General features: G+C 58.5%; 171 protein-coding genes, 6 tRNA genes, 7 pseudogenes and 1 riboswitch (2 of these 185 running past the window's edge). Of the genes and pseudogenes, 82 read left to right on the top strand and 102 right to left on the bottom strand.

What is annotated here, in order from left to right:
• The 25 genes from ACR2TX_RS22210 to ACR2TX_RS22090 all read right to left on the bottom strand — a co-directional run.
• A protein-coding gene (locus tag ACR2TX_RS22210) for an ABC transporter ATP-binding protein (RefSeq protein ID WP_086133513.1) crosses the window boundary here: on the bottom strand, positions 1-612 show its 5' portion. It extends 105 nt beyond the left edge of the window; the window shows 612 of its 717 coding nt (coding positions 1-612); its start codon is at positions 610-612; the stop codon falls past the left edge of the window.
• Positions 613-671: 59 nt separating this feature from the next.
• Positions 672-1,343: an SDR family NAD(P)-dependent oxidoreductase gene (locus ACR2TX_RS22205; protein WP_086133514.1), complete on the bottom strand. Its 672-nt coding sequence runs from the start codon at positions 1,341-1,343 to the stop codon at positions 672-674.
• Entirely contained in the window at positions 1,337-2,146 is an 810-nt protein-coding gene (locus ACR2TX_RS22200) for an SDR family NAD(P)-dependent oxidoreductase (protein ID WP_077730645.1), read from the bottom strand. The genes ACR2TX_RS22205 and ACR2TX_RS22200 overlap by 7 nt, the downstream gene beginning before the upstream one ends.
• A gap of 31 nt (positions 2,147-2,177) precedes the next feature.
• Positions 2,178-2,777 (bottom strand): tetratricopeptide repeat protein, encoded by a 600-nt coding sequence (locus ACR2TX_RS22195; RefSeq protein ID WP_143735174.1) that lies wholly within the window; start codon positions 2,775-2,777, stop codon positions 2,178-2,180.
• Positions 2,778-2,826: 49 nt separating this feature from the next.
• Positions 2,827-4,359 (bottom strand): FAD-dependent oxidoreductase, encoded by a 1,533-nt coding sequence (locus ACR2TX_RS22190; protein ID WP_434113381.1) that lies wholly within the window; start codon positions 4,357-4,359, stop codon positions 2,827-2,829.
• Positions 4,356-4,673: a hypothetical protein gene (locus ACR2TX_RS22185; RefSeq protein ID WP_434113379.1), complete on the bottom strand. Its 318-nt coding sequence runs from the start codon at positions 4,671-4,673 to the stop codon at positions 4,356-4,358. Before ACR2TX_RS22185 ends, ACR2TX_RS22190 begins: the two co-directional genes overlap by 4 nt.
• Before the next feature lie 3 nt (positions 4,674-4,676).
• Positions 4,677-5,108, bottom strand: a complete 432-nt coding sequence (locus ACR2TX_RS22180; protein ID WP_434113377.1) for a hypothetical protein — start codon at positions 5,106-5,108, stop codon at positions 4,677-4,679.
• A gap of 11 nt (positions 5,109-5,119) precedes the next feature.
• Positions 5,120-6,307 carry a beta-ketoacyl-[acyl-carrier-protein] synthase family protein gene (locus ACR2TX_RS22175; protein ID WP_168183756.1) on the bottom strand — a complete coding sequence of 396 codons (1,188 nt, stop codon included), beginning with the start codon at positions 6,305-6,307 and terminating at the stop codon, positions 5,120-5,122.
• A gap of 14 nt (positions 6,308-6,321) precedes the next feature.
• Complete coding sequence (locus ACR2TX_RS22170; protein WP_434113374.1) at positions 6,322-7,059, bottom strand: MBL fold metallo-hydrolase; 738 nt, start codon at positions 7,057-7,059, stop codon at positions 6,322-6,324.
• On the bottom strand, positions 7,052-7,795 hold the full coding sequence (gene fabG / locus ACR2TX_RS22165; RefSeq protein WP_077730716.1) for a 3-oxoacyl-[acyl-carrier-protein] reductase: 744 nt from the start codon (positions 7,793-7,795) through the stop codon (positions 7,052-7,054). Before fabG ends, ACR2TX_RS22170 begins: the two co-directional genes overlap by 8 nt.
• 4 nt (positions 7,796-7,799) lie before the next feature.
• Positions 7,800-9,008: a beta-ketoacyl-[acyl-carrier-protein] synthase family protein gene (locus ACR2TX_RS22160; RefSeq protein ID WP_086133521.1), complete on the bottom strand. Its 1,209-nt coding sequence runs from the start codon at positions 9,006-9,008 to the stop codon at positions 7,800-7,802.
• Positions 9,009-9,049: 41 nt separating this feature from the next.
• A complete protein-coding gene (locus ACR2TX_RS22155; protein WP_077730637.1) occupies positions 9,050-9,319 on the bottom strand; it encodes an acyl carrier protein in 270 nt (89 codons plus the stop codon).
• Positions 9,320-9,360: 41 nt separating this feature from the next.
• The gene (locus ACR2TX_RS22150) at positions 9,361-11,301 is read right to left on the bottom strand and encodes a thiamine pyrophosphate-dependent enzyme (RefSeq protein ID WP_166642544.1); all 1,941 of its coding nucleotides are present in this window, start codon (positions 11,299-11,301) and stop codon (positions 9,361-9,363) included.
• 2 nt (positions 11,302-11,303) lie between these two features.
• Positions 11,304-12,167 carry an ACP S-malonyltransferase gene (locus tag ACR2TX_RS22145; protein ID WP_434130729.1) on the bottom strand — a complete coding sequence of 288 codons (864 nt, stop codon included), beginning with the start codon at positions 12,165-12,167 and terminating at the stop codon, positions 11,304-11,306.
• 68 nt (positions 12,168-12,235) lie between these two features.
• Positions 12,236-13,057 carry a 2-oxoacid:acceptor oxidoreductase family protein gene (locus tag ACR2TX_RS22140; RefSeq protein WP_077730634.1) on the bottom strand — a complete coding sequence of 274 codons (822 nt, stop codon included), beginning with the start codon at positions 13,055-13,057 and terminating at the stop codon, positions 12,236-12,238.
• A gap of 353 nt (positions 13,058-13,410) precedes the next feature.
• Positions 13,411-13,596: a hypothetical protein gene (locus ACR2TX_RS22135; RefSeq protein WP_434130728.1), complete on the bottom strand. Its 186-nt coding sequence runs from the start codon at positions 13,594-13,596 to the stop codon at positions 13,411-13,413.
• 418 nt (positions 13,597-14,014) lie between these two features.
• The gene (locus tag ACR2TX_RS22130; protein ID WP_077730633.1) at positions 14,015-14,410 is read right to left on the bottom strand and encodes a hypothetical protein; all 396 of its coding nucleotides are present in this window, start codon (positions 14,408-14,410) and stop codon (positions 14,015-14,017) included.
• Positions 14,411-14,698: 288 nt separating this feature from the next.
• Positions 14,699-16,072 (bottom strand): McrC family protein, encoded by a 1,374-nt coding sequence (locus ACR2TX_RS22125; protein WP_434130727.1) that lies wholly within the window; start codon positions 16,070-16,072, stop codon positions 14,699-14,701.
• Positions 16,069-18,453, bottom strand: coding sequence for an McrB family protein (locus ACR2TX_RS22120; protein ID WP_434130726.1), 2,385 nt, complete (start codon positions 18,451-18,453; stop codon positions 16,069-16,071). The genes ACR2TX_RS22125 and ACR2TX_RS22120 overlap by 4 nt, the downstream gene beginning before the upstream one ends.
• A 6-nt stretch (positions 18,454-18,459) precedes the next feature.
• On the bottom strand, positions 18,460-19,173 hold the full coding sequence (locus ACR2TX_RS22115; protein ID WP_434130725.1) for a M48 family metallopeptidase: 714 nt from the start codon (positions 19,171-19,173) through the stop codon (positions 18,460-18,462).
• A gap of 86 nt (positions 19,174-19,259) precedes the next feature.
• Positions 19,260-22,610 (bottom strand): type I restriction endonuclease subunit R, encoded by a 3,351-nt coding sequence (locus tag ACR2TX_RS22110; protein ID WP_434130724.1) that lies wholly within the window; start codon positions 22,608-22,610, stop codon positions 19,260-19,262.
• Positions 22,610-23,644 (bottom strand): Fic family protein, encoded by a 1,035-nt coding sequence (locus ACR2TX_RS22105; RefSeq protein ID WP_434130723.1) that lies wholly within the window; start codon positions 23,642-23,644, stop codon positions 22,610-22,612. Before ACR2TX_RS22105 ends, ACR2TX_RS22110 begins: the two co-directional genes overlap by 1 nt.
• Positions 23,641-24,912, bottom strand: coding sequence for a restriction endonuclease subunit S (locus ACR2TX_RS22100; RefSeq protein WP_434130722.1), 1,272 nt, complete (start codon positions 24,910-24,912; stop codon positions 23,641-23,643). Before ACR2TX_RS22100 ends, ACR2TX_RS22105 begins: the two co-directional genes overlap by 4 nt.
• Positions 24,905-27,409, bottom strand: a complete 2,505-nt coding sequence (locus ACR2TX_RS22095; protein WP_434130721.1) for an N-6 DNA methylase — start codon at positions 27,407-27,409, stop codon at positions 24,905-24,907. Before ACR2TX_RS22095 ends, ACR2TX_RS22100 begins: the two co-directional genes overlap by 8 nt.
• Positions 27,410-27,428: 19 nt before the next feature.
• A complete protein-coding gene (locus ACR2TX_RS22090) occupies positions 27,429-28,589 on the bottom strand; it encodes a Fic family protein (protein WP_077730626.1) in 1,161 nt (386 codons plus the stop codon).
• Positions 28,590-29,390: 801 nt separating this feature from the next.
• Between ACR2TX_RS22090 and ACR2TX_RS22085 the strand changes: the two genes are divergently transcribed.
• Positions 29,391-29,528, top strand: coding sequence for a hypothetical protein (locus ACR2TX_RS22085; RefSeq protein ID WP_168175430.1), 138 nt, complete (start codon positions 29,391-29,393; stop codon positions 29,526-29,528).
• A 250-nt stretch (positions 29,529-29,778) separates the two neighbouring features.
• Here the strand turns inward: ACR2TX_RS22085 and ACR2TX_RS22080 are convergent.
• The 4 genes from ACR2TX_RS22080 to ACR2TX_RS22065 form a co-directional block, all read right to left on the bottom strand.
• A tRNA-Ala gene (locus tag ACR2TX_RS22080) sits at positions 29,779-29,854 on the bottom strand.
• Between the two features lie 744 nt (positions 29,855-30,598).
• On the bottom strand, positions 30,599-31,198 hold the full coding sequence (locus tag ACR2TX_RS22075) for an HD domain-containing protein (RefSeq protein WP_077730624.1): 600 nt from the start codon (positions 31,196-31,198) through the stop codon (positions 30,599-30,601).
• Entirely contained in the window at positions 31,186-32,160 is a 975-nt protein-coding gene (locus ACR2TX_RS22070; protein WP_434130720.1) for a threonine ammonia-lyase, read from the bottom strand. The genes ACR2TX_RS22075 and ACR2TX_RS22070 overlap by 13 nt, the downstream gene beginning before the upstream one ends.
• A 198-nt stretch (positions 32,161-32,358) precedes the next feature.
• A complete protein-coding gene (locus ACR2TX_RS22065) occupies positions 32,359-32,922 on the bottom strand; it encodes a hypothetical protein (RefSeq protein ID WP_077730622.1) in 564 nt (187 codons plus the stop codon).
• A gap of 258 nt (positions 32,923-33,180) precedes the next feature.
• Between ACR2TX_RS22065 and ACR2TX_RS22060 the strand changes: the two genes are divergently transcribed.
• The 3 genes from ACR2TX_RS22060 (at position 33,181) to ACR2TX_RS22050 (ending at position 38,799) form a co-directional block, all read left to right on the top strand.
• Entirely contained in the window at positions 33,181-34,191 is a 1,011-nt protein-coding gene (locus ACR2TX_RS22060) for a PQQ-dependent catabolism-associated beta-propeller protein (RefSeq protein ID WP_086133535.1), read from the top strand.
• A gap of 1,232 nt (positions 34,192-35,423) precedes the next feature.
• Positions 35,424-38,306: a leucine-rich repeat domain-containing protein gene (locus ACR2TX_RS22055; protein WP_434130719.1), complete on the top strand. Its 2,883-nt coding sequence runs from the start codon at positions 35,424-35,426 to the stop codon at positions 38,304-38,306.
• Positions 38,307-38,523: 217 nt separating this feature from the next.
• Positions 38,524-38,799, top strand: coding sequence for a hypothetical protein (locus ACR2TX_RS22050; RefSeq protein ID WP_086133537.1), 276 nt, complete (start codon positions 38,524-38,526; stop codon positions 38,797-38,799).
• 348 nt (positions 38,800-39,147) lie between these two features.
• Here ACR2TX_RS22050 and ACR2TX_RS22045 read toward each other — a convergent pair.
• The 4 genes from ACR2TX_RS22045 to uvrC all read right to left on the bottom strand — a co-directional run bounded on the left by ACR2TX_RS22045 (position 39,148) and on the right by uvrC (position 41,806).
• Positions 39,148-39,221: transfer RNA gene (locus tag ACR2TX_RS22045), tRNA-Cys, on the bottom strand.
• 54 nt (positions 39,222-39,275) lie between these two features.
• A tRNA-Gly gene (locus tag ACR2TX_RS22040) sits at positions 39,276-39,351 on the bottom strand.
• Positions 39,342-39,965, bottom strand: coding sequence for a CDP-diacylglycerol--glycerol-3-phosphate 3-phosphatidyltransferase (gene pgsA, locus ACR2TX_RS22035; protein ID WP_077732488.1), 624 nt, complete (start codon positions 39,963-39,965; stop codon positions 39,342-39,344). The genes ACR2TX_RS22040 and pgsA overlap by 10 nt, the downstream gene beginning before the upstream one ends.
• Before the next feature lie 2 nt (positions 39,966-39,967).
• Positions 39,968-41,806, bottom strand: coding sequence for an excinuclease ABC subunit UvrC (gene uvrC / locus ACR2TX_RS22030; protein ID WP_086133538.1), 1,839 nt, complete (start codon positions 41,804-41,806; stop codon positions 39,968-39,970).
• Positions 41,807-42,253: 447 nt separating this feature from the next.
• Between uvrC and ACR2TX_RS22025 the strand changes: the two genes are divergently transcribed.
• Positions 42,254-43,534, top strand: coding sequence for an MFS transporter (locus ACR2TX_RS22025; RefSeq protein WP_434130718.1), 1,281 nt, complete (start codon positions 42,254-42,256; stop codon positions 43,532-43,534).
• Between the two features lie 9 nt (positions 43,535-43,543).
• On the opposite strand, the gene lplT is transcribed toward ACR2TX_RS22025, so the two are convergent.
• Together lplT and ACR2TX_RS22015 are read right to left on the bottom strand one after the other, a co-directional pair.
• Positions 43,544-44,704, bottom strand: a complete 1,161-nt coding sequence (gene lplT, locus ACR2TX_RS22020; RefSeq protein WP_077732485.1) for a lysophospholipid transporter LplT — start codon at positions 44,702-44,704, stop codon at positions 43,544-43,546.
• Positions 44,701-46,851, bottom strand: a complete 2,151-nt coding sequence (locus tag ACR2TX_RS22015; protein ID WP_434130717.1) for an AMP-binding protein — start codon at positions 46,849-46,851, stop codon at positions 44,701-44,703. Before ACR2TX_RS22015 ends, lplT begins: the two co-directional genes overlap by 4 nt.
• A gap of 145 nt (positions 46,852-46,996) precedes the next feature.
• Here ACR2TX_RS22015 and ACR2TX_RS22010 point away from each other — a divergent pair, with 145 nt between their 5' ends.
• Positions 46,997-47,995, top strand: coding sequence for a lysophospholipase (locus ACR2TX_RS22010; RefSeq protein WP_434130716.1), 999 nt, complete (start codon positions 46,997-46,999; stop codon positions 47,993-47,995).
• A 271-nt stretch (positions 47,996-48,266) separates the two neighbouring features.
• Here ACR2TX_RS22010 and ACR2TX_RS22005 read toward each other — a convergent pair whose 3' ends face one another.
• The 6 genes from ACR2TX_RS22005 to surE form a co-directional block, all read right to left on the bottom strand.
• Complete coding sequence (locus ACR2TX_RS22005; protein ID WP_434130715.1) at positions 48,267-50,573, bottom strand: Tex family protein; 2,307 nt, start codon at positions 50,571-50,573, stop codon at positions 48,267-48,269.
• A gap of 72 nt (positions 50,574-50,645) precedes the next feature.
• Positions 50,646-53,324, bottom strand: a complete 2,679-nt coding sequence (locus ACR2TX_RS22000; RefSeq protein WP_434130714.1) for a GNAT family N-acetyltransferase — start codon at positions 53,322-53,324, stop codon at positions 50,646-50,648.
• A 7-nt stretch (positions 53,325-53,331) separates the two neighbouring features.
• On the bottom strand, positions 53,332-54,528 hold the full coding sequence (locus ACR2TX_RS21995; protein ID WP_077732480.1) for an iron-containing alcohol dehydrogenase: 1,197 nt from the start codon (positions 54,526-54,528) through the stop codon (positions 53,332-53,334).
• Positions 54,525-55,139, bottom strand: coding sequence for a DedA family protein (locus ACR2TX_RS21990; protein ID WP_077732479.1), 615 nt, complete (start codon positions 55,137-55,139; stop codon positions 54,525-54,527). The genes ACR2TX_RS21995 and ACR2TX_RS21990 overlap by 4 nt, the downstream gene beginning before the upstream one ends.
• Positions 55,140-55,175: 36 nt before the next feature.
• On the bottom strand, positions 55,176-55,835 hold the full coding sequence (locus ACR2TX_RS21985; protein WP_077732478.1) for a protein-L-isoaspartate(D-aspartate) O-methyltransferase: 660 nt from the start codon (positions 55,833-55,835) through the stop codon (positions 55,176-55,178).
• Positions 55,832-56,587 (bottom strand): 5'/3'-nucleotidase SurE, encoded by a 756-nt coding sequence (gene surE, locus ACR2TX_RS21980; protein WP_077732477.1) that lies wholly within the window; start codon positions 56,585-56,587, stop codon positions 55,832-55,834. The genes ACR2TX_RS21985 and surE overlap by 4 nt, the downstream gene beginning before the upstream one ends.
• A 643-nt stretch (positions 56,588-57,230) precedes the next feature.
• Here surE and ACR2TX_RS21975 point away from each other — a divergent pair.
• Positions 57,231-58,157, top strand: coding sequence for a ZIP family metal transporter (locus ACR2TX_RS21975; RefSeq protein ID WP_133717229.1), 927 nt, complete (start codon positions 57,231-57,233; stop codon positions 58,155-58,157).
• A 42-nt stretch (positions 58,158-58,199) separates the two neighbouring features.
• Positions 58,200-58,877, top strand: coding sequence for a TMEM165/GDT1 family protein (locus tag ACR2TX_RS21970; protein WP_434130713.1), 678 nt, complete (start codon positions 58,200-58,202; stop codon positions 58,875-58,877).
• Between the two features lie 223 nt (positions 58,878-59,100).
• Here the strand turns inward: ACR2TX_RS21970 and ACR2TX_RS21965 are convergent, their stop codons facing one another.
• Entirely contained in the window at positions 59,101-59,304 is a 204-nt protein-coding gene (locus ACR2TX_RS21965) for a type II toxin-antitoxin system VapB family antitoxin (RefSeq protein WP_077732474.1), read from the bottom strand.
• Positions 59,305-59,512: 208 nt separating this feature from the next.
• Here ACR2TX_RS21965 and ACR2TX_RS21960 point away from each other — a divergent pair, with 208 nt between their 5' ends.
• The 5 genes from ACR2TX_RS21960 to ACR2TX_RS21940 all read left to right on the top strand — a co-directional run bounded on the left by ACR2TX_RS21960 (position 59,513) and on the right by ACR2TX_RS21940 (position 64,495).
• Positions 59,513-61,021, top strand: a complete 1,509-nt coding sequence (locus ACR2TX_RS21960) for a flagellin (RefSeq protein ID WP_077732473.1) — start codon at positions 59,513-59,515, stop codon at positions 61,019-61,021.
• A gap of 76 nt (positions 61,022-61,097) precedes the next feature.
• Positions 61,098-61,535 carry a flagellar protein FlaG gene (locus ACR2TX_RS21955; RefSeq protein ID WP_347258513.1) on the top strand — a complete coding sequence of 146 codons (438 nt, stop codon included), beginning with the start codon at positions 61,098-61,100 and terminating at the stop codon, positions 61,533-61,535.
• 115 nt (positions 61,536-61,650) lie between these two features.
• The gene (gene fliD, locus ACR2TX_RS21950) at positions 61,651-63,702 is read left to right on the top strand and encodes a flagellar filament capping protein FliD (RefSeq protein WP_434130712.1); all 2,052 of its coding nucleotides are present in this window, start codon (positions 61,651-61,653) and stop codon (positions 63,700-63,702) included.
• A 16-nt stretch (positions 63,703-63,718) separates the two neighbouring features.
• On the top strand, positions 63,719-64,150 hold the full coding sequence (gene fliS / locus ACR2TX_RS21945; RefSeq protein WP_077732470.1) for a flagellar export chaperone FliS: 432 nt from the start codon (positions 63,719-63,721) through the stop codon (positions 64,148-64,150).
• A gap of 24 nt (positions 64,151-64,174) precedes the next feature.
• Entirely contained in the window at positions 64,175-64,495 is a 321-nt protein-coding gene (locus ACR2TX_RS21940; protein ID WP_156879850.1) for a flagellar protein FliT, read from the top strand.
• A gap of 57 nt (positions 64,496-64,552) precedes the next feature.
• Here ACR2TX_RS21940 and ACR2TX_RS21935 read toward each other — a convergent pair whose 3' ends face one another.
• Entirely contained in the window at positions 64,553-65,377 is an 825-nt protein-coding gene (locus ACR2TX_RS21935) for a cytochrome C assembly family protein (protein ID WP_434130711.1), read from the bottom strand.
• 94 nt (positions 65,378-65,471) lie between these two features.
• Here ACR2TX_RS21935 and ffh point away from each other — a divergent pair, with 94 nt between their 5' ends.
• Entirely contained in the window at positions 65,472-66,830 is a 1,359-nt protein-coding gene (gene ffh / locus ACR2TX_RS21930; RefSeq protein WP_077732467.1) for a signal recognition particle protein, read from the top strand.
• 64 nt (positions 66,831-66,894) lie between these two features.
• Here the strand turns inward: ffh and ACR2TX_RS21925 are convergent, their stop codons facing one another.
• From ACR2TX_RS21925 to ACR2TX_RS21865, 13 genes are all read right to left on the bottom strand, one after another.
• A complete protein-coding gene (locus ACR2TX_RS21925; RefSeq protein ID WP_434130710.1) occupies positions 66,895-67,818 on the bottom strand; it encodes a ketopantoate reductase family protein in 924 nt (307 codons plus the stop codon).
• Complete coding sequence (hda, locus tag ACR2TX_RS21920; RefSeq protein WP_434130709.1) at positions 67,815-68,513, bottom strand: DnaA regulatory inactivator Hda; 699 nt, start codon at positions 68,511-68,513, stop codon at positions 67,815-67,817. Before hda ends, ACR2TX_RS21925 begins: the two co-directional genes overlap by 4 nt.
• Before the next feature lie 85 nt (positions 68,514-68,598).
• On the bottom strand, positions 68,599-69,198 hold the full coding sequence (gene wrbA / locus ACR2TX_RS21915) for an NAD(P)H:quinone oxidoreductase (RefSeq protein WP_077732494.1): 600 nt from the start codon (positions 69,196-69,198) through the stop codon (positions 68,599-68,601).
• Between the two features lie 74 nt (positions 69,199-69,272).
• Positions 69,273-69,620 (bottom strand): arsenate reductase (glutaredoxin), encoded by a 348-nt coding sequence (gene arsC / locus ACR2TX_RS21910; RefSeq protein WP_077732464.1) that lies wholly within the window; start codon positions 69,618-69,620, stop codon positions 69,273-69,275.
• 111 nt (positions 69,621-69,731) lie between these two features.
• The gene (locus ACR2TX_RS21905) at positions 69,732-70,190 is read right to left on the bottom strand and encodes a CBS domain-containing protein (RefSeq protein ID WP_133717238.1); all 459 of its coding nucleotides are present in this window, start codon (positions 70,188-70,190) and stop codon (positions 69,732-69,734) included.
• Positions 70,191-70,274: 84 nt separating this feature from the next.
• Positions 70,275-71,078 carry an undecaprenyl-diphosphate phosphatase gene (locus ACR2TX_RS21900; RefSeq protein WP_133717239.1) on the bottom strand — a complete coding sequence of 268 codons (804 nt, stop codon included), beginning with the start codon at positions 71,076-71,078 and terminating at the stop codon, positions 70,275-70,277.
• Positions 71,079-71,087: 9 nt separating this feature from the next.
• Entirely contained in the window at positions 71,088-72,128 is a 1,041-nt protein-coding gene (gene truD, locus ACR2TX_RS21895; RefSeq protein ID WP_156879854.1) for a tRNA pseudouridine(13) synthase TruD, read from the bottom strand.
• Between the two features lie 3 nt (positions 72,129-72,131).
• Positions 72,132-72,608, bottom strand: a complete 477-nt coding sequence (gene ispF, locus ACR2TX_RS21890) for a 2-C-methyl-D-erythritol 2,4-cyclodiphosphate synthase (RefSeq protein WP_077732460.1) — start codon at positions 72,606-72,608, stop codon at positions 72,132-72,134.
• The gene (gene ispD, locus ACR2TX_RS21885; RefSeq protein ID WP_156879855.1) at positions 72,596-73,309 is read right to left on the bottom strand and encodes a 2-C-methyl-D-erythritol 4-phosphate cytidylyltransferase; all 714 of its coding nucleotides are present in this window, start codon (positions 73,307-73,309) and stop codon (positions 72,596-72,598) included. Before ispD ends, ispF begins: the two co-directional genes overlap by 13 nt.
• Positions 73,310-73,321: 12 nt before the next feature.
• A complete protein-coding gene (gene ftsB / locus ACR2TX_RS21880; protein ID WP_077732458.1) occupies positions 73,322-73,678 on the bottom strand; it encodes a cell division protein FtsB in 357 nt (118 codons plus the stop codon).
• Positions 73,679-73,704: 26 nt separating this feature from the next.
• Entirely contained in the window at positions 73,705-74,988 is a 1,284-nt protein-coding gene (gene eno / locus ACR2TX_RS21875) for a phosphopyruvate hydratase (protein WP_077732457.1), read from the bottom strand.
• Between the two features lie 45 nt (positions 74,989-75,033).
• Positions 75,034-75,855, bottom strand: coding sequence for a 3-deoxy-8-phosphooctulonate synthase (gene kdsA / locus ACR2TX_RS21870; RefSeq protein WP_086133553.1), 822 nt, complete (start codon positions 75,853-75,855; stop codon positions 75,034-75,036).
• Positions 75,855-77,492, bottom strand: coding sequence for a CTP synthase (locus ACR2TX_RS21865; protein WP_133717243.1), 1,638 nt, complete (start codon positions 77,490-77,492; stop codon positions 75,855-75,857). Before ACR2TX_RS21865 ends, kdsA begins: the two co-directional genes overlap by 1 nt.
• A gap of 235 nt (positions 77,493-77,727) precedes the next feature.
• Between ACR2TX_RS21865 and ACR2TX_RS21860 the strand changes: the two genes are divergently transcribed.
• Positions 77,728-78,015 (top strand): DUF4156 domain-containing protein, encoded by a 288-nt coding sequence (locus ACR2TX_RS21860; RefSeq protein ID WP_168183759.1) that lies wholly within the window; start codon positions 77,728-77,730, stop codon positions 78,013-78,015.
• On the opposite strand, the gene tilS is transcribed toward ACR2TX_RS21860, so the two are convergent.
• The 4 genes from tilS to zwf (ACR2TX_RS21840) are packed head-to-tail and all read right to left on the bottom strand — an operon-like array spanning position 78,012 to position 82,692.
• On the bottom strand, positions 78,012-79,376 hold the full coding sequence (gene tilS, locus ACR2TX_RS21855) for a tRNA lysidine(34) synthetase TilS (protein WP_086133555.1): 1,365 nt from the start codon (positions 79,374-79,376) through the stop codon (positions 78,012-78,014). The two genes, ACR2TX_RS21860 and tilS, sit on opposite strands and share 4 nt — an antisense overlap.
• 49 nt (positions 79,377-79,425) lie before the next feature.
• A complete protein-coding gene (gene accA / locus ACR2TX_RS21850) occupies positions 79,426-80,391 on the bottom strand; it encodes an acetyl-CoA carboxylase carboxyl transferase subunit alpha (protein ID WP_086133556.1) in 966 nt (321 codons plus the stop codon).
• 31 nt (positions 80,392-80,422) lie between these two features.
• Positions 80,423-81,142, bottom strand: coding sequence for a dienelactone hydrolase family protein (locus tag ACR2TX_RS21845; RefSeq protein WP_086133557.1), 720 nt, complete (start codon positions 81,140-81,142; stop codon positions 80,423-80,425).
• A 59-nt stretch (positions 81,143-81,201) separates the two neighbouring features.
• On the bottom strand, positions 81,202-82,692 hold the full coding sequence (gene zwf / locus ACR2TX_RS21840) for a glucose-6-phosphate dehydrogenase (RefSeq protein WP_434130708.1): 1,491 nt from the start codon (positions 82,690-82,692) through the stop codon (positions 81,202-81,204).
• A gap of 158 nt (positions 82,693-82,850) precedes the next feature.
• Between zwf (ACR2TX_RS21840) and ACR2TX_RS21835 the strand changes: the two genes are divergently transcribed.
• The gene (locus tag ACR2TX_RS21835) at positions 82,851-83,441 is read left to right on the top strand and encodes a DUF4202 domain-containing protein (protein ID WP_434130707.1); all 591 of its coding nucleotides are present in this window, start codon (positions 82,851-82,853) and stop codon (positions 83,439-83,441) included.
• A gap of 24 nt (positions 83,442-83,465) precedes the next feature.
• Here the strand turns inward: ACR2TX_RS21835 and ACR2TX_RS21830 are convergent, their stop codons facing one another.
• Both ACR2TX_RS21830 and ACR2TX_RS21825 read right to left on the bottom strand, forming a co-directional pair.
• Positions 83,466-84,749, bottom strand: a complete 1,284-nt coding sequence (locus tag ACR2TX_RS21830) for an NAD(P)/FAD-dependent oxidoreductase (protein WP_077732448.1) — start codon at positions 84,747-84,749, stop codon at positions 83,466-83,468.
• An 8-nt stretch (positions 84,750-84,757) separates the two neighbouring features.
• Complete coding sequence (locus tag ACR2TX_RS21825) at positions 84,758-85,078, bottom strand: c-type cytochrome (RefSeq protein WP_077732447.1); 321 nt, start codon at positions 85,076-85,078, stop codon at positions 84,758-84,760.
• Positions 85,079-85,565: 487 nt separating this feature from the next.
• Between ACR2TX_RS21825 and amoC the strand changes: the two genes are divergently transcribed.
• The 4 genes from amoC to ACR2TX_RS21805 all read left to right on the top strand — a co-directional run bounded on the left by amoC (position 85,566) and on the right by ACR2TX_RS21805 (position 89,576).
• Positions 85,566-86,351, top strand: coding sequence for a bacterial ammonia monooxygenase, subunit AmoC (gene amoC / locus ACR2TX_RS21820; RefSeq protein ID WP_077732835.1), 786 nt, complete (start codon positions 85,566-85,568; stop codon positions 86,349-86,351).
• 136 nt (positions 86,352-86,487) lie between these two features.
• Complete coding sequence (gene amoA, locus ACR2TX_RS21815; RefSeq protein ID WP_086132856.1) at positions 86,488-87,231, top strand: bacterial ammonia monooxygenase, subunit AmoA; 744 nt, start codon at positions 86,488-86,490, stop codon at positions 87,229-87,231.
• 110 nt (positions 87,232-87,341) lie between these two features.
• Positions 87,342-88,586 (top strand): bacterial ammonia monooxygenase, subunit AmoB, encoded by a 1,245-nt coding sequence (gene amoB, locus ACR2TX_RS21810; RefSeq protein WP_086132855.1) that lies wholly within the window; start codon positions 87,342-87,344, stop codon positions 88,584-88,586.
• Between the two features lie 210 nt (positions 88,587-88,796).
• Complete coding sequence (locus tag ACR2TX_RS21805; protein WP_347258160.1) at positions 88,797-89,576, top strand: TatD family hydrolase; 780 nt, start codon at positions 88,797-88,799, stop codon at positions 89,574-89,576.
• Here the strand turns inward: ACR2TX_RS21805 and ACR2TX_RS21800 are convergent.
• The 3 genes from ACR2TX_RS21800 to ACR2TX_RS21790 are packed head-to-tail and all read right to left on the bottom strand — an operon-like array spanning position 89,573 to position 93,468.
• Positions 89,573-90,691 carry an aminotransferase class V-fold PLP-dependent enzyme gene (locus ACR2TX_RS21800; RefSeq protein WP_434132535.1) on the bottom strand — a complete coding sequence of 373 codons (1,119 nt, stop codon included), beginning with the start codon at positions 90,689-90,691 and terminating at the stop codon, positions 89,573-89,575. The genes ACR2TX_RS21805 and ACR2TX_RS21800 overlap by 4 nt on opposite strands.
• 32 nt (positions 90,692-90,723) lie before the next feature.
• Complete coding sequence (locus ACR2TX_RS21795) at positions 90,724-91,548, bottom strand: undecaprenyl-diphosphate phosphatase (RefSeq protein WP_077732201.1); 825 nt, start codon at positions 91,546-91,548, stop codon at positions 90,724-90,726.
• Positions 91,549-91,581: 33 nt separating this feature from the next.
• On the bottom strand, positions 91,582-93,468 hold the full coding sequence (locus ACR2TX_RS21790; RefSeq protein ID WP_077732202.1) for a potassium transporter Kup: 1,887 nt from the start codon (positions 93,466-93,468) through the stop codon (positions 91,582-91,584).
• A 785-nt stretch (positions 93,469-94,253) separates the two neighbouring features.
• Here ACR2TX_RS21790 and tpiA point away from each other — a divergent pair.
• The 9 genes from tpiA to ACR2TX_RS21745 all read left to right on the top strand — a co-directional run bounded on the left by tpiA (position 94,254) and on the right by ACR2TX_RS21745 (position 101,818).
• Positions 94,254-95,006, top strand: a complete 753-nt coding sequence (tpiA, locus tag ACR2TX_RS21785; RefSeq protein WP_077732203.1) for a triose-phosphate isomerase — start codon at positions 94,254-94,256, stop codon at positions 95,004-95,006.
• A gap of 11 nt (positions 95,007-95,017) precedes the next feature.
• Positions 95,018-95,398 carry a preprotein translocase subunit SecG gene (gene secG / locus ACR2TX_RS21780; RefSeq protein WP_077732246.1) on the top strand — a complete coding sequence of 127 codons (381 nt, stop codon included), beginning with the start codon at positions 95,018-95,020 and terminating at the stop codon, positions 95,396-95,398.
• Positions 95,399-95,421: 23 nt separating this feature from the next.
• Positions 95,422-95,506 (top strand) — tRNA-Leu (locus ACR2TX_RS21775).
• Positions 95,507-95,580: 74 nt separating this feature from the next.
• The gene (tgt, locus tag ACR2TX_RS21770; RefSeq protein ID WP_133719027.1) at positions 95,581-96,708 is read left to right on the top strand and encodes a tRNA guanosine(34) transglycosylase Tgt; all 1,128 of its coding nucleotides are present in this window, start codon (positions 95,581-95,583) and stop codon (positions 96,706-96,708) included.
• Positions 96,709-96,732: 24 nt separating this feature from the next.
• The gene (gene yajC / locus ACR2TX_RS21765; protein WP_077732205.1) at positions 96,733-97,077 is read left to right on the top strand and encodes a preprotein translocase subunit YajC; all 345 of its coding nucleotides are present in this window, start codon (positions 96,733-96,735) and stop codon (positions 97,075-97,077) included.
• 68 nt (positions 97,078-97,145) lie between these two features.
• On the top strand, positions 97,146-98,990 hold the full coding sequence (gene secD, locus ACR2TX_RS21760) for a protein translocase subunit SecD (protein WP_086132783.1): 1,845 nt from the start codon (positions 97,146-97,148) through the stop codon (positions 98,988-98,990).
• Between the two features lie 32 nt (positions 98,991-99,022).
• Positions 99,023-99,961 (top strand): protein translocase subunit SecF, encoded by a 939-nt coding sequence (gene secF / locus ACR2TX_RS21755; protein WP_347258161.1) that lies wholly within the window; start codon positions 99,023-99,025, stop codon positions 99,959-99,961.
• A 244-nt stretch (positions 99,962-100,205) separates the two neighbouring features.
• The gene (locus ACR2TX_RS21750; RefSeq protein ID WP_240502637.1) at positions 100,206-101,096 is read left to right on the top strand and encodes a M28 family peptidase; all 891 of its coding nucleotides are present in this window, start codon (positions 100,206-100,208) and stop codon (positions 101,094-101,096) included.
• A gap of 11 nt (positions 101,097-101,107) precedes the next feature.
• Positions 101,108-101,818 (top strand): hypothetical protein, encoded by a 711-nt coding sequence (locus ACR2TX_RS21745; protein WP_434130706.1) that lies wholly within the window; start codon positions 101,108-101,110, stop codon positions 101,816-101,818.
• 101 nt (positions 101,819-101,919) lie between these two features.
• Here ACR2TX_RS21745 and mmoC read toward each other — a convergent pair whose 3' ends face one another.
• Both mmoC and hcp read right to left on the bottom strand, forming a co-directional pair.
• Entirely contained in the window at positions 101,920-102,957 is a 1,038-nt protein-coding gene (mmoC, locus tag ACR2TX_RS21740; protein WP_077732208.1) for an aromatic/alkene monooxygenase hydroxylase FAD-binding subunit MmoC, read from the bottom strand.
• A 224-nt stretch (positions 102,958-103,181) separates the two neighbouring features.
• Positions 103,182-104,846, bottom strand: coding sequence for a hydroxylamine reductase (gene hcp, locus ACR2TX_RS21735; RefSeq protein ID WP_434130705.1), 1,665 nt, complete (start codon positions 104,844-104,846; stop codon positions 103,182-103,184).
• A gap of 112 nt (positions 104,847-104,958) precedes the next feature.
• On the opposite strand from hcp, the gene ACR2TX_RS21730 reads away from it, so the two are divergent.
• Positions 104,959-105,648 carry a Crp/Fnr family transcriptional regulator gene (locus ACR2TX_RS21730; RefSeq protein ID WP_156881610.1) on the top strand — a complete coding sequence of 230 codons (690 nt, stop codon included), beginning with the start codon at positions 104,959-104,961 and terminating at the stop codon, positions 105,646-105,648.
• A gap of 498 nt (positions 105,649-106,146) precedes the next feature.
• Positions 106,147-107,040 carry an NAD(P)/FAD-dependent oxidoreductase gene (locus ACR2TX_RS21725; RefSeq protein WP_434130704.1) on the top strand — a complete coding sequence of 298 codons (894 nt, stop codon included), beginning with the start codon at positions 106,147-106,149 and terminating at the stop codon, positions 107,038-107,040.
• 49 nt (positions 107,041-107,089) lie between these two features.
• Here ACR2TX_RS21725 and ACR2TX_RS21720 read toward each other — a convergent pair whose 3' ends face one another.
• The 5 genes from ACR2TX_RS21720 to ACR2TX_RS21700 form a co-directional block, all read right to left on the bottom strand.
• Positions 107,090-110,527 carry a DUF748 domain-containing protein gene (locus ACR2TX_RS21720; protein ID WP_434130703.1) on the bottom strand — a complete coding sequence of 1,146 codons (3,438 nt, stop codon included), beginning with the start codon at positions 110,525-110,527 and terminating at the stop codon, positions 107,090-107,092.
• 888 nt (positions 110,528-111,415) lie between these two features.
• Positions 111,416-112,204, bottom strand: a complete 789-nt coding sequence (locus ACR2TX_RS21715) for a CpsD/CapB family tyrosine-protein kinase (protein ID WP_077732214.1) — start codon at positions 112,202-112,204, stop codon at positions 111,416-111,418.
• A gap of 109 nt (positions 112,205-112,313) precedes the next feature.
• Positions 112,314-114,065, bottom strand: coding sequence for a GNVR domain-containing protein (locus ACR2TX_RS21710; RefSeq protein ID WP_156881608.1), 1,752 nt, complete (start codon positions 114,063-114,065; stop codon positions 112,314-112,316).
• Positions 114,066-114,082: 17 nt separating this feature from the next.
• Entirely contained in the window at positions 114,083-115,402 is a 1,320-nt protein-coding gene (locus ACR2TX_RS21705) for a hypothetical protein (RefSeq protein ID WP_434130702.1), read from the bottom strand.
• Between the two features lie 75 nt (positions 115,403-115,477).
• On the bottom strand, positions 115,478-116,065 hold the full coding sequence (locus ACR2TX_RS21700) for a polysaccharide biosynthesis/export family protein (protein ID WP_434130701.1): 588 nt from the start codon (positions 116,063-116,065) through the stop codon (positions 115,478-115,480).
• A 331-nt stretch (positions 116,066-116,396) separates the two neighbouring features.
• Here ACR2TX_RS21700 and ACR2TX_RS21695 point away from each other — a divergent pair, with 331 nt between their 5' ends.
• Positions 116,397-118,793, top strand: coding sequence for a tetratricopeptide repeat protein (locus ACR2TX_RS21695; protein WP_434130700.1), 2,397 nt, complete (start codon positions 116,397-116,399; stop codon positions 118,791-118,793).
• Positions 118,794-118,881: 88 nt separating this feature from the next.
• Here the strand turns inward: ACR2TX_RS21695 and ACR2TX_RS21690 are convergent, their stop codons facing one another.
• Positions 118,882-119,703: a hypothetical protein gene (locus tag ACR2TX_RS21690; RefSeq protein WP_077732219.1), complete on the bottom strand. Its 822-nt coding sequence runs from the start codon at positions 119,701-119,703 to the stop codon at positions 118,882-118,884.
• 214 nt (positions 119,704-119,917) lie between these two features.
• Here ACR2TX_RS21690 and mscL point away from each other — a divergent pair, with 214 nt between their 5' ends.
• The 3 genes from mscL to ACR2TX_RS21675 all read left to right on the top strand — a co-directional run bounded on the left by mscL (position 119,918) and on the right by ACR2TX_RS21675 (position 121,515).
• Positions 119,918-120,364: a large-conductance mechanosensitive channel protein MscL gene (gene mscL / locus ACR2TX_RS21685; RefSeq protein ID WP_434130699.1), complete on the top strand. Its 447-nt coding sequence runs from the start codon at positions 119,918-119,920 to the stop codon at positions 120,362-120,364.
• A gap of 8 nt (positions 120,365-120,372) precedes the next feature.
• Positions 120,373-121,335, top strand: a complete 963-nt coding sequence (locus tag ACR2TX_RS21680) for a cation diffusion facilitator family transporter (protein WP_347257865.1) — start codon at positions 120,373-120,375, stop codon at positions 121,333-121,335.
• Between the two features lie 103 nt (positions 121,336-121,438).
• Positions 121,439-121,515, top strand: a tRNA-Pro gene (locus ACR2TX_RS21675).
• 860 nt (positions 121,516-122,375) lie between these two features.
• Here ACR2TX_RS21675 and ACR2TX_RS21670 read toward each other — a convergent pair.
• The 3 genes and pseudogenes from ACR2TX_RS21670 to ACR2TX_RS21660 form a co-directional block, all read right to left on the bottom strand.
• A complete protein-coding gene (locus tag ACR2TX_RS21670) occupies positions 122,376-122,963 on the bottom strand; it encodes a terminase small subunit (protein WP_434130698.1) in 588 nt (195 codons plus the stop codon).
• A gap of 84 nt (positions 122,964-123,047) precedes the next feature.
• Positions 123,048-123,132, bottom strand: a pseudogene (locus tag ACR2TX_RS21665) (KilA-N domain-containing protein); the annotation flags it as partial.
• Between the two features lie 156 nt (positions 123,133-123,288).
• Positions 123,289-123,513 (bottom strand): tyrosine-type recombinase/integrase, encoded by a 225-nt coding sequence (locus tag ACR2TX_RS21660; RefSeq protein ID WP_434130697.1) that lies wholly within the window; start codon positions 123,511-123,513, stop codon positions 123,289-123,291.
• Between the two features lie 209 nt (positions 123,514-123,722).
• Between ACR2TX_RS21660 and ACR2TX_RS21655 the strand changes: the two are divergent.
• Positions 123,723-123,923, top strand: a pseudogene (locus ACR2TX_RS21655) (IS3 family transposase); the annotation flags it as partial.
• Positions 123,924-124,008: 85 nt separating this feature from the next.
• On the opposite strand, the gene ACR2TX_RS21650 reads toward ACR2TX_RS21655, so the two are convergent.
• Positions 124,009-125,658, bottom strand: a complete 1,650-nt coding sequence (locus ACR2TX_RS21650; RefSeq protein WP_434130696.1) for a DUF11 domain-containing protein — start codon at positions 125,656-125,658, stop codon at positions 124,009-124,011.
• Between ACR2TX_RS21650 and ACR2TX_RS21645 the strand changes: the two genes are divergently transcribed.
• From ACR2TX_RS21645 to ACR2TX_RS21605, 9 genes are all read left to right on the top strand, one after another.
• The gene (locus ACR2TX_RS21645) at positions 125,639-126,892 is read left to right on the top strand and encodes an IS256 family transposase (RefSeq protein WP_086135655.1); all 1,254 of its coding nucleotides are present in this window, start codon (positions 125,639-125,641) and stop codon (positions 126,890-126,892) included. The two genes, ACR2TX_RS21650 and ACR2TX_RS21645, sit on opposite strands and share 20 nt — an antisense overlap.
• A 21-nt stretch (positions 126,893-126,913) precedes the next feature.
• Positions 126,914-129,886, top strand: coding sequence for a DISARM system SNF2-like helicase DrmD (gene drmD, locus ACR2TX_RS21640; protein ID WP_434130695.1), 2,973 nt, complete (start codon positions 126,914-126,916; stop codon positions 129,884-129,886).
• Entirely contained in the window at positions 129,883-133,926 is a 4,044-nt protein-coding gene (locus ACR2TX_RS21635; RefSeq protein ID WP_434130694.1) for an Eco57I restriction-modification methylase domain-containing protein, read from the top strand. Before drmD ends, ACR2TX_RS21635 begins: the two co-directional genes overlap by 4 nt.
• A 16-nt stretch (positions 133,927-133,942) precedes the next feature.
• The gene (locus ACR2TX_RS21630; protein WP_434130693.1) at positions 133,943-136,078 is read left to right on the top strand and encodes a KAP family P-loop NTPase fold protein; all 2,136 of its coding nucleotides are present in this window, start codon (positions 133,943-133,945) and stop codon (positions 136,076-136,078) included.
• A gap of 32 nt (positions 136,079-136,110) precedes the next feature.
• Positions 136,111-137,190, top strand: coding sequence for a Fic family protein (locus tag ACR2TX_RS21625; RefSeq protein ID WP_434130692.1), 1,080 nt, complete (start codon positions 136,111-136,113; stop codon positions 137,188-137,190).
• A gap of 104 nt (positions 137,191-137,294) precedes the next feature.
• A complete protein-coding gene (gene drmA / locus ACR2TX_RS21620; protein WP_434130691.1) occupies positions 137,295-140,774 on the top strand; it encodes a DISARM system helicase DrmA in 3,480 nt (1,159 codons plus the stop codon).
• A gap of 10 nt (positions 140,775-140,784) precedes the next feature.
• Positions 140,785-142,626 carry a DrmB family protein gene (gene drmB, locus ACR2TX_RS21615; RefSeq protein ID WP_434130690.1) on the top strand — a complete coding sequence of 614 codons (1,842 nt, stop codon included), beginning with the start codon at positions 140,785-140,787 and terminating at the stop codon, positions 142,624-142,626.
• 5 nt (positions 142,627-142,631) lie between these two features.
• Entirely contained in the window at positions 142,632-143,423 is a 792-nt protein-coding gene (gene drmC, locus ACR2TX_RS21610) for a DISARM system phospholipase D-like protein DrmC (RefSeq protein WP_434130689.1), read from the top strand.
• 141 nt (positions 143,424-143,564) lie between these two features.
• Positions 143,565-146,597, top strand: a complete 3,033-nt coding sequence (locus ACR2TX_RS21605; protein WP_434130688.1) for an RNA-directed DNA polymerase — start codon at positions 143,565-143,567, stop codon at positions 146,595-146,597.
• Between the two features lie 158 nt (positions 146,598-146,755).
• Here ACR2TX_RS21605 and ACR2TX_RS21600 read toward each other — a convergent pair whose 3' ends face one another.
• Positions 146,756-148,090 (bottom strand): tyrosine-type recombinase/integrase, encoded by a 1,335-nt coding sequence (locus ACR2TX_RS21600; protein ID WP_434130687.1) that lies wholly within the window; start codon positions 148,088-148,090, stop codon positions 146,756-146,758.
• A gap of 427 nt (positions 148,091-148,517) precedes the next feature.
• On the opposite strand from ACR2TX_RS21600, the pseudogene ACR2TX_RS21595 reads away from it, so the two are divergent.
• Positions 148,518-149,419 (top strand): annotated as a pseudogene (locus ACR2TX_RS21595) (IS1595 family transposase); the annotation flags it as partial.
• 24 nt (positions 149,420-149,443) lie between these two features.
• Positions 149,444-150,351 (top strand): annotated as a pseudogene (locus ACR2TX_RS21590) (IS3 family transposase).
• Between the two features lie 728 nt (positions 150,352-151,079).
• Here the strand turns inward: ACR2TX_RS21590 and ACR2TX_RS21585 are convergent.
• The 4 genes from ACR2TX_RS21585 to ACR2TX_RS21570 form a co-directional block, all read right to left on the bottom strand.
• Entirely contained in the window at positions 151,080-152,345 is a 1,266-nt protein-coding gene (locus tag ACR2TX_RS21585; protein WP_086133747.1) for a hypothetical protein, read from the bottom strand.
• Positions 152,346-152,450: 105 nt separating this feature from the next.
• The gene (locus tag ACR2TX_RS21580) at positions 152,451-154,013 is read right to left on the bottom strand and encodes an MBOAT family O-acyltransferase (RefSeq protein ID WP_434130686.1); all 1,563 of its coding nucleotides are present in this window, start codon (positions 154,011-154,013) and stop codon (positions 152,451-152,453) included.
• A gap of 510 nt (positions 154,014-154,523) precedes the next feature.
• A complete protein-coding gene (locus tag ACR2TX_RS21575; RefSeq protein WP_434113284.1) occupies positions 154,524-154,856 on the bottom strand; it encodes an EthD family reductase in 333 nt (110 codons plus the stop codon).
• Between the two features lie 115 nt (positions 154,857-154,971).
• On the bottom strand, positions 154,972-155,553 hold the full coding sequence (locus ACR2TX_RS21570) for a TetR/AcrR family transcriptional regulator (RefSeq protein ID WP_077732236.1): 582 nt from the start codon (positions 155,551-155,553) through the stop codon (positions 154,972-154,974).
• A 330-nt stretch (positions 155,554-155,883) separates the two neighbouring features.
• On the opposite strand from ACR2TX_RS21570, the gene ACR2TX_RS21565 reads away from it, so the two are divergent.
• Together ACR2TX_RS21565 and ACR2TX_RS21560 are read left to right on the top strand one after the other, a co-directional pair.
• Positions 155,884-156,300 (top strand): hypothetical protein, encoded by a 417-nt coding sequence (locus tag ACR2TX_RS21565; protein ID WP_139841039.1) that lies wholly within the window; start codon positions 155,884-155,886, stop codon positions 156,298-156,300.
• 206 nt (positions 156,301-156,506) lie between these two features.
• Positions 156,507-157,301: a hypothetical protein gene (locus ACR2TX_RS21560; protein WP_077732249.1), complete on the top strand. Its 795-nt coding sequence runs from the start codon at positions 156,507-156,509 to the stop codon at positions 157,299-157,301.
• Between the two features lie 284 nt (positions 157,302-157,585).
• Here ACR2TX_RS21560 and zwf (ACR2TX_RS21555) read toward each other — a convergent pair whose 3' ends face one another.
• The 3 genes from zwf (ACR2TX_RS21555) to ACR2TX_RS21545 all read right to left on the bottom strand — a co-directional run bounded on the left by zwf (ACR2TX_RS21555) (position 157,586) and on the right by ACR2TX_RS21545 (position 161,496).
• Entirely contained in the window at positions 157,586-159,061 is a 1,476-nt protein-coding gene (gene zwf, locus ACR2TX_RS21555; protein ID WP_434113280.1) for a glucose-6-phosphate dehydrogenase, read from the bottom strand.
• A 785-nt stretch (positions 159,062-159,846) separates the two neighbouring features.
• The gene (locus ACR2TX_RS21550) at positions 159,847-160,560 is read right to left on the bottom strand and encodes a methyltransferase family protein (RefSeq protein ID WP_434113278.1); all 714 of its coding nucleotides are present in this window, start codon (positions 160,558-160,560) and stop codon (positions 159,847-159,849) included.
• Positions 160,561-160,587: 27 nt separating this feature from the next.
• Entirely contained in the window at positions 160,588-161,496 is a 909-nt protein-coding gene (locus ACR2TX_RS21545; protein WP_434113276.1) for an alpha/beta fold hydrolase, read from the bottom strand.
• 490 nt (positions 161,497-161,986) lie between these two features.
• Here ACR2TX_RS21545 and ACR2TX_RS21540 point away from each other — a divergent pair, with 490 nt between their 5' ends.
• The 3 genes from ACR2TX_RS21540 (at position 161,987) to ACR2TX_RS21530 (ending at position 165,044) form a co-directional block, all read left to right on the top strand.
• Positions 161,987-162,415 carry a PRC-barrel domain-containing protein gene (locus tag ACR2TX_RS21540; protein WP_434113274.1) on the top strand — a complete coding sequence of 143 codons (429 nt, stop codon included), beginning with the start codon at positions 161,987-161,989 and terminating at the stop codon, positions 162,413-162,415.
• A 110-nt stretch (positions 162,416-162,525) separates the two neighbouring features.
• Positions 162,526-163,083 carry an HdeD family acid-resistance protein gene (locus ACR2TX_RS21535; RefSeq protein WP_347258027.1) on the top strand — a complete coding sequence of 186 codons (558 nt, stop codon included), beginning with the start codon at positions 162,526-162,528 and terminating at the stop codon, positions 163,081-163,083.
• A 323-nt stretch (positions 163,084-163,406) separates the two neighbouring features.
• The gene (locus ACR2TX_RS21530; protein ID WP_434113272.1) at positions 163,407-165,044 is read left to right on the top strand and encodes a reprolysin-like metallopeptidase; all 1,638 of its coding nucleotides are present in this window, start codon (positions 163,407-163,409) and stop codon (positions 165,042-165,044) included.
• 138 nt (positions 165,045-165,182) lie between these two features.
• Here the strand turns inward: ACR2TX_RS21530 and ACR2TX_RS21525 are convergent, their stop codons facing one another.
• Positions 165,183-165,575: a diacylglycerol kinase gene (locus ACR2TX_RS21525; protein ID WP_077732250.1), complete on the bottom strand. Its 393-nt coding sequence runs from the start codon at positions 165,573-165,575 to the stop codon at positions 165,183-165,185.
• Positions 165,576-165,975: 400 nt separating this feature from the next.
• Here ACR2TX_RS21525 and ACR2TX_RS21520 point away from each other — a divergent pair, with 400 nt between their 5' ends.
• From ACR2TX_RS21520 to ACR2TX_RS21500, 5 genes are all read left to right on the top strand, one after another.
• Entirely contained in the window at positions 165,976-167,559 is a 1,584-nt protein-coding gene (locus ACR2TX_RS21520) for a SulP family inorganic anion transporter (protein ID WP_434113270.1), read from the top strand.
• Entirely contained in the window at positions 167,556-168,428 is an 873-nt protein-coding gene (locus ACR2TX_RS21515) for a hypothetical protein (RefSeq protein ID WP_434113268.1), read from the top strand. The genes ACR2TX_RS21520 and ACR2TX_RS21515 overlap by 4 nt, the downstream gene beginning before the upstream one ends.
• Positions 168,429-168,788: 360 nt before the next feature.
• Positions 168,789-169,142, top strand: a complete 354-nt coding sequence (locus tag ACR2TX_RS21510; RefSeq protein ID WP_077732393.1) for a BON domain-containing protein — start codon at positions 168,789-168,791, stop codon at positions 169,140-169,142.
• A 253-nt stretch (positions 169,143-169,395) separates the two neighbouring features.
• Positions 169,396-171,786, top strand: a complete 2,391-nt coding sequence (locus ACR2TX_RS21505; RefSeq protein WP_434113266.1) for a glycoside hydrolase family 65 protein — start codon at positions 169,396-169,398, stop codon at positions 171,784-171,786.
• Positions 171,783-172,679 (top strand): universal stress protein, encoded by an 897-nt coding sequence (locus tag ACR2TX_RS21500; RefSeq protein ID WP_077732388.1) that lies wholly within the window; start codon positions 171,783-171,785, stop codon positions 172,677-172,679. The genes ACR2TX_RS21505 and ACR2TX_RS21500 overlap by 4 nt, the downstream gene beginning before the upstream one ends.
• On the opposite strand, the gene ACR2TX_RS21495 is transcribed toward ACR2TX_RS21500, so the two are convergent.
• Positions 172,676-173,437: a beta-phosphoglucomutase family hydrolase gene (locus tag ACR2TX_RS21495; RefSeq protein WP_133716539.1), complete on the bottom strand. Its 762-nt coding sequence runs from the start codon at positions 173,435-173,437 to the stop codon at positions 172,676-172,678. The two genes, ACR2TX_RS21500 and ACR2TX_RS21495, sit on opposite strands and share 4 nt — an antisense overlap.
• A 453-nt stretch (positions 173,438-173,890) precedes the next feature.
• Here ACR2TX_RS21495 and ACR2TX_RS21490 point away from each other — a divergent pair, with 453 nt between their 5' ends.
• Positions 173,891-177,067, top strand: a complete 3,177-nt coding sequence (locus ACR2TX_RS21490; protein WP_434130685.1) for a cation-transporting P-type ATPase — start codon at positions 173,891-173,893, stop codon at positions 177,065-177,067.
• A 351-nt stretch (positions 177,068-177,418) separates the two neighbouring features.
• On the opposite strand, the gene ACR2TX_RS21485 is transcribed toward ACR2TX_RS21490, so the two are convergent.
• The gene (locus ACR2TX_RS21485) at positions 177,419-178,132 is read right to left on the bottom strand and encodes a class I SAM-dependent methyltransferase (protein ID WP_077732385.1); all 714 of its coding nucleotides are present in this window, start codon (positions 178,130-178,132) and stop codon (positions 177,419-177,421) included.
• Between the two features lie 89 nt (positions 178,133-178,221).
• Positions 178,222-178,635 (bottom strand): nucleoside diphosphate kinase regulator, encoded by a 414-nt coding sequence (gene rnk / locus ACR2TX_RS21480; protein ID WP_077732384.1) that lies wholly within the window; start codon positions 178,633-178,635, stop codon positions 178,222-178,224.
• Between the two features lie 365 nt (positions 178,636-179,000).
• Here rnk and smbP point away from each other — a divergent pair, with 365 nt between their 5' ends.
• From smbP to ACR2TX_RS21465, 3 genes are all read left to right on the top strand, one after another.
• Positions 179,001-179,360, top strand: coding sequence for a small metal-binding protein SmbP (gene smbP, locus ACR2TX_RS21475; protein ID WP_077732383.1), 360 nt, complete (start codon positions 179,001-179,003; stop codon positions 179,358-179,360).
• 707 nt (positions 179,361-180,067) lie between these two features.
• Positions 180,068-181,204: a Fic family protein gene (locus tag ACR2TX_RS21470; protein ID WP_077732392.1), complete on the top strand. Its 1,137-nt coding sequence runs from the start codon at positions 180,068-180,070 to the stop codon at positions 181,202-181,204.
• Complete coding sequence (locus tag ACR2TX_RS21465) at positions 181,129-181,365, top strand: type II toxin-antitoxin system PrlF family antitoxin (protein ID WP_240502647.1); 237 nt, start codon at positions 181,129-181,131, stop codon at positions 181,363-181,365. Before ACR2TX_RS21470 ends, ACR2TX_RS21465 begins: the two co-directional genes overlap by 76 nt.
• Before the next feature lie 29 nt (positions 181,366-181,394).
• Here ACR2TX_RS21465 and ACR2TX_RS21460 read toward each other — a convergent pair.
• Positions 181,395-181,856 (bottom strand): annotated as a pseudogene (locus tag ACR2TX_RS21460) (IS5 family transposase); the annotation flags it as partial.
• A gap of 807 nt (positions 181,857-182,663) precedes the next feature.
• Between ACR2TX_RS21460 and ACR2TX_RS21455 the strand changes: the two are divergent.
• From ACR2TX_RS21455 to ACR2TX_RS21410, 10 genes are all read left to right on the top strand, one after another.
• On the top strand, positions 182,664-183,296 hold the full coding sequence (locus tag ACR2TX_RS21455; protein ID WP_168175531.1) for an outer membrane lipoprotein-sorting protein: 633 nt from the start codon (positions 182,664-182,666) through the stop codon (positions 183,294-183,296).
• Positions 183,297-184,130: 834 nt separating this feature from the next.
• Positions 184,131-185,249 (top strand): DUF1302 family protein, encoded by a 1,119-nt coding sequence (locus ACR2TX_RS21450; protein ID WP_434130684.1) that lies wholly within the window; start codon positions 184,131-184,133, stop codon positions 185,247-185,249.
• A gap of 21 nt (positions 185,250-185,270) precedes the next feature.
• On the top strand, positions 185,271-187,961 hold the full coding sequence (locus ACR2TX_RS21445) for an efflux RND transporter permease subunit (protein WP_434130683.1): 2,691 nt from the start codon (positions 185,271-185,273) through the stop codon (positions 187,959-187,961).
• Positions 187,962-187,979: 18 nt separating this feature from the next.
• Entirely contained in the window at positions 187,980-197,174 is a 9,195-nt protein-coding gene (locus ACR2TX_RS21440; RefSeq protein WP_434130681.1) for an SDR family NAD(P)-dependent oxidoreductase, read from the top strand.
• 181 nt (positions 197,175-197,355) lie between these two features.
• A complete protein-coding gene (locus ACR2TX_RS21435) occupies positions 197,356-203,589 on the top strand; it encodes an amino acid adenylation domain-containing protein (RefSeq protein ID WP_434130680.1) in 6,234 nt (2,077 codons plus the stop codon).
• A gap of 458 nt (positions 203,590-204,047) precedes the next feature.
• On the top strand, positions 204,048-205,310 hold the full coding sequence (locus tag ACR2TX_RS21430; RefSeq protein WP_434130679.1) for an MFS transporter: 1,263 nt from the start codon (positions 204,048-204,050) through the stop codon (positions 205,308-205,310).
• Positions 205,291-205,983, top strand: a complete 693-nt coding sequence (locus tag ACR2TX_RS21425; protein WP_434130678.1) for a 4'-phosphopantetheinyl transferase family protein — start codon at positions 205,291-205,293, stop codon at positions 205,981-205,983. Before ACR2TX_RS21430 ends, ACR2TX_RS21425 begins: the two co-directional genes overlap by 20 nt.
• A 40-nt stretch (positions 205,984-206,023) precedes the next feature.
• Positions 206,024-207,181, top strand: a complete 1,158-nt coding sequence (locus ACR2TX_RS21420) for an Acg family FMN-binding oxidoreductase (RefSeq protein ID WP_434130677.1) — start codon at positions 206,024-206,026, stop codon at positions 207,179-207,181.
• Between the two features lie 27 nt (positions 207,182-207,208).
• Positions 207,209-207,811, top strand: coding sequence for a 3-hydroxyacyl-ACP dehydratase FabZ family protein (locus ACR2TX_RS21415; RefSeq protein WP_168175529.1), 603 nt, complete (start codon positions 207,209-207,211; stop codon positions 207,809-207,811).
• A gap of 367 nt (positions 207,812-208,178) precedes the next feature.
• Positions 208,179-209,426 (top strand): glycerophosphodiester phosphodiesterase family protein, encoded by a 1,248-nt coding sequence (locus tag ACR2TX_RS21410; RefSeq protein WP_077732373.1) that lies wholly within the window; start codon positions 208,179-208,181, stop codon positions 209,424-209,426.
• A gap of 711 nt (positions 209,427-210,137) precedes the next feature.
• Here ACR2TX_RS21410 and pepA read toward each other — a convergent pair.
• The 7 genes from pepA to ACR2TX_RS21375 all read right to left on the bottom strand — a co-directional run bounded on the left by pepA (position 210,138) and on the right by ACR2TX_RS21375 (position 220,792).
• The gene (gene pepA, locus ACR2TX_RS21405) at positions 210,138-211,004 is read right to left on the bottom strand and encodes a flocculation-associated PEP-CTERM protein PepA (RefSeq protein WP_434130676.1); all 867 of its coding nucleotides are present in this window, start codon (positions 211,002-211,004) and stop codon (positions 210,138-210,140) included.
• Between the two features lie 98 nt (positions 211,005-211,102).
• Positions 211,103-211,183: riboswitch (cyclic di-GMP riboswitch) on the bottom strand.
• Between the two features lie 812 nt (positions 211,184-211,995).
• A complete protein-coding gene (locus ACR2TX_RS21400; RefSeq protein ID WP_434130675.1) occupies positions 211,996-212,604 on the bottom strand; it encodes a hypothetical protein in 609 nt (202 codons plus the stop codon).
• Positions 212,605-212,663: 59 nt separating this feature from the next.
• Entirely contained in the window at positions 212,664-215,159 is a 2,496-nt protein-coding gene (locus ACR2TX_RS21395; RefSeq protein ID WP_434132532.1) for an ExeM/NucH family extracellular endonuclease, read from the bottom strand.
• 201 nt (positions 215,160-215,360) lie between these two features.
• Positions 215,361-217,967: a S8 family serine peptidase gene (locus ACR2TX_RS21390; protein WP_434130674.1), complete on the bottom strand. Its 2,607-nt coding sequence runs from the start codon at positions 217,965-217,967 to the stop codon at positions 215,361-215,363.
• A gap of 46 nt (positions 217,968-218,013) precedes the next feature.
• Positions 218,014-218,634: a hypothetical protein gene (locus ACR2TX_RS21385; RefSeq protein ID WP_434130673.1), complete on the bottom strand. Its 621-nt coding sequence runs from the start codon at positions 218,632-218,634 to the stop codon at positions 218,014-218,016.
• Positions 218,627-219,142 carry a hypothetical protein gene (locus ACR2TX_RS21380; protein ID WP_434130672.1) on the bottom strand — a complete coding sequence of 172 codons (516 nt, stop codon included), beginning with the start codon at positions 219,140-219,142 and terminating at the stop codon, positions 218,627-218,629. The genes ACR2TX_RS21385 and ACR2TX_RS21380 overlap by 8 nt, the downstream gene beginning before the upstream one ends.
• 366 nt (positions 219,143-219,508) lie before the next feature.
• Positions 219,509-220,792 carry an esterase-like activity of phytase family protein gene (locus ACR2TX_RS21375; RefSeq protein WP_434130671.1) on the bottom strand — a complete coding sequence of 428 codons (1,284 nt, stop codon included), beginning with the start codon at positions 220,790-220,792 and terminating at the stop codon, positions 219,509-219,511.
• Between the two features lie 660 nt (positions 220,793-221,452).
• Between ACR2TX_RS21375 and ACR2TX_RS21370 the strand changes: the two genes are divergently transcribed.
• Positions 221,453-221,968, top strand: a complete 516-nt coding sequence (locus ACR2TX_RS21370) for a tyrosine-type recombinase/integrase (RefSeq protein WP_434130670.1) — start codon at positions 221,453-221,455, stop codon at positions 221,966-221,968.
• A gap of 281 nt (positions 221,969-222,249) precedes the next feature.
• Here ACR2TX_RS21370 and ACR2TX_RS21365 read toward each other — a convergent pair whose 3' ends face one another.
• From ACR2TX_RS21365 to ACR2TX_RS21355, 3 genes are all read right to left on the bottom strand, one after another.
• Positions 222,250-222,657: a type II toxin-antitoxin system VapC family toxin gene (locus ACR2TX_RS21365; RefSeq protein ID WP_156881620.1), complete on the bottom strand. Its 408-nt coding sequence runs from the start codon at positions 222,655-222,657 to the stop codon at positions 222,250-222,252.
• Positions 222,648-222,908, bottom strand: a complete 261-nt coding sequence (locus ACR2TX_RS21360) for a ribbon-helix-helix protein, CopG family (protein ID WP_077732364.1) — start codon at positions 222,906-222,908, stop codon at positions 222,648-222,650. The genes ACR2TX_RS21365 and ACR2TX_RS21360 overlap by 10 nt, the downstream gene beginning before the upstream one ends.
• Positions 222,909-223,092: 184 nt before the next feature.
• On the bottom strand, positions 223,093-223,332 hold the full coding sequence (locus tag ACR2TX_RS21355; RefSeq protein ID WP_133716519.1) for a hypothetical protein: 240 nt from the start codon (positions 223,330-223,332) through the stop codon (positions 223,093-223,095).
• A gap of 436 nt (positions 223,333-223,768) precedes the next feature.
• Between ACR2TX_RS21355 and ACR2TX_RS21350 the strand changes: the two genes are divergently transcribed.
• The 9 genes and pseudogenes from ACR2TX_RS21350 to ACR2TX_RS21310 form a co-directional block, all read left to right on the top strand.
• Positions 223,769-224,227, top strand: coding sequence for a helix-turn-helix domain-containing protein (locus ACR2TX_RS21350; protein WP_434130669.1), 459 nt, complete (start codon positions 223,769-223,771; stop codon positions 224,225-224,227).
• Between the two features lie 3 nt (positions 224,228-224,230).
• On the top strand, positions 224,231-224,800 hold the full coding sequence (locus ACR2TX_RS21345; RefSeq protein WP_434130668.1) for a PIN domain-containing protein: 570 nt from the start codon (positions 224,231-224,233) through the stop codon (positions 224,798-224,800).
• Between the two features lie 226 nt (positions 224,801-225,026).
• On the top strand, positions 225,027-225,983 hold the full coding sequence (locus ACR2TX_RS21340) for a helix-turn-helix domain-containing protein (protein ID WP_434130667.1): 957 nt from the start codon (positions 225,027-225,029) through the stop codon (positions 225,981-225,983).
• 226 nt (positions 225,984-226,209) lie between these two features.
• On the top strand, positions 226,210-226,476 hold the full coding sequence (locus ACR2TX_RS21335) for a CopG family ribbon-helix-helix protein (RefSeq protein ID WP_077732361.1): 267 nt from the start codon (positions 226,210-226,212) through the stop codon (positions 226,474-226,476).
• A complete protein-coding gene (locus ACR2TX_RS21330) occupies positions 226,473-226,763 on the top strand; it encodes a type II toxin-antitoxin system RelE/ParE family toxin (RefSeq protein WP_434130666.1) in 291 nt (96 codons plus the stop codon). The genes ACR2TX_RS21335 and ACR2TX_RS21330 overlap by 4 nt, the downstream gene beginning before the upstream one ends.
• A 171-nt stretch (positions 226,764-226,934) precedes the next feature.
• Positions 226,935-227,416, top strand: a pseudogene (locus ACR2TX_RS21325) (hypothetical protein); the annotation flags it as partial.
• A gap of 607 nt (positions 227,417-228,023) precedes the next feature.
• On the top strand, positions 228,024-228,974 hold the full coding sequence (locus ACR2TX_RS21320) for an IS1595 family transposase (RefSeq protein WP_434130665.1): 951 nt from the start codon (positions 228,024-228,026) through the stop codon (positions 228,972-228,974).
• 335 nt (positions 228,975-229,309) lie between these two features.
• The gene (locus ACR2TX_RS21315) at positions 229,310-229,474 is read left to right on the top strand and encodes a hypothetical protein (RefSeq protein ID WP_168175412.1); all 165 of its coding nucleotides are present in this window, start codon (positions 229,310-229,312) and stop codon (positions 229,472-229,474) included.
• Positions 229,475-229,672: 198 nt separating this feature from the next.
• A pseudogene (locus tag ACR2TX_RS21310) lies at positions 229,673-229,925 on the top strand (tyrosine-type recombinase/integrase); the annotation flags it as partial.
• Positions 229,926-229,940: 15 nt separating this feature from the next.
• Here the strand turns inward: ACR2TX_RS21310 and ACR2TX_RS21305 are convergent.
• Positions 229,941-230,017, bottom strand: a tRNA-Met gene (locus ACR2TX_RS21305).
• An 83-nt stretch (positions 230,018-230,100) separates the two neighbouring features.
• On the opposite strand from ACR2TX_RS21305, the gene ACR2TX_RS21300 reads away from it, so the two are divergent.
• On the top strand, positions 230,101-230,589 hold the full coding sequence (locus ACR2TX_RS21300) for a YqaA family protein (RefSeq protein ID WP_346425845.1): 489 nt from the start codon (positions 230,101-230,103) through the stop codon (positions 230,587-230,589).
• 1 nt (position 230,590) lies between these two features.
• Here ACR2TX_RS21300 and ACR2TX_RS21295 read toward each other — a convergent pair whose 3' ends face one another.
• Positions 230,591-230,686, bottom strand: the end of a protein-coding gene (locus tag ACR2TX_RS21295) for a cytochrome c peroxidase (RefSeq protein ID WP_434130664.1). 1,809 nt of this gene lie beyond the right edge of the window; 96 of the gene's 1,905 nt are visible here — the last part of the coding sequence; the start codon falls outside the window, past its right edge; it ends in the stop codon at positions 230,591-230,593.

Below are 230,686 nucleotides of genomic sequence, written 5' to 3'. Positions count from 1 at the left end.
GTTATGGGTGCAGATGATCACCGTCGAGCCCTGCTCGCGAGAGAGGTCCAGCATGAGCTGTATGATCGCTTCGCCGGTAGTGGAATCCAGATTGGCCGTCGGCTCGTCCGCGATGAGAAGGCGCGGATGATGGACCAGCGCGCGGGCGATGGCGACCCGCTGTCGCTGCCCGCCGGAAAGCTCGTTCGGATAGTGTTTGGCGTGTCCGAGCAGCCCCACGGCCTCGAGCATGCCTTCGACCCGGCTGCGGCGTTTCTTGGCGCTTTTCTCGCCGTTCAGGAGCAAGGGATATTCCACGTTCTCGAATACCGTCAGCACCGGCAGCAGATTGAAATTCTGAAAAACGAAGCCGATGTAGCGCGCGCGGAAGTCGGCTAGCGCCCGATCGTCGGCGGAGGCGACATCGCGTCCCGCGACGACGATACGTCCCTGATCGAAGCGGTCGAGACAGCCGATGATGTGGAGCAGCGTCGATTTTCCGCTGCCCGAGGGGCCGCCCAGGAACAAGCGCTCGCCTTCGTTCACGGCGAGGGAAACGCCGCGGAGCGCATGCACCTGGCTCTCGCCGAGCCAGTAGGTCTTGTGCAATTCGCTTATTTGAATGAAGCCCATAGGTTTTTCGTTCTCGTGTGATTCGCTCGTGGTCTTTGAAACTCGCGGCATTCCCGTGTCTAGATGATCAAACCGTCATCCACCCGCAGCACTTGCCCGGTCATCCAATGGCCGCCGCGAGCGAGATGCAGGATATTGGCGGCGAGATGACCCGGACTGCCCTGTCTGGCAAGCCCCATGACCTTGAACAACATTTGTTCGTGGGCCGTGAGCCGGGCGCCGGTGTCGATGCCCTCGATGAAGCCATGGCAAATGACGTTGACGGCGATCCGGTAGCGGCCGAGTTCCTTGGCCAGGCATTTGCTCATGCCGATCAGCGCGCCGCCCGCGGCGGACCCGGCCAGGAAGCCTTCGCGCCCGCTGCTGGCGGCGTCGTCGCAGATCACGATCACGTTGCCTTCGACGCCGTCTTTGGCCATTCTCGGCGCGAGCGCGCGTACCGCGAGGAACAGCCGCTGGCTCGCAGTTATCGCTTCCGTCAACACGCGATCGGGATCGGGCTCGGCCGAGGCTTGGCGCATGCGGTCGAGAAAGACCAGCGCATCGATTCCGCCGAGCGCCGCGTGAGCCGCTTCGGCCGATCGTTCCAGACGTTCCGTAGCCGATTCGGCATTCGTCGCGTCCGATTCCTCGGAGTGGTGGACCGTGGCGCCTTGCGCGGCCAGCATGTCCGCGAGTGCGCCGGCGTAGGTTTCGCGCCCCAGGAGCCAGATACGGGGATGGCTTACCATGTGACCAGCCCCCCCGTGACGTTCAAGACCGTTCCGGTGATGAAGCCGGCTTCGGCCGAGGCAAGGAACAGGGCGGCACCGACCAGATCATTAGGGGTGCAGCTGCGCTTGATCGGCGTGCTGCCCATGATCGCGGCGCGCACCTGGGGTTTCATGACATCGGCGATGCCGCCGTCGAGGACCTGCGGCGCGATGCAGTTGGCGGTCCAGCCGCGGCCGGCGATTTCCCGCGCCAGTCCCTTGGTGTAGGCGATGACCGCGCCTTTCGCCGCCCCGTACAGCGAACGCATGGGTTGTCCCACCAGGCCGGTGATCGAGGTGATGTTGATGATGCGGCCGTAATCTCCGGCGGCGCATCTGCGCCGCATTGCCTCGCACAGGTAGACGACCGGCGCCAGGTTGCCCCGCAGCATGAGGTCCGCATCGCGTTCGGTCAGCATCATGATCGAATCGTCGCGCGCCGTGCCGATGCAATTGATCAGGACGTCCACGCCGCCCAGCCGATCGAACGCGCGATCGAACAGGTTTTCCGCCGCTTCGCGGTCGGTCAGGTCGGCCTGCGCCGGAAAGGCGCGGGACTGTCCCCGCTCCGCGTTGATACGCTCGGCCAAGCGCTCGGCGGGGCCGCTGCTCCGATGGTAATGCAGGCAGACCCGCGCGCCCGCGTCGGCGACGGCTGCGGCGATCGCGGCACCGATGGCGCCGCTGGCGCCGGCGATCAGCACGCGGCGCCCGGCGAGCGATGCCGGGCCCGATGCGGTGACGGAGCCGCCCGTCGCTCGATTGGTGTCTGTATTCGGCATGATGAGTCGATGTCCTTCCGATGCGTAAGCTTTAGCGGTTTTCGGCGAGGATTTTCTCCGCCTCGGCGAGCTTGCCGCGGGCGTCCGCCAGGTGCTCCGCCGGGCACTCACGGGATTCGCACAGCGCGAGATAATGTTTGAAGTCGACCACGGCGAACGAGGTCCGCTTCAGGAAGACCGGCAGCTCCATGCTGTTGTAGGCGCGGGTCAGGCGCACGACCAGATTGTCGGGATCCTTCTGCACGGCCTTGTCGAGCAGGCGCGTACCGGATTTGACGAAAAAGGTCTGCTTGCCCGGATCGGTTTCGAACAGGGCTTTCATGGTGATCACGCTGCCCAGCCAGCCGGCCACCTCCTGATCCTCCGGGTGCAGCTTCTGAGCCTTCTTCAGATACTGCTCCGCAGTCTCGACCCGCTGCTTGTCGGGTGCGGTGCGGCTGATCTGATGCAGGATGATGCCCGCGGATTTCAATGCCTCGAAATCGTCCGGGTTTTGGCGCAGGGCGGTTTCATATTTCGCCAGCGCGTCTTTGGCCTCGGCGCCCTTGAGGTAGATTACGTCGGCCGCGAAGCCGTGGGCGCTGATGGATGCGAGCACAAGTACGGAAAGCAGTCGTTTCATTGACATCATGGTTCACTCTCTTCTGGATGGTTGAACGGGATACGGCGATAGAAACCGGCTAGATTTCTTCCAAGACGATTCGGGCATCGCTGCTGGCCTCCATGCCCGTCCATACGGCGGAATAAAGTCCCGCGATGCCGAACGAGTCGCTGTGCGCGAAGACGACGTTGCCGAACGGCTGCTTGGCGGCATTCAGGACTTCGTCCATGCCGGGCGTACACCCGACCATCGGGTGTCCCCAGCGGTGGAGCCGAACCGTCTCGATGGCGCCGCGGCTTCGGGGCAGGATGGCATTGAGATCGCCGACGATGCGCGCCGCGAGCTGCTTGGCCGAGCCGCCGAACAGTTCGATGCGGCCCGCGCTGCCGGGATACGGGACGTACACGGTCAAATGGCTCGATCCTTTCGGATCGCGATTGCTGCGAAGCCAGTCGGCGGCGACGATGAAACGGCTGAACCTCGAGGCGCTCGCGGTCTCGAAGGCGGGGGCGACCCGTCTCGACAGTTCCACCTGGGCGACCAGGTAGGCGTTGTAGCGAAACCGGTCGTAAACGTCCGGCCGCTCCTCGCGCAAACCCACCACGGCGTGCTTTGCGAACACCTTGGGGACGGCCATCACGGCGCAACGGGCCTCGATGGTTTGCAGCGAACCGTCGTCCGTGCATCCCGTCACCCAAACCTTGCCGTCCCGACGGTTCTCGACCCTGATCGCGGTGAATCCGGTCATCAAGGCGTTCGGACGGATCGCTTCGCAGCGCTCGCGCAGGATATCGGAGATGGCTCCATGTCCGCCGGGCAGGGTATAGGCGGGCGCCGGGAGATTCGAAAGCAGGTAGAGGGCGATCCAGGCGGAGACGTCCTCGCCGGTTTCGCCGAGACGGGAGCTCAGCATCAGTTTCAGGAAATGGTTCACGGCCTCCGGGTAGTCTTTGTCCGCGAGATACCGGCTCAGCGTGACGCGGTCGAGCTGGCGGATGTCCGCCCGATTGTCGGCGCGCGGAAAGAATATCCCGTCAATGGGGTGACGTAGCGCCGCCAGATCGTCGCGCACGCGGCGGAACCCCTCGCGCTCCCGCTTCGAGAAGGGCAGGTGGCGCCAGCCTTCTTCCGCCAAGGGGTCTTCGACCAGGCGGCCGCGGACATGGTAGGCCAGTCTGGGACCCAGAACGGGCTCGAACGGCACGTCCAGTTCCCGGAAGAAATCAATGAAGGGGGCCACCGGGCCCTGGCTGACCAGCGCTCCCAAGGGGTAATGAATGCCGCCGCTTTGCCGGCGCCGCGAGTTGCCGCCGAGAGCGTCCTCCTTTTCGACCAGCAGGCAATCATACTCGCCGAGCCGATACAGTGCGGTCAGCCCCGAAATGCCGCCGCCCACGATGACGATATCCTTGCGCAGAGAAGGCTCGGGGACCTTGAAGGAAACGCCGTCCCGAACCTGATGCGTGACCCCGAAGTGGTCGACTTCGTCGAAGGCGTTCGGAAGCCTGACGAGGTTCGGCCGGCCTTTGGCGTCGACGCGGAAGGTCGCCCCGGCACCCAATCCGAGTCCCCCGAGGACGGCCAGTGCTTTCAATGCGGAACGACGGTTCATGACGAAAACTCGACCACAAGGTCCGCTTTGGCGACCAGGACGCCGTCCTGATTGACGAAGCGGCAGGCGACTTCAGTCGGCAGGCGATCGCTTCCGGTAGGCACGCATTCCACCTGAACGGTCTGGGACGGCAGCACCGGTGCGGGAAACTTTTGCCGCACGATGCGGCGTATGCGGCAAGGACGGCCGTAGGTCTCGGTCAGAGCCTTGCGGGCGAAGGCGAGCAGCAACACGCCCGGCAGTATGGGATTGCCGGGAAAGTGGCCCGTGAATACCGGTTGTTCGCCGGAGACGACATAGGATTTCGTAGTCATGGCTCAAGCTCCCGTGACCGTGAGCCTGCCGGCGGCGACGACGGCGTCGCCCTGAAGTGCCCGGAAGCCGCCCCGGCACAGCCCGCCGAAGCGGGCTTCGATGCGGACTTCGATACGGATGTCCCGTTCCGGATCGGCGGGTGCATTGAACTCCACTTGCTCGAATCCGAGGAGCAAATGGCGGGCGTCCTCGCGCGATTCAGGGCGATCCGCGCCGGTGGCGAGCACCACGCCCATGATCTGCGCGGCGCTTTCCAGCACCAGTTCGTCGGCGAGATCGCGCCCGGTCCAGTCGTTCCATAGGATCCGGTCCTCGGCCAAGGTGACGTGACCGGTCCCGGCCGCGCCCGGTGTCTCGATGTCGATGTAGTTCGGCATCAGGATGGGGTGACGGTGAGGCAGGAGGGATTCGATGTCGGAACGTTCGAGTCGCATGGCTCTGGGTCCTATGCCGCGCAGTCGCAGCCGACGACCACGGAGACGTGGCTGCCGCCGACGCCCGATCCGTGGTGCAGGAAGCGGGATACCCGCTCCCGTGCCGTGCTGTAATTGAGAAGGGAGGCAATGCCTTCGTCGTAGTCCACGCCCTCGTTCATCGCCGGGACGACTCCGCGCTGGGCGCAAGCGATGCCCAAAGCCAGGCGCAGGACGCCGGAGGCGGCGAATTCGCCGGTATAAGCCTTGATCGCCGAAACTCTCGCCGAGGAGTCGCCGAGCGCCTGCCGCCAGACCTCCGCGTCCGAGCGATCCAGGTTTTTGCCGCCGTTGGCGGGGCTGGATACCCAGTCCATATCGGCGAGTTCGCACCCGGCTCGAGTCAGCGCCTGATCGATCGCCGCGACGGCCCCATCGGAATCGTGGCGGAACGCGTCCTTGGCCGACGATCGCAGGCCGATGCCTTCGATGGTTCCGAGAATCTTCGCCCCGCGCTCCAGCGCGGCTCGTTCGGTCTCCAACAGCAGGGCTGCCGCGCCCTCGCCCAGGGCGAAGCCGGAACGGCGGCGGGCGAACGGGTAGGAATCCTTGTCGCCGGCCAGGCCCAAATCGTGGAAGGCTTCCACCAGCGCCGGGCTGAGCTCGTCGGCGCCCACCACCAGGATGCGTTCGGCGAGTCCCTGGCGGAGCATCATGGACGCGTACAGGAGCGCGTATTCGCCGCTGACGTCGACGCCGGTGACGGTGGAGTTGGGACCGGCCACGCCGAGCTCGATCGCGGCGAGGCCGGCGCTGGCGTTGTACACCGTGGTCGGGAAATGGGCGGGGCTCAGGGTCTTGATGCCGTCGCGCAGGAACTTCTTCTGATGCTCCACGACGCTGTTGAGGCCGGAAAAACCGGTTCCCACCAGGAGGCCGCAGTCCCGGCGCAGGTCCGACGGCAGCTCCGCGTTAGCCAGTGCCTGGCTGCCGGCCGCGATGGTGTAGCAATTGATCGGGTCCATCCGCCGCGCCTTCTTCGGGTTCAGGTAATCGGCGACATCGAATCCCTGAACGGCGCCGAGGCGGCGTTCGGGCCCGAAGCGGTCGGTCTCCGCGAGTCCGGTCTTCCGCTCGGCCGTAGCCCGGACGGCTGTATCGACGTCGGAGCCCAAGGGACTCACGATACCGATGCCGGTAATGACGATCTGATCAGTCATGACGAATAACTCCGTTAAAAAGGTGTTAGGTTGCCGCGCCGGGGATCGAACCATTCGCCGTGGCCGGGCACGACGAAGTCGGCCTCGGCGACACGGCGGCGGGAGGCCAGGAGCCGTTCCCGATCGTGGACGATCAGATGATGGTCGATGCCCGTGGCGAGAAAGTCGTCCAAGGACAGCACCGCATCGCCGGCGATCATGCAGGCGCCCTGTTCGGTGTCCACCCAGAGGCCCATCTGGCCGGGGCAATGACCGGCCAGGTCCACCGTGGCGACGTGCGGCGAGAGCTGCTCGCCGGGGTCGCAGAGATGGAATTCGCATGCACGGTCGGACGATTCGAAGTCGTAGCGCGAATCCGTGGCGAGACGCAGGAATTCGCGCAGAAACACCGGCGCGATGAGCTCATGGCTCTCCTTGAGGAAGGCCTTGTAAGCTGCGCGGTCTTCCCGGTAGCGCATCAATTCGCACACGAATCGATATTCCTGTCGGGGGACATGAATCCGCCATCTCCGGCACTCGGGGGCCGACGCTTTGTAATGGTCGAAATGCAGGTGCGTGAAATAGGCGTCGGTGATGCCGTCCAGACCGAAGCCGACCACGCCGCGCAAGACCGCGTCGAGTTCCGCCGCCGTGGCGAAGTCGCCGTCGTCCACCAGGAAGCGCCGCGGCCCGTCGACGACCAGGGTCGCACTGGCGCGAAGCGTCAACCGGGTGGGGCGGTTCAAGCGGTAGACCCGCGCGTTCTCAGACACTGAGACCTCCGTCCACGACGATCACCTGGCCGGTCATGTAGCTGTTTTCGGGCGACGCCAGAAAGCAAGCGACACGGGCGACTTCCTCCGGGGTTCCGGCGCGGCCCATGGGAACCGACTTGATCAGCGGCTCAAGCTGTTTCGGATTCATGCCGGCCAGCATGTCGGTGTCCACGAATCCGGGCGCCAGCGCATTGACGCTGATGCCGTAGCGGGCCAGTTCCTTGGAGAGCGAGCGGGTCATGGCGATGACGCCACCCTTGGAGGCGGCATAGTTGGCCTGCGCCGGCGTTCCGATCAGGCCGCTGATCGACACCACGTTGACGATACGCCCGAAGCGCCGCCGCATCATGTCCTTGACGACGGCGCGGGACACCAGAAAGGTGCCTTTCAGATTGGTGTCGACCACGTCGTCGAAAGCCGCCTCCGACATCATGGCGAGAAAACTGTCGCGCAGTATGCCGGCATTGTTGACCAGGACCTCGATCGGTCCGAGATCGCCGGTCACCGCCTCGACCATGGACTCCACCTCGGCGGCCGTCGCCACGTTCGCCGGATAGGCGCGGGCGGTTCCGCCGGCCTCGTGGATTTCCCGACAGAGTTCTTCCGCCTTGTCGCGGTTGCTGGCGTAATTCACGGCCACTTTGCAGCCCGCCTCCGCGAGCGCTTTGGCGATGGCGCGGCCGATGCCGCGCGAGGCGCCGGTAACCAGCGCGACCTTGTCTTCGAATCCCATGATTTCACCCTTCATAGCGTCTGAAAATCAAAGAGGTGTTATTGCCGCCGAAGGCCAGGGAATTCGACATGGCGTATTCCATCGCGTGATTGCGGGCCCGATTCGGCACGTAGTCGAGATCGCATTCGGGGTCCGGCGTCTGGTAGTTGAGCGTCGGCGGGGCGAACTGGCCTTGCAGGCTCAGCACCGTCGCGGCGGCTTCGATGGCGCCGGCCGCCGACAGCGTGTGGCCGATCATCGGCTTGATCGTACTCATGCAAAGCCCGTCGGGTTTTTCGCCGAAGACGCGCTTGACCGCGGCGGTTTCCGACTTGTCGTTGAGCTGCGTGCCGGTGCCGTGGGCATTGATGTAGCGTATCTGTTCCGGCTGTATGCCCCCTTTCCGGAGCGCCATGTCCATGGCGCGGGCCATGCCGTCCCCTTCGGGATGGGGGGCGGTGATGTGGTTGGCGTCCGAGGTCAGGCCGTAGGAAACGAACTCGGCAAGGATCGGCGCCTTGCGCCGCAGGGCGTAATCCATGTCCTCCAATACCAGTACCGCCGCCGCCTCGCCGAGGACGATACCGTCCCGGTTCAGATCGAACGGCCGACTCAGCGTCGGACTCAAGGCGCCGAGCGCGTTGAAACCGGACAGGGTCACGTAGGAGGCCGCCTCGACTCCGCCGGCGAGCATCACGTCGGCATAGCCCTCGCGGATGAAATCGGCGGCGTAGCCCAAGGCGGTGGCGCCGGACGAGCAGGCCGTCATGATGCTGCTGCGCGGCCCCTGGAAACCGAAATAGGCGGCCACCACATTGCCGGCGTTGTCCGGATTGGTGGTGAGCAACCGGGACGGGCGCCTCGGTTCATGCCGAATGGCGCGGCTCACGTAGGCTTCCGTATCGGCGACCGCGCCGCCGCTCCCGAGAACCACGCCCGTTCCGGCGCGAACTACCGAATTGGCCGGGAGGCGCGCCGAATCCACGGCTTCCTGGGCGGCGGCCAGGGCATACAGATCGACCGACGAATAGTGCTTTCTCGCGCGGCTTCCGATACCCGCCGGGACCTCGAATCCCTCGATCTTGCCGAGCTGATTCGAGGCGAAGCCCTCGGTGTCGTGCCAGCGGTTCTCCTTCACCCCCGAGCGGCCGAGCCGGAGCGAGGCTTCGAACTGGCTGGCGTTATTGCCGATCGGGCTGACTATCCCTATGCCCGTGATAGCGATGCGTTTCATGGATACTCCCCTGCGGACTTAACCGGTAGCTTGTGGCGAGCTCAGGCTTTTGCCGCGATCAGCTGACCGATGTGGTCGGCCAGAGTGTTGAGGGTACGGAAGTGGGCTTGCACCTCCTCGTCCTGTTTCAGCTTCACGCCGAAGGTCTGTTCCACGCCGAGCACGATGTCGATCACGTCGATGGAGTCGATGTTCCATCCTTCCGGATCGAACAATCCGTCATCGTCGCCCGCATTGATCGCGGCGATATCCATGTTCAGGCGGTCAGCGAAGATGTTTTTCAGTTCGGTCTTGATTTGCTCGTTTTGCATGGCTTTTTTCCTCGTTTGGGGTTAAGAGTGTTAGAAGACAGTCAATGGGTCTCTTTTTCGAACGCGTTCAACAGCTTTCGAATCGGCGGAATCGCGCGGAGCCTTCTGATCACCCGATGCCACGGCACCGGCGCGATCATCCGCGTCAGAACGGAAGACTTGAAGGACAGGGTTCTCGGGATGATGGCGTGCTCGGGACACGACTGCGAACACAATCCGCAGCCGATGCATTCGGTCGAAATGGCCACTGAGTCCAGCCGAGCGGTTTGTCGGTCCCAGGACGGCACGATGGCCGGGCAATCGACCTTCAGACATTCCCCGCACTGGGTGCAAAGATCGGTTTTGATCGTGTACCGGTAATTGGTCGGCCCTTTCCGCGGCAATCCCTGCACGCAGTCGCCTTTGACCACCATGACGGACAGGCGGTCGGACGCCAGGAAGGCATCCAGGGTGGATTCCAGCTGATCCACGTCCAAGGCATCGACGACGGCGAATTCGGGCACGCCCAGTGCGTGTAACAGGCGCTCCCAATCGTCACGCTTGAGCGGCCGATTGGTGAGCTGGAAGCCGGTCATGGCCGTTCCGGCATTGTCCAGGATCAGGATGGTTCCCGGTATCTTCGCCGTCACGGCGGTCAGTAGCGACGGGATGCCGGAATGAAAGAAGGTCGAATCCCCGATCACGGCGATGCAGGAGCGCGCCGCCTCCGGACCCATGGCGGCAAGGTAGCCCTGCAGGATGCCGAGGCTTGCCCCCATGCACAGATTCGCATGCAGCGCTCCATGGGGTTCCAGCGCACCCAAGGTGTAGCAGCCGATGTCGCCGACCACATAAAGATCGCGCTTGCCCAGCGTATAAAAGATCCCGCGATGAGAGCAGCCGGCGCAAAAACCGGGGGGGCGGGGCGGCAGCGGAAGTCCGGAGTGGCTTTCCGGCGTCGTAACCTGGTGCCGGATCGGGATGACTTTTCGCTTGTGGCCGATCCGTTCCTGCAGACGTTCCGCGATCTCCGGGATGTCCGGACTCTCGAGATGTTTAAGGGAAAATTCGCCGACCCCGTCGAAATGGGGACGCGCGGCGACGTTGACGCCCAGGGCGCGGATGCGCTGTTCCAGGAAGCGGCTCGATTCCTCGACCACCAGAATGCGGTCGCAGCGGGCGGCGAACTCCAGGATCGCTTCTTCATTCAAGGGGTAGCTCATGCCGGCCTTCAAAATCGGCGCCCGTCCCTCGAACAGTTCGCGGACGGCATGATAGGGAAAGCCCGTCACCACGATGCCGTAGGGATATTTTTCCAGGCGTTCGGCCGGCATCAGGGTTTGCATGAACCACCGGCTCCAGTGTCCGTTGGCCAAGCGGTCGATTCTCCGCACCAGATCCTTGTGCCGGGCCGGGACGAATGCCGGCAGCAACAGGTACTTCTCTATCGGGGCGGCGAAGCCCAGATTCGGGAGAACTTGGCGTCTCGCTCCCATCACCGTTCTGGATGTGCCGTAGCAGATCGGGGTCGTAACCCTCACCACGACGGGGACGTCGAACTGCTCGCTGATTTCGAAAGCGAGTCGCGGAAAGATCAGCGCCTCGTCGATATCGGAAGGTTCGAGCACGGGGACGTGCGCCGCCTGGGCAAGCTGCCTGGTGTCCTGCTCGTTCTGCGAGGCCTTGGCGCCCGGATCGTCGCCGACGACGATGACCAGTCCGCCGCGGGTGCCGGTGTAGGCGACGTTGAAGAACGGATCCGCCGCCACGTTCAAGCCCACGTGCTTCATCACCGCCAAGGCGCGCTGCCCGGCATGGGCGGCGCCGATGGCCGCCTCCAGGGCGACCTTCTCGTTGGCCATCCATTGGGTCTTGATTTCGGGAAAGCGCAGGAGACCTTCCACGACCCCGGTGACCGGCGAGCCGGGATACGAACCCACGAACGCGGCACCCGCTTCCCATGCGCCGCGCGCAACCGCCTCGCAACCGTTGAGAAATGCCATGTTCAAGCCCTCGCTTCGGATCGCTTCGTCTTGCGCAGATGGTCGACGTACCGCACCGGGGTATCCGGGGCGTTCCATCGGGCTATCTGGCTCAATACCCGGCTGGGACCGACTTCCACAAATTCGCGGTAGTGCTCCGAACGGAGATTTCGAACCAGTTGTTGCCACAACACGGTTTGGCATGGCTGGCGCGTAAGCGTGGCGAAAACTTGATCGGCGGACAGCAGCCGCTCGCCGGTGATATGCGACCACAAGGCATGTACCGGCGCAGCCACGGTCAAGCCCAGTTCGGCAGCCCGCGCGGCGACTATTTCGGCGACGCGCCACATGCGGATCGAGTGGAAGGGGATACGGGCATCGATGTCGTCCCGGCGAATCAATGTCCCCTCAAGAGTGCGGCACAGCTGCTCGATGTCTTGTTCGCTCCCGTACACCACGATTTGGTAAGCGCTGTTGATCGCGAGCACTTCCACGGAGAAACGGTGAGCGAGACTATGGGCCCCGATGGGGGTGTTGGTGGTGATGACCGAGATTTTTCCGGTGTTCTCCGCGAATTCGTCCCAAGCGACGCTGAACATCGCCTGAAGCCAACGGAACGACATTTCCTCGGTCAATGAACAGGCAGCCACGGCTGCGGCGTAAAAACCCAGGCTATGGCCGCAACAGCCGTAGTTCGCGTCGGGGCTGGATTGCCGTACGACGCGCCACCACAGGAGGTTGAGAGCGTGTATCCGCAGCTGGTGCAGGTTTTCGCGCTCCCGATCGCTAGCTCCGTGCTCGGTACCGAGATCGCAGCCGACCAGCTCGCTCCAAGCGGCCAGGAGCTCTTCCGACCACGGATGGTGAATCCGGAATTTCTCGATCATGCCGGGGTAATCCGCCCCCAAACCTGGAAACATGTAACAACAAGGCATCGGTCGATTCTCGGTTCTGATTAAACGTTGGCTTCGGCGAGTTCCGCTTCGCCATATTCGGGGTGGACGCAGTCGGATGATTTTTGAGGATTGGAGAGAGGCTTATTGGATGCTTCGCTGTAGAACCGCAGGAAACCCCATTCCATCGCCCGGATGTTCTTGTGCGCGGTACGTGGCGCCAAAGCGCCGAAGGCGAGCGTCTTGGCGCGTTGGATGTCGAGGTCGAAGGCGGCGCAGAAGAATCCGAGCATGGCGCTGGATGCATAAACCGCTTCCATGCGCTCGGATAGATGCCATTGCGCCAGGGGAATCAGCACGCAGTGAGCGCCTCGCCCTTCCAGTTCGCGCAGGATTTCCTGCGTGTCGGCGTAGGCGTACTGCTGGAGCCCGCCACAGATGGTTTCGATGCGTACATCGGAAAGAAGGCACCAGGAGCCGGGCCGCAGCCGGTCGCGATACCGAAGCGCCTCAAGGGGTTCCAGGCCGATCAGGATGTCTACGTCCGATACGGCCAGGGACGGCGCGCACACCGAACGACCAGCGATCAGCGTGGCGGCGGTGCTTGCGCGGCGTTGCGCCACACCGCGCTGCTCCGCCGTACACACATGGCAGTACCGGTCGGCGATCAGGTCGCGCAGTCGCCGGGTCAGGTTGGCCACACCTTGTCCGCCGATCCCTACCATGAGGATGCGAAGATCCTCTGGCAGTTCGCCGGGATGGAAGCGGTACGCTTCTGCCGTGTTCTCGGGGTCCGATGCCGACTGGCCACGGTCTTCCCACTGGATGAACTTATTCCAGTCATTCCGAAGGCGCACGGCGGATGGACGTCTCGCTATGCTCATTTCGCATGCTCCTCTTCATATTGAAGTTCGTTTTCGTTCCTCACAATTTCACATCGGGTAAACGCTCCAAGGAGCGGCTGGAGAGTTGTCTCTCCGTCCGTGTGTTCTTGTTGAGGAGTTCTTAGGCGCAAGAGTCTATAGGGTGGGATGTTAATTAAATGTGACATATTCACGCGATAGCACGCGTTGTTGCGCCACGGCCGCCTGTAGGGCTTTTCCAAAGGCAATGCCGATGAGCCTACGCAGGTTGATCAGGACCGGTCGGCGAACGGCGTTGAGGACCGATATGTACAGACAGACACCGTTGGACGTTTTGCCGGTTCCAGGCGAGTGCCTCGTGCGCTAGAGCGTTTTCATCGCGCTCGTATGGCAAAACCGGCTTGGCGGAAGTCGTTGGCGCCTTCGGCTCGGGTGAATGAATTCAAGCATTCGTAGGTCGGCAATCCTTTGCCGACGAAGACGTTCGGCCAGGACGTGGCGTCGGGAAGGGCGGCTTCGGCGCTCCAATCGCAAACGGCCTGGCCGGGAGCGCCGGCCACGCCCTTCCCGAAGACGCCGTTTGCGATTGGAAGGGGCCGATTAAAGGCCCGTTTGCGATTGGGAAGGGATTCCCGACCTACGCGCGAATGCCGGTACAGTCGGTATGAAAATGCTCTAAAAAAACAAAAAAGAGCTTCTGAGGTGCCCGGACTCTCTTGCTGAATCCGACATGGCGAAACGAAGTGCGGCAGAGGCGCGGAATCGCTTCATGAAAATACGATAGCGCCACGAAAAACGAGCAATACAGAAGGGAAGGCAAGCGATCGCGGCGTATCGAGTCGCCGCGCCATGGCGGCTTGATACGGCTGTGCGAGTCAAAACGCGGCGAACAGGTAGTCCAGTGCCGGACGGAAACAAGAATGGGTTGACACCGCAATTTGTCAGCAGACTTTCCGCCGGCACTGCGTCTTCGACAGCTTACTTCTGTATGGGAACAGCATTCAAAACGGAAAAGTCCGAGGCTTGAATCTCGGCGACGCCGCTGAGCCTGGTATCGGTCCCTGTGGCAGTGAGCCAGCAGGAATAGGCCAGGTTGCCCTGGATCGGCGCGACAAAAGCGCAATACGTGGCAGGTTGAAGTTCGGCGTCACAAGTGTCGCTAGAGGGAGCGACGGTCTCGTTAGTGTTCGTGAATATCTGGCGTTGCGTGATTGTCACCGGGGACAAGCCGTAATTGAAGATTCGGCAACTGATATTCCCGCCTACAGAGCCGGGACCGCCATAGGCCGGACCCCCGGCGAAGATTTCTGCCTGTGCGGTTCCAAAGAAGCCGATCAGACTAGCAAGCGCAGCAAATGTAAGACGAGCGTTCATGGCAATCTCCTTTGCTCACTAACGATGGATCCTATAAAGGGTTGCTTTGGTTAAACTCGGGTGAATTCAATTAGCCAAACGCGGCAACCCTTAGCAAAGTTATCTAAATAACATCGTTGAGCCGGTCCGTATATCGGTAAGATTACAGCGAAGTTAATTTAATGAATCAGGGACAAAAGCATCTGGCCGGCACCCTGCAAGATTCGCAGAGCCTCAAGTTCTATGCCCTACGAGTCGACCTTTGCAAACTCATGCGAACCGGCTGGAGGCTTACGCGTGAGGCAGTTGTCAACCAAGATTTGACAACTCCAAGTCGGCGCCGGCTGCATCACTGATGTCTCTGAACGCATCGGCAAACGGAGCGCAATCCGGAACTGAAAGCTGGCGTGACTTCAGACAGAACGGCAGTACCCACAGCCGCAGCCTTTCCACTTTGGGGAACTCGAACACCGGGAGCGGCCGGTCGAACGTGGCCGTCTTGGGGTAGATGAGGACGACATCGCCCCGACCGTCCAGGTAGCTCTGGCCGTAGGCCTGCAACTGGTAGAAGTCACTTTGCGAGAGGCCGTACTTGTCCGTGCCATTCGCCTTTAGGCCGTCCAGCAGCTTCCACTTGGAATCTAGCACCAGCGTGTCCCGGTCGGCATCCCGAATCAGAAGATCGGGCTTCAATCGGAACCAGTTCTGTTCACAATGGCGAACCAGGTGATGACTACGGGCCTGGGTTTTCAGGATCATGGGCCGCGCCAGTTGTTTCGCCAGATGCTTGGCGACGAATGCCTCGAACACCGCCTCCATCGGAAACAGCAGTGACGGCGCACGGTGCCCGCCGGTGCCGGTCAAGGGCGATTCCTCGTCGAGGATGAGCCGCGCCCAGGCTAGCGCATCAGCGTAGTAACCCATGCCACGGTCCAGCCTCGCTCGCTGAAAGTCGATCCGAGGCTGTGCAGAAACCGGGACGTCCGCGAACACGAACGCCAGCTCGCGGGCCAGTTGCTGGTTGAGCCGCGAAGCAGACAGCATCAACACACGCCGCAATGCGGCATGCAGTAAACGGTTCTCCGGCCGGTCGATCGAGAACTTGTCGTGCTCGGTGAAGAAGCGGTCTGCCCGATACAGGTTCTGCCGCACATGCGGCGCCATCAGCAGCTTACCCCTTAGGGTGAAGAGATTGTCTTGCCTGCTTGAATAGTCGCTGCGCAGCCCACGCTTGACGATGTGGTCGACCGTGCGCAGGAACTCGGCAATGAAGACCTCCAGCAATGGCATCCGCGCTGCCGAAATCCTGGCGCCGTCGATTTGAACGTGGCGGAAACCTTGGAGGCAGCAGAGCATTTCGATCAGCAGCTGACGCGCCTCAGCGACACCGCCGCCGATCGCCTTGCCGACCTTGGGCAGCACCTCGATCTGGAAACCGTCCGGGGCGCGGATCACACCGACGAAACTGGTGACCTGCACGACGCGACGCCCGCGTCGCTGGGCCAGGCGCAGCCACGACGCCTCTCCTTGCTCGGCGACCCGCAAGCACTGATCCTCAAGCCACCTGTAAACGTTGTCTGGGATGGGATGCAAGCCCTCGGCGCCCGCGAAGTCCGACCTCGCTGCCATCAGTGCGTCGAATTCGTAGATCGTGATGCCGCTTACCCGCGCCCCGGCATTCATGTCGACAAGGTCTGGTAGATGCCAATGTAGGCATCCGGATTGGAGAATGCGGCCTCCTGCACCGCGTAGCGGCGCTTGGTGGCGTAGCTGTCCAGTCCGTGGTCGCCACCGAACAGGCGAGCCAGATCATCCTCGTGATCCTGGCTTTCCAGCACGAACTGCGCGGCTGATGGCTTCTGGTTGTCGGCCAGAACAAGACGAATCTTCTGCCAGTCCTCGAAGAAGTACTCTTCGAGCAAAGGCAGGATGCGCGTGCTGAACACCTGCTGCAGCGCCACCAGTCGTTCGTCTCCGTCAGGCACTTTGGCCAACGGTGTGAAGTACGCGTGGCCGATGCAATGGTCCCGGTCGTACAGTGCCTCGACGCGCTGGTTGATCGCGTCGAGCATGCGAGGTACGTCGATCACTTGCTCGCCCAGACTGACGCGCAGACCTGCGAGAGGCGCGCCCGGTTCATCGCGAGCATCCGGCATCACCGGCACGAACTCGAACCGGCGGCGTAGCGCGGTATCCAGCAGCGCAAGGGAGCGGTCTGCCGTGTTCATCGTGCCGATGATGTCGACATTGGCCGGCACCGAAAAGCTATCGCCGGAATAAGGCAAGGTCACCGAGACCGCGTTCTCGGCGCCTTCGCGCTTGTCGGGTTCGATCAAGGTGATCAGTTCGCCGAAGATCTTGCTGATGTTGCCCCGGTTGATCTCGTCGATCACCATCGCGAAACGCTGATCCGGTGCGAGCCGCGCCCTGCGACACAAACCCTTGAAGACGCCCGAACGGATTTCGTATTGGATTTCGCCAGCCTCCGTGTCGCCGTCGAGGACCGGCCGAAGCCCCTCGACGAATTCCTCGTAACCGTAGGATTGGTGGAAGGTGACGAAGCTGTAGCGCTGGACCGCTCCGGTGTCGCGGTGGCCGGCTTTCAGTTCATCGACCACGCGAACCAGATCCTCGCAGGTGTCCCGCCAGTCGCCAGCCAAATGCCAGACCGAATCTGCCGACTTGTCAAAAACGCCAGGTGCGAGGCGCTTTTTCAGCTTCACCGTTGCGGAGTCCTCGACCGCGTGGGAATTCAGCGTCTGCCAGAGGGTTTGCCGGATGTTCCGGTTCGGCCCGTTGGCGGCGATCACCGCCTTGATGAAGGGGTGCTCCGTAAGATCGCTGACCTTCCCTTTGCCACCCAGGTCGTACAACGCTGCGGCTGCGGCCTCCCACCACTTCAGGATCGCAATCTTCTCGGCGATGAACTGGCTGCGCCATTCCTCGTTGGACACCGAGGTCATGGCCTGCTCATATTCGCGCTTGAGCAGCTTCGAGAGCTCGTAGGTCTTTCCCGTGCCCGGCGGACCGTAATAAATGCGGTTGATGGGCTGGCTCACCGCATCGGTATCGGCCGCTTCCTCCTCATTGGAGTCTTCACCCGGCTCCGCCGGGTCGTCGCGCAGTTCATCGGGCCACAGACCCGGCCGCTCCGTGTCGAGCACCAGCCAGTCGTCGAGCGAGTCACGCTCGGCCGACAGGGTTGCCTCGATCCTCGCGACCAGATCCTCCGTCAACGGTTCGCGGTGGAGCTTGGGTACCGTGCCGACCTCCCGCGTCCACGAGATCTTCCGTGTCCGGGTGCCTCGAATCACGCCGAGCACACCGACGGCGCGCTCGCTGCCAGGATTCTTGCGTCCGAAGCGCACCTGGACGCCCTTGCCCATATGCCACCAGTCCAGGCCGGCAGCGTGAACGGCTCGCGCCAACCGGCAGAACAGCGCCTTGTCCTGGGAAGGCCAGGACGCCCGGAAGGTCCTGAAGACCGGCTTGCCGTCGAAGTGTTTGAGCAGGTCCTCGTCGCTCAGGGTCTTGCCCAGGTTCAGCTTGGCGACTACCTCGTCGTAGCGCAGTTTGAAGTTGCGGATAGCCTCCACGGTCCACGCCACCAACTCGTCAAACGACTTGGTCAGTCCGTCGGTCGCAGGCAATACGGCCACGATGGGCGATGCCGTGACAGGCCCGCGGATAGCCTCGTACTTAGGGCGCAGTGTGAAGTCATCTGTTTGAGTGTCGACCAGATCGATCTTGACGACGAAACCGTGAACTGCATCGATCCCGACGGTGTAGGCCAACTCTTTCGGTGACTCGGAAGACGGGTAGATTCGTCCCCAGTTGTATGAAATGAACTTTTTTTGCCACTGGTCGGTCGGCTTTCGGACTGTCTTGGTCCAGCCCATAGGAAAAAAACTCTGTTGAACAGCCTCAGCCCAGCGCTTCGTAACATCGAATGCTTGGCTCAATTCCTCATAAACCTTTTGCTGCTCCGGGTTGGTCTTGTCGTAGACCGTCCCCTTCCACTTATTCAGCAGCTTGAAGTAGTCACTGGTGAAATAGTCCGCCATCGTTCTTCAAATTCCTTCGACATCGATTCCGTGCTCGGCCAGCCAGGCCTTGCGCTGCGCGTAGTCAGGCATGGCGCGCTCCACGCGCAGCCAGAATGCGGGGGTGTGGTGCGGCTCGTGCAGGTGGGCGATTTCGTGCACCACCACGTATTCCGCGATGCGCGCGGGCAGCAAGACCGCCTTCCAGTGGAAGTACAGCCAGTCCCCCTTGCCGCACGAGCCCCAGCGGTAGCCCAGGTCCTGCACCTTCACGCCGGCAGGCGCCACCTCCATCCGTGACTGGTGCTCGGCCACGCGGCCGGACAGCCAGGCCTTGGCGCGCTCGCTGTACCAGCGGATGAAGTGCTCGCGCGCAGCAGGCAAGGCGTCGCGGCGCAAGCAGAATCGGCCACCGGACAGCTTCAGCGGAGCGTCCTGTTCATCGACCACCTTCAGCCGATGGCTGCGCCCCAGGTAGAGGAAACCCTCGCCGCCGACATACTCCTTGCGGGGAATCGGGCGCTGTAGGCGATCTTTCTCGGCCAGCTTGGTGTAGATCCAGAAACGTTTCTCCAAGACGAATGCGCGCAGCGCGGCTTCGTCCACTTCCGACGGCGCGCAGAGCACCAAGTCGCCGCTGCGCTCCACGGTGATCTGCATCGTTCTGCGGCGCGCGCTCCGCTGGACCGTGAACCGGAGGTCATCGATCTGAAGGATTGGCGTTTCTGCCTTCGCGAGCATCGCTGGATGGTTTGATCCCTCCGTCGCTACGCGACAGCCCATTGTGGGGGCGGGCAACGGTTTTGTGGCGGCCCGGCGACCGTTGCTCATACCTGCACCAGCTTGTCGTGGTTGGCGCGGGCCTGCTCCATCAGCTTGTCGGCCAGCACGCCCGCCTCGTCCGCATCCACCAGCGGCGGACGCAGGCGCATCAGATAATCGAACAATTGGCCGTTCAAATCATCCTGTGCGGCCCGCTTGTGTGGGCTCCAGATGTTTCGGTTGCCCTGAAGTTCCTGGACCAGCAGTTCCACCAGCTCGACCGTCACATCCTTTAGGCGCAGCAGCTCGGAAGGCTGGGGCGTTTGCCCGGCACAGACCACGTCCAGCACGGTGCGAAGGAAGGGCGCGCAATGCTCGGGCAAGTCGCCCGGGGTATCGGCGGTGCTTGCCTTGCCCGTGCGCAGCTCATCGATGATCTTCTGCAGTTGGGCGATAACCTCGTTCCACTGCTCGCCGAGCGTCTTCAGGATCTCGTTCAGCCGCTCGGAGAGCTTGCGATACAGTACCGGGTCTTCGTCCACATGCTTGCGGATGTGCGAGCGAATCGCATGCTCCATCTCCGAGGCCTTGGCGCGGTCGCTGGCTGCGCGGGCGACGTGTGTGTCGAAATCGGCATCGGTGAGCTGGATCGGCGGGATCTTGGGATCGATGCCCAGCGAGATCACGTGGTCGTCGATCAGCTTGCGCACCTTGGCGCCGACGTCCTTGCCGAGGACCGGCGTGTCCTTGTAGCGGTTGCGAGCCCGGGCGTAGATGTAAGCCATCCGCTTCGCGTCGCCGGAGTATGGCAGCCCCTCGGGGCGCGGCAGCACCGTGTCCAGGGACGCCAGGAAAGCCTTGAGCTTGACCGCGAACTCGGCCCGCAACCTCTCGCTGCCCAGCGCCTCGACGCACGCCTCCGTGTCGTCCAGCGACTCGATGCCCCGCTGGCGGAACAGGTCCACCACGCGCAGATGCCGGTCGCGCAGCACCGGCACCTCGTCCTTCAGGCTGGCCAGCGCGCCTTCCACGTCCTCGTCGGCGTAAGCGGCCAGCGCTTCCTTCAGGTGCTGCGCCACGCCGTAGTAGTCCACCACGATGCCGCAACGCTTGCCGAAGCCGGTGCGGTTCACGCGGGCGATGGCCTGCAGCAGTTCCGCCTCTCGGATGGGCCGGTCGAGGTACATCACGCCCTCGATGGGCGCGTCGAAGCCGGTGAGCAGCATCGACTTCACCACCAGAAAGGCCAGCGGATCGGTCTTCTCCGGCTGGGCGTGGAACAACGGCTTCTTGAAGCGCTTTATCAGTTGCTCGTGTGCCGCGCCATCCGTCCAGTCCTTCCACGCCGGATCGTCGTTGTTGCTGCCGGAGATGACGGGCGCGAACTCGATGCGGGCCAGCGTGTCGCGGTAGCGCCAGGCCTGGACGAGCGCCTGAACCTTGGGCGGGCGCTGGTACAGGGCCTCGTCGTCCAGGGCCTTGTCCTGCGGGCTTAGCGCCTCGGCCTCCGCCAGCAGTTCGTCTCGGGCTTTCTTCAAGGCCTCGAAGTAGCGAATGGCCGCCAGCCGGCTGTACGCCACCACCTGCGCCTTGTAGCCGTTGGGCAGGATGTTGGTGACGTAATGGCGGAGGATGTCGCGGGCCTTGTCGGCGATCAGCGCCGGGGCGTCGAAGATGTGCCCCTTGGTCGCGTACTTCTGTTTGATGGCCTCCAGTTCCTCGGGGCTATGCTGGCGGAACAGATCCTCGAACAGCTCGTCCAGGCTGGCGCCGTCCTTGATCGCGCCGGTGGCGGTACGCCCCTCGTAGAGCACAGGCACGGTGGCGCCGTCGGCCTCGGCTTCCTTGATGGTGTAGCGGTCGATGAACTCGCCGAAGACCTCGTGGGTGCGCTTCCTCTCGCCCATGATGATAGGCGTGCCGGTAAAGCCGATGCGCGCGCAGTTGGGCAGCCCGGCCAGCAGATTGGCGTGCAGGTCGCCGGCTTGGGTGCGGTGGGCCTCGTCCACCAGCACGAGGATGCTGTCGTCCTCGTTCAGTACCTCGAAAGCGTTTGCCTTGGCAAACGCGCCATTGGAAGTAGCCTCGCCGGCCTTGTAACCACCTTTCGATTCTTTGATTTTCGGCAGGTCGTCCGCCGTCAGCGGCGCATCGCCAGCCGTGTCCGTGTCGCGGTACTTCTGGATGGTGGCAAAGATCAGCCCCGGCCCCTTGCGGCGCGCGAGAGCCTTCACGCCCGCCGTGCTGTCCGCCACGTCGACCGCCTCGCCGGTGAGCGTGGCGGTCACGGACAGCTGGCTCTGCAGGTCCTTGCGGTCGGTAACCACGATGACCTTGAAGCGCCGGAGCTGAACGTCGGCGCGCATCTTGCGCACGAGAAACACCATCGTGAGCGATTTGCCCGAGCCCTGGGTGTGCCAGATGATGCCGCCGCGCCGGTCGTGCTCGCCATGCTCGCGGCGGGTCTTGCCCGTTTTGAGCTTGGCAATGGCGCGGTTCACCGCCCGGTACTGCTGGTAGCGGCAGACGGACTTGATGGTCTGGCCGCCCACCTGCATGAAGAGCAGGAAGTTCTTGACCACGTCCAGCAGATGCGCCGGGCTCAAGAGCCCGGCAATCAGCCGCTCCTGTTCCGACAGGCCCGACTTGCCCAGCTTCTCGGCCGCCTCGATCTCGCTGCCGGTGCCGTCCGGGCCGACCACGGTCTTCCACTGCGCGAAGTGCTCTAGGCCTGAGCCGACGCAGCCCACCCGCGCCTCGTCGAAGCTGGTGGCCACCAGCAGCTGGTTGGTGGCGAACAGCGCCTCGTTGCCCTCGTTGTCGTCCACCTCGAAAGCCGCCTTGCGCTGGTTGCCGTAGCGGCGCAACTGGTCCACCGCCTCGGCCAGCGGCTCGGGAATGGAGGGGCTCTTGCACTCCACCACCACCAGCGGGATGCCGTTCACCAGCAGAACCAGGTCGGGCACGATGAAGGCCTTGGCCGCGTTGAAGCCGGGCGGGCAATCCACTCGGTATTGATTGATTACCGTGAAGCGGTTGTTGGCCGGCGTGTCCCAGTCGATGTAGCGGAGGGTCTGGCCGCGCCCGCCGTTCCAGCCGGGCAGTCCCTCGACGGTCAGGCCCTTGATCAGCAATTCGGTGGCTTTTTGGTTGGCCTCCATCAGCTTGTGCGTGCCCAGTCGGGTGATGGCCGCCACGGCCTCGGACAGGCGTGCCTCGTCCAGCCACGGCCGGCCATCCGGGCCGGGATTCAAGGCGTGTAGTTGCTGGCGCAACGTCTCTTCCTGGATCACCTCGGCGAAGCTGCTGCGGCCGGTGACGGCCGGGTCATCCAGGCTGCCTTCGATGTGCGCCCAGCCCAGCGCCTGCAACTGGGCGACGAAGGGCTCTTCGACGTCTTCGAGTTCCCAGCCCATTAACGTTTTCCTTCGGTTTTGTCACTGTCCCGCAGAGCAGCCAGCACCATGCCCCCCTGCTCGGACAAGCGATATTTCTGTAAACGGCTTTGCGGTTTGCCCGGTAGGGTCCTTTCAATCCAGCCGGCTTGGAGCGCGGGAATCAGGTACCTTTGGCGGAAGGATTTCCGGTCTGCCAAACCCAAGGCCGCTTGCAGGTGTTCGCGGGACATTTCTCCGTGGAGAGCGCGGAGCAATGCCTCGACTTGGGGGGTGACATGAGGGCCGACTTGGGGGGCGAGGTTTTCCCGCAGTGCATCGCGGATCATGGTGAGCATGAAGCCGATGAAGGGGGCGCTGTCGGTTTGCTCGGTACTGAGTTGAATCGCCCGGTAATAGGCCGCCTGATGCCGATGGATCAGGCTTTCGACCGGCAAATTAGCGAACAGGGGCTGCCAGCGAGAAAGCAGCAGGGTCTGCCACAGGCGCCCGATGCGGCCGTTGCCGTCGGCGAACGGGTGAATGAATTCGAATTCGTAGTGAAATACCGAGCTGGCGATCAGCGGGTGATCCTCGGTCGCGGCGAGCCAAGCGAGCAAATCGGCCATCAGACGCGGCACCTGGTTGGCGGGCGGGGCCATGTGCAAGACCTGTTCGCCGGCCATCACGCCGACGCCGCCCGGACGGTAGCTTCCAGCGCTGTCCAGCAGGCCCAGCATCAACAGCCGGTGCGCGTCCAGCAAATCGGATTCCCGCAGCGGGTCCCAGGCCGGCATGCGTTCGTAGGCCGCCAGCGCGTTGCGGGCTTCCTGAATTTCTCGCGGCGGCGCGATGACCCGTTTGCCGTCGAGGATGGCGGTTATCTGCGCTTCGCTGAGTGTGTTGCCTTCAATGGCCAGCGAGCCGGTCACGGTGCGGATACGGTTGATGCGGCGCAGGCGCAGCGGGTCTTCCCGCTCCAGCCGCAGCTCGAACCGTCCCAGCATTTCGCCGATTTCGGCCACCCGCGTGACGATTTCGCCGGTCAGGGAAAACGGCGGGCGATAGTCGCTCATGGCGCGCCGCCCTCCAGCAGCGGCGTGACGCGGACGCGACCGGTGAGGAGGTCGTCCATGAGGCCGGACTTTTGGAGCTGAAGTTTCTCCAAACAGCGCTGCTCCGACGTCAGCTTTTCTTGCACCGCGCGCACTCGACCGACGATCTCCACTTGCTCAGTCTTCTTCGGGCAAACGAACGGATATCGAGAGAGCTCACCGAGCGTGACCGTCTTCTGGGCATTGCCAAGTGCAACCCTATCTGCGTATCGCTGCATTGGTTCCCAATTGAGAACAAACGGCATGAAGCCGGCTATCACCTGTGTCGCGTCTGGGTATATGCAAGCAATGTGGCGTTGGAACGCGAACTCGCGCTTGTCGCCAACCTCTGCCGCATGCCCGTACGATCCGACAGCGGTGTACAAAACCATTCCAGGCTCTGGTTCGCGCCCTTTCGAGATTCGGACGTAGTCCCGCCTCGTAATGGACGCCGCCTTATCCCATGCAACCTCGCCATCCCGAACGCAAGACACAAACAGGAAAGGCACCTCACCCCCGCCGTCTGCGACCGTCGTCACCGCTTCATGGGTTCCATCGGTAATTCGATTCGAAACATCAAGCAGTCGCGGTGCGTTCCACTCCTTCGGAATCCACCCCAGCGGCGACTGCTTGTAGAGATGCGGCGCCTCGGCCTGGGGCGGGCGCAGTTCGCCGTTGGCGTCGATGCCGCGCGTCAGCAGGTCGTGCAACAGGCCCTGCTTGACGGCCTTGAGCTTGGCGATGATCGCCTCGGTTTCGTGGATGGCGGTGTCGAGGGTGTCGAGCACTGAGGCGAGTCTTCGTTGCTCATCCACAGCGACTGGGATCGACACGAAGAACTCACGCAGTTCTCCGCGCTTGATGTGCTTCATCGTGCTGCCGTGCGTCCGTTTGTTCATCTCGGCAACTGATGCCTGCAGCACATGGAACAAGAGAGACCTGTCAATGCCCGGAGCTGGGACGACCTTGAAAAGGTGTTGATTCAGCCAGGCGGGGCCACCAGCCCACCGGACAACGGCCAGGGTCCCGCTCCAAGAAAAAATCAGATCGCCGCTATCGATGCGGAACGTATCCGGTAGCCGACCAGGGTATCGATCAACAATTCCCTGAGTTCCCGTGATCTGCGCGATGCGTACGATCGGCAGTCCATGCTCTGACCAGTGCAGCTCGTTAAAGGCAAAGCCGTTCTCGTATTCGCCGAGAGAGCTCAGACTGCGACGCTGCCAGCCAACGGGGATTGCCTCAGACATACCGCAACCCTTTCAAGAATCCCTGCAGCGCCTTCGCTGCTGCATCCCGCTTGCCCTCGATCTCGGTCAGCGTTACGCGGTACTTATCCCACCAGTTTTCGAACGTGGCGACGATGGCCTTGCGCTGCGCTGCGATGTAGCGCTCGACGATGGCGCGCATGTCGTTGTGCAGGATGGTCAGCAGCAGCTCGGCGGCCTGCTCGGCCGACAGGCCATCGACGGCGGCATTGATGTGCGCCGCAAAGCTCTCCTTCTTGGCCTTGAGCTGCTTCTTGACGGCGGTGAGCTCCTTTTTCCACGCCTTGAGCTGCGCTTCGTCGACCGCGTTCTCGTCATCGGCGTCCTCGTCCGCGGCCTCCGCGGTTTCGCGATCCTCGGCCTCGGCATCCTTGGGGCTGGCTGCCTTGATCAGGCTGTCCAGCTCGGCCTTCTTCGCCTCCAGCTCGTTGATGGCCTCGACGAAGTCGCTCATCAGGAACTTGACGAGCTTGTGCTCCAGCGGGCTTTCCTTGCTGGCCTTGTCTTCCAGCGCGGTGACGATGCTGGTGCGCCAGGCGTCGGCCACGCCCTTGGCGCCGCGCGCCATCAGGGTAAGGAAGTCGTACTTGGTCTGGTACCAGAAGCCGGCGATGATGCCCCGCACCTGGAAGGGATCGAGCATGCCGATGACTTCCAGGCTTTCACTGAAGCTGGCCAGCAGGTCGTTGCGCAGGGCGACGAGGATGGCCGCGTTGTCGATTTGCCCGGCCAGCGCGGTGATGCGGGCGCTGTGCTGTTGCCACCACTGCTCGAAGGCCTCGCGGATGTCGGCTTCCTTGGCGACGAGGCCCGCGTTGTTCTCGATGGCGGGCTTGAGGTCCTGACGCTTTGCCAGCTCGGGTTTGAAGTCGACGTACCTCTCGTCACGCTCGACGAACAGGTCCATCGGGTCGAGGCCGTGCGCCTTGAACAGGCGGGCCATCGCTTCGGCATGCACCTCGGCCTTGGGCACGCCGCCGACCAGATGCGCGCGCACGTCGTGGGGCTCGGGCGGCGGGGCGTTGTCGGCGTAGCGGCGGATGTTGAGGTTGTAGTCGTTCTTTTTCAGCGTGGCGTTGTCGACGATGGCCGAAAAGCCGTCTACCTGCTTGAACTCGTCGAAGGTGGTGACGATCTTCTCGATGTGCTCGGGCAGCAGATAGTTCTGCGCCCGGCCTTCGAAGAACTCGCGGTCGGCGTTGATGAACAGCACCTTGCCCTGGCGCTCGGGAGGTTTGCCGCTGACGCGATTCGCACCGTTCTGCACGCTCTGGCGCAGCACCAGGATGCAGGCAGGGATGCCGGTGCCGTAGAACAGATTGGGCGCGACACCGATCACGGCCTCGAGCAGGTCGTCGTCGATTAGCCGTGCGCGGATGGTCTTCTCTTCGCCGCCGCGGAACAGCACGCCGTGGGGCATGACGGTGGCGACCATGCCGCCGTCGCGGGTGACGGCCAGCATGTGCTGCAGGAACATCAGGTCGGCCTTTTTCGCGCCCAGCGGCACCTGGCCGTAACGGAAGCGCTCGGGGAACTTGGGCGACCAGGCGGGCGTGCCGTCGGCGGTCTTCTCCGTATTGCCCCAGTTGATGGAAAACGGCGGGTTGGTGAGCACCCGGTCGAAACGCATCAGCTCGCCGCCTTCGACATGCTGCGGCTCGGCCAGGATGTCGTCGTTCTGCAGATTGGCGGTGCTGATGCCGTGCAGCAGCATGTTCATCTTGGCGATGGACCACACCGTGCCGTTGAACTCCTGGCCGAAGAGATTGGCCTTGCGGCCGTCCTCTCCGTGTTCGTCGATGTACTCCTTGGCCGCGATCAGCATGCCGCCGGAGCCGCAGCAGGGGTCGTAGATGTCGTGGGCCAGGGTCGGCTTGACGAGGCGCACCATCATCCGGACCACCGAGCGCGGCGTGTAGAACTCACCGCCCTTCTTGCCGGCCGAGTCGGCGAATTCGCCGATCAGGTACTCGTAGGCCGCGCCCAGCAGGTCGGGGAACTCGAAGTCCTCGTTGCGCAGGCGGTGGATCCCGAAGTGCGAGATCAGCTGGCGCAGCTTGATGTCCGGGATCTTGCTCTGGCCCACCTTGCGGGTGAAGTCGATATGCTCCAGCACGTCGTACAGGCTGGTGTTGGCCGTCTCGATGCCGGTGAGCGCCTTGTTCAGGTAATCGCCGACGTTCTGGTGGGCGTCGTTCAGCAGGTATTCGTAGCGCGACTGCGGCGGCACCCAGAAGGAGCCTTCCTTCTTGTACCAGCGCGGGTTCTCCGCGGCGGCTTCTGCTTCGGCTTGGCTCTTGCCGGCGTCCATTTCGAGGCGGATCACTTCCTCGCGTCGCTGGTCGAACACGTCGGAGCAGCGCTTGAGGAACAGCATGCCGAAGATGTATTCCTTGAACTCGGAGGCGTCCATCTTGCCGCGCAGGATGTCGGCGGCCTTGAACAGGTGGCGCTCCAGTTGGGGCAGGGTCAGGGGCATCGGTGGTCTTCCGGATTCGTCATTGCTCGCCTTCCCGGTTCAGCAGTTCCAGGTAGGCGGTGTATTCATAGATGCGGTTGCGTTTCAGGCCGGTCAACTCGCGCACCAGGCCCAGCTCGATCATCGCGTCGAGCATCTTGCCTACCGTGTGCGGGCTCTGGCCGGTGACGGCGCCGATGGCGGGAATAGTGGTCACCGGGCGGGCGAACAGGGCCTGGTGGACCTGGAGCGCCGAGGGGGCGACGCGGCCTAGGCTGCGGATGCGTTCGCGGTCGGCTTCGCCTAGGGCATTGAGCGCCTTGGCGGTGTCCACGGCCTGCGTGGCGGTGTAGCGCACGGCAGTGGCGAAGAACCACAGCCACTCCTCCCAGTCGCCGTGCTCGCGTACCCGCTGCAGCATCTCGTAGTAGTTGCTGCGGTAGGTCTTGAAGTACAGCGACAGGTACAGCAGCGGCTCGCGCAATACGCCCTCGTGCACCAGGATCAGCGGGATCAGCAGCCGGCCCAGGCGCCCGTTGCCGTCCAGGTAGGGGTGGATGGTCTCGAACTGAACGTGCGACAGCGCGGCCTTGATCAGCGCCGAGTGGCGGACCGGCTGGTCGTTGAGGAATTTCTCCAGGTCGGACAGACAATCCCCCACCCGCTGGGGCGGCGGCGGTACGAACGATGCGCGCGCCGGGGATGCGCCGCCGATCCAGTTTTGCGTGCGGCGCACTTCGCCCGGGGCCTTGCCGGCACCACGCGCGTGGGTCATCAGCTTGGTGTGAATCTCGTTCATCAGGCGGGTGCACAGCGGCAGGCCGCCCTTGAGTAAGCCAAGGCCGTGCTCCAGCGCGGCGACGTAACAGGACACTTCGCGCACATCGTCCAGCGGCACGCCGGGTGCACCCTCGGCCTCGTAGAGCATCAGGTCCGACAGGGACGACTGTGTGCCCTCGATCTGCGAGGACATCACCGCCTCCTTGCGGACGTAGCTGTAGAGGAACACCGAGGTTTCCGGCAGCAACACCGTGATGCTGTCTAGCCGGCCCAAGGCCAGATGGGCGTCGTCCAGCCGCTCCTGCAGGCTGGCGTCCACGGTTAGCGGCGGTTCAGGCGGCAGGGGCGCGGGCACGAACGCGCGGCAGGTTTCGCCCGCCGCGACCGAGGTTTCGTAGTTGCCGGTGGCGCCGCGTTCCATAAATGACTCTTTGCACTAAGAAGTCGGCTTTATTGCACAAAAAGCTGAATTTAGCAATAAGCAGGGGGTGGAAATGCACTCCGTGCTTTGGCTGCGCGACCCAGAAGCGCCTGAATGGGCTCCGTTCAATACTGAGGAGCCGCCATGAAGCACAAGCCAATCCGACCCCACTCGACGCTTACGTGCGCCGCTACGGCTTTGTCCGGGAAAAGATCGAACGGTTGCAACGCCTGGCCGACAACCGCTTCGGCCACGATCTCGAGGCCATCTACCGGGCCACGTCGGCGACCTCGGGCAGGTGGAGACGGTGTTAGAGCGTTTTCCATCCCGGTGTACGGATTCGTGCCAGGAGGGGAGAACGTAGGTCGGCAATCCCTTGCCGACAACGCCCTTCGCCGAGCCGATACGTCGGCAAGGGATTGCCGACCTACATATCCGAATCCCTTACACCGATTCGGAAAACGCTCTAAGTACATTCAGGGAAGTCTTGCGGCATAGACAACCTGCAGGACAACCCCGCCAATCAAGCCAATCAGTCGAGATTCCGCAAATATTTGCGGAATGTACTTAGACAACCTGCTCGCCATCTTCGATGGCCAGTGATCCCGGTGCGCATCAAGCGAAGCGGCGGGCTCAAATGGGTGCTGCCGGCTTCGGGCTGCCCCGAGACGCCCATCCTCACTGCCTTGTCGCACGCCTTCCACTGGCAGCGCCTGCTCGACGAGGGGCAGGGGGCCAGCGGCAGGGAGACGGCGCGATGGCCTGCACCCGACCACGGTCAACGAGCTGCTGCGCCTGATTTTGTTGGCCCCGGCCGTGGTGCGGGCGCTGCTCGCCGGCAAGCAACCCCGCACGCTGAGCCTGATCCGGCTGAAGAACAACGAGGTGCCCTGGTCCTGGGACGATCAGGCCCGGTTGTTCGGGCGCCTGGACGGCTGAATCGGGCTCGACTCCGGCCTGGTCACCTGGATTGACCGCGAACCGCCGCGTGCAAGTCGTTGATTTGGCCAGGCCTGTGCATCGGCCAGCCACAGGTTGAATGGAGAAAAGAGAGGCCGAGCGGGGCAAAAGGGTGGGGAAAAGCGCCCGCCGCCGCGCGGCCAGACACCGCGCCGCTCCGGGAAGGCGCGCCAGCGCTGGCGCTTCGGGCAAGAAAAAAGCCGGGCGAGAGGCCTGGCTTCTGAATCGGTGGTGGACCGGAGGAGGATCGAACTCCCGACCTCTGCATTGCGAACGCAGCGCTCTCCCAGCTGAGCTACCGGCCCAAGTGCAAAAAAGACAAGGCTAATCGTTATTAACCCGGCCTATAAATATAGGCCGGGTTAATCCGGGGCAGGGATGCCCCGGCGCGGCGACAAGCCGCGTGAGCCCAGGCCGGGCATGTACCGGCCTGGGCGGCGGCCCGAAATACCAGGAGGGTATTTACGGGCCTGATTAATAAATACAATACTCCTTCGACATCCTTCTTTTCAACCTTGCTAAAAGCTTGCTGCACGACTCCGGCTCACCGGTTGCTCTCGGCCGGAGACGAACGTGCTGATCGTGGGCATTGGTCAAACAAGAAAAGCATGTCTTTTGCCCATTGATCAATAGCCAGAGCATTTTCATACCTAGTGTACGGGCACTCGCGCGTAGGTCGGGAATCCCTTCCAATCGCAAACGGTCATCCGGGGAGCACCCGAATGACCCTTCCAATCGCAAACGGTCGCTTTAGTCGCGACCCTTCCAATCGCAAACGGTCGGCCTGGGAGCGCCGAAGCCGCCGTTCCCGACGGTGCCGTTGGGCCAACGGGTTCGTCGGCAAAGGATTGCCGACCTACGAAAGCTTGAGTCGATCTACCCTGGCCGAAGGTACCAACGACTCCTGCCAGGCCTGTTTTGCCGTACGAGCGCGATGAAAACGCTCTAAGAGCCTATCTCAGTAGGCCGTTCGCCCTGAGCCCTTCGACTCCGCTCACGACAGGCCGGTCGAAGGGTTTCGGGGACCTACTGGGATAGGCTCAAAATCGCTATTCTTTGCCCGGAAGCAGATAATCCCGCTCCACCGCCTCGTCGATTAGTCCTCGGGCATAGTCCCATAGCGCGGTGGAACCGGCGGCGATGCGGGCATTGGCCGCCAACACCTGGTCGGCGGTGACGCCATGGTGCCGCCAGGCGCGGCCTTCGGTCAGGAAGTTGTGCAACAAAGGCATGAGTCGATCTAGAGACGCCGCAAAGCGGGCTTCGGTCGTCTCGCCCATTTCAAACTCTTCCCACAGCGCCCGCAGTTCCGCCGCCTGATCGTCCGGCAACATCCCATAAATCCGTTCGGCCGCCTGCCGTTCCCGTTCGGGCTTGCTGACGTTTCCCGCGACATCGTAGATCAGAACGTCGCCGGCATCGATTTCGACCACGTCATGGAGCAGCAGCAGCTTGACGACCCGCGCGAGGTCGAGGTCCATGTCGGCGTTGGCGTGCTCGGCGAGCACCAAGGCCATCAGCGCGACATGCCAGCTGTGCTCCGCCGAATTCTCCCGGCGCGAGCCGTCCGCCAGCCAGGACTGGCGAACGATGGTCTTGAGTTTGTCCAACTCGACGATGAAGCCGATTTGCCGTTTCAGTCTGTCCATGGGGAATCTCTACAAGGGGATTGATGGAGGATCGTAGGATGGGTAGACCGGAGCAACGTCCGATAAAGCTCCCCATCCACATTCCCGCCGCTGATCACACAACAGACCGACTGTCCGCGGAAGCGTTCCGGTTCGGTCAGCAGAGCGGCCACGGCGAGGGCGCCGGTAGGTTCGGCCTTGAGATTGGCGAGTTCGAACAACAGCTTGACGCCCTGGGCAATCGAGGCTTCCGGTACCTCGACGATGCCGGCAAGTCCCGTATGCAAAATTTCCCAGTTGCGCCGGCCCAGGCTCAGGGTGCGCGCGCCGTCGGCGAGGGTTTGCGGTTCGGATTCGTTAACCACGATGCTCCCGGCTCTCAGAGAGCGTGCGGCATCGTTGCCCAGCAGCGGTTCCGCGCCGATCACGGGCGTCGATCGGCCGGCGCGATGCAGTCCCGTGATCAGACCGGCAGCGAGGCCGCCACCGCCCACGGGCGCGATGACCGCGTCGAATAGGTCGCCCAGAGCGGCAATTTCCTCTCCCAGGCTGGCATTGCCTTCGATTACCAACGGATCATCGTAGGCGCTGGCAACATAGGCATCGGGGCAGTCTGCGGCGAGTTCCGCCAGCCGTTCGGCCCGGCTTTTCACGCTTGTGTCCACTTCGTCTATCGTACCCCCGTATTCCCGCACCGCGTCCATTTTGACCCTGGCCGAAGTCGCCGGCATGACCACCCGGCAGGACTTGCCCAGCAGCCCGCAGGCATAGGCCAGCGCCTGTCCGAAGTTGCCGGACGACGCGGCGATGATCTGCCGTTGAGGGACTTTCGAAGCCAGATGGTAGGCGGCGCGGAACTTGAAACTGCCGGTGTGCTGGAAGGTTTCGCTGACCAGGGTAAGGTTCGCACCGACTCTTCGGGAGAGACGCGGCGCTGCGATTACGGACGCGGGATGCAGGACTGCGTTGAGGGATTGCGGCATCGTGGATACGTATTTGATTCAGGGCTTGGAATGATCTGCGGACCGGTCTGTTTGCCTTCGGTTCGTAACGCGTCGCCCCATCGCGCTGTGTCGCGATGGAAACGTTTCGACGGCACCCTAGACCTATCGCAGTAGACCGTTCGCCCTGAGCCTGTCTAAGGGCCTATCGTGAACCTGTCGAACTGTCTCTGATCGGTTCTAAGGCGACCGCTTCAAACTCGTCATCTGCTGCAGTGCTTCCCGGTGACCGAGCCGGCTTTGGCGCAAATTGACATACCATTGGCAATAGGCGCCGTAATTGCCGACCACACTGGCCTTGGCCACATCGGTCATGCCATCCAGCAGGGTCAGGAGAGATTCGCGGATATTCTGCTCTGCCAGCAGGTCCCGTGTTTGTACGGTTCGGTTGGCGACCATCCGTCGGTCTTCCTGCGTGAGCTTGGCGAGGAGTTTGATGCGTTGCTCGTATGCCGCCACGTCGCCGGGCGTCGGCCGATAGGAAGAGTCGTCGCGGTGTTCCTGAAGTGCCAGCCATTCGGCTGCGACGTCCTTCTCCGCCAGGTTCAGGAATTTTGCTTTGCGCAACTCTGCCAGTCGGTCGGAGCGCGTCAATGGCGATTCGACAGCGGCGGGGATGTTCTGGCTAGAGGAAGAATCCGGACTGTCGCATCCGGCTGCGACGATGACAAGGCCCATGGCGATCACCGGGTTGCTGAGCTCCCGGAGCGGCTTCGTACCGCGAAAGGGTTTTGATTGAGTCACCGGCTACTCCGAAAAGTTGGCGTCAGATCAGAGCGAAAAGGTTACCACGGCGAGCGCGAAATCCTGGTGCGGAAGGCATCGGGAATGTCCTTGCTTCGAAAATAAAGGATATTTTCCTTGCATCTTCGGGAGAGTTACCCGACATCCCTCGTGGGTCGCGACCGTATCGACGGGTATCCTACCCGGATGCCTGCAGCTTACCGCCATCGCTCATGCGGTGGTAACCACCCTTTTCCTTTTGTTTCGAATACGTCCGACATGTTCCATAAAAATTGCCCATATCTGTTGCGCCTGCCGCAAGCTTTCCGCCTACAAAGACTCGTTCCCTGCATACTCGCCTCGGCCGTGATATTGCCCGCCCATGCAGACTCCGTTTTTGTAACCCTGGAGAAGGACAATGCCGTAGTCGAAGTGGATGGGGCCACCGGCGAAGTCCGGCGCACGGTTCCGGTAGGCAAGCGGCCCCGAGGTATCCTGGCCGGACGCGATGGCCTGAAGATTTTCGTGGCAACCAGCGAGGGCAATGCGATCGCTGTCCTGGATACCCGCACTCTGGAACCCGTCGGCCGATGGCCGGTCGACAAGGACCCGAAAACCTTCACGCTGAACCCCCTCGAAACCCGCTTGTTCGCATCCAACGACGACGACAACCAGCTGACCGTGGTCGATGTCGAATCGCGCCAAGTGTTGAAGCGCATTCCCATAGGCAAGGAACCGGAGGGTGTTTCGATCAGCCCCGATGGGCGTTGGGTCGTCAGCACCAGCGAAGCCGACAATACCGCCACGTGGATCGACACCACCAGCCTGGAGCCGATGGAGCGAACGCCGGTCGACCCGCGACCTCGCTACTCGCGCTTTACCGATGACGGTGAACAGCTCTGGGTCAGTTCGCATGACGGCCAGTCTCTGACGATTATCGAAACGGCAACGAAGCGTCCGATCAAGACAATTACCTTCAAGATTCCCGATGTCGCGGACCGTGATATCGGAGCCGTGGGTATCCGAATCGACCGGGATCGCCGCTACGGTTATGTTGCTTTGGGCCGGGCCAGCCGGGTCGCCGTCATCGACGCCCGTACGCTCGAAGTGGTTCGGTACATTCCGGTGGGACAAAGGGTCTGGAATCTCGAATTCTCGCCGGACCAAAAGCGGCTTTATACCGCGAACGGACTCAGCAACGACCTCTCCATCATCGACCTCTCGACCTTCGTCGTAACGAAGACGGTTCCGGTCGGAAACGGTCCCTGGGCGATTGCCGTGCTTCCGTAACTCGTTCGGAGCTTTTCCCACAGTTCATTCGTGACAGCGCCGTGCGTTGCCCGGTTCCGTCACGATTGGGAACCTTCTTCCGTTCAGGCGTCTTTTCCCCGTTTATCGCACAGATTCCGCATTCGTCGGGCGTCTGGGGGAAGCCGAGGACCGTCTTTTTTCGGCGGATCGTAGACTTACAGTGAACGGCGCCCCGCTAACTCAAGCATGGTCGGAAACTAACGCTCTAAGCCATCGAACGTTAGTCAAACAATGAAAGCGTGACTCCTATTAACCCGGCCTATAAATATAGGCCGGGTTAATCCGGGGCAGGGATGCCCCGGCGCGGCGACAAGCCGCGTGAGCCCAGGCCGGGCGTGTACCGGGCCTGGGCGGCGGCCCGAAATACCAGGAGGGTATTTACGGGCCTGATTAATAATTAATCTCCGCAACTGCAACCGCTATCGCTGCCTGAGCCGTTATCCCCTGAACTGCAATCGACGCTTGAGGAAACTGAATCACTGGGTTGTGACCAAGAGTTAGAGCTCGAATCATAACTACCGCTGTTCCAGTGCGATCGGCGCTTTCTACCCGTCCTGATCGCAAACCAAAGCAGCGAGAGCAAAAACGTAATAAGCAGCCCCGTTCCGACACCCATTGATACCCCCTAGCGATTGATTATCTGATTCTGTATCTCACAGAATTTAAAGGATAGTCGCTGGCGAATTGGAAAAAGTACCCGGCCGACACCCCCAAAGATCCGCTGATTATCACGCTCCATGCCCTACGGGCGGGCCTCTGCAAAATGGTCAACGAAGGCAAAATCGAACTCGAAGAAGCGATCCGGATTTGGGACATCGAGCACGCGCGAAGCGCCAATGAGCGGCTGGTGGATGATATGAAGCGCGGCCGGAAACGTACGCTTTGAACCATCGGGCATTAGCCAAATAACTAAAGCCTGCCCCCCCTCTCAAGCTCTGGCTTGGGAACTCATACCTCGGAAGCTCTAACTTCACGACCATACGGTCGGCATCGATCATCCTTTCTTCCCGGAGTTTCGTAGTTGGGTTGACGCTTCGTGGAAGTCCAGCCTGTCCGCTACGTATCTTTATCTATACTTCTTCGTGCCTAGCCTCATTGTGAGGCGCTACTAATTTTTTGCGCTCATGCGTAGCGTCCATGCTGCAGGACTGGGGGATTGCCGCATTTAGCGGCTTTTTTCATGGCAAAGGCGCCATTCAGGAGAGTTGCACATGCGCTGTTCAAGATTTTTCTTTGGTATTCAGAGTGCCTCTATAGCTACCATAACTATTTTTAGTTGCTTTGCCTCTTTTGCGGCGCAGGCGGCAACTCCTTTGCCATCCATGGCAGACCCAAATCTACAAAACTGCCTAACAGAACAGGCCAATCGTAACGGTTGGCAGTACGTTGAGCAGGTAGTCCAGTTGGAGTGTCCCGGTCGGAATATCATTAGATTGGAAGGATTGGAGGGGCTTTTCAGTCTTACTGAGCTCGACTTGAGCAAGAATAATATTCAGGACGTCTGGCCACTCGCTTCACTGCAAACCTTAACCAAGCTTAATCTCTCCGGTAATTCGACTCTGGCCATTTGGCAGGTGCGCCCGGTGATCGACATGAACCGGGGACTAAGCAGCTTGGGACTCAACGGCATCGAGATCGGCTCGTTTGTCAACCTCGGGCCGCTGATCAATTGGGAGACGGGCGAGCCTTACGCCTTGACGGAGCTGGATCTGGGCAACACTCACCTGACCGATCCCAACGGCGGCAAGAGCCTCGACTTCCTGATGCCGTTTGGCAGCACGCTGACCCGCCTCAATGTCGCCGGCAACGGCATTAACAATATCCAGGTCTTGGGAAGCTGGAACTGGAACCTGAATAGCCCGAATTTCAGCCAACTCCGAGAGCTGGATCTATCGAACAATGCTCTTATCGAGGTAGTCCCCCTCACGTCGCTACACAATCTGACTAAGCTCAATCTTTCCGGCAACCGTCGCGTGGCGCTCATGCAAGTGCGCCCGGTGATCGACATGAGTTGGGAACTAACTAGTCTAGGGCTCAACGGCATCGAGATCGGCTCGTTCGACAACCTGGGACCGCTGACCAACCCGCATACCGGTCAGCCCTACGCGCTGGCGGAATTGGATCTAGGCAATACCCACCTGACCGATCTCAACGGCGGCCATAGCCTCGACTTTCTCATGCCGTTTGCCGGCACGCTGACCCGGCTCAACGTCGCGGGCAATGGCATCGATAACATTCAGGTCTTCGCGAGTTGGGGATCGAACGGTCCAAACTTCAACCAACTCAAAGAGCTGGATCTGTCGAACAATGCTCTAGTGGACGTCTGGCCGCTTAGTCCGCTGCACAATCTGACCAAGCTCAATCTCTCCGGTAATCAGAACCTTGCCATCTGGCAGGTGCGTCCCGTGATCGACATGAACCAGGGATTGACCAGTCTGGGGCTCAACGGTATCGAGATCGGCTCGTTCGACAACCTCGGGCCGCTGACCAACTGGGAGACTGGACAGCCTTATGCTTTACAGGAACTGGACTTGGGCAACACTCACCTGACCGATCTCAATGGCGGCAAGAGCCTCGACTTTCTCATGCCGTTTGGCAGCACGCTGACCCGGCTCAACGTCGCCGGCAACGGCATTGACAGCATCCACGTCTTGGGAAGCTGGGGTTCTTCGTACAACCCGAACTTCATGCAACTTAGGGAGCTGGACCTGTCGAATAACGCCGTGATTGATGTAGCCCCTCTCAGCGCGCTGCATCAGCTGACCAAGCTCAACCTCTCGGGCAACCAGAGCCTGGCTATCTGGCAGGTGCGTCCCGTGATCGACATGAACCGGGGACTGACCAGTCTGGGGCTCAATGGTATCGAGATCGGCTCATTTGATAACCTCGGACCGCTGACCAATTGGGAGACCGGTAAGCCTTACGCTTTGACGGAGCTGGATCTGGGCAACACTCACCTGACCGACCTCAATGGCGGCAAGAGCCTAGACTTTCTCATGCCGTTTGGCAGCACGCTGACCCGGCTCAACGTCGCCGGCAATGGCATTAACAATATCCAGGTCTTTGCCAACTGGGGACCGAACGGCCCGAGCTTTGTCCAGCTGAGCGAATTGGATTTGTCGAACAATGCTCTGGTGGACGTCTGGCCCCTCGGCCCGCTGCACAATCTGACCAAGCTCAACCTCTCGGGCAATCCGAACCTCGCCATTTGGCAAGTACGCCCGGTGATCGACATGAACCGGGGGTTGACCAGTCTGGGGCTCAACGGTATCGAGATTGGCTCATTCGATAACCTCGGACCGCTGACCAATTGGGAGACGGGCAAGCCTTACGCTTTGACGGAACTGGACTTGGGCAACACTCACCTGACTGATCCCAACGGCGGCAAGAGTCTCGACTTCCTGATGCCGTTTGGTGGCACGCTGACTCGGCTTAACGTCGCGGGCAACGACATCGATAACATTCAGGTTTTTGCGAGTTGGGGATCGAACGGTCCAAACTTCAGCCAACTCAAAGAGCTGGATCTGTCGAACAACGCCCTGATTGACGTCTGGCCGCTTAGTCCGCTGCATCAGCTGACCAGGCTCAATCTCTCCGGCAACCAAAGCCTTGCCATCTGGCAAGTACGTCCCGTGATCGACATGAACCGGGGGCTGACCAGCCTGGGGCTTAACGGTATCGAGATCGGCTCGTTCAGCAACCTCGGGCCGCTAACGAATTGGGAGACCGGTAAGCCTTACCCTCTGGTGGAATTGGATCTGGGCAATACCCATCTCACCGATTCCAACGGCGGCAAGAGCCTCGACTTCCTCATGCCGTTTGGCAGCACGCTGACCCGGCTCAACGTCGCGGGCAACGGCATCGACAATATTCAGGTCTTCGCGAGCCCAGGCCCGAATGGCCCAAACTTCAGCCAACTCAAAGAACTGGATCTGTCGAGCAATGCTCTAGTGGACGTCTGGCCACTCACTCAACTGCACGCTTTGGGGTACTTAAATCTCGTCAGCAACGACCAGATCGGATGCAATGATCTGGATATGCTGGTGGCGGCTCTTCCCTCCACCCTTATTCAGCGTCCGACAATATGCCAATAATCTGGATACGTTGATGATAGAGCTCTCTGCCACTCTGATTCAGCCATGGATATATCTTGAGAGCCATCATGTAAGCACCAGTGCGGTGAGGCAGAAAGCGATGCAATAGCGAGCGAGTCTTGTAGTTCGCAGCATGCTAGATACCCGGCTGGCACCCCGCGGCCGGGTTTCTTATTGAAGCTGGGCTAAAAGCGGGAGCTGATTTGGCGATCGACGAATGAAAGCGCTTTTGATTTTGATGCTGGCCGTATCCTTCGGCCTCCGGGCCGAAGAAGGCTGGGTCAACTACTACAAAGATCCGCAAAAGGCGGCGGAATGGGAAAAGCACTTGGCCGACACCCCCGAAGATCCGCTCATCATCAAGCGCCATGCCCTACGAGCCGGCCTTTGCAAAATGGTCAACGAAGGCAAGGTCGAACTCGAGGAAGCGATCCGGATCTGGGACATCGAACACGCGCGAAGCGTCAATGAGCGGCTGCTGGCTGCTGGATGAAATGAAGCGCGGCCGGAAACGAATGCTCTAACCATCGAGCCTAAGGCAAATAACCAAAGCCTGACTCCTTTACAAGCATTCGTAGGTCGGCAATCCTTTGCCGACGAAGACGCTCGGCCTGACGTGTCGTCGGGAAAGGATTCCCGACCTACTCGCTGACGGATCGTAGCCACGGTACCCCCCTTGAACTGGCGTCGACGGACTTTTTGTCCGCTTCCGTGTGGTTTCTGCCACACCTGAAGCGATTTTTGTCCGATTTTTACCTGTTTTTGGTGGGTATTGGCAATAAAAAATATCGGCGGTATCGCGCCGATATCTTGATATCTATATGATTTTGGTGGGATTTTATGGAGGCTGAGGTCGGAATCGAACCGGCGTCCACGGCTTTGCAGGCCGCTGCATGACCACTCTGCCACTCAGCCTAAGTGGGCTTGCCAAAGTAAAAAGCCGCGTCTCTTATCGCGGCTTTCTGAATTTGGAGCGGGAAACGAGACTCGAACTCGCGACCCCAACCTTGGCAAGGTTGTGCTCTACCAACTGAGCTATTCCCGCGTCGTGCTGTTGAGAGTTGGAATTTTAGGTATCACTGGAGGCTTTGTCAACTCTTCGTTATCGCCTTTGAGCACTGGCAGTGCGGCCTTCAGATAATTGACCATCGACCAGAGCGTCAGTATGGCGGATATCAGCAGAAACAACTGCCCGAGGTTTTTTAGAAAACCTAGCCAGACATCCATGCTCAGCAGGAGCGTGACTATCGCGAGCATCTGGGCGGTCGTTTTCCATTTGCCCAGCCAAGATACTTCCACGCGCTTGCGCTGTCCGACTTCCGCCATCCATTCGCGCAGAGAGGCGATCGTGATTTCGCGTCCGATGATGACCGCGGCAGCGATGGCTACGTAAGGACTGGGGTCGGCCTGGACGATCAAGACCAGCGTGACGGCCACCATCAGCTTGTCGGCGACGGGATCGAGAAATGCCCCGAAGCGGGTGGTTTGGCTCATTTTGCGGGCCAGATAACCATCCAACCAGTCGGTTACGGCGGCGACTGCAAAAATCAACGCGCAGGCGATGTGGGCGCCACTCCACGGTAGATAGAAAAAGACGACCAGGACCGGAATCAACACGATCCGAAGTAACGTCAAGTTGGTGGGGAGATTCAACTCCATGTTCAGCTTTCTCTCTCGTGGAACGTTTCATAAATGCGCTTTGCCAATTGAGCGCTGATGCCTTCGACGCTGCTCAGGGCGTCCACGCCGGCACGGCTGATTTCCCTGAGGCCGCCGAACTGTCGCAACAGTTGCTGGCGCCGCTTCGGACCCAGTCCCGCGATATCGTCGAGAGTGGACTGTTTTCGGGCTTTGGCGCGTCGTTGACGATGCCCTGTGATGGCGAAACGGTGGGCTTCGTCGCGAATCTGCTGAATCAGTAGCAGGGCGGGCGAGTGGCTGGGCAGAATGATGGCATCGGACGAGCCCGCCGGGAAGAGGGTTTCCATTCCCGGTTTACGATCGGGACCCTTGGCCACTCCGACAGTGCGAATGCTATTCATTCCGAGTTCGCGCAAAACCTCGCGCACGGCATTGACCTGGCCTTTTCCGCCGTCGATGAACAGGATGTCCGGCGCTTCGATCTCGCCTTGCTTGATTCGCTGATAACGCCGCGAAACCGCTTGCGCCAGGGCGCCGTAGTCGTCACCGGGCGTAACGCCCTCGATGTTGAAGCGGCGGTAAGCGGATTTGACCGCACCTTGCCGGTCGAACACCACGCAGGATGCGACGGTTTGGTCGCCCTGGGTATGGCTGATGTCGAAGCATTCCAGGCGTTTCGGCGGTTCCGGGCAATGTAGGGCCTCGCCCAGACTGAGAAAGCGCGCATACAGGTCCTGCCGATTCGCCAATTTCGCATTCAAGGCGTTCTCGGCATTGATGAGCGCCAGCTGCAGGCGTTTCTGACGTTCGCCGCGGAGCCGCGCCGCGATCTGCACGGCATGGCCGGATTGGCTGGCGAGCACTTCTGCGACTAGCTCGGCATCCTCGATCGGATGGCTGATGAGGATTTCTCGGGGAACCTGTTTCCCAAGGTAAAACTGAGGGATGAACGCCGCCAGGATGCTGCCCGGATCGTGCTCCTCCAGCATGCTGGGGAAGTAGGCGCGGTCGCCGATTTGCTGTCCGCCGCGAATGAACAACATCTGTACGCAGGCGACGTTGCCCTTGATTGCGCAGGCGATGATGTCGATATCGCCGTGTTCGCCGTGTACCGCCTGTTTTGCCAAGACCGTTCTCAGACTCGCGATCTGGTCGCGATAGCGCGCCGCTCGCTCGAAATGGAGATCGGCCGCGGCTTTTTCCATGCGTCCCGCCAAATCGTCGATCAGCCGCTTGCCGTTTCCCTCCAGGAACATGACGGTATCCTGCACGTCCTGGGCGTATGTTTCACGATCGATCAGATCCACGCAGGGCGCGGTACAGCGTTCGATTTGGTATTGCAGGCAGGGGCGAGAGCGGTTTTGGAAGTAAGAATCCTGGCACTGACGCACGGGAAAGATCTTCTGCAGCAACTTTAAGCTTTCCCGCACCGCGCTGGCGCTCGGATAAGGCCCGAAGTAGCGGCCGAGCTTGCTCTTGGCGCCACGATGGAAGGTAATGCGAGGAAAAGGCTGATGGGTCGAAACATAAATATAAGGATAGCTCTTGTCGTCGCGCAGATTGATGTTGTAGCGCGGCTTGTGGCGCTTGATGAGCTGGCTTTCCAGAAGGAGCGCCTCGCCTTCGGTGTGCGTCACCCTCACGTCGATCGAGCATATCCGTGCCACCATGGCTTGCTGCTTGGGCGAACAGTCTTTGCCCGAAAAATAGCTGGATACCCGCTTTTTCAGGTTTTTCGCCTTGCCGACGTAAATCACTTCACCCTTGTCATCCAGCATCCTGTAAACACCAGGTAGCTGGGTCAGAGTTTCGAGGAAAGCTTTGATGTCGAAGGACGGGGCGTCTTCGCGCAAATTCATGACAGATAGGCCGATTCGTCAAGAAGAGAACATTATAATCCCGAACGGGCAAGGGCACGCAGTTCGACAGTCTGTCGCCTTACCTCAAGAACAATGGACGTACAGGCCGAGCGCTGCAGAATCAAGCAAAGGAAACCGCAAGACGGCGCGACAATAAAAACGCCGGATCTTCCATCTTTCAAGCCGTGACAGCGATAATGGTCAATCAGCTTCATCGGCGTGATTCTGCTGTTTTGCATGGGATTGCCTTGGGCCAGAGCGGCGCAATCGGAACGTGTTTTAATAAAGACCACCGTTCATTCTGATCGTGCCCGTTGCCGGGCGGAAAAAGCATTTGTCGATACAGGTGATATTCCGCCGGGTTCATCCGTTTTTCCGTGAAAAAATGACGGCGGAATTCTAAGAAAGAAGTGATCGTCGCTTTTGTTTACTCACTCTAATACCAATATGGATATTTCCGACTCGACTTCGCTTCGCTCCCGCGAACGGGCGTGGGCTCTCTACGACGTGGCGACCTCGTCGTTCGCCACGACGGTGATGGCGGCTTTTTTTCCGGTCTTTTTCAAGCAGTTTTGGGCGAGCGGGCTGCCGGTGACGGAAAGCACCTTTTGGCTGGGGGCGGTAAGTTCTGTAGGCGCTTTGGTCGCGCTGGTTCTGGCGCCGGTGCTCGGATCGCTGTCGGACGCCGGGGGGTGGAAGAAGCCTTTGCTCGCGCTTTGCGCGTTCATCGGCATTACCATGACCGCAGGACTCTTCTGGATCGAGCAGGGAGCCTGGGAATTGGCGCTTACCCTATTCGGCCTCGGGCTCGTGGGGTTTTCCACCGGAATGGTTTTTTACGACGCGCTGTTGCCTTCGGTGACGATTCCCGCCCGCTTCGAGCATGTATCCGCCTTCGGGGTGGGGATGGGCTATCTCGGCGGTGGCGCGCTCTTCGCCGTCAACATTCTGATGACGCAAAAGCCGGAGTGGTTCGGTCTTGCAGATTCGTCCGCCGCAGTCCGAATGTCGTTCCTGTCCGTGGCCGTGTGGTGGTTCGTGTTCACCCTTCCTTTGCTGTTCGTCGTTCGGGAGCCGCCTCCCCGGTGTGCCAGCGGTGCCAACGCCGTCAAGTATGGGTTGATACAGCTTCGGGAAACCTTCCGGCATGTCCGGCGGTTGAAGATCGTCATGCTGTTCCTGGGCGCTTACTGGCTTTACATCGATGGCGTGGACACCATCGTCCACATGGCGGTGGACTACGCGCTGGCGATCGGCTTCGATGCCGGCGGGTTGATGTTGGCCTTGCTCATCACGCAAGCCGTCGGCGTTCCGGCAACGCTCGCTTACGGCTGGCTCGGTCAGCGCTTCGGCGCCAAATCCGGCATTCTCGCGGGACTCGCGACGTATGCGTTGCTGGTGGTTTGGGGTTCCGTCATGAGCCGGCAGTGGGAGTTTTACGGGATCGCCGTGGGCATAGGCTTGGTCCAGGGCGGGGTTCAGGCTCTCAGCCGAGCGCTTTACGCGCGCCTCATTCCGAAAGAAAAGTCCGGCGAATTCTTCGGTTTTTTCAACCTGCTCAGCAAGTTCGCGGCGGTTCTGGGTCCCGTGCTGGTGGGGATCGTCAGCCATGCCACCGGCGAACCGAGACTTTCGATACTCTCCTTGCTGGTGCTCTTTACCCTGGGCGGCGCGCTGCTCTGGAATGTCGATGTGGCCGAAGGCGAACGGCGCGCCGCGGAGTTGTAGGTAGGCCTGCTACACCGCCGGTTGCCGCGGCAGGCACCAGGAAACTAGCACCGTCATGGCCAGGACAACCACGCCCAGGGCGAGAATCGCAGCCACCGGGCCGATGCCCTGAGTCGACGCGAAGGTATAAATCCCCATGCTCACCAGCATCGCGGCGTTCTGAAAGAAATTCTGGACCGCCACGGCACCGCCGCTGCCGACGGTATGATGACCGATCTGCTGGATCGCCGCGTTAAGCGGCACGACGAACAGGCCACCGGCGATGCCGATGGCCAGCAGCGTCGCTCTGGCCGGCCACAGGCTATCGACACCGGCCAGGAGCAGAAAAAATAGGCTCAGCGCATACGCGGCAAGCCGTGCACGCCGGATGTGCTCCAGGGGAATTAGGCGCGGGACTATACCTGAGCCAATGACGATGCCGACGGCGAGAAACAGGGTCAGCTGCGCGATTTCCCCCGCGGTTTGCGTATCGAGCACTTGCGGCGCCCAGGTTACGAGAATAATTCTCAGAGTGGCGGCAGAGGCCCAGAACAAGCTCAGGGCGATTAGAACTAACCGGGCACGTTCTGATTTCAATAGCTCTTTGATTACGTGCACCAGTTTGGTCAAGGACGAACCGGGGCGCGCGCCGCGTGCCGGCAGCTTGGGCAAGAGGAGCGTAACCCCGGCGGAAATAACATAAAACGCGATGATCGAGCTCAGCGCCAGATCGATCGAGGCATCGGCGAGCTTTGCTCCGATCACGGTGCCCAGCAGGATCGCGGCGATGGTCGCGCCTTCGATCCAACTGTTGATCCTGACCAACCGCGTGTGATCGGCCAATTCTGGCAAGATCCCGTATTTGGCGGGGCTGTAGGTTGCCGCACCCACGCCGACGACGGCATAGCCGATCAGAGGCTCGACGCCGAGCAGTATCAGAAGTCCGCCGAGTGCCTTGACGACATTCGCCAAAATAAGAACCTTCGGCTTCGAATGCCGGTCGGCGAACGCTCCGACCCAGGGCGTCAGCATCACGAACGCCACCAGGAAAACGCTTTGCAGGGCCGGGACATACCAGGGGCCGCGATCACCGCTTTGCAGCACGATGGCGATGACCGTGAAGAGCATGGCGTTGTCCGAGAACGCGGAGAGAAACTGCGCAGCGATCAGCGAACGAAGTCCCCGGTTCATGATTCGCTCCCTTCCCGGACGAACCCGGTAAGCGCCGGATAATCCACCTTGCCGGTGGCAAGCAGGGGCAGTTCCTTGAGCACCCGGATATCCTTGGGCAGACAGAGTTCGCCGACACCTTCCTGCTGTGCTCGGGCTGTTAGTTCGGCGCGATCGGCGTTCCGGTACTCGGTGGCGAGTACGATCTTTTCGCCTTTCTTGGGGTCGGACAGCGCAACCGCCGCGTGCCGCTGTCCCGGCCAAATCCGCGCGGCCAGCTCTTCGACCGCGTTAAGCGACACCATTTCCCCGCCGATCTTGGCGAACCGTTTGACGCGGCCGAGAATGCTGACGAAACCTTCCTCGTCGATGCGGACGATATCGCCGGTGTCGTACCAGCCGAGTCCATATTGCGAGGCGGGCGGCTCGAGTTCGCCCGAATGCCCGGGGCGGAGGTAGCCCAGCATGACGTTGGGGCCGGTCACGTGGAGGCGCCCTCCCTCGGTTACGCCGGGAACCTCTTCCAGCCGCCATTGGATGCCGGGGAAAAAGCGCCCCACCGTGCCTTCCCGGTAGTACATGGGCGTATTGGCGGATAATACCGGCGAAGTTTCCGTGGCCCCGTAGCCTTCCAGTACGCGGAGTCCGAATTTCTCGGCCCAAAGCTTGCGGGTATCGGCTTGCAGTTTTTCCGCGCCGGCGAAGACATAGCGCACGCTATAAAAATCGTAGGGATGGGCATGCTTTGCATAACCGTGGAGAAAGGTATTGGTGCCGAACAGGATCGTGGCGTTGATGTCGTAGGCCACTTCGGGAATGATTCGGTAATGCAAAGGCGAGGGATACAGGAACAGGCGCATGCCGGACAGCAAGGGCAGCAGCGTGCCGGCGGTCAAACCGAAGGCGTGAAAGACGGGCAGAACATTGAGGATGACGTCCTGGGCATTGAAATCGAAGCGTGCGGCGAGCTGTTCGCGGTTGGAGAGGAGGTTAGCGTGGGAAAGCACGACCCCTTTCGGTTCGCCCTCCGAACCCGAGGTGAACAGGATTACCGCCGGATCATCCGGGTTGCGCCGGCCGCGGTACCAGTAATCGGCGGTGAGCGCGGCGAGGAAAGCCCTGAGCTTGTCCCGGGCGCCCAGCTCCCGGCCCAGGTCTTCGAGATAGATCACCCTCGCTTTTTCCGACAAAGCCTCTACGGATTCCTCCAATTTCGCCGTGGCGACGAAACGACGGGCCGTGACCACGGTCTTGATTTTCGCCGTGGCGCAGCTCGACAGGAGATTGCGGGTGCCGGCGCTGAAATTCAGCATGGCGGGGAGGCGCCCGTGAACTTGAAGCCCAAGGAATGCGGCTACCGTACCGCTCAGGTTGGGCAGCAAGAGACCTACCGTCTCGCCGTCTTCCGTCTTTTCCGCCAGTTTGCGGCCCAGGGCGAGGACTTGTGCGATCAGCCGATCATAGCTGAGGGGTTTTCGCTGTACGTCCTCGAGCACGCGATGTCCGCCGCCGTGAGTCCTCCGTGCGTCGAGCAAGGCCGAGAACACCGTCCGCCGGTAATTGCTGGTCTCGAACATCATCTCGCTCATCAAATCGGACAACATGAGCCCGACCTGATGCCGCCGCTCGGGACCAGTGATCTCCGACGGCGGACTGACTTCGCGGGGCGGCAGAATGTTCAGCGTGATAGGCGGAAACCAGCGCAGCCGCACCACCCCGTGCAGACGGGAAAATATGGTGTATTGAGTGCCGTCGATTCGGATCGGCAGAACCGTTGCGCCGGATTTTTCGGCGATCAGCCCGGCGCCGTCGTAAATCTTCATCAAGGCTCCGGTCACCGTAATGCGTCCTTCCGGAAAAATCACCGCTTTGCGGTCCTCTTTCAGATAATGGGTCAGGGCCTTGACCGACAGCGGCTGGGTGGGGTCCATCGGAAACACCTTGGCGAACCTGAGAGCCGGCCGTACCCACCAGTGCTGGGCGATGTAGGTATTAATCGCGAATGTGACCTCGTCCGGCAGAAAGACCCACAAGAGTATCGGGTCGAGGTAGGACGAGTGATTGGCGGCGATCAGGACTCGAGCCCCCGCCTTTTGGTAGTTTTCGAGACCGACGACTTTGACGCGGAACAGCCGGGCGAGAATCCAGCGAAGCATTATTTTTATCATGGTGTTCACCTCCGAGGAGAAAGTCTAGGTCAAAAATAAACAGTGTTCAATATATTCCAGTGCGGTGAACAGATTGATGCGCAACCTCGGCAAACCGTCGCAATCAAAGGTAATATAGGACCCGTCCGCAACTCTGATGCCCGTCATGACTCTGAAAACTCTTCGCTTGTCTTGCTTCGTGCTTTTTCCATGTCTGCTGCTCGGTGGCTGTACGCCGCTCATCCATCCCCCAGGACTCGAACATGTTGAACCGCAGCTCCGTAAAGCCCATTTCGTCGCTACGGATGGCGCCGTTTTGCCGGTGCGATCCTGGCTTCCTCACGATGGCAAAGCCAAGGCGGTGGTCGTGGCGCTCCACGGTTTCAACGATTACAGCAATGCTTTCACCATGCCCGGCCGCTATCTGCGCGAGCACGGAATTGCCTTGTACGCCTACGATCAGAGAGGCTTCGGGAATGCGCCGGGACGGGGCCTCTGGGCCGGAATGGATGCCTATGTCGACGATTTGAGACAATTCACGCGACTCGTCGGCAAGAACCATCCGGGCAAACCGGTTTATATCCTCGGCGAGAGTATGGGCGGAGCCTTGGCGATTGTTGCGACGGCATCGGAACGGCCTCCGCTGGCCGATGGGATCATTCTCTCGGCACCGGCCGTATGGGGCAGGAGCACCATGCCCTGGTATCAACGGGCCTTGCTTTCGATTTCGGTAAGTACCGTGCCCTGGCTTCAGTTGACCGGGGAAAGCCTCGGGATTCTCCCTTCCGACAATATCGAGATGTTGCGCGGTCTCGGTCGCGATCCCCTGGTCATAAAGGAGACGCGAGTCGATGCGATTTACGGGCTGGTCAATCTCATGGACGAGGCGCTTTCGCGAGTGGAGCAGCTGAATAAAGAGGTTTTAGTCCTCTATGGCGAGCACGACCAAGTGATCCCCAAAGAGCCCGTTTCCCTAATGCTGAAGAAGCTGTCGAAAACCGGGACCGCCCGTGTCGCGCTTTACGAGCAGGGTTACCATTTGCTGCTGCGCGATCTGAGCGCCGCCAAGCCTTGGGCCGATATCGCGGCGTGGGTTGCGGATAGGTCCAAACCCTTGCCGTCGGGAGCCGACAGGCGGAACATGCTGGCTTTCCTCAATCCTTGAGGCACTAGAGCATTTTCCGGTTTGACGTAGCGCCCGAAGTAGGTCGGCAATCCTTTGCCGACACCTTCGTCGGCAAAGGATTGCCGACCTACCACATGCGGGGCGGTTTTCCCAGTCTACGCCGGTCACTGTGGCGAAAAACGCTTAGGGCGCGAGTAAAACCGCGTCCGGTGGGGCTGTTACCGGCCGCGTATAAGAAGCGGCTTATAGCGCCGGGAGGTGGGGGATTCCGTTGGAACCCGTCGCGCCGCCGTAACCGGCGTAATGACTATCAGCCTTTCCGGAGTGCTTTGGCCAACGCCTCCGCCATGGCGCCTTGCGGTTTGGAGGAGGGTTCCTGCCGTGGCTTTTTGGCTCTGGGTTCGGCTGTCCTACCCGAGGTGCGCGACGAATCCCGCTCCGAACCGGGAGTGGGGGCCGCATCCTTTTTCATCGACAGACCGATGCGGCGTCTCGGTACGTCCACTTCCAGCACTTTCACTTTCACCACGTCTCCCGCCTTGACCACCTCGCGCGGGTCTTTGACGAACTTGTCGGACAAGTGCGAGATGTGCACCAGGCCGTCCTGGTGCACGCCGATGTCGACGAAAGCGCCGAAATTGGTGACATTGGTGACGACGCCTTCGAGCATCATGCCGGGTTTGAGGTCCTCGATCTTGTCCACGCCTTCCTTGAACTGTGCGGTCTTGAATTCCGGACGCGGATCGCGGCCGGGCTTTTCCAGCTCGCGCAGAATGTCGGTGACGGTCGGAAGGCCGAAGCGTTCGTCGGTGTAATTCTCGGCGTTGACGCCGCGTAGGAAGGCCGCGTTGCCGATCAATTCGCGGATATCCTTGCCGGTGGTGCCGATGATGCGTTCCACCACCGGATAAGCCTCGGGGTGCACGGCCGAGGTGTCGAGCGGATTGTTCCCGTTCATGATGCGGAGAAATCCGGCCGCCTGCTCGAAGGTTTTTTCTCCGAGTCGCGGGACTTTTTTGAGATCTTCGCGGCTGTTGAAAGCGCCGTTCTGGTTTCGGTATTCGACGATGTTCTGGCTGATGGTCTGGGACAGTCCGGAAACGTAACGGAGCAGCGAAGCCGAAGCCGTGTTCACGTCGACGCCCACGGCATTCACGCAGTCCTCGACCACCGCGTCGAGGCTTTTAGAGAGCTGCGACTGGTTAACATCGTGCTGGTATTGGCCGACGCCTATGGCCTTGGGTTCGATTTTTACCAGTTCGGCCAAGGGGTCCTGCAAGCGGCGGGCGATCGAAACGGCACCGCGCAGTGAGACGTCGAGATCCGGAAATTCCTTGGCGGCCAGCTCGGACGCCGAATAAACCGATGCCCCCGCCTCCGACACCATCACCTTGGTGATATTCAATTCGGGATGGCGCTTGATGAGATCGCCGACCAGCTGATCGGTCTCGCGGGAGGCGGTGCCGTTGCCCGTGGCGACCAGTTCGACGCCGTGCTGGGCGATCAGCCGGGCCAGCGTTGCGATCGATTGATCCCACTGATTTTGCGGCACGTGGGGGTAAATCGTCGCGGTTTCCAGCAGCTTGCCGGTTTTGTCCACCACCGCGACCTTGACGCCGGTGCGTAGCCCCGGATCCAGGCCCATGGTGGTGCGGGGGCCGGCGGGCGCCGCGAGCAGCAAATCCTTGAGGTTCTTGGCGAAAACCTGAATCGCCTCGGCTTCGGCGGCTTCGCGGAGGCGCTGCTTGAGGTCGAGGTCGATGCGGGTCAGGATTTTGACTTTCCAGGCGTAATGCACCGTGTCGGCCAGCCAGCGGTCCGCGAGCCGCCCTTTGTCGGCGATGCCGAAGGTCCTCGCGATCAGGCTTTCCGCGGCTTTATGCGCGGCGTCCTCATCCTTGCCGACTTTCAGGGCCAGGTCCAGCACGTCCTCGTTGCGTCCCCGGAACAGGGCCAGCGCGCGATGGGACGGGATCTTCGCGATAGGCTCGGCGAAATCGAAATAGTCCCGGAACTTCGCTCCGGCCTGTTCTTTCCCATCGGCGACCGTCGAGGCGAGGATGCCCTCGTTCCAAATTCGTTCACGCAGCTCGGCCAGAAGCCCGGCGTGCTCGGCGAACCGTTCCATGAGGATTTGCCTTGCCCCTTCCAGCGCCGCCGCGACGTCGGGAACGCCTTTGTCCGCATCGACGTATTGCTGTGCTTCCGTCTCCGGTACCAGGGACGGATCGCCAAGCAAGGCGTCGGCCAGGGGTTCCAGACCGGCTTCCCGCGCGATTTGGGCCTTGGTGCGCCGTTTGGGTTTGTAGGGAAGGTAAAGGTCTTCCAGCAGGGTCTTGGTGTCGGCGGCGAGAATGGCTTGTTCCAGTTCCGGAGTCAGCTTGTCCTGTTCTCGGATGCTGTCCAGGATGGTCTGGCGGCGGTCCTCGAGTTCGCGGAGATAAGAGAGCCGAACTTCCAAGGTTCTGAGCTGCGTATCGTCCAAACCGCCCGTCGCTTCTTTACGGTAGCGCGCAATAAACGGCACCGTAGCTCCTTCGTCCAGCAGGTCCACGGCTGCCTGGACCTGTCTTTCTCGGAGGCCGAGCTCTTCAGCGATACGGGCGATGATGTTCATCAACAAACCTCAAGAGTAAAAAGGGGTGAAATTTTAGCATTCGCGGATGTTTCCAAAAATCCGCCAGTAGAATCACAGTGACTTTTCGGCGATGACGATGGTGGAGTCGTCGGTTTTGGTATGACAGGTGAACGCCAGCCGTTTCATTAGGCCGAGCATTTTGACGTTGTTCGCCAGGATTTCGCCCCGCAAAGATTTGAGCCCCATCTCGCGAGCGGCGTCGATCAGGCAGGACATCAGCCGTGTACCCAACCCACGGTGCTGCCATTCGTCGGCAACCACCAGGGCGAATTCGGCGGTTTCGCCATCCGGATTGGTGAAATAGCGCGCCACGCCGAGTTCCGTTTCTTCGGCCCCGGAATCGACGATGGCGACGAGCGCCAGTTCGCGGTCGTAATCAAGCTGAGTCAAACGTATCAGCATGTCCTGACTCAATTCCTGCAAGGCGTTCATGAAGCGGAAGAATTTGGCCTCGGGCGAAAGCTGCTTCACGAAACGCTTCTCGATTTCCGCGTCTTCGGGACGGATCGGCCGAATGGTGATGTTGGTGCCGTCGGCGAGCTGATACTGTCTAATCAAGTGGCCGGGATAGGGGTGGACAGCCATGTGCCCGTAGGGCCGGCGTCCAGGCTGCGGCTCATGCACCGCAATGCGGGCATCCAGGGCGAACACGCCTTGGTCGTCCGCCACCAGAGGATTGATGTCCATCTCCTTGATCTCGGGGAGTTCGCAGACCATCTCCGAGAGCCGCAGCAACACTTGCTCGATCGCCTCCAGCTTGACCGGCGGGAGGTTGCGGAACTGTCCGAGCAGCCGTGCGACACGGGTTTGGCCGATCATCGTCTGGGCGATGTGCTCGTTGAGCGGGGGCAGGGCGACCGCACGGTCCTTGAGGATTTCCACCGCCGTGCCGCCCGAGCCGAAACTCACGACCGGGCCGAAAATCGGATCGTCGACCACGCCGACCAGCAGTTCCCGGCCGTTGCGGTTACGGTACATCTTTTCGACCGTTACGCCCTCGATCCGTGCGTTCGGCCTTCGGGCTTGCACCGTCGACACCAGATCGTTATAGGCGTTCCGCACCGTCTGGGCGCTGTTGATGTTGAGCCGGACGCCGTCGACATCGGACTTGTGGGTGATGTCCGGCGACAGGATCTTAAGCGCGACCGGAAAGCCCAGGTATTCGGCCGCCGATAGAGCCTCGTTGGGCGAATGGGCGTTCAGTGCGGGCGGCACGGGAATGTCGAAGGCGCGCAGAACGGCGCGGGTCTCGAGCGAGGATAGCAGCGTCCGCCGTTCCGCCAGGGCGCCCTCGATGATGAGGCGGGCGCCGGTCAGGTCGGGCATCTGGTGCGAGGCCAACGGCCCCGGCACCTGCATCAGCATCTGTTGGTTACGGTGATATTCCGCCAGATAGCCGAACGCTTCGATGGCGCTCTCGGGGTTCGCGAAGGTCGGAATCTGATGTGCGGTAAACAGTTCTCGCCCTTTTTGGACGTAGGTTTCTCCCAGCCAGCAGGTGAGTATCGGCTTGCGGCTCTGTTCGGCGGCGCGAATGACGGCCTCCGCGGCTTCCGTGGGATCGGTCATGGCCTGCGGCGTGAGCAACACCAGGGCGCCGTCCACGCTTTCGTCGGCCAGACAGACCTCGACGGCCGCCCGATACCGTTCGGGGGTGGCGTCGCCCAGGATATCGACGGGATTATTGTGCGACCACTGTTTGGGCAGCACCGCGTTCAGCTTGTCGAAGGTCGGTCCGCCCAGTTCGGCGAGCCGGATGCCTTGCTCGACGGCCCGGTCGGTTGCCATCACCCCCGGTCCGCCCGCGTTGGTGATGATCACGAGGCGATTGCCTCGAACGCGGTGCTGGGTCGCGAGGAGCTGGGCGGCGGCGAAAAGCTGTTCGATGGTGGTGGCCCGAACCACGCCGGCCCTTTGCAGCGCGGCGTCGAAGACATCATCCGAACCGACCAGCGCGCCGGTGTGCGACATGGCCGCTCGGGAGCCTTCGGCATGGCGGCCGGCCTTGATCACGATCACCGGCTTCATGCGAGCCGCGGCCCTGAGCCCGCTCATGAAACGCCGCGCATCACGCACGCCTTCCACGTACATCAGGATGCTGCGGGTTTCGGGATCGAGAGCGAGATAGTCTAGGATGTCCCCGAAGGTGACATCGGCTCCGGCGCCTAAGGACACCATGGTCGAAAAACCGATGCGATGGGCGCTCGCCCAGTCCAGAATCGCCGTGCAAAGCGCTCCCGACTGGGAGACCAGGGCGAGCGAACCCGGTTCCGCGACATTATTGCTGAAAGTGGCATTGAGGCCGACCGAAGGGCGCATCAGCCCCAGGCAGTTGGGACCGAGAATCCGGAGCCCATAGCGCTTGCCTTCTTCCAGCAAGGCCCGCTCCAGCATTCGGCCGTTGCCCTCCTGTTCGGCAAATCCCGCCGAAATGACGATGGCGGCCTTGACCCCTTGTTGGCCGCAAGCGCGGATGATGAGGGGGACGGTGGCGGCCGGTGTGGCGATGATCGCGAGATCCACGTGTTCCTTCACCTCTTCGATCGACGAGAAACAGACCTGATCCCGGACCAGTTGATACTTGGGATTGATCGGGTAGATCGGGCCTTGAAAACCGCCGTCCAAGAGATTTTGATAGATCCGTGCGCCGACCGAGTCGGGCAACTCGCTGGCCCCGAACACGGCTATGGACTTCGGGCTGAACAAATGCTCGAGGTAATGGCGTGCCATATCGGCCTCAGATTCTGGTGAGGAGGATTTCGCCGATTTCGCCGTCGGTGAGCGTTACCGGATTTGTCTGCATGCTGGTGCCGCGGGCGTTGGCGACGATCTTAGGGATGTGCGCCGATTCCACGCCGAAATGGCCGAGGCGCTTCAGAGCCAGCCGTTCGGTCCAATCGTGCAACTGTTCGACCAAGGCGTTGCAAGCTTCCATCTGGGTTTTGAAGCCATGGCCGGTCAGGAGTTCGGCGATACCGGCGTATTTCTTCAAGGCCGGATTCTCCGGAGCTCTCTCCCGCAGCGCGCGGATATTGATGGCCGTGGCTTCGGCGAGCAGGGTGCCGCAGGCGAGACCGTGGGGTATCGGATAGAAAGCACCCAGCGGCGCGGCGAGCCCGTGTACCGAGCCCAGTCCCGCCTGCGCCAGGGTGACGCCGGACACGAGCGATGCATAAGCGATGGCGCTGCGCCCGGCTCGGGCTTGCTCGCCGTCGCCTCCTTTCAATGCTGCGACGAACCCGCCGCAAAATGCTTCCATGCCGCTTTTCGCGAGGGCGTCGGTCATCGGGTTGGCGCGAGCGGAAACGTACGATTCCAATAATTGCGTGAACGCGTCCATGCCGTCGGCGGCGATGAGATCCGGCGGGCAAGTGTCGAGCAGATCGGGATCGACGATCGCGTATTCGGGAACCAGGCAGTCATGGCGGAACGATTTCTTGAAGCCGTGCTCGCCGCGCACGCTCAAGACGGCGTTCTTGGTCGCTTCGCTGCCGGTGCCGGCGGTGGTGGGCACGGCGATGAACGGCGTAGCAGGTCCGGTGTAAGGAATGTTACGGCCTACGCCCTCGAGGTGATCCATGACCGAATTGCCGTGGGGCAGGAGTCCCGCGATGGCCTTGGCGGCGTCCAGCACGCTGCCGCCCCCGATGGCGACCACCAGGCCGATGTTGCGGCCATGAAAGGCGGCGACGGCATCGTCCACCAACTGCGGCGTGGGCTCGTCACTGACGGTCATGTGTTCGAAGATCATGCCCTGCTCGGTCAGGTTATCCGTCAGCCAGGGCCAGCGCGACGACGAGCGGAAGGAGCGCACTCCGGTGACGAGCAGCGCTTTGTGACCGTAGGAGCGAGCCAGTTTCGGCAGTTCCGCCAATTGGCCGGAACCGAAAAGAATGCGGGGAAGGCGGGAAATCGAAAATACGGGGATAGTCATGAGTGCGTCTGGCTGCGGGTCCTGCGGCGATGGATCGCGACATAAATTCCAACCAGGACGATGCTGAATATGATCACGTCGATGACCGCGTGTTCCGAATAGCGCGCGATCAGCTCCTGGTTTTCACCGATGAAATAGCCGATCCAGCTGAGCACCGATACCCAGATCCCCGCCCCGAGCAGCGTGTAAAAGCTGAACTTGAGATGATTCATGTTGGCGAGGCCGGCCGGTAACGAGATCAGATGTCTCGCTACGGGCAGGAGCCGCCCGACGAAGGTGGAGATTTCGCCGTGCGCGAGGAAAAACTTCTCCACCCGGTTGAAGTGCTCCTCGGTAATCCAGACGTACTTGCCGTATTTGATCAGGAGCGGCCTGCCCAGCCAGCGCGCGACGAAATAGTTGGCGTAAGCCCCGACCAGGCTTCCCGCCGTTCCGCTGAGGATCACCAGGGTCATGTCCATCTTGCCCTGCTGGGCCAGATAGCCCGCGGGCGGCATGACGATTTCGCTGGGGATGGGGAAAACCGAGCTTTCCATGGCCATCAGCAGAAAAATTCCGGTGTAGCCCATCGCGCCGATGGTCGTCACCAGCCAATTGATCAGTTCATGCATCGGGAATTCCTTAATCCTGAAAGAGAGGGCTGTTTGTCAAAGCAATCCGCCTTGCAGAGGCACGAAGCTGACAGGTTCGATGATTTCCGCCTGAAACCCGACTTCCGTGCGCGTAATCCGCTGTAGAAACTGCTCGCGTCCGTCGCCGATGGGTATCACCATGACACCACCCCGTGCCATTTGGTCGAGCAGTGGCTGCGGCAGCTCCGGCGGTGCCGCGGTGACGATGATGCCGTCGTAGGGCGCGTAATCGTCCCAGCCCCAGCCGCCGTCACTGTGCTTCATGCGCACATTGCGCAGGTGAAGATCCTGAATGCAGCGGCGGGCGCGCTGCTGAAGGGGGTAAATGCGTTCCACCGAATGAACCCGCTTTACGAGTTGCGCCAATACAGCGGTCTGGTAACCCGAGCCGGTGCCGACTTCGAGCACCTTGTCCAACGGGCCTTTTTCCAGCAGCAGTTCGGTCATGCGAGCCACGATATAAGGCTGGGAGATCGTCTGGTTGAATCCGATCGGGAGCGCCGTGTCTTCGTACGCACGGCTCGCGAAAGCCTCTTCGACAAAGATATGTCTGGGCGTTTCCAGCATGACGGCTAGCACAGACTGATTGCTGATTCCTTGTTCCTTCAATCGGCTGACCATGCGCTCCCTCGTTCTGCGGGAGGTCATGCCGATACCCTGAAGCCGACGGTTCATGGAATAACCTCACGCGGAAGCCAGTCGGCCAATCGCTGAAGACTTTCGTAACGGGTCAAATCGATTTGCAAAGGTGTGACGGATACGTAGTTGTTGCGTATGGCGTGAAAATCGGTGCCGGGTCCGGCATCTTGCTCCGGACCGGCGGAGCCGATCCAGTAGATCTCGCGCCCGCGCGGGTCGGTCGTCCGGATCACGGGTTCGGCCTTGTGGCGCTGGCCCAGACGAGTGGATTGGAAGCCACGAAGCTCTGTCAGGGGAATATCGGGCACGTTGACGTTCAGTATAGTATCGGCCGGCAAGGGGTGTTCCTGGATCTGTTTGAGCAAGGTGACGGCAACTTGGGCTGCCGTGTCGAAGTGCTGCGGATTGCTCGACGCCAAGGAGACCGCGACCGCCGGAAGCCCCAAAAAACGCCCTTCGGTGGCTGCCGCCACCGTGCCGGAGTAGATAACGTCATCTCCCAGGTTGGAACCGTGATTGATGCCGGCGAACACCATGTCCGGCTCCTCATGTAACAATCCCGTGATAGCCAAATGCACGCAATCGGTCGGCGTGCCGTCGATCTTGATGAAGCCGCTTTCGGTTTGGCTGACGCGCAAAGGTCTGTCCAAGGTTAGCGAATTGCTCGCTCCGCTGCGGTTTCGTTCGGGGGCAACAACCGTCAGTCGCGCCCGTTGCCCCAGCGCATTTGCCAAGGCGATCAGTCCTTGGGCGGAATAACCGTCGTCGTTGCTCAACAATATATGCATCAGGCATGCTCCCCCTATTCCTTGACCATTTTACACAAGAACCGGGCCAGTCGGCGCATCTGCTGCGATAGGCGGCTGATGGTCGGCGGGTACAGCCGGCTTCAACTATCGATAACAGATAAGGGGAATTGCGGCATTGGCGGCTCTGCCTTGACGCTGGTTAACGAATCCTCGACGATTGCAAGATTGTCATGGAAGTCGTCACCCCGGCAGGGATTGCTGGGGTCCAGAGGCCATGGATGGTTTCGACCATTCACAATCCCTGTGAACTGGATTCATGCCGGGCTGTCCTGCCCGGCACCCTTCGGGCGCGATGCGTGCAAACCGGCTGTCCTGCCGGTTTGTCCGGCACAAATTCGCCCGGAGCGACCATTCGGCCGGGAGCCGAATGGGACAAACGAAGTTTGTCCAACGGGCGAAAGCCAAGGACGGCTTTGGTCTATTTGGACGTGCGCAGCACGGTCCGAAGGACGAGTCCCAGGGAAGGGGCGAGCACAAAACCGTCGGGAACGGTTTTGGACCGCCTGCGGCGGGTCCGAAGGACGAACCCCAAGGACGGGGTGAGCACTCCCTGCCGGAATGACGGCAAGAAAAATGTATAGATATGGTCCATCCGAACTTACCCCACCAAGGATTTCATCCGATGAACTCGCAACGTTTGAATATGCTGGCCGAGAAGCTCCGCGCCAACACTCTGTATCAGAAATATGCTCGCCTGCCGACGCTAGCTCAAAAGCTGATCCTGGTGAGCTCGATCACTTTCCTGACGACCTTGTTTCTGGTCGTGATGTATTTCTTTGTCGATCCGATCATCGCCATGGGGGCCTTCGCCAGCATTCTGGCTGGATTGGCCACGGGATTCGGTGCCTTGCCCGCTCTGCTGTTCAAGGATGTTTCCAGCAGGACCCTTTATCTGATGCTGGGCGGAGCCGCCGGCGTGATGCTGGCAGCCACGGCGTTCTCGCTTATCGTTCCGGGCATCCAGGCCGGCAATCAGCTGTGGCCGGGTCTCGGTGTGTACGTGGTTGCGGCGGGGGTCATGATCGGCGCGGTTTTTCTGGTATTGGCGGATAGTTGGCTGCCGTATGAGCGGTTTCTGGGCGAAAGCGGAGAAACCTTCGACTCGCTGCGAAAGATTTGGCTTTTTATCGCCGCGATCGTCATGCACAACCTGCCAGAAGGCATGGCCGTCGGCGTAAGTTTCGGTTCCGGCGACTGGCACAACGGAGCAGCCTTGGCGATTGCGGTCGGTTTGCAGAATATCCCGGAAGGCTTGGCGGTGGCGATGCCGCTGGTGGCCCTGGGCTATCGGCGGCAACAGGCGGTATTGATCGCGACCTTGACGGGGCTGATCGAGCCGGTCGGCGGCTTTCTCGGCGTTGCCGCAGTCACGATGTTCTTGCCTTTATTGCCTATCGGTATGGCGTTCGCCGCCGGAGCCATGCTGTTCGTCATCAGCGACGACATCATTCCCGAAACCCAATCCCAGGGCAAAGCGCGCTATGCGACCTTTGCGCTGATGTTTGGCTTCATCATCATGATGATTTTGGACAACCTGATCACGACCTGAGTATCCGACCCTGTGGCTTGCAATCTGATTAACGAAGTAGGGGTGTGGCTGGATCGAAGCCTGCCGGCGATCGACTGGGCACGGTGGTGGGCGTCGTCGGGTACCGCGTTCGCGCTGGTCGCAGCAGCCGAGTTCGGCGACAAAAGCCAGCTGGTATGCATGACTTTGGCTGCGCGGCACCGGCACTGGCCTATTCTGCTCGGCGCCGTGTTCGCTTTTGCCGTCTTGAATCTAGTCGCCGTAGTCTTCGGAGCGGCGGCAGCCCGGTGGCTGCCCGATTCCGTGGTGTCCCTGGCGGTCGCTCTCTTGTTTGCGGTCTTCGGCGTGAAAGCTTTGCTTTTTAGGGAGGAAGAGGAGGGCGAGTTCATCAAGGCAAAAACCGGTCACGGCATCTTTTTGACGACCTTCCTGATGATTTTCCTTGCCGAATTCGGCGATAAAACTCAACTGGCGGTCGCCGGTTTAGGTGCGGCAGCACCGCCTGTGCCGGTTTGGCTTGGCGCCACCGCGGCTCTGGGCGTGACGTCCGCGTTAGGGATTTGGGCAGGCGCCACACTGCTCCGGAAGACGCCTCAGCGGGCGCTACATATCGCTAGCGGTTTGTTGTTTCTGGGATTCGCGGTTTTTGCGGCGTCCAGAATAGTGCCCGAGGAGTTATGGAGCTGGCTACAAAGCAGCTTCGATCGATTCGTCTCCACCGTTCGAGAACTGTTTTCATAACGCGCCGACAGCCGAAGTCGTTTCAGTCCGGGCTGCCGGTCAAGCCAGAGCTGTAGGATGCGGTGAGCGAAGTGAACCGCATCGTTCGCGATCTGGTCAGGCCAGATTCAATTCCTCCACCACGATACGCCGCCATCCAGTATTCGGCGGAACTGTTCCGTAGCGGGGTTTCCCCTTTGCCGTAGGAGATCGATCCATACCGAAGTATCCGCCAAATACATGCTTAGCTCTGCTCGGCGCGCAGTGTCTTGGAATCGTAGTTCGGGTCGATTTCCACCGTAGCGATCAAGTCCCGAACGTCCTTCCGTTTTCGATTGGCCACGAACTCCCGGAGTGCCCGCTCGACCAGTTCACGCTTAGTCTTGGCATCGGAATACTTGAAAGCCTCTCTGACCTGCTCGTCGTTAAGAACGATGTTCGTACGCATATCAATACACCTCCTGGGGTGTATTTTGGCGCCATGCCGGAGGCGACGTCATAGGAAACAGCGCATCTTGGCCATAACTTAAGGCCGACAGAAAAACCTTTAAAGTTTCCGCCGTGGTGTCCGATAACGTTTACGAGAGTTGAATGCACAGCGCTGATGTCCTTGAGCTCGTCGATTTGAAAAATCCTAAAAGTTGAAGGAGACGATCATGTCCCAAGTGATTAATACCAATATTTCCTCGCTTAACGCTCAGCGCCAGTTGCTGAAGTCATCCAACGCGATGCAGACTGCAATGCAACGCTTGTCGTCCGGTGTGCGCATTAATAGCGCAAAAGACGACGCAGCCGGCCTTGCCATTGCAGACCGGATGACCGCGCAAATTAAAGGTTTGAATCAGGCCGCCCGAAATGCCAACGACGGCATTTCCATCGCGCAAGTCGCCGAAGGCGCCTTGGGAGAGGTCACGAACGCGCTGCAGCGTATGAGGGAACTGGCCGTACAATCCGCCAACGATACCAATACCGCGACCGATCGTGCTTCCCTGCAGAAGGAAGTGGCTCAGTTGCAGCAGGAGATTACCCGTATCGCCACTCAAACCCAATTCAACGGAAAAAATCTGCTGGATGGCTCGTTCACGAGTGCGAAATTTCAGGTTGGTGCGTATGCCGATCAGACGATCAGTTTCTCGATCGGGAACAGCAAGGCGACCAATATCGGATCGAACAGTCTCACCAATACGACGGGTACTGCGGTAGAGGCGGCGGCGGCAAGTGCTGATAAGACTGCTTTGACCGCTCTCAACCGTGTTGCGGCACAAAATCTAACGGTTACCGGGAATATCGGGTCCGCGACCTTGGCCGTAGCAAACAATGATTCAGCCAATGCGATCGCGACGGCTGTGAATAACGCCACGGCATCCACGGGCGTAACGGCAACGGCGCTGACTAAAGCAACTCTTTCCGGTCTAGCCGCTGCCGGTACGTTGACGTTTAATTTGTATGGTTCGAACAGCAGCGCCGTTGCGATCTCGGCAAACGTCTCCAGTACTGGCGATCTCACTTCGCTGGCGGAAGCCATTAATGGTGCGGCGGCAAGTACCGGTATCACCGCAGAACTGGATGCTTCGAGAAGTTCGATCACGCTGAGCCAAGCCGAAGGTTACGATATTGTCATCGAAGACTTTTTAAATAGCGCCGGCGCGGGCGGTACTATCAATTTCCAAGGCTTGAACGCTGACACCGGGGCAACGGAAGGTGCCGCCGCTACCTTGGGCGCAGCGGTGGGAACAGACTCTAGTAAAGTGGTCGGAACCCTCATGTTTAGCTCCGCAAGCTCGTACACCGTCACCACGGATACGACGGGTACCTTGTTCAGTGCAGCGACGAATGCAAGCACTCTAAGTGCAGTGGGAAGCATTAACGTCGGTACTCAGTCGGGGGCAAACTCGGCTATTAAGTCTGTCGACGGTGCACTCGCTTTCGTTGACGACCTCCGCGCCACCCTGGGCGCTGTCCAAAACCGCTTCAGCTCAGCGGTAGCCAATATGCAGGCCACTTCGCAAAACATCAGCGCCGCAAGAAGCCGTGTGTTCGATGCCGATTTCGCGGCTGAAACGTCCGAGCTGAGCCGGAATCAGATCCTGCAGCAGGCCGGTACGGCAATGTTGGCACAGGCGAATGCCTCAACCCAAAACGTGCTCTCGCTGCTTCGGGGTTAATTTCCGAGCTGGCTAAACCGGAAAGCGGGAACACTGAGGCGTTCCCGCTTTCTTCTTCGAGCAATAGGAGATCGATATGGAAGCCCCGATAGCTTTAGGCAATGTAACGGCTCTGAAGCCGAACATGGTGCGCCGCCAGACGGCAGACGAGGTGGGCTCTGAAACCCTCGCCGCAGCGGGAAGCACCGGGGCGGCAGAGCAGGTTTCTACGGTCAGGGCGGTTCCCCCGGCTTTGGCCGCCGAGGCGTTTGCTTCCTCGGGAAGAGAAGGAGAGAAACGGCAGGACGAAGTCGCCCATGCCGTGCGCAATTTCAACGAATTTTTTCAAATGGTGCGGAGAACGGTCCAGTTTTCCATTGACGAAGATTCGGGGCGAACGATAGTGCAAGTCAGGGATGCCGAGACCGATGAACTTATTCGCCAAATCCCCTCGGAAGAGATTTTGCGACTCGCAAAACATTTAGACGAATTCAAAGACGGATTTAAAGGCATGTTGTTGAAGGAAAAAGTGTGAGTTTGGACGGTTTGTCAGTTCGGCTGACGAGCCGGCTCGGCCGAATCGGTTCAAGCGTAAGGCGTGGATATATCCTTATTGGGACAGAGCGGCAACAGGTAATGCGGAGGGTTTGATGGCAGGTATTACATCGACGGGGCTCGGATCCGGCCTCAATATATCCAGCATGGTCAGCCAATTGGTGCAGGCGGAGCGTGCTCCGTTCGCTGCCCGTTTGGATCGGCAAGAAGCCGAGATCCAATCCAAGATTTCCTCGTTTGGAAATTTCAAGAGCGCTTTATCGGCTTTTCGGGATAGCCTCTCGGCGTTGAAAAACCTGAGTAGTTTTCAAAAGATCGGCGCAACTTCCAGCGACAGCAGTATTGTCAGTGCTTCGGCGGAAAGCAATGCCGATCTGGGTAATTACAAGATCGAGGTCAAGCAGCTCGCGCAGAGCCACGCACTGGCAACCGGTTACTTCGCATCGGCCAACGCAGTGGTTGGAACCGGGACTTTGACGCTGAAATTCGGCACTACGGACTATACGCCGCCGGTGGATGCCACCCCGGGTAGTTATAACGGATTTACCCAAAATCCCGACAAAGGCACGCTGACCCTTGAGATCGACTCGAGCAACAATACCCTCAGCGGCATCCGAGATGCTATCAACAACGCCAAGGCCGGAGTGACTGCGGTTATAGTCAACGATAGCGGCGGTTCTCGCCTTGTACTGAATTCGAGTGAAACCGGCGCCGAGAACAGCTTGCAGATCAGCGTAGCCGATGATGATGGAAATTCGGTCGACGCCTCAGGCCTGTCCGTCCTGTCTTTTAATGCCGCCGCTGCTAACCTCCAGCAGACCCAGATGGCGTTGGACTCGAAAATCGTTATCAATGGACTTGAGGTTACCAATGCGAGCAACACGATCAAAGATGCTCTTAAAGGGGTGACGTTAAATCTTCAATCCGCTCAATCCGAGAAGATCGTCAATGTGTCGGTCAGCCAGAGCAATGACGACATCAAAAAGCTTATAGAAGGTTTCGTAAAAAGTTTTAACGAATTGGCAAAGACGGACCGAAGCTTAACCGGCTATGACGCAGCCCAGAAAGCAGGCGGAATTTTACAGGGCGATCCCACGGTACGCGGCGGTATGGGGCAGCTTCGCTCGGAACTGGGACGATTTATCCAAGGTCTCGAAGGTTCGGCGAAAACCTTGGCCCATATAGGAATCCGAACGCAAAGAGACGGCACCCTCAATTTGGACAGTTCCAAGCTAAACGAGGCGCTAAATGCGGATCGGAGCAGCGTAGCCGCTTTGTTTGCGGCCATCGGGCGTCCCACGGATTCCGGGGTGATATATTCCAGCAATACCGTCGATACCAAGCCGGGAACTTATGCGGTCAATATTACCCAAGCAGCTACCCAGGGCTTTCTGAACGGCGGTGCCGTCAATTCATTGGTGGTGGACGGCGACAACGACACCTTCAAGATCAAAGTCGATGGGGTCTTGTCGGCAGATATCACCTTGACGCAAGCGACCTATAGCAATCATGCGGCTCTGGCGGCAGAGATTCAATCCCGCATCAATGGCGACAGTGCCCTCAAAGCAAAAGGTATTTCAGTCGGCGTGAGTTATGACGATGTCAACAATCGATTTGTCATTCAATCCAAAAATTATGGCTCGGAGTCTCAAGTTGAAATCACGCAGGTCGATATTAATAGTGAAGCGACCTTGGGATTAAAGCTCGCCTCTAGTTCGACGGAGGGCACCGGGGGCATGGATGTCGCCGGAAGCATCGGAGGTTTGGAGGCAACGGGCAAAGGGCAAGAATTGACCGCAACGGCGGGCGATGCCCAGGGGCTTAAGCTTCTGATCTCGGATACCAAGACCGGCGACCGGGGCGAGGTTGGTTTTTCCCGTGGGCTGATAGAACGACTGGACAAGGTGCTTGCCGGATTGTTGGACAGTAAAGGAGCCATAAAGGCGCGTACTGACGGTCTGGAAAAGAATCTCGAGAAAATTCAAGAAAGCCGAGAGCGTTTAGAGAGTCGAATGAGTGATTTCGAAAAGCGTCTTCTGGATCGATTCAATAAGATGGATGCTCTTTTGGGGCAGTTTCAGAGTATCAGCAGTTATTTGAGTCAGCAGTTGGCCGCTTTGCCATTGGCTAACCAAAACAAGAAATAAGAAGAGGTTATACGCCATGAGACCCGCTCAGTTTGCATTGAATCAGTATCGGCAAACTACCGTGCAGGCGAGTGCCGAGTACGCCGATCCGCATACTCTGATAATGATGCTTTTTAATGGGCTGAACGAAAAAATTTCCGTTGCCAAGGGCGCGATACAAAGGGGGGAGCTCGCCGAGAAGGGCCAAGCCATCGGCCGTGCAATTGAAATCGTCGGCTACCTCCAAGCCTGTCTGGACTTGGATAACGGCGGCGAAATCGCGGTAAATCTGGATCGACTTTATACCTATGTTACCGAGCAGCTGTTTTACGCCAGCGCGCAAAACGATCAGAGTGCCCTGGACGAAGTCGGCGGTTTGATAAAGGAGATCAAGAGTGCTTGGGAGGCGATACGAGAGCCGGTTCCGTCTCAGACTGTTGAAAACAGGTTAGCTTCAGCAAGCTTTTAATCGTCCGAGACCGGGTATGCCGCGATGTCAGATCTGACGCCCGAAACCGAGAAGCTTCTTGCAATGTGCCGTTCGATCCTAACGGCGGCCGAAGGTATGGAGTGGGAGAGGGTTGCTCGGCTGGAGAGGGAACGGATGCCCCTGATTGAGAAACTGTTTTCGCCGGCCTATCTTGAGAAAAGCGATAACGAGTCTTTGGTTCGTTTAGTCGAGGAAGTGCAGACCATCGACGGGAAGGTTATGTCTTTGATTGAGGCGGAAAGAAACCAAGCTGCTCAAGAACTACGCATGCTCAGAAACTCCCGGCAACGCGAGCAAGCTTATCGATCGGCTGAAAATGAGTGAGTTCAAAGAGTCCGGACACGCACTCGCATTCCGGGACCAGGGTCGGTGTCCGCACCATCAAGCCCGGTTCAATATCCATTCCAATACCATCTTGCTGCCGAAATAGGCCAGCATTAGCGACACAAAGCCTCCTAGCGTCCAGCGGATAGCTATGGTTCCCCGCCAGCCGTAGCGAGCTCGTCCGATCAGTAGTACGCCGAACAAGACCCAGGCAAGGATGGACAGCACGGTCTTATGGGCCAAATGCTGAGCGAACATGTCTTCCAGAAAAATAAAGCCTGTGAGCAGTGACACGCTAAGAAACACGAACCCGGCCGCAATCAGCTGAAACAACAGGGATTCCATGGTTTGCAGAGGCGGGAGCGAGCGTAGCAAGAGGTCGGAATGGTGGCTGCGCAGCCGCCAGTCCTGAAACGCCAGCAGCGCTGCCTGAAAGGCGGCAATATTGAGAAAACTGTAAGCGAGCATGGAGACCACGATGTGAATGGTCAAAGGCCAGGAAAGGTCTTTCACCGTGTGAACGCTCTCCGGGATGCTGAGGTTTAGCAGAAGGACCAGCGCGGCCATCGGAAAAATCACCATCCCGAGTTTATCCACCGGTTTCGCGAGAGCCGTCAGGAGCAAGATGGCTACGATCACCCAAGCCACTAACGACATCGCGCTCAGAAAGCTGAGGTTGAGTCCTTCGTTAGTCTGAAAGCCGCTGGTGAGCGCAAGCCCGTGCAAAACGGCGGCGAACCAACCGAGTGTCAAGGGTTTCAACCGCCGAAGCGTGGGTGTCTCCATGGCCGCATAGTCGTTCTCGCGCAGCGAGCGAATCAGGGTAAGAGCGGCAGCGACATAAGTGGCGATCGCTATGGCGCCAAACAGCGTAGAATTCATTTAAATCATGTCCTCCTGAGCTCTCTAGTCTGGCATAATGGCCGATCAAGATGAAGTAATCTGGGTATTTCCATAGCCCGTAGGATTAAGAGCCATGTTTGACAACCTTACCGAACGTTTAACCCAATCGCTCAAAAAAATTCGCGGTCAGGGCCGATTGACCGAGAGCAATGTTCAGGACACCTTGCGAGAGGTGCGTATGGCCCTCTTGGAAGCCGATGTGGCTCTACCGGTCGTCAAGGATTTCATCGAGCACGTCAAGACACGCGCCTTGGGGCAGGAAGTTCAGTCCAGCCTTACGCCCGGGCAGGCGCTAGTGAAGATCGTCAATGAAGAATTGATCGCCATCATGGGCAGTGCCCACGAGCGGCTCAGTCTGGCGACGCAGCCGCCGGCGGTGATTCTGATGGCGGGTCTCCAAGGCGCCGGTAAAACCACCACGGTTGCCAAGCTGGCCCGCTGGCTCAAGGATAACGAGCGCAAGTCCGTAGTGGTCGCGAGCGCCGATATCTATCGTCCGGCCGCTATCGATCAACTGCAAACTCTTGCCGCTGAGGTGGGCGCCGATTTTTTTCCGAGCGATCCGACGCAGAATCCGGTGGATATCGCTCGCAACGCCGTCGAATATGGCCGGAAGAAATACAAGGATGTCGTCATTATCGACACGGCCGGCCGTCTTCATATCGATGACGAGATGATGGAGGAAATCAGACAGATTCACTCCGCCATCAACCCGATCGAAACGCTGTTCGTGGTCGATTCGATGACCGGTCAGGACGCCGCCAATACCGCGAAAGCATTCGGCGACGCACTTACCCTGACCGGTGTCGTTCTGACCAAAACCGACGGCGATGCCAGAGGTGGCGCGGCGTTGTCGGTTCGCCACATTACGGGCAAGCCCATCAAATTCTTGGGTGTGGGTGAAAAGACAGCTGCCTTGGAACGTTTTCACCCCGATCGAATCGCGTCCCGAATCTTGGGCATGGGCGATGTCCTGAGTCTGATTGAGGAGGCCGAGCGCAAGATCGATAAGACGAAAGCCGAAAAACTGGTCAAGAAGATTCAGAAGGGCAAGTCTTTCGACTTGAACGACTATCGCGATCAACTGCTGCAGTTGAAGAATCTGGGCGGCGTCGCCGCAATGTTCGACAAGCTTCCCGGCATGGCGAACGTGCCGCAGCACGTGAAGGAAAAAGTGAACGACAAGGAAATGATTCAGCAGATCGCCATCATCAACTCGATGACCAAGCAGGAGCGGGCATTTCCGGATGTGATCAACAACTCGCGAAAACAGCGCATCGCAAAAGGCGCGGGCACGGATATGCAGAACATCAACCGTCTGCTCAAGCAGTATGATCAGATGCAGAAGATGATGAAGAAATTCAAGAAGGGCAATCTGATGAACATGCTGCGAGGGATGAAGGGCAATCTAGGACGGGGGATGCCGTTTTAGGGCGATTCTTGATTTGGCATCACGCCCGCCTCGCGCCGGCGTAATTTCGATTTGTGGCAGCGGGTTATCCGGTTCGACGGCTCAACTCTCTGAGCTTCATCAAAGCATAAACCGATTCAAGATGGGGAATCGGCACGCCTGCGTTCCATCCCGCCCTCACGGCATTACCTAGAATGGCCTCCGTTTCCATCGGCCGACCGGCCTCGAAATCCAGCAGCATACTGGTCTTGTATGGCGGCATCTTGTAGGTGCTCTCGATGTTTTTATCGACGGTATCTTCGGGCAACGGATGTCCCGTGGCTTTGGCGATCAGGCAAACCTCTTCCATGATGGCCCGAACGAAAGACTCTTGAGTCGAGAGTATGTCATTCGTGCTGAGCCCCGCGGAGAGGACCGACAGCGGGTTGAAGGGCGCGTTCCAAACGCATTTTTGCCAGCGGGCGGCAACGATATCCTCGGAGGCGACGCATGTAATACCGGATCGCTCGAATACTCTACAAAGCGCCAGAGCTTTTTCCGAAAGCCCCTGCGGATAATTGCCCAAGGCTAGCCGGCCGTAAGCCTGGTGCCAGATTTTGCCGGGTGCGGTGCGGGTGACGCATATGAATGCGAGGCCGCTGATCAGTTCGTTATCGGGAAAGGCTTTCGCGATTTCGTCTTCGATGTCGATGCCGTTGGAAACGAGAACGATGGACGTGTCGGGTCCCACGGCGTCTTTCAGAAGGCTGATGCGATCGGCGTTTTCGACCACTTTGATGCACAAGAGAACGTAGTCGGGCTTTTCGGTCAATTCGGCCGCGTTGCGTACGACGGTCTGGGGCCGGAAGTGATAAGCGCCCAGTTTGGTGTCGCTCGTAATGTCTATGCCATGAGCTTTGACGTGTTCGTAGTCGGAACGGGCGATCATCGAAACTTTAGCGCCCTGCTTTGCGAGCAGTGAACCGTAAAAGCTGCCGACCGCTCCTGAACCTATGACGAGTACATTCATGTCGTTTCTTCCAGATAGTTCTTCAGAAAAGGAATCGTGAGCTTGCGTTTTGCGGCTAGGGTCGCGTGGTCCAATTCGTCCAGCAAGCGCTTCAAGGAGGAAAGATCTCGGTGATAATGAGAAAGCAAGAAGCGTCCGACTTGTGGCGACAGATCTAAGCCCAGCGAGCGGGCATGGGCGCCGAGGACGATTAGTTTATCCTCGTCGTTCAATGGTTGCAGGCGCAAGGTTAATCCCCAGCCTAAGCGGGTTTTGAGGTCGGGCAAACGGATCGCAAGTTCGGCGGACGGCACGCCGGCAGCGGCAATGAGGCGATTGCCGTGGTCTCGCAAATAATTGAACAAATTGAATAAAGCTCGTTCCCAGGCATCGTCTCCGGCGACGGAATCGACATCGTCCAGGCAAACCAGATCCTGATGCTCCAGGCCATCGAGCACGCCGGGACCGTACTCGCGGAGGCCGGATAGCGGCAGATAAGAGACCGACAAGCCGCTTTGACACGCTTCCCGACAGCAGGCATTGAGCAAGTGGCTCTTGCCGGTGCCCGGTTCACCCCACAAAAAAATCAGCGTTTCGCCCCGACCGCTGGCGGCATGTTTTAGATGAGCGACGATTTCGGCGTTGGCTCCCGAGTGGTATTGCAGAAAACCCAGTTCGGGATTGAAAGCGAAGCGCAGGGGGAGTTGCTCCGCCATGAGTTCAAAAATGTTTAACCGTCGCGGCGTATTGCAGCATATCCGAAAGCAATCCGTCGAAAGCGTCAGTCAAGACCACTAGGAGTTACTTCACTTGGGCGCCTTTCAGCGCCAGCGCCACACGCGCCAAACGGGCTCCGAACGCCCGACACAGTTTCCGCTCTTCGTCGCTGACCGCGTTGTCACTCCCGGTGTGCCGGCTGGGTCCGTAGGGCGTTCCGCCGCTGGTGGTTTCGAGAAGCGCGCTTTCACTGCTGGGGATCCCGACCAGAACCATGCCATGGTGGAGCAGGGGCAATAACATGGTGATCAGCGTCGCTTCTTGGCCGGCGTGCATGGACGAAGTGGCCGTGAAGACGCCAGCCGGTTTACCGGATAATGCGCCCGAAAACCACAAGGAACTGGTACTGTCGATGAAATATTTGAGGGGCGCCGCCATATTGCCGAAGTGCGTAGGGCTTCCCAAGGCCAGTGCATCGCAGTTTTTCAGATCGTCGATCGTTGCGTAAGGCGGACCGGCTTCAGGAATAGTCTCCTCGGTGGCCTGGCAGACCGGCGATACTTCAGGGACGGTACGAATCTTGGCGACGGCGCCGGGAACTTCCTCGACGCCTCTCGCGATCAGATTGGCCATTTCGGCCGTGGAACCCCAACGGCTATAGTAGACGATTAGAACTTCAACCATGAAAAGGACGAAACACGTGAGAAAAGAGGTGCGAGCCAAAGTGACTCGCCAAAGTACTTGAGACCTTGCCGGTCTTAAAGAATCTTTAAAACGTTCTCCGGCGGACGTCCGACGGCCGCCTTCTCGTTTGCCAGCACGATTGGCCGCTCGATGAGGATCGGGTTTTCCACCATGGCGCCTATCAATGCTTTGCGATCCAGATCAGGATTATCCAGCCCGGCGTCCTTATATGCCGCTTCGCCTTTGCGCATCAAGTCGCGGGGCTCCATGCCCAGTTTGGCCAGAATGGTCTCCAGCTCGGATGCGCTAGGAGGTGTTTTCAGATATTCGATTATCGTGGGCTCGATGCCTTTGCTCTTGAGAAGCTCAAGCGTAGCGCGGGATTTACTGCAGCGGGGGTTATGGTAAATCGTAACAGTCATGGCTATAGCTCTCGAAGTCGATCGTGACGCGTCGAAAGGTTGCGGTTCATCAAATGACCGGCGGATTGCTCGTGCTCGGTTTTGCCGGTCCTAATTGGAAAGCTTGATCGTTTAACCGAGACCGCCGCGCGTTTTTTGTTCCCGTTCCTGCTCTTTACCGATGATTTTAACCAGTTCGGTAAGTTCGCCGGCGAGTATCTCGAGGAGATCGTCGCTGGTCAGAATGCCGGCCAGCAAGCCCTGCTGATTGACGACGGGGATGCGGCGAACACCCTTTACACGCATTCTCTGCAAGGTTTCCCAAAGTCCGTCTTCTTCGCGGGCCGTTATCAGTTCGTAGCTCATGATATCCCCGACGGCGACTGCATTCGGGTCCAGTTCCGCGGCAAGAATTTCCACGACGAGATCGCGATCGGTCACGATGCCGACGGGTTTCGCTCCTTCCGATGAGTCCTCTACGACTACGGCGCTGCCGACGTGAAACTCGCGCATCAGTTTGGCCGCTTCGATGATCGAGTTTTCTTTTCTTAGGATGACCGTATCGCGGTTACAGAATTGTCCAACAGACATGATGATCCTTTGCGCTGTAGATTGATGGAGGATTTGTATTTTAACCGTTTGAGTGGCCGGTTGCAGGAAAAACCGCCGGTATCGCTAACCGGGCAGGAAGATGTAAAGCAGCACGCCGCCCAAAATCAGCCGATAGATCACGAAGGGTAACATGCCGATACGATCGAGGAGTCTCAGGAACCAGTCAATGGTAATGTAGGCAACGATACCGGAGAGCAGCGCTCCGAGGGACATGTTCCACCAGGATACCGTCTGGTCGGATTCGAATAACTCGTATGCCTTGAGTAATCCCGCCAATGCCGTTACCGGGATCGACAGCAGAAACGAAAATCGGGCGGCAGCTTTGCGATCCAGGCCGCGGAACAAACCGCCGGTTATCGTGATACCCGATCGGGATGTGCCGGGAATCAGCGCCACGGCTTGAAAGAGACCGACTATCAAAGCATCTTGCCAGTTCATGTCGGCATCGGTACGTCGTTCGGCGCTCACTTTTTGCGCCAGCCAAAGTACCAAGGCGAACACTATCGTGCTAGCGGCGATGACCAGCGGATTGCGGAGCTGGGTCTCGACATAACCGTTGGCCGCCAGCCCCGCGACGCCCGCCGGAATCGTCCCCAGAATTACGTACCAAGCAAGTTTCGCATCCGTGCTCATGCCCTTTCCGGAGATCGAACGAAACCAGGCTCCGGCCATATCGCGCAGAGCGCCCGCGTAATAGACCACGACCGCGGTCAGCGTTCCGATGTGGACGGCGACGTCAAAGGCCAAGCCTTGATCATGCCAGCCGAAAACCACCGGCATCAGGATAAGGTGAGCGGCGCTCGAAATGGGCAGAAATTCGGTCAGCCCTTGCAAGAGAGCCAGGTAATACACGTGATGGCAGTCCATGAGGATCCTTTAATCGTCTGAAAAACCGGTGTCGATCAGTTCCCGCAGAACGGCGGTCGCGTAAGCCCCGGCGGGCAGCGCGAATCGCAAATGCATGCTGCTCGGGCCGGACCGTTCCCACTGAAATCCGTCCGGGCAAAGTCGCAGCGGCCGGCGGGCCATCTCGACGCCGAAATCTTCGAGACCGCGGCAGAGAACCGGCTCTTCCTCGGCTGCGGCCGTCTCTATGGCCAGTGCCTCATCGGTAACGGCCGGTGTACCTTTGCCCCAGAGCGCGCCGCTTGGATGAATTTCCTTGGCCTCAAGCCGTTGCGTGATTTCCGGAGTAATAGCGTCGGGCTTAAAAAAACTGCGCGAGTCGGGAAACATGAAGGCATCGCCGGTAACCGCGCGATCCCAGACGTCTCGGCTTATCCGCTTGGCGAGGATGCCGTTGAACAAATGAGAACGCGCGGCAGACAAATAAAGCCCGCGACGGTGAGCGTCCACCCGCCCGAGCGTACCCGCGAAAAGAGCCGATGCCTTCGCAAGGTTCTGTCCCTCGCGGCCGAACCGTTGCGTTCCAAAATAATTGGGAACCCCACATTCGCCGATCTGTTTCAGGCGTCGTTCCAATAGCGGGATGTCGCATTTCAATTCGCGAACGGCGATTTCGAAACGATTGCCGGCTGCCGCGCCTTTTTTTAGCTTGCGGCTGTTGCGCCGGACTTCGAGTATGCGGAGGGAGGGGGATTCAAGTTGCCTCCAGTCCGGTTCGGCCTTGCCCGGCAGCCATACGCTGAACCATTGAATGGTCTTGCCGTGGCGGTCCTTAAGGCCCGCGTAGCCTATGTCCCGTGTCGGGATTCCGGCAAAGCGGGCCAGTTGGCGGGCGACGTAGTCGGTATTTTCGCCGCGTTTTTCGATGCGCAGAAAAAAGTGTTCGCCCTGGTCGGAAGGCTCGAAACCCAGCAGTTCCTCGACGACGAAATCTTCCGGCGACGTCTTGATAATGCCGGTTCCGGCAGGCCCACCAAAGGCGTAGGGCAGGGCGGCGGTCGAATCGCCCATGGCTTAATTTTTCTGAAGGAGCGTTACCGCATAGGCGGAGATGCCTTCGCCCCGGCCTTCGAAGCCCATGCCTTCGGTCGTGGTGGCTTTGACGTTGACCGCGTCGTGCGCAATGTCGAGGTCATCCGCGATGGTTGTGCGCATTTTTTCGATATAGGGCGCGAGCCGCGGCTTTTGTGCGACGATGGTCAGATCGACGTTGACCACGGTGTAGCCGCGTTCGGTGATCTTGGCGTGAACCTCGCGGAGCAAAACCCGGCTGTCTATGCCCTTGAAACTGGGGTCGGAATCCGGGAAATGCCGACCGATATCGCCCAGTGCTGCCGCACCCAATAAGGCATCGCACAAGGCGTGTAACGCAACGTCTCCATCCGAGTGCGCCGCGAGGCTCTTTTCATAATCGATGGCTACGCCCCCCAGGACCAGTTGGCCGCCATCTTTGAACCGATGTGCATCGTAACCTTGACCTATTCGTAGCATTGTCGCTCCAGGTAAAAAGCCGCCAGAGGAAGATCCTCCGGCCGCGTAATCTTGATATTGTCCGGGCGTCCTTCCACGATCTTCGGGCGCAATCCTCGAAGTTCGAGAGCGCTGGCTTCGTCCGTCACGATCAGTTTCCGTTCGGCAGCATCGATCAGCGCATGCTTGAGCATACGAAAGCGGAACATCTGTGGCGTCAGCGCGCGCCAGATCCGGCTGCGGTCGATGGTTTCGACGATTTCGCCCGCCTCTGCGCCTTTCAGGGTATCCGTGACCGGCAGTGCCAGTATGCCGCCGACTTCATCGTTCCTAAGCCGATCGATCAGTTTTTGAACATCGCTGATCGTGATACACAGCCGAGCTGCATCGTGCACCAACACCCAGTCGTCCGGTTCGGCCACGTTCTCGAGACTCGTTAAGGCGGAAAGCACGGAGTCGGCACGCTCCTTACCTCCGGGGGCGACCCGGATCTTGGGATGGGTAGCACAAGGTAGATCGGACCAATAACCATCCTCGCTCCCGAGAGCCACGACGACGCCGGCCAAGACATCGATCGCCAGCAACCGCTCCAGGGTATGCTGCAATACCGGCTTCCCCAGGACTTGAAGGTATTGCTTCGGTACGTCGACCCCCATGCGTTTACCCACGCCGGCTGCAGGGACAATGGCCCAGAATCGATTATTTCGGCAGGTGTCGGTCATGGACAACAGATGCTAACGAGGCCTTTCGGTCTTTTGTGGCGTAGTTTTCCGCTCCGAAGGCTTTGGTTGCGGCGATCGGTCGTGTGTCTTGTTCTTAGGCATTTCGATCACTTGGACGAAAGTCTCTCCCTGCTTGATCATCCCCAGTTCTTGGCGAGCCCGTTCTTCGATGGCGTCCGTTCCTTCCTTCAAATCTCTGACATCGGCTTCCAGCGCCGCGTTACGTTCGCGCCGCTTTTCGCCCTCCTCCGTGAGCTTTTCGATACGGTCCTGCAACTCCTGCAATTCGGCGATTCCGCCATCGCCCAGCCACAGTCGGTACTGGAGCAGGGCGATCAACACCAGCAAGAAGACAATCAGCTTTTTCACACTGTCGTCGGACGGCGTCCCGCCTTTCAGAGCGCTTGACGGAAGGCGCTGCGGCCGGTGTACCGGGCTTTATCGCCCAATTGCTCTTCGATCTTGAGAAGCCGATTGTATTTGGCGACTCTATCGGATCGGCTGAGAGAGCCGGTTTTGATTTGTCCCGCGCAGGTGGCCACGGCGAGATCCGCGATAGTGGTGTCCTCTGTTTCGCCGGAACGGTGCGAGACGACAGCCGTATATCCGGCCTGGTGGGCCATGGCTATGGCTTCCAGGGTTTCCGTCAAGGTACCGATTTGATTGACCTTGATCAGGATGGAGTTGGCGATCTTGGCCTCGATGCCCTGTTTCAGGATAGCGGGATTCGTGACGAAAAGATCGTCGCCTACCAGCTGAATGCGGCTCCCCAGCCGATCGGTCAATAGTCTCCACCCGTCCCAGTCGTCTTCGGCCATGCCGTCTTCGATGGTGATGATGGGATATTTGTCGACCCAGGCAGCAAGATAGTTCGCGAACTCGTCCGAAGTGAACCGTTTATTCTCGGATTCCAGCGTATAGACGCCGTCCCGGTAAAACTCGGAGCTGGCGACGTCCAGGCCGAGATAGATGTCTTTTCCCGCTTTATATCCTGCCCGTTCTATCGCTTCCAGGATGACGCCGATGGCGGATTCGTTGGACGGCAGATTCGGCGCGAAGCCGCCTTCATCGCCCACGCCGGTGCTCAGGCCCTGTTCGGCCAGTACCTTTTTCAGAGCGTGGAAGACTTCGGCGCCGTAGCGGAGAGCTTCCCGGAAGCTGGGCGCGCCGACGGGAAGAATCATGAACTCCTGCATGTCCACGCTGTTGTCGGCATGCGCGCCGCCGTTGATGATGTTCATCATGGGGACCGGCAACAGGAACTCGCCGCTGCGGTTGAGGTACGCGTAGAGCGGCTTGCCGGCATCGGTCGCCGCGGCATGGGCGGTCGCCAGGGAGACGCCGAGAATGGCATTGGCGCCCAAGCGGCCTTTGTTGTCGGTGCCGTCCAGTTCGATCATCTTGCGGTCGATGGCCGCCTGGTCATCGGCGTCCATGCCCAAGACGGCGGACCGGATCGCTGTTTTGACGTTCTCGACCGCTTTCAATACGCCTTTGCCCAGATAGCGGGTTTTATCGCCGTCCCGAAGCTCGATGGCCTCTCGGGTTCCGGTGGAAGCGCCGGACGGCACCATGGCGGAGCCGGTTGCTCCGGAGTCGAGTATGACCTCTGCGGCGACTGTGGGATTGCCTCTGGAGTCGAGCACCTCGTGTGCCCGCACTTCGGTGATTTTGCTCATCGGTTCCGTTCCTCTGGTATCGGAGTGTCGTTGTAATAATTCCGTCTAGACCATTCCGCGTTGTTTGACGATGCGGTCTATTTCGACAAGCACCTCTAAGAGCTCCTTTATGCGAGCCAAGGGCCATGAATTGGGGCCGTCGCTCTTCGCTTTGTCCGGTTCGGGGTGGGTTTCCATGAACAGGCCGGAGATGCCCACCGCCAGGGCGGCCTTGGCCAAGGTCGGTATGAATTCCCGTTGCCCTCCGGAAGCCGTGCCTTGACCGCCGGGCAGCTGCACCGAGTGGGTGGCGTCGAACACCACGGGACAGCCGGTCTCGCGCATGATGACGAGAGAGCGCATGTCGGAGACCAGGTTGTTGTAACCGAACGAGACGCCGCGCTCGCAGACGAGGACCTGTTCGTTGCCGACGGCTCTTGCCTTGTTGGCTACGTTTTTCATGTCCCACGGGGCCATGAATTGGCCTTTCTTGATATTGACCGGCTTGCCTTGCGCACAGACGTCCTGAATGAAGTTGGTTTGCCGGCAGAGAAACGCCGGTGTCTGCAACACATCGACGACGGCGGCGACTTCGCCTAAAGGGGTATCCTCGTGGACGTCGGTCAGCACCGGTACGCCGATGGTATCCCGTACCTTTTCGAGAATGCGCAGTCCTTCCTCGAGGCCGGGGCCGCGGAAACTTTCGTGCGACGAGCGGTTCGCCTTGTCGAAGGAGGATTTATAGATAAAGGGAATGCCGAGGCTGGATGTGATTTCCTTGAGTGTTCCCGCGGTCTCCAAGGCGAGTTGCTCGCCTTCGATGACGCAGGTGCCGCCAATCAGGAAAAACGGCCGGTCCAAGCCGACTTCGAATCCGCACAGTTGCATCAGTTCGCCTTCTTGTTTTGATGATATTCGGCGGCGGCGCGCACGAAGCCCGTGAAAAGAGGGTGGCCGCCACGCGGGGTGGACGTGAATTCCGGATGAAATTGGCAGGCGAGGAACCACGGATGATCGGGGATCTCGATCATTTCCACCAAGCGGCCGTCCAGGGATTTGCCGCACACCCTGAGTCCTGCGTCCTCAAGGGATTTGAGATAGCGGTTGTTGAACTCGTAGCGGTGGCGGTGGCGCTCGTTGATGACGTCCTTGCCGTAGACTCTATGGCCCAGGCTGCCGCTGACCAGCCGGCATTTCTGGCCGCCCAGACGCATGGTGCCGCCCAGATCGGACTTTTCGTCCCGATGCTCGATCGTGCCGGAGTCGTCCTGCCACTCCGTAATCAGGGCGATGACCGGATGCGGTGTTTTCGGCAAGAACTCCGTGCTGTGGGCGCCTTCCAGTCCCGCCGCATCGCGCGCGAATTCGATGACCGCCACCTGCATCCCTAAGCAAATGCCGAGATAGGGGACTTTCTTCTCGCGAGCGTACTTGACCGTGGCGATCTTGCCTTCGACACCCCGTTCGCCGAAGCCGCCGGGCACCAGAATGGCGTCTACGCCTTCCAGCGAGCCGGTGCCTTTGTCCTCGATTTCTTCCGATTCGATGAATCGGATTTTGACCTTGGTCCTGGTCTGAATGCCGGCATGAATGAGCGCTTCGGTCAGCGATTTGTAGGCGTCGGAATGATTGACGTACTTGCCTACCATGGCGATCGTCACTTCATGGCCGGGATGCTCCAGGGCATCGATCACTCTCTGCCATTCGGAGAGGTCGGCCGCGCCGGCATCGAGTTTGAGTTTTTTCACGACGATATCGTCCAGCCCCTGTTCGTGCAGCAGCAGCGGAATTCGATAAATGGTGTCGGCATCGACGGCGGAGATGACGGCATCTTCCCCGACGTTGGTGAAGAGTGCGATCTTCGTTCGCTCGGCCTTGGGGATGATCCGGTCCGAGCGGCAAATCAGAACGTCGGGCTGAATGCCGATGGTTCGGAGTTCCTTCACCGAGTGCTGGGTGGGCTTCGTCTTGAGCTCGCCGGCGCTCGCGATGTACGGAACGAGGGTGAGATGAATGAACAGGCATTTGTCATCGCCCAACTCGACTCGCATCTGGCGCGTGGCTTCCAAAAAGGGCAGCGATTCAATGTCGCCGACCGTCCCTCCGATTTCGATCAGGGCCACGTCGTAGCCTTCCGCGCTGAGCCGGATGACGCGCTTGATCTCGTCCGTGATATGGGGGATAACTTGCACGGTCGCTCCGAGGTATTCCCCTCGTCGCTCCTTGCGGATGACATTTTCGTAAATCTGCCCGGTGGTCCAACTGTTGACCTTGCCCATCGTGGTGCTCAGGAAGCGCTCGTAATGGCCAAGGTCCAGATCGGTTTCGGCGCCATCCTCGGTAACGAAAACCTCGCCGTGCTGAAACGGGCTCATGGTGCCCGGATCGACATTGATATACGGATCGAGTTTGGTCAGTGTAACTTTAAGACCGCGGGCCTGCAGGATTGCGGCAAGCGACGATGCGGCAATGCCTTTGCCCAGGGATGAGACGACTCCGCCGGTAATAAAAATATATTTGGTCATTCAACGATGGGTAAATTTAGGCTGCGTAACGATCGCCGAGGCAGCGGCCGTCGCGTCGGACGTCAAAAGGATTTGTCAGCATATTCTACTCAACCTGTGGATCGGAGTCACCGCCCAGGTTGTTTACAATCGAATATTGAATCGCACTAACATGGTGAAAATACAACGACTAATGCGGAGACGTTATTTGATGAATGGGGCGAGATTACTCACGATTGTTTTTGGGGTGGCGATAATGTCCATGGTCTCCGGGTGCACATGGGTAGAGCTCAAGCCGCAGGGCGAAAAGATTCGTATGCTCACGCCGCCCGAGGTGGGGCGCTGTAAATTTTTGGGGCGTATCACGTCGAATACGGCGGCGACCATCGGTATCTTTGCCCGCAGCAAAGATACCGTACAAGAGGAAGTTGAACGTCTCGCCCGCAATAACGCGGCGGACATGGGGGGAGACACCATCGTGCCGACCGGCCCCCTGATCGATGGTGAGCAGTCTTTCAATGTTTACCGCTGCATCAATCCTTAATTAGCCGAAGGCAGTGCGCCGGAAAAATTCTCCGGCGCGTGCCACCGGATCACGATATTAAAGTCGTTCGGTTGCCCGGCATAAGAATCGGACACCCACCATCCCGCCACTGCGGCTAGCTCGTCGCCGATGTAGATCAGCGGTGTTCTCTCCCGGATCCAAGGTGTAATGCCGGCTTCCTGAAACAGTTTTTTCAGATCGTGGGAGCCTTCGCGGCCGGGCAGGCGTAGCGATTCGCCGCCTTGCCGGTAGCGAACGGTGATTTTGCCGGCTCGCCATGCCGTTAACGAGATGCCGGCTCGTTTTTCAGTGGTGACGCTGAGGTCGCCGTTCCCGTCCGGCAGATGGAGTGTCGTAGCACCATCCCATGGAATGACTCTATTCGGATGGAAAGGCGAAGCGGCCGGCATCAGGAAGATCTCTCCCCGATAGCGCCGAATCTCGCCTTCGCTCCACCGGATTACGGGATTTCGGTCCGGTCTGGCGTTCAGCGTTTCGTTCAAAACCCTATCAATAACGCGAGTCGAAGGCATGCGGAAACCGCGGCTCCGCAGCCACTCGCGCAGAATCAGGCGGCGGTCCGCTTCCGAACACGGCCTCAGCCGATCCAGGAGAAGCGTGTTTCGCAGCGGATGAATAACGGACTTCAGCAAGTCCGCGGCAAGCGAGTTCAGCAGCGTTTGCGCTTCGGCACAATGTTGGGCCGTGCGGACCAGCGCGTCCTTGGTCGCCGGCCAGCGGTTTTCGAGCAAGGGGATGATCTCGTGGCGTATGAAATTGCGGTCGTAACTCAAGTCGCGGTTGCTGGGGTCTTCGATCCAGGTCAGCTCGTGTGCTTGAGCGTACTCGCGGAGCTGTCCGCGGGAAAAAGAGAGTAACGGCCGCAGCAGAAATCCTGGGCCGAAGGCGGTGCGTTCCGGCATGGCGGCAAGGCCGGCGATACCCGCTCCGCGAAGCAGTTGGAGCAATAGCGTCTCCGCCTGGTCGTCCCTATGCTGTGCGGTCAACAAGACCTCGCCGTCGGACAGAAGCGCGCGCAGGGCATCGTAGCGCGCGTTTCGCGCGGCTTCCTCTGGACTCTCGCCGGGTTTCGCGGCGGCGTTGACCCGTAACAGACGGAACGGAATTCCAAGCATCCGGCAGCTCGCTTCGCAAGATTCGGCCCATTCTTCGGCGGCTGTTTGCAGGCCGTGATGGACATGTACGGCAGTAAAGCGGAGGTTCGGATCTTTGGCTTTCAGTTCCGCACAGAGATGAAGCAAAACGAGCGAGTCGAGTCCGCCGCTGTACGCGATCCAGTAGCGGGATGCCGGCGGCTGGCGAGATAGGATTCGATCGAGTGTTTCGGTACAAAGGCTCATCTAAGCCGTGAAGTGAGGGGCGGTGATTATCCGCCCCGCATCAATGAAGCTAGGCTACGGCTTCCTCGAAAATGCCGTAGCTCATCAACCGCTCGTAGCGCTGTTGCAATAAGGTCTCGATGGACGTGCGACGCAGCTCTTCGAGATGCCGTTTCAGTGCCGCTTTCAAATTATCGCCGGTTTGCTTGCGGTCGCGATGGGCTCCGCCCAACGGTTCGGGAACAATCTCATCGATGAGTTCCAGTTCCTGCAGCCGATCCGACGTAATGCCCATGGCTTCGGCCGCGAGCTCGGCCTTGTCCGCGCTTTTCCAAAGAATGGAGGCGCAGCCTTCCGGCGAAATGACGGAATAGGTGCTGTACTGAAGCATCAACAGGCGGTCGCCCACACCGATAGCCAGCGCGCCTCCCGAACCGCCTTCGCCCACCACGGTACAAATGATCGGGGTGCGCAGTTTGGACATTTCGAAAAGGTTGCGGGCGATGGCCTCGCTCTGACCCCGTTCCTCTGCGCCGATGCCGGGATAGGCGCCGGGCGTGTCGATAAAGCAGAGGATAGGTAAGCGGAACCGCTCGGCGAGATGCATCAACCGCAGCGCCTTGCGGTAGCCTTCGGGCCGCGGCATGCCGAAATTGCGGTAGATCTTTTCCTTGGTATCGCGGCCTTTTTGATGGCCGATGATCAGAACCGGCTGTCCGTCGAGTTTGGCGAGTCCACCCACGATTGCCGGATCATCGGCGAATCCGCGATCCCCATGAAGCTCGTGGAACTCATCGAACATCAGGTCGAGGTAGTCCAGCGTATACGGACGCTGGGGATGGCGGGAAATCTGCGATATCTGCCACGCCGTCAACGAGGAGAATACCGATTCGGTCAGCTTGCGGCTTTTTTCTTCAAGCCTCGCAATTTCCTCGCTGATGTTGATTTCATTGTCGAATCCGACGCGCTTGAGTTCTTCGATTTTGGCTTCGAGTTCGGCAATGGGTTGTTCGAAGTCTAGGAATTTCAGGTCCATTTGTCGTTTTTTTAGGGTGCACGGAGAAGGCCTAGTTTAACACCTCGGCAAGGAAATTCCGCAGACTCTCCCAAGAGCGGCGATCGGCGGTCTCGTCGTAAACCGTACCGAACGATCGATCGTTTGCCATGGGATTGGTGAAGGCGTGCAGGGTGTTACCATAAATATGGATTTGCCAGTCTGCCTCGGCTTCGGTCAGTTCTTTAGCCAGATTCGCCGCCTGATCGGGTGGTGCCATGGGGTCGTCGTGGCCGTGCAGCACGAGAACCTTGGCCTTGATCTTATTGCCTTGAGTATTGCCCGGCGGCACAAATAAGCCGTGGAAGCTGACAACGCCGCGCAGATCGGCGCCGGTGCGGGCAAGGTCCAGCACGCATAGGCCGCCGAAGCAAAAACCCATGGCCGCGATCCGTTTGGGATCGACCTGGGGGAGCTTGCGGACGGTTTCCAGAGCTGTGGTGATGCGGTCCTGCAACAGGCGGCGATCATTCATGAGCGGATTCATCAGCCGTGCGTTCTCCTCGGGGCCGCTTCCGATGATGCCTTTGCCATACATATCGAGTGCAAACGCGGCGTAGCCCAGTTCGGCCAATTTACGAGCCTTGTTGCACACGAATTCGTCCCTGCCTCCCCAAGCATGAGAGATCAATACGGCCGGCAAAGGCTGAGGGCGCTTATTGTCATACGCGAAAAAGCCTTCGAGCTGAACGTCGTTATGGCTGTAGTCGATGGCTTGAGTTGTAACGGCCATTAAGAAGGTCTCCAAAAGTATCGAATGAATTAGGCAAATAGCTTAAAGGATCGTCGGTCTTAACGAGGTGCATCCCCGGTCGAGAAAGAATGCCGCCATTGCTGATCCTCCCGCTCGAAGATGCGGTCGGCTTCCTCGGGGCCCCAGGAGCCGGCGGGATAAGTGTGGATGAATTCCCGCTCTACCGACCATGTTCTTATGATGGGATCGACGACTCGCCAGGCCCATTCCACCTCATCCGAGCGCAGGAACTGAGAGTGATCGCCGCCGATGACGTCGAGCAGAAGGGACTCGTACGCGTCCAATTGATAACCGGCCTGATAACAGGTGCTGGCATCGAGTTGAGTGGTTCGGGCGCGCATGCCGATGCCGGGTTCTCGAACCTGAACCTCGGCGCGAATGCATTGCTCGGGCTGTATGCCCATCAGCAGCCAATTGGGGGGCAGCGCCTCGATCTGGGTTTCGCGAAACAATTGCTGCGGCGGGTGCTTAAAGCGTATCGCGATGAGAGAACTGTTCCTCGCCAAGCGTTTTCCCGTCCGCAAATAAAACGGTACATTGCGCCAGCGCCAGTTGTCGATATAAAGCTTCAGGGCGGCATACGTTTCGGTCGTGCTTTGCTTGTCGACCTGCTTTTCGTCGAGATATCCGGGCACCTCCTGGTTCTCGATGCGTCCGCGAGCATATTGCGCACGGAAGGCGTGAGCATGGACCGCGGCCTTTGGGATGGGGCGAATGGATTTCAGCGCCTTGACCTTTTCATCCCGGATCGATTCGGCGTCCATGGTCGCCGGAGGTTCCATGGCTACCAAAGCCAACATCTGCATCAGATGGCTCTGGATCATGTCGCGCAGCGCGCCGGCGGTTTCATAGTAGTCCGCCCGGTCTTCGATTCCCGCCGATTCGCTGTGGGTGATCTGCACATGGTCGATGAGGTTGCGGTTCCACAACGGTTCCCACATGAGATTCGCAAAGCGGAACACGAAAATGTTTTGCACCGTTTCCTTACCTAAGTAGTGGTCAATCCGAAAGATTTGATGTTCCGTAAAGTTGCGGTGCAGGCAGCGATCGAGGACTTGTGCGTCTTCCAAGTCATAGCCGAACGGCTTTTCCACCACGAGACGGCGCCAGCCGGCGACTTCCTGGTTGAGTCCGCTAAGCGCCAAATAGTCGGCCGCCGCTTTGTATTCGGACGGCGGAAGCGAAAGGTAATACACGTGATTGGGCGGAAACTCGGGGCCAGTGTCCAGGACCTGTCTTAGCTGTACCGATGATTCCGTATCGCCGATGTCCGCCGAAAAGAAATGCAGGCGGTTGCTGAAGCGCTCAAGAGCGTCCCGGTCGAGTGTGCTGCCCAAACGCTCTTCTAGCCATTTGGATACCTCGTCTCTCCAATGGGAATTATCCCAATCCCGCCGGCCGACACCTAAGACGACCATCGCCGCGGGCAGTCGGCCTGCCTTGTCCAATTGGTACAGGGCAGGCATCAGTTTGGTGCGGGAAAGGTGGCCGGTAGATCCAAAAATAGTGAAGACGCACGCGTCGAGCATCGTTTCCTCCCGGCGAATCGATCATGCCATGGATGATACTGTTTAGCCCCGTTTCCGCCAATGCGTGAACCGGTTGAAATGGCTTCATTGCCTTTGAAATCAGGATTTGATAAGTAGTTTCCCAGTATTTCAAATTTCAACTTGGACTGAGTATTTCGATGAACGAAGATCGGCTGGATCGGGTGCTAGTCTTAATAGACGAAGCTAATGCACAGGACCCTAATAGTGAGGTTTGGCGAGGCGAATCCTATCCCAAGGAATTGCTTTACGGGATGCGCATGACGGAATGGCTTGACCGCCTCTATCCCGATGCGCCGGATTTGCTGCACATCGCCGCGCGCGGGCAGCACATTCGACGTTGGGAGGTTCCCCGGCAGACCTACCCGGACACGCGCGAGGGGTATCTGCAATGGCGCAGCTATCTATATGGTTTTCATGCCGATTGTGTTGCACAGCTTATGACACAAGCTGGATACGATCCGATAGACATCGAGCGGGTCCGCAAAGTTCTTCAGAAACGCGGTTTGAAAAACGATCCGGACGTTCAATCGATCGAGGACGTCGCGTGCCTCGTGTTTCTCGATTACTACTTTGTCGCCTTCGCGGCGATTCACGATGAAGAAAAGCTGATCGGTATCGTCCGCAAGACCTGGAAAAAGATGTCCGAGCACGCGCGGAGCCGCGCATTGGAGCTGGAATTTCCGGAGTCTGTCCGGGCGCTGCTCGCAATGGCTTTGGAAGCGGTATAGGCAGCAAGCGCCAAATGGCGGAGATTACCCGAAGGCGTCAGCGGCGATGATTTTCTGCCAGCTCCGGGCATGCTCGGCTTCTTTCCGCCGATCGCCGTTCATGGGTGTTTCACCCGTCGACACGGCCTCGAGCTGCTTCTCGGTTGGCGAATACTTGTACACGCCGGTGATCGAGATCGCATAATCCGGCTTTAAAAAGCTATAGCAGTGGTTGATCAGGCTTGGATGACCCGGTTCGCGGTCTTGCAGCAGATCAATTACCGCCGCGGCGCAGATCTTGGCCTGCGAGTTGGCGGCAAATGCCGATTTGGGCATGGGCGTTGCCGTACAGGCATCGCCGATAATGTGCACGTAAGGTGCCAGCGGCGATTCGAAGGTGAGCGGATCGATGGGGCACCAGCCCGATTGATCGGTCAGCCCCGCCTGATGCGCGAGTTTGCCGGCCTTTTGCGGCGGGATCACGTTCAAAACATCCGCACGGTGCTCGTCGAACTCGGTGAAGACGACGCGCGATTGCGCATCTACCCGTTCTATCTTTCCTTCCTTTTCCGCCGAGATCCATTCCACCATCCCTGGATAAAGCTCTTCCCAGCCTTGGAGGAAGAGCGATTGTTTGGAGAATTGGGTTTTCGCATCCAGAATCAGCACTTTGGAGCGCGGTTTGTAACGCTTCAAAAAATGCGCTATCAGTGACGCACGCTCGTAAGGTCCCGGCGGACAACGATACGGATTGGCGGGTGCCGTGATCAGAACCACGCCACCGTCAGGCATGGCCTGCAATTGGCGACGCAGAAGTGTGGTCTGTGGCCCTGCTTTCCAGGCATGAGGAGCCAACAGACTGGCAGTCTCGTCGTAACCGTCGATGGCGTCCCAGCGGAAATCGATGCCCGGTGCGACGATTAGCCGATCGTAAGGTATGGCCGATCCATCCGCCAATGACACGGTGCGCCGAGCAGTGTCGATAGTTTGGGCTTCGGCTGTTACCGTTTGAATTCCCTGAACGTTCCTGAGGATGTCATATTTCCGACGAAGCTCATCGGGCTGCTTTAGGCCGGCGATAACTTCATTCGATCCGGGGCAGGACAAGTAATTAGCCTGTTGCTCAACCAAAGTGACTTCAAGTTCCGGATTGAGCAGCTTGAGGTACTTCGCAGCGGACGCTCCCGCGAACCCGCCGCCGACTACCGCTACGCGGGCTTTTTCGCGTCGTGATCCGGTGCTGGGATGGTTTACCGAACAGCCGACTGTTCCAAGCGCCGAAATCGCCCCGGCCCACTTGATGAAACTTCGTCGGGAAATTGGTGCCATGCGTTCTCCTAGCGATGATTTTTGAAGAACCGGGCTAACTCTAGGAAATCTTGATATTGATATCCCCTTGCAATGCGGTCCATCACCGTGGCTGAGCGGTAACCCGTTTTAAATTCCTGCATTGTGCGGATGAATTCGGATTCGGGGATGCCGCTAATCGCCGGAATCGAGCCTATACCTTGGCCCGATGCGCCATGGCAACCGGTGCAAGCGAGGGCGATTCGGGCGAAACCCGGGCGCTCAAGATTGTCGCTGAATGCAGCTTGCGGAATCGAAAGTGCGAGCGCACCGGCGTATGCCGACACTTGCAGAATTCGGGTCAGTCGCATATCTGGCCTATTTCGCGGAGAGGGCATCAAGTTAGCGTACATCGCCGAGGCACATTTGAGAATCATGTTGCCTATTGAGCATTTTGAGCATTGGGCTCTGATGCGATGTCCGCTAGAACTGCTGACTATCGTCCGGTCCGTTTGTTTGCAATGAGCGGTTGCCTCTGTTTGGGCACGTTCGAATCAGTCGAGCGCCTTGAAAGCGTCGAGTGACAAGTCTTTGGAAAGGTTTTTTAAGTCACCAATTAAAACAATGGGTTGCGCTTATAAACGACGCTTTTTAGCGATGTAAATATGTATTCTTTCATAGATAGACTGTTCCTTGACAAGGCATGAATGAGTGATAGACTGCAACGCACCCTAGGAGTGGGGCATTTTGTCGCAGGGGCCCTTGGGCCAGGGGCAAGAATGAAGAAGACAAGGATGCACGACGAGGTAGCGGGGCGGCGACGCACCGCGAATGAGTACTAACTTTGGAGGTAAAACTATGGCTGCAACAACAGTTGGTGGCGTAGCAGCGCAAGACAAGCCGCTTTTGGACATGAAGTGGCTGACCTTTGCGTTCATGCTGTACACGGTCTTTTATATGTGGGTTCGGTGGTATGAAGGGGTCTACGGCTGGTCCGCCGGTCTGGATTCGTTCGCACCGGAATTCGAGACGTACTGGATGAACTTCCTGTACACCGAAATCGTACTGGAAGTGGTCACCGCCTCGATTCTGTGGGGCTACCTGTGGAAGACCCGTGACCGCAACCTGGCGGCACTGGCGCCGCGGGAAGAACTGCGCCGGAACATGACGCACCTGATTTGGCTGTTTGCGTATGCATGGGCCATTTACTGGGGTGCGAGCTACTTCACCGAGCAGGACGGCACCTGGCACCAGACGATTGTTCGCGACACCGACTTCACGCCGTCGCACATCATCGAGTTCTACCTGAGCTATCCGATCTACATCATCACGGGTGGTGGCGCGTTCCTGTATGCGCATACCCGCCTGCCGCACTTTTCGGCTTCGAAAGGCTTGTCGCTGGCGTACCTGATTCTGTGGACCGGTCCGTTCATGATTCTGCCGAACGTTGGCTTGAACGAATGGGGTCACACCTTCTGGTTTATGGAAGAGTTGTTCGTAGCGCCCTTGCACTACGGCTTCGTGATCTTCGGCTGGCTGGCATTGGCCATCATGGGCGTGTTGCTGCAGGTGTTTGCGAGCTTCTCGAACCTGATGGGCAAGGAAATCTGTGAAGCGGTGGATCAAGGTCTGATCGCGAAATAAGTTTGGATGGGTTGCGGCGGGGCGGCGACGGTAACCACCGATCGGCGCGGCCGCTGCGACCGGCACTGGACGTGACGATGACCACCCGGCGGGCGGTCATCTAAAACGACAATAAATGAACTTTTGGAGGTAACTCATGAGCGCACTTCAATCTGCGGTTCGGTCTCATGCCGAAGCAGTGCAAGTCTCCAGGACCATTGACTACCTGGGGATCTTCATTTTCTTCTTTGTAGTGTGTGGTTCGTATCACATTCACGCCATGTTGACCATGGGTGACTGGGACTTCTGGTCGGACTGGAAAGACCGTCGTCTGTGGGTCACGGTGACCCCGATCGTGTTGGTGACCTTCCCGGCGGCGATCCAGGCGTGGGCCTGGGAAAAGTTCCGCAACCCCTGGGGCGCGACCATCGCGGTGTTGGCGTTGCTGTTTGGTGAATGGGTCAACCGCTACTTCAACTTCTGGGGCTGGACCTACTTCCCCATCAACTTCGTATTCCCGGCGGTTCTGGTTCCGGGTGCGATTTTGCTCGACACCTTCCTGATGCTTTCGGGCAGCTACCTGTTCACGGCGATCGTGGGCGGTATGGCGTGGGGTCTGGTGTTCTATCCGGGCAACTGGCCGATGATTGCGCCGCTGCACGTGCCGGTGGAATACAACGGCATGCTGATGTCGATTGCCGACATTCAGGGTTACAACTATGTCCGTACCGGTACCCCCGAGTACATCCGCATGGTTGAAAAAGGCACCCTGCGTACCTTCGGTAAGGACGTAGCGCCGGTATCGGCTTTCTTCTCGGCGTTCATGTCGATCCTGATCTACTTCATGTGGCACTTTGTGGGCCGTTGGTTCTCGACCATTCGGTTCTTGAAGCAGACCTAATCGGGACCGGAATCGGACGTACAAGCAAAACGCACCCAGCCTTTGAAGCGCCCTGACGCGGGGGCTTGAGAGGCGGGTACAACAGAATAGACTCGAGAGAGGAAGAACCTATGAAACTACTCAAAGACAGGATCGCCAAGTGGTCCATGGTCGGTTTGCTGGCCACGTTTGCCGCGACCAGCTTCTACGCGCCGAGCGCCTCGGCCCACGGTGAGAAATCGCAGGCGGCGTTCATGCGTATGCGTACCATCCACTGGTACGATCTGAACTGGTCGAAAGAGAAGGTGAAGGTCAACGACACCGTCGAAATCACCGGTAAATTCCACGTGTTCGAAGGCTGGCCGGAAACGGTCGCCGAGCCCGATACCGCGTTCTTGAACATCGGTATTCCGGGTCCGGTCTTCATCCGCAAAGAATCGTACATCGGTGGCCAGTTGGTGCCGCGTTCGGTGCGCTTGGAGATCGGCAAGACCTACGAGTTCAAAGTTGTGTTGAAAGCGCGCCGTCCGGGTGACTGGCACGTGCACACCATGATGAACGTCGAAGGCGGTGGTCCGATCATCGGCCCCGGCAAGTGGATCACGATCGAAGGCTCCATGAGCGAATTCAAGAACCCGGTGACCACCCTGACCGGTCAGACCGTGGATCTGGAGACCTACAACGAAGGCAACACCTACTTCTGGCACTTCTTCTGGTACGCCATTGGCGTCGCCTGGATCGTGTACTGGGTCCGTCGTCCGGCCTTCTTGCCGCGCTACCTGATGGTGGAAGCGGGCCGTGCGGACGAGCTGGTCTCGGCGGGTGACAAGAAAGTGGCGATGGGCTTTGCCGCGGCGACGATCCTGATCGTGATCTTCGCGATGTCGAGCGCCAACAGCAAATACCCGATCACCATTCCGTTGCAGGCCGGCACCATGAGAGGCATTCAGCCGATCGAAATGCCGAAGTCGACGATTTCGGTGAAGGTTGCCGACGCCACCTACCGGGTACCGGGCCGTGCGATGCGCATGAAGCTCACCGTCACCAACAACGGCAACAAGCCGGTGCGGTTGGGTGAGTTCTACACCGCGTCGGTGCGTTTCCTGGACAGCGATGTCTACCGCGACACCACCGGTTATCCGGAAGACCTGTTGGCGGACGATGGGCTTGAAGTGAGCGACAACAGCCCGCTGCAGCCGGGTGAGACGCGGACGATTGACGTTACCGCCAGCGATGCGGCGTGGGAAGTCTATCGTTTGTCCGACATCATCTACGATCCGGACAGCCGCTTTGCCGGTCTGTTGTTCTTCTTTGACGATGCGGGCGGCCGTCAGGTCACCCAGATCGACGCTCCGCTGATCCCGTCCTTCATGTAAGACCAAGGGGGCGCCGGGTCCCGGCGCCCTCAAGGCTTTACGACCGACGGTCGGCACTGAAAAGCCCTCCTTCTCTGAAGGAGGGCTTTTTTCTATTGATCAGGTATCAGATAGACTCGGATCTAGACCAAACATGCGCTGTCTAGAGAACAGAGATAGCTAACTTGGTTGACGTTCGTCCATTTCTTAAGAGGGCGCAGTATTTCCCTTATGTTCATAGATTCTCATTGCCATCTTGATCGCCTGGATTTAACGCCTTTTGAGGGTGAATTCGCTTCGTTTATGAGAGAAGCGCGAGCGCAGCAGATCGAACACATGCTGTGTGTATCCATCGATCTTGACAGCTACTCCGAAATGCGCCGTTTGGTGGATGGATACGACGATGTCTCAGTATCGGTTGGTGTCCATCCTAACGAGCAGGTTTCAAGAGAGCCGAGTGTCGAAGAGCTTGTCGTCCTCGCGGAAAATGACAAGGTGGTCGCTATCGGTGAGACCGGTTTGGACTACTACCGGAGTTCGGGCAGCCTGGACTGGCAGCGTGAGCGGTTTCGGCAACACATCCGAGCCGCCAAAATCGTTGGTAAGCCGTTAATTATTCACTCGCGTGAAGCCAAGGACGACACAATCAAGGTGCTGAAGGAAGAGGGGGCAGATCAAGTCAGTGGTGTGTTCCATTGTTTTACCGAGGATTGGGAGACGGCGCGGCAGGTCCTGGATCTGGGGTTTTTTATCTCATTCTCGGGGATCGTCACTTTCCGGAACGCTCAATCGATACAAGAGGTCGCCAGAATGATTCCGGAAGATCGTTTCTTGATCGAAACGGATTCGCCATACCTTGCTCCGATCCCGTTTCGTGGAAAACCGAATTATCCTTTTTATGTAAGACACGTGGCGCAGTGTGTCGCAGAACTGAAAGGAATTTCTATCGAGCGCGTTGCAGAGCTCAGCTCGGACAACTTCTATCGGTTGTTTCCAGGAGCTCGAGCCTAAGCGCGTAGCACGATATCGACCGCTCGTTCGAGCGCATCTAGGGGCGTATAGAAATGGGGCGAGAAACGGATGCCGCCGCCCCGCAATGCACAGACAACGCTATTTTGATTCAGGTGCTGATAAAGCCGTTGGTTTTCCAGAGATCGGTGGCGGAACAGCACGATGCCTGAACGACGTTCGGAAACGCTGGATGAGAGGAGTTCCAGTGCCGGGTGATTCATGATCGTTTCGACCAAGTAAGCGGTTCGCTCCAACAGTAAGGTTTCAATTCTTTCTATGCCGGTTTCCAATATCAGCGAGAGGCTGGCGGACAGCGCATGTATTCCCAGCATATTGGGGCTGCCGCATTCGAAGCGACGGGCGTTCCGTGCCGGAAGCCAAGACCGGTTATCGTAATCCCCAGCGTTCTCAACCATGTGCCAGCCGTATTGCATTAGACCCAGCAAGCCTCTCGCACGCGGCGAGGTATAAAAAACACCTAGCCCTTCCGGTCCGAACATCCACTTATGACCATCAGCCATGACAAAATCTGCGTGGCACCTTTGTACGTCGAAACGCAATGCCCCTAAGCTTTGAATGGCGTCAATGCAAAATAAAATCCCTTGGTCGCGGCAGAACCGGCCGATTTTGTCCATATCGAGGCGTAACCCCGAAGCGTATTGAACAGAACTGACGGTGATAAGCTTTGTGTGTTCGTCGGCTAGCTCAAACAAGGCATCTTCAGGCGTGCGAGCGGCATTTAGATCTGCCTCTTTGAGCTCCACTCCTCGATCGCTTAGTGCTTGCCACGGAATTCGATTTGACGGGAACTCCTCGTTGCTGGAGACGATATTGTCGCCGGGTTGCCAGTCGAGTCCAAAAGCCACGAGCGAGATCGCCTCGGAAGTGTTCTTGACTAAAGCGATATCGTCCGTGGACGGCGCATTGAGCAAGTCCCTTAACTGTTCCCGCAATAAATCTTCTTGTTTCACCCATTCCAAGTAACGGGACGCACCGTATCGGGCGTTTTCCTCTGCGAACTGGCTTACCGCCAGGGCCGTCCGCAAAGGCCAAGGTGCCACGGCCGCATGATTCAAATAGATTAAGTCCGGGGACAATGGAAATTCGGGGTGCATCTGGCTGGAAACCGGGCAATGAAATCGTTGAATCAGAGCGAAACAGTGAGTCCGGTCGTCGACAGAAAATAGACCAATACTAATGAGCCGAACAGTATTCGATACCAGGCAAACGCTTTGAAACTGTGTCGGGCGACGAATGCCAGCAACGCTCGAATAACCAGCCAAGCGCTGAAAAAAGCCGCAACGAAACCGGCTGCCAACATCTCCAGGTCTTCAGGTCTCATGATATCGAGATTCTTGTACAGGTCGTAGAAAGTGGCGGCGAACATCGTCGGAATAGCGAGAAAGAACGAGAACTCCGTCGCAACTGACCGTGACATGCCGCTCAGCAACCCACCCATGATCGTCGCGCCCGCTCGAGATACGCCCGGAAACAAGGCAAGGCTTTGAGCTAAGCCCACTTTGAGCGCCACATGCCAGGTCAACTCGTCGACGTGCTCGACATGATGAGTCCGGCGCCGGCTTTCGATCAACAGAATCACGAGGCCGCCGAGTATCAGCGCCCCGGCTACGGTAATCGGGTTGAAGAGCTGAGTCTTGATGGTTTTGTGAAGAAAAAGACCGAGTAGAGCTGCCGGCAGAAACCCGATCAAGACATTAAGCGCGAAACGGAATGCGGCTGGATCCGAGAATAGCGACCCGGACACGCGAGTAATGCGCTGCCGGTAATGCCAAACGATGGCACAAATCGCCCCAAGCTGAATAAATATGTCGAACGTTTTCGCCCGTTCCCCGGTGAAAGACAATAGATCATTGGCAATGATTAAATGACCGGTACTGGAGATCGGAAGAAACTCGGTGGCTCCCTCCAAAATACCAAGCACGATTGCCTTCAAATAAAGGGGAATGTCCATAAACTTCCTTAAGTAAAAATGCTTAAAACTCAATTACAGCATGCGTTGTACGCCCAGTTCAACGACGCGATCGGGCGGAATCCGGAAAAAACTTACAGCACTGCTCGTATTGCGGGACATGCCGATGAACAGCTTCAGGCGCCAAAGCGGCATTTTCGGAACCGTGCTGGGAATAATGGTTTCGCGGCTGAGGAAAAAGGTCGTATCCGAGATATCAATGTCAAAATCTCGACTGCTTGATTTAAGGACTCGTGGGATATTGGCCGCTTCCATGAATCCATAATGTAGATTGATTCTAAAAAAGCCTGCGCCGAGGCGGCGGATTTCGCGGCGTTTTTCGGGAGCTACGCGGGGAACGTTTTCGGTAGTGACAGTCATAAGCACGACAGTCTCGTGCAGTACCTTGTTGTGTTTTAGGTTATGCAGCAACGCGGGTGGAATGCCTTCGCGGCTGCTCGTCATGAATACGGCCGTGCCGGCGACGCGCAACGGAGGATTATTGACGATTTCGGCTAAGAATTGATCAACTTGTACCGAGTCTTCGCGTAGGCTCTCCCGGAGAAGATCGCGGCCGCGTTTCCATGTCGTCAGGAGCGTAAAGGCGATAAGCCCGATGACTAACGGGAACCATCCGCCTTCAAAAATTTTCGCTGCATTAGCGACCAAGAAGGCCAAGTCGACGGTAAGGAATCCAAAAGCCAGCATGCCGCTAATGATCGGATTCCACTTCCATAAGCTGTACACCACGACGAAAGCCAAAATCGTATCGATGGCCATCGTGCCGGTGACGGCGATGCCGTAAGCGGCCGCTAAGTTGGATGAAGACTGAAACCCTAGAACCAATCCGATGATAGCGACCATCAATGCCCAGTTGATCCAAGGAATGTAGATCTGACCCTTTTCCTCTTCAGAGGTGTATTGAATGCCGAGCCTAGGGCAGAAGCCCAACTGAATCGCTTGAGACGTAAGGGAAAAGGTTCCAGAAATTACCGCTTGGGAAGCGACAATTGTGGCTATCGTAGCTAGGCCGATCATGAAAACCAGCGCCCCGCCAGGAACAAGGAAATAGAACGGATTTTGAACCGCCGACGGATTTTGGATGAGAAGAGCCCCCTGGCCGAAGTAGTTCAGCATCAGTGACGGAAGGACGAACAGAAACCATGCCTTGCGAATCGGTTCGCGGCCGAAATGTCCCATATCCGCATACAATGCTTCGCCGCCGGTAACGGCCAGCACCACCGCTCCCAAGATCAAAACGGAAGGCCAGCCATGCGCTGCAAAGAAGTGAAAGGCATGTACCGGATTCACGGCAGCTAAAACGGCTGGACTTTTTATCAAACTGAGCGTGCCAAAAACTGCGAGACTACAGAACCAAATTGCCATAATCGGCCCGAATAGCGCACCGACGCCCGCGGTCCCTTTTCGTTGAAAAGTGAAAAGCCCTATTAGGACTGCAAGAGAAATCGGAACCACATAGGAATGAAGCTCCGGCTGAAGGACTTTGAGTCCTTCGACTGCACTCAAGACCGAGATGGCCGGCGTGATCATCCCATCGCCGTAAAATAGCGATGCGCCTATCAATCCGAGCCCGATCAGTAAAAATCGGAAGCGGGTACTTATTTCCGCCTTCTGCTGGACAAGGGATATCAGGGCCATGATACCGCCTTCGCCTTTGTTATCCGCTCGCATGATGAAGATGACGTACTTCAACGATATGACGATCAGAATGGCCCAGAAAATAAGCGACAAGATGCCGAGGACATTTGCCGGCGTTGGTTCTAGCGCCAGAATGCCGCCGAAGCACTCTTTAAGTGTATAAAGCGGGCTGGTACCGATATCGCCGAATACGATGCCCAGCGCGGCGATCACCAAACTTTTTTGTTCTCGCGATTGAGATGGGGCTAGGGTTGCCGAATTCATAGATTTTCTCCGTCGCCGACGCGAAAAGAGCATGTGCTTTGTTTAGGACACCTTCCGATACGGGTTGCGCTAATTCGTGCGTGATCCTTCTTTCATAGATGAGACGGCCAAAGGCTATCGGTGTGCTGCCGGTAGGCAACTGGTGTGTTCGAGCGGGAGCGGGCACTAGCGAATGCGCCCGTGCGCGTCGGCTCAGGTTCAGCATCGGCAATCAAATTCGCCAAATAGAGAAAGAATAGCTTTCGTCATTCGGGAGGGGCGTTTTCCGCTTGAACGCAGTTCATGCACGACTACCTCTGCTATGGAAATGCAGATGCACGATCGCTCAGATTAGGCGGTGAAGTATAGGCAGGCAGGCGAAATATCGTAGCTCAACAAGTTTGATCATGCCTCGGCTCCATCCAATCGCATTTTTCGAGCATAAAGATTAAGCGTTGGGGTAAAAAGCTGTAATGTCGCGCTAAAAGGCTTTAGAAAAATAGCGAAACGTCTCTTGCCCATGTCCATTGGGCAATATCGGGGGATGTTACCTGAGGCTTTCGGTTTACTGAACCACCAGAGAGTCTCATCCAGTGAATAGCAATTTTCTATGAGCGAAATTCTGGGCTGGTTGTAAAAAGTTGTGGGAGCTTAATCCAATAGACCGAGAATGTTGAGTAAGACTCTAGAATATTCTTATAACTTTTTGATAAGCGCAGGCACGCAGACCGAATATAGATCCTTTCAGCTTGAAAAACAGGCTCTGAGTCATTAAGCTTCTACGGTTTTACAACAAGGAGCGCTCAATGGTTCGTCGTCCTCTGGTCGTCGGAAACTGGAAGATGAACGGCACTCGAGAAAGTAAAAAAACATTGCTGACGAACATTCTTTCCGGCATTTCGGAAACCGCTCCGGCAGAGGTCGGTGTATGTGCGCCTTATGTATTCATACCCGAGGCAGCCGAACTGTTGGAAAACAAAGCGATTTTGCTTGGCGCGCAAAATGTAGCGGATGAGGACGAAGGCGCCTATACGGGTGAAATCTCCGCGCCCATGTTGCGTGAGTTCGGGTGTGACCTGGCTATCGTCGGGCATTCGGAGCGGCGACTGCGGTACGGAGAGTCCAATCAACTGGTGGCTGCGCGTTATAAAAAAGCGCTCGATCACGGTCTTACGCCAATCTTATGCGTGGGTGAGACTCTGGAGCAGCGTGAACAGGGTAATACATTTACTGTCATAGACGAGCAGTTGGAGGCGGTGTTTGATATGGCTGGCGTTGAATCGCTGGCAAATGCGGTGATCGCTTACGAACCCGTCTGGGCTGTCGGGACCGGGCGAACCGCGACAGTCGAGCAAGTGCAAGAGATACACGAATATTTGCGGCGAAAGATTTCGGAGCGGGAACCCGAAGTATCGGCTTCAGTCCGGATTCTATATGGCGGTAGTGTAAAGCCCGAAAATGCCCGTACCTTGTTCGGTATGCCCGACGTGGACGGTGGATTAATTGGCGAAGCGTCCTTGGATGCCGAGTCCTTTCTCTCGATATGCCATTCGGTTTAGGTGAAGTTTTTATGTATCAGGCATTGACAATTATTCATGTCGTGGTCGCCTTGGCGGTCATCGGATTGGTGCTTCTTCAGCAAGGCCGGGGCGCCGATGCCGGAGCGGGCTTTGGCGGTGGAGCGTCTAATAGCCTGTTCGGTGCACGGGGCGCAGCTTCGTTTTTGTCTCGCACGACCGCGGTGCTGGCTACACTGTTTTTTGTGACCAGTTTGAGTCTTGCGTACTTGGCAGATAAACAGGATAATAAACAAGTTGATATCATTGATGGTCCTGGTTTGGACCCGTCTCAACGCGATCTTCCTCCGGTAGTGGAAGAGCCGCCAGCAACTGACAAGGCCGATTTGCCCGATAGCGCCGATACGCTTCCGCCGGCAGAGCAAGAGAAATAGCCAACCTTGTTAGACCATGTTTAGCCGATGTGGTGGAATTGGTAGACACGCCATCTTGAGGGGGTGGTGACGCAAGTCGTGTCGGTTCAAGTCCGACCATCGGCACCAATTACGTCGATTCGAGATGGCCTGCCTATTTCAGATAGTCAGGCCTCTTTTGTTTTTGCACATCTAAAAATCCGATGGAGTTTATCGTAAGCAGCACTGACGGCAGGGCCCGACGGGGCGAGCTTATCTTTTCGCGCGGAAACGTGCGGACTCCGGCATTCATGCCCGTCGGCACCTACGGCACCGTCAAGGCAATGACGCCTGAAGAGCTCAAGGAGCTTGGCGCAGAGATCGTGCTGGGAAATACCTTTCACCTGATGCTCCGCCCTGGTACCGACGTCATCCGCCGCCACGGCGATCTGCATGATTTCATGCATTGGGATCGCCCGATCCTGACCGACTCCGGTGGATTTCAGGTGTTCAGCTTAGGTGCTATGCGCAAGATTACCGAGGCCGGCGTCCGGTTTCGCTCGCCGGTGGATGGCAGCGTCACGTTTTTGGGCCCCGAGGAATCGATGGCGGTTCAGCGGGACTTGGGTTCGGATATCGTGATGATCTTCGACGAGTGTACTCCTTATCCCGCTAGTTACGAGCAAGCCGCCGATTCCATGCGTCTTTCGCTCCGCTGGGCCGAACGGAGCAAAGATGCGCATGAGGGTAATCCGTCGGCTTTGTTCGGTATCGTTCAAGGCGGCGTCTACGAAGAACTCCGGTTCGAGTCGGTAGAGGGCTTGAAGAATATCGGATTCGACGGGTATGCCATCGGCGGTCTTTCCGTGGGCGAACCCAAGGAAGACCGGGCGCGCATTTTGAATTCGCTGTTGCCGAACATGCCATCCGATAGACCCCGTTACTTGATGGGAGTCGGTACTCCAGAGGACATCGTCGAGGCGGTGCGGCTCGGCATCGATATGTTCGACTGCGTTCTGCCGACACGTAATGCCCGCAACGGTCATCTGTTCACGCGTCATGGCGCAATCCGCATCCGCAACAGTTGCTATCAGAACGATACCCGCCCGCTGGATGACGAATGCCGTTGCTACACCTGCCGAAATTTCAGCCGGTCCTATCTCCGCCATTTGGACAAATGCGGCGAAATTCTAGGGTCTCGGTTGAATACCATACACAATCTTTACTATTACCAGGAGCTTATGGCCGGCCTCAGGCAAGCGATCGAGGACAACAGGCTGAGTGAATTCGTTGCCCGGTTTTATGAGCAACGAGGAAAAGGCGAGGTTTTGTGTAATAATGCCGCGTTTTAAAAGAAAGATAAGCAAGGACCAAATATGAGTTTCTTCATTTCCGACGCATTTGCTCAAGCCGCGCCGGCCCAGCAAGAGCCGGGGTTGGCTGGTCTTATTCTACCGCTGGCTATATTGCTGATTTTCTTTTTCTTATTTGTTCTCCCGCAGCAAAGACGGGCGAAAGAGCAAAAAAGAATGATCCAGTCGCTGACCAAAGGGAGCGAAGTCGTGACCAATGGCGGGCTGCTGGGTAGAGTAGCGGATTTGGACGATAACTTCGTTCAGTTGGAAGTGGCTGATAACACCTACGTATACGTTCAGCGCCATGCCATAGCATCACTGATGCCGAAGGGTACCTACAAGGCTAAGAAAAAGGCCGAAAAATAAAACGGCTAAGCAAGTTAATTCAACGGCGGATGCACTATACCGAGCATCACGCCTCATAGGCAGCTATCATGCGAAACCGCTTTCCACTGTGGAAAAACCTTCTGATTATCGCCGTATTGGTGTTGGCGACGATTTACTCGCTGCCCAATTTTTTCGGCGAGGATCCGTCCGTTCAGCTTTCGCCTTTGCGGAGCGCTAAGCTGGACGAAGCTACTCGTGTTCAAGTCGAAAAACTGCTGACCGACGCCGGGATGCAACCGAAGTCGTTGGAATTGTCTGAGAAGCGGCTTCTGGTGCGTTTTACCGAAACCGAGACCCAGCTCAAAGCGGCCGATTTGCTCACCGGATCGCTGGGAAATAACTATACGGTAGCACTCAACCTCGCGCCGTCGACTCCGGATTGGCTCAGAGCGATCAGCGCCCAACCCATGTATCTGGGATTGGACCTTCGGGGCGGCGTGCACTTTTTGATGCAGGTGGATATGGACGCGGCCGTCCGCCAGGCTGAAGAGCGTTATGCGGAAGACATTCGTTCACTTTTGCGCGAAAGCAAAATCCGTTATCTCTCCGTCGATAGAAGTAACCAGACCATCGAAGTGAAGTTCCCGGACGGCCAAACGCTGGCCCAGGCCAGGGATGTCATGCAGCGAGAACTTCGCGGTTTGGAGCTCGGCGAGGACGGCACCGTGATGCGCGCCAGATTGTCGGAACCCGAACGCCGGGAGATCCGTCGTCTGGCTGTGGCGCAAAACATCACGACCTTGCGTAATCGCATTAACGAACTTGGCGTCGCCGAGCCGGTGATTCAGCAGCAGGGCGAAGACCGCATCGTGGTACAGCTCCCCGGCGTCCAGGATACCGCCCGCGCCAAGGAGATTCTGGGGGCCACCGCGACGCTGGAGTTTCGCTTGGTGGATACCGAGCACAGCGCCCAAGGCCTGGAAGAGGGCAAGACGCCGTTGGGCGCCAGGCTCTACCAGGATCGAAGCGGCAGGCCCATCTTGCTGCAGCGTAAGATCATCGTGACCGGCGATCAGATCGTGGATGCTTCCTCCGGGCTCGATTCTCAGTCGGGTTCTCCGGCCGTGTTCGTGACACTGAACGGCATAGGCGCGCGCAAAATGGCCGATGTTACGCGCGAGAACATCGGCAAGCCGATGGCGGTCGTCTATATCGAAACCAAGACGGAAACCAGAGAAGTGGAAGGCCGGAAGGTGGCCACCAAGAAAAAGGTCGAGGAGGTCATCAACGTCGCGACCATTCGGGACCGCTTCAGCAAGCGCTTCCAAATTACCGGTCTGGATAGTACCGAAGAGGCGCGCAATCTGGCCTTGCTGCTGCGTGCAGGAGCTTTGGCCGCGCCGGTGGACATCGTCGAGGAACGAACCGTCGGCCCCAGCTTGGGTAAGGAAAATATCGAGCAGGGTACCCGTTCGTTCATCATCGGTTTTGCCCTGATTGCTGCTGTGATGATCCTCTATTACAAGGTGTTCGGGATCATCGCCAATATCACCTTGCTCTTTAATGTCGCTTTGATTTTGTCGATTCTGTCGTTGCTCCAAGCGACATTGACCTTGCCGGGTATCGCAGGCATCACCCTGACCATAGGTATGGCAGTAGACGCCAACGTGCTCATTTACGAGCGCATCAAGGAGGAGCTGCGTAACGGCAATTCCATTCAGTCCAGTATTTACGCCGGATTCGAGCGCGCGTTCGGCACCATTTTCGACTCCAATATCACGACGCTTCTTGCGGCGATCATGTTGTTCAGTATCGGCTCTGGTCCCGTGAAGGGGTTCGCCGTGACCTTGACGATCGGGATTTTGACGTCGATGTTCACCGCGGTGATGTGTACGCGGATGCTGGTCAATTTCGTCTACGGCCAGCGGCGAGTCGCCAAACTGTGGATCTGAGTCCGATATAAAGAATTCAGGAGATTTGATCAGTGTCCGATACTAATACTCGCGGCTACGCAATCGACTTCATGCGCTGGCGCGTGCCTGCGGTTGTCCTGTCCGCCGTGGTCAGCCTCGCGTCGATCATCGCACTTGGCTGGCAAGGCTTGAACTTCGCCATCGATTTTACCGGCGGCACCATTGTCGAAGTCGGTTATCAGGAACCGGCGAATCTCGAGGAGGTGCGTCAGCAGCTGAAAGAAGCCGGTTTCGCCAATCCGATAGTGCAACATTTCGGAACGTCCAAGGAGGTTCTGATCCGTCTCGCCCCGCAAGCGGAAATCACGAGCACCGATCTGAGGACGCGAGTCATGGAGGCGCTCCGCAAGAATCCGGAGGTTCAAGCCGAACTCCATCGCATCGAATTCGTCGGACCCCAGGTGGGCGAAGACCTCGCCGAAAGCGCCGTGGTCGCCTTGCTATTGGCGATACTCGGGATTCTGGTCTATGTCGCGTGGCGTTTCGAATATCGCTTTTCGTTCGGTGCGATTCTGGCCACCATGCATGATATCACCGTAATCCTGGGCGTGTTTTCCATTCTGCAGTTGGACTTCGATCTGAGCGTACTGGCCGCCGTCCTAGCCATCTTGGGCTATTCGCTCAACGACACCATTGTGGTATTCGACAGAATTCGCGAAAACTTCCGGAAAATCAGGCGCGGCGAGGTTTTGGACGTCATCAACCTGTCCATCAACGAAACGCTGAGCCGTACCCTGATGACCTCCTTCCTAACCTTACTGGCCTGTATTTCGATGGCCATATGGGGTGGAGAAGTGCTTCGGAACTTCGCTCTGGCCTTGATTGTCGGCATCGTGGTGGGGACCTATTCGTCCATCTACGTCGCCAGCGCATTGGCCTATCGGTTGGGGATCAGCCGCGCGGATCTTCTGTTGCCGGAGAAGGAAGGGGCGATTGATAACCGTCCGTAAGTGCATTTGAATCAGACGAAAAAGGCTGCTTCGAGCGGCCTTTTTTGTGCGCAACTTTTTGGAATTTTCTTCAATCGAATTGGAGAGGCTCCCGAGCGGCATGTCCTTCTCCACAAGGTGCCGCAAACGGCAACGGCCGATGCAGCCGAGGGACGTGACGCCCTTATTCGTTGACAGATAAGGGAAGCCTGATTTCAGGTTTTCGTGTCGTATGAGCCCCGTGGACCCGTTATAAGACACCCTTATGAGGGGCCGGCAAGCGATGGAAAAGGTGGCCGATGCATTGAAAATGCACGTTTACACTTTGGCCGATCAAATAGGCGAGCGAAACCTGATGCTGCCGGAGGCCTTGCATGCCGCCGAGCGCTACATCGCGGGGCAATGGGAAGCCCAGGGTTATCCGGTAAACCGGCTCGCCTATACGGTGAAAGGGATCGAATGCGCCAATCTTGAGGCAGAGCGGCATGGAACCCGTTATCCGCTCGATATCGTCTTGATCGGAGCCCATTACGACACCGTATTCGGAAGTCCCGGTGCGGACGACAACGCCAGCGGCGTCGCGGCGCTGCTGGAGCTGTCGCGCTTGTTCATGAGCTCCGAGCCGGAAAAGACCGTCCGCTTTGTGGCCTTCGTGAACGAGGAAGCGCCGTTTTTCGCGGGACGCCATATGGGCAGCCTCATTTACGCCAAAGCCGCCAAGGAGCGGGGCGATCGGATCCGCTTCATGGTTTCGCTCGAGATGCTGGGATGCTATTACGATACACCCAATAGTCAGCGATATCCGGTGCTGCTCAAGTACGTTTATCCCGACCGCGCCAATTTCATCGCCTTCGTGTCCAACCGACATTCTCGGAGCAGTTTGCTACGCCTCGTGCGTGCATTTCGCCGGAATTCGGAATTTCCGATCGAGCATCTCGCGGCTCCGTTCTTCGTGCCCGGCGTTGCGCTCAGCGACCACTTTTCCTTCTGGAGGCAGGGCTATTCGGCGATCATGGTGACGGACACGGCCTTTTATCGAAATCCCTGGTATCACACGGCTGGCGACCGGCCGGATAGGCTTCATTACGAGTCCTTTGCAGCGGTCGTCCGAGGCTTGTATCTGGCGCTGCTGGATTGTGCGAATGGCGCATCCTGAGGTGGTAAGGCATGACCGAATTGGCTCAAACGGAAACCGAACATTTGTCGCCCGCCGATTTGGTTGCCGCTCGCCGCGGCCGCTTTTCCGCCGAACTGGGTATCGATGTCGCCGGGCTGGACGACGGCGAACTTTTCAAATGGCTTCTTGCGGCCGTTTTATTCGGAGCGCGCATTTCCGAACGGCTGGCGGCGCGCACTTACCGGGCTTTCGCGGAGACGAAGCTGACGACTCCCGAAGCCATTATCGAATGTGGCTGGAACGGGTTGGTGGCGGTATTGGATACGGGCGGGTATACCCGTTATGACTTTAAGACCGCCACCAAGCTCCTAAACCTGTCGCGGTCCTTGCTGGAGGACTATCAGGGAAGTCTCAACAGGCTGCATGCGAAAGCGGAATCCGCGGAGGATCTCGAACGAAGGTTGATCGCTCTGGCGAAGGGTATCGGACCCACGACGGTCAATATCTTCTTGCGCGAACTGCGCGGAGTCTGGGCCAAGGCGGCACCGGCTCTATCCGATCTCGCTGTAGATGCCGCCAAGGCGCTGGGTTTTCTGCCGGAGGGGGAATGCGAGAGCCGCTTCGCGGCAGCGCGATTGCAGGCGCTTTGGGCGAGGGCCGGCGGGTCTGCTCGCGATTTCCCGGACTTCGAAACCGCACTGGTCAGGGAAGGCATCTTATTGCGGCGGGCGAAGGCGCATAGCGGTAGATCGGCCCGTTGATGATTCATTGCTCAGTCGTTCGATTAGGCCTGGGGGAGTGAGTAATCGATATCGCCTCGCGCGAACGATGGGAAGGTCGATTCCGCGAGTGGGCCGGCTCTTCAGTTCGAAGGCAAGAACCTCTCGCTGAAGATGTGTTCATCGGAGATTCCGAAAGCACGCGCCGTCTCCGCCGCAGCATCGATTAGCGCGGGCGGACCGCACAGATAAAGATCCGGCGCCGGTCCGCCTTGTTCGAGGTCGCGCCGTAACGCATCGACCGGGGTGCCGCGAAATCCGGCCCATGACGGCTCCGGATGCCACACGCAAAGCTCGATTTTAAGCCGAGGCAGAGCCTCGGTGAGTTCCCGAAGCGTGTCCAGGCAGAACAATTCGGCTTCGCGATTGACGCCGAAATAGAGCCGCGCCGGTTGCGGTTCTTGCAACTCGGCCATATGGCGCAGCATGGACAGCAAAGGCGCCAAGCCGGTGCCGCCCCCGACGAAATAGCGAGGCCGTAGGCTCTGCGCCTGCAGCACGAAATGGCCGCTGGGGCCGCGCACGTCGATGCGCTGGCCGGTCTTCGCCTCCCGCTCCAGATAGGTGGAGAATGTTCCGCCCGGCTGCAGCCGGATCAGAAACTCCAGCTCTCCGGTCCAGTTGGATGTATTGGCGATGGAGTAGGCGCGGCTGATGCCGGAATCGGGAATTTCCAGACTCATGTACTGCCCCGGTTCGAATTCCGCGGCCTGTCCGCCGCTGCTGTCCGGCTGCAGCCGGAGCAGCAGGCGTACGGTGTTTTCGGCAATGGGCGCCAACTCGACGATTTCGGCGGGGCGGCTCGCCAGCGCTTCGAAGCGGATGCGGTCGAAATCGTAAGGCGCTTCGAGCGAAAGGTCGCTTTGCGGATGGGCCCGGCACAGCAGCAGGTCGCCGCGAGCCGCGGCGTCCGGGGGCAGCGCCTGCGGATTATAGCTGTCCAGATGGTAATCGCCGTCGACGCGGGTACAGAGACAGGCGCCGCAGCCGCCGTCCCGGCACAAGGATGGAAGTACGATGCCTTCCTCCTCGGCGGCGGCGAGAAGATTCTGTTCGGTTTCGCAGGTGAAACGAACCTGCTGCCCGTCGCGGGTGGTGAGCGTTATGACGTGGTTGGTCATGGGTTCTCCAATGGAAAGTCGTGATCGCCCTGAGAGCAAATCGATGGGAGCGGGCTGTAGGGTGGGTTAGGCCGTGAGGGCGTAACCCACCGAGCGACCTCGAATCGGTGGGTTACGCGGAGCCGAGGGGCTAACCCACCATCGATGGGTTTCGCTTCGCTCTACCCATCCTACGATTAATGTCCATTCGAATGCTGAATGGAATAAGCCCTTTCTTCAAACGTTCAGGCTGCCCGGTGAAGCGCTGCCTCGATGTCCGCTTCGGCAGTAGTGATCGGTTTCAGGTCGAAGCGTGCCGATAGCTGCTCCAGGAGCGCAGGCGTCAGAAATGCGGGCAGGCTCGGTCCGAGTCGGATGCCCCGAATGCCGAGCGAAAGCAGGGTCAGCAGCACTGCCACGGCTTTTTGTTCGAACCAGGACACCATGAGGGACAGCGGCAAATCGTTCACGCCGCAGTTGAACGCTCCGGCCAGGGCACTCGCGATTTGAATGGCGGAATAGGCGTCATTGCACTGACCGATGTCCAGGAGGCGCGGAATGCCGCCGATAGCGCCGAATTCGTGCCGGTTGAAGCGGTACTTGCCGCAGCCCAAGGTGAGAATGACGCTGTCCTCGGGTACGCGGTCCGCCAGATCGGTGTAGTAATTGCGTCCCGGCACTGCGCCGTCGCATCCGCCGATCAGGAAGAAGTGGCGGATGGCGCCGGTCTTGACGGCATCCACGACTTTGTCGGCGACGCCTAGCACCGTGTTGCGGGCGAATCCCACGGTAATGGTTTGTTCCGGGGCATCTTCCTGGAAACCGGGGAAGGCCAGTGCCGCTTGAATGACCGGCGAGAAGTCGCCGTTGGCGATATGGCGTACGCCGGGCCAACCCACGGGTCCCGCGGTAAAGATGCGTTGCCGGTAGCGGGGATGGGGTTCGACCAGGCAATTGGACGTCATCAGGATCGCGCCCGGGAATTCGGCGAATTCGCGGGTTTGGTCCTGCCAGGCCCCACCGTAATTGCCGACCAGATGAGGATAAGCGCGCAGCTTGGGATAAGCATGGGCCGGCAGCAGTTCGCCGTGGGTGTAGACGTTGATGCCCATGCCCTTGGTTTGTTCCAGCAGCGCTGCCAGGTCTTTCAAGTCGTGGCCGCTGACCAGGATCGCCTTGCCTTTGACCGGCGTCATCCGCACGCTGGCCGGTTCGGGATGCCCGAAACTGCCGGTGTTGGCGGCGTCCAAGAGTTCCAGCGCTTTCAGATTCAGTTGGCCGACGGCTAGCGCCTGGTTTACGAGCGCTTCCGCGTCGATGGGTTCGCCGGCTAGAAAATCCAGGATTTCCTCGAAGCGGGCATAGAGTTCATCGCTTTCGTAGCCGAGCACATGGGCATGGTGGGCGTAGGCGGCGACTCCTTTGAGCCCGTAAAGGATCATTGCTCTGAGGCCAATAATATCGTCGCCCACTTGTTCGCGGCCGGCGGTTATGGCGGCCGATGCTGCCAGCATCAACAAGCCGTCCATGTCGTCTACCGGCTGCCAGGCGGCGGGGCCGGCCAGAACTTCCGGCGCAGTGCCTCGATCCCGAGCGGCTTCTTCGTAGCGAGCCTTGATTCGGTCGCGCAGGCGTGCGGCCTCCTGAATCATGGCGATGAACCGGGCAGGGTTGAAGTTGACGTTGGTCAGCGTCGTGAACATGGCATAGAGTATGAACCCGTCCGCCTCGCGGTCGGAGATGCCGAAAGCACGCGCGCGGCGGGCATACTGGGCGATGCCTTTTATCCCGTAAATCAAGAGGTCTTGTAGATCGGCAGTGACTTGATCTTTGCCGCAGACGCCTTTGGCGCTGGCGCAGCCGTTGCCGGAATCGGTGCGGGTGGTTTGTTCGCATTGATAACAAAACATGGCTTTTTTCCTTTGAATAGACGGTCAAATCGATTCGGACGGTGAACAACATAACGACCGCCCATTCGTTTCTCCTTGACCTAGATCAAGCGGTTTTTCGTGGGAGATTTGCATGAAGAAATCCGTACCCGACTGGCTGTACAAGCACCTGCTGTTCGCCGAGCTGGAAGAACCTCAATTGACCCAGGTGATCGCCGCCGCGCTTCCGGTTTGGCTAGAGGCGGGAGAGGAGCTTTTCAGCCACGGCCAACGGGCTAGCCGTTTCTATATCTTGGAAACGGGGACGATTCAGCTTTACCGTCTTTCGGCGGCGGGCGAGGAGAAGGTCATCGAACTCATTCAGCCCCGCCAGTCTTTCGCCGAGGCGGTGATGTTCATGGAGGGCAATCTTTATCCGGTAAGCGCCCGCGCAATTGTTCCCAGCGAGCTTTGGGGATTCGACATGAAAGTCTTCCGGACCGTGTTGCAGACTTCGCCCGCCGTCTGCTTTCGACTGCTAGGCCGTATGAGCCAGCGCCTTCACCAACTGCTGCAAGAAATCGACGAGCTGACGCTGCAGAACGCCACGATGCGGGTCGCACAATACCTACTCAGGTCCGCGCCCGACCAAAACTGCACGTGCTACAGCGTGCAGTGGGAAACGCCTAAGCAGGTGCTGGCTTCGCGCCTTTCGGTGCGCCCGGAGACCTTTTCCCGCATCCTGCAGCAATTGGTGCAGGCCGGAATGATCCAGGTTCACGGTAAAACAGTCGAAGTGCTGGATGCGGCGCGTTTGAGGAACTGGGCGGGACAAAGCGACTAAGTACATTCAGGAAAGTCCTACGGCATACGAACCGCTCATTGCGCAGAATTGCCAGGGATTCGATTGGATGGGTCGAAACACGCTGGGCGACTTGAAGTCATGCGGCCGTGGTTTCGAAACGTTCGTAGTACATCGCTTTGCGCGGAAGTATTCGTCGGCAATCCTTTGTCGACGTGTTGCACTCGCGTTCCGCGAAACTTTCTGGGATGTACTTAGAGCATTTTCATACCTACTGTACGGGCACTCGCGAGTAGGTCGGGAATCCCTTCCCGACACCACGTCCCGGCCGAGCGTCTTCGTCGGCAAAGGATTGCCGACCTACGAATGCTTGAATCCATTCACCCGAGCCGAAGGCGCCAACGACGTCCGCCAAGCTGGTTTTGCCGTACGAGCGAGATGAAAACGCTCTAATCGCCCTCAAGGAACGGCCGAGTTCGGTTGGTAGTCTCACTCTCGGAGGCGCGGACTACCGGCGGATATACCACACGTGAGGCGGATATGGACGATGCGGCACTCGATTGTCTGATCGTAGGAGCGGGGCCCGCGGGCCTCACTGCGTCGATTTATCTCGCGCGCTTCCGCCGCAGGATCAAGACCGTTGATGCCGGTTCCAGCCGGGCGTCGCTGATTCCGATCTCGCACAATTATCCGGGTTTCCCGGAAGGAATTTCAGGGAACGACCTGCTGATGCGGTTTCGTGCCCAAGCCGTACGATACGGCGCGAGCATCGATTCCGGTCTGATCACTCGGATCGAAAAGATCGAAGGCGGGTTTGCGGCAAGCTGTGGCGACGACCGGTTCACGACGCGGACGGTATTGCTCGCGACCGGCGTGGTCGATATCGAGCCGGTTCTGCCGAATCTGAAGGACGCGATTCGCAGCGGATACATAAGGCATTGTCCGATCTGCGACGGCTACGAGGTTATCGACAAAAAAGTTGCGGTGATCGGGTTCGGAAAAGGGGGGCTCAAGGAGGCGCTGTTTCTGAAGTGCTACACCGGTGATCTGACCCTGCTGACGCTTGGAAAGGATATGGCGCTCACCGACGAAGATCGGGAAGTTCTGCGAAATGCTCGAATCCGGGTAATCGAAGAACCTATCGAGGAGGTGTGCTTCGAGCAGGGGAAAATCGGAGCGATACGAATGGAGAGTGGCCGGACCTATAATTTCGATACCTTGTATTCCGCATTGGGCGCGGCGATTCGGTCGGATCTGGCCGTTCAGGTCGGCGCGGAGTGCGACCCGGAAGGCCATCTCATCGTCGACGATCATCTCCGCACTTCGGTGCCGGGCTTATATGCGGCAGGCGACGTGGTCAGCGCCCTCAACCAGATCAGCGTCGCCACGGGCCATGCGGCTATCGCGTCTACGACGATTCATAACAGTCTCTGAGGCGCGGCGTCGGCCATCTTCATTTGTCTCGCCTCCACCCGATTTTCGTTTAGCCGCCCACCGCGCCCAGTTCGAGCCGCGCCGGAACTTTTCCGTCGATGTTGTCCGACGTGGATTCGGCTTTTCCGATGCCGATACGAGTGCGATCGACTCCGGGGAGGCCGATCAGCTCTTGCTGGATCGCTTTCGCCCGGCGATCTCCCAGAGCTTCGAGCTCGGACGTCGATATTGGGGCGGCGGTATTCACCAAATTCTCGAACAGGCGTTCATAGAAATCCTGGTCCTCGCTACCCCGGCCTAAAAGAGCCAATATTCTGCCGACTCGCTGAGGTTTCCTTCCGGTCTTCTTTTCGTAAGCGGCCTGAAGCTCTTCCAGCGCCCTGGGGCCTCCTCGCTCGATCGTGAGGTCTTCCAGAGCGCGCTGGGTCTTGGCATTGGTGAACGCCAGAGGTCCCGGATCTTCTCCAGGTTTAAGACCCAGATCCAGTTTCTCCGCGACGGCCTGCCGCACGTGTAGCGATCTTAGCGCCTCGCCGTCCCGTTTGGGGTCGAACCGGCCGTGTATGGTCAACTTGAGCATGGGGCGTTTTTCCATTGCTTCGGCGACCTTTTTGAGCCTTTCCCGCTCCGGAGGCGGCAAGGCATCGCTGCCGGGCTCGAACAGCACCGTGTCGGGGTGTTCCTCGCCGCCCGCGAACACCGAACCGATCATCCGAAAGGGTGCGGTTGCGGCTTTTTGCAGTACGGTGACGAAGGCCTCCCAAACCACTTTCCCGTAGCGGAATTTGGGACTGTCCACATCGCCTTCCACGGGGACCGAGACGTTGATTTGGCCTTGGCTGTCGGTAAGTACCGCTACCGCGAGATCCAGCGGCAAGGAAACGGCATTGGGGCTTTCGATGCGTTCACCCAAGGTGAAATTGTCCAAAACGATCTTGTTCTCGCTTTTCAGCATGCTGTCTTCGATCTTGTACTCGAGATCGAGGTCGAGCTTGCCGGATTGTATTTTGCGTCCGGCGAATGTCGCGCTGTAAGGCGAGAGAGAGGTCATCGAGACGTTACGGAAGACCACCGTAATATCGCTGAACTTTTTTTGCTGCATGGGATTCAGCGCACCGTCGACCTTGACCGATCCAAATTGATCGACGCGCCCGGTGAATGCCAGATGCGTCCGGCCGGAAGCCGCCGTCGAAATATCGGTGATCGTCCCGTCGAAGTCGTGGACGAGCGTGGAAAAGGGAATGACCAGGCTCAGATCGCTGAAGTCGACGACACCGTCGTTGACGCGGACGCGCTCCACCGTGACCGGAAACGGTTTTTTCGAATCTTGCTTCGATGTTGTCTTGGGCGAGGGCGCTTTCTTCGCAGGAGTCTTCGGACTTTGTTCCTTGAATATGGCGGCAAGATTCGTCGAGCGGTCCTCGAATATCGTGATCTTCGATCCCGGCTGATCGACTCGCACTTCCTGGATCGAAAGACGGTTCGGTTCGAGCGAAAAATCGATCTCGTTTGCCGAAAGCTTCTTCCATGACAGAAAAGGCTTTCGGCTTTCGGTCTCGATCAACAGAAGGTCGAAGACGCTGAGGACGCCTTTGCTCTTGACCGACGGGCCTTTCGGAGTCCGGGTGAAATCCACGTCCACGGCGGTGGACAAGTCGCCGCTTTCGAGCTTGAGCTTAGCGAATTTGGCGACCACGGGGTGCAGCGCCTTCAGGTTTACCCGGTCGACCTGAATCTTGGCTTCCGCCCGATCGCCCGTGGGAGATGCGGTGCCGGTCGCCTTCAGCGCGCCACCTTGTTTGACCTTGAGGTTGGTATCGAACTCGACCGGTGTCTCGCCATCGTTGGTGATGCTCTTGAGGCCGATATTGATGTCCTCGAAATCGTAGGCGACTTCGGAAGAGAAGCTATGGTCGACGACGCCGAGATCGAATCCCTCCAGTGTGAATGTGTTGAGCGCGAAGTGCCACGGCTGTCCCTTGGATTCGGCAGGGGCTTCGGCAGCAGGCGTTTCCGCGCCGGTATCGCCCGACTTAGGCGCGAAGAGTTCGGCCAAATGAATGGTACCGGTCTTGTCGCGGACGACTTGAGCCTTGCCGCCTCTAAGTGCGGCCCGTCCAATGGTTGCCTCGCGCTTTTCGAGGCCCACTTGCCCTTCCGCCAGTTCGAACTGATCCCAAGCGGCCAAGGGATCGGAAGAATCAGGTTCGGTAAGGGCGATTCCGTTCAGAACGGCCGTCAGCCCGTCGAGATTTGCTTTGGGCGTACCCGCGCCGACTTCGGCCGTGGCCTTGAGATCGAGACCGAACCGGTCGACCGAAACGACATAAGGCGACCGGCGGCTGGCATCGGCATAAGCGAGACCGACATCGGCGATCTTGAAATTTTCGACCGCCAGCTTCCAGGGGGGGGCGGGCTCGGCGTCGGGCGGCGGATCGGCCGGATTCGAAGCGGTACCGTTCGCGTCCTCTTTCACCAGATTCTGCCAGTTCAACGACCCGGTTGCGTCGACCGATGCGTTGACCTGGCCGTTCTGGATGATGAAGGAGGGTACGTTAAGCGATCGGCTGGCCAGGTCGAAACTGGCATTACCGGCTTCGATCTTCTCCAAAGCGAGGATCGGATCGGCCGTATCGGGCATGGCGAAGCGGAGCCCTGACAGCGTCAGCCCCAGATTGGTCACCGACAGATCGGTCTTTTCGGGGCTCTGGCTATACCGATAATGCGCCGACAACGCAGCCCGGCCGGACGGTTCGGCCAGATTGAGGCGGTCCCGGAGGAATTTCCAGGGGAGCGCCAAGTTGAAAGCGTCGAGCCGTACGTCGCCGTCGGAAAGAATCGGTTCCAGCGAAAGATTTCCCCGCCATTCGAGAGTTCCGCCGTCCGGAAGCTTGAAAGCGAGTTCATAAGTGCCGGTTTTCTCCGGCAGGGTCGTGAGCGTATTGAGCTCCAAATCGATCGGACTCACCGTTTCCGTTATGTCGGCGTCCTTCGAGTAATCGGCGTATTCCACCGAACCGCTCGTCAATGCGAGATGCTTGACCAGAAGGCGGGGCAGGGGCTCGTCGGGCTTTTCGGGTTCTTCGGACTTTGGCGCGGCTTCGGCGATTTTGGCCAGATTGAGTTTTCCGTCTTGTTCGACTATCGCCCTCAGTGAAGGGGCTTCAAGGCGGAAATCGGCAAGCGTCCACGCACGCCGAAATATGCTTTCCAATTCGAAGTTGACGAACAACCGGGCAAATCGAAAGACGGGTTGGCCATTCGAGTCATTCAGGTTGAAATCCTGGGCTTCGAAAGTGAATGTGAACGGATTGAAGGCGACTTTGCCGACGGAAGCATCGCGCTTAAGCTGTGTGGCGGCGATTTCGGGAACATAACGCTGCACGAGATAGGGGACGAATGAAAACCCGGCAAGCGCATAAAGCATGAGCGCTGCCGTGACGGTTAGTATCCACGGGTTTCTAGCAATTCGGACCAGCCGATTCATGCGGATTAAAACTCCCTAGCTCAGGTTTGGCGGAGCGTGACGGCTAAAGTGTAGTATCAAGGATGTAAGCCGTTAATTTTCCGCCGCCGACAAGCTCTTTGTCTCGATTTGATAACACCTGCCTCCGAAAAGGTATTGTTATATTGGACCAGGATAAGCGAGAAGCTTCTTCCGGCGTCAGCGGGAAATTCGGAGCGTATTCTTGCTCCTCGCAGCCGCCAGGAAAAAGAGCTACGATTGACCTTCCGGCGAAGTAAATGACTTGCGGGAATATGAATTGAAAGACACCTATCCAGCCCTTTCGGAGTTGGCAGAATACTGCCGCGACACGTCTATGCGGACGTTTTTATAATAAGACGAGCGTTAAGAGCTTATGTTATATTTTTTCAGCCCATGTCTCGAGCATCTGCTGGAATCAGTTGCTAACTAATTAGGTGTTGCCGCGTGGTTGGACCTGTTGGTAACGCTAGACAGTAGAAAAATAAAGCCATGTATAAAGCTGATCGTGTCTTCTGGGAACGTAATAGTACAACCGGGAGAACCGAATGGTTCTTTCTGACGCGGGAAGGCGTAATGGGGCCTTATGAATCCGAGATATTCGCGAGAAAATCGCTCGACGAGTTTAAAGATCGCTGCGCACTGGTCGGAAATAATGTGCACAGATCCGCCGATTCGAATAGTCATTTCGAACTCGTCCGAGACGGAAACGGTTTAACGATCCGGAGAATGGAACCGGAAAAGTCAAGTTGATATTGGCCCGTGAAGCTATTCGACTTTGGCACCCGTAAGCGTCAAGAAACTGCTTGAATAGCATTAGGCAAAAAACTCCTCTCCCTCGCCAGCCAAGGCAAAGGATATAAAGTCCGGCGTAAGCTTTGGTCTCGGCGACTATTCCACCGAGCCGTTTTCCGCTTTATTCAAGACCAGACCGACCAGCGCGGTGTCTTGAAGAGCCGCTATGGCTTGGGAGAGTTCGTCCTGCGTCGTTTTCCCTTCCTCAACGACTAATACCACGGCATCGACATAAGGCGTAAAAGACAACGCGTCCGCCGTTCCTAAGTGGGGAAGGTCGAATATGACAAATCGCGACGAATAGCGCTGCTTCAGTTCTTTCACCAGCTGTGCCATTTTCGGCGAGGCAACGAGTTCCGAAGAATTAAATATCGGCCGTTTCCCCGGCAGAATGACAAAACGGCCTATGCCTTTCGGATTGATCAGGATTTTCGATATGGGAACGTTGTCCATCAAGTGATCGCTTAAGCCCGCGACCGGGTCGATACCCAGATAACGATGAATGGTGGGATCTCTGAGGTTGGCATCGGCCAGCAGCGCGGTTTGGTGAGCCTCGAGGGCGATGCTGAGCGCGAGGTTGATGGCGGTGAGACTTTTTCCGCAGCCCGGCCCGGGGCTGGTTATCGCCAGGGTGTTCCAGCCCTGTTCGCGCATTTTATGTAGGACCCGGGTACGGAGGATTTTGTACGCGTCCACGAAGGCACAGGGGCTATAGCCGGCGATAACGCGTTGGCGGCGCAGCAACTCCCTCGAGAGCGTTACGGTTCTGGTTTGCGTGTACTGGATGTTTTCCAATGAAACCAGATCCGCCTTGGGGATTTGTGGGCTGGCCACTGCGGAATCCTGGTGCTGCTGTTGTCCGAATGCTCTACCGATGCTTTCCATAGTTATATCCTTCCCTGGTTAGGTTGGTTTCGGGAACCGGCCGATCCGTCGTCAGTGTCGAAAGCGGCCGATTCGGGTGATGGTTGCAGCGCAACCGAATCTCAGAAGCTCAGCTTAAAAGCGAATCCATCTTGCGTAAACCCCTGAACCACAGGACGTCCAGCGGTATCCAGAGCCAATGGACCAGAGCCAAAATCAGCAGGATAAAACCGAGGCCCGCCAACATGCCGACGCTCCTCATTTTCTGCTGCTGTGAGATATCCTCATCGGTTTCGAAGTAGGGGATGACGGCAAGCGGCGGTCCGCCGGCCAGCCCCGTTATCAATTTCGCTCCTCGTATGGACTTGTCCATGTTTTCAATCAGCAGCACGTAACCGAATCCTCCCGCGATCGCCAGCATCACGCCAAGAAAAGCAATCGCAGGCCGGTTCGGTTTGATCGGTTTCTCGGGCAACAGCGGAGGCTCGATAATGGAAAACCGCTCACCCTTGCTTTTTTTCTCGAGCTGCTCGGCCACTTCGGCTTCCATCGCCTTGGCCCTCAGCTCGCGGTAACGGGCGGTGGCATTTTCATAATCCCTGACCAGCTCCAGGTATTGCCGTTCCACTTTGGGGCTTTGCAGCAATCGGCTTTCGTATGCGCCGAGTTTTGCCTTGACTTCCTCGCGCCGCTGTCTCAGAACCCGCAAATCCTGAAGAGTGCCGTCACGCTGGGCTTGCAGCGTAATGTAGGCAGGATTTTCGGGCTGGCTGGCTGCAATGTCCCGGACTGCGCGGGTCGTTTGCGCCTTTCTCAGTTCCGCCTCCAATGCGGAAATCTGTTTTCTTAAATTGACGATGTCCGGGTGATTTTCGGAATATTTTTCCCGGAGCGACGCTAACTGACCGTCCAGCTGGGCGAGATGCTTGGCCATTTCCAACCCGCTGTCCGAGTCGCCTGCATCCATTTTGAGCGAAGCGATTTCCAAGCGAGCTTTGACGACGTCGGGGTGTTTGTCAGAATAGCGGCTTACCATGGCCAAATACTCCGTCTTGAGACTCTTCAACCGGTCCTGAGGGCTCAGAATGCGCTCTCCGGTTGAAGAGATGACCGGAACATCGGGTTTTATTTGGGCCAATTGGCCATCCAGATAGAATTTCCGATCTTCGAGGGAAAGAATTTCATTGTCAATCTGCATTAATTCGCGCTCGGTTCTATCCATGAGCTCGATATTGATTTGTTTCTGTTCGGGCAGGCTGTTCAGGTTCTGCTCCTTGAAGTCGGCCAGTTTTTTCTCCAAGACCGAAACATAATCCCCCATCTGCCTGGTTTCTTCCTTGAGGAAATCCGAGGTTTCAGCGGTCCTTTGAGTGCGAGTCTTGAGGTTTTCCTCCAGGTAAAGCGAAGTGATTTCGTTGGCGACGCGCTGGGCGAGATCCGGATTGCGGCTATCGTAAGCCAGCGTGAAGGCAATCGTTGCGGTAGACGGCCTGCCGGTACGAGGGTCGATAATGTCGGCACTGATCGTGTCCAGTGCTATATCGTCACGCATTCGCTTGATGATTTCCTCTTCCGTTAGCCGTTGCCGCGCGTCGGCGTATAGGTCGAACTTCTCGATAATTTTGTTCAGGTTGCTGCGCGTCATGACCCGCTGGCTGATCATTTGCAGCCGCTGCGTGGCATAGGTCGTGATGGTCGAGCGTACCAACTCGGGCGGTATTTCCTGTTCTTCGATCAGAATCGTTGCGGTGGAGCGGTAAGTCGGCGGAAGCAGGACGGCGAGCAAGAGGGTCAGAAACAAGATGCCGGTCAGAATTGCCGCAAATTGGGATTTGCTGCGCTTGAACCCGGCCATGTAGTCGTGAAGTCCTTTTTCTTCCATGATTCCCTCGCTATCGGTCAGTACTGTAGCTTATCCCATCGATAGCGGATGGTCAGATAAGCGGCGTGTGATTCGGGAATATTCGAGATGACATCGATCTCCTGTCGACTGTACTGATACGACGCGATCGCTGACCAATTTTCGCTCCAATTCCAGATCAGTTCGCTCCTGGCACGAAAAAGTTGGCGATTGAGCTCTACGTTGCGCTGGTCGGCTGTCTTGCGGTCCGTGTAAGAAAATTGAGTCGAGCCGGTCAGTGTCGGCGTAAATTTGTGCTTTCCAGTTAGCGTGACCGTATCAGCCTCGATCAAGTTCCCGTAAATGTTCGGGCTGACCGTGTGCGCATAGTCGAGGTTCAGTTCGTCCACTTCGAAGCGCTTGGTTGCGCTCGCGTCTATCAGATAAGTCAAAGAGCTGCTGCTGATGTGCTCACCATCATCGAGTATCGGATCACCGAACGCAGTTCTGAAAATCGTTCGGGAGCCGGCTTCGGTCTTGTTGTATTGGCCGCCGGCGGCAAGGCTGACGTCGAATGTTTCGTCGATGGAATAGGAGAATCCGACGATGGCCGTGGCGTAATCGATCATGATTTCTTCAGTGCGATTTTCATATGTTCCGGGAACACGGAATATTTGGAAATCCAAGGTTCCTGGGATGAAAGTCGTGCTTTCCGGTGCCGAATAGCTCGTGTAGGAGAACGAACCATTCATCTTTAAGTATTCGCTGTATTCATGAACCACACCGACCGAGCCGAAATGGATTTGATAATGAGGAAAGGCGGTATTGTCGTTGTTCCGATATTCGGTGTTGTCATATTGATAGTTCAGACCAAGCCGGGTGTCTTCGCTCAAATAATATGTCCACGACGGGTTAATCGTTTGCCTGTTTCTCCTGACTTGCTCGAATACCAGATCGTTGGTTTCAATGAACGAAGTTCGGCTCGAATCCCTGATGTAATCGCCTCGAAGAGCGAATTGGCTACGCTCGGTGACGAAATAACTGCCGGTCAAGGAAACGAATTGATTCAGGGTATTCAAGCCCTTTTGATCGTAAAAATAATTGTCGAGACGGATACTTCCGTCGAGCTTCCATATTTCTTCAGCGGCCGAGAATTGTGTGTTCAGGCCGAGTTTCGTGCCCCAGACATCGGTATGTGGGCCGGGTGTGAGAAAGATATTGGTGTTGTACTCCTCTTCCACGTTGGCATCCGCTTGGAAGGTATATTCCACTGCATTGACGTCCGTTGCGATAAGTAATCCGATGATCCACGTGATGTAGAGTGGAGGGTTTCCTCGTCCTTTATTGCTTATGGCGTTGACCGGTTTTGCGTTATGCATGGCTGTCAGAGCCAATCAAACGAGTCGGCAGCGTCAGGAATTTCGTCGATCGATACAGGGATAACTCGTGCGACATCACGGAACCACTACAACGTCTCCTCTTTGCAGCAGGATGTCTTGCTCCAACGCGTTTCCATTGGCGACTTCATCGTAGTCGAAGGGTAACGCCACCTCCTTTTCGCCTATCCGGCGTATGATCTTGATATCGTCATCGTCGGCAAAAGGCGTCAGGCCGCCAGCCATCGACAACGCCTGCATGACCGAAACCTGATTCGGGGTAACGAATTCACCAGGCTTGTTGACTCTGCCAACCACATAAATCTTGTGGTTCAAATTGATGACAGCGACACTGACTTCCGGCTCGGCAAAGAAATCGGAGAGTCTTTTGGCGATTTCGGATTTGATCTGACGGACGGTCAGACCTCCCGCTGCCAACTCACCGATTAAAGGGAAGGTAATTCCGCCATCGGGACGTACCAAGGTCTGCTTCGTTAGCCCGTCTTCTTTCCAGACGGAGATCTCCAGAACATCCCCGGCGCCGACGATATAATCGGGAGGCACGGACGCCGATGAGTCGGCCGATAAGGAGGCAGGAGCCTGAGCAGCGGATACCGAGAAGGCGAAGTGAAGGGTTAGCGCAAAAGCCAAAAATCCATTTTTCATATGCGCATCTACACGATGTTACGAGAGACCGGACGGATGAATCGGTCCGTATCCCATGGACCATGACCGTATGTAACGGTATAGTCGGAGAATACTACAGCTTATTACATTTTTCACGCCCGTAACAATCCAGATTGCGGAAGGAGATGGAGCCAAGGAGATGGCTGCGGTCTCTTTCGCGTTACAAAGCTGTTGTCATCAGGACTCTCGGAGCGGCGATGCGCCCGCACACCCCAGGGAAACCTGGCGAATTTCCGGAAGTCCGCTGTATCGTGCTCGAGATCGAGAACTCGAGCTGATTTCAACCGCAAATACATTAGGGACGATATCCATGCTGATCAGGACATTAGCTTTCTTAGGTCTCTCACTGAGTGTAATCAACGTTCTGACCGGGTGCGGCGGCGCCGAAGAGCGCAAGGCCGAGCATCTGGAGCGAGGAAAAAAATACCTCGAACAGCGGAATTTCGATAAGGCCAAGATCGAGTTCAAAAACGTCTTGCAGATCGATCCCAAGGTCTCCAAGCCTTACTTCTATTTGGGGCAAATAGAAGAAGCGCAGAAGAATTGGCGAGATTCCTTCGCCCTCTATCAAAAGGCCGGCGAGCTCGATCCGAACGACCTGGACGTCAAAGTCAGGCTGGCGAAACTTTATATGCTGGGCAAGCAGCTCGATAAAGCCGACGCTCTGTTGAGAGCCGTTTTGAGCGTTAAGCCCGAGGATATCGATGCAAGAATGGTGAATGCGGGTTTATCGAGTCTCAAAGGCGATCAAGCCGCTGCTATCGACGAACTCAGCCGCATCACGGCGGAGCAGCCGTCCCGCGCCGAGGCGTTTTTCGTTTTGGCGATGCTCCACAGTCAACAGAACAACCTCGATGAAGCCGAGAAAGTTTTAGAGCGGGGAGTAAGCGCAAATCCGGGCGATACCTCGCTGCAATCTGGGCTGGCCAAGCTCGCCGCTCAGATGAAAAAGCTCGAAAAGGCCGAAAATATCTATAAAGAGATGATATCCGGCGATCCCGCCAACCTGGAGCACCGGAAACTATTGTCCGAATTCTATATTCGACAAAAACGCTGGAGCGACGCGGAGCGGGTCTATCGCGAAGCCATTCAGGCCAGCCGCGACGACAGTCAGCGTTACATCTTGCTTGCGGAATTCTTGGCAAAATCCGGCAAATCCGACGAGGCGGTCACCGAGCTTGCCGAAGCGATCGAGGCTTATCCAGAAAAACCGGACCTGCGCTTCGCCTTGGCGAGGCTTCACGAGCAACGCAGGGAAACCGATAGAGCAGAGCGGCTCTATCGAGAGATCATTGCCTTGAAAAAATATGCTCCGGATGCCTTGAAAGCGAAAAACCGTTTGGCCTTGCTCGCTTTGGCCGAAGGACAAGTCGACAAGGCCGCTACATGGATCAATGAAGTTCTGGAGGCGAATCCGGGGGACCGCCAAGGGCTCTTGCTACGGGGGCGCATTGCCTTATTCCGCAAGGATGGCCAAAAGGCGGTCGCGGCCTTTCGTTCGTTGCTCAAAGATCAGCCCGATTCGTGGGAAATACTCAAGCTGTTGGCCGCTGCGCATACGCTCGACGGTAAGCCGGTGCTCGCGCAAGAAAGTCTCGAGAAAGCCGTGGCGGCGAATCCCGATAAATTCGAGGCATACAAGAATCTGATCGACTTTTTGGCGGGGCAAAAGAATTACTCGTTAGCGCTGGAAAAGATCGACGAGTTCCAAAAACGGCACTCGGCTAGTCTGGATGCGCTGGTGCTCAAGTCGGAAATTTTGGCGGCAGCCGGGAGGACTGCGGAGCAGGAGACGGTTTTGAAGCGGATCAAAGCGGAGTTTCCGGAAAATCCAACCGGAGGCTTCCTTTTGGGCAAGCTTTATCAGAGCCAGAAAAAATATGACTTGGCATTGGCCGAATATGAGGAATCGCTTGGAAAATCCAAAAACGATTATGAGATTCTGAAAGCGATTTTTGGAAGTTATGTCGAAAAAGGGCAGGCCGAAAAGGGCGTGGAACGAATCACCAATGTTCTCAGCAACAATCCGAAACATGCGGGTGCCCACCAATTGCTGGGATTGTATTACCTGGGCGAAAAGCAAGAAATGGAAGCCGTCAAGTTTCTGAACATGGCCATTCAGTCCAACCCCCGTTGGTTGCTCCCTTATGCAAATCTCGGCGCTTATTACGAACAAACGGGCAGACGGGACCTGGCGCTCAAAACCTATCATCGGGCACTCGAAGCACTGCCTGGGGAACCCACCGTCCTCATGAACTTGGCGCGGGTCTATGAAATTTCCGGGGACTATGAAAACGCGATCAAACAGTACGAAACCATTCTCAAGCTAAACCCCGGCAACATGCTCGCCCGGAACAATCTTGCCAGTTTGCTGAGCCTTGACCATTCTCGGAAAGACAAGCTCGATCGGGCTTTCGAGCTTGCGAAGGAGTTCGATAAGACCGAGGAGCCGGTGTTTTGGGACACGCTGGCTTGGATCTATTACCAAAAGGGTGCGTACGAAAAGGCTTTGCCTTTACAGTTGAAAGCCGCCGAGAAATCTCCGGACGTGCCGATTTACCAATACCACCTCGGTATGATTTACCTCAAGAAAGGCGAGCGTGCGGCAGCTGTGGAGCATCTTCAAAAAGCGGTGAACTCGGGCAAGGAGTTCGTCGGTTTGGAAGATGCGCGAAGCGCATTGATCTTAGCCACAGACGGCGGTTGAGGCGTATCCGGGTTCGGGGTCAATGCTCCAAACCCGGATTCCCACCACGGTGGTCAAAGCCGAATCGTTCGGTCGGAATGCGAATGGGCTACCGCCAAAGCGTAAGCTCTTGCGGCTGATAACCGGAAGGCACCTGCGGACGATCGTCGGGGGATATCGAGTCGGTTATCCGGTTCAGAGCCATAACGGTGGGATGCTTGCCGGAAAAGTCCACCATTTCGACCGGAACGCCGGCCAAATCGCTGAGTTCGATCGGCGGTAGCGATATTCCGAACTGGCTCGCGAAGCCTTGTGCTTTTGCGGCTATTCGCTGAGTGAAAGCGAGGAGCGAGCGAATCGTTGCGTAATCATCCGTGGATAACTGCATCGATGATGGATTCGCGAGGCATACTTCTGCCAGCTTGGTCGCCCCCTTCAGTACGTCCAGCTGTTCGCAGCTGATGCCGGCCACTTGCTTGGCTCGTCCCGTCTTTACGAGGCGCGAGTCATTCGCCGGATTTTCGGCGGAACCGAGCTGATCTATGGAGATCCCTCCCAGCATGTCCTCCCATTTAGCTCGTTGCTTCGGTGACAGTTTCTTGAGTTGATCGCCCAAACCTTGAAGAACCGGTTGAAGATCCTGGGTTTGACGAGCAATCCGATCGATCTTTTCTTCGGTTATCGGCGTGAACTGCTGCTTCTTGTGGTCGATCAAGACCAGCTGTTCATTTGCCCGCTGATAAAAAATGTCCAGATTGCGATCGCCGCCGGCGCCTTTGACCATAATTTGGCCATCTTTGACGACAACCGGTTGAACAGACCTCTTTTGTCCTTCTTCCACGTTGAATTCGATAGTGCTGTCCGCATTGGAAGGAGAGAGCCAAACGAGATTGGCTACTAGGGCCAGATTGAAAAATTTTCGATATTGCATACGGAGATTCCGGAGGTGTTCGCTTACCGCTCGATAGACGAATCGAAGCTGTCGTGTCCTCGTCTAAATGCGGCAAGCAAATAATGGATGTCTAACTCAGGTTAGAATGGAACGGTAGAACGCATTGTGACATGCGTATTCGACTTGCGACAATCGGCGGGGTGATTTTAGGATTGCGTCAAGACGTAACCAGTTCCATAAGGAAGATAACCAGATGTTAAAAGAATTCAAAGAATTCGCCATGCGTGGCAATGCCGTCGATATGGCGGTGGGCATCGTTATCGGGGCTGCTTTCGGTGCCATCGTAAAATCGTTGGTGGACGACGTCATCATGCCGCCAATTGGTTTGTTGTTGGGGAATGTCGATTTTTCGAATCTTTTCGTCGTACTCAGGGATGGTGCAACAACCGGCCCGTACGCGTCTCTGGCTGAGGCCAAGCGGGCTGGAGCCGTTACCATCAATTACGGCGTTTTCTTCAATTCGGTAATCAGTTTTTTGATCGTGGCTTTCTCGATTTTCTTGCTGGTCCGGAGCATCAACAAATTGCGGCGTGAAGCGCCGTCTGCGGCTCCGGCTATAAAAGAGTGTCCCTATTGCCTGTCGGCAGTCGCACTGAAGGCGACACGCTGCCCTCAATGCACATCCGAGCTTAAGTTATAGGTCAGGCCGTGGCGGGCGGACACACGCATGTTCATGTCGATACGATCGGAGGGCGTGCAAAATTCCGATTGGGACTCTCGGCCGCTCTGACCATCGCGTTCGTCATCTTTGAAGTCCTGGCGGGGCTGATTGCGAACAGCTTGGCGCTATTGACCGATGCGGCACACAACCTGACGGATGTTCTTGCATTGGTGCTGTCATGGTATGCGCTTCATTTGGCCGAGCAGCCGTCCCATGCCGGAAAAACCTTTGGTTATCATCGTGTCGGCATTCTTGTCGCCCTCATTAATTCCACGACGCTGACCCTGATTTCGGCTGGAATATTTTATGAGGCCTACGAACGTTTCGTGTCTCCGCCGCCCGTTGCCGCCGACATCTTGATCGCCGTCGGCGCTGCGGCGTTCGTCGTCAATGTCGTAACGGCATGGTTGGTCAGCCACGGCGCCGAGCACGATTTAAACATCAGGAGCGCCTTTATTCACTTGCTGGGAGACGTATTTTCGACGGCCGGAGCGGTCCTCGCCGGCATCGGAATCTGGTTTACCGGCTTTTATTGGCTCGATCCCTTGGCCAGTGTCCTGATCGGTCTGCTCATCCTCTGGAACGCTTGGGTGATCTTGCGAGAGACCGTCGACATTTTATTGGAAAGCACGCCTCGCGATATCGAAATGAGCTCCATGGTGCGCGATCTTCTTCAAGTCGAAGGCGTAAAGGGCGTTCATGATCTCCATGTTTGGAGCATCTCGAAAAGTTTTCGCTTTCTATCGGCGCATATCGTCATCGACGACGTTCTGATCAGCCAGGCCGCGTTAATACAACATGAAATCAAGGAGATGATCCGGAGCAATTACGGCATCGGTCATTGCACCTTACAGCTCGAGTGCGAAGGATGCGATCCGGATTCCCTGTACTGTGACATCAATCATTACGGCCGCCATCAACACGCCGATAACCATCATGCCGCAAGGTGAGCGGATTGAATAAAGCCGCACCGCCGGTTTGAAACCAACTACGCGATCGGCGATTCTCGGATTTTGCTTAGAATTCATAAACGCGGTATTATTGTCGCCTTCACGGGGCGTAGCGCAGTCTGGTAGCGCACCTGTATGGGGTGCAGGTGGTCGGAGGTTCAAATCCTCTCGCCCCGACCAAATGAAATCAGGGACTTGGATGAACAAAAGGCCGGTATCAAACCGGCCTTTTGCTTTTTGATCCCAACTTTGATCCCAACTAATCGGAATGCTACCCAGTTTTGCGAAACAGATTCATCTGTTGTCGGGCGGATTATCGTGTAGGTCGGCCACCACACAGTACATCGGCTTAAAACATTTATAGGTACAGGGGGCTAATCCAGACGAACCGATAATTCCCATTCATCCAATTGCCGACCATCCGGAACTCAGCTGTCTATTACCATTAAACAATTTCAAAAAACCTATGTATGGCCGACAGCGCCAGCTCGAGGGTACCCCCAACGCGCCATAGGAAGGGAAAAAGAGCCTACTAAAAGCGACCGGTCAGGCCAACCTTGAGATGATCGTACTTAGGGACTCTGGGTTTCCGTTTCCGGACGCGTTCAGCCTTTCCTAAGAGACTACGGTGGCGCTCGCTTCAGCGGGTTCTCTTCGGTTTTGGACCTCCAAGACGATTCCAGACGATGTGCGCGAACGCTACCGGTCTGCATTTCCCCGCGTTCCCTTCGATGAATTCGCGTTTCGGGACGGCGGTTTTTCGTGCGTACCTCGCTGCGTACCGCTTCTTTGCATACTGGATCTTGGGTCTTCTGGGCGATCTTCGCAGAGAGCTCTCTGACCCAGCCGTCGCGCTTCGCACGAGGGCCGATTTCGCTGAAACCTTTCCCCTGAAACCTTCCGCGAAAACTATCGCCAGCACCGATCGCGATGATGTCGCTTTCGGTGTGAAATCGGGCGTTAAGATTGCTGTTAAGGTCGCCTCGCGAAACACAGTTTCCGTGCAAACCAAACTGTTAATTGGCGAATGGAAACCGAGTTCAGTGCACTCTACTCGTCAGTTGGCGTAATTTCGCCTCGATCATCTTCAAGGTCTCCCGCGGCACGCCATCGAACAGCCCGGCTTTCTGCCGGTTGTCTCTCTCGTAGAGTCCCAAGTGCCGACAGAGCTTCTCCAGAGCGGCGTTCTTGTCCCAAAACCGGATCTCTTTGATGGTCGTGATCGGTTCACCCTCTTTCCCGGGTTGTCCGGTGACCTTGACGCTCGCGACCGCCGCGGCGAGATCGTCGGGCCATTCATGGACAGGACGAAGGTTGCCGATGGCATCAAACGCCTTTCGAGGATCGGCGAGGCCGATCCGAGCGATTTCCCTCAAAACGCGAGCCTCGTCCAACACGGCGACTTCCTGGGCCATCAGGCGCAGGTCTCTCAACCTTGCCTTTACCTTGTCATTGGCAGCCAGGACAGAGGCCTTTTCCCAAACCGTCTTTTCAGCCCATTTCCGGCTTAGCGGATATGCGCGCCGATAGGCTTCGGACTGGCTGATTTCAGGGTTTTGTAAAATCTCCTGAACGAAACGCTCCTGCTGGGGAGTCAGTCCGGTAACGGGATCTTTAGTGCGGCTCATTCTTGTCTCGTTCATTCGCCGTTTGACCGGCGTCTTTCTTGGATGAAGCGGGTCGGCGTGTGGTTTGGTGACCATTGAGTCCTAAGCCCGAATGACCTTTAGATGAAAGGTCATTCGGGCTGATCCACATCGCGTAGGCGTAGACCAGTTCTTTGACGACGAATGTTCCAACGTCCATTGTGTAACCTGAACGACCGGTAGGGCCGGTGGTGGAAATTTCCGCTTTTCGGCCTTTGCGGTCATTGGCCTCTACTCACCAATCCGCTCGAATGGCTGTTCCGGATCAGCATCGCCATTAGTTAACCCGTGCGCTGACAATCGATTATCAGAAGTCCAAAAGACTCTTCGCCTCCTTAAGCGTCAAGCTGGGCACTGTATGGCGGCAAATCATAGTTGTTTTCACATCGCTGTGCCCCAGCAACTCTTGAATGGTACGAATATCGTAATGGGCTTGCAGCCAAGGACTGGCAAGGCTGTGCCTAAACGTATGCGCTCGCCCGTTTAGGGATCTGGCTTTGTTGAACCGCTTGCTTGATCGCCGCCTGCACATGGGGCTCGTGCCGATGATAACGGCGGTATTTCCGGCTACCAGGAATTTGCGTCAGTGTCTTGGCTGGAAATAACCTCTGTCATACCAGCTCTTTCTCCGTCCGTTTGTACTTTTCACTCAAGGCGCTCGGCAAGAACGTTCCGGCTGCGCTGCGGAGACGCTGCGGAAATGGGTGCGGCAGGCAGCGCGTGACCCAGAGGAACGCTCGGGTCGAGCCGATCTGTGCTCAGTTGCCGATCGCCCCTTCGGTGTACTACGAGCCCAAGGCGCGGCAGGCAAATCCGGCCCGGTTGCCGCCGCGAGCGCAGCGCGCCATCGAGCTCTCGAGGGACATCCGCCGGGTGTAGTACGACGAGAACTTCCAGGTCTACGGCACGCGCAAGGTCTGGCGGCAACTGGGGCGCGAAGGTACGGGACTTGACACCAATGCAATAAGCACCTACACGCCGCCGAGCAGCCCGCTAAACACCCACGGAATCGCCGGTACCGGCTGCGCTACGGGAAGACTTCCACGCTGACTTTGCTGCCGTTATTCGCAAGGTTGTCGTCGCCGGACTTGGTGGTGACCGAAAAGGTCCCCAGCGAATTACCGACCGTGACTCCTCGGCCCGTTAAGGTCACCGTGGCATTCTGCCCAGGACCGATCGAGCCTAAGTTACACGTGCCGACCTGCACATAACACCCCCCGTTGGCCTGGTACGCCGTAATCTCCACGCCCGGGGTGAAGTCCATGCTCAGCGACACATCCGTCGCCGATGTCGTACCCGTATTGCTGACCGTCACGGTGTAGGTCACTTCGCCGTCGGGAGCCACGCTGTTCTTGTCGACCGTAGACGTAACGCTTAAGTCTGCCGGTTGACCTACGCATTCGCAGGAGTTTGCGGTCGCGCCGTCTGGGCAGACACGTACCGTTTGGGTACCGTTGTCGATCAGCGGATTGGTGACGTTGTTGCAGGTGTTGCCGTAGAGCACCGAGCGCCAAGCCACGGCGTTGAAGACGTTGATACCAGCCCTAACTTGCCCTTGATGGGATATGTTTTGACAGCTTCCCGCTGGCGGGGGACCGATGATGTCGTTAATTTCATTGTGATGGATCAGCGCATTGTTGACCAAACGCCAGCCCCCGGGCGACGGACCACCCCACCACCCGAGCGACATTTCCAAAGCCCCGCTCCGCAAGCCATCAACCTCAGTAAACGTGTTTCGAGCAACTGACAACCCGTGGCTAATGACGGGCGGGAGTGATGCCGGCGTGGGCGACGCGCCGATGTTCCCTTTGAACCCCGCTAAGCTGCATGGAGAGTTCCAATCGTACTCGTGGTCAACGACGTTGCCGCGAATCTCAACACCAGTGTGGAGCATCACAACCGGGGCGTCTGCCCGATAGAGTTGCTGCATCGTGATACCATCCGTGTCGTATTGGCGATTGCCTTCGACGGCGGAGTCTGCCGTATGCGCCCACAACCCGATCACACCTCCTCTCGGCGCATTGGCGTTGCTCTTTTGGCACAACGGTGTACGGTGGTCGATGAAATTATCGACCGTATAGACCTGCCAGTACTCACGCCCCACAATGATGCGGCTGGAGCTGTCTGGCGTAACATCCCAAGCGGGAGAAACCGTGAAGGTGACGTTGCCGGTGCCGCTATCGGTGCTGTAGCTGACCACCTTGCGCGTCTGCCCGAGACCTCGGCCTTGCGCGATCTGCACCCAGTGGCCAATGTAATAGCTGCTTAGCACGCTACTAATGTCTTTGCCCTCTTGAACTGTTTGCAATGCGCCCGGAACGGTGACCGAATTCGGTGAGGCTGCGGCAACCGTTCGCGCACTATCGAAAGCAAAGGTGTTGTGATTGTTATCGTATCCGATGGCCTCCCCGTCACCGGCTTTGTCGCCCGTGCACGTTGCGGTGTTCTGCGATACAAGCAATTGTTCATGGCTATTTCTCATATGCCAGAAGAAGCCTGCGCGCCATCCCTTTGCATCGCTCGGCGAGCTCAAATAATCGACCGAAGCGCCATCCGCCGAGTTATGCTCGAAAGTTGTGGATGAGGGGCTGAGGTAGGCGGCGTATTCTTGATGGTCTTCGAGGTCATCAATTCCTGTTGAGAGGAGCGAATACGCCATGCATGAAGATAAAGTCATTCCGCTGAAGAATCCAGGGACACCCGCCCCGGTTGCCGATGCCCTGACGGAACTGCTGCGGGAAGGCGCCCAGCGGATGCTGGCGGCGGCGATCGAAGCGGAGGTGGCCGCCTTTCTGGAACGGTTCAAGGACGAGAAGACGGCGGACGGCCGCCAGCGGGTGGTGCGGAACGGTCATCTGCCGACGCGGTCCATCCAAACCGGCGTCGGCGCCGTCGAGGTCACGGTGCCGCGGGTGCGGGACCGGGCGAAGACGATCCGGTTTACCTCGGCGATTCTGCCGCCCTACCTTCGGCGGACCAAGAGCCTTGAGGACCTGTTGCCCTGGTTGTACCTGAAAGGGATCTCGACCGGGGATTTTCAGGAAGCGTTGACGGCGTTGCTGGGCCGGGATGCGCCGGGGCTATCGGCGAGCACCATCAGCCGTTTGAAAGAGACGTGGAAGGACGAACATCAACGCTGGTCGCGGCGGGATTTGTCGAACCGGCGCTATGTGTATCTTTGGGTGGATGGCATCCATTTCGGGGTGAGGCTGGAGGATGCGGCCCAATGCATTCTGGTGGTGATTGGGGCTACGGCGGACGGCCGAAAGGAGTTGCTGGCGTTGGCCGATGGCTATCGGGAGAGCGAGGCGTCCTGGCGCGAGGTGCTGTTGGATCTCAAGGCCCGGGGCCTCACGGTCAATCCGCACCTGGCCACCGGGGATGGCGCCCTCGGCTTTTGGAAAGCCTTACCACAAGTGTACGGGACCACCCGTGGCCAGCGCTGTTGGGTCCACAAGACGGCCAATGTGCTGAATAAGCTGCCCAAGAGTCAGCAACCCAAAGCCAAAGCCGCGCTGCACGAAATCTGGATGGCCGCGACCCGGCAGGAGGCGGAGAAAGCGTTTGATCGTTTCCTGACGGGGTATCGGTCCAAGTATCCCAAGGCGGTGGCGTGCTTGGAAAAGGATCGGGAGGCGCTGTTGGCGTTCTACGCTTTTCCGGCGGAGCACTGGATTCACCTAAGGACCACCAATCCGATCGAATCCACCTTTGCCACGGTCCGGTTCAGAACCGCCAAAACGCGAGGCTGCGTGTCACGGGGAAGTATCCTCGCGATGGTGTTCATGCTGGTGAAAAGCGCCGAGCGGCACTGGCGGAAACTGAATGGAATCCCCCGTTTAGCCCAAGTCATCGAGGGAGTCGTGTTCAAGGATGGAGTTCAGGAAGACGTCGAGAAAGTCGCCGCCTGAGCCCACCCCCGTACACAACATTTGACCATTACTCCGGTTCACGAGAAATCAACCCTTCCGGAGCCGGATTCCTTCGATCATCCCAAGCGCCTGCAGGCCTTTCTCGATGCGGTGCGCTGGGGTGCCATTTCCCAGGCAGATGACCGTGCCTTGCAGTCGCCTTTCCGTAGCGGCATTGAGATCGACGAATATCAGCTCGACCCCGTAGTCCGCGCTCTTTCCATGCCGCGGGTCAATCTGTTGATTGCTGATGACGTGGGGCTCGGCAAAACTATTGAGGCGGGCCTCGTGATCCGGGAAATGATTCTGCGCCATCGAGTCCGCTCGGTGCTGATCGTTTGTCCTTCCTCCCTGCAAGTGCAATGGAAGGAGGAGATGCGTGACAAGTTCGGCCTCGAATTCCGCATCGTCGACAGCGAATCCATCAGCCAGTTGCGCCGCAAACGCGGTATCCACGTCAATCCCTGGTCCCACTTCCCGCGGTTAATCACGTCCATCGACTTCCTCAAGCGGGAACGCCCGTTGCGCAGTTTCCGCGAGACGCTCCCGGTCGGCGACCAGCCGACCTACCCGCGGGCCTATGATCTTCTGATCGTCGATGAAGCCCACAACGTTGCCCCGTCCGGGCGCGGTAAGTACGCCACCGATTCCATGCGCACTCTGGCGATTCGTTCGCTGGCACCGCATTTCGAGCACAAGCTGTTCCTGTCCGCCACGCCCCACAACGGCTACCGGGAGAGCTTCGCAGCCCTCTTGGAACTGCTGGACAGCCAGCGCTTCGCCCGCGCCGTAACACCGGACCGCACTCAACTGGATGCCGTCATGGTCCGGCGCATGAAATCCGAACTCAAGCTCTGCTGGGACGGCAGCCGGCGTTTCGCCGAGCGGGTCGTCCAGCATCTGGAAGTGCCCTACACCGATGAGGAGCGCAAGGCCCATCATGCCCTGCAACAGTATTCGGAACTCCGCCTCAAGCACGCCGCTTCCGATGGCGAGCGCATGGCCGCCGAGTTCGTGCTCAAGCTGCTCAAGAAGCGCCTGTTTTCCTCGCCCGCGGCGTTCGGCATCACGCTCGAAAAACATATCGCTACAGTCGGCGGCAAAAAGGCCGTCAGCACAGCGACCCGTGACATCGAAGACTTTTCCGACGATTACGCCGACGACGAGGAATATGAACTCGAAACCGGCGAGGTCGTCGCCTCGGCCAGCCAGGCGCTTTCGCCCGTTTCTGCGGAGGAACAGGCGCTGCTCAAGCTGCTCAGCGAATATGCCGCCAAGGCCAGCCTGCGCCCGGACTGCAAGGCCCAAACCCTGATCGACTGGCTGAAAACCACCCTGCGTCCCGGCGGCCAATGGAACGAGGAACGCGTTATCCTCTTCACCGAGTACCGAGCCACTCAGAAATGGCTGTTCGACCTCCTGGCCCGCGAAGGCTTTGCCGAAGCCGGCCGGCTGGAGATGATCTATGGCGGAATGCCCAACGACCAGCGCGAGCGCATCAAGGCGGCGTTCCAAGCCCACCCCAGAGAATCGACGGTGCGCATTCTGCTCGCCACCGATGCGGCTTCGGAAGGCGTTAACCTGCAGAACCACTGCTCCAAACTGATCCATTTCGAGATTCCCTGGAACCCGAATCGCATGGAACAGCGGAATGGCCGCGTGGACCGGCACGGCCAGAAGGCCGACGAAGTGCATATCCATCACTTTGTTGGCCGCGGCTTCGACAAGACCCAGACGGGCGGGAAGGTCGGCGATCTGGAAGCCGATCTCGAATTCCTGATGCGCGCCGCGCTCAAGGTGGAGACCATCCGCGAAGACCTGGGCAAGGTCGGCCCGGTGATCGCCAGCCAGGTCGAGGAAGCCATGCTCGGCAAGCGCCACCGCCTGGATACGGCCCGCGCCGAACAGGACGCCGAGCCCGCGCGGCGGATGCTCAAGTTCGAGCGCGATCTGCGCAAGCAATTGGAGAAGCTCGCCGAGCAGTTGCACATCACCCAGCGCGACCTGGACCTCACCCCCGAGCATATCGAGAATGTCGTCCGGGTCGGCCTGGAGCTGGCCGGCCAGCCGGCCCTGATTCCGGTCGAGGTGGACGGCCTCTGGCCCGATCCCACCGGCCGGAGCAAGACCTGCCCCGTGTTTCGTCTGCCAGCGCTCTCCAACAGTTGGGCACAGTGCCTGGATGGCTTGGCCCATCCCCATAACCGGAAAATTCGCCCCATCGTCTTCGATGCCGCCTTGGCTAGCGGTCGGGACGATGTGGTATTCGCGCACCTGAACCATCGCTTGGTGCAAATGTGCCTGCGCTTGCTGCGCGCCGAAATTTGGTCCCTTGGCAGCCGGGCGCAGCACCTGTCCCGCGTCTCGGCCTGCGTGGCGGACGACTCGGCCCTGACTCATCCGGTCGTCATTGCCCATGGCCGCATCGTAGTGCTGGGCGGGGATAACCACCGTCTGCACGAAGAGATCATCACCGCGGGCGGTGCGCTCATCGAAGGACGCTTCAGTCGGCTCAACGTGGGCGAAACTAAGGCGGCGCTGGAGGCAGCCACTGATACGCCGGTCCCGGCAGCCATCGAAGCCCGTTTTCAGGCGCTTTGGCCGAAGCATCGCGATGCGCTCCTGGCAGCCCTGGAAGCGCGGCGCGCGGAACGTACCAAGAACCTGGAGAAGACCCTCGCCGAACGGGCTGAACAGGAGGTGACCAAGCTCACCAGCATCATGACCGAACTACAGCGCGCCATCGAAAAGGAACTGGCGCCCCAGCAACAGCTACAGCTCGACTTGTGGGGAGACGATCTCGGCATCCAGCAGCGGGAACGGGACCTGGCGGCCCTGCGGCGTCGCTTGCAGGAAATCCCCGACGAAATCCAGCGCGAATCCGAGCACCTCCGTGCCCGCTTCGCCAACCCCAGCGCCCGCCTGTTCCCGGTGGCGGTGACATGGCTGATCCCGCACCGCGCCGTACTCGCCATCCCAGGAGGCCGGGTATGAGCATCGCACGCCATCACGCCGACTGGCTGTCCCTCGTCGAGGTCTCTGGCCCCTTCGTGTCCCTCCCGGTGCTGATGCGGGTGTTCCCGCAAGGACTGGAGCCCCGCGATCCGGCCCAGGCCAAGGCCCTGCGCGCGGCTTACGATGCATGGCGGGACCACCCCGGCGCGCCAGGAGGGCAGCGCGGCTGGGTATGGCACGTGCTAACTGCAGTGCTGGGCTATCCGTCGGACCTGATCGCCGAGGGCCAAACCCTGCCCGCGGGGCTGGAAGCTGCCATGCCGATGATGGGCGAAACTCTGCGTCCCGATTTCGCCCTGGTTGGTCCCGCCAGCAGCGAAACCGCTGGTCAGACCCACTTGCTCATCGTCAGCTACCCGGCCGAACAGGCGCTCGACAAGCCGGTGACGGGTAAGCATTGGAAGGCCACGCCCGCCACCCGCATGATGGAACTGCTCCACGGGGCCGGCGTGCCGCTGGGCCTGGTGACCAACGGCGAGCACTGGATGCTGGTCTACGCCCCCCGCGGCGAAACCACCGGTTACGCCTCCTGGTACGCCTCGCTGTGGCTGGATGAAGCCATCACCCTGCGGGCCTTCCATTCCCTGCTCGGCGTCCGCCGCTTCTTCGGCGTCGCCGCCGACAGCACCCTGTTGGCGCTGCTCAAGGAAAGCGCCCAGGACCAGCAGGAAGTCACCGACCAGCTTGGCTACCAGGTGCGCGAGGCGGTCGAGGTACTGGTGCAGTCCCTCGATGCCCTGGACCGGGAAAGCCATCGCAGTCTGCTGAAAGGCGTCGCCGAGACGGAGCTGTACAATGCGGCGCTCACGGTGATGATGCGCCTGGTCTTTCTCTTCTCCGCCGAGGAGCGCGGCCTGCTGCATCTGGGCAAGCCGCTGTACGACGACCACTATGCCGTGTCCACCTTGCAGGAGCAGTTGCAGGAGGTGGCCGATCGCCACGGCGAAGAGGTGCTGGAACGCCGCTACGATGCCTGGGCACGCCTGCTCGCCACTTTCCGGGCCGTGCATGGCGGCATCCGGCATCAGGATTTGCTGATGCCAGCCTATGGCGGATCGCTGTTCGATCCCGACCGCTACCCCTTTCTCGAAGGCCGCGCCGCGGGCACCGCCTGGTGCCACGCGCCCGCCGAACCCCTGGCGGTGAACAACCGCGTGGTGCTGCACCTGCTCAACTCGCTGCAACGGCTGCGCACGAAAATCCCCGGCGGCGGGCCGGCGGAGACGCGGCGGGTCTCCTTCCGGGCCTTGGGCGTGGAGCAGATCGGCCATGTGTACGAGGGCTTGCTCGACCATACGGCAGTGCGTGCCGCCGAACTGGTGCTGGGCATCAAGGGCACCCGCAGCAAGGAACCGGAAATCCCGTTGGCGGTGCTGGAATCCTGGCTGGCCAAGGGAAAGGACCCACTCGTTGACTTCCTGAAGGAAGCTACCGGCCGCTCCGTCTCGGTGCTGCGCAAGGCGCTGGACGAAGGCAACCTCCTCGACGAACACAAGCTGAGCGTCGCCTGCGGCCACAACGAAGCCCTGCTGGCCCGCGTGCGTCCGTTCGTCGGCCTCATCCGCGAGGATTCCTTCGAACGTCCGTTGGTGGTGCTGGCCGGCAGCCTCTACGTCACCGAGGGCACCACGCGGCGCAGCACCGGCACCCATTACACGCCGCCGTCCCTGACCGAACCGATTGTCCGGCACACCCTGGAACCGCTGGTCTACGACGGCCCGGCGGAAGGCTGGCCACAAGAGCAATGGAAGCTGAAATCGCCCAAGGCCATCCTCGACCTGAAAGTCTGCGACATGGCGATGGGGTCCGGGGCGTTCCTGGTGCAGGCGTGCCGGTATCTGGCGGAAAAGCTGGTGGAGGCCTGGGAGAACGAGGAAAAACAGCATCCGGGCGAAGTGCTGGTGACGCCCGACGGCCAGTTCTCGACCGGCCAGCCCACCGAGCGGCTGGTGCCGGCGGAAGCGGCCGAACGCATCGCCATCGCTCGCCGCGTGGTCGCCGACCGCTGCCTGTACGGGGTGGACATCAACCCCATGGCGGTGGAAATGGCGAAGCTATCGCTGTGGCTGGTGACGGTGGACAAAAATCGGCCCTTCACCTTCCTCGACCATGCCTTCAAGTGCGGGGATTCGCTGCTGGGCATTACCTCGCTGAAGCAGTTGGAAAACTTCAGCCTACGGCCCGGTGGCGGGAAGCAGTTGGCGTTTTCCACGCTGAACCTCTGGCGGCACATCGAGGAGGCCAAGAAGAAACGCGAAATGCTGGAAGCCATGCCGTCGGATACCCCGGAGCAAATCGCCGGCAAGGCGGCGCTATATGCCGAGGCGGAAGAGGCGGTGGCGAAACTCAGCGCGGCAGCGGATGTGTTGGTCTCGGTGGAATTGCAGGGCTTGAAGGGCAAAGCCTACGAAGCCGAACGGGAAACTGCCGCCGATCACATGATGGTGTATTGGGCCGAGGGGCTGCCGGAATTGCAGGCGTATGCGCGGCGGCGGTTAGGGAAACGGCGGTGTTTTCATTGGGCGCTTGCGTTTCCGGAAATTACCGAGGCGGGCGGATTTCATGCGTTCGTGGGGAATCCGCCGTTTATGGGAGGTTCACAAATTCGCGAGGCCTTCGGAGAAGGTTATCTGGCTCAGTTGAAATCAAGTTGGCCTAACAATGGCACAACAACTAACTTCGTTGCCTATTTTTTTCGACGAGCTTTCGACCTTATTAATAAACATGGAAGCTTTGGCCTAATATCTACAACCACAATCTCAGAAGGAGATACTCGTGAAGCCTCGCTTGACGTCATTATGACTCAGGGCGGCACAATATTTTTTGCACTCCCTCATTTGAAGTGGCCAGGTGCGGCATCTGTAATGGTATCTATAGTTGGCGTATCAAAATTAAAGACAAATCAAGTTCCATTGCTCAACGGGAGAGAAGTTCCTCATATTTCTTCGTATTTAGATGAAGGCAATCAAAATATAAAACCCGCTTTACAGCTAATTGAAAATTCTGGAATTGCATTCAACGGATCAAAGTTATATGGGCAGGGTTTTATTTTATCGCCTATAGAAGCACATAAGCTCATTGATGATAATTTATCGAACAAAAATGTAATTTATAGTTACCTAACCTCTAAAGATCTAACAGATTTTCCAGACTGTCAACCAACGGCTTTTGTGATCAATTTTGGCGACATGAGTGAGCACGAAGCATCCCAATACAGAGAGTGCTTTTCTATTATCACAAGCCGAGTTTTGCCAGAGAGAAAAAGCAATCGACGTGATCAATACAGAAGATACTGGTGGCGATATGCCGAACGTCGAGCTGGATTAAATAACGCGCTCCAGACTGTCACATATGTTTTAGTTGCACCTGCAGTTGCAAAATACACGATTTTTTCTCGTATAAGCGCATCAAAGATAGTCATAGATCATAATTTAATTGCATTAATCCTTCCTGAATGGTGGGGTTTTTCAGTTATTCAGTCTGCAATCCATCTTGCATGGAGCCTACGTCTAAGTTCCACTGTAGAAATTCGGTCTGGATACCGACCATCAGATTGCTTCGACACTTTCCCTTTCCCCCGCTTTTCGGTCCCCGAATCCCGATCCATGCTGGACGTTATCGGCGAACGCTATTACCAACACCGCCAGTTCATCGCACAAACCCACCAGGAAGGGTTGACCAAAACCTATAACCGCTTCCACAACCCTGCCGAAACCAGCGCCGACATCGCCGAACTGCGCCGCCTGCATGTCGAAATGGATCAGGCCGTCGCTGCCGCCTATGGCTGGCAAGACCTGGACCTCGGCCATGGCTTCCACGAGACCAAACAGGGCCTCCGATACACCATAAGTGAACCCGCCCGCCGCGAAGTCCTCAACCGCCTGCTGGAACTCAACCACCAGCGCTACGCAGAGGAAGTGGCTGCCGGGCTGCACGACAAAGCTGCCAAAAAGTCTGGTCGAGTCGGACGGGGCGGAAAGAAAAAAGACGATAACGGACAGATGACGATGGATTTGTAGAACAGGATAAGCATCAATGACAGCACTCTCCGCTGACCGCGCCAGCTCAGACCCGAAAGACGATCTCTTCGGCCACGCGCCCTTCGCGAAAACCCTCGCCGAGAGCATCTGCCGCTACCCCAGCAGCGACGGCTTGGTACTGGCTCTCTATGGCCCTTGGGGCTCTGGAAAATCGACGGTATTGAATTACGTCCGACATTTTCTTGAACAGCGTCCTGAGGGTGAAAGGCCGATCATCGTTCCTTTTAACCCATGGTGGTTTTCGGGGCAAGAGAATTTGGCACGGGCATTCCTCGGTCAGATGCAGGCTGTCCTGCCTGAGAGATTTGAAGGTTTCAAAAAGTTGGGAGAGAAATTAGCTGAATTCTCCGAAGGGATTGGTGGCTTAGTGGAATTAGCCGGTGCTGCGACTGGGGTGGGCGGAGTTGTTGGACATGCTCTGAAACTGATTGCATCGAAACCGAAAGATATTCCCGCCATCAAGAACGAAATCACCAAAATTCTGGCGGAAGAAAATCAGCGTATTGTTGTCATCATTGACGACATAGACCGCTTGACACCCGAGGAGGTGCGGCAGCTATTCACGGTAATAAAGGCGTTGGCGGACTTCCCCAATGTCATCTACCTTCTCGCCTTCGATCGTGAAGTGGCAGCAGATGCTATTGAAAAACAAACGGGACTGCCGGGTGAGCGGTTTCTCGAAAAGATAATTCAAGTCCCATTCGAAATTCCTCCGGTAGACCGCACAACTCTTCAGGTGGCATTGTTCAAACGACTGGACGTGGTTTTATCGGGGACACCGGAAGAATTATTCGACCAGTCCTACTGGACCAATGTTTATCACGAAGGAATCGACGCCCTGATTCAGGTACCTCGGGACATTATACGTTTGACCAACACTCTGATGGTTACTTATCCGGCTGTGATAGGAGAGGTCAACCCCGTTGATTTTATCGCAATAGAAGCATTGCGGGTTTTTCTACCAAAGGTTTATGACACTATAAGAAGTAACGGAGATCAATTCGCAGGCCACAGTGATGGGGGGCATTATGGAACTGATGATGATAAGGCGAGACAAGCGTTTCATGATGCTTGGCTTGAAGAGTTACCGGCAGATCGGCGCGAAAAGACGATGGATTTCTTGCGTCGGATATTCCCGAAATTGGAAAAATCGATCTATGGTGCCGACTGGCTGTCGGAGTGGCGCAGAAATCAACGTGTGTGTGTTCCAGAGTTCTTTCCGACCTACTTCAGGTTAACGGTGCCGCTCGGCGAAATCAGTCGCAGGGATATGGCCTCGCTACTTAAGTTAGCCGATACTCCTAATTCGCTTGAACAAGCCTTAATCGATTCCACCCTCGAAACGCGCCCCGACGGTATTTCAAAAACTCGTGCCCTTCTTAATCGCCTCGCAGATTACGTGGCGAAGGATATTCCTGAGAATCACATCTCTACTTTCATAAATGTGTTGCTCAATGTAGGTGACTATCTTGTCTTGCCTGATGACGCCCAAGGATTCTTTGATGTTGGCAATGAAGTTCGAATTCGGTGGATCGTGAGTGGCTTGCTAAGAAGGGTTGACAAGCCGCAACGTTTGCCGTTGCTTGAAGAAGCCTTTACTAAGGGCCAGAGTTTAGGGGTCCAGTGTCATTTCTTGAGAGCCTTATTGCGATCGATAGAAAAAGAGCCCGAGGGAGGTTCGGAATTTTTAATGCAGATGAGTGATTTGGATGAACTTAAGGCAATCTGGATCGATAACATTCGGGTGGCGGGGCACATCGTTCTGACTAACTCGCTGCTCCCGCAAATGCTGCACGCTTGGAGCCAATGGGGTAATGCAGAGGATGTGCGCGATTGGTGTATCGAAAAGACGAAGACAGATGATGGGCTATTGGCATTCCTTCCCCGTTTCTGCTCCTACTCGAAGTCGCAAGCGATGGGCGACTGGGCGATCCGTGTAAAACCCAGACTGAACCCGACATCGATAGAGGACTATATCGATGTAGAAGTGACGGCGCAGAGGCTTGTTGACCTGGAACGTGAAGAGAAAGTGCCTGACTCAGCCAAGGAGTCGGTTTCGCAGTTCCTCAAAGAACTCGCACTGATCAAGGCCGGCAAGAATCCGGATGGGGCTGATGACTTCGATGAATAAAGGGAATAGGAATCAGGAAGGATTCTGATGCTATGAATACCTTTGAGCGGAACCGCCCCCATAATGACCTGCCCCTGCTGCCTCCCGCGGTGGAACTGGAAACCCCGGCGATTTTGAAAAAGGCCATCGCCGCCAACCGCGTGCTAGCAGAACTGAAGGGGCTCGCCAAGCTGATCCCCAACCAAGGCATCCTGATCAACGGCATCGTATTGCAGGAAGCGCGGCTGTCGTCGGAAATCGAAAATATCCTTACGACCAATGACGAACTGTACAAGGCCGCAGCCGATGACCGGCCGGCGACCGACCCTCACACCAAGGAGGTGCTGCGCTACCGGGAGGCGTTGTGGCATGGCTATCAGGCCCTCAAGCAACGGCCGCTGGCGACCAATCTCTTCATCGAGATTGCCGGCATCATCAAACAGTCCGACATCGGCATCCGCCGGGTACCGGGAACCAAGATCGCCAACAGTCTGGGCGAGGTCATCTATACGCCGCCCGAGGGCGAGGCCGTCATCCGCGACAAGCTCGCCAATCTGGAGCAGTTCATCCATGCCGAGGATGAACGTGATCCGTTGGTGAAGTTGGCGGTTCTACATTACCAATTCGAGGCCATCCATCCCTTCATCGATGGCAACGGACGAACCGGCCGCATCCTGAATATCTTGTACTTGGTGGACAAAGGGCTGCTGGAAATCCCCGTGCTGTACCTGTCCCACTACATCATTCGGCACAAGTCCGCCTACTACGACGGCTTGCGCCGGGTGACGGAAGAAGGTGACTGGCAGGCCTGGGTGGCCTATGTGCTGGACGCGGTGGAAACCACTGCACGACAAACCCAGGAGCGGGTACTACGCATCCTGGATTTGATGAAGGAAGCTCAGGAATTGGTGGCGGAGCGTGCTCCGAAAATTTATAGCAAGGACCTGATCGAAGCGGTGTTCATGCACCCCTATTGCAAGATTCGCTTTCTGGAGGAGCGGGGCGTCGCCAAACGCCAAACGGCTTCGGTCTATTTGCAAACGCTCGAAAAGCTGGGGCTATTGAGAAGCCGGAAAATTGGTCGGGAGATTTACTACATTAATGAGAGGCTGTTCCAGGTGCTGACGGAGTAGAACACCGGACATGACCTGTCGAAGAAAATGAAAAAATTCGACACATAAAAATAATATGTCGATGGCATCGACACGATAAACCAGTGGACTTAGGGGACTAGATCATGACGACACCGACGCCTGTCGACCTTCGTGACCAACTCACCGAAATGGTCATTCGCGACCTGCTCGGTCCTGCAGGTGGCCCGGAAGAGGAATTGAACCAGTACGAAGACCACACTTATCAGCGTTATCTGGTTGGCATGTTGGCACCCAAGAGCAAGGAGATTGATGGGGGCGAACTGGATGAGCTGGCTATCGGAGATGGGGACGAGGGTGAGGAAGGCAATGCGGAATCCGGCGTACCCGCGGGGAGCACGTATTTCCCATCATCGATGGGGCTCAGCTTCGTCGTCGCCTCTGAGGTCAGCGAGATTGTCGTGGAGGCGGAATGGGGACACTATCGCCGTATCAAGAGCGAGGTTCAAAGGGACCGAGAAGGCAAACCGGCCAATGTCTGGAAGCGCAATCCGGTCGTGGCGCCTCCTATTACGCTACCTTTAACGGATGGCACTATTGCCCCGCAGCCATTGCACAGGGAGCACCCGCTGGTGCAGTTGCAAGGCCGGGTGCGCGCGACCGCAGACAGCTGGGTGGTAACGCTGTTCATGGTCAACCAACAGGAAGAACGCAAGCGCCGCGGCGAACCCAAAGACGAGGTTTGGGTGTTCCAGCCCAAGCTGCGCGTTCATGGTACCGAGCACCAGCCCATTTTCATCCAGCGCAAGAACACCAAGGCGGACTTGTCCAAAATGGACCAGCTGACTCGGGAGGAAATCGAATCGCTGGAAATGCTTTATCGACACCAGCGTGAATTCGCCGTCGGCCATGGCATTTCCGTGCACGCTACGTTGCCGGAACCTGTGGCGGAGCGCGCCATTCAGGTAGAAACCGAATGGGTGCCGACATTCGAGGTGCCGCAACAAACACCACGCGTTGCCGCCGACGATGAGAACTTGGCCGGCCTGACTATGGATATGAAGGCGCTGGCCGAACTGCCCAAAGAAGGATTGATCGCCAGCCTGCGCCACATCGAAACGGCCTATCGCATCTGGATCAAGGCGGAAGAGGCCAAGTTCACCCTGCCGGCTGAGAAACTGGAAGGCCACGAAGAAGCGGCGTACCGCGCGGTAAAGAGTTGCCGGCGGGCATTGGAGCGTATTAAGGCCGGGATCGACCTGATCGAAACCGATGCGCTGGCCGAAAAAGGTTTTCGCTTTGCCAATCGCGCCATGTGGCAGCAGCGGATTCACTCCACCTTCGCGCGCAAGGTGCGCAAGAAGGAGATGAGAGTCGAGGAAGGTGTGGCGGCGCTGGATGTGGCGGAGAACCGGAGTTGGCGCTTGTTCCAGTTGGCCTTCGTGCTGCTCAACCTGCCCAGCCTCACCGATCTGCATCACCCGGACCGCAGCCACGAAACCGATGCCGTGGCCGATCTCCTTTGGTTCGCCACCGGCGGCGGCAAGACCGAAGCTTATCTGGGCCTGACGGCTTATACCCTCGCTCTGCGGCGGCTTCAGGGAGAGATCGAAGGCCGCCGGGGCGACCACGGGGTGGCCGTGCTGATGCGGTACACACTGCGTCTGCTGACCTTGCAGCAATTCCAGCGTGCCGCGGCTCTGCTCTGCGCCTGCGAAGCCATCCGCCGCGCCGATCCAGGCACCTGGGGTGAGACGCCGTTCCGCCTGGGTCTGTGGGTCGGGAGCAAAACCACGCCGAATACATTGGCCGCTGCCGCGAACGCCTTGCGCCAGAAGAACATGGGTGGCAAGCCATCGGCTTCCGGCACCCCGCACCAGATCACTTCCTGCCCTTGGTGCGGCAGCGAAATCAGGGAAAAGCATTTGCGGGTTTACGAAGCCCCCAGTGACATCGGTCGCTGCGTGACCTACTGTGGCGACGACTTGGGCCGTTGCGAGTTCTCCGAGGCCAAAGCTCCCAGGGAGGGGCTGCCTGTCATGGTGGTGGACGAAGAAATCTACCGCCGGCCACCTTCCTTGCTGATCGCCACAGTGGACAAATTCGCTCAGATGCCCTGGAAGGGCGAAACCCAGATGCTGTTCGGCAAGGTGACGGAAATCTGCGACCGGCACGGCTTTCTGTCGCCGGAAATCGACGATGGGGAATCGCATCCGGCGCGCAATGGACTTCCTCGTGTCACCAATCGGCCCCATGGCCCGTTGCGGCCGCCCGACCTAATCATTCAGGACGAATTGCATCTTATCAGTGGCCCGCTCGGTTCGATGGTCGGTCTGTACGAATCCGCAGTGGATGAGTTGTGTTCCTGGGATGTGGACCGCAAGAAGGTGCGCCCGAAGGTGGTGGCTTCTACCGCTACCATCCGACGCGCCCCCGACCAAGTGCAGAAGCTGTTCGTGCGCAAGCTGGAGGTGTTCCCGCCACAAGGCACGAGCATTCGTGACAGCTTTTTTGCCATCCAGCGCCCGGTCGGGCCGGACTATCCGGGGCGACGCTATCTCGGCATCTGCGCCTTCGGTCGCCGCTACCCGGTCGCCATGATCCGCAGCTACGTGGCCCACATGGCCGCGGCGCAGGTTTTGTATGACAACTATGACCGGTTGGCTGACCCATGGATGACCCTGGCAGGCTACTTCAATTCGATCCGCGAATTGGCCGGCACCCGGCGGCTGGTGGAAGACGATATTCGTGCCCGCCTGCGCGACGCCGATCAGCGCGGCTTGGCCAAGCGCCGTGTACGTGCATTGGAAGAACTGACTTCCCGTAAGTCCGGCACAGACATTCCCAAGATTCTGGAGCGTTTAGAAGCTGTTTTTGACAAGACTCTGGAAGCCCAGCGCGTGGCCGAGCGCAGAGCAGGCCAACCGGTAACGTCTGCCACCCCCTATGATGTCATTCTCGCTACTAACATGATTTCCGTGGGCGTGGATATCGACCGGCTTGGTTTAATGGTGGTGGCAGGCCAGCCGAAAAACACCTCGGAATACATTCAAGCTACAAGCCGTGTCGGACGATCTACCGATGGTCCCGGCCTGGTATGTACCGTTTTCAACTGGGCGCGGCCGCGGGATTTATCTCATTACGAGCGGTTTGAGCATTACCACGAGACGTTCTACAAGCATGTCGAAGCCCTTTCGGTTACACCGTTCTCGGCACGGGCGCTCGACCGTGGCCTGTCTGGGGTGATGGTGGGTCTGATGCGATTGTGGGATGACCACCTGAACGCCAACCTTAAGGCAGGGGAGGTGGAGGATACCGATCCACTTTGGAACAGGATGTTCGAAGCGTTGAGTGAACGGGGCAAGAATGCTACCGATAAGCCGGAAGTGGCAGCAACCATCAAGAGCATGCTTGACCGTCGGCGCGATGAATGGCTCCGGCGAGTACATAACCAAAAAGACCACCGTTTAGGTTACCAGGCTGAAGGCGGTTCTACCGTGGGTTTGCTGGAACAGCCCAGGGAGAAGGACTGGGAGATGTTCACCTGCCTGAATTCGCTCCGCGACGTGGAAGGTACGGTGGATTTGGTTCTTGATCCACGCCATACGGGCTTGAGTGTAGATTGAGGAAAATTCAATGAATGAACTCGGTGAACTGCGCCCGAGCCAACTGATCTTCACTTTCGGGGTCGGCTCGCTGGTTGATTTGCCTAATATGTCGGCCATGGTGATGGGATTGGACGATTGGGATACCCGGTACTGTAAGGAAGTCGAGGAAGATCGCCTCGTCACTGCCATACAAAAGCGCCTCGGTGCACAAATGAGCAGGCTCTACCTGCCGCCGATCAAGCAAGAAGGCATGGAGCGTGACCCGGCAGCCCCGGCGGTGGGTGTTCCGGTGGCGCCCTTTCCGCGTTGGATGCGTTGCTCGCTATGCGATACTCTGGCGACTGTGGAGTCGGGTGTTTTCAAATTACAGCAAGACCCCTATCGCCCCGACCGAACCGAGTTCGTTCACCAGGGGTGTCTCAAAAGTCAGAGCGGAAGAGCGCCTTCGGCACTGTCCGTGCGTTTCCTTCTAGCTTGCCGCGAAGGACATCTGACGGATTTCCCCTGGGTCAATTACGTCCATAAAGGCAATGCTCCCTGCCGCCCAGCGATTCTGAGTCTACGTGAATTCGGCGCATCCGGCGATGCTTCGGATATCGTCGTTAAGTGCCATTCCTGTGGAGCAGAGCGTCGCATGGCGGACGCCTTTGATTCTGACGCCCAATTTTCCTGCCCCGGTCATCACCCGCATTTGCGATTGGTCGAACATGACTGCCGGGAGTCGGCAAAAACCATCCTGTTGGGTGCTTCCAATAGCTGGTTCCCGATAGCGCTTTCAGCATTATCTATTCCTCGGGCGACCGATAAGCTCGGCAAACTGGTCGAGGAACAATGGGCGGAACTGAAAGATACGGATGACATTGATGAAGTGCAGCTGCTGAGAAAGAAGCTGCAGAAATTCCAGGCGTTGATCCCGTTGTTTACTGAATTCAACGACGAGCAAATCTGGACAGCAATCGAAGCGAAGCGTGCAGGCGGGCAACCCGGCGAAGCTCCACTCCATGATTTGAAATTACCCGAGTGGGAGGTCTTCTCAAATCCTGATTCTACTGCGGAGAATCGTGATTTCAAGCTGAAGCGCGTCGCCCCCCCGAAGGGATTTGAGATCTTCTTCGAAAATACCGTTTTAGTGGAACGTATCAGAGAAGTTCGCGCCTTGCTTGGGTTCACTCGCATCGAGTCGAATGCCGATTTCGCCGAAGCGACCGCAATTAACGATGGACGCTTAACAAGACTATGCCGTGAAAGCCCCAGGTGGTTGCCGGCATCGGAGGTTCGCGGCGAAGGGATGTTCCTTCGTATCCGGGAAGAGGCATTGCTGTCTTGGCAGAGCAAGCCGGAAGTACAACAACTTCAGCAAGAGTTCCTCGAAGCGCATAAGGCATGGCGCAAGCTCAGAAATCTAAATCCCCTTCAGGATGGTTTCCCTGGTATCCGGCTGGTGCTGCTGCACTCACTGGCCCATGCTCTGATGCGCCAGATTGTGCTGGATTGCGGTTACACCGCTGCCAGTGTGCGCGAACGACTCTATTCGCGCCAACCCGGAGATGAAGGCGGCCCAATGGCCGGCATACTGCTCTACACTGCCGCACCGGATAGTGAGGGTACCTTGGGCGGACTGGTCGAACTAGGCGATTCCTTAACTTTAGGCCGTCACCTCCAGCAGGCACTCGAAAGTATGCGGCTGTGCGCGTCCGATCCACTGTGCTCAGAACACCGTCCCGACACGCTTGGTCGTAGCATCCAGGGCGCCTGCTGCCATGCTTGCCAGTTCGCCCCGGAAACCTCTTGCGAACACGGCAATCGCTATCTGGATCGCTCAGTTCTCGTAAGTACCTTCTCGGCCCGTGGCACAGCCTTCTTCGATTGAACTCGATGACAGAAAACTTTGCGGCCACCATCGAAAATCTGATCAGAAAGGCGCCAGATAGTTGGTTGCAGGTTGCCAGCGTTGCTCTTCACACTGTGCCTCCCGCCGCCAGCGCCGAATTTGTTCTCCGGCGCATTCCCGCCACCAACAACGCGGATATTTCATTTCTCATGGGTGAGCTCGTCAAACTTGCCGTGGGCAAGATGTCGTGGGAAGCCTTGGGTTGGGCGCTCAGCACTGCCTGTGCCATGCATCATCGCTGGCAGAGCACCCAACAGATTGAACTCTTGTGGGGCGGACCTTTACCTGCGGATCGGATACCAGCGCGCCGCATCGACCAAGTTCTCTACGACCTGATCGCCGATGCAAAGCGTGAAATCTTGCTCATGACATTTGCAGCCGCGAAAGTCGAGCGGCTTGGTAATGAATTGCTCAAGGCGATGCAGCGCGATGTGCATATCCGCCTGATCCTTGAGTTCGAACAGTCCTCCGAAGGACAACTGAGCTATGACGCCTTGAATGCGTTCCCGCTTGATTTGGTGACTGCCGCGGAGGTTTACCGGTGGCCTATTGAGAAACGAGAACGAAACCGTGCTGGCCGTCCCGGAAAGCTTCACGCCAAGTTAGCAATTGTGGATGAGACCGTCCTGATATCCAGCGCGAACCTCACGGACGATGCATTTAATCGTAACCTGGAGGCGGGTGTAAGGATCAGGAGTCCTGAATTCTTGGTAACGACCAAGGAATATGTCGATTCATTAATTGCCGATAGAACGCTGGATCGCATGAAACCATAGTGTTCGCGTTTGTAATTTCTATATCAGACTGCCATCGATCTATATGCGAGGATCAAAGAACAACATGAAGGTGAAAGGCTACTCTCACATGTGCGAAAACTATTTTGGGCTGCGGAGAAGCACGAGGCCAGGTGCGTCGACATGAAGGGAAAACTGCCGCGAGCGTTTGTTTCCCTTGGAGATCTGTATGTTGCATATCGAAAAGCAAAGGCAGAGGCGTACTACGAAAACACCCATTTTCATGCTTTGGCATTCACGAGGTACGAGCAAAATCTCCACAAAAATCTGACTCTTTTGCACGATCGACTTCTTGAAAAAGGTTTAGCGTGGTCTTCTGATCTACATTTTCTTGGTGACTACGCATACTTGCCCAAGTCGATTGATTGTAAAGAGTGGGACGATCCTACCAATGGGCACTTCCGTGCACTAGACCCCCTTTTGGACTGGGAGCAAAGGTTTGCAGATTCCAATAAACGCGCAAGAGCGAAGCTGAGGCTTGTTATCCGGCCCACTGTCAATTTTCAGGTAATCTCGGCATTATGGATCATTAAAGTTGGCCATCTTTTTGATGGACTAATCAATCCCGATCTTTCTTTCGGTAATAGGTTACGACGTAACCATAGCGAATTTGGCGACGTCCGTACTCCTGCCCCAGCCGTTAATTTAGCGGTACCAGGTCTTTTTTCTCCCTATTTTTCGGCATATCGCAAATGGCGTGAAAATGGTCTGTCAAAGATGGAGGACTCGCTGAATAGTGAGAAAAGCATATTGGCCATCACAATGGATGTTGAGCAGTTCTACCATCGAGTATCACCAAAATTTTTGCTGCGGAAACGCTTTCTGGATTCTATCGGCCTAAGGCTTTCGCGCCCTGAAACCTTATTTACCAAAGGGCTTCTTAACGCAATAGATACTTGGTACAAAGCAACTCCCGACTATTCTTCCCGCCCTCAAGGGGCGATACCCGTTGGCTTATCAGCCTCAAAAATTATCGCCAACGTACTTTTGGCGAGCTTTGATAATGCGATTATCGATCGAATTCGCCCGATATACTATGGTCGTTATGTTGATGACATTTTCTTAGTATTTGAAAATGCCGATGGCCTGACGAATGCAAAGCAGGTAACAGAGCGACTAGCAGATGTCCTAGCACCAAGCCTTGTGGTCCAGAATGGTGGGACGGGAGCTCCTTCACTGAAGCTCAATTTACCTTATGCAAAGGATTCCGAACTGGTTTTTGCAGGACCAAAACAAAAAATCTTCGCACTCTCTTCTTTGCATGGCCGTGACTTAATACAGCATATTCGAGAACAAATTCGCACTCAGTCGAGTGAATATCGACTCCTACCTGCCGTGCCGACTACAGGTGCTGAGATGGCGGCAAAGGCGTTACTGGTAACACCCGATGCCACCCTGCAAGCAGATGCACTACGAAAAGCAGATGTGATTTCAGTCCGACGCCTTGGGATTTCGCTTCTATTAAGAGACATCGAGGTATATTCGGCGGATTTGAGCCCAGAATCTTGGACAGATATACGCCATGAGTTTTACGGCCTTGTAAGGCGCCATCTCCTGACACCGACTGGGTTCTTTGAATTTTTTAGCTATCTTCCACGCATTTTCGGGCTAATGTTGGCGTGCCGAGATATCAGAGAGGCAGGGCAGTTCATTGAGGATTTGACTGAAGTCGCTAACCTAGTAAAAAAAACGACAACTATTGGCGAGCCAGAACACATAGACAAGTTTCAGTCGTGTCTCAATCAGTATGCTCGGGCTTTGCGGCAGGCTGGGTTGCAAGCGGCAACCGAGCGAATCCTAAAGCTTGATCGGAAATACCTTAAAGTGCTTAAGAAACTGAAGTTACTTGATCCAAATATAAGATTGCCGAGTTTGTTAACGCAGCTTGAGAAGCTCGTATACCAGATTCAGTTGGCAGATTGGGGCAGGCGTCCATATAAGGATTACTGGTACTACAGCCAAAAAGTTGATGAAATCGGTCCTGCGGTACCTCGTAGCTTCGAAATCAGGCGGAAGCTCAGATTGGGAGGGATTCGGCGCTTTAGGAGAGAATTGACTGATCTGAAGATACCGCATTGGCCAGCCTTGGCATTTCCGACTCGGCCCTTACGGATTGACGAGATTGCGCTTGTCGCGCCAAAGGTCCTGTCAGACCGAGAGTTGTTTCGGCAGGCGATAATGGTTTTACGTGGCGCAAAAGTAATTTCATCGTCCCAATTAGGTATCGAATCATCTACGATATTTTCTGATTCTGAAGATCTAGTCAAGTTTGTTGTTCCTGGAAAGTCAAAGGAGCTAATTAGAGCTGCCGTTACCAGTTTTCAGACAACGGAAAAGCAGTGGAAGGCAGCCGCAAAGGGAAAACAGGATAGATCGCTAGCTCGATATAGAAATCTTCATTTCTTAGTCAATCGGATCCTTCGTGAAGCGAAGTGCCCTGATTATGTTGTGTTTCCAGAGCTAAGCATACCCATCCGGTGGGCGTTGCGAATCTCTAGGAAATTGGCACTAAACAATGTGTCTTTGCTTGCTGGTGTTGAATACCACAGAGATAGGTCTACAAAAAAGCTGCGCAATGACTGCTTAATATCGCTTATCACTAACTGGCCAGGGTACTTAAGCAACATTGTGAGATTGCAGCCGAAGTTTGCTGCAGCACATGGAGAAAAAGCCGGTCTTAAAGAATTGGCTCAAGGAAAGCAAGGTAAATTACTGGAGCCTAAAGGGGAGTTAAAAATACCAACGCTTTATGTGCATAAAGGTTTTTGTTTTTCTGTCCTAATTTGTAGCGATCTAACAAACATCGCGCATAGATATAAGATGAGGGGGAACATCGATACACTTTTCATTTTGGAGTGGAATCCCGATACCAAAACGTTCTCTTCTTTGGTCGAGGCTGCCGCGAATGACCTCCATGCATTTATCGTTCAGGTCAATAATAGAACATACGGGGATAGCCGTATTCGAGCGCCGGCGAAACACGACTATCTACGTGACATAGTTCAGGTCAAGGGAGGGGTTGGTGATTATTATGTTCTCGGAGAGATAGATTATTTAGGACTACGTAAGGAGCAGCAGCGACCTAGAAGAAAAATGAAGTACAAGCCGCTGCCCATTGGTTTTAAGATGTCGACGCTTCGCAAACGTGGAGCTTAGTTGGGTGAACTGATCCTTTCACGGTTCTGTGATCATATTTGCTCGCCTGCGGCTGTGAAATTCCGGAGTCGGCTTGAACAGCCAATGAACGGTTCCGGCCATATTTTGGGCTTTCGATGAGCCAGTTGCTCAGGTTCCTGGTGGCCAGCGCCCATAAGCTACCGGTAGACCGTTCGTCTGAAATCGATGACAGTCACATTTTGGGCGTTTTCGCGGGTCAGCAAATCAAGGCGTTCCCCCAACACGCGCCACGCTTCGGCCTGCGCTGTTTGTTGTTTAGACCGGTTGTAGGTGCGTTTGATGCGGTCTTGCTCCAGATGATAAGTGCAAAGGTGTGCAACGTCGGGCAGAACCCCAAGCTCCACCATGAGCGTGGTAGCGGTCCTTCGCAAATCATGTGGCGTCCAGGTGCCGCCCGAGAGCAACAGGGCGCCGGTCAACTTGCTGCGATTTTTCAGCGCTTCGGTCCGCTGGCGATCGCCGATCTGCTTGGTGATGGATTTCTTGCAAACCGGCTTGATGCCGGTTTTGTCCGGATATAGCCACACGCTTTTACCGGTCACTCCGCGTAACCGTTCAAACTGTCGCAGCGTGAAGTCCGAAAGGAAAACCGTATGGGTGCGCTTGATATGGGTCTTGTCTTTCTCCGGGGTGAACGCCCAAGTTCGGGCTTCGAAGTCGATTTCATCCCACGTGGCTTTCATCAGGTCGCCCACGCGACAGCCGGTTGAGAGCATGATCCAGATGGCACATTCGGAAGGGCGGTAGAGATTCGCACCGGGAATCTTACGGGCAAATTCGCGGATTTCATCTTCACTCAGAACCCGGTCGCGTTCGGTTTCCTTGCCGCCGATATCAGCTTTCTTTAAGCGGTGCGTCGGATCGTGCTTCACGATGTCTCGGGCGTAACCGAAGCCGAACATTTGCCGCAGTTCGGACAAAGTACGATTGGCCAACCGCCGGGCTCCTCGCGCCAGGATGTTGTCCAGGACTTTCATAACATGCGCCTTGGTGACATCCTCGGCCGGAAACTTCCCGATAACGGGAAGTACATCCTTCTGGAACGAGCGGATGAGCTCATTCCGGCTGGACTCCTTCCGCTTTGCCAACTCCAGTTTTACCCATCGGTCGAATAGGCCGTTAACTGTCAGGCGGGCTAATTGATCTTGCAGCTCGGCAACCTTGGCTTGTTGCTCGGCTTTGGCTTCCAATTTTTCCGCCTTGCGCTCCAAAGCCGGGTCTTTTCCCTCCTCCAAAACCCGACGAGCTTGATCGCGAGTTTTTCGAATCGCGGCCAATTTTTCGTTCGGCCAAGTGCCGCAAGCAAGGTCCTTTGCCTTGCCTTCGAACTTGTAGCGCCAGGTGAAGAAGACAGATACCTTACCGTCGGCCTTCACCCGCACCATGCCTTGCAAGCTCCCACCATCGGAATGTTTCTTGCCTTTGTCCTCGGCCTTTAGCGACTGCAATTTCTTCTCGGTCAATTCCGCCATTTTTCTATCTTATTCGTCTACCTAGTCTCAAAAAATGATCCCAACTTTGATCCCAACCGTAAGATCGGCTTTTGATGAATCCTATCGGACAAGTTTGGACAATGCAATCGATGAGAGTCCCATAGATATCGGGTATCAGGAGAATTTGAGAGAACTCTAATGGATGGCAGTAAACGAAAGTTTACCTGTATGGGGTGCAGGTGGTAGGAGGTTCAAATCCTCTCGCCCCGACCATTGAAAACAAAGGCTTATCGAGTGTATCGGTAAGCCTTTTTTATTGTCTGATGTTTTGCGCCCAAGTTTGTAATGGCTGGAGGTTGTGGTTGAGTTTCCATCAGAGCCGGCTCCGGAAAACTGGACAACCGCTTAAGTGAGGGTTCTGTTCTAATCACCGTCCTATGGGGGGCGGCAACCGGAGAACAGAAACGGCAGTGAAGCGCAGTGTGAAGCGGCACTAGGGGCCATGTGCTGGCGGGACGGTTTCCGTTGTCCGGCCTGCGGCGGCGCGCGCCACACGGTGTTCGAACGGGCCGGGCGGAAATACTGGCAATGCGGACACTGCCGGAGCCAAACGACGCTGACCACCGGGACCCTTTTCCAAGCGACCAAGCTGCCGCTGACCACCTGGTTTTTGGCCCTGTATCTCCTGACCTAGGCCAAGAACAATGTGTCAGCGCTGGAACTGATGCGCCATTTCGGGGCGTGTTATCGCACGGCGTGGTTGGTGAAGCACAAGCTGATCCAGGTCATGGCGGAGCAGGAAGCGGATCGGTAGTTGGCCGGGCGGGTCGATATCGACGATGCCTACCTGCGCGGTGAGCGGCCGGGGAAACCGGGGAGCGGCTCGGAAAACAAGCTGCCCTTCGTGACAGCGGTGCAAACCGCGGATGACCGGCGCCTTTGTTTCTGCGCGTCGATCCCCTGCCATTCACGCAAAAAGCTATCGAGGACTAGGCGAAGTGCGCCTTGACCCCGTCGACCTATGCGCTCACCGATGGCCTGAGCGGGTTTCGGAGCCTGAGCCAGGTCGTCGTTTGCCATCATCGCCTGATCCTCGGCTCTGGGCAGCAGTCGGCGCAACATCCGGAATTTCGTTGGGTGAACACGATGCTGAGCAACCTGAAGACAGCCATTTCCGGCACCTATCATGCGTTCAAATTCGAGAAATACGCTAAGCGGTATCGGGCCGAGCTCCAATACCGATTCAATCGGCGTTTCAATCTCAAAACCCTGCTTCAGCGGCGGGCGCGCGCCGCCGCGTTCGCTAAGCCTCGACCCGAGTGGCGGGATGTGGTTCCATGTCAGCAGACACCTGAGTTAAGGGATTAAACTCCACAACTGAGGTAAAAGGCGATGACAAGAAAACGGTATATGAGGGAATTCAAGCAGGATGCGGTGCGGCTGCTGATCGAGCACGGGTACACGCAGCCTGAGGCCGGGCGAAACCTGGAGATCAATGCGAAGATGCCGGGGCGCTGGATTCAGGAGTTCCGGGCCGATGCGAGCGAGGCCTTTCGGGGGAATGGCAAACGGATGGCTGAGCAGGAGTGACCGGGGCGACTGAGGGAGGAGAATCGCCGACTGAAGCAAGAGCGCGACATCTTGGTAAAGGCGGCGGCCTTCTTCGCGAAGGAAGTGAGCTGATGCATGAGGCTGGGGTATGGGTGCGCTATCGGCGCCGGTATCGGGTGACGACGAACAGCACGCATTGCCAGCCGGTATTTCCGAATCGGCTGCGGCGAGGCTTCCAGGTGGCCGCACCGAACCGGGTGTGGGCGTCGGACATCGGCTACGTTTGGGCCGCCGAAGGCTGGCTGTATCTGGCCGTCGTGATCGATCTGTACTCCCGCAAGGTCGTGGGTTGGTTCCCGGGGAAGCATCTCACCAGCGCCTTGGCGTGTGACGCGCTACGGATGGCGCTGTGGCGTCGGCAACCGCCCCGTGGTCAACTGCTGCATCATTCCGACCAAGGCGCGTAGTATGCCAACCGAGCGTTCCATGGTCTGCTGCAGGCGTACGGGATTATCGACAGCATGAGTCGCAAAGGCGATTGTTGGGATAACGCCGTTGTCGAGAGCTTCTTTGGCACGCTCAAACCCGAGCGGGTCCATTGGCAAAGCTATCAGACCCGCGAAGAAGCGCGCGGCGACATCGTCGAATACATTGCGATGTTCTACAACTGCCGCCGGCCACATTCGTCCTTGGGCTACCAAAGTCCGGACGCGTTTGAGAAGAACGGCCATTTGGCCAATGCTGCTTAACTGGGGTGTCCGCTGCAACTTGACCAAGTCAAACAACCCCATTATGAGTCCTGAGTCTAGCGGACTGCGTGGAGCCGGGGCCTTTTTACACACCTGCCTGGATTACCCAACAAATAAAAAAAGACCTACTCGAAGGTAGGTCTTTTTGAAGGGAGGATCACGTACTAGTTATAGCTGTGGGGATACGGCTGTATTCGATAATTTCTGGGAATCCCCGTCAGGCGAACTTCCACATCCCGTTAGGCCAATAGCGGCAACGACGAGACAAACCGCAGCAAGTAGCTTCTTCATGATTCCCTCCGCATTAAGTATCAGTAATTAACTAAATTAGCCATTAATGACGCTACTTATATCGCCTATTTCAGGCGTAATTTGTTTACCAGTTCACGGCCACTTCCGTCAAGACGATATTTTCGATCAGATGGCTGTCCCAAAGTTCCTTCGTCAAGCATCGCGCTGGCGAACGGTCTTCTCTTGGAAGGCTTTCTCCTTGGAGCCCATCCCAGTAAGCCGTTCGCCCTGAGCCCTTCGACTCCGCTCAGGACAGGCCGGTCGAAGGGTTTCTTGAGCCTACTGGGATAGGCTCTTGGTCCGGAAGACATATGAGACTGCCTTTCTTCCTTTCGGTACGACCGTCATCAGTCGGGCATTCGGCCGAAAAGGGCGTAGTGCTTGCCAGAACATGGCTACGGTGGGTTGAATCGTCCGATTTTCATTACCCGGAATGGTCATTGGCTCTGATATTTCTTAACCAGATCTTGGATCTCGTTCACTTCTTCTCTATGAGCTTGACGATAAAGCTGATGAGCTTCGCGGATACTCGCCAGGTGCTTTTCGATATTCTCGGAAGTCAGCAAAACGCCGAAATCGTCAGCGATCCGACGATTCGGATCCGAGTAATTCAACACGCGATCGAGCACCAGGTCACCCAGCTCTTTCCGATAGTGAGAAGATTCCCAAAACCACCGCATCATGGTTTCCTTGTCACCCAAGGCCGGTACAGCCTCCATGGTATAGGTATTGAAACCGGAAAAGTCCCATAGAGGGAAGGGATTGCGTCTGCGTTCCCGTGCGACCTCTTCATTAAGTCGGACGATCTCTCTTTTCCAAGTCTCCCATTCATCCCAAAGCCCCGTGCCGGCCGTCAGTACCCATTGGCGTGCGTGAGCCGGGGAAATCAGAATATGGAATTCAATCTTGCTCCGGTGAGCCTCTTCAAGAATCCTTCGAAAGTAATCAAACGTATTCGTGCTTCCGTCTTCCGAAACAAAATCGAATTTCTTGTGTGGCCTTGGGAAATACAGGTGCGTCACGTAATTCAGTTCGCTATAAAGAGCCGCTTCGTGCCGTCCTCCGTGCATCATCATGATCGCTTCTTTATCGGGCTGTTCCACTTGTCCGCGCGGCAGAATCACATTATCCCGATTGGTCTGTTGAAACAGGGTCTTGAGGCTTGCTGTTGTGGCATCAACCGATGCCAAGGTTTCCAGCAGGTCCGTGGTTATAGCGATATTCCGTTTGGCCCCGTGAACATCCGACGAGAGTCGTTCCTCAGTGAAATCCGGAGCATTAGGTCTATAGGCATTGAATTGGAAGAAGTCGACGGCCAATACGACTTTCTTTAATCGTCGTTCTGCATTGGCGTGCTGAAAGTAGCGCAAATTTTCATAGATAGTCGCTCCATTCAACGCGAGGTTGTAGGTGTTAAATTCGGGGAACAGCGCCGGATGCTCCGGATCAAGGCCGTGTTCGGTGCGAGAGCTGCCGATGACCAGTACGTCGGGTTTTCGTGCTCTAACGGCGTGGGCCTTGGTCAGCCGCAGTTGCTTGAATAACTCCGGCTTATTGGCATTTATCCCTTCCCAGCTTGGAGACCCGAAAATGGAATAAGGGTCTACCAGGTAATTCATCAGGATGATTACAGTCAAAAGAACAACGGCACCGATACCGATCGTATCGAGATAAGCCGCGAATTGGCGTTCGCTTGGCGTCACTGGGCCCTTGCCCAAAAGCCGTGAAGAAATCGTAGCAGGCCCGGCAGATCGGAGTCGGGATAAAAGGGAGGAATCGGGCTTCGCGGCGGGTTTATTCACGGATTCTCAGAATTGAAAGTAGAGAAACTCGCTCACCTTGGTGAGGCTGAGCACGTCGAACACGAAGAGCAGCATGGTGAGGTTGGCCCAGATTACCGTCGGCCGCCATTCCATCCATCTCCAGCGAAGGCGCTGTATCTCGCCTTTATAGGTTTCGAATGCCGGGTGATAGTTGCGCATGAGTTGCTGGGTGTTGGGCAAAAACAGAACGAATATCGACAATGCCAACAGCCATGCACCAGCCATCTCGGGTTTCGCGCCGGCGACGTGCGCGAAGACCCCGTCGAAGGTGACTCCCAGTCCCTGCAGCCACTCGCCAAAGCGCCCGAGAACCCGAAGGGCTTCGGGTTCCAGGGACACGCCGTTGGCTCCGATCATTCCGAGCCATATGCTCTTCGTACCCGTAATCGTCTCCGCGCGAAAGGGCACCCAGGCGGCGATCACCGCGACGAATGTCAGCGTCCAGCCGAATGCCTTGCCCATCCGGCTGGCGGCTGCCCGACCGCCGAACAGCGATCGCCAAACATGATTGACGATGAGAAAGAATCCATGCAGCCCGCCCCACACCACGAAGTTCCAGCCGGCGCCGTGCCACAGGCCCCCGAGCAACATTGCGATCATGAGATTGGCATGGCGTCTTGTCGGGCCCTTCCGGTTGCCGCCGAGAGGAATGTAGATATAGTCCCGCATAAAACGGGAGAGCGTTATGTGCCAGCGCCGCCAGAAGTCGATGATATTGGTCGACTTGTAGGGCGAATTGAAGTTGAGGGGTAGCCGAATGCCGAACATCCGGGCTAATCCGATAGCCATGTCGGAATAACCCGAGAAGTCGAAGTAGAGCTGAAGGGTGTAGGCCAGGGCGCCCGCCCAGGCCTCGAAGAAGGTCAGCGCAATGCCGCTATCGGCCGCATGGAATGCCGGCGTGGCATAGGCGGCGACGCCATCGGCCAGCACCACTTTCTTGAAGAGGCCGATGGTGAAGATGGTGAAGCCGACGGCATGGCGTCGGACGCTCAGTTGATAGAGGTCATTCCGGGCGAATTGCGGCATCATTTCCCGGTGATGCACGATGGGACCCGCGATCAGCTGGGGAAAGAAGGTGACGAAGAGACAGAAGTGGAGAAAGTTATACTCCTTGGTTTCCCCTTTATAGGCGTCTACGAGATAGGCGATGGTCTGAAAGGTGATGAAGGAAATGCCGAGGGGCAGGATGATGGTCTCCACGCCGAGAATATCGCCGAATATGAAGTTGATGTTGTCGACGAAGAAGTTCGCATACTTGTAATACCCGAGGAGCGACAAGTTGGCGGCAATACCGAAAATCAATAGCCATTTTTTCTCAGAGGAATGATCTTCGCCGCTCAGGGAAACTCCAAGCGCGTAGTTGAACAAAATGGAGGCCAAGAGTAAGCCCAAGTAGGCCGGATTCCACCACGCGTAGAAAAAGAGCGACACACCGATCAGCCAGGCGATGGCAACCCGGTGGTGGCCGCGGCTTCCGATGGCAAAGAAGACGAACAGAGAAATGGGGAGTAATAAGAAAATAAACGGATAGGAGTTGAAGAGCATCGGAGTTGCTTGATTCGACGTGCGGGACTAAAGGGCTTTGATCGGTGATCGACTCCCTACTCGATGTCCACATCCCGCTGGATCTCCCCGGACGAAGGCGATCCCGGAATTCTCTACAAATAAATACTGCTTGTAAGACGGCAAAAGCCATCAAAGTTCCGCCTGCTGCTCAAGCGATGCCTCCCCAAGCATCGCTTAACGGAAACCTAGCCTATCCGGAGCTCAGCCCGAGAGCAAGACCGATCGGTGTGCCTTATAAGAGCAAATTAGAGCGGTTTTCCTGGGGTCGTAAGGCATAGCGCACTATCTGGACCAACCGCCCACATCGGAGGCGGTGATCGTGTCGAGGGACTCCTTCAAAGCCGCTCGTAGCGGGATTTGAAGCGCACCGGGCTTCCGGGCTGATTGGGGTCAGCGTAGCGGGTGGTTATCATCCTCAAATATAGTTGATCGATCGTTCAACAAAAGTGGCAAAAAAGGGGCGCCTGCGGTCGGCGCCCTGACCGGGTTTTACGGGGCATCGAAGTGGAAAGTCTCACTTTCTGCAATCAGAAAGATCGGCGTGCCGCCGGTCGAGATGTCGACGGCGTGGGCGAGTGTTTCCTTACCGCCTTCCGACTGCGCGCAGGCTTCCAGCGCCGCCATGGACGGAAAGAACACCTCGGCAATACGGTAGAAGGGCGCTGCGCCCTGGGGTGATCCCAGTACCCGGGTGGCGATGAACTTGGTTTTTCCGCCGAGCTTTTCCACGGCCATGGGAACATGCTCCTCTTGATAGCGCTTCTCGAAAGCAGCGATATCGGCGGGCGTTGGATAAATCACCATGAATTTGACTTCGGACATGTCGTTCTCCTTGAACTGAAGTTGGAAAAAAAGATTATCGAAATCTAGGGTTGCTGATTGCCGATTTCCTCCTCGGTATATTGATGAACGATCAGTCAAAAATAGGCCGAAAAAATCAGTCGAGCACGGAGAGGCCGACGGCGACGATGTCGGCCAGGACTTCCCGTTCCGGCCGCACTTTGCCGATAACCAGGAGTCCTTGCAAAACGCTGGTCAGATAGCGGGACAGCGCTCGGATATCCGCCTCCTCCCGCAGTTCGCCCGCCTTCCGCATCCGTTCCAACGTGCGCCGAAAGCCTTGTTCGAGCCGCTCCAGGCAACCGCCCACCTTGGCCGCCGTGTCCGGGCAGGACAAGCCACGTTCCACCGCGGAGTTGGTCACTAGGCACCCGCGCAGGGGACCGGCCGTGAGGATGTGCTCGATCACGGTGGCGAAGAAAAAACGGATCGCGGACTTGCCTGAAGGTTCGCTGTCGAGTAATTCCAGCAGGCGCTGGACCACCACATGGTTGTAGCGGTCCAGAACTTCCAGGAACAGCGCCTGCTTGTTGCCGAAGGCCGCGTAGAGGCTGCCTCGATGCAGTCCGGTGGCATCGACCAGGTCCTGGATCGAGGTGGCTTCGTAACCTTTCGACCAAAAGGTCTCCACGGCTTTATCCAGGACGTGCTCGTAATCGAATTCGCGGGGTCGGGCCAAAGGAGACTCCTCGTATTCAGGTTGTAGCTAAGGCTAGTCTTTATTGAATAGTTGGTCAATAACAATCGACCGGTATATTGCCATAGGCGATGTGAAATTCGGAACGATCCGGGCGTAAGCTTCTGATCATCGGCCTCCTGGAAATGAGGCTGAACTTGCTGCTTCCGAACCGGAGGCGAGGGAGGAGGGGATTACTGCGGCACGGGAAGCCATAATAAATTTCCCTAAGCTCGTATGTTCAAATTGGAAACTCTCCCTTCGGAAAAGGGCGAAAATGAAGAGACCGATGCGTCCGACTATATTGCTTGGCGTGGTGATTGGATCTTTAGCATGGACGGCGCGGCAGACGTGAATCACACGCTTGCACTCAGCGTCGTCCAGGTTCATGCCTATCCAAGGGACGGCAAGGCCTTTATCGACTCCGGCGTGGTCCTCGATCAAAATCTGGTGGCCACGAACTGCCATGTCACGCGGCACGCCAACGCGGTCGTCGGGAAGGATGCGTTACGCTTTCGCGCCGCCAGCCAGCGTGCCGATTTGAAACACGAGCTGTGCATTCTCGATGCACCGGGAATGCAGCTGTCGGCTGCGAGCCTGGGGACCGCATCCGGACTCTCCGTCGGCGACCCGAATATCGGTACGGTTATCCGCGGGCTATCGGCATCGCCTTCTACTTTCACGCCGCGTCCACGCTTGCCGACCGACCTCGATCCATCGCAGGTGCGGCATGGGGACCGGAAGTATTGAAAACTGCGGTATCCTGTCGTTCTCTCATTGCCGAAGGCATCCCTTAAGGAAGCTCTGAACAAGTTGATTCCGTTCATGCCCTTCGACAGGCTCAGGAGAGCGTTCGACAAGCCTGTCCTGAGCCCTTCGACTCGGCTCAGGACAGGCCTGTCGAAGGACTTAATCAGAGCTTCCTTAACGCCGTTCACCGCCGAAAAGGGGACCTCATGACTATCAGTAATTTCCGGCGTTTTGCCCGCTATATCGGCATCGACTATTCCGGCGCTCAAACGCCGACCGCTAGCCTGAAGGGGTTGCGCGTCTATCTGGCGGAACGGGAAGCGCTGCCCGTGGAAGTGCTGCCGCCGCCGGGCCCGCGCAAATACTGGAGTCGGCGCGGCATCGCCGAGTGGCTGGTCGAGCGCCTGTCGGAAGGCCAGCCAACGCTGGTCGGCATCGACCACAGCTTTTCCTTTCCGCTCCGTTATTTCGAGGTTCATCACCTGCTGCCCGATTGGCCCGCCTTCCTAGACGATTTTCAGCGGCATTGGCCGACCGACGAGGACCACACTTATGTCGACTTTATCCGCGACGGCCTTCGCGGCGATGGCGCCGCCCGCACCGGCAGCCCCCGCTGGCGCCGTCTTTGCGAGGAGCGCGCCAGGGCGAGGTCGGTGTTTCATTTCGACGTGCAAGGCTCGGTCGCCAAATCCACCCATGCAGGCATTCCCTGGCTGCGGTACCTCCGGCGGCAACTGGGCGAGCAAGTGCATTTCTGGCCTTTCGACGGCTGGGCCATCCCGACCGGAAAGTCCGCCATTGCCGAGGCATATCCCTCGTTGTGGAAGAATGTGTATCCAAGCGAGGGCCGCACCCCCGATCAGCACGACGCTTATACCATCGCTGCGTGGCTACGGGAGGCCGACGACGATGGCCGCCTGCAAGGTTTGCTCGAACCCGTGTTGACACCCCCGGAGCGTGCCGTCGCTGGAGTGGAGGGTTGGATACTCGGAGTAGGGTAGAGAGTCAGCTCAGGGGCCAACATCGCCCGCTTTGGCGATGTTACTTTAAGAAAGTCGCCGACGACGGCATCCCCGGCGAAAGCCGGAATTTCGTTCCGGCTTTCTTCATTCGAAACGGATGTCGTCGCTGGCCGGGAAAATCACCCAACTTGCTCTGCAAGTCGTTCATTCGGCAGCCTTTGCGGCTTTGCCGCCGTTGATGGCGGTGCATCGCCGTGGAATTCGCCGGAATCGTTTGCAAGCACGGGGGCTCGCATCCGCAAAGCGGTTCTTCAGCCCCGGTCTCAATCGTCCTCGTGCCAGCGATGGCCGCTGCGCGACAGCAGTTCCGCAGAGGCGGCGGGGCCCCAGGTGCCGGCTTTGTAGGCTTCCGGACCTTTGGGATCGGCGGCCCAGGTATTGAGGATCGGTTCGACCCAGCGCCAGGCCATCTCCAATTCGTCCTGGCGCACGAACAGCGATTGGTTGCCGCGGATGATATCGAGCAGGAGACGTTCGTAGGCTTCTTCGCGGCGTTCGCTGAATTTGCTGGTGAAATCGAGGTCCAGGGAGACCGGCCGCAATTCCATCGAATGGCCTGGCCGCTTGGCGTTCAGATAAAGGCGGATCGATTCGTCAGGTTGAAGGCGGATGACCAGTTTCGCCGGGGCGCGGGACCCGTTGCGGGGCAGCGGAAAGATGTGGTGGGGCACATCGTGGAAATGGATCACGATGTCGGCCAGGCGGGTGGGCAGGCGTTTGCCGGTGAACAGGTAAAACGGAACCCCGGCCCAGCGCCAGTTGGCGATTTCCGCCTTGATGGCGACGAATGTTTCGGTCTTGCTGCCGGCGGGGACGCCGCTTTCTTCGAGATAGCCGGGCACCGCCTGGCCGCCGCAAATGCCGGCGCGGTATTGGCCGCGCACCGTGTTGACCTGGACATCCTCCGGGGTGAAGGGTACCAGGCATTCCAACACCTTGAGTTTTTCGTTTCGGATCGCGTCGGAGTCGAGGCTGGAAGGCGGTTCCATGGCCACGAAGCAGAGCAGCTGCAGCAGATGGTTCTGCACCATGTCGCGCAGCGCGCCGGTACCGTCGTAGAATCCGGCGCGACTGCCGATCCCGACTTCCTCGGCGATGGTGATTTGGACGTCAGTGATCCATTGCCGGCGCCACAGCGGTTCGAACAGTGCGTTGCCGAAACGCAGCGCCATCAGGTTTTGTACCGATTCCTTGCCCAGGTAGTGGTCGATGCGGTAGATCTGCTTTTCCTGATAGTGGCGGCCGACCGCCACGGTGATGGCGTTGCTGGAAGCGAGATCGTGGCCCAGGGGTTTTTCCAGCACCACCCTGGAATTTGGCCCGTTGAGTTTCTGCCGTGCCAGGCTTTCGCAGATCATGGAGAACAGCGACGGCGCCACCGACAGGAAAAAGACGTTCACTTCGGCCGGGGTTCTTTCGAGCAGGGCCTTCAACGCGGCATATTCTTCCGGATTCTCGGCGTCGATCCTTTCGTAGATCACCCGCCGACGGAAGGCTGCCCAGATTTCGTCGTCCCAGTCGGCCTTCGGCAGGAATTGTCGGGCCTTTTCCTCGGCGATCGCGCGATAGTCTTCCACGGTATAGTCTCGCCGTCCGAGACAATAGAAATAGCCGGCATCTCCCAGCTGGCCGTTCTTATAGCTCTGGTACATCGCCGGCAACAACTTGCGCATCACCAGATCGCCGGTGCCGCCGAAAAAAACCAAGTTGAAGGAATGGGGGAAAGGGAGCTCACTCATTGTTTGAATCCTCGTAGGCCGGGTAGGGTTACAAGAGGGACACGCAAAAAAGTCGGTCAAAGCAAATCCCGCCCCTTGCCAGCCGGGATCGGGGGTCTGATGCGACTTTCAATCTACGAGCGATGGCCAAAATGCGCTTTCGCGATTTTGCGCCAGGCACAATGAGTATACCGCGCATGGCACCGCTCCCTGGCGGACAGCGTCGGCAAGAAATTATAAGAAATTCAACCGTCTAATGCGGAGTCTGGGCCTGGATGGTAAGGGGCCTTGCCGTAGATGTCAACGTAGCTTCCGGTTTGACAGATTCGCGCTCGAACCTTCTGCAGCCGTTGAAGTCGTATTTCTAACTTGGCTCATCCCCAGTCCGGGGAGTCAAGCGGTCCTGATATTGCGGCGGCAGCAGGTCGCCCGGTTGTTGGAGAATCGTCATGGCTCATGAAGAACGACCGAAGTCACCTGAATCCACGGAGTCGAACGGTCCGGGTGGAGCGGGGGCGGGTAGGCAGCCCGTTGAACCGGCGACGGAGCATGAAAAGAAAGAGGAAACTGCCTCTTCGCCGGCAGGCAAAGCCGATTCGTCCGGTCGGCAGACTCGCAAGGCTGACGTCAACATCGCACCCGAATCGCGTGTCGGGGCGGCCGGGGCGCGCGAGGACAGCGAAGCGGGAGGCGCTTAAATGTCGGGCAAGTACCGCTTCATCGACCGACGCACCGCGTCTACGGCGGTTTCAGGTCTCGGACCAAGCGTTCCTCATCATCCGCATCGGGCTGTGTTGCGAATTCCTTTAGGCGGACACTTTGGGAACACGAGTGGCGGACTTCTCTTGCGGCAGCCCGCCCAGCCGAAGCAGGGATGAAGCCGAGGGAAAAAAGAACGGTGTTCCGCTCGATCGATACTCTTCATAGGGTTCGCCGTAGGCCGCTAGCAAACGGGCTTCCTCGTGTCGCGAACCCAGATAGGCATAGGCTGTGGCGACCAGATTGAATGCAAGGCCGTTCGCCGTCAGACGCGGTGTCAGCCAAAGGACCGGCACGGCCAAGGCATTGAGCGGATGCCGCATCAAGCGGAACGGGCCTTCTGCCTGCATTCTCCCGTCCGAACCGAGAATGGGGCCTTGAGCTTCGGGTTCCGGCGGCACTAGGTGAGCTCCGTTCCACCAAGCCTTCAGGCCCGGCAGACCCAGCATTCTCGCGGGACCGATCTGACCGACGGCGGCAGCGGCGTAAGCGCTGATTCCGAGGCGGAGCAGCCGTATCAAGGTGGCTGGAGGGCCTTCCAGGGCATAGAGGGTCCTGTCGGGGAGTCGCTTGATGTATCGGGCGAGCATGGCCGCCGAGGCGAACGAGGTCGCCACGTAAAAGGGACGATACCAGACCCGTCGCCGGCGTTCGCCGATGAGGTTTGCCGCTGTTCGCTTGGCGGGGCGGCTGGCTAAGAGGCTGTGCACCGCACAAAATGCCAGCGTAGCGACCGCTGTTCGTGCAACGTGTTTCCACATACGCATTCCTCCTGTCGGTGTTTCATTTTAGGCGCGGGAATTCGCCGCACGGGTCGGCTCCGGTCGTTCTGCATCTGCCATTTGCAGAAACCGGTTCAAGGCCGCCGCCACACGTTGCGGTTGCTCGACTTGAGCGGTATGGCCGCAGCCGGGTAGAACTTCCAGCCGCCCACGGGGTAGACGTTCCACTGCGGATTTGCCGTGCCGAACCGGGAAAATCCGGTCGCCATCGCCCCACAGCACGAGTGTCGGCATTTTCAGCCTATGGAGTTGGTCGAGCACGATTTCGGATTCGCGCTGCCCCCATAAGGTATTGGCGGCCCGGAGGGTGAGCAGAGTCGCCTCCAAATAGCCCGGGAGCAGGGCCATCCGAAAGAGCCGGTCGTACCAGGCCCGCGGTATCGACCAAGGCTTGGCGAACAGCAGTTGCGACAGTCTGACCGACCACTGCCACGCCCCGAGAGGGGTCTTGCACCAGGCTGTGAGGAATTCTCCGGTTCCGGGCACGATCTGACCGCGTATCAAGGGGTTTATCTCATGCCCCAATCCGGCGCTGCTGATGAGCGCCAAGGCGGATACGCGTCCCGGATGTCGAAGCGCCAAATGCACGCCAATCAGCGCGCCAATCGAATTACCGATGATGCTCACGCGCTTCAGGCCAAGCCGATCGAGAAAGGATGCGACGAATGCCGCAAGACAAGCAGGCGAATAATCGATGCGCGGCTTATCGCTGCCGCCGAATCCCGGCAGGCTTGGCGCGTAAAGAGTATGGGCGGATGCCATTAACGGCATGATCCAGCGCCATGTATGAGCACTGTCCGCCGTCCCGTGGAGTAATAACACCTCCGAACCTCGCCCCGCCGCCAAATATTCGGTGGCGATAGGTCCGCGGGAGGTGCTGACGGTCAGCCGGTATTCCTGAGGGGTTCCATCCACGATGACGAGCCTTGGCCTAAATTGTCTAATTTACGCGATGGCTCCATAGCTGCCCATTCGGAGTAATTCCTATAGCGGCGGAGAGCATTGTGCGAAGAGGCCCTGATCCAGGGCCTCTTGATGGCGAATCCGCCGATACCGCCATATACGCTAACGAGCAAAGACGCAAGCGGTTCGGTATCGAAATTGCGGCCGGGTAGGAGGGGATTTTTCCGGCGGCGACCGTGTCAGATTTAGGATCAGGCACGGCTATCCGGAAATCGATCGGGATAAACACGGAGGATGATGTGCCGACCGTGCAAGCAGCCGGTGTTCATCGCAATGGTGTTCACGGGATTCTGATCCATGAGGAAGCGCCGCTGACTGGGGCAAGCCGGTATAGGAAAAGGTTGCTCCCAGCTGCAAGGCCAGGCACGGACTGCGCCGTCAGTGTTTGCTGTCGCACCCAGCCGAGCATGTTGAAAAAACCGTAATTATCAGGAGTGAAGTTATGGAACTCAAACTTGCAAGAACCCTTGTCCTGTCCACACTTTGCGGCTTCGTGTGGGCCGCCGGATCTACCGCACAGCCACAGGAGGGCGCGCCGGTTGCGGGCGAGGCCACGTTTGGCACGACGGTCATCCAGCATGAACTCATCGCCAGGGGCTGGCGGGCCTCGAAGCTGATGCGCGCGAATGTCTACAACGAGAACAATCAGAAAATCGGCGCAATCGACGATTTCATCGTGAGCCCCGATGGATCTTTATCGGTCGCGATCATGGATGTCGGCGGTTTCTTGGGTATGGGGGCTCATCGTGTCGCCATACCGGTACAACAGTTTCAACCTATCGGGGACAAAACCGACGTATCCAAACTCGTTCTGCCTGGAGCCAGCAAGGACGCGTTGAAGGCGTTGCCCGAATTCAAGTACACCCGGTAACCGCAATACCGGCGCGGGAGCGGTGTTCCAGCCGCGGATGACGCTGGATTGCCGATATCCGCGGCTTTCCGCGCGATCTTTTGAATCGGCAGCCTGAGTGAGGACACATCATGAGGGAATTACTTGAGCAAGCTTGGTGGATGCTCGCCGTAAGAGGGATCATTGCCATTCTCTTCGGCGTTCTCGCCCTTATCTGGCCCGGCCTGACGCTATTGTGGCTGGTTGTCCTGTTTGCCGTCTATGCGTTTATCAGCGGCGGGTCGGCGGTCGCCGCCGCCGTGACGAACAGGAAAAGGGACGAAATCTGGTGGTTGATCCTGCTGCTGGGTCTGGTCAGCATCGGCGCCGGGGTGATCGCCGTTATTCATCCGGCCCTGACGGCGCTGGTGCTTGTACTCCTCATCGGCGCGAACGCGTTGGTGACGGGCGTGCTTGACGTGGCCACGGCCATTCGTTTGCGCAAGGTGATCGAGGGCGAGTGGTTGCTGATCCTGGAGGGGGTTGTCTCCGTCCTGTTTGGCGTTCTGGTGTTCCTGTTTCCCGGAGCCGGCGCACTGGCTCTGATCTGGCTCATCAGTTTTTACGCGCTCGTCACCGGAGCTCTGTTGCTCACGCTGGCTCTTCGTGCGCGTGCGTGGGTGAGGAGCGAGGCCTTGCGGCACGCCTGATCGATGCGCCTGTTGAAACCCGCGCATCGTCTCGCCGGCTTCCGTAACGCCGCACCTAAGCAAGCCTCGACAAGCAATGTCGCCGTTCTTTGAGAAATGTCGATCAGTTCGATGGACTTCGCACTTTCGGTTCCGGGGCGCGCCATGGCTGATCGGCTTTTCCGGCTTGAACGGACCGATCAATCTCTTACCGCGCAGCGGCTATCCCTGATACGCGGAATCCTCTCCGGGAAATGCAGATGGCGTTCCTATTGACCTGCACTTTTGTGTGTTTGTAGCATCGGTCAATCGTTTCGGGTAAGTGCAAGCTTTCGGAGGGATCCATGACATCGCGGCTCAAGTCGGTCCTATTGGCTTTAGGAATGGGGACTGCGGCATTTTTTGCGGCATCCGTCGAGGCGGATGAGTCCAACCGTGGCTCGGTGATCGAGACATCGACCGCTCTGACCATCGACGCGAATGGACTCCATCTCGCTGCGCACAATCGCAGGTTGGATACGCTCCTGGCCGAGCTGGCGCAGAACAGCGGGATTGAGTTCGTTCGTCCGGAGGGCTTGGAGGATCATCCGGTCACGGCAAGGGCCGATGCGGCCGACTGGGCGTCGATTATTCGGGCGGCGTTGCAGGGGTTCAACCATGTGGTCCAGTTGAACCGGGCCGGGACGATCGAACGTGTCGTCATCACCGGGCTCAACGGCGACGGGGCGGATTCGGCGGTGCCCGGTCCGAGCCTTTTCACTGAGGTCGGCGCGGTGAAGAATTCGACCCGGAACACTCTTCCCCCCGACTTGGCCCAACTGCCCCGGAAGGCAGTTCGACCTATCCGCCTCGATCGGGCGCGAATGATGGCGATGAAGTTTGGCGAGGAATTGCCGTTGAGCCTGCCGAGCGGACAGCAGGCGTTCGTTCACGACAACCGCTACGCCCACGAAAACGGTGATATTACCTGGGTCGGATATCTCAAGGCCGACGGTCAGGCTTTTCGTGCGGTGATGACCTTCGGGGAGACTGGTGTCCAGGGGCAAATCTCGACGCCCGAGGCGCTTTATCAGATCGCGCCGGGCAGCGGACAGCACCAGTGGCTGGTCGATATTCAGGCGGCGGGACTGAGCCATTCGCCGCATCACAGCCCGGAACCGGTTCCTGCTTGGACGTCTGGGCCGGCTATCCAAGGCGACAAACCCGAAGACCCAGAGGCCGCCCAAGCGGCAGACGCCGCGTCCGGCGGACCAACGGCAAATCCCGACAGCGGCGCTTCGACGCCGACGACCATCGACCTGCTGGTGCTTTACACTCCCAAGCTCGCCTCGGGCAAGGCGATCACCCGCATTAACCAGTTGATCGCGCTGACCAATCAGTCCTTTGTCGATAGCCGAATCGCAATCAGTCTGCGGCTGGTGAAATCTTTGCGGGTCGATTATCCCGAAGCTGTCGACAATGGGACGGCGTTGCGCGATCTGACGCTCGGCCGAGGCGTTTTTCGGAACGTCGTCACCTGGCGGCGGGAATCCGGCGCCGATCTGGTCACGCTGATCCGACCGTTCGAACACACTGCCCAAAAGGGCTGCGGCAGCGCCTGGCTGAACGGGGCCGATGGACAGCCGCTTTCGTCGAATCACGCGTTTTCGGTCGTCAACGATGGCCGAAGCGGCCTGTATTACTGTTCGGACTACGCGCTGGCGCACGAGTTGGCGCACACCATGGGAAGTGCGCATGACCGCGTCCATGCGGGTGTCGGAGGTGTTTTCCCCTATTCCCATGGGCATAGCGTTCCGGGATCCTTCGGGACGATCATGAGTTATACCCACCCCCGGTTGGGTCTTTTCTCCAATCCACATATCTCGCAGTGCAGGGGCGCGCCGTGCGGGCTGGACGCCTCCGGTCCCGCAGCGGCCGACAATGCCCAATCGCTAAACGCGGTGCGCGCTCTCGTGGCGGGCTTCAGACCGGCCGTTCGCTAGAGCGTTTTCAGATCGGATGTAGGGCGACTTGGGCGCTTTACATCTCCCTCGAGAAGCGATCCGACTCGTCGTCGGAAAACGATTCGGGCTCATGGCTAGACACGCTAGCTTGCTTCGGCCCGAACCGCTGCCGGCGGTTCAATCGGGATAGACTAAGTACCAGATTCGGCTGACCTCGGTCAGGAAGACCACTAGCCACATCAGTATGCTGATTCCGGCTGCAGCCGCCGCGATGTCCTTGATGACCTTGATTTTAAAGTTTTCCCGGTCCTCCACGAAATCGCAGAGTGCCTCGATAGTGGTGTTGAGCATCTCGACGATCAGCATCAGGCCGGTTGTCACCATGACCAAAAGAAAGTCGATCCACTGACGGAAATAGAAGCACACGGAGAGGACGATCACGGACAAGACGACTTTGTAGGCTACGCTAAAATCGTAGAAGATGGCGTAGCGCAATCCCGACAGCCAAACCTTCAATTTCCGGAGCGGGCTGTAGCCTTCTTCGCCGGTACCGAAAAATTTGTGGCGCATTCTTCTTAGATCGTGTCGATGTTCGCTTTGGTTCCGAAGCGTCGCCGCTGAAAGGTTGATGAAAGGTTCGGACGATAGAATGGCGATCAAGTATGCTCGCGCCAGCGTGGGGTAGTCCGTAGAACGGTGCGTCGCGGCTATGGCTGTTGTCGTAGCCGCTGCGATTCGATCTTGCTGCAGCTACCGGGGTGTTCCCCTTTCAGCTCGAATTCGCCATAGGGATATGATTTGGTGGGATGCATCAGTGCTTGATTCGCCTTCCGAGCACACTCGTCCGGATTTATACGGCGTTACAGCGCGCCGAGAGCGGAGCCGGCGGATGGGGTCGTCTCCATGGAAAGGGCATAGCGCCCCATCGGACTCTGCGAGCTGATTTACCCGAACAACGAGGTGCTGCCTAATGATACATAAGCATTTTCACTATTATCTGAGCCATCTGCGGAACGACATTCCGGCGGGCGTCGTCGTCTTCCTGGTCGCCCTGCCGCTGTGCCTGGGGATCGCACTCGCCTCGGGCGCCCCGCTGTTCGCCGGCATCATCGCGGGCATCGTCGGCGGCGTGGTGGTCGCCTGGGCCAGCGGCTCGCAGCTGAGCGTCAGCGGCCCGGCCGCAGGCCTCACCGTGATCGTGTTCAACGCCATCGACAAGCTGGGCAGCTTCCAAGTCTTTTTGCTGAGCGTCGTCCTCGCCGGCGGGCTGCAACTGCTCCTGGGCTTTCTCCAGGCCGGGGTCATCGGCGCCTACTTCCCCTCGGCCGTGATCAAGGGCATGCTGGCCGCCATCGGCCTGATCCTGATCCTCAAGCAAATCCCGCACGCGGTCGGCTACGACGCCGATTTCGAGGGCGATGAAGCCTATGTCCAGGCCGACGGCCACACGACCTTCTCCGAACTCGCCTATTCGCTCGAAGCGATTTCGCCCGGCGCGGTGATCGTGAGCACGGTCGCCATCGGCATCATGCTCTTGTGGGAGACCCGCCTCTTCAAACAGAATGCGGTTTTATCCCTGATCCCCGGTCCCCTGGTCGCGGTCCTCTGGGGGGTGGCGTTCAATCTGCTCTCGCAACACTTCCTACCGGCCTTCGCGATCGCGAAGGAGCACCTGGTGAGCCTCCCGGAGATTCAGGGCGTCGCGGGCTTCTTCCAGCAGTTCACCCTGCCCGATTTCAGCCAGTGGGCCAATCCCGAGGTGTACACGGTGGCGGTCACCATCGCCATCATCGCGAGCCTCGAGACGCTCCTGAGCCTCGAAGCGGCGGACAAGATCGACCCCTTGAAACGCATCGCCCCGACCAATCGCGAACTGAAGGCCCAAGGGCTCGGCAATCTGCTCAGCGGCTTGATCGGCGGCTTGCCGATGACGGCGGTGATCGTCCGGAGTTCCGCCAACGTGAACGCGGGCGGCCGCACCAAGATGGCCTGCTTCATCCATGGCGTTTTGCTGCTGTTGAGCGTGATGTTCATCACCCGCTACTTGAACCTGATTCCCTTGGCCTGTTTGGCGGCGATCCTGCTCCTGACCGGCTACAAGCTGGCCAAACCCAAGCTGTTCAAGGAGATGTACGCCAAGGGGGCGAGCCAGATCATTCCGTTCGTGGTCACCATCGTCGCGATCCTCGCGACCGATCTCTTGAAGGGCATCGCGGTCGGCATGGTCGTCGGTCTCTATTACGTCATTAGAACCAACTTCCAGGCGGCGATCACCCTGACCCAGCACGGCAACAATTATCTCTTGCGCTTGCACAAGGATGTGTCTTTTCTCAACAAGGCGCTGTTGCGGGAGTATCTGAACCGGGTGGGCGAAAACGGGTATGTCATCATCGATGCCACGCGGGCGCAATTCATCGATCAGGACATCCTCGAAACCATCCACGACTTCGTGGCCGCCGCCTCGGACGACAATATCACCGTGGAATTGAAAAACCTCAATGGCAGCTCCGGATTGATACCACCAAAGCAGGCCATCCCAGTCGGCGTTTTATGAAATCGGAGGAAAACGGTCGGGGACAGCGGATCGACTACCGGCCGGTCGGTCGGCTTCCTTGGATCGAAAGTCGTGCGACGATAGCGGTTTCGAGCCTGATCCCGGTATTAGGGCGATCGAGAATTCCGATTTGCAGCGGCACGCTTTCGATATTCGTCTTGCTAACAGTTGCCTCCGGGGCTTACGGAAACATCTTCGAAGACGGGGAGAACGGTGATGCCGCTCTGAGCAGCGAGAGGCCTCACATTCCCGAGCCGATGGTGTTCGATTTGGTCAGGCCGCTGGGCGTGCAGCAGGGAGAGTTCGAGACCAATGTTCTGGCGGGGCACTCTCTGAGAAACGGAGAAACGGATTGGGCACCGGAACTGGAATATGCGGTCCGGGACGGCTTGGCGGTGGAATTCGAACTTCCTTTTGAAAACCTATCGATAGCCGAATACAAGCTGGCGGTGCAAGGGACTCTGGGAACGCTGTTCGGACGCCGCTTCATTCACGGTTGGCAGGCCATCGGGCGCTATGACCGGCATCACGACGGCTATTCCGCCGACGCTCTTTATCTCGCCGGCTATCGCTGGGACCACGCGTTCAGCACCTTCAACATGGCGGGGCTCAGATGGTCCGGTATCGATCGGCGCAATAAATTGGCAGGTATCGTCAATACGAGCTGGTTCTACGGTATCTCCGATCGCGTGACGCTGGGCATCGAACTGGACAATGAAATCGCATCGCGCTGGGGCTATCTGTTGATGCCGCAGATGCATCTGGACTTCACGGATCACGCCACTCTTCAGCTCGGAGCCGGCCCATCCCGCCTGCCGGGTCAGCCTACGGAGTGGATGGCGGTCTGGCGCATGATTTTCACGTTCTAAAGCCGATTCGATTCGGACTAGAGGCGAAATTTCAGAAGATGAGGCCACTGCCGATCGATCGGAAGTCATCCGAAATCGACGCCGCTTCAGTGGACAAGAAAATAGCCTGTTCATCCTGACCGTCCCGGCTTTTATCTGCTTTGCCATTTGGGTTAAGCCGCTACGTATCCAACTGCCTTTCCAGGCTGAAAAAATCGTTTGAGCCATGATTTTTCGTACGAATTCGCTGTCGTACCTTTAATGAGGCCAAATCCTGTCCGATCGCGAAAAAAGGGTAGGGCATACCCTTCGGGAAAATCTCGGCGGGTCAGCCTCAGCCGAAAGGAAGTATTTTCTGATTCCCAAGGAGGGTACAAGATCATGATTACGCGCAAATCCGTCTTAGCATCTCTCGTGGCTATCGCCGTTGCCGGTTATTTCGGATCTGGGGTCATGGCTGCGCCGGACGATCCGATGGACTCGATTCTGGCCGAAACCGCCGGGGGATACATGAGCGACACGGCGATTACCGCCAAAGTCAAATCGGCATTGCTGGCGGATCAGAGCACGAGCGGCCTCGCCATTCAAGTCGAAACCAACAAAGGTGTCGTGCAGCTGAGCGGTTTCGTCGACAGCGCGGCCGAAAAGGAGCGGGCGGCAGAAATCGCCAGTGGCGTCGAGGGCGTTAAAGATGTCAAGAACGACATCCGGGTAGGCCGTAAGGAGACTCCTTGAGGGCTGAAGTAGAACGGGACGGGACAGCATCGAGAGTCGATTTGGATCGGATGACGGTCCATCGGCGGTGGATTCCCGTCCCGGCAGTCATTCGGAGCGCCGACCGCCGTGGCGGTCGGCGCTCTCTTTACTCCATAGGGCGGATCTCCGCCTTAATTCGTCAACATCGGATCGAATCGCCGACGGGGCATTCATCCTTAAACTGGGCGAAAGCCGAACCGGATAGGCCTGTTCGGCGCATGCATACTCTTGGGTGTTCCGCTTTCTTCTCGTCATGAAAGATCACCGGGTTAACACGGCACGAACTGGCGCTTCCTGTTTTGGTCCCACGGACGATCCGCTATGGCGAATCGAGGAAGAGGGTTTCAATCTGGCGCGGGAGCACGAAATCGAGTCGTTGTTCGCGGTTTCGAATGGCTATGTCGGTTCTCGTGCGTCTCTCGCGGAAGGAAGCCCGTTGTCGGATCCCGCAACGTTCATCGCTGGAGTTTACGACACCGATTCATCCGCCCAAGGTGATCCCGTTCCGGAACTCGCCGCGGCTCCCGATTGGATGCAGCTGAGCTTGCTGATCGGCGGACAGGAGTTCCGTCTCGATCAGGGCGGTTATCTTTGGCACCGCCGCGTGATCGATATGCGGCACGGTATTCTGTGGCGCGAATTTGACTACCGGGCGGGGAACGAAGGGCTGATTCACGTACGTGCCTGCCGCTTGGCTTCGCTTGCCGACCGGCATGTTCTCTTTCAGTGCATACAACTGAACGCGGAAAACCAGTTTCCCCGAATTCATCTCCGGGCGCTGACCGAACCGGAGGTCGAACGTCCCGGCCGGGTACGTCTAACGCCAGAACCCTGTCCGCCTTCGGAAATTGGCCCCGATTCGCCCTATCTGCTCGAGCTGTGCACGCGAACCACGCAAATCAAGGTCGTGGTCGCTACCGCGGGCCGACTGCGGATCGGCGGCAAGGTCGTCCCGCCGCAAGTCGAACCGCTGCCGGACCGACGCGTCGAGTCCTGGGAGCTGGATATCGAGCCGGGGAAAACTTATCGGTTCGACCGTTTGGTCGTGATCTACACCTCGCGGGAGACCGAGCGACCGGCCGCCATGGCTGCGGACCATTTGGGGAGGCTGTTGAATTCCGCTCCGGAAGACGTGATCGATGCTCACTCGCGGGCTTGGGAAGAGCGCTGGCGGGAAAGCGACGTCGAAATCGAGGGAGACGAGGCATTGCAGAGGGCCGTGCGGTTCGCATGTTATCACCTGATCGGGGCCGCCAACCCGGAAGACGAGCGGGTTTCCGTCGGTGCTCGGGCTCTGACCGGCGAAGCCTACAAAGGCCACGTCTTCTGGGACACCGAAATCTTCATGCTGCCCTTCTACATTTTCACCCATCCCCCTTCGGCACGGGCACTCCTGATGTATCGGTATCACACTTTGCCGGCCGCACGGGAAAAGGCGCGTCGGCTGGGCTACCAAGGAGCGCTGTACGCCTGGGAATCGACCTACACCGGCGAAGAGACCACGCCGGGTTACAGCATAACCCCCGACGGCGAGATCAAGCCCATTCTCAACGGCGTGCTGGAGCACCATATCAGCGCCGATGTCGCTTATGCCGTTTGGCAATACTGGCAGGCGACCGCGGACGAGGCGTTTCTTTTGCAAGCCGGTGCGGAGATTCTGTTCGAAACCGCACGATTTTGGGCGAGCCGGGGCCTTTTGGAGGAGGATGGAAGCTATCACATCCGGGAAGTCATCGGTCCCGACGAGTATCACGAGGGCATGGACGATAACGCTTTTACCAACCTGATGGCGCAATGGAACCTGGAATGTGCCGCGGAGGCGGCGCGCATCGTCGCCGATCGGTGGCCGGATCGCTGGCTGGAGCTTGCGCGCCGCCTCGATGTAAACGAGGACGAACCCGAGACATGGCGGGACTTGGCGCGGCGAATGTATACCGGGTTCGATCCGAAGACAGCGCTGTTCGAGCAGTTCAAGGGGTACTTCGAACTGGAAGACATCGACCTCGCCCGATACGGTCCCCGTATCTTGCCGATGGATATGATTCTCGGGCGAGAGCGGACGCAGTTGAGCAAAGTCGTCAAGCAGGCCGATGTCGTAATGCTGATCTATTTGTTCTGGGACCGGTGGTCGCCCGAGGCGCGTGAGGCCAATTTCCGCTATTACGAGCCGCGTACCTCCCACGGAAGCTCCCTGAGTCCGTCCATTCATGCCGCCGTGGCCGCTCGGCTGGGCGATATCGAAACCGCCATGCGCTACTTCCGCCAGGCCTCGGAAATCGATCTCACCAACAATATGGGAAACGCAGCGGGAGGCGTTCATGCCGCGGCGCTAGGTGGGTTGTGGCAGGCCGTGGTTTTCGGCTTCGCGGGATTGAGCGTGCGGTCGGACGGGTTGGGCTTTACGCCCCACTGTCCGCAAGAGTGGCGAGCGCTCCGTTTTCGGTTGGTTTGGCGGGGCGTCTGCCTGCACGTGGACGTTAGGCCCGAAACCGTCGAAATCGTCGCGGAGTCGGGCGAGCCCGTGGTAATTCAGGTAGGGGACGCGTCGCCCGCGCGGTTCGTATCCGGCCAGCGCGTTCGCTGGAAACTGGTTGAAGGAGTCTGGAAGGAGGTTTCAACATGAGCGATGAGCGTGCGGAAAGGAACACAGTCGTATTGCCGCTCGATACAACGTCCCGGTCCGCTGCCATATTGCCGGTCGCGAAGACCGTCATCCAACTCGCGGAGGCAACCCCGTGCGTTGTGCAAACCGAATGGCCGACAAGTTCTCTTCCGGAGTTGAAGAAGAAATTTCCCAGCCTGAAAGCACTGCTCAAACATGCCATCATCGCCCCGATGCAAGGGCAGCCGGCCGAGGGGATTGTCCGTGCGGCTACGGAGTGGCGCAGCCTATGCATCGTCATGGCAATGCACGAGGGCAAGAAGATGCCCGATACCGGGCTCGATTCCACTGCCGAAGGGGTTCTTCGGGAGATGCCTTGCCCGGTCGTGCTGGTGCCGCCGGAACGCGAGCCGACGCCGTGGCGCATTCGGCAAGTGGTACTGCCCCAGGATGGTACGCCCGAGACCGCCCGAGCGCTGGGTCCGGCCATCACGCTTGCCGGGCGCACTGGCGCCAGTTTGTTGGTCCTGCATGTGTCCGGTGCACATGCCCCTCCGCCGCAGGAACCTGGCACATTGACCGCACCCCAATATGTCGATCAGCCCCAGCATGAATGGCCCGCCTGGGCACAGGAATTTCTGGAGCGGGTAAGATACTTGTCCGGAGAACCGGTTAAGGGCGGAATTCGGATGTTCATGGCGCGCGGCGAGCCCGGTCCCGAGATCGTGCGCTTCACCCACAGTCGCGGGGCCGATCTGATCGTTCTGTCATGGCATGGCGAACTGGCGCCGCGTTGCGCTCTCACCCTGCGCTACGTGCTCCAGTATGCGCCATGCCCGGTCCTGGTTTTGCCAGAGAGCCGCGAACAATCCGGCTTGCCTTTTCATCCCCGATCGGGCGAGAGGACGTTCTAGTCCGTGCTCAGTTCGACGAGGTCCGCCACCACAATATCCGCCCCCGCCGTTTTCAGGGCGTCTGCATGGCCGGTTCGGTCGACGCCGACGACGCAGCCGAACCCTCCTCTGCGACCTGCTTCGACTCCGGCGATGGCGTCTTCCACAACCACCGCGCGGGGTGGCTCAACGGCGATCCGCCTGGCGGCCTCGAGAAAGGAATCCGGCTCCGGTTTGCCGCGCAAACGCATTCGTTCCAAGTCGATCCCGTCGACCCGCGTATCGAACAAGTCGCTCAACTGCGCCGCCTCCAGGACTTCGGCACAGTTCCGGCTTGCCGACACGACGGCCGTCGCGAACTTCTTCGCTCTCAGTTCATGAATCAGGTCGACGCTCGATGGATAGATCTCGGCACCGCGGCTCCGGAGGAGTTCCAGATAGAGGACGTTCTTCTTGTTGCCGAGCCCGCAGACGGTCTCTCGGTCCGGTCCATCGCCAGGCTCGCCGTAGGGAAGCGCAATGCCGCGCGAGGCCAGAAAGGCGGCTACGCCGTCGTAGCGAGCCTTGCCGTCGATGTAAAGCCGATAGTCCGAATCTGCATCGAAACTACGCTGGGGCTCTCCGACACGAGCCGCGTACCGCTGCAGAAAGTCGTCGAAAAGAGTCTTCCACGCGATTTTGTGGAGCGTCGCCGTTTGCGTGATCACGCCGTCCAAGTCGAAGATGACGGCATCGTAATCTCTCCGCGTGATCGCGTGCGAGGATGAGCGGATATTCATAACACCTCCGTAGTGCCTTCGAAAAAACTTCCGTATATCGATTGGACCTCAGGCAATGGGAAATCTGACAAGAAAGCGGTGTGCGCCGGAAAAGTGCCGCACGACAATTGAATCGCATTGTCTTGGGCGGCAAACTGTTCGAGCACCGGACTCTGGGTAGAACGACGGCAGGCCGCGCCGCAGACCGGTAATCCTAGAAACGGCAGTTGACCGCTTCGATGCACCAGAAAAGCCTTTCAAGTCTTAACCGTCACCGCTTCTATCCGCTTCACCGTTTAGGTGAGGCCGCTACGCACCCGATTGCACGGCGGGCGGGCCGCCTGGCGGCGTTGCTCCTTCTTGCGGGGGACGGCCCCGCGGCGGCGTCGCGCCTTGCCAGCCGTCCCGCCCGCCGCACACTCGGACGCGTCCAACTGCCGTTTCTAGGATAATTCCAATAATAAGGAGCACCTGATGAGTGATACGACCAGCGATTCGCCGGAAAAGACGGGTGAAGTCACCGCTTGGCACAATATTTCGGCGGAACAGTCGATAGAACGCCTGGAGACCGACCGGCGGCATGGGCTTTCCGAAGCCGAAGTCCGCGAGCGGCTGGCACGCTTCGGCCCGAACCGCCTGCCGCCGGCCCGCAAGCGCAGCGCCCTGCTGCGCCTACTGTCGCAGTTCAACAATCTGCTGATTTACGTTCTTCTCGCGGCGGCGACAGTCACCCTGCTGCTGGGAGATTACGTGGACACCGCCGTGATCGTGGCCGTCGTGGTGCTCAATGCCTTTATCGGCTTCATTCAGGAGGGCAAGGCCGAAGCGGCTATCGAGGCGGTGCGAAACCTGTTGTCGCCCTCCGCCGCGGTGCTGCGGGAAGGGCGCAGAATGACGGTTCCGGCCGAACAATTGGTGCCGGGCGACCTGGTGCTGCTGCAATCCGGCGATAAAGTGCCGGCGGACCTGCGCCTGGTCGAGGTCCGGAGCCTGCGCATCGATGAAGCGGTGCTTACCGGCGAATCGGTGCCGGTAGAGAAATCCGCGGCGCCGGTGGCTCCCGATGCGCCGGTGGGCGATCGGCTGTGCATGGCCCATTCCGGCACTCTAGTGACATACGGACAAGGCATAGGCGTGGTGGCCGCCACCGGCACGGCCACCGAAATCGGCCGCATCAGCACGATGCTGGCGGAGGTCGGCGCTTTGGCCACGCCGCTGCTCAAAAAGATCGAGCAGTTCGCCCGGTGGCTGACCGCCATCATCTTGGGCTCGGCCGCGGCGACTTTTGCTTTCGGCTGGCTGACCCGCGGTCTAGGGCTGGAAGAGATGTTCATGGCGGCGGTGAGCCTGGCGGTCGCGGCGATCCCGGAAGGCTTGCCGGCTATCGTCACCATCACATTGGCGGTCGGCGTGCAGCGCATGGCGCAGCGGAACGCCATCCTGCGCAAGCTGCCGGCGGTGGAAACCCTGGGTTCGGTCACCGTGATCTGCTCCGACAAGACCGGTACTCTGACCCGCAACGAAATGACCGTGCAGACGTTGGCGACGGCCGAAGACGAAATTCAGGTGAGCGGCGCCGGTTACAGTCCGCAGGGCGGCTTCAGCCGGGGCGATGCCGAAGTATTCGCGGCGGATTTGCCCCACCTCTTGGATCTGGCCCGTGCCGGGCTGCTGTGCAACGACGCGGCCCTCCACGAGGAGGACGGAACCTGGCGCCTGGAAGGAGACCCCACCGAGGGCGCTCTGGTGACCTTGGCGTACAAGGCCGGATTGAATCCCGCGTTCGAGCAGGAAGCCCTGCCGCGCATCGACGCCATCCCTTTCGAATCGCAGCACCGCTTCATGGCCACTCTGCACCGCGACCATTCCGGCCATGGATTGATCTTCCTGAAAGGGGCGCCGGAAGTCGTGCTGGAACGCTGCAATCGGCAGCGCCGCGAAGGACAGGACGAGCCTATCGACCCCGCGCTTTGGCACCGAAGAACGACCGAGATCGCCGCCCGCGGCCAGCGGCTTCTGGCGCTCGCCATAAAGCCTTTGACCGAACCGCCCGGATCCCTGACCTTCGAAGACACCGAAGGCGGCTTCACCCTGCTCGGGGTGGTCGGCATGATCGACCCGCCGCGGCCGGAAGCGGTGGATGCCGTGGCCCGCTGCCAAAGTGCCGGCATAAGGGTCAAGATGATTACCGGCGACCATGCCGCGACCGCCAGCGCGGTGGGCACGCAGCTCGGCATCGGCGACGGCGCGCGGGCATTGACCGGCGCGGAGATCGAGAAGCTCGACGACGAGGCTCTGCGTAACCAGGCTAGGGAGGTCGAGGTGTTCGCGCGAGCCAGTCCGGAACACAAGCTGCGCCTGGTGAGAGCCTTGCGTGAGGAAGGCCACGTGGTATCGATGACCGGCGACGGCGTGAACGACGCCCCGGCGCTCAAGGCCGCCGACATCGGCGTGGCCATGGGGCAGCGGGGTACCGAGGCCGCCAAGGAAGCCGCCGAAATGGTGCTGGCCGACGACAATTTCGCGACCATTGCCACGGCCGTGGAGGAAGGGCGTACGGTTTACGATAACTTGCGCAAGACCATCCTGTTCACCATGCCCACGAACGGCGGCGAAGGCGGGGTGATCATCATTGCGATCCTCCTGGGTACGGAGCTACCCGTCACCCCTCTGCAAATCCTCTGGATCAATCTGGTGACGGCAGTGACTCTGGCGCTGACCCTGGCCTTCGAACCGCCGGAAGGCGATTTGATGCAACGTCCGCCGCGTCCGCCCCGCGAACCGCTGGTGACGCGTTACATGCTGTGGAGGATCGCCTACGTCTCGCTGCTTCTGGTCGGAGCGACCCTGGGACTGTACAAATGGGAAATCGGCCAAGGCTCGTCGGTGGAGTTGGCGCGCACCGCGGCGGTCAACGCATTGGTTGCCGGTGAACTGGTCTATCTGATCAACAGCCGCTTCTTCCTGGCTCCGAGCCTTTCGTTGCGCGCCTGGTTCGGCAATCGATACGCCATTCTGGCCATTGTCATATTGATCGGTTTGCAGTTGGTGTTCACCTATGCGCCGTTCATGCAGAGCGCCTTCGGTGCCCGCGATCTGAGCGGCGAAGCGTGGCTCCGGATTGCTGGCGCGGCCTTGGCGGTTTTCCTGGTCGTCGAGCTGGAAAAAGCGGTCGTTCGCCGGCTCGGGAAACCGGTATTGGGCAAGCCCGTGCGGCCCGTGGCGCCGGAGATCCGACCGGCGCGCCTTTGGGATCGGGCCGCTGCGGTGTTGGCCGGCCTGTTCGGGCTTGTCCTGCTTTGGCAGCTGTTGGAGGTTTCGGTACGCCTTTACGCCTTGGCGGCGGGTGCCCAAGTCGGTCCGATTACGACTATCGGAATGATTCTCGCGGTTTTCGCCGCCTTGTTGTCCTTGGTGTTGATCGTAGAGGCACTGCTCGGCATCAAAGCGAATAAGGGATCGTTGACGGCGCTGAAATTGCTGATTCCGGCGCTGCTTCTGGCCGTCGCTTGGCACGCGCCGCTGTATCCGTTCGAACCATGGCACCTTCCTTGGCTGCTCGCGGCGAGCACGACGCTGGTCGTCTTGGGAATCGCTTATCTGATCCTGTCGCTGATGGTTCGCCGGACCGGCCCGCCCGATAGCCTCTAATCCCGATCGGCATTCGAGTGAACATTACATAGGCGGGTTAGCCCCTCGGCTCCGCTCGGGACAGGCCCTTCGACGGAGCTCAGGACAGGCCCTTCGACAGGCTCAGGACAGGCCCTTCGACAGGCTCAGGACAGGCCCTTCGACAGGCTCAGGACAGGCTCCGCGTAGCCCACCGACCCGTCGACTTGGCTCAGGACAGGTCCGAGGTCGCTTGGTGGGTTACGGCGCACGCGAAGCACAGTGATCGGCGGTCGGTCAGTGCTGATGTGCGCCTAACCCACCATCGATGGGTTTTGCTTCGCTCTACCCATCCTACAAAATGAATGCCTGATTGAACGCGATTTGGAATAACTATCGGCGATCCGCAACGCGCGTGTCAGTGTCCGGGGATCGCACGATCAGCATTTCATCGCCGCCTCTCTGAAACTCGTAGGGCACCTTGACGGTCGCGATCCGGTAACCTTCGGTGGTCAGTTGCGCCACTACGCCGTCGAGATGGCGCGATCTGACCGCGCCGAGTTCCAGCAGGGGGAAGACGCGGACCTCCGCTGCCACGCGGCAAAGCTCGCGCAGGGACTGCAAGTGGAATGCCGCGTCGAAATGAGCGCTGTAGAGAAACAGAAAGTGCGAGCACAATGCGAGGTCGAAGGACCGCTCGGCAAAAGGCAAACACGGAAGCTCGGCGTCGATATACCGTCCCTCGCGTTGTCCCTCGGGGTAATCCGCCAGGAACGCACGCATGGCGCGCAGGCGCATTTCGCCGAGTTCATCGACGGAGCGGATATGCGACCAGACGAATTCGTCGGCATTCTTGCGTGTCTGCTCGATCACGAGGGGAAAAGTGTCGTCTATGCGAGAGGAAATCTCCCGTGCCGTAAACCGATAGAGCGGATCGACCGAGACCACCCCGCCGCCATGTGCCGTCAGCTCCGCATTAAAGCTGGCGGGACCGTCTCCGCAGCCGAGTATTCTTCTTCCGAGTTCGTGCGGTTTCAATGCAAACATGGCGACATATTCGGCGAAAGAGCGTCCCCACGGAACGACTTGATCGAGGTGAAAAGCCATTCACGCTATCCTTTCAAATCCGATGATGCAATTGATCGATCGTACGGGTGACGAGAGCATCCGTAAAGCTGTGAAGCTGATCGCTTCTGTCAGCGATGAGGTTCACCGGCGCGTTCCGGCTGATGGACGACTTCCATAATACGCACTTTGAGAAGCCCGCCCCCGGGACTGGGCCATTCGATCTGGTCCCCCGCGGAAAGGCCCAGCAGCGCGCCGCCCACCGGGGCGAGAATGGAAATCTTGTCCCCTTTGGTATCGATATCCTTGGGATAGACCAGTGTCCGGGAAAATTCCTGTCCCGTCGACTCGATGGTGAAGCGAACCGTCGAGTTCATGGTTACCACGGACGGCGGCACATTCTGCGGATCGACCACCTCGGCGCGTTCGAGCTCCGCTTGCAAATCGGCCTTACCGGGGAAAGCTTCTGCCGGAAGCGAATCGAGCAGGTCTTCCAGCCGTTCCAAGTCCGTTGACGAAACGATAATGTTGGGCTTTCTCTCCATTGATGTGTCCTCGTCATCCGGAGCAACATAGATGAATCAGCGCCCTGAACAGGCGAATCGTTAAAAAAGCGGTATCTTGCGTCACCGACACTCTTGGCCGGCCCGATCCTTCAGCATACGCGCGAATGTGGTCTCCACATAAATATTGAGACCGCGAACGATTTAGTCGTTCCGCGTTGGAGGCTGCGGGTAAAAGTTATTTCACCAAAGAGTGAATGCAAAATTCGTTTCGGTCGATCGGAAAGCGTCATCGTGCCTAATACCATCGGCCGCCGGCCGATGATTATCGGTGAAGTACCGCTTACGCCACGATTGTCTAAAAGTTGTGCCGATTGGAAATCGGAAATGGAATTATGAGGTGAAAGATGAAGCGCATCATTATGGCTATTTCCTTGATGACGACGTTCGTTTTGAGTGGCGTAGGCTTTGCTCAAACGGAGCCGGAACACATAAAACACGTAAGAGAAGCACGCCAGCATGTGACCATGGCTGTGACGGAGGGCGAAAAGGGCGATGCGAAGGCACTCGTGCAACATGCCCAGGTCGGCTTGGACCATGTCAGAATGGCGCAGAAGGAAAAACCGCTTGCTGATCTGGATAAGGCTGCCACAAGTCTGGAAGGTGCTATTAGTCAAGGCCAAGCAGGCGATGTGAAAAAAGCAACCGAACAGGCTAAAGAGTCGGTTGAATATCTTGATGCGGTACTAAGCGGGCTCGGTGGATAAACCGGTAGCTTGCGACGAGTTATCACGGGCGCGTCGGCGGTGATTCAAAACGCCGACGTTGCTCTGAAGTCTTCGTTCGTGGCACTGGTTACAGGCGGTACCGGATTGGCGTATCCCGCCGAAGTTCGCCGCAGCCTACACGGAAGCTTTTCTGAAAGGGAAGTCCGCCTTCGGTATTTTTCAAGAATTTCTTGAGTAGAAAAGGTACCTCGCGGGGCTGCATTTCCGGGCTAAGTACATTCAGGGAAGTCTTGCAGCATAGGCAACCTGCAGGACAACCCCGCCAATCAAGCCAATCTGTCGAGATTCCACAAATATTTGCGGAATGTACTTAGAGCATTTTCATACTTAGTGTACGGGCATTCGCGCGTAGGTCGGGAATCCATTCCCGACGCAACGGGTTCGTCGGCAAAGGATTGCCGACCTACGAAAGCTTGAGTCGATCTATCCTGGCCGAAGGCGCCAACGACTCCTGCCAGGACTGTTTTGCCCTACGAGCGAGATTAAAACGCTCTAACACTATTCGCTGCCAACCCGAAACTGCCTACTGATCCGATTCAATTCGCAAATACAGAATCGAACCCGTTTCCAGAACCAGAGAAACAACTAAGCCGACGAGCCTGGTTGTGGAGAATAACGCCCTCAATCTCCGCATAAAATGCATCGAATATCTTGCATCTGCAGAGAATGCTGCCCATAATCGCCGCATGCAAAGCGGAGATTACACTTACATCTGGCAAGCCAACGATTGGCCCAAATGGCGCTATGACCTAGTGGTGCTCGCTGGTCCTTTAGCGGACGTCAGTCGCGCCCAAGGGCTGTTGATGGGACGTCTGGCCGATGTTGGCATGGCATTGCGTGACCAGGCCAGCCTAGCTGCGCTCACCGAGGATGTGGTCAAGACCAGCGAGATCGAGGGCGAACAGCTCAACGTCGAGTCTGTCCGATCCTCCATCGCCCGCCGTCTTGGCGTAGACATCGGTGCCCTGGCTCCGGTGGACCGTCACGCCGAAGGTGTGGTCGAGATGGTGCTTGACGCCACGGCCAACCGCGATGCTCCAGTCACACGGGCGAGATTGTTCGGTTGGCACGCTGCGCTCTTTCCAACCGGGTACTCCGGCCTCGCCCGGATCAAGGTCGGCGGGTGGCGCGACGATGCCGGCGGCCCGATGCAGGTAGTGTCCGGCCCCATCGGCCGCCAGCGGGTGCATTTCGAGGCGCCCCCGGCGGATTGCCTGGAAAGCGAGACAGGACGTTTTCTCGGCTGGTTAAATGGCGAAACCGGCGAGCTGCCGCTCATCAAGGCGGGACTCGCTCACTTGTGGTTCGTCACCTTGCATCCATTCGACGACGGCAACGGTCGTATCGCCCGTGCCATTGGCGACCTGCTGCTCGCGCGCGCCGACGGCAGCCCGCAGCGTTTCTATAGCCTGTCGGCGCAGATTCAGCGGGAACGCACAGCCTACTACGACATCCTGGAGCGCACCCAGAAAGGTACGCTTGATGTTACCAAGTGGCTCCTCTGGTTCCTGGACACCTTGTATAGAGCCGTCAATCAGGCGCAGCTCGCTCTCGATGCTGTAATAACCAAGGCGCGCTTCTGGCAGCGCTTCGCGGGCACGCCGATGAACGAGCGACAGGTGAAATTGCTCAACCGGTTGCTCGACGGCTTCGAAGGCAAGCTCACCAGCCGTAAGTGGGCGGCGATTGCCAAGTGTTCGCAGGACACGGCCTTACGCGATATCAACGAACTGTTGGCACGCAGCGTATTGCGCAGGTCCGCAGCGGGCGGGCGCAGCACCAGCTACGAGTTGAGCGGACCGCTGGTGGACGATCGCACATGAGTAAATCCCTGAACGACGACAAAACCACAAGCAGTGATCCCGCCGAAACCGCTTTCCTGAATCTGCTCGGCCAAGATATCGCAGCCCGTCGAGAACGGCTGCAGACGGTCGATACTGACCTGGTTCGCCGCGTCCGATCGCTGGTTCGGGAGCTTGATTGAGCTAGGAAACCGCTGAATAAAACCAAATTGGTCGACGGGGCGGCATGAATGAGCGTCGCGTCCACCATCGTGCCGCCTTTGAGCAAACGACCTTTTTGTTCCAACACATCATTGATGGTGTTCATCAGCTTGGCAGTCGACTCGTGCCGCTCCAGCAAGCGACGGAAGTTGAGGATGGTCGTTTCATCCGGCAGCGCGTCTTCCACGAGTTCCAGCCCGGCGAACCGCCGCATCGACTCAATCTCGTACAAGGCGTCTTCCATGCCCGGATCGGACAGCGCATACCACTGCTGCAGAAAGTAGATCCGCAACATCGCTTCCAGTGGCATGGGCTGACGACCCCGACGCCCAGCTTTGGGGAAATACGGCTCAATGACCGCCAACAGCGCGTCCCAAGGCACCGCCTGTTCCATTTCGGCCAGGAATTTCTCCCGCCGGGTCTGTTTTTTCTTGGCATCAAACGTCAACGAGGCAAAGCTGGCTTGTTTTATCAAGTCACCACTCCAGTAGCCTGGGGCAAGCTTGCCATGGCGATTCATTCAGAGATTCCCTAAGAATCAGAAATCAAAAATATCGGCAGAAATATCAAAATCAGTTCTTGCGTCTCGTTGATCCAAATATCTATACCTGGCTTTGTGATAGTTTTGTGACGAATAATTTGACCGCCATGCAGTTTTCGTAACGTTGGCTTCAATACTATTTTTGTTCCTTAATACTCGCGTCATATTTAAATTAAATGACAATCGGATTGCGCTTCCGTTTTAAATCGCCGGATTGCAATTCCGATTACTTAGAGTCCGTATCCCAACATCGCCCTAGTGTTCACCGGTTTCGTCGCCAACTGCTGGTATTAGCTTGGGCTGTCCTTTCAAAGTCAGATCATCGTTACATCAAACTGCAACAATAACACTATCAAATTTGTAACAATTCCTCTTTATAGTGTCGAAGCTTCACCAATATATTCCGCCCTTAAAAACTGGACTGGCGCTTGGTGAAAACATCTATATACAAAGAAACCGTTTTTTTACAAGAGTGTCAGTATGAGCCATATCGAAAATCGTACGCTTAACTTCACTCCGAAGTTATTTGCCAATTGGGCTCACGTCGCCCGTTCTGACTCGGTTTCGAGTTTTATCCGCGGAATTCTTTTGAGTCTGTCAGGAACTCTGTTCCTTCAGTATTCAATGCTCGCAAATGCCGATATGCGCCCGCCGACGCCCGGTATCGAGGCGCTCGATATCGAGCGGAAGGCGGACGAAATCCAGGCCGGCTACATCGGCGAATTCCGAAAGATGACCTTGACCCTGATCAATGCGGAAGGCCAGGAATCCCAGAGGAAATTGGATTTCTGGGGGCATGAGGAACCGGATAGGCACGACAAGACACTCGTAAGGTTCTCTTTTCCGCCGGATATCAAGGATACCGCTCTGCTTACCTATGAAAAGGGCGCCGAAGACGACGATCAATGGCTGTACTTGCCGGCACTCAAGCGGGCCAAGCGGATTGCATCCTCCAACAAAAGCGGCTCTTTCATGGGGTCTGAATTTGCCTATGAAGATCTCGTAGTCCGTCAATTCGAAAAGTACAACTTCAAGTATCTCGGTGACGATACGGTTGATGGAAAAGACTGCTATGTCATGGAGCGGACGCCGAAAAACTCAAACTCGGGATATTCGAAGATTATTAGATGGCGCTATAAGGACAATTTGCAAGAGGCAAAAAGCCAGTATTTCGATCGAAAAGGGGAACTTATCAAAGAGCGTTTCCTTGAGGGGCATCACCAAGTTGAGGGAATCTGGCGCTCCAAAAAAATTACGGTCAGAAACGTTCAAACCAAGAAAGCATCAACGCTTAGCTTTGACGAAATCAAGCTGAAAATTCCCACCGATGCGAGCATGTTTACGGTTCGGGGGCTTGAATCGCCGCGTTGAAATAGAGTCTTGGGCATTTCTATAAAACCGGTAAACAAGAAGAGTTGTACTTCGGACAATGCCGTTAAATTAAGGCGAATGACGTCACCCCGGCAGGGAAGGGTGGCTTCGGTGCTCCAATCGCAAACGGTCATCCCAGGAGCGCTGGGATGACCCTTCCAATCGCAAACGGCCTGGCCGGGAGCGCCGGCCACGCCCTTCCCGAAGACACCGTTTGCGATTGGAATGCCGGGGTCCAGAAGCCATGGATGGCAGAGGCGTGTCACTTCCCTGTGCTCTGGATTCATGCCGCACAGTCCCTGTGCGGCACCCTACGGGCGCTTCGCGTGCAAATCGGCCATCCTGCCGATTTGTCCGGCACAAATTTGCCAGGAGCAAATTTGGACGTGCGGAGCACGGTCCGTAGGACGAACCCCAGGGATGGGGTGAGCAATCCCTGCCGGAAGGGGCGTTCTGGCGCTCCCAGAACGACCGTTTGCGATTGGAATGACGGCTTAACTTAACGGCATTGGTACTTTGGACGGACGTTAGTTACTCCAGCGATCTGGCCATCTTTCCTTGGTCTTGCCAAAGGTAATTGAGCGTCTGTTAAAAACCTCCGATCGAGAATATACCTAACGAAAGCATCGGATGGCTGAAACTCTATTTTTCACGGAAAAGACCATGCCCTTTCAGCAGGCTTTTTCAGCAAGTGCAGGATTTGGAATTGAATTAGGGGCATTCTTGTTAAAGCTGCTAATAACTGCTTTGGGGTTTTATTTGATGTTGTCACCGGAATTTGGGTTTTGTGAGGGCGAAACCAGTTCAGAAGGTCTATCCGGGATCGGTTCTTGGATGGAAAAGCTGAATATTGCGGGCAGCTTCGATTACGAGACTTATCAGTATCCTGAGACGCCTCTTTTTCCTGGGCAGATCGAGCAGAATCACGCATTACGACTCGACTTTCGATCGGAAGTAAGCATTGGAGAAAACTGGCACGCCGCTATAGCGCCGTTTGCCCGCTATGACTTCATGGATGATCGACAAAATACTATTCGCCTCAACGAAGCGTGGGTCGAATACAGCACAGAAAACTGGGATTTTAGGATTGGAAATCAGATTTTCACCTGGGGCCAGATGGAGAGCGTAAACCGAATAGACGTACTCAACCCTAGGGATTTTCGGGACGATGTGATCGAGCCGAGCAAAATCGGTATACCTGCGGCTCTATTCCGTTGGAAATTCGATAACAGCGATATCAGTGCGTATTCGATTCCCTACTACATTCCCGACAGCTTTCCGGGGCCGGATAACTTCTACAGTCTCAGTGGCGGTGCTCCGATTCGCGAACCGGCGGAACGATTCGAGGACCAGTGGGCGATCCGCTACTTCTATGCAGGCGACGGCTTCGATTTTGCCTTGAATTGGGCGAACGTCATCGAAAGGCTGCCGATTTTCGATATGAACGAGGCGGGGACGAAGTTGATCGGGACCCCCTACAAATCCAACCGCCTCGGTTTTGAATTCACCAAAGTTATCGAGAGCCTGATCGTCAAGGGAGAGGGATTCTATCGCTTTCCCGAGACCGAACTGCTTGCGCCGGGATTCTTTTACACCGCGGGGTTGGAATACACCTTTCCCGCGATTGTCGGCCTATCCGATTTGACGCTGTTTACCGAATATTTCGGGAAAGTCGGTGATGGGCAAGTCAGATTCCAGATACTCGAGAACAGCCTTTTCACCGGTTTTCGTTTGACGGTCAACGACCTGGCCCGCCAGGAGTTCGAGGTCGGGGCCATAAACAATTTCAAGCCGGCCGGCACCTGGCTCGTGCGAGCCCGATATGCCCGTGACATCGTCGAGCAGCTCCGGTTCGAGGTGACGTATACGGACTCTTTCGGGTTTTTCGTTTTCCCGGATCAGGACGAAGACGGTGACGGCGCCTTTCGGGTGCGGCTGAGATACAGTTTTTAATTCAATTTTCGGCGGGATGCTATGCGTGAGAAGAAACTGGTAACGGCTTACGCCAACTGGGTCATCAGGAACCGGATCTGGGTGATCGTGGCGAGCCTTGCCGTGATCGTCTTTCTGGGCGGGTTTCTGGGAAGGCTGTCCTTCGACTCGAACTATCGCATCTGGTTCGACGAGGAGGACCCTTATCTAAAAAGCTACGATCTTTTCGTCAAGGAGTTCGGCCACGATGATATGTTCGTCGTGGCGTTCGAAGAGCCGCAGGGGATTCTTCAGCCGAAGCCCCTCGAAACCATCCAGCGTCTTACCGACAAATTCTGGCACGTAGCCGGCGTGATCCGGGTGGATTCGCTTTCCAACTTCCAGGCGTTGCGGGGCGATGCCGAAGGCTTCAGCGCCGAGGCGCTGTTCCCGAGCGACAAGCCGGTCACCCCGGAGCGCATCGCGGCAGCCCGGAGTTATATCGACCAGGACCCGCTGGTGACCGGTTCTCTGATCTCCCCGGATCGGAAAGTCGGCATCATTCGAGCGCGCATCGCGCCGGTCGCCGTGACGCCCGAGTTGCCGGCGAAGGTCTACAACCAGTTGATGCAAATCCTGGACGAGGAGAAAGCCCGGAGCGGCTACGAGTTTTACCTAGCCGGCGGTCCCATCACCGACCAGGCTTTCGACCAGGTGGCGCAGAAGGATATGGGATTCCTGGTCCCGCTGTTGCTGGTCATTCTGGGTGTGGTGTGGTTCATCCTGTTCCGCTCGATCCTCGGAGTCCTGCTGTCCCTCGGCATCTCTCTCCTGAGCGTGATCGGCGCCATGGGCCTTACCGGACTCGTGGGCCATAAACTGAACGTGGTCACCACCACGACGCCGCAGTTGCTCATCGGTATCGCCGTGGCGGGCTGCGTCCATATGGCGGCGATGTTCGTCAAAGCCAAGCGCAAGGGTCTGAATTCCAGGGACGCCGTCAAGGAGTCGCTGCGGATCAATCTGAGCGCGATCGTCATGACCTCGGTCACGACGGCGATCGGTTTCTTCTCCTTCTATTTCACGGCCACCATCATTCCTCTCAAGCTGTTCGGTTTCGAGGCCGGCTGCGGCACTTTGCTGATTCTGTTCCTGACTCTGACCCTGCTGCCGGCGCTGTTGAGTTTCTTCCCGGAAAAGACGCCGCGTCCCGTCTTCGATTCCGAGTGGTTCAAGGGTTTTCTGGATCGGCTGCGTTGGGCGTCCATACACCGCAGCAGGCAGGTGGTCCTGGGCTGGCTCGTCTTCATCGGCATCTTTGCGGCTTTCCTGCCGATGCTCACGGTCGATTCCAATCCGGTGTCCTATTTCCGCTCCAGCTTCTGGTTCGCCGAATCGGTCCATTTCCTGGAGGAGAAGGGCTCGGGCGGGGCGGTGTACGAGCTGGTCGTACGCGGCAAGGGCCCGGATTCCATCAAGACCGTGGAGTATATGCGCGACCTGGATGCCTTCACGCAGTACCTGGCCCAGGAAGCGCCGGGCGGGCTGAGCAACGTCTACTCCCTGTCCACCGTGCTGCGCAATGTCAATCGCGCCCTGCACGAGGACGACCCCAGTTTCCATACCCTTCCCGATGACAACGATTCGATCGCCCAATATTTGTTCCTCTACAGCCTCTCGGTGCCGGTGGGTCAGGACATCAACGACCGTTTCAACGTCGATTATTCCGCGAGCCGCGTGACTGTGATCCGCGCCCTGGTCCCGACCCGCGCCAGCCGCGAAAACATGGACATCATCAGCGACTGGGCGGCCAAGAATCTCAAGAACGTAAAGGTCGAGTTCACCGGCCGCGACGTGTTGTACACCAACATGGGCAACAATGTCTCGGACAGCCTCATCAGTTCATTCGCCGTGTCGGTGGTAGGGGTGACCGTTCTCATCGGCCTGCTGTTCCGTTCCTGGCAATTGGGCCTCGCCAGCACGCTGCCCAATTTTCTGCCCGTCCTCGTTGCCCTGGGGTTCATGGGCATGGCCGGCATCTACCTGGATATCGGCACCATCATGGTGGCGAGCATCGGTTACGGTATCGCCGTCGACGACACCATCCATTTCTTCAGCCATTACCGGGAGGCGCGGCGGGCCGGGCACACCGCGCGCGAGGCGATCGGGGAGGCGTTCTCCGACGTGGGCATTTCCATCACCTTCACCACGGCGGTGCTGGTTCTGGCGTTCTGCGTGTTTCTGTTCGGCGATTTCATGCCGAACGTTTACAAGGGCTTGCTGGTGGGCTTGTTCCTGGTCGTCGCCCTGGCGGCCGACCTGTCCATCACGCCGGCCGTCCTGTCCCTGATCGATAAGCCGCGCCGTCTCCTAGCCCGCATTTCTCACACCCCTCCTACTGCGGACGCCGATCCACTCGCTGTGGCGCACCGTACTCCCTCGCGCCGGCTCGACGTAGAGTCGGCTACGCCTTCGCCGCCGCTCGGTCCGTGCGGCACGCCACAGCGGCGTCTCGACGACCTCGCGACGAAGGGGTGCGAGAAATCCGGGCTAGCCGGGGCGAGCGAAAGCGATCCGGGGAAGGGCGGCTATGGCCACCCTGTTCCTTCCGCCGCCGACGCCGCCGGGCGCAGCGAGTTCACTGCCCTGGATGCCGACTATGCCGGAACAGGACACCCGCCGGTCGCTGGTGCCGGAGGGGGCACCGTGTTCACCGCGAGTCCAGCCGGGCGCATGGGTGAAAACTCGAATTGACGCTGTCGGAGAAGCCTTATGTCCAAGCCACTCATCGAACTGTTCACCGGCCGGCCTGCCGACAAGGCGGCCTTGATCGAGCCCCGTCCCGCTCCGGGAACGCTATGCCCGGAGGAAAACCTGGCCTACGTTTTGTTGCGCGCCGCGGCCACCGATCGCGGGGTTGTCTTCGTCCGGGACGGGCGTCACGAGACCCGCTTCTCGTATCAGGCCATTGCAGAGCAGGCGCGGATGCGGCTCGGCGCCTTGCGGGCCCTGGGGCTCAGGCGAGGCGATCCGGTCATGCTGATGTTCCGGGAAAGCCACGACTTCGTGGTGACCTTCTGGGCGGCCGTGATGGGCGGCATCATTCCCGCGCCGCTGGCCTATCCGCCATCGCTCACGGACGACAATGCGGTTCTCATGAAGCTGAAGGCGATCTGGAAACAGCTGGACCGACCGCTGTTGTTGTCCGATGCCTATATGGCGGAGCAGCAGTCCGTGCTGCGGCAGGCTCTGGGGGAAAACTCGATTCGTATCGAGGCGGTTACGGACCTTGCGGAACCCTCTACGCTCGCGGATCCGGATCTCGCCCGGCCCGATGACCTGGCATTCATACAGTACAGTTCCGGCAGCACGGGGACCCCCAAGGGCGTGATGGTGAGTCACGCCAATCTGATCACCAATCTGGAGGGCATCATCTTCGGAGCCGAACACGGTCCAGGCGACGCCTTCCTGAGCTGGATGCCGTACCACCACGACATGGGGCTCATCGGTTTCCATTTCGTTCCCATGGCCCTGGGGATCGAGCAGGTGAACCTGACCCCGTTCACCTTCGTTCGCAAACCCACGCTATGGATGGAAAAAATCAGCGAGCACCGCTCGACAGTAACGGGGTCTCCCAATTTCGGCTACCGCCATCTGCTCGGCAAACTGAAACCGGACCACCTGAAGCGCTGGGATTTGTCGTGCCTCAGAAACATTTATAACGGCGCGGAACCGATTGCCGCTGCGGTCATCGAGGAATTCATGACGACCTTGGGCCCGTGCGGGCTCAGGCCCGAGGCCATGTACCCGGTGTACGGCATGGCCGAGGCGAGTCTGGCGGTGACCTTCCCTCCGCCCGGAACGCTTCCGCGGGTGCACTGGCTGGATCGCCAGGAATTGGCGCAGGGGCGGGTGGCAGGCGCCGAGCCCCATGGCGAAAACTCCATCGCGGTCGTTGACGAAGGCTACCCGGTGCCGGGCTGCGGGATCCGCATCGTGGACGGCGACGGGCAGGTGCTTCCGGAAGGCCGGGTCGGCCGCATCCATATCTGCGGCCGCAATGTGACCGGAGGTTATTACAACAACCCTTCCGCGAATACCGCGACGTTTCACGACGGGTGGCTGGATACGGGCGACCTCGGTTTCATGATCGACGGGCGCCTGTGCATCAGCGGACGGGCCAAGGACATTATCTTCATCAACGGGCAGAATTTTTATGCCCACGACATCGAAGCGCAGGCGGAAACGGTTAACGGCGTAGACCCCGGAAAGACCATCGCCTGCGGCTGGCAGGACCCCGACTCGGGCGAGGAGAAAACGGCGATCTTCCTCGCGATACGCAACCCGGACAGTCCCGATGGGCGGGCCGTCATGGCCGAGGTATGGCAAAGGGTCAACCAGGTGCTTAACGTCGCGCTGGATTACGTCGTACCGGTCAAAGCCATTCCCAAAACCACGAGCGGAAAGCTCCAGCGTTACAAGCTCTTGGAGGAGTTCCAGCGGGGCGACTACGACGCCGTACGCCATTGCGGCGTCGACCTGGTGAGCGGTGCGCTCGAATCGACCGTTTCCGGCACCGAAAATTTGACGGATCTGGTCCGGGAGGTCTGGGCGGACGTGCTCGGCCTTCCGGCCGCTAGGATCAATCCGGACCAAGCCTTTCGTTCGTTGGGCGGCACGTCCATAAAGGCGGTGCAGATTTTGGGGCGGCTGGAAGACCGGCTGAACCGGCCTTTGGACCATGAACTGCTGCTGCGTTGTCACACCGTCCGTCAGATGGCGGACTGGCTGGGTGGACGGCCCGGCTCCGCCGTGGCGGCCAGCGCGTCGGACACCGGCGACGCGCAGGAAGACGCGATCGCGATCATCGGCACGGCCTGCCGGTTTCCGGGGAGCAATTCGCCGGAGGAATATTGGGAACTTCTGAGCCAGGGCCGGGAAGCCATCGGCGCCGTGCCCGCGGACCGTTTCGCGCTGCCGCAAGGCGGTCGGGAGGACTGGTGGCGCGGCGGCTTCGTGCGCGACGTCTACGCCTTCGACGCAGAGTTCTTCGGCATCAGCCCCGAAGAAGCCACCGACATGGACCCGCAGCAGCGTTTGTTCCTGGAGGTGGCCGCCGAGACCCTGGAGCGCGCCGGCTACTCCAGGCCGGCTCTGGATGGCGCCGACGTCGGTTTGTTCATCGGCGCGAGCCACAACAATCACATGGAATTCCTGGTCAACGCCTTGTGCGGCGACGCCCTGGAGAGCTTCGCCAGTCTGCGTCGCCTGCCGCCCAGCGAACGCGACGAACTGCTCAAGGAGTGGCAATCCCGCTTCGGGCGGTTCTCGCTGCACGTGAATACGGCGGTGGACAATCTGCTCAACATGATCGCGGCGCGTGTCTCCCATACCTTCAACTGGAAAGGTCCCAGTTTCACCATCGACAGCGCCTGTTCCTCGTCACTGGTCGCGGTGCATCTGGCATGCCAGAGCCTGCGCCAGGGCGAGTGCTCGATGGCGGTCGCCGGCGGCGTGAGCCTCACCCTGAGCCATTTGCCGTTCCTGTTGTTCCAGCGCGCCGGCGCGCTGTCGGCTAGCGGCCGGTGCCGCGTCTTCGATGCTTCGGCCGACGGATTCGTGCTGGGCGAAGGCGCCGGTGCGGTGTTGCTCAAACCGCTGTCCCGCGCGCTGGCGGACGGCGACCCGGTACTGGCGGTGATTCGCGGCTCGGCGGTGAATAACGACGGGCAATCCCTTGGGGTCATGGCGCCCAACCCAGACGGCCAGCGCCAGGTCATCGATGCCGTATACCGCCAGTTCAAGATCGATCCCGCTTCCATACAGTTCGTCGAAGCCCATGGCACCGGTACTCCGCTGGGAGACCCGAGCGAGATCCGCGCCCTGACCCACGCCTTTGGCGGCTTGGCCCGGCAGAGTTGCGCGATCGGATCGGTCAAGGCGAACATCGGGCATCTGCTCAGCGCCGCGGGAATCGCCAGTTTGATCAAGGTCGTGCTGGCCTTGCAGCATCGGCAGATGCCGGGAAACATCAATCTGAACGAGCCCAGCCGGCAAATCGACTTTGCCAAGACGCCATTCCTGCCCCTGACCTCGACCCGCGTGTGGACAGTACCCGAAGGTGTCGCCCGGCGGGCGGCCATCAATTCCTTCGGTTTCGGGGGCACCAACTGCCATCTGGTGGTGGAGGAAGGCGTGGCGCGCGAGAAGCCGAAAGGCGTCTGGCCCTATCATCTGTTATTGCTCTCGGCGCGGAATCGATCCGCCCTGAATCGCACGAGCGAGCATCTCGCCGCCTACCTGGAGCGCAGGCCCGCACTGGATCCCGCCGACGTCTGCGCCACCTTGAACAGCCGACGCAATCACTACGCGTGCAGGGATGCCCTGGTCGTCGAATCGCTCGGCGAGCTCGCCAACGGGCTCAAGGGGCTGGAGAAACGCCAGCCCACGGAAACGGAATCGCCTCCGCCGATCGCGATGATGTTTACCGGCCAGGGCTCGCAGTATCCGGGTATGGCCGCCCAGCTTTACGAACTCTGGCCGCGCTTCCGGCGGGCCATGGATGAGGCCGCGGCGGCCTTCGATCCGTGGCTGGAAGCGCCTTTGTTGACCGCGATCTATCACCCCGAGGCCAATCCGGAGCAATTGGCGCGAACCGAAATCACGCAGCCGGCGATGTTTGTCGCCGACTACGCCCTGGGCCGCGCCTTGCTGGAGCTGGGCGTGCGTCCGGCCGCATTGATCGGGCACAGTGTCGGCGAGTACGTGGCGGCTTGCCTGGCCGGCGCAGTGGATTTGGCCGACGCCGCCAAGGTCATTGCCGCGCGCGGCCGACTCATGTCCGAGTTGCCGGGGCAGGGCGGGATGCTGGCGGTATTCGCGAGGGCCGATGAGCTGTCGGCACATCTTGAGGACTATCGCGGACGCGTATGGTTTGCGGCCAACAACGGATCGCACCAGGTCGTGGCCGGCCATCGGGATGCCGTGGCCGAACTCGCCCGCATACTCGAAATCGAAGGGCGCCGCGTCAAGCCCCTGCGAGTGTCCCACGCGTTTCACACGCCGCTCCTGGAGCCCATGCTCGAACCGTTCTCCAAGGTGCTGGCCGAAGTGGAATGGCATGCGCCGCGGCTGCCCATCATTTCCAATATCACCGGCGATTGGCTCGGGGCCAACGGTCCCGACGCCAATTACTGGCTGCGGCATGTTCTTGAACCCGTCCGTTTCGAGCAGGGCATACGCGCCGCTTATGCCGGCGGCATTCGCACCTTCGTCGAATGCGGTCCTGACAGCGTTCTGACCCATTTGGTCGCCACCGTGCTGGCCGGGGAGCGCGTGACCTTGGCGGCCTTGTTGGATCGTCGCCGGGAAAATGCCAGAACCTTCCTGGATGCCCTGGGCACTCTCTACACGGCGGGGGTTAACCTGGATTGGCGCATGCTCGGCGAGGATTTTCCGGGACGGCGCATACCTCTCCCGGCGTATCCGTTCGAACGAAAAGTCTACCGTCTGCCTCCCTTGCCGCCGGCCGAATCACAAGGCCAGGCATTGCTGCATCGCTGGGAATGGCCTCAAACGCCGCGAGGCGATTCCGTCCCGCTGCCGCCCGGTGCCCTATTGGTGTTTGCGGGCGAGGGGCAAGCGGCCTGGCTCGCGGCTCTGCGCATCCGTGTGGGGCCGGACCGCCCGCTTCTGGTGGTGCGGCCGGGGGCCGGCTTCTCGGCGGACGGCGGGAATTTCACGGTCAATCATTTGGATGCGGGCGACTACCGGCAGTTATGGCAATCGGTGCTGGCAGACTACGGTGCCCCCGCTGCGGTGGTCCATGCCTGGAATGCGGATTTGACGGGCGCGCCGCGAGACGATGAGGCTGCCCTGCACTCCGGCCTCTTCAGTTTGACGTTCCTGGCTCAGGCGATGCACGAGCCGAGTCCCATAAAACCGTGCCGGATACTCTGGTTGACCCGGCGCGCTCATGTTCTGGACAGCCTGGAGCCGGCACCCGATCCGTACCAGTTGCTCGGGATTACATTCGCTCTCGGATTAGGGGAGGAGAACGAACATCTCGTCTTGAAGGCGGCCGATCTGGATACCGCGCCGGCGGCTCCGGATGTGGACGTCGATACCATTCTTGCGGAACTGGGAACGGCGGAATTCGGCGGGGAGATACTTGCGATTCGCCGTTCTCTGCGCTTCCAGCGCCGTTTCGGCGCGGTCTACAACGAAACCGGCGTTTCGGAACCGCTGCTCAAGGACGGCGATACCTGCCTGATCACCGGCGGGATCGCCGGGATCGGAGCCGAAACCGCCCTTGCCCTGGCGCGATCGGCCCGGATAAACCTGGTCCTCACCGGACGGAGGCCTTTGCCTGCGCGGCAGGAGTGGGACGCCCTGCCGGCCGATCATCCCGATGCCCCGCGCGTGGCGCTGATCCGCCAGCTCGAATCCTTGGGCGCAACGGTGGATTACCATGCGGCCGACGCCGCCGATTCCGAAGCGATGACGAAAGCCATAAGGCGCCTTAGGGAACGCTTCGGCCGGCTGGACGGCATCATCCACTCCGCGGGAGTGGTCGACCGCAACGTTCTCCGCGCCACCGACAAGAGCGTCGAATCAATACGCTCGGTGTTGGCTCCGAAAGTCAAGGGCAGTTGGCTGCTTCATCAACTGACGGCCGACCAACCGTTGAAATTTTTCATCCTGTATTCGTCCATCGCCGCCACCTGTCCGCTGTGGGCGGCCAGCCTGACCGATTACGCCGCCGCCAACGCCTTCCTGGACGGTTTCGCGGAATGGCGAAACCGTTCCGGGGCGAAAGGCCGCACCCTGGCGCTCAACTGGTCGCTCTGGGACGAGAAGGGCATGGGTCGCGACGCCGGCCTGATGGCGCTGGTCCGCAGCAAGGGCTTGCGCGCCCTGGTTCCGGAAACCGCCTGTGCAGCCTTGTCGCGCGCGCTCGCTATTCCCGGCGCCTCGGTAGTGCACGTCATCGACTTCGAGGCGGAGGCGGAAAGCCCGGCGCCAGCTGCGGCGCCAGCGGCACATTCCCCGGTACCCGAGCCCGTCGAGCCGGCTCCGCGCGCCGCCCTGGCGGTGCAGGCCGCCGACTGGCTGGAGCTGGTACGCCAGCTCACAGGCGCTTATGTGAACGTAGCAGCGGAACAGATCGATTCGGGCCGCAAGTTTCATGAACTGGGTGTCGACTCGAAGGGGGCCGTCGAAATCGCGGAGAAGCTGGCAGCGATCCTGCGCCAGCATGTCACGCCGACTCTGTTGTTCGAGTTCCAGTCACCGCTGGACCTGGCGCGCCATCTGGAAAACCAGCACGGCCCGGAGTTCCTTGCCCGGTCGCAGGAGCCTGGCCCCGCTCGGACCATAACCATTACGACCACTGCCGCATCCCGCTCCGACCGTCGCACCGATGACCGCATCGCCATCGTCGGCATGAGTTTGCGGGTGCCCGGTTCTGCCAGCTCCGACGAATACTGGAACATGCTGGCGGAAGGGCGGTGCGAAATACGCGAGGTGCCGCGGGACCGCTGGTCTCCCGAGGATTATTTCGATGCCGTGAACCGCCATACCCACGGTAGTTACTCGAAGTGGGGCGGTTTCCTGGAACGTGCGCACGAATTCGATCCGCAGTTCTTCGGTATTTCGCCGCGCGAAGCCAAGGCCATGGACCCGCAGCAGCGGATTTTCATGGAAGTGGCTTACGAAGCGCTGCAACAATCGGGTTACGCCGGCGAAGGGCGTGCCGAGCGCCTCGGCGTGTTCGTCGGATGCGAGCAGAACTATTACGCGGAACATTTCATCAACCAGCAGCGTTATTGCCGGTTGCGCGACCGGATCAGGAGCACCGACTGGTACCGTCAACTTCCGATGGGGGCACGCGCCGATTGGGACGACGCGCTCCGTGAGGTTTTGCAGCCCGCGGAACTCCTGTCCGACGCCATAGCGGGCAACGGGCTGAACGAGATCGCCTGCCGTTTGAGCCATTGGCTGAACGTGCGCGGCCCGAGCCTGATCGTCAACACGGCTTGTTCCGCCGCCCTGGTGGCCACGCATCTCGCCTGCCAGAGCCTGCGCTCCGGCGAGTCGCGCATCGCCGTGGCCGGGGGGGCTTATCTGAACATGGGCTCCACCCCCTTCGTTTTTCTGAGCCGTGTCAACGCCATGTCGCCCGACGGCCGGTGTTATCCGTTCGACCGCCGTGCCAACGGCATGGTCCTGGGCGAAGGCGTCGCCGCCCTGGTACTCAAATCGCTGGCCGACGCCATGGCGGACGGCGACTACATCCACGGCGTGATCCTGGGCTCGGCGATGAACAACGACGGACATTCCTCCGGCCTGACGGCGCCCAACCCGGCCGGTCAAGCGGAGTGCATCGCCCGCGCCTACCGTGAATCCCGGGTCGACCCCGCCACGGTCTCCTATGTGGAATGCCACGGCACCGGCACATCCCTGGGCGATCCGGTCGAAGTGGAAGGCATGACCAAAGGCTTCCGCCAGTTCACCGACCGGCGCGGATACTGCGGCATCGGCTCGGTGAAATCCTCCATCGGCCACATGCTGTCCGCCGCGGGAATCCCCAGCGTCATCAAGGTACTCTTGGCGATGCGGCACGACTATCTGCCGCCCACCGTCAATTACAGCGAGCCCAATCCCTACATCGATTTCGACGCTTCGCCATTCTACGTCGTGGACAGCCACGGCCGGCCGTGGACCGGGAACGGACAGCCGCGGCGGGCCGGTGTCAATGCCTTCGGTTTCGGGGGGACTAATTGCCACTTGATTCTGGAGGAGCCTCCCCGCGCCGTGGATCAGCCTACCGGCATGGACCGGGTTCCGCTTTCCGATCCGCAACTCCTGTATCTGACGGCGCGCACGGAGAGCACTCTGCGCGCCTACGCCAAGGCACTGCATGCGCATCTCGAGGAAAACCCATCGATATCTGCCGAGCAGGTTGCCTGTTCACTCAATGGCGCCCAAAGGGAAATGAATTTCCGCGCTGCGGCGGTGGTACGTGGACGGGAAGATCTCTTGGCGGTCCTGGCCTCCGTGGCCGGATCGGGCAAGCACGACCGGCTTCTCTCGGGGCGCGCAAATCCGAAGCAGCCGCCCGCGATGGCATGGGTGTTCGACGATTGCCCGTGGCCGGAGGGAACCGCGGATACGCTGGCGCGACGGTATTCGGTCTTTGCCGACGCCTGGACCGATTTCCGGGCTGTACTTCCTCCCGGACACGAAACCGTGCCGCGCCTGCAGGCGGCGGCGGAACAGTACGCACTGGGTCGACTGCTGCGAGAGCTGGAGTTGGTTCCCGCCGGCCTTTGGGCCGAGGGAGCCTTGAGCCCGGTCGCCGCCGCGGTAGCGGGCTGGCTAAGTCCGGCCTCGGCCGCAGCCTTGCTGAACGGGGGCGATGCGGTTCCTGAGAACGGTGCCGGCGATCAAATCTGGCGAATTCCAATTCACACGATCGACGGAAAGATCTCCGTGGACAATCCGGAATGGGCGATTCGGTTGCGCTCCGCTGCGAGAAACCCATCCGAAAGCGTACAGCCTCCGACGGATGCACGCTTGCGAACCGTCCTTCTGGGGGGCAAAGGCGGCGAGGGGAAAGGACTTGTACGGATGATCGGGGCGGCGCCGGGCGACGAGAGTTTGTTGACCGCACTGGCGCGGCTGTACATCGAGGGCTTGAGATTGGATACGCGCCCCCTGTGTTCTCCCGTGCTTACCCGCGTATTGCTGCCGGCTTATCCCTTCGAGAGGAAGGAATTCCTCTACGACCCTCCTCCGGTGGACGTGGAAGAGACCGCTGACATCGCGGCCGCGCCGGAGCCGGCAGTCGCGCATTCCCAGGGCGCAACTGCGAGCAAGGAGCCTCAGCAGAATATAGCCACCGCCCTCCTTGACGAATTGAACCGGATCATCCTTCCCCGGGAGCCTTTGAACGAGCATTCCTGAGAGCGTGCGAATAAACCGTCTGCGCCACCCGCCATCGCCTTTTATGTGCTCGCCGTACTCCCTTGTACGAGTGGGCTTCTTGGACGACGGCGGGCGGCTCGCGACGGTTTCTTCGCAAGCTCCGAGAACGGAAAAAATGACGAATACGCTGAATACGCTGAATACGTGAGGACTTAAGACCATGCAAGACCATCCCGCCGCCCGGCTTGAGCAATGTGTGTACAAGGCTGTGGCGGAAGTTACCGGACACGCGCCGGACGATCTTTCGCCGGACCAATTCCTGGAGAGCGATCTCGGGTTGGATTCGATCAAGACCGTGGAGTTGATGAACGCCATTCCGCCTCAACTGCCGGACCACCTGCGGGACCCTTTTAACTCGCTACTCGCCGCCGGGACATTATTCCAGCTGCAAACCCTTGGGGAGTTGGTCTCGATGATCGGTGCCATGGAGAGCAGTGAAGCCGCCGCCACCGCGCCCGAGGCCGACGATGACTTGACGCGAAAAGTACGCGAGGTGGTCGCCGGAATTACGGGACACGATCCGTCCGAGCTCGCGGACGACATGTTCCTGGAAAGCGACCTGGGGTTGGATTCGATCAAGACCGTGGAGCTCATGAACGCTCTGGGCTCGGCATTGCCCGCGGAACTCCAGGATGCTTTCGGCGCCAAGCTCGCCTCCGGCGCGCTGTTCGGTATTCAGACTCTGGGCGAGCTGGAGGCCCTGATTCGAGGTGCGGAACAGAACGCTCCGGCTCCGGCAGCCGTCGAATCGGACGATCCGTGCGCCGCAGGCGCGGTTTCGGATGTATCGGCCGATAAACCACAGGCCGCGGAACCGGCGGTGCGGCCGGTGGATATTCTGTTCTCCCAGTATCCGTTCCTGGTCTCCCATTGGGCGGTCTGCACGTGCAGCCTCAGTTCCAGAGTCCGCCTGCAAGGTCCGTTTGACGCGGAAGCGGCGCGCCGCGCCTGGAACGCCTTGCTGGAGCGTCACCCGATGCTCAGGGCACGCTTCGTCATTCCGCCGGGGTGCCACAGCCTGAAGGAATACCGCCTGGAAGTGCTGGACGGGGTGACCGCACCGACCGTCCTGGTGACCGATTTGCGCCACCTGGATGCTCCCGACCGCGAAGCTTTTCTGAACGACGAAACCCATCGTCTGCTGGACAAGGAGTGGCTGCTGGATCAATGGCCGGCGCATCAATTCAGCGCCTATCGCTTGGCGAACGATCTCCACGAGGTGGTCTTCTCGAACCATCACGTATTCTCGGACGGTCTCAGCAATCAGCTGGTCATGCGCGAATTCGTCACTTTGTACGGTGCCGCAGCGACGGGACGTCCCGCGCCGCTGCCGCCCGGAACTTCCCTGGAGCGTTATCGGGAGACCGTGGAATGCATCAATGCCTGGCGGGATCCCGAGGCGGAAAAAACGCTCGAAGCGTTTCTCCGCGCCCAGGGCAAGGACCGTTTTTTCTGGAGTCCGGAAAAGAAGGGACTGCCGAAGAATCCACGGGCCGCCAACCGGACCCACCACTTCAGCGCGGATGCCGCAACCACGGCGGCATTGCTCCGATCCGCCGGCAAATGGCGGTTGCCGGTGAACACCTTGTTGGTCGGCGCCTACTTGCGCGCTCTCAGGCGCTTCGATCCGAATCTGAAACAGGTGATCCTGAACATTCCCACCAGCGGACGCGTTTACCCCGGCACGGACGCCGGACACATGGTGGGTTGTTTCGCCCAGAATCTGGCCTTGACGCTACCGATGCCCGGAGAAGGCGAAGCTTTCGAGAACTATCTGCCGCAGGTACACGAGAGCATCGAGAGCGGCATCGCGGCGGGTTATGACCGGGCGCAAACGCGCCAAGCAGCCGTGGCGGCAATCGATCAACTTCGCCTCCAGGACGGTCGCGTCGGCGAGCCGCTGGCGACCCTGATCCGCTCCACGATCAAGTCGAACCTGTATCTGCCTTACATCGGTCAGACCCACATCGAGGAGGCGTGCGGGCCGCTACGTGTCGTCGAATATCACGCCGCGACCTCTACCAATCCCGGTACGCTGGACGTATTGGTGGAAGTCTTCCACGGCCGGTTCAACATGACCGCCAACTATGATGCGGACTACTTCGCTCGGGATTTGGTGGCCTCCATCGCCGAGGAATTCGTCCGCCAGATCGGCGCCGTGGCACAGGTCGCCGAGCGGCTCGCCGTGCCCGCACCTTGCGCCGTCGCCAAGCTGGACGAGTTGACGGCGGCCCGATTGCTGCGAATCGCCGAGGAAGTCATGCATCGCGCGGTGGGGGCCGAGGCACTCGATTACGATCTGGAATCCGAGCTCGGCCTGGATTCGTTGGAGCGGATTCGCATCGTCGGCCGCCTGCAGCAACAGATGGGGCGGGTAGACACCCGCGCCCTGTTGGGATGCCGGCGGTTGCGGGAAATTGCGGCCCTGTTGCAGGGAACGGGTGCCGCCCATGGAAGCGGAACCGCCGCCGAAAACACCGTAGCTCCGCTGGCCCCGCTCTCGATTCCGCAACCTGCTGCGGAGGAGCTGCCTCCCATCCCGTATCTGTACGTGCAGGCTCAATGCCGCCGCAGCGCGGAAGCACTGGCGGTGCAAGCGGAGCACGAGGAACTGTCCTACGGCCGGCTTCATGCCGAATCGAACCGGCTGGCCCACTTCCTTCGAGTCCGCGGCGTGCGGCCCGGCATCGTGGTGGGATTGCTGCTGACCCGCTCGCCCAATTTCGCGACGGCGGTGATGGCGGTGCTCAAGGCCGGCGGCGCCTACGTCCCCCTCGATCCGGCCTATCCCGCTGCGCGCATCGAATACATCGTGGGGCACGCCCGCGTCGACACCATCCTCACCGAGGAAGCCGTCCTGGAAGCCATGGGCGGAGCGGTAACCGCCGCCTTGCCGGCCCGCAACTTCCTGCTCATGGACTGCGATTACGCCGGCCTGCATCGTGCCGACTCCCATAGCGGCGGCCATCGCGATTGGTTGGGGCGCGCGGCCTGGGCGAGCTATCCGGAACACGATCTCGAATGCCTGAACAGCCCGGACGATCTGATGGTGGTGCTCTATACCTCGGGTTCGACCGGCACTCCCAAAGGCGTGGCCCTGGCCCATCGCGGTTACATGAATCGCCTGGTCTGGCATCAAAAGCTGTTTCAGCTTCAGCCGGGCGAACGGGTCGCCCAGAGAACGTCCATTTGCTTCGATATCTCGGTATGGGAACTCTTCTGGCCGTTGATGTACGGCGGAGTCGTGTGCCCGGTCGGCGCGGACGTGCTGCGCGATCCCTGGCGGCTGGCGGATTGGATCGAGACCCGGCGGATCGCCGCGATGCACTTCGTGCCTTCCCTGTTCGGCGAGTTCCTGATGGCCATCGAGGATAAACCGCTCCGCTCTGAACACCTGCGATGGCTGATTTTCAGCGGCGAGGCGCTGCCAGTGGCTTATGTGCAGCGCTGGTTCGACCGCTGCGGCGACCGGGTGGGCCTGGCGAACCTGTACGGCCCGACCGAAGCGTCGATCGACGTGACGGCACATCTGATGCACTCCCGTCCGGGGGAAGGGACGCTTCGCATCCCGATCGGGCCGGCCATGCCGGAGGTCTACCTGCTGGTGCTGGACGAGAACATGCGCCCCGTACCGGAGGGCGGCGTGGGCGAACTCTGGATTGGCGGCGTGCAGTTGGCTCAGGGCTATCTCCACGATCCGGAGCGGACCCGCGAGAGTTTCCGTGACAATCCTTTCTCCGGCATACCCAGCCGCTGGCTATACCGTACCGGCGATCTGGTCTCGCGGTTGCCGGACGGCAGCTACGACTTCCACGGGCGCATCGACAGTCAAATCAAGATTCGCGGTTTCCGGGTGGAGCTGGGCGAGATCGAAACCGCTCTCGGAGCTCTGCCGGGTATACGCGAAGCTGCGGCGCTCGCCGTCGACACACCCGACGGGCACAAGAGGCTGGTGGCCTGGCTGGTCGGCCGCGAAATTCCGTTGAAAGAACTACGCTCCGCCCTGGCGAAACAACTTCCCGAGTACATGCTGCCTCACGAGGTTCGTCAGGCCGACGCTTTGCCGAAAAATCACAACGGCAAACTGGACCGCAAGGTTCTCAAACAGTGGACGGAAACCGGCAACGCGCCCCCCGGCAAGGCGGTGCCCGGCGCGCCGGAGGCGAAGCTGCCGTTCGCCGATCCGACGGCCGGTTTGCCCCTGGGGCCGGCTCAATTGTGGATCACCCACTTCTTCCAGCCTCCTTACCAATGGGCCGGCTACACCCGATTCCGCTATTTGCAGCCGCTGGATGTCGACGTTTTCCGCAAGGCCATCGACGTCCTTGCCCGGCGCCATCCCGTGTTGCGTTCCCTGTTTTACCAGGAGCACGGCGAATGGCGGCAGACCGTGGCCCCGCCCGAGGCGGAATTCAGCCTCGATTTCTACGACGGCTCCCACCTCACGGCCGAACAGCGCAGCGCGGAAATCCGGCGGCTGGTGAAGGAAATCACGGATGAACTGCGTATCGACCGGTTTCCGCTGTGGCGGGTGCTCGTCATCAAAGAGCATCAGAACGCATACGATCTGACTATCGTGGGTCACCACATGATCAGCGATCTGGTCAGCAACAGCATACTGTTCCGAGAGCTTTGGCAGATTTACGGGCAGTTGCTGGTCGATCAGACGCCGGAACTCCCCGCTCTGCCGCCGTCGTATTTCGATTTCGTGCAGTGGTTGGCCCAACCGGCGCAGCAGGAGGCGCAGCGCCGTTATGCGGAGTATTGGCGTACTCGTTTTCCGAGCCGGGAGTACGCGTTCCAGGTGCCGGTCGACCATCATCTCGGCGCGAATGACGAGGCCTCTTCCGCCAGCGAGCGTTTTCTACTCAGCCATTCGGACTTTCATTCGCTGAACGAGGCGCGCAAGCATCTCCAGGGTCAGCTCTATCATCTCCTGCTGGCGGCGGCGTACCGGCTCATGTCCGAATGGACCGGCCAGTCTTGGGTGGTTCTCAGCCATCGCTCGCACGGACGCGATCTGGGCAACGGCCTGGCTTTGTACGAAAGCGTGGGCAATTACGCCGTCAATTTCCCGGTTGCCGTGGATCTGGTCTCCGGGGAAAGCTGGAGTGAATTGATCGGCCGGATTGTCCGCGGTTTTTCCGAAGCACCGTTGAACGGCGTCAGTTTCGATGTGGTAGGTCGCCAGCTGCCCGCGCACATCTATCCGGACAACAATTTGACCCCGGTGCGCGTCAACTATTTGGGAAACCGGAGCTTACCGAAATCCAACATCTTCGAGTTCGTCGATACGGATTGGGATCAGCGCTACTCGCCCCCGAGCCAGCAGCGCATCTCCCTCATCGAGATCTTCCTCTCCATGGTCGAAGGCGAACTCCACGTCGAGATCAATTACTCCCAGAACTTTTTCAAGGGGGAGACCATCAAGCGCCTCGGCCAGCGCTACCTGGAGTTGCTGGCCGACCTGAGCGAAAACGCGAATTCGCCGACGGGGCTCCGCCTCGCGAGTTTGCCGGCGGTGATGACGGGCGAACCTCCCGCCTTGATACCGCTGAAAACGCCCCGGCTGGAAGAAATTCCGCTGTCGGCACGCTCCGGCAGCTGGGCAGGCAAAGTGGCGCTGGTTACCGGTGCGAGCCGCGGTATCGGCCGCGCGATCGCCCTGAAACTCGCCGGTCAGGGCGTTGCGGTGGCGCTTTCCGCCCGCGATCGGGCGGGGCTTGAAGCCGTTGCCCGGGAAATCGCCGGCAGTGGCGGCACCGCTGTGGTAATTCCGGCGGATGTGCGGAACCTCGCGGAGGTGCAACATTTGGTGAGCGAAGTCCTCCGCCGCTTCGGTCATCTGGACGTGCTGGTCAACAATGCCGGAATCACCGGAATGTCCGCCTTGGCGACCTCCTCGCCGGATGAGTGGAAGCGCATCGTCGAGGTCAATCTGTTCGGCGTCTATCATCTGTGTCGGAGCGTGGCGCCGCACATGATCGAGCGGCGCAGGGGGAAAATCGTGAATCTGGGTTCCGATTCCAGCCACATCGGCTACCCCCTGTTCAGCGCCTATGCCGCCTCCAAGCATGCGGTTCTGGGCCTTACCAAGTCGCTGAGCGAGGAACTGAAGCCGCACAATGTTCAGGTCAACGCCGTCTGCCCGGCGTTCGTGGACACCGACATGACGCCGCCGGGATACCGGGCGCGATCGATCCCGGTCGACGCGGTTGCGGACGCGGTGGCCTTCCTGGCGTCGTCGGAGGCCGACTGGATAACCGGCCAGCACCTGTGCGTCTACGGCCGTCAAGACATGTACTGGTTCGGCTCGGAAAAAATGGCCGCCCTGGAGACGATATCGGGAGCCCGGAAACCGGACAACCTGACCACGGAGCGTCGGCATGCCTAGCCCGCATTTCTTATCCCCCTTCGTCGCGAGGGCGCCCAGACGCCGGTGGGGCGCGCCGCACGGACCGAGCGACGGTGTCGTGGTAGGTCGGCAATCCTTTGCCGACGAGCGTGTGTCGGGAAAGGATTGCCGACCTACGATACGACGTCGAGCCGGCGCGAAGGGCGAGGCGGAGCTTGTAGGATGCGCTGAGGCACGAAGCGCCCTTCGACTAGGCTCAGGACAGGCATCAATCGCGAACGATGCGGTTCATGCCGGACCGTCCCGGTCCGGCACCCTTCGGGCGGCTTCGCCGTGCAACTCGGCCTCGCCACGCTACGCTGTCCCGCTTCGCTCGCGAGTCCGGGGCAGCCCGTCCCTGGCCTGCCCGCTCGTCGCGTTGCGCCTCGCCCTGCCGATTTGTCACTTCGTTCAGCACATCCTACGTCATACTCATTGCGATTGGACGGAGGTGAGAAATGGGGGCTAAATCCTGCCCCCCGACGCCCGAGCATCCGCTGGCGGGCGTCGCTCTGGGTACGCTGTATGCGTTGGGCGGGCTGTTGGGGATATCGCTTGGAATCCTCAACCCCATCGTTGCCATCTTCATGGAAGAGCGCCACGTCGACGGCGTGCTGATAGGCGCCAACGCATCGCTGTTGTTTCTCTGCGTTGCGCTGGCTGCGCCTTTCGCGGGTCGGGCGCTGCGGCGGATCGGTCTGCGCCGCGTCGTGGCCGTGGGCCTGCTGGCATACGCGACTGCGGCCGTTTCGTTCCCTTGGCAATCGGACATCGGATTGTGGTTCGCCTTAAGGGGCTTGATGGGCTTGGGCATGGCCTGCGCGATGATCGGCACTCAAACCGCCTTGTCCTGCTTTGCCGGCGATGAGCGCCGCGCCGTTGCCAACGGCGTTTACGGTCTATGCTTCGGGATAGGGCTGGCGGTCGGGCCGGTCGTGGGTTCGTACCTATACGGGCTGGCCCATCATCTGCCTTTTACTGTCGCCACCGTGCTCCTGGTTCAAGCTGCGGTTCTGGTGGCTATCGGCTTGCCCGGAGCGCGCGCCGAACCGGAACGCGCTAGCGGCCGACTTCTGCTGCGGGCGGGAATTCCGGTGCAGGCCGTATTGGCCTATGGTTTTGCGGAAGCCACGCTGCTGACCCTCTATCCTGCCGTTCTCGTGCGCCAGGGTTTCACCGCCATGGCTACCGCCCATCACCTGGCGGCTTTCGTGCTGGGGGGATTGCTGGGCACTTTGCCGGTCAGCCACCTGGGGGATCGGCTGGGTTATCGCCGTGTACTGTTCGCTTGCGGCATGGGAGGCATCGTCGCTTTGGCGGTGCTGATGCGGGTCGACTCGGTTAGCGCCCTCATCGGCGATGTCTGGGTACGCCTGGGGCAGGAGGGCCAACCGATCAGCGCCGAATACGTCGCCGGAGGCGCGGCCTTCGCGACCGGACTGACATTGGGGCCAGTGTTCGCTCTGGCCCTGGCGCTTCTGGCCAGGATCCTGCCCCGCGCCGATTTGCCCGGCGGCACCGCTTTGTTTACCGCGGCCTTCGCCGTCGGATCGGCCGGAGGCCCGTGGTTGTCGGCATGGATCATGCAGCATGGGGGCGGCCAGCACCTTTTTACGCCGTCCATGGCCCTGTTCGGGATGCTCGTGTTCAGCCAGGCCGTGAGCTGGTTGTGGCGCTGGCTCAGGAGTTTCGCGAGCGACTATGCCATCGATACCCGTTGAACCGATACGACGACCTGAGGGTTTGTTCCCCGGAGAGTTATTCGTCGTCGCCTGGACCGAACAGCTCTCGGACCCGTCCGAATTGTTCGAAGAAGAACGGATGCTGGTCGATGGGGCCATAGCGAAACGCCGGAAGGAATTCGCCACCGGGCGCGTTCTGGCGCGGAAGGCGGTTCGACATCTCGGGGTCGAGCCGGCGCCGATTCTTCGGGACGAATCCGGTGCGCCGATCTGGGGACGGGATATCGTCGGCAGCATCAGCCATACGGAAGGCATGGTAGCGGTCGTGGCCACTCGGCTTCGGTTCGCTCGCGGCGTAGGGGTCGATGTGGAATGCCGGCAAAACCCGTTCCCCTGGCGTGCCATCGATTCCGTCGCCTTGCCGGAAGAGCGCGCCTGGTTGGACTCGCTGCCGGACGGTTGTCGCGAGTTGGCCGCCTATGTCCTGTTTTCGGCCAAGGAAAGCGCCATCAAGTGCCTGTATACGGCCGCCGGTTCCTTGGCCCGTTTTAACGATCTGGCGGTGCGTATGGACTTCTCGAGCGGCGTTTTCGTGGTCGATCCGACTTATGGCTCCGCGCTGAACGAAGTGCGACTGGTCGGCCGTTTGGGTTGGAACGACACTCACATATTCACCGGAGTGTGGTGGCCGGCGCCAGACTACAATTCATGAAAGAAAGAGTTCGGTAAGGCCGATGAAAAGGAAACGAAGCATGATCCGCCCCGATCCGATATTGCAGAGCCGTCGGCGATTTCTCCGCCAGACCGGCGCTCTCGCGGTCGGAGCAGCCACGTTTCCCGCAATGTTCAGGGCAGCCCCAGCGGTTGCAAGCGCCTCGCCGTACGTCGCATGGGAGCAAACCGCAAAGGGAGATCTGACCGATTTGGAATACGTGGCGCTGTGCGGCACGTTGGCCGCGAATGCCCACAACACCCAACCCTGGGCCTTCAACCTGCTGGGCAATCGGATTGTTCTCTACGCCGATCTGGCGCGCCATCTCGGCCAGGCCGATCCCCGCCGCCGGCTCATGTTGATGGGCTTGGGCTGTGCCACGGAGAACATGGTCGTCGCGGCGGCTCAACTCGGTTATGCGGCGACCGTGTCCGATGCGGAGGCCGATGCGTTTCTGCAAAACGGGGGCCGCTGCGCGTCGCTCGAACTGGCGCGGCGCTCTGACTCAAATACCCATCCCTGGTTTCCGGCCATATTCCGCCGCCAAACCACCCGCTCCGAGTTCGAGCCATTGCCGATTTCCCGGAACGAGTTCACGGAAAGCCTCAATGAGTATGGCGAACTTCCCGGCACCCACCTCGCTTGGTACGGTGCCGCTCACGAACGGGAAGCCATCGTTCGGATCGCCGCCGATGCCGTGGCCGAGTTCGTGGCGAACGATGCGGCGTACCGAGATTCAATGTCGTGGTTCCGCCGTTCCAGACGGGAATGGGAAGCGAGCCGCGACGGGATTTCCATCTTCACCAGCGATGCCCCGTGGTTCGTGAAGGAGTGGGTGGAGTTCCTGTCCACCCCCGAGGATTTGGTGTCGTCCGAGTTCCGCCAAGGCGAGATCGATGTAGTGAAGCGGCTCGCCGAAGCCACGCCGCTTTGGAGCGTGGTCTGGAGCGAGCGGGATACGCCGGACGCCTGGTTTCAGGGCGGACGGCTGATAGAGCGGATTTACCTGGCGGCCGTTGCGCAGGGACTTGCAGTTCATCCTTTGGCGTACCCCACCGAATCGCCCGTAGGGTCGTCCGGTTTGGCGAAATCCCTCGGTCTTCCTTCAGGGGCGGTGCCGCTAATGCTGTTGCGCGTCGGCCTGGCTAGGCCTTTGGAGCGTTCCGTGCGCCGGTCACTTCAATCGGTACTTCGTTGATCAATGGTCTCAAAAGCAGGCGGTGTCATGCTAGATAAGATTCTTTCTCTCCGGAACTCTCCGATCCATACCCGTCATTTCATCAGCCGCATCCGGGAATTGCTCGACTCGGGATTGGACTCGGCAATCCATGAGCCGATGCGGACGCAGCACACGTTATTTCCTACCGCGGAGATTGACGTCGCCTTGCCCAAAGTGGGACGTGACATGATCAGCCAAGTAATTCCCCACCGCGGCGAAATGCTGTTGCTGGACTACATCGCCTGGGTCGACGACGCCTTCCGTCGCGGCCTTGCGGTCAAAAAAGTCAGGGAAGACGAGTTTTGGGTGGCCGGCCACTTCCCCGGGCATCCCATTATGCCCGGCGCGCTCATGCTCGAAGCCGGCGCGCAACTGGCCTTGTACTTGTCCAATCGGCGGTTGGCGGAACCTGCCGTTGGGCTGTTTCTGCGTATCGAGAACGCACGCTTCCGAAGCTCCGCCGCCCCCGGCGACCAATTGCTCATACTGTGCGAAAACGTCGATCAAGCCCGCAATATCTTCTATTACGACGTGCAGGGATTGATCGAGGATCGTATCGTCTTCGAGAGCCGAATCGTCGGCATGCTGTCCAAAGTGAAAAAGAAATAAGCGCCTGTCGTTCAGAAGCTCCTGATCGGATGATGGCTTCCGTCCGGATTCCGCATCGGCTGCCGCGGCTCGTATGGGCTGAACGGAGAGAGCGCAATCCGGCCCACCTTGACTAAACCCGCTTGGGCAACCCGCCAAACTTCACCTAACGAACGCTCCTCGGGAGCCGCGTATCCGCACGCCAGCGCCGGAAGGCGTCGGCATGATCAGGGCCGCTGTAGCGCTCTCGGAAACTCCGAAAACCCGCTCAACTGTCACGAGACCTAAACCGTTCAGTCACATTGATGGCACAAATGGCGTGTACGGTCTGTACTGGGCCGAATGGGCTCAACCCACCTTCACTAAACCAGAACAACAGGAGTGATAGATGCGTCCACGATTGATCATGATTGCCTGTGCGGCAATGACGGCAGTATTTCCCGGTCTCTTCGCCACCGCGTCGGCGTCCGATAATAGCCAAAGCGTGCAGTTGGGGCCTCGGCCGTTTTTCCTGGTTAACGATATGGAAGACGGCGAACTCAAAAACGAGCTTCGGAGATGTGCGAAAGGTCCCTTCAAAAAGACCGATTTCTCGATCGGTCACCGCGGCGCCGCTCTGCAATTTCCCGAACACACCAAGGAATCCTACGAAGCCGCGGCCCGCATGGGCGCCGGCATTCTGGAATGCGACGTGACCTTCACCAAGGATAAGGAATTGGTGTGTCGTCATGCGCAGAACGATCTTCACACGACTACGAATATCCTTGCCATCCCCGAGCTGGCCGCCAAGTGCACGAAGCCGTTCTCGCCGGCCACCTTCGATGCCAGCGGCAATCTCCTCACGCGCGCCACGGCGGAATGCCGCACCAGCGACATCACCCTGGCCGAGTTCAAAACCCTTCGCGGCAAGATGGATGCGTCAAACCCCCGCGCTAGAACCGTGGACGAATATCTCGGCGGCACGGCGAATTTCCGCACGGATCTCTACGCCGGCCCGACCAGCGGCACCCTGCTTACGCATAGGGAAAGCATCGAGCTTTTCAAGAAACTGGGCGTGAAGATGACTCCCGAACTGAAGAGCCCTAGCGTGGCCATGCCTTTCGACGGCTTTTCCCAGGAGGATTTCGCCCAGAAAATGATCGACGAGTATAAGGAAGCGCGCGTTTCCCCGAAAAAGGTCTTCCCTCAGTCTTTCAGCATCGACGACGTGCTCTATTGGGTCCGCTACGAACCCGCCTTCGGCAAGCAGGCCGTGTATCTGGACGATGCCGAAACGGTCGCCGATCTGCCCGATGCTGCCACCTTGGCAAGCTATAAGACCATGGGCATCAATATCGTGGCGCCGCCGACGTTTGCTTTGTTGGACCTGGACGCCGGCGGCAACATCGTGCCTTCGGAATACGCCAGGAACGCCAAGGCCGCGGACCTGGATATCATCACCTGGACACTGGAGCGCTCCGGAATTCTCGCCGACGGTAATAATGGGTTCTATTTTCAGACCATCGATTCCGCCATCAAACGCGAGGGCGACGTAATGAAAGTGCTCGACGTGCTGGCGAAGGATGTGGGTATTCGTGGCGTCTTCGCCGACTGGGCCGCGACGGTGACCTATTACGCCAACTGCAAGGGATTGTAAGGGGCGCTGTAAACCCGATCACCGAGCGAGCGGGAGCGAGAAATCGAAGCCTCCGGCGGGGTTTTGTTGCGTGAGGTCCCAAGCCTGCATAGTTCATGAAAGGAGGGTGGGCGGAATCGAAAAGCCCTTAAAATTCAACTGCTGACATCGAATTTTTGAGGAGATTCCGCCGTGACCCATGGTACCGGACAACGTGAACTGTTCGCGCACGTGGCGCGCCGCCGGATCGGCTCATCCCGGACTTCGACACCGCCGATGATCTCGCGGCTCCCTGGCGCCAAGCAGCACAAACCCACTTTGCCGCCACCGAGGACAAACAACGGGTGTCGGCTAGCTCTTGTTGGAAGCCCTGCGCCGGAGGGGGCTCGCCGGCGCCGAACTGGCTCGCGCGCGGTGTTCGAGCCCGAGGGTGAAGTTCCTCAAGAGTTGTCGCGGACTTTACTCACTCGGCCGTCCTTGAAGCCGATAGCGACGCTGCGTCATGAGGATGATAATTGCAGCACTGGCCTCGGCCGTTCCGGCTGGCGGTCGGCTCGAGGAACCGGACCGGGATAAGCGCCGGCCCGGTTGTGACGTTCGGCTCGAGGAACCGGACCGGGATAAGCGCCGGCCCGGTTGTGACGTTCGGCCGCGCCGTCTGCTTCCGCAGTCAGCGAAGCAGATTTGCACCGAATCCTCGCCCATTCACCAAATGGGCTTGCCATGCGAGGCTCACGCAGCCAATTTGCTGGAACGGCGAGAGATGACGCTCATGCCGGCCAAGGCACTAGCGAGCAGCCAGAAGGCCGCTGGAACCGGTACCGCCGTCAGCGTGAGCGATCCATCCGCCTGGTAGAGAATGCTCGTCGATGTAACCGGTATGCCGCCGACGGAAGAGATGGCGGGAGGTGCGGTGGGGTTTCTGACGAACAGGGAGAACAACGACTGGCCGCCGCCGATGGTATCGGGATCGTATACCGCCGAATCATAGAAACTGGTGTTTCCGACGAAGGTAAATTCGCTCGAGGTTACGCCAAGACCGGAAGGAAACTGGGTGCTTACCGTGACGACCCCGGTTCCGCCCGTCACCGATCCCTTAAGAATATTGGTGCCGTCCGTGATGCCCGCATCACCGGTTACATCGCGATTGACGGCGCTGTCGAAAAACAGGTCCAGCGAGCCACTCAACACCTGGAAGTTGATGGTCCACAGCCCGTTGCCCAGATTCTGCGCGTTCGTGACTTGTGTTTGGAAAGCCGACTGGGTGGTCAACTCGTAAGAGACGTTCAGTTTGGGGTTGCTCACCGTGGAGGTGCCCAACTGATGGTTGGTGACGTAAGACTGGTACACGCCTGAATAGATGTCTCCCACCGTAATTTGGGAGGGATTGGTGATCGTGTCCGGTACGAGCAATGCCAGACCGCCGTCGCCCGCCGCGAAGTCGTAAGTATCGAAGGGACCGACCGCTTCGCCGGCCGAACCGCCCACGACGGTGTAGTCCGCGGTACCCACCCAGTTCGGCAAGGTTGCCGCACCGGCAGTACTTGAGAATCCGACGCCCGTCAAAGCGAGCGCCGAAATGATCTTACTTGGTTTCATCCGAATTACCTTTTCACTGTGTTGACGTTGAACTCACAGTGATGTCCGTGATTCTGCCCACAGGTGGTGAGCGGTGCCACGGTCCTCCCCATCACTCGGGAGGCGGCCCGGCGATCTCGACAAACGCGAGACCCGTGGCTTTCCGGCCCCGCCTCACGGCGGGTGTGGCTCTTCGGCAAACACGTTCAGCTGGTCCTACAGCTTGACGTGACCGGTAACCGACCTAAGCCTCCTTGCTCATTTTTTCGAAATACCCGGTCAAATTAAGCCGAGACTGTTACACGTCAGTTAATGATTGGTTAAATCTATGTAATCAATTTATGACAAATGACTCGTCGGAGACCGATTAGGTGGATTCTGTCCAGTCTCCTTCTCCATGAGCCAGTGAGCCAGGCTCAAAAAAGTGGACACCATCAATCGCGTAAATCCGGTGATTGGTGGTGGAACGAGATGGCGAAATTACCGAGACAGCCGTTCAAGGCCGAGCTTCGTGCGCAGGTGATGAGATGAGCCAGCGAGGGGAAACCATTCGTGCTGGAAGCGGCGCGGCGGCAGCGGATGGCGATAGACCGAAGGCACTCTGCCGATACGCCAGGTCGAATCGGCGGATCAGGTCCCGCTTGGTCCCCGGCCGCCTGCATCCGTTGGTCAGGCACCTCGAAAAACTTCGAGGTGCTCGTAAGCCAAGCCCAAGCCGCGTTTGGGCTTGGCGAAGAGAAAAACCGCCGGGAAGGCCTTGGTTCGGAGCCTGATCACGTTTCCGCCAGCCGTACACCGGCCCGCGTCCACACGAAGAGCCGAGCGAATTGGGACGGGTTAGCTTTGGCAACGGCTGGGATCAAAGCCTATCTTCGTAGACTTAGAGCGTTTTCATCTCGCTCGTACGACAAAACAGGCTTGGCGGAAGTCGTTGGCGCCTTCGGCTCGGGTGAATGGATTCAAGCCTTCGTAGGTCGGCAATCCTTTGCCGACAAACCCGTTGGCCCAACGGCTATCTTCGTAGACTGAGTGCGCCGATCGTACAACTTTTTCGGCATGCACTCCGCACCACCAGCCCCGAGATCCCGCTGGCGAACAGCCAAAAGGCGGCCGGTACGGGAACCGCGCTGGACTGAATGCTCAAGGACAGACCGGCATTGGCGGCGAGCGGCCCCGAGAGGCTGAAGAACAATCCTTGATTGGGTTCGGACGGATTGCCCAACACGCCCAAATCAATATTTCCGGCGTACAACGCCTGGAAATTGAGCGTCGCCAGAGTCAGTGTCTGATGCGCCGGAAGATTGGGGATGCCGGGGAAGGCCGATCCCGCCAAATCCAGTCCGAGCAGGCCGCTGTCATCGCTGAAGGACGGCGAATACGTGACGCCCGTGAACTGAGCGGCGGTACCGTTCAGCACCGTGTCGAATCCGAACGCCAGCAATTCATCGGAAGCGTCCAACCCATCGAAGGCCTGAGTCAACGTTAAATCGATACTGAAGCTGTCGCCAACCAGCACGGGGGCATTCCCGACAAAATTGAGCGACACCACGGCCGAGTGGGAAGGGGCCACGGGCAATAGCCCCAGAATGGCAATTGCGAGGCGGGCTTTAAAAGTCAACATCGTTTATCTCCAGTTAGGGGAAAGGGCCGCCTCGTTGCAACGAGGCGGCCGATCGCTGTTTAAAGTCCTGCCTTGACACGATAGGCAGCATAGTGGCCATACCAGCGCTGGTAGTCGGCATAGGTCACGCAGCCGACGCCGTCGTAGTTAGCCTCCGCCAAGTAGCCGGATTGGCCCGAACACTTGCCCAAGGCGGAGCGGAAGCGGTTCTGGTCCGCTACGTCGACGTCGCCGTCCTTGTCGAGATCGCCCGGCACCAGCACTTCCACCACGACCGGATCGTGGTCCGACGAACGATACGGATCGGCACTGTAGAAGCTGGTGACCTGATCCGGCGTCTTGAAGTCGGTGTTGTAGTCGAGCGCGATCGGCTCGTCCGCGTTGATGTGCCATTCCGCGACGCCCTTGACCTGATAAGTGAGCGTCAAACTGGACAGGGCATGATCCAGATAGCCTGCTTCGCCGTCGAATACGTAGGAATATGCGTCCTCGCCAAGGAAAGCCGCGACCTGATTGGTAAAGCCGTTCTGTTCCAGGGTCCGGATGGGATCTTCCTTGGCGTAGGCATTCAGATCGCCGATGACCAGGACATCGGTGTTGCCGCTCCCGGTGGGATCCGCCGCCAGCCAGTCGGCCAGGGCCTGGGCAGCCCTGGTCCGGGTCAGGTTGCAGTTTCCCTGCTCGTCGCCCACGTCCGGGTCTCCCACGTCGGTGCAAGCCGAGCCTTTGGACTTCAAGTGATTCACGACCACCGTCAGCTTCTTGTTGGACAGCTTGTCCAGGAAGGTCTGGGCCAGCGCGGGCCGATTCTTGGTGTCGATGAAATCGGGATCGACCGAGGAGTCCAGGATCGCGAACGACCCGACCGGGCTCACTTTCGCCGGCTTGTAGATCAGCGCCACGCGGATCTCGTCGGTGCCGACGATGCCGGTGTCGATGAAGGCGTACTGAGCGGACCCGGCATAGACGTTGAGGCTGTCCACCAGATCCCGGATCGCCGGATAAGCATCGTCGTCGTTCTCGATTTCCATGAGGCCGATCACGTCGGCGTTCAGGCCGTGGATGGCGGGGACGATCTTGTCTTTCTGGCGGGTGAACTCGGCCGGGTTCTCGGCGCCGCGGGCCGTCGGGAATCCGCCGCCGAAGCCGTCGCCGTTGAAGTAGTTCAGCACGTTGAAACTGGCAATGCGGAGCGATCCGATGCCGGGCAACGCGGGCGGAACCGCGGGGCGCGGATTGTCCGCCACGAACAGGGGGTCCGCCGTGGGCAGCAGGCGGAAAGCACCGAAGGCGTAGCTCATCACCCCGGTCGCGCCGGTCAGCGTGTCGCCGCTCCGTAGCGTGTTGCCGGCGCTCAAGCCGGGAGCCGGGAAAATCACCGGGTCGGGATTCTGGACGTTGGAGCCGTCATCCACGAACAACCGATTCAGGTCGTTGGCCGCCGCCACCGCATTCGCCGCCGCGCCAGGCAAAGCGACGTGCGTCGGATTCCGAAGGCGACCGTCCGAGGACACCACGATCTGGCCGAAGCGGCCCAGCTGGAAGTTTTCGGTGACGGTCAAGCTCTGGGGCAAGTTGATCAGCATGCCTTCGTAGCGCTCCCGATCGGTGGCCGATCCGTCGAAGGGCAGGGTTACGGGCGTCGCCGCCGGCAGCGGGTTTCCGCTGGCGAGTACGGTTACCGAGGAGGCGTTCAGCGTCGTCAGGCCGTTGGTTTCGGTCACGGTTCCGGTCACCCGCACCCAATCGCCCGGATCGACGGCGATAGTGGAGTTGACGAACAAGCCTTCGGACGAAGCGGGATCGGCATCGTAATCCGCCGGCTCCTCCTGAACGAAGAAGCCGCTCAACTCGGTCGCGCCCTGGAAGTCGCCCACAACAACGGCCTCCACCGTCACGGCCGCACCTACGACGGGACTGGACAGGCCGGTGCCCTGCACCGTACTGATCAGGCTGACGGAGGATGGCGGGGGCGGAGCGGAAGCGAAAGACTGCCCGGCATTGAGCGCACCGAAGGTGTTACCGGAAGAAGCTACCCAAGTGAAGTCCTCGTAGAAAATGCCGTTTCCGGTAAGCTGCAAGGATCCGCCGACCGGTGTGGAACTGCTTTCGCTGACGCCGATATCGGTGCTGGTGAGGCCGTTGGCAAGCCCGTTGGTGGCGGTGAACATGCCCTCGTAACTCAGAAACTGAACGATTTGATTGGACGCATCCACCAGGGCGATGCCGTCCGGGGCGCCGTTCTGCAATCCGTCCTGGTTGTAAGCGATCGTGATCACGCCGTAGCCGGTACCGCCCAGGTCCGGAATCGTCCCGGAAAGGGTTTCGGACGTGGTCGCGGCGGGCGTGGCGTACGTGCCGCCGCCGTTGCCGTTGTAGCGGACGATTTTCCAGCCGCTCAGATTGGTGCCGGCCGGCCCCGCGATCTCGATGGCTTCGCCAGCGTCCGTCCCGGCGTTGTCGTAGTGGATTTCATTGATGAAAACCGGCGTCGCGGCGTACGCGGCAGGGCCCAGCGCCGCAAGCACCGCGCCGGTCAATACCTTGCGCATCATGTTGTTGTCCTTTTGGAATTTTGTTTCGGAGAAATCGATCACGGGGGCTTTCAACGGAAAATCTGCCGGTCCCGTAGAGCGAAGACACGGTAACGGCCGTTTGTGACCGCCGTTTGAAGGTCACGTGACAGTTTCCGAAACGGAAGCCCGTTCGGAGATTGGTTCAGGACAGGCCTGTCGAAGGACTTAATCAGAGATTCCTTATGGAATAATCCGTTTCGTCACGAGGCGACCAAGCCAGAGCATCGCGCCCATGACCACCATGCCCCATTGGGGTAGCGTGGGAATATCGCCGTCGTTGCCGGATTCAGGCGGGAAAGCGTCATTGACCGTGGTCGACGCGCCGGCGCTGTTGTTTGCGGAATTCGGATCGGCTGTCGGACTGCTCAGGCTGACGGAATTGACCAGGCTGCCGGCGGCGACGGGCTGAACGTTGATGAAAGCGGTGCCGGCTCCGCCATTCGTCAATGGACCCAGATCGCAGCTTACGACCCCAGTGCTGTGCGTACAGTTGGCCGAGGCGGATAGAAAAACCGCACCCGAGGGAAGCGCGTCAGTCACCGTGACGCCTTGAGCATCCGCGGGACCCGAGTTGATGACGGTGATCTGATAAGCGAGCTGAGCACCCACAGCGACCGGGTCGGGACTATCGTTCACGGTGACCGCAAGATCGGCGGCGGCAGTCACCGTGGTGTCGGCCGAGGCCGCATCATTGGCCGGATTCCCGTCCGGCGTGGCGGAAGCGGCTTGGATAGTATTCTGAATGGAACCCGCGGCATCGGCCCGCACGCTGATCGTTGCGTTGGCGGAACCGCCGGACGGGAGGTCGCCGAGGTTGCAGGTGACCGTACCTGCCAGGTGGGAACAGCCGGGAGACGCCGAGAGGAAACTCACGCCGGCCGGAAGTGCGTCGGTCAGGCTCGCTCCGGCCGCCACAGCGGGGCCTTGGTTGGTCACGGTGGCGGAATAAACCAGTTCGCCTCCTTGAAGAACGGGGTCCGGATTGTCCGACAAGGTGACCGAGAGATCCGCGGCGTTCTCGATGAAATTCCAGTGGAGGACGATGGTGCCATAGGCGCCGTTTTTGCCGTCCATGGCGATCTGGTAGGTCGTTCCGGGCTGCACGGCCAAACCGACCTGGCTCTGAGGCCCGCCGCTGTCGTCGCTGGAAGCTTTTGCCGCCAAGCCGTTGACCGCCGTTCCGGTGTAGACGGCCAGCAGGGTATCGACGGCGCTGCCCGAGGTATCCAGCGCCAGTTGGCCCGAGCCGGGCGAGGTCCATGTCCACCAGACGGATTTTCCGCCGGCGTTCCCGGCGTGATTGGGCTCCCCGGCCTCCTTGCTCGCGAAATCGTTCGAGCCGTTGGTTTGCCCCGAAGCACCGCTCAACGCGATGCGGTTCGCGAAGCGGTCGTTGGCGGGGGCCGGAAAAAGGCCCGTGAAGTCTATGCGCGGCTTGGTGATGGGAGCCGCAGGCCGGGTGTCGGTGACCGCGATGCCGTTCCCGGTCAGGCGGGCGACGGTCTGATCCAGCGTCTCCGAAGGGAATGCCGCACGCAGCACGGCCACCGCGCCCGCAGCATGAGGCGTGGCCTGCGATGTTCCGCCGGCGATCCAGCCGGCGGCACTGATCATTGCGCCCGGCGCCAGCAAGGTCAGAAAAGACGCCGTATTGGAGAAGCAGGCCACCTTGTCCGCTGCGGTAGTCGCGTCGGTGCAGACGGACCAGGCTTTTTGGCCCTGGTTCGCGTCGTACACCGCGCCCACCGAGACCGCCTCGGGCGTGCACGCCGGCATGGGCAGCCCGTCCAGGTATGCCTCGTTGCCGGCGGCCGCCACGGTGAGAATGCCGGCGCCCCGGGCATTGGCGATGGGCGTCCGGAACGGATTGCCGTTCGCTCCGGAGAGCTGGCTGCACGGACTGGTGAACTTCGTGTCGGCGCCCAGGCTCATGTTGATGGCGACGATATTGTAGGCCGACCGGTTCGCGATGGCCCAGTCGATTCCAGCGATGACGTCGCTGCCGAAGGCGGTTGAGCCGGTAAATACGTCCAGGGCCGCAATTTTCGCTCCGGGCGCAACGCCCAGCGCGATCCCCGCCACGTTGCTGCCGTGGCCGTTGTCGTCGCGGGTATTGTCGTCGGCCGCGATATCCACTGCCGCCACCACCTTGCAGCCTGAAGGAGCGCCCGGTGCCGTGCAGGAGCCGAAAGCGGAATGGGTGTAATCGACGCCCGTATCGAGCACGGCGACGGTGGTATTCGCACCGTTTCGACCGGAGCCCATGGGTATCGGTTGATGGATCAGGGGCAGACTCTCGTTCAGCTTGTGGCGGAGTACGAGGTCGGGATAGACCGCTTTGACTTCGGGACGCGACAACAATGCTCGCAAGGCCCCCGCCGTCCGAAACCGCAGGAATGCCATGGGCAGATGCTCATAATCCCGCAGCAACTCGCGCTCCGCAGCGCCGGGCGCCGCCAAGGCCCGTTGCTTCAGAGTACGGTAACGGCCCGATTTGAAGGCCAGGATAGACGCGTCGTCGTAGCCTAGCCCCTTTTGGGCGCGAAGATCGGCTGCTTCCTTCTCGATGGCGGTATCGTCGAACAACACGATCAGATCCTGCGGCGTTCCCGCCTCCAGCCGAGCGAGGACATCGGGCGGGGCTTTCGACTTGCTGGCGGATTGCGACACCGGGAGTGCGGCAGCCCCCATGATCGGTTGCATGCTCAGCCAGGCGATCAATACGACAGCCCAATAGGTTCCGATCTTTCTCGGCGTCTGTGCTTGGTTAGGAAATCGAGATTTCATGCCCACGTCCGTTTTGGTTTACACGCAGTGCCAAAACCTTAACGTCCTAAGGTAAAAACTTGATGAAACGCTTCCTCACCCGAAGGCGAAACCGTAATATCGTTTGGCTTGCGACCAGCGTCAGCATTCCGATGGCGAGGGACAGGGCCGATCTCCCGCCGCCGTTCATGAAGTGCATCCAGGCGACCATGGGCGAGTGCGGCAACTCGTTGGGGGCTAATTGGTACAGCAGCAGATCCCAGGCGCTTCCCGCCAGTATCAACGGAATATCCAGCGCCTCGATCGCCGCCCATCCGGGCAGCGCCAGGATGGGAACGGCGAGCCTACCGACTGGCGAAAATCCCGGCCACGCCAGCCACAAGGGAATCATGAGCAGGGGATGAAGTACGGCGTGCCCGGCCAACGTCGAGCAAACGATTTCGGTTCCCCTGGGAACTTCCCGGTCCCCCAGGTAGAAGACATGGATCGCCGTGAGTTTGGCCCGGACCACCGTATCGCCCTGAACGATCGCCAGGGTCAAATCTTCGACTTCGAATTCGGGCAGCGCCCAGCCCAGCACCCAGCGATACTCCCGAAACCAGAACCGGGTGTAATCGTCGCCCAGATAAACCGACAGAGCCAGCAAGACCGTGTAAGCGACAACCAAGGTCCCGCCGGTCTTAAGCATGCAGAGTCGATCCATTGGAAGCCTTTTTACAGGCTACGGCCCAGGCCAGGAAAAACAGGCTCGTCAGCAGAATCAACACCACCGGCAACATGTAACCGTGGAGCAGGCTGAACAGGGACTTGTCGTAGCGAAAGGCGTAGAACAGCGTCACGATGCGCGCCTGATTAAGACCATGGACGAACACAACGCCCAGGACGGCGCCACTCAGCTTGTGCCGCCAGGAGGTGCGATGGATCAGAATCGCGGCCAGCAGCAGGAAAAACGTTTCGATACCTTCGCAACCGTTAAGCACGTTGAGCCGAGCATGGGGCGACACCAGGCTGTGGCCCACTGCCCTTACGTTTTCGCCGGGGGTAATGAGGTTGATCAGTGCCACGCTCGGCCGGACCGTCAGCATGTCGATGAGCAGGCGCTCTACGGCCGTTCCGCGCCCAAGGCCGTAAAGCCATTGAAGCCCGGCGAAGATCAACAGGAAAGCAACAATGGATTTGAGTTCTCTAAGCGCCATGTCGGCTGTTCTTTAGCGATCTGTACCGAGTCTGATTCGATGTTTCGGATGGTGTCGGCTAGAGCGTTTTCATCCCGCTCGTACGACAAAACAGGCTTGGCGGAAGTCGTTGGCGCCTTCGGCTCGGGTGAATGGATTCAAGCATTCGTAGGTCGGCAATCCTTTGCCGACGAATCCGTTGGCCCAACTGCACCGTCGGGAAGGGCGGCTTCGGCGCTCCGTTGGCAAGCCGGAGATCGCAGATAGCGTCGGATCGCGGCAAAAACCCAACGCCCGACAAGGCGAATCGCTGGGTTTTAGGCCGGGACTGCCGGATGCCCCCGGCGCAACGGTGCTAATCCCTATCGCTGAGGCGCAAATCGGGCCTTAATGCTGACGGCGGCCGCGAAAGTCCAAAGGGTGATCCAGCTTGATTTTGATGAACTCGTTATTGTCCGAATTCGAATCCCGTCCTCCGGTGCCAGGGTAGTTGTTGTCGTTCATCACCAGGAGGGTGGTTGGGTTCAGGATCAACACGTCCTCGATGGTCACGAACGGAAAGGTGAAGGTGGTGCTGCCGTCGCCGTTCAAGTCGTGCGGATCGGGGATGTTCATCAGATCCACCAGTTCTGTCTTCTTTACCAAACCGCCGTTGGCGACGCTCGCCATGTCAGCCAGGTAGAGCTTCTTGAACGGCGTGCCGTTGGTCGCGGTGCCGCCGTTACGCTCGATGACGATGAACTGATGATCGTTGATCGCGGTCATGTCGCCGATGTTGGTCCCTTCCGCTTCGAGCTGATACAGCCAATTGTTCCCCGTGTAGCTTTCCGTATCGATGTCGAATTCGTTGATTCGCAGCGTCTTAACCGGATCGCCCGTCACGGTGCCTTCCAGCAGCGTGTAGAGCTTGTCGCCGGCCGGATTGATCACCATGCCCTCGAAGCCACGGGAGGTGCCGAGGTTAGGAATACCTGCCCCGAGATAAGGGTTCTGGGGCGACATGACGTCCGGACCGGTGGCCGAGGAGCCAGGCGGAAGGATGTTGGGGGTGGCGATCTCGCTGCGTAGAACCTTGCCCTTGTGGTCGGTTTTCACCAGGAACGGGCCGAATTCTTCTCCGAACCACAAATTGCCGTTCTTGTCCTTACGTACCGCTTCGATGTCGAGATCCGAGCCGGTCAACAGTCGATTTGCTTGAATGCTCGAGTCAACGGGGATGTCGTTCGCGCCATTGGGGTAGTTCGCCATGCCGGCGACGATGTCAAACCCAATCTTGTGGTCCGGGTCGTTCAAACTGATAAAGCTCTTGCTGGTGAAGGCCATCAGCTTCTTGCCGGTTTCGAACTCGGCCGGGCTTACCTTGCCGCTGCCAACCACAGATCGACCGTTCCACGTCTTGAAGTCGGGCCGCATGGCGTAAAGGCGCAGCAGGGTGTCGGCGGAATTGGTCTTGGCACCGAAACCGTTGTCCGTCATCACGTAGAAGGAATTGCCCGTCGGCCCCCTCAGAACGGCCGAAAAACCCTGGACCGGCTGCCTGTCGACCAACGGCAGGCTGTTGCCACCAGCTCCTGCACCGGCGAATTGTCCGGAAGTCGGGCCGACGGCAAACGTGTTGGCCGGCAGCATTGCAAAACCGGTGAGTTCCGTTGCCTGAACGCCGGTGGCCACGACTGCGGCGGTCAGGGCGGAGGCTTGGGCGAAAGGCATGACAATTTTCCAGGCATTTGTTTTCACGGGATTTGTTCTCCTGAAGTCGTTGAGTGAAGTCGCACCGCGTGCCGCGCACCCGATTCGCTCGAGGAGCTGACAGGCGGCGGCACACGAAACCACCAATCTTAGGGGCGGAGTGTTACTGCTCGGTGACGCTGCCAGAGAACATGCACGGAGGCACACCGTACGACCTCGCGAGCCATCGCCAACTGCGCCTCGGTTCGGATGAATTGATTCAAGCATTCGTAGGTCGGCAATCCTTTCCCAATCGCAAACGGTCGCTTTAGTCGCGACCCTTCCGACGAAGACGCTCGGCCGGGACGTGGCGTCGGGAAGGGGGGCTTCGGCGCTCCCCGGATGACCGTTTGCGATTGGAAGGGTGGCTCCGGCGCTCCCGGAGACACCGTTTGCGATTGGAAGGGTGGCTCCGGCGCTCCCGGAGACACCGTTTGCGATTGGAAGGGTGGCTCCGGCGCTCCCGGAGACACCGTTTGCGATTGGGAAGGGATTCCCGACCTACTCGCGAGTGCCCGTACAGTCGGTATGAAAATGCTCTAAGGTGGATTAAGGTGGAAAACGCGGAAACCAAAGTTTCCAATAAGGAGACGGGGGTGTTGAATGCAAAAGATCCCGAGGACGCTGTTTGCCCTTCACACCGGCTTAAGGGATCAGGAGATTTACGGGCTGCGCTGGGACTGGGAGCATGACGTCAAGGGGTTGCACACCACGGTATTCGTCATCCCCGAAACGGAAACCAAACATGGCCGCGAACGGATTGTGCCGCTCAATACGGTGGCGCGCTCGGTCGTCGCCTCAGGGCGGGGCAACGGCTCGGAGCGGGTGTTCGATCTCGACGGCCAAAAGGTGTCGAGGATGAACGACAAGGCCTGGCGGAAAGCGCGGGAAGCGGCGGGCCTTCAGCCGGTGCCGGTCCATGATCTTCGGCATACCTTCGGGATGCCTTTGCGTGCCGCGGGGGGCAGCTTGGAAGACCGGCAGGACTCGCTCAGTCATCATGTCGGGCGGATCACCACGCATTACAGCCGTGTGGAAATCGCGCGGTTGATCGAGTGCGTGGAACTGCTGTGCGGCGAGGAGAAGAGGCCTGAGGTCACGCTCGTGAAAAGAGCGTGATTCCGGCAAAATTACGGCAGCCGATTCAGAGCTGCCGTAAGTCTTTGATTTTGAGAGCTACGGACGGACTTGAACCGCCGAAACCCGCATTATGAAAGCGTTGCGATGCGACGCAAAGCAATCTAAAGCCACGCAAAACAAGCGCTTAAGAGCCTATCCCAGTAGGCCGTTCGCCCTGAGCCCTTCGACTCCGCTCAGGACAGGCCGGTCGAAGGGTTTCTTGAGCCTACTGGGATAGCCTCTAAGAAGGGTTGGGGTAGCTTTAAAGGAGCATTAAGCGGCTATGGCGTTGACGTTTTGTTGACAACTCGAATTGTGGAGACTTTGGTTAGCCGATCATCGTTTGTCCACAATTCGTCGCATTTATGTAGTTCGGCGGTCGCCAGATGCAGGGCGTCCGGCGTTTTCAGATTGAAGGACGTTCTGAGCCTTGCGGCATTCAAGAACACGGATTCAGGCATTGGAAGCGTGATTGCCGAGTCGAAAAACGTCTCAAAGTCTGAAACGAGAGACGGATCGTTCCGTTTAAAAGCGCCAGTTAAGCATTCCAGCTTCACTAAAGGCGAGATGCAAAAATCCGCTTCGGTCGATCGGAAAACATCGTGAAGGGACTGGTAAAACTCGGGATGTTTCTCGATCAGGTAAATGACGATACAGCTATCGAGGTAAACGAGCACGGCTAATCCCAAGCATCGCGTTCCTCTTGAATGGTTTCCTCGATTTCTCGGGCCGATCTCGGCTTCCTGGGAGAACGGTTAAGATCGTTCAGGAAGTTCAGGAGCTTTCGGCGTCTCGTATCGGTCGTGCCCAGTTTTTTTTCGATCTGTTGGACGTATTCCACGATGGCTTCCTCGGCGCAAGCTTCCTTGGTCTTCCCGGCCTTCTTGGCCAGCTCGTCCAATCGGGTTTCAAGATTGTTCGGAAGGTTCACGGTAATCATTTCAACGCCTCTGCCCTGTCATTAGGACGATCTTCTCAAGTTACGCCCCGATGCCTCTTCGATCCCGACAGCAAGGCATAAATTCATCCTATCTGTGCTCGTTATCCGTGCCATTGGAAACCGGTTTATACCACTTCTTGTCGAAGGATTGTTGACTGCGATGAACGTTGGCCGCTCTGCAGAATCAAACCTCTTCCCGAATTTCTAAGCGGCGCTCGATCCGATCAAGCCGGCTTTCGAATTTGTCCATGCGGGCATGAAGTACCGCGACATCGGAGTGAATCCCGACTAACTGGGTTTCAATCGAGCCAAGCCGAAGGCGGACAGTCTCGAACTGTTCGTCCATCTTGACGCCCTGAGCTCTAACTTCGTTTCGAAGCGCCCGCAAGTGTTCCAGAATCAGGTCTTCACCATTGTCGGTCATCGGATTTTCCCATTTTTCGTAACGGGACAAGTGTATCAGACCAACAGCCCCCTTATTTGACCAAGCTGCACGCCCGTTCTCGCTTTTCCATGCCGATAACGCCCCGCCAAGATTCCGGTTTTAGCTGATCTAGCGCGACCATACCACTGCAAAATGGTCGACGAAGGCAAAGTCGAACTCGAAGAAGCGATCCGGATCTGGGACATCGAACACGCGCGAAGCGTCAATGAACGGCTACTGGATAAGATGTAGCGTGGTCGGAAACGAATGCTCTAAGCATGGGGCCTAAGTCAAACAACGAAAGCCTGACTCCTTCCCATTCTCGGATATATCCCTCTTAAACTGCGATTCGAATATTTCGAATGTTGCGAATATTTCGAATAGGTGCCATCCTGACACTGAGCACTGAATACTGAAGCTGATTATTGAAACTGCCATGAACGCGAACGTAAAACCGGAACTTCCAACCGAGTCCGAAGTAACGCTTGCCAAAGAAAGTAGCCGGCAATTGTCCTTGTACTTAAAGACCAAAGAAGAAGCGCAAGCCATACGAGTAATTGATCAAAAAGGAGAGCATGAAGCGGTAAAAATTCCCACCGCTGCTTTCCGGCTCCTGATTGACATTCTCTCCGAAATGGCACAAGGCAACGCCGTCAGCTTGATTCCGGTACATGCCGAACTGACGACTCAAGAAGCGGCCGACATCCTCAATGTCTCCCGCCCTTACCTCATAAAACTCCTGGATGAGGGAACAATCCCTTATCACAAAGTTGGAAAACACCGCCGAGTGCGGTATCAGGATGTCGTCGATTACAAAACACGCATCGACCAGGAACGGCGGAAGACATTAGAAGAACTGGCAGCCCAGGCACAAGAACTCAACATGGGCTATTGATGAATGAGCAACTTTGCTGTCGTATATGACGCCTGCGTGCTTTATCCCGCACCGCTCCGCGACTTCTTGATGTGGCTTGCGTTGACCGACCTATACCGGGCCAAATGGAGCGAAAAAATCCATCAAGAATGGATTCGAAACCTGATCGCCGAACGGCCGGATCTCACCATAGACCAGCTCAACCGAACCAAACAGCTCATGGACAACAACGTCCGGGATGCCTTGGTAACGGGTTACGAATACCTGATTCCTGCCCTCGACCTTCCCGATCCCAATGACCGCCATGTTCTGGCGGCTGCGATCCGGAGCCATTCCAGCCTGATTGTCACGTTCAACCTGAAAGACTTCCCGGCACGAGAGCTCGCAAAGTACGACATTGAAGCGATTCACCCCGATGACTTCATCTTGGATGTATTCGATCTCGATGCCTCTAAGGTTTTGGAAGCCGCCGCAAGCCACCGGCGGAGCTTAAAACACCCGGCAAAAACGGTCGAAGACTACTTCGACACCCTACTGAGACAAGGCATCCCGGAAACCGTCAGCACCCTTAAAAGCATGTCCTTCGCTCTTTAAACGAAAGCCAGAGCACCAATTCGAACACGCGCGAAGCGCCAATGAGCGGTTGCTGGACGACATGAAGCGTAGCCGGAAACGAACGCTCTGAGCATATAGCGTTAGTCAAATAACGAAAGCTTTACACCTTCTCACCGGAATCGATTGCTGGGTGCCACCGGTTGTCTCTTGATAATATACGGTAATGTATATATTATACGTATAAATGTATCGTTGGAGGTAGAATATGGCTCGCTCGGCATTGAAAAGACGCAGACTCATGGCGGGAATGACCCAGACGCAAGTAGCTGACGCGATGGGAGTTAGTCAGCCTAACTATCAGCGCTGGGAGGCGGGTACCGCGTCGGTGCCAGCAGCAAAATTGAGAAAGCTTGCGAGAGTTCTAGAGACATCAGTCGATGAGATCCTTGGTAAGCCACTGGCGTTTGACTTGTTTGGAACAGACGAGAACGCGGGAGATGCTCGAAAGTACTTTGGCGAGGTGGCTATTCACTTTGGAACTAGAGGATCACTGCTGCTTCCTATTTCAGAAGAGGTTTGCTCAAGTTTGCATAGACAGCTGCAGGGAAGAAGTAGCTTTATCATCGCGGAGTCGCTTGACAATCGAAAGGTGTTTATTCGGCGTGCTGCAATCAAGGATGTCTACTTTTCCAGTGAGGCGTATGACACCTATGGACCCGAGGTGTACGAGGACCATTTAGGCGTACTGCCCGACGATGATTTCTGGCGAATAGTGGAGCACATGGACTTCTTAGACTGTCTTGAGGAGGAGTTTGAGGAAAGCAAGATAAATGAAGTTCTTAATAAGATCGTGATGACCGATGAGGATCTAGAACGTCTCGTGGTGTCTGGCAAAGTTGCACCGGAGGATCGCGAGAAGGTGAAAGAAAAGGCAGCTGCAGAAACTCAAAAATTTTTGGACCGCGCGACGAGTATTATCTGGCAGCTGTCTTCGGGGCAGTTACGCTGCGAATACTTAAACGAGAGCAAGCTTCTTTACGACACATTCAGCCTTATTGAGATTGACCCGGATGACGTTGATGAACTGATCTATCTGCCTGTTGAGGGATACCATAGATCGATCTTCATCAGAAAATCCGAAATCGACTATGTATCGATTCCTGCCCACAAGTTCAACGAGGGATCACTTGAAAGTGCTGAAGAGGAGCTCGGCAACTCTTAGGCTTGCGTCTCGCCGCCGGATTTTTATTGATGGATGCGCTCACTACCGAAAACGAAGGTTTTGAGCTGGGGCTTAAATCAAATAACGAAAGCCTGACACCCTCTCCCAAAATGTCGCCCAATGCCCCTCTTCACACGCGGACGAGTCTACCCTTGAATTAGAGTGGTCCCCGTGGAATGATTACCTATGAACCACGTTGAACCATTCCGATAGGGGAGGGTGAATTATGACGACCGAAGCCTTTACCGTCCGCACTGACGGCGAGACCGTTAAACGCCTTGACCAACTCGCAGCACAGCTCGACCGCTCGCGCAATTACCTGGTGAACCAGGCGATCCAGGAATATCTGGAGCTGCATGCTTGGCAGATCCAAAAGATTGAGGCCGGCATTGCCGCCGCCGATCGCGGCGATGTGATCCCGCATGAGGAGGTGATGTCCGAAATGGACGCCTTGATTGAAGAAAAAATCAGAGCGTTCGAAGACCGTTCGTGAAAATCGTCTGGACCGGCCCCGCCCGCCAAGACTTGCGGGACATTTACCTTTATATCGCCCAAGATAACCCCTACGCAGCGCGTAAGCTTCAGAATGAAATCCGGCAACGCGTTGCGCTTCTGCAAGATAATCCCGGACTCGGCCGACGGGGCCGAGTCACTGGGACGCGGGAACTTGTCATGGGAGATTCCCCCTACATTCTGCCTTACCGTGTGCGTCAGGACTGCATCGAAATTCTAGCTGTTTATCACGGCGCCCGGAAATGGCCGGAGGATTTTCCAGGATAAAACCAACGAAGCCGAGGCGGGGCGCTATGTAAAAACTTGCCAGAAGAATATAAGGAAGGCTTCCAACGGAATTGGAATTAGCTATAAAGAAATAAGCGTAACCAGGATCTTCAGTAAGTCTCCTCAGTAGGGGGCCTACCAATCCAAGAAGAATAATTACAGGAACTGTAAATGAGTAATGGGGAAAAACTTAGCTCTGCCGCCTACCAACATTCTCAACAAAGCATCCAACGACCTGATGTCGGGGTCGAAGCACAATTCCCGAATAAGAAAGCACCGAAAACCTACCGCTACGATTCCAGCCTCGCTCCGGAGCTCTGCTGGGATGAGAACGCCGAGCGCCCTTTTGCCGAGTGGCTGCTCAACCTCGTGGCCGAAGCGGCAGAAAAGGGGGAAAGCGATGTCTTTGCGCAGCCGCAGTTGTGGGAGGGAACACAGGAGAAATTCTCGTCGCTATCGCAATGTGCGGCCCGGCTCAAGAGCCTCACCAAGCCCTTTCTGAACTGGGCAGGAAAGGCCGAACGGCAACAGATTTCAGTGCCGTGCCCCTATTCGTGCATGAGCGGCATTCTACCCAAGCCATTTTGGAAACCCTTAAAAGCCATAAGGCCAGTGGGACCAACCTGGACCTGTTCGGGGATGCCAAACTGGACTTCTGTACGGCGTTAGTGACGCGCGCCGCCAATTCTTCTACCGCTTTATCGTTCATAGCTCTCTCGTCAAGTGATGGCTAACTCTACTGATAGTCAAAAATCGCGGAATTTAAAGTAAGAAAAAGCGGAAAGTTTTGCCAGTATTCGCTTACATAAGGCCGGAGAAAAAATTTAGTCTTGGCTGGCTAACCTGATCCCTCTTATCAGCGCTCTTCCGGCGATTATCCAGCCCCTTTTAGATTTCTTCTGGTGTCCTCGATCTCCGGGCTGATGTGTCCGGCTTCCGCTGCGTGAGGCCGATCACGAGCCAATAAGCATACTGCGGCCAAGTTTTCCTACGGCTTTTATCTCTGGTGCGCCAGCGTGTACGTGTCGCCGCTTGATGTTGCTCCATCGCATGCGATCTATGCCCGTTTTCCGTTCAAGTTCCGTTGGGGTGAACTCGGCATGATCTATAAGCGCTTTTAATCGTTCTTGCAGATCCATATAAGAAAGTTAAATGATGCCATTAAGGCAGTCCTGATTAGCGACGAAGTTCAGTACAGGCTCACATAGTGAGCCGCTAGGGTCCTTAGACTATGGGCATCTATCACAAGCGGGGTGTCCCATGCCTATGAACCGGGTGCAATTTCAAAAGGGTTTGTCGTTGGCCGAGTTTCTGACGCAATACGGCAGTGAAGCGCAGTGCGAAGCGGCACTGGAGGCCCTGCGCTGGCCGGACGGTTTCCGCTGTCCGGTCTGCGGCGGCGCGCGCCACACGGTGTTCGAACGGACCGGGCGGAAATACTGGCAATGCGGACACTGCCGGAGCCAAACGACGCTGATCGCCGGGACGATCTTCCAAGCGACCAAGCTGCCGCTGACCACCTGGTTTCTGGCCATGTATCTCCTGACCCAGGCCAAGAACAATGTCTCGGCACCGGAACTGATGCGCCATCTCGGGGTGTGTTATCGCACGGCATGGCTGGTGAAGCACAAGTTGATCCAGGTGATGGCGGAACGGGAAACGGATCGGCAGCTGGCCGGGCGGGTCGAGATCGACGATGCCTACCTGGGCGGTGAGCGGCCGGGGAAACCGGGGCGTGGCTCCGAAAACAAGTTGGCCTTTGTGATGGCGGTACAAACCACGGACGACGGGCGTCCGTTGTTCCTGCGCGTCGATCCCCTGCCGTTCACGCAGCAGGCTGTCGCGGTCTGGGCCAAACGCGCCTTGGCCCCGTCGACCTACGCACTCACCGATGGCCTGAGCGGGTTTCGGAGGCTGCACCAGGTCGTCGCTTGCCATCATCGCCTGATCCTGGGCTCTGGGCGGCAGTCGGCGCAACATCCGGAGTTCCATTGGGTAAATACGCTGTTGAGCAACCTGAAGACAGCCATTTCCGGCACCTATCACGCGTTCAAATTCGAGAAATACGCCCAGCGGTACCTGGCCGAGTTCCAATACCGCTTCAATCGGCGTTTCAATCTCAAAACCCTGCTTCAACGGCTGGCGCGCGCCGCGGCGTTCGCTAAGCCTCGACCCGAGTGGCAAATTCGCTTGGCTGAAGTTCATCGCTAATCAGGAAGGCAGTTGCCATAATGACAACATCTCAGAAATCAATACTACGCATTGCAGCCACAAAGCGACAGTTGAAGAGGAAGCGTATGGAAGACGAACGTTTGGGTCAAGTCACCCCCTCGGTGCCGCCCCTCCAGATCCCGATCGCCTACATCACGAGGCAACGCTATGCCGAACTCTCCGGCGTCCGGTCGGCATCGTCGACGCCTGGGTGAACCGGGGCCATATCCCCTCCAAGGTCATCGGCAAGCACCGCCTGGTCAACGTCGCCTTGATGTGGGCGCAAGCCTTCCAAGCCGACAGCTTTTTGTAATCGCATCGGGGAAGACACCGCCATGACGAAAACCGCCCGCCAAAAAGCCATTGGCCAAACCGTCACCGTCAAAGTCAGCGCCATCCGGGAACTCTGCGACTACGCCCTCGGGTTCTACGAACGCCAACGGCAAAGGGGCGGCGATCTCAAACTCGCCGCCTACCAGGACGCCATGGGCCACCTCTAGGCCCTGCAAAAACTCTTCATCGCCGACACCGCAATCGTCGAGCGGGTCAACGGCTCCATCGAGCGCTTGAACCACCTCTCCATCCGTTGGTCGATCATCCGGGGTCGTTCAATGCATTGGGCGAGGTCTATCGAAAGCGCAGCCTGAGGGTGTACGAGTTCGGACGTTATCTCCGACCGAGACAGCGGTATGGTCAAGTGTCATCGGTCTTTCGTCGAGAGATCGGAAATTGAACTTCCCGAAGGGCAGATGTCTCACGTTCTCCGGCATACCTTTGCCAGTCATTTCATGATGAATGGTGGTAATATCCGGGCGCTTCACGCATCCTCGGCCATGCCAATCTAACCATGACCATGCGCATCTTGCGCCGGATCTTCTGCGGGAAGTGCTCGAATTTGATCCTTTGACGGGGATGACACCGAAAATAAAAAGGCTTAGGCGAAACGCCTAAGCCTTTTTGAATTTGTGGTAGCTACGGGCGGACTTGAACCGCCGACACCCGCATTATGAATGCGGTGCTCTAACCAACTGAGCTACGTAGCCATAAATTAGAGTTGAAATAGTACTTTTTTCACGTCGCTTCTGTCAATATTCGCGATTGGCCATGTCACGGTATTTTGAATTTTTTGGCCGCGAAAAAAGCAAGTTGGCGTTTATACAGAATATTTCTTAAACAATCGGCAATGGCAGTTTTGACAGGCACATTTGCTCTTTGGAGTCTTTTCGGCAGCGCGTTTGTGTCCGCTACTTTGGCGCCGGGCGGTTCGGAGGCCGTGCTTGCTTATCTCGTCAGCCAGACCGAGCTCTCGCCGGAAGTGTTGCTGTTGACGGCCACGTCCGGTAATACGTTAGGGGCTGTCACAACTTGGGTGTTGGGATTTTTCACTGCGATCAAGTATCCGGCCGAGCGCCTTGCAAAGTCGCGCCAGGAAAAGGCGGTAGCCTCGGTGCGAAGATGGGGTCTTCCGATCTTATTGTTTTCGTGGCTGCCCGTCGTCGGGGACGGATTCTGTTTCGCGGCCGGCTGGTTGCGTCTGCCGTTTTGGCGGTCGGTCCTGGCTATGGCGATAGGCAAGGCTTTGCGTTATGCCGCTGTCGTTTATGCATTTGTTTGAGTCATCGTTGCGCTTGCTTGTCCAGAGGATCGCCGACCGGCGCGGCGAAGGCATCGGAAACGATGGCCGGTACGTTACTGCCCGTTAGTGATTGCAG

It is taken from the genome of Methylocaldum sp. GT1BB (genome assembly GCF_051027545.1).
GTDB lineage: Bacteria > Pseudomonadota > Gammaproteobacteria > Methylococcales > Methylococcaceae > Methylocaldum.
The sequence above is the reverse complement of the archived record's forward strand: the minus strand, read 5'-3'. Positions and strand labels throughout refer to the sequence as shown.

Bases quoted from the DNA above. Each gene is read 5' to 3' on its own strand.
- ACR2TX_RS22205 (WP_086133514.1), bottom strand. From the start codon at position 1,343: ATGGTAAGCCATCCCCGTATCTGGCTCCTGGGGCGCGAAACCTACGCC.
- ACR2TX_RS22200 (WP_077730645.1), bottom strand. From the start codon at position 2,146: ATGCCGAATACAGACACCAATCGAGCGACGGGCGGCTCCGTCACCGCA.
- ACR2TX_RS22195 (WP_143735174.1), bottom strand. From the start codon at position 2,777: ATGATGTCAATGAAACGACTGCTTTCCGTACTTGTGCTCGCATCCATC.
- ACR2TX_RS22190 (WP_434113381.1), bottom strand. From the start codon at position 4,359: ATGAACCGTCGTTCCGCATTGAAAGCACTGGCCGTCCTCGGGGGACTC.
- ACR2TX_RS22185 (WP_434113379.1), bottom strand. From the start codon at position 4,673: ATGACTACGAAATCCTATGTCGTCTCCGGCGAACAACCGGTATTCACG.
- ACR2TX_RS22180 (WP_434113377.1), bottom strand. From the start codon at position 5,108: ATGCGACTCGAACGTTCCGACATCGAATCCCTCCTGCCTCACCGTCAC.
- ACR2TX_RS22175 (WP_168183756.1), bottom strand. From the start codon at position 6,307: ATGACTGATCAGATCGTCATTACCGGCATCGGTATCGTGAGTCCCTTG.
- fabG (WP_077730716.1), bottom strand. From the start codon at position 7,795: ATGGGATTCGAAGACAAGGTCGCGCTGGTTACCGGCGCCTCGCGCGGC.
- ACR2TX_RS22160 (WP_086133521.1), bottom strand. From the start codon at position 9,008: ATGAAACGCATCGCTATCACGGGCATAGGGATAGTCAGCCCGATCGGC.
- ACR2TX_RS22155 (WP_077730637.1), bottom strand. From the start codon at position 9,319: ATGCAAAACGAGCAAATCAAGACCGAACTGAAAAACATCTTCGCTGAC.
- ACR2TX_RS22150 (WP_166642544.1), bottom strand. From the start codon at position 11,301: ATGGCATTTCTCAACGGTTGCGAGGCGGTTGCGCGCGGCGCATGGGAA.
- ACR2TX_RS22145 (WP_434130729.1), bottom strand. From the start codon at position 12,167: ATGATCGAGAAATTCCGGATTCACCATCCGTGGTCGGAAGAGCTCCTG.
- ACR2TX_RS22140 (WP_077730634.1), bottom strand. From the start codon at position 13,057: ATGAGCATAGCGAGACGTCCATCCGCCGTGCGCCTTCGGAATGACTGG.
- ACR2TX_RS22130 (WP_077730633.1), bottom strand. From the start codon at position 14,410: ATGAACGCTCGTCTTACATTTGCTGCGCTTGCTAGTCTGATCGGCTTC.
- ACR2TX_RS22125 (WP_434130727.1), bottom strand. From the start codon at position 16,072: ATGAATGCCGGGGCGCGGGTAAGCGGCATCACGATCTACGAATTCGAC.
- ACR2TX_RS22120 (WP_434130726.1), bottom strand. From the start codon at position 18,453: ATGGCGGACTATTTCACCAGTGACTACTTCAAGCTGCTGAATAAGTGG.
- ACR2TX_RS22115 (WP_434130725.1), bottom strand. From the start codon at position 19,173: ATGCTCGCGAAGGCAGAAACGCCAATCCTTCAGATCGATGACCTCCGG.
- ACR2TX_RS22110 (WP_434130724.1), bottom strand. From the start codon at position 22,610: ATGGGCTGGGAACTCGAAGACGTCGAAGAGCCCTTCGTCGCCCAGTTG.
- ACR2TX_RS22105 (WP_434130723.1), bottom strand. From the start codon at position 23,644: ATGAGCGACTATCGCCCGCCGTTTTCCCTGACCGGCGAAATCGTCACG.
- ACR2TX_RS22100 (WP_434130722.1), bottom strand. From the start codon at position 24,912: ATGTCTGAGGCAATCCCCGTTGGCTGGCAGCGTCGCAGTCTGAGCTCT.
- ACR2TX_RS22095 (WP_434130721.1), bottom strand. From the start codon at position 27,409: ATGCCCCTGACCCTGCCCCAACTGGAGCGCCACCTGTTCAAGGCCGCC.
- ACR2TX_RS22090 (WP_077730626.1), bottom strand. From the start codon at position 28,589: ATGGAACGCGGCGCCACCGGCAACTACGAAACCTCGGTCGCGGCGGGC.
- ACR2TX_RS22075 (WP_077730624.1), bottom strand. From the start codon at position 31,198: ATGGACAGACTGAAACGGCAAATCGGCTTCATCGTCGAGTTGGACAAA.
- ACR2TX_RS22070 (WP_434130720.1), bottom strand. From the start codon at position 32,160: ATGCCGCAATCCCTCAACGCAGTCCTGCATCCCGCGTCCGTAATCGCA.
- ACR2TX_RS22060 (WP_086133535.1), top strand. From the start codon at position 33,181: ATGTTCCATAAAAATTGCCCATATCTGTTGCGCCTGCCGCAAGCTTTC.
- ACR2TX_RS22055 (WP_434130719.1), top strand. From the start codon at position 35,424: ATGCGCTGTTCAAGATTTTTCTTTGGTATTCAGAGTGCCTCTATAGCT.
- ACR2TX_RS22050 (WP_086133537.1), top strand. From the start codon at position 38,524: ATGAAAGCGCTTTTGATTTTGATGCTGGCCGTATCCTTCGGCCTCCGG.
- pgsA (WP_077732488.1), bottom strand. From the start codon at position 39,965: ATGGAGTTGAATCTCCCCACCAACTTGACGTTACTTCGGATCGTGTTG.
- uvrC (WP_086133538.1), bottom strand. From the start codon at position 41,806: ATGAATTTGCGCGAAGACGCCCCGTCCTTCGACATCAAAGCTTTCCTC.
- ACR2TX_RS22025 (WP_434130718.1), top strand. From the start codon at position 42,254: ATGGATATTTCCGACTCGACTTCGCTTCGCTCCCGCGAACGGGCGTGG.
- lplT (WP_077732485.1), bottom strand. From the start codon at position 44,704: ATGAACCGGGGACTTCGTTCGCTGATCGCTGCGCAGTTTCTCTCCGCG.
- ACR2TX_RS22015 (WP_434130717.1), bottom strand. From the start codon at position 46,851: ATGATAAAAATAATGCTTCGCTGGATTCTCGCCCGGCTGTTCCGCGTC.
- ACR2TX_RS22010 (WP_434130716.1), top strand. From the start codon at position 46,997: ATGACTCTGAAAACTCTTCGCTTGTCTTGCTTCGTGCTTTTTCCATGT.
- ACR2TX_RS22005 (WP_434130715.1), bottom strand. From the start codon at position 50,573: ATGAACATCATCGCCCGTATCGCTGAAGAGCTCGGCCTCCGAGAAAGA.
- ACR2TX_RS22000 (WP_434130714.1), bottom strand. From the start codon at position 53,324: ATGGCACGCCATTACCTCGAGCATTTGTTCAGCCCGAAGTCCATAGCC.
- ACR2TX_RS21995 (WP_077732480.1), bottom strand. From the start codon at position 54,528: ATGACTATCCCCGTATTTTCGATTTCCCGCCTTCCCCGCATTCTTTTC.
- ACR2TX_RS21990 (WP_077732479.1), bottom strand. From the start codon at position 55,139: ATGCATGAACTGATCAATTGGCTGGTGACGACCATCGGCGCGATGGGC.
- ACR2TX_RS21985 (WP_077732478.1), bottom strand. From the start codon at position 55,835: ATGAACCGTCGGCTTCAGGGTATCGGCATGACCTCCCGCAGAACGAGG.
- surE (WP_077732477.1), bottom strand. From the start codon at position 56,587: ATGCATATATTGTTGAGCAACGACGACGGTTATTCCGCCCAAGGACTG.
- ACR2TX_RS21975 (WP_133717229.1), top strand. From the start codon at position 57,231: ATGAACTCGCAACGTTTGAATATGCTGGCCGAGAAGCTCCGCGCCAAC.
- ACR2TX_RS21965 (WP_077732474.1), bottom strand. From the start codon at position 59,304: ATGCGTACGAACATCGTTCTTAACGACGAGCAGGTCAGAGAGGCTTTC.
- ACR2TX_RS21960 (WP_077732473.1), top strand. From the start codon at position 59,513: ATGTCCCAAGTGATTAATACCAATATTTCCTCGCTTAACGCTCAGCGC.
- ACR2TX_RS21955 (WP_347258513.1), top strand. From the start codon at position 61,098: ATGGAAGCCCCGATAGCTTTAGGCAATGTAACGGCTCTGAAGCCGAAC.
- fliD (WP_434130712.1), top strand. From the start codon at position 61,651: ATGGCAGGTATTACATCGACGGGGCTCGGATCCGGCCTCAATATATCC.
- fliS (WP_077732470.1), top strand. From the start codon at position 63,719: ATGAGACCCGCTCAGTTTGCATTGAATCAGTATCGGCAAACTACCGTG.
- ACR2TX_RS21940 (WP_156879850.1), top strand. From the start codon at position 64,175: ATGTCAGATCTGACGCCCGAAACCGAGAAGCTTCTTGCAATGTGCCGT.
- ACR2TX_RS21935 (WP_434130711.1), bottom strand. From the start codon at position 65,377: ATGAATTCTACGCTGTTTGGCGCCATAGCGATCGCCACTTATGTCGCT.
- ffh (WP_077732467.1), top strand. From the start codon at position 65,472: ATGTTTGACAACCTTACCGAACGTTTAACCCAATCGCTCAAAAAAATT.
- ACR2TX_RS21925 (WP_434130710.1), bottom strand. From the start codon at position 67,818: ATGAATGTACTCGTCATAGGTTCAGGAGCGGTCGGCAGCTTTTACGGT.
- hda (WP_434130709.1), bottom strand. From the start codon at position 68,513: ATGGCGGAGCAACTCCCCCTGCGCTTCGCTTTCAATCCCGAACTGGGT.
- wrbA (WP_077732494.1), bottom strand. From the start codon at position 69,198: ATGGTTGAAGTTCTAATCGTCTACTATAGCCGTTGGGGTTCCACGGCC.
- arsC (WP_077732464.1), bottom strand. From the start codon at position 69,620: ATGACTGTTACGATTTACCATAACCCCCGCTGCAGTAAATCCCGCGCT.
- ACR2TX_RS21905 (WP_133717238.1), bottom strand. From the start codon at position 70,190: ATGTCTGTTGGACAATTCTGTAACCGCGATACGGTCATCCTAAGAAAA.
- ACR2TX_RS21900 (WP_133717239.1), bottom strand. From the start codon at position 71,078: ATGGACTGCCATCACGTGTATTACCTGGCTCTCTTGCAAGGGCTGACC.
- truD (WP_156879854.1), bottom strand. From the start codon at position 72,128: ATGGGCGATTCGACCGCCGCCCTGCCCTACGCCTTTGGTGGGCCTGCC.
- ispF (WP_077732460.1), bottom strand. From the start codon at position 72,608: ATGCTACGAATAGGTCAAGGTTACGATGCACATCGGTTCAAAGATGGC.
- ispD (WP_156879855.1), bottom strand. From the start codon at position 73,309: ATGACCGACACCTGCCGAAATAATCGATTCTGGGCCATTGTCCCTGCA.
- eno (WP_077732457.1), bottom strand. From the start codon at position 74,988: ATGAGCAAAATCACCGAAGTGCGGGCACACGAGGTGCTCGACTCCAGA.
- kdsA (WP_086133553.1), bottom strand. From the start codon at position 75,855: ATGCAACTGTGCGGATTCGAAGTCGGCTTGGACCGGCCGTTTTTCCTG.
- ACR2TX_RS21865 (WP_133717243.1), bottom strand. From the start codon at position 77,492: ATGACCAAATATATTTTTATTACCGGCGGAGTCGTCTCATCCCTGGGC.
- ACR2TX_RS21860 (WP_168183759.1), top strand. From the start codon at position 77,728: ATGTCCATGGTCTCCGGGTGCACATGGGTAGAGCTCAAGCCGCAGGGC.
- tilS (WP_086133555.1), bottom strand. From the start codon at position 79,376: ATGAGCCTTTGTACCGAAACACTCGATCGAATCCTATCTCGCCAGCCG.
- accA (WP_086133556.1), bottom strand. From the start codon at position 80,391: ATGGACCTGAAATTCCTAGACTTCGAACAACCCATTGCCGAACTCGAA.
- ACR2TX_RS21845 (WP_086133557.1), bottom strand. From the start codon at position 81,142: ATGGCCGTTACAACTCAAGCCATCGACTACAGCCATAACGACGTTCAG.
- zwf (WP_434130708.1), bottom strand. From the start codon at position 82,692: ATGCTCGACGCGTGCGTCTTCACTATTTTTGGATCTACCGGCCACCTT.
- ACR2TX_RS21835 (WP_434130707.1), top strand. From the start codon at position 82,851: ATGAACGAAGATCGGCTGGATCGGGTGCTAGTCTTAATAGACGAAGCT.
- ACR2TX_RS21830 (WP_077732448.1), bottom strand. From the start codon at position 84,749: ATGGCACCAATTTCCCGACGAAGTTTCATCAAGTGGGCCGGGGCGATT.
- ACR2TX_RS21825 (WP_077732447.1), bottom strand. From the start codon at position 85,078: ATGCGACTGACCCGAATTCTGCAAGTGTCGGCATACGCCGGTGCGCTC.
- amoC (WP_077732835.1), top strand. From the start codon at position 85,566: ATGGCTGCAACAACAGTTGGTGGCGTAGCAGCGCAAGACAAGCCGCTT.
- amoA (WP_086132856.1), top strand. From the start codon at position 86,488: ATGAGCGCACTTCAATCTGCGGTTCGGTCTCATGCCGAAGCAGTGCAA.
- amoB (WP_086132855.1), top strand. From the start codon at position 87,342: ATGAAACTACTCAAAGACAGGATCGCCAAGTGGTCCATGGTCGGTTTG.
- ACR2TX_RS21805 (WP_347258160.1), top strand. From the start codon at position 88,797: ATGTTCATAGATTCTCATTGCCATCTTGATCGCCTGGATTTAACGCCT.
- ACR2TX_RS21800 (WP_434132535.1), bottom strand. From the start codon at position 90,691: ATGCACCCCGAATTTCCATTGTCCCCGGACTTAATCTATTTGAATCAT.
- ACR2TX_RS21795 (WP_077732201.1), bottom strand. From the start codon at position 91,548: ATGGACATTCCCCTTTATTTGAAGGCAATCGTGCTTGGTATTTTGGAG.
- ACR2TX_RS21790 (WP_077732202.1), bottom strand. From the start codon at position 93,468: ATGAATTCGGCAACCCTAGCCCCATCTCAATCGCGAGAACAAAAAAGT.
- tpiA (WP_077732203.1), top strand. From the start codon at position 94,254: ATGGTTCGTCGTCCTCTGGTCGTCGGAAACTGGAAGATGAACGGCACT.
- secG (WP_077732246.1), top strand. From the start codon at position 95,018: ATGTATCAGGCATTGACAATTATTCATGTCGTGGTCGCCTTGGCGGTC.
- tgt (WP_133719027.1), top strand. From the start codon at position 95,581: ATGGAGTTTATCGTAAGCAGCACTGACGGCAGGGCCCGACGGGGCGAG.
- yajC (WP_077732205.1), top strand. From the start codon at position 96,733: ATGAGTTTCTTCATTTCCGACGCATTTGCTCAAGCCGCGCCGGCCCAG.
- secD (WP_086132783.1), top strand. From the start codon at position 97,146: ATGCGAAACCGCTTTCCACTGTGGAAAAACCTTCTGATTATCGCCGTA.
- ACR2TX_RS21750 (WP_240502637.1), top strand. From the start codon at position 100,206: ATGAGGGGCCGGCAAGCGATGGAAAAGGTGGCCGATGCATTGAAAATG.
- ACR2TX_RS21745 (WP_434130706.1), top strand. From the start codon at position 101,108: ATGACCGAATTGGCTCAAACGGAAACCGAACATTTGTCGCCCGCCGAT.
- mmoC (WP_077732208.1), bottom strand. From the start codon at position 102,957: ATGACCAACCACGTCATAACGCTCACCACCCGCGACGGGCAGCAGGTT.
- hcp (WP_434130705.1), bottom strand. From the start codon at position 104,846: ATGTTTTGTTATCAATGCGAACAAACCACCCGCACCGATTCCGGCAAC.
- ACR2TX_RS21730 (WP_156881610.1), top strand. From the start codon at position 104,959: ATGAAGAAATCCGTACCCGACTGGCTGTACAAGCACCTGCTGTTCGCC.
- ACR2TX_RS21725 (WP_434130704.1), top strand. From the start codon at position 106,147: ATGGACGATGCGGCACTCGATTGTCTGATCGTAGGAGCGGGGCCCGCG.
- ACR2TX_RS21720 (WP_434130703.1), bottom strand. From the start codon at position 110,527: ATGAATCGGCTGGTCCGAATTGCTAGAAACCCGTGGATACTAACCGTC.
- ACR2TX_RS21715 (WP_077732214.1), bottom strand. From the start codon at position 112,204: ATGGAAAGCATCGGTAGAGCATTCGGACAACAGCAGCACCAGGATTCC.
- ACR2TX_RS21710 (WP_156881608.1), bottom strand. From the start codon at position 114,065: ATGGAAGAAAAAGGACTTCACGACTACATGGCCGGGTTCAAGCGCAGC.
- ACR2TX_RS21705 (WP_434130702.1), bottom strand. From the start codon at position 115,402: ATGCATAACGCAAAACCGGTCAACGCCATAAGCAATAAAGGACGAGGA.
- ACR2TX_RS21700 (WP_434130701.1), bottom strand. From the start codon at position 116,065: ATGAAAAATGGATTTTTGGCTTTTGCGCTAACCCTTCACTTCGCCTTC.
- ACR2TX_RS21695 (WP_434130700.1), top strand. From the start codon at position 116,397: ATGCTGATCAGGACATTAGCTTTCTTAGGTCTCTCACTGAGTGTAATC.
- ACR2TX_RS21690 (WP_077732219.1), bottom strand. From the start codon at position 119,703: ATGCAATATCGAAAATTTTTCAATCTGGCCCTAGTAGCCAATCTCGTT.
- mscL (WP_434130699.1), top strand. From the start codon at position 119,918: ATGTTAAAAGAATTCAAAGAATTCGCCATGCGTGGCAATGCCGTCGAT.
- ACR2TX_RS21670 (WP_434130698.1), bottom strand. From the start codon at position 122,963: ATGAGCCGCACTAAAGATCCCGTTACCGGACTGACTCCCCAGCAGGAG.
- ACR2TX_RS21660 (WP_434130697.1), bottom strand. From the start codon at position 123,513: ATGTGCAGGCGGCGATCAAGCAAGCGGTTCAACAAAGCCAGATCCCTA.
- ACR2TX_RS21645 (WP_086135655.1), top strand. From the start codon at position 125,639: ATGCATGAAGATAAAGTCATTCCGCTGAAGAATCCAGGGACACCCGCC.
- ACR2TX_RS21650 (WP_434130696.1), bottom strand. From the start codon at position 125,658: ATGACTTTATCTTCATGCATGGCGTATTCGCTCCTCTCAACAGGAATT.
- ACR2TX_RS21635 (WP_434130694.1), top strand. From the start codon at position 129,883: ATGAGCATCGCACGCCATCACGCCGACTGGCTGTCCCTCGTCGAGGTC.
- ACR2TX_RS21630 (WP_434130693.1), top strand. From the start codon at position 133,943: ATGACAGCACTCTCCGCTGACCGCGCCAGCTCAGACCCGAAAGACGAT.
- ACR2TX_RS21625 (WP_434130692.1), top strand. From the start codon at position 136,111: ATGAATACCTTTGAGCGGAACCGCCCCCATAATGACCTGCCCCTGCTG.
- drmA (WP_434130691.1), top strand. From the start codon at position 137,295: ATGACGACACCGACGCCTGTCGACCTTCGTGACCAACTCACCGAAATG.
- drmB (WP_434130690.1), top strand. From the start codon at position 140,785: ATGAATGAACTCGGTGAACTGCGCCCGAGCCAACTGATCTTCACTTTC.
- drmC (WP_434130689.1), top strand. From the start codon at position 142,632: ATGACAGAAAACTTTGCGGCCACCATCGAAAATCTGATCAGAAAGGCG.
- ACR2TX_RS21605 (WP_434130688.1), top strand. From the start codon at position 143,565: ATGAAGGGAAAACTGCCGCGAGCGTTTGTTTCCCTTGGAGATCTGTAT.
- ACR2TX_RS21600 (WP_434130687.1), bottom strand. From the start codon at position 148,090: ATGGCGGAATTGACCGAGAAGAAATTGCAGTCGCTAAAGGCCGAGGAC.
- ACR2TX_RS21580 (WP_434130686.1), bottom strand. From the start codon at position 154,013: ATGCTCTTCAACTCCTATCCGTTTATTTTCTTATTACTCCCCATTTCT.
- ACR2TX_RS21575 (WP_434113284.1), bottom strand. From the start codon at position 154,856: ATGTCCGAAGTCAAATTCATGGTGATTTATCCAACGCCCGCCGATATC.
- ACR2TX_RS21565 (WP_139841039.1), top strand. From the start codon at position 155,884: ATGGACGGCGCGGCAGACGTGAATCACACGCTTGCACTCAGCGTCGTC.
- ACR2TX_RS21560 (WP_077732249.1), top strand. From the start codon at position 156,507: ATGACTATCAGTAATTTCCGGCGTTTTGCCCGCTATATCGGCATCGAC.
- zwf (WP_434113280.1), bottom strand. From the start codon at position 159,061: ATGAGTGAGCTCCCTTTCCCCCATTCCTTCAACTTGGTTTTTTTCGGC.
- ACR2TX_RS21550 (WP_434113278.1), bottom strand. From the start codon at position 160,560: ATGTGGAAACACGTTGCACGAACAGCGGTCGCTACGCTGGCATTTTGT.
- ACR2TX_RS21540 (WP_434113274.1), top strand. From the start codon at position 161,987: ATGGAACTCAAACTTGCAAGAACCCTTGTCCTGTCCACACTTTGCGGC.
- ACR2TX_RS21535 (WP_347258027.1), top strand. From the start codon at position 162,526: ATGAGGGAATTACTTGAGCAAGCTTGGTGGATGCTCGCCGTAAGAGGG.
- ACR2TX_RS21530 (WP_434113272.1), top strand. From the start codon at position 163,407: ATGACATCGCGGCTCAAGTCGGTCCTATTGGCTTTAGGAATGGGGACT.
- ACR2TX_RS21525 (WP_077732250.1), bottom strand. From the start codon at position 165,575: ATGCGCCACAAATTTTTCGGTACCGGCGAAGAAGGCTACAGCCCGCTC.
- ACR2TX_RS21520 (WP_434113270.1), top strand. From the start codon at position 165,976: ATGATACATAAGCATTTTCACTATTATCTGAGCCATCTGCGGAACGAC.
- ACR2TX_RS21515 (WP_434113268.1), top strand. From the start codon at position 167,556: ATGAAATCGGAGGAAAACGGTCGGGGACAGCGGATCGACTACCGGCCG.
- ACR2TX_RS21510 (WP_077732393.1), top strand. From the start codon at position 168,789: ATGATTACGCGCAAATCCGTCTTAGCATCTCTCGTGGCTATCGCCGTT.
- ACR2TX_RS21500 (WP_077732388.1), top strand. From the start codon at position 171,783: ATGAGCGATGAGCGTGCGGAAAGGAACACAGTCGTATTGCCGCTCGAT.
- ACR2TX_RS21495 (WP_133716539.1), bottom strand. From the start codon at position 173,437: ATGAATATCCGCTCATCCTCGCACGCGATCACGCGGAGAGATTACGAT.
- ACR2TX_RS21490 (WP_434130685.1), top strand. From the start codon at position 173,891: ATGAGTGATACGACCAGCGATTCGCCGGAAAAGACGGGTGAAGTCACC.
- ACR2TX_RS21485 (WP_077732385.1), bottom strand. From the start codon at position 178,132: ATGGCTTTTCACCTCGATCAAGTCGTTCCGTGGGGACGCTCTTTCGCC.
- rnk (WP_077732384.1), bottom strand. From the start codon at position 178,635: ATGGAGAGAAAGCCCAACATTATCGTTTCGTCAACGGACTTGGAACGG.
- smbP (WP_077732383.1), top strand. From the start codon at position 179,001: ATGAAGCGCATCATTATGGCTATTTCCTTGATGACGACGTTCGTTTTG.
- ACR2TX_RS21470 (WP_077732392.1), top strand. From the start codon at position 180,068: ATGCAAAGCGGAGATTACACTTACATCTGGCAAGCCAACGATTGGCCC.
- ACR2TX_RS21450 (WP_434130684.1), top strand. From the start codon at position 184,131: ATGGAAAAGCTGAATATTGCGGGCAGCTTCGATTACGAGACTTATCAG.
- ACR2TX_RS21445 (WP_434130683.1), top strand. From the start codon at position 185,271: ATGCGTGAGAAGAAACTGGTAACGGCTTACGCCAACTGGGTCATCAGG.
- ACR2TX_RS21440 (WP_434130681.1), top strand. From the start codon at position 187,980: ATGTCCAAGCCACTCATCGAACTGTTCACCGGCCGGCCTGCCGACAAG.
- ACR2TX_RS21435 (WP_434130680.1), top strand. From the start codon at position 197,356: ATGCAAGACCATCCCGCCGCCCGGCTTGAGCAATGTGTGTACAAGGCT.
- ACR2TX_RS21430 (WP_434130679.1), top strand. From the start codon at position 204,048: ATGGGGGCTAAATCCTGCCCCCCGACGCCCGAGCATCCGCTGGCGGGC.
- ACR2TX_RS21425 (WP_434130678.1), top strand. From the start codon at position 205,291: ATGCCATCGATACCCGTTGAACCGATACGACGACCTGAGGGTTTGTTC.
- ACR2TX_RS21420 (WP_434130677.1), top strand. From the start codon at position 206,024: ATGATCCGCCCCGATCCGATATTGCAGAGCCGTCGGCGATTTCTCCGC.
- ACR2TX_RS21415 (WP_168175529.1), top strand. From the start codon at position 207,209: ATGCTAGATAAGATTCTTTCTCTCCGGAACTCTCCGATCCATACCCGT.
- ACR2TX_RS21410 (WP_077732373.1), top strand. From the start codon at position 208,179: ATGCGTCCACGATTGATCATGATTGCCTGTGCGGCAATGACGGCAGTA.
- pepA (WP_434130676.1), bottom strand. From the start codon at position 211,004: ATGAAACCAAGTAAGATCATTTCGGCGCTCGCTTTGACGGGCGTCGGA.
- ACR2TX_RS21400 (WP_434130675.1), bottom strand. From the start codon at position 212,604: ATGTTGACTTTTAAAGCCCGCCTCGCAATTGCCATTCTGGGGCTATTG.
- ACR2TX_RS21395 (WP_434132532.1), bottom strand. From the start codon at position 215,159: ATGATGCGCAAGGTATTGACCGGCGCGGTGCTTGCGGCGCTGGGCCCT.
- ACR2TX_RS21390 (WP_434130674.1), bottom strand. From the start codon at position 217,967: ATGAAATCTCGATTTCCTAACCAAGCACAGACGCCGAGAAAGATCGGA.
- ACR2TX_RS21385 (WP_434130673.1), bottom strand. From the start codon at position 218,634: ATGCTTAAGACCGGCGGGACCTTGGTTGTCGCTTACACGGTCTTGCTG.
- ACR2TX_RS21380 (WP_434130672.1), bottom strand. From the start codon at position 219,142: ATGGCGCTTAGAGAACTCAAATCCATTGTTGCTTTCCTGTTGATCTTC.
- ACR2TX_RS21370 (WP_434130670.1), top strand. From the start codon at position 221,453: ATGCAAAAGATCCCGAGGACGCTGTTTGCCCTTCACACCGGCTTAAGG.
- ACR2TX_RS21360 (WP_077732364.1), bottom strand. From the start codon at position 222,908: ATGATTACCGTGAACCTTCCGAACAATCTTGAAACCCGATTGGACGAG.
- ACR2TX_RS21355 (WP_133716519.1), bottom strand. From the start codon at position 223,332: ATGACCGACAATGGTGAAGACCTGATTCTGGAACACTTGCGGGCGCTT.
- ACR2TX_RS21350 (WP_434130669.1), top strand. From the start codon at position 223,769: ATGAACGCGAACGTAAAACCGGAACTTCCAACCGAGTCCGAAGTAACG.
- ACR2TX_RS21345 (WP_434130668.1), top strand. From the start codon at position 224,231: ATGAGCAACTTTGCTGTCGTATATGACGCCTGCGTGCTTTATCCCGCA.
- ACR2TX_RS21340 (WP_434130667.1), top strand. From the start codon at position 225,027: ATGGCTCGCTCGGCATTGAAAAGACGCAGACTCATGGCGGGAATGACC.
- ACR2TX_RS21335 (WP_077732361.1), top strand. From the start codon at position 226,210: ATGACGACCGAAGCCTTTACCGTCCGCACTGACGGCGAGACCGTTAAA.
- ACR2TX_RS21320 (WP_434130665.1), top strand. From the start codon at position 228,024: ATGCCTATGAACCGGGTGCAATTTCAAAAGGGTTTGTCGTTGGCCGAG.
- ACR2TX_RS21315 (WP_168175412.1), top strand. From the start codon at position 229,310: ATGACGAAAACCGCCCGCCAAAAAGCCATTGGCCAAACCGTCACCGTC.